The 225,861-nt window shown below is 70.3% G+C and carries 224 protein-coding genes, 3 tRNA genes, 3 pseudogenes and 1 riboswitch (1 of these 231 only partly in view); of the genes and pseudogenes, 86 read left to right on the top strand and 144 right to left on the bottom strand.

Going from position 1 to position 225,861, the window contains the following annotated elements; all coding sequences use genetic code 11:
- From LY13_RS08750 to LY13_RS08720, 7 genes are all read right to left on the bottom strand, one after another.
- Nucleotides 1-343, bottom strand: partial view of a MaoC family dehydratase gene (locus tag LY13_RS08750; protein WP_253827795.1) — the 5' portion only. The gene continues 56 nt to the left of window position 1, outside the view; the window shows 343 of its 399 coding nt (coding positions 1-343); it begins with the start codon at nt 341-343; the stop codon falls past the left edge of the window.
- A complete protein-coding gene (locus LY13_RS08745; protein WP_253827794.1) occupies nt 340-789 on the bottom strand; it encodes an FAS1-like dehydratase domain-containing protein in 450 nt (149 codons plus the stop codon). The genes LY13_RS08750 and LY13_RS08745 overlap by 4 nt, the downstream gene beginning before the upstream one ends.
- Before the next feature lie 151 nt (nt 790-940).
- On the bottom strand, nt 941-2,038 hold the full coding sequence (locus LY13_RS08740) for a S1 family peptidase (RefSeq protein WP_253827793.1): 1,098 nt from the start codon (nt 2,036-2,038) through the stop codon (nt 941-943).
- A 248-nt stretch (nt 2,039-2,286) separates the two neighbouring features.
- On the bottom strand, nt 2,287-2,454 hold the full coding sequence (gene rpmG / locus LY13_RS08735; RefSeq protein WP_075848953.1) for a 50S ribosomal protein L33: 168 nt from the start codon (nt 2,452-2,454) through the stop codon (nt 2,287-2,289).
- A 54-nt stretch (nt 2,455-2,508) separates the two neighbouring features.
- Nucleotides 2,509-2,582 (bottom strand) — tRNA-Met (locus LY13_RS08730).
- A 206-nt stretch (nt 2,583-2,788) separates the two neighbouring features.
- Nucleotides 2,789-2,860, bottom strand: a tRNA-Thr gene (locus LY13_RS08725).
- 108 nt (nt 2,861-2,968) lie between these two features.
- A complete protein-coding gene (locus tag LY13_RS08720; protein WP_253827792.1) occupies nt 2,969-5,746 on the bottom strand; it encodes a putative bifunctional diguanylate cyclase/phosphodiesterase in 2,778 nt (925 codons plus the stop codon).
- 320 nt (nt 5,747-6,066) lie between these two features.
- Between LY13_RS08720 and LY13_RS08715 the strand changes: the two genes are divergently transcribed.
- From LY13_RS08715 to LY13_RS08705, 3 genes are all read left to right on the top strand, one after another.
- Nucleotides 6,067-7,080, top strand: a complete 1,014-nt coding sequence (locus LY13_RS08715) for a GNAT family N-acetyltransferase (RefSeq protein WP_253827791.1) — start codon at nt 6,067-6,069, stop codon at nt 7,078-7,080.
- Nucleotides 7,081-7,366: 286 nt separating this feature from the next.
- The gene (ctaD, locus tag LY13_RS08710; RefSeq protein ID WP_443678904.1) at nt 7,367-9,118 is read left to right on the top strand and encodes an aa3-type cytochrome oxidase subunit I; all 1,752 of its coding nucleotides are present in this window, start codon (nt 7,367-7,369) and stop codon (nt 9,116-9,118) included.
- Nucleotides 9,119-9,232: 114 nt separating this feature from the next.
- On the top strand, nt 9,233-9,718 hold the full coding sequence (locus tag LY13_RS08705) for a DUF309 domain-containing protein (protein WP_253827790.1): 486 nt from the start codon (nt 9,233-9,235) through the stop codon (nt 9,716-9,718).
- A 123-nt stretch (nt 9,719-9,841) separates the two neighbouring features.
- On the opposite strand, the gene LY13_RS08700 is transcribed toward LY13_RS08705, so the two are convergent.
- The 3 genes from LY13_RS08700 to LY13_RS08690 all read right to left on the bottom strand — a co-directional run bounded on the left by LY13_RS08700 (nt 9,842) and on the right by LY13_RS08690 (nt 12,994).
- Nucleotides 9,842-10,564, bottom strand: coding sequence for a tyrosine-protein phosphatase (locus tag LY13_RS08700; protein ID WP_253827789.1), 723 nt, complete (start codon nt 10,562-10,564; stop codon nt 9,842-9,844).
- 168 nt (nt 10,565-10,732) lie between these two features.
- On the bottom strand, nt 10,733-11,950 hold the full coding sequence (fdhA, locus tag LY13_RS08695) for a formaldehyde dehydrogenase, glutathione-independent (RefSeq protein WP_253827788.1): 1,218 nt from the start codon (nt 11,948-11,950) through the stop codon (nt 10,733-10,735).
- 150 nt (nt 11,951-12,100) lie between these two features.
- The gene (locus LY13_RS08690) at nt 12,101-12,994 is read right to left on the bottom strand and encodes an isocitrate lyase/PEP mutase family protein (RefSeq protein WP_253827787.1); all 894 of its coding nucleotides are present in this window, start codon (nt 12,992-12,994) and stop codon (nt 12,101-12,103) included.
- Nucleotides 12,995-13,127: 133 nt separating this feature from the next.
- On the opposite strand from LY13_RS08690, the gene LY13_RS08685 reads away from it, so the two are divergent.
- Nucleotides 13,128-13,820, top strand: a complete 693-nt coding sequence (locus tag LY13_RS08685) for a GntR family transcriptional regulator (RefSeq protein WP_253827786.1) — start codon at nt 13,128-13,130, stop codon at nt 13,818-13,820.
- 15 nt (nt 13,821-13,835) lie between these two features.
- Here the strand turns inward: LY13_RS08685 and LY13_RS08680 are convergent, their stop codons facing one another.
- The 7 genes from LY13_RS08680 to LY13_RS25915 form a co-directional block, all read right to left on the bottom strand.
- Nucleotides 13,836-15,008: an MFS transporter gene (locus tag LY13_RS08680; RefSeq protein WP_253827785.1), complete on the bottom strand. Its 1,173-nt coding sequence runs from the start codon at nt 15,006-15,008 to the stop codon at nt 13,836-13,838.
- Between the two features lie 111 nt (nt 15,009-15,119).
- Nucleotides 15,120-15,740 carry an alpha/beta fold hydrolase gene (locus LY13_RS08675; protein WP_253827784.1) on the bottom strand — a complete coding sequence of 207 codons (621 nt, stop codon included), beginning with the start codon at nt 15,738-15,740 and terminating at the stop codon, nt 15,120-15,122.
- Complete coding sequence (biuH, locus tag LY13_RS08670) at nt 15,737-16,453, bottom strand: biuret amidohydrolase (RefSeq protein ID WP_253827783.1); 717 nt, start codon at nt 16,451-16,453, stop codon at nt 15,737-15,739. The genes LY13_RS08675 and biuH overlap by 4 nt, the downstream gene beginning before the upstream one ends.
- Nucleotides 16,450-17,820, bottom strand: coding sequence for a cytosine permease (locus tag LY13_RS08665; protein ID WP_253827782.1), 1,371 nt, complete (start codon nt 17,818-17,820; stop codon nt 16,450-16,452). Before LY13_RS08665 ends, biuH begins: the two co-directional genes overlap by 4 nt.
- Complete coding sequence (gene atzD / locus LY13_RS08660) at nt 17,817-18,872, bottom strand: cyanuric acid amidohydrolase (RefSeq protein ID WP_253827781.1); 1,056 nt, start codon at nt 18,870-18,872, stop codon at nt 17,817-17,819. The genes LY13_RS08665 and atzD overlap by 4 nt, the downstream gene beginning before the upstream one ends.
- A complete protein-coding gene (locus LY13_RS08655; protein ID WP_253827780.1) occupies nt 18,869-20,203 on the bottom strand; it encodes a nucleobase:cation symporter-2 family protein in 1,335 nt (444 codons plus the stop codon). Before LY13_RS08655 ends, atzD begins: the two co-directional genes overlap by 4 nt.
- Nucleotides 20,204-20,295: 92 nt before the next feature.
- Complete coding sequence (locus LY13_RS25915) at nt 20,296-20,949, bottom strand: GntR family transcriptional regulator (protein WP_253827779.1); 654 nt, start codon at nt 20,947-20,949, stop codon at nt 20,296-20,298.
- Between the two features lie 56 nt (nt 20,950-21,005).
- Between LY13_RS25915 and atzF the strand changes: the two genes are divergently transcribed.
- Nucleotides 21,006-22,703, top strand: a complete 1,698-nt coding sequence (atzF, locus tag LY13_RS08645; protein ID WP_253827778.1) for an allophanate hydrolase — start codon at nt 21,006-21,008, stop codon at nt 22,701-22,703.
- A gap of 153 nt (nt 22,704-22,856) precedes the next feature.
- Here the strand turns inward: atzF and LY13_RS08640 are convergent, their stop codons facing one another.
- From LY13_RS08640 to LY13_RS08625, 4 genes are all read right to left on the bottom strand, one after another.
- Nucleotides 22,857-24,359 (bottom strand): sodium:solute symporter family protein, encoded by a 1,503-nt coding sequence (locus LY13_RS08640; protein WP_253827777.1) that lies wholly within the window; start codon nt 24,357-24,359, stop codon nt 22,857-22,859.
- The gene (locus tag LY13_RS08635) at nt 24,356-24,712 is read right to left on the bottom strand and encodes a hypothetical protein (RefSeq protein WP_253827776.1); all 357 of its coding nucleotides are present in this window, start codon (nt 24,710-24,712) and stop codon (nt 24,356-24,358) included. Before LY13_RS08635 ends, LY13_RS08640 begins: the two co-directional genes overlap by 4 nt.
- 193 nt (nt 24,713-24,905) lie before the next feature.
- On the bottom strand, nt 24,906-26,105 hold the full coding sequence (locus LY13_RS08630) for an MSCRAMM family protein (protein WP_253827876.1): 1,200 nt from the start codon (nt 26,103-26,105) through the stop codon (nt 24,906-24,908).
- A 2-nt stretch (nt 26,106-26,107) separates the two neighbouring features.
- Nucleotides 26,108-26,425, bottom strand: a complete 318-nt coding sequence (locus LY13_RS08625) for a carboxypeptidase-like regulatory domain-containing protein (protein ID WP_253827775.1) — start codon at nt 26,423-26,425, stop codon at nt 26,108-26,110.
- Nucleotides 26,426-27,135: 710 nt separating this feature from the next.
- On the opposite strand from LY13_RS08625, the gene LY13_RS08620 reads away from it, so the two are divergent.
- Entirely contained in the window at nt 27,136-27,795 is a 660-nt protein-coding gene (locus LY13_RS08620; protein WP_253827774.1) for a TetR/AcrR family transcriptional regulator, read from the top strand.
- Nucleotides 27,796-27,908: 113 nt separating this feature from the next.
- On the opposite strand, the gene LY13_RS08615 is transcribed toward LY13_RS08620, so the two are convergent.
- The 3 genes from LY13_RS08615 to LY13_RS08605 all read right to left on the bottom strand — a co-directional run bounded on the left by LY13_RS08615 (nt 27,909) and on the right by LY13_RS08605 (nt 30,200).
- The gene (locus LY13_RS08615; RefSeq protein WP_253827773.1) at nt 27,909-28,295 is read right to left on the bottom strand and encodes an iron chaperone; all 387 of its coding nucleotides are present in this window, start codon (nt 28,293-28,295) and stop codon (nt 27,909-27,911) included.
- Between the two features lie 190 nt (nt 28,296-28,485).
- Nucleotides 28,486-29,112 (bottom strand): MBL fold metallo-hydrolase, encoded by a 627-nt coding sequence (locus tag LY13_RS08610; RefSeq protein ID WP_253827772.1) that lies wholly within the window; start codon nt 29,110-29,112, stop codon nt 28,486-28,488.
- Complete coding sequence (locus tag LY13_RS08605; protein ID WP_253827771.1) at nt 29,112-30,200, bottom strand: S-(hydroxymethyl)mycothiol dehydrogenase; 1,089 nt, start codon at nt 30,198-30,200, stop codon at nt 29,112-29,114. The genes LY13_RS08610 and LY13_RS08605 overlap by 1 nt, the downstream gene beginning before the upstream one ends.
- Before the next feature lie 569 nt (nt 30,201-30,769).
- On the opposite strand from LY13_RS08605, the gene LY13_RS08600 reads away from it, so the two are divergent.
- Nucleotides 30,770-31,429 carry an HNH endonuclease family protein gene (locus LY13_RS08600; protein WP_253827770.1) on the top strand — a complete coding sequence of 220 codons (660 nt, stop codon included), beginning with the start codon at nt 30,770-30,772 and terminating at the stop codon, nt 31,427-31,429.
- A gap of 241 nt (nt 31,430-31,670) precedes the next feature.
- On the opposite strand, the gene LY13_RS08595 is transcribed toward LY13_RS08600, so the two are convergent.
- Nucleotides 31,671-31,752: transfer RNA gene (locus tag LY13_RS08595), tRNA-Tyr, on the bottom strand.
- A 164-nt stretch (nt 31,753-31,916) separates the two neighbouring features.
- On the opposite strand from LY13_RS08595, the gene LY13_RS08590 reads away from it, so the two are divergent.
- From LY13_RS08590 to rfbA, 3 genes are all read left to right on the top strand, one after another.
- Nucleotides 31,917-32,408: a YajQ family cyclic di-GMP-binding protein gene (locus tag LY13_RS08590; RefSeq protein WP_253827769.1), complete on the top strand. Its 492-nt coding sequence runs from the start codon at nt 31,917-31,919 to the stop codon at nt 32,406-32,408.
- Nucleotides 32,409-32,740: 332 nt separating this feature from the next.
- Nucleotides 32,741-33,892: a sialidase family protein gene (locus LY13_RS08585; RefSeq protein ID WP_253827768.1), complete on the top strand. Its 1,152-nt coding sequence runs from the start codon at nt 32,741-32,743 to the stop codon at nt 33,890-33,892.
- Nucleotides 33,893-34,020: 128 nt separating this feature from the next.
- A complete protein-coding gene (gene rfbA / locus LY13_RS08580; RefSeq protein ID WP_253827767.1) occupies nt 34,021-34,902 on the top strand; it encodes a glucose-1-phosphate thymidylyltransferase RfbA in 882 nt (293 codons plus the stop codon).
- A 172-nt stretch (nt 34,903-35,074) separates the two neighbouring features.
- Here the strand turns inward: rfbA and LY13_RS08575 are convergent, their stop codons facing one another.
- Nucleotides 35,075-36,265, bottom strand: coding sequence for an MFS transporter (locus tag LY13_RS08575; protein ID WP_253827766.1), 1,191 nt, complete (start codon nt 36,263-36,265; stop codon nt 35,075-35,077).
- 69 nt (nt 36,266-36,334) lie between these two features.
- Between LY13_RS08575 and LY13_RS08570 the strand changes: the two genes are divergently transcribed.
- Nucleotides 36,335-36,898, top strand: a complete 564-nt coding sequence (locus tag LY13_RS08570) for a TetR/AcrR family transcriptional regulator (protein WP_253827765.1) — start codon at nt 36,335-36,337, stop codon at nt 36,896-36,898.
- Between the two features lie 496 nt (nt 36,899-37,394).
- Here the strand turns inward: LY13_RS08570 and htpX are convergent, their stop codons facing one another.
- Nucleotides 37,395-38,255, bottom strand: coding sequence for a zinc metalloprotease HtpX (gene htpX / locus LY13_RS08565; RefSeq protein ID WP_253827874.1), 861 nt, complete (start codon nt 38,253-38,255; stop codon nt 37,395-37,397).
- A 222-nt stretch (nt 38,256-38,477) separates the two neighbouring features.
- Between htpX and LY13_RS08560 the strand changes: the two genes are divergently transcribed.
- From LY13_RS08560 to LY13_RS08535, 6 genes are all read left to right on the top strand, one after another.
- Nucleotides 38,478-39,494 carry a metal ABC transporter solute-binding protein, Zn/Mn family gene (locus tag LY13_RS08560; RefSeq protein ID WP_253827764.1) on the top strand — a complete coding sequence of 339 codons (1,017 nt, stop codon included), beginning with the start codon at nt 38,478-38,480 and terminating at the stop codon, nt 39,492-39,494.
- Nucleotides 39,495-39,616: 122 nt separating this feature from the next.
- Nucleotides 39,617-40,345 (top strand): metal ABC transporter ATP-binding protein, encoded by a 729-nt coding sequence (locus LY13_RS08555; RefSeq protein WP_253827763.1) that lies wholly within the window; start codon nt 39,617-39,619, stop codon nt 40,343-40,345.
- Between the two features lie 86 nt (nt 40,346-40,431).
- Nucleotides 40,432-41,343, top strand: coding sequence for a metal ABC transporter permease (locus LY13_RS08550; RefSeq protein WP_253827873.1), 912 nt, complete (start codon nt 40,432-40,434; stop codon nt 41,341-41,343).
- Nucleotides 41,340-42,206, top strand: a complete 867-nt coding sequence (locus LY13_RS08545; protein ID WP_253827762.1) for a metal ABC transporter permease — start codon at nt 41,340-41,342, stop codon at nt 42,204-42,206. Before LY13_RS08550 ends, LY13_RS08545 begins: the two co-directional genes overlap by 4 nt.
- Before the next feature lie 234 nt (nt 42,207-42,440).
- Nucleotides 42,441-42,815: a VOC family protein gene (locus LY13_RS08540; protein WP_253827761.1), complete on the top strand. Its 375-nt coding sequence runs from the start codon at nt 42,441-42,443 to the stop codon at nt 42,813-42,815.
- 64 nt (nt 42,816-42,879) lie between these two features.
- Nucleotides 42,880-43,647 (top strand): MBL fold metallo-hydrolase, encoded by a 768-nt coding sequence (locus LY13_RS08535; protein ID WP_253827760.1) that lies wholly within the window; start codon nt 42,880-42,882, stop codon nt 43,645-43,647.
- 121 nt (nt 43,648-43,768) lie between these two features.
- On the opposite strand, the gene LY13_RS08530 is transcribed toward LY13_RS08535, so the two are convergent.
- Nucleotides 43,769-44,770: a dimethylarginine dimethylaminohydrolase family protein gene (locus tag LY13_RS08530; protein WP_253827759.1), complete on the bottom strand. Its 1,002-nt coding sequence runs from the start codon at nt 44,768-44,770 to the stop codon at nt 43,769-43,771.
- Between the two features lie 73 nt (nt 44,771-44,843).
- Between LY13_RS08530 and LY13_RS08525 the strand changes: the two genes are divergently transcribed.
- From LY13_RS08525 to LY13_RS08510, 4 genes are all read left to right on the top strand, one after another.
- On the top strand, nt 44,844-45,290 hold the full coding sequence (locus tag LY13_RS08525; protein WP_253827758.1) for an Lrp/AsnC family transcriptional regulator: 447 nt from the start codon (nt 44,844-44,846) through the stop codon (nt 45,288-45,290).
- Nucleotides 45,291-45,470: 180 nt separating this feature from the next.
- Nucleotides 45,471-47,390 (top strand): 2-oxoacid:acceptor oxidoreductase subunit alpha, encoded by a 1,920-nt coding sequence (locus LY13_RS08520; protein WP_253827757.1) that lies wholly within the window; start codon nt 45,471-45,473, stop codon nt 47,388-47,390.
- A complete protein-coding gene (locus LY13_RS08515) occupies nt 47,387-47,551 on the top strand; it encodes a hypothetical protein (protein WP_253827756.1) in 165 nt (54 codons plus the stop codon). Before LY13_RS08520 ends, LY13_RS08515 begins: the two co-directional genes overlap by 4 nt.
- Nucleotides 47,548-48,612: a 2-oxoacid:ferredoxin oxidoreductase subunit beta gene (locus tag LY13_RS08510; protein WP_253827755.1), complete on the top strand. Its 1,065-nt coding sequence runs from the start codon at nt 47,548-47,550 to the stop codon at nt 48,610-48,612. The genes LY13_RS08515 and LY13_RS08510 overlap by 4 nt, the downstream gene beginning before the upstream one ends.
- Before the next feature lie 169 nt (nt 48,613-48,781).
- Here LY13_RS08510 and LY13_RS08505 read toward each other — a convergent pair whose 3' ends face one another.
- Together LY13_RS08505 and LY13_RS08500 are read right to left on the bottom strand one after the other, a co-directional pair.
- Nucleotides 48,782-49,081, bottom strand: a complete 300-nt coding sequence (locus LY13_RS08505; protein ID WP_253827754.1) for a HigA family addiction module antitoxin — start codon at nt 49,079-49,081, stop codon at nt 48,782-48,784.
- 10 nt (nt 49,082-49,091) lie between these two features.
- Entirely contained in the window at nt 49,092-49,370 is a 279-nt protein-coding gene (locus tag LY13_RS08500; RefSeq protein ID WP_253827753.1) for a type II toxin-antitoxin system RelE/ParE family toxin, read from the bottom strand.
- 191 nt (nt 49,371-49,561) lie between these two features.
- On the opposite strand from LY13_RS08500, the gene LY13_RS08495 reads away from it, so the two are divergent.
- Nucleotides 49,562-50,968: an NAD(P)/FAD-dependent oxidoreductase gene (locus LY13_RS08495; protein ID WP_253827752.1), complete on the top strand. Its 1,407-nt coding sequence runs from the start codon at nt 49,562-49,564 to the stop codon at nt 50,966-50,968.
- Here the strand turns inward: LY13_RS08495 and LY13_RS08490 are convergent.
- The 28 genes and pseudogenes from LY13_RS08490 to LY13_RS08355 all read right to left on the bottom strand — a co-directional run bounded on the left by LY13_RS08490 (nt 50,965) and on the right by LY13_RS08355 (nt 82,834).
- The gene (locus LY13_RS08490) at nt 50,965-51,828 is read right to left on the bottom strand and encodes an SDR family oxidoreductase (RefSeq protein WP_253827751.1); all 864 of its coding nucleotides are present in this window, start codon (nt 51,826-51,828) and stop codon (nt 50,965-50,967) included. The genes LY13_RS08495 and LY13_RS08490 overlap by 4 nt on opposite strands.
- Complete coding sequence (locus tag LY13_RS08485) at nt 51,825-53,768, bottom strand: BCCT family transporter (protein ID WP_253827750.1); 1,944 nt, start codon at nt 53,766-53,768, stop codon at nt 51,825-51,827. Before LY13_RS08485 ends, LY13_RS08490 begins: the two co-directional genes overlap by 4 nt.
- A gap of 252 nt (nt 53,769-54,020) precedes the next feature.
- Nucleotides 54,021-54,233: pseudogene (locus LY13_RS26150) on the bottom strand (sunset domain-containing protein); the annotation flags it as partial.
- Between the two features lie 1,844 nt (nt 54,234-56,077).
- Entirely contained in the window at nt 56,078-57,106 is a 1,029-nt protein-coding gene (locus LY13_RS08475; RefSeq protein ID WP_253827749.1) for a polyprenyl synthetase family protein, read from the bottom strand.
- 178 nt (nt 57,107-57,284) lie between these two features.
- Nucleotides 57,285-58,859, bottom strand: coding sequence for an NADH-quinone oxidoreductase subunit NuoN (gene nuoN, locus LY13_RS08470; RefSeq protein ID WP_253827871.1), 1,575 nt, complete (start codon nt 58,857-58,859; stop codon nt 57,285-57,287).
- A 6-nt stretch (nt 58,860-58,865) separates the two neighbouring features.
- Nucleotides 58,866-60,413, bottom strand: coding sequence for an NADH-quinone oxidoreductase subunit M (locus LY13_RS08465; protein ID WP_253827748.1), 1,548 nt, complete (start codon nt 60,411-60,413; stop codon nt 58,866-58,868).
- Nucleotides 60,410-62,326, bottom strand: a complete 1,917-nt coding sequence (gene nuoL, locus LY13_RS08460; protein WP_253827747.1) for an NADH-quinone oxidoreductase subunit L — start codon at nt 62,324-62,326, stop codon at nt 60,410-60,412. Before nuoL ends, LY13_RS08465 begins: the two co-directional genes overlap by 4 nt.
- Nucleotides 62,327-62,345: 19 nt before the next feature.
- Complete coding sequence (gene nuoK / locus LY13_RS08455) at nt 62,346-62,645, bottom strand: NADH-quinone oxidoreductase subunit NuoK (RefSeq protein WP_253827746.1); 300 nt, start codon at nt 62,643-62,645, stop codon at nt 62,346-62,348.
- Nucleotides 62,642-63,544, bottom strand: coding sequence for an NADH-quinone oxidoreductase subunit J (locus LY13_RS08450; RefSeq protein WP_253827745.1), 903 nt, complete (start codon nt 63,542-63,544; stop codon nt 62,642-62,644). The genes nuoK and LY13_RS08450 overlap by 4 nt, the downstream gene beginning before the upstream one ends.
- On the bottom strand, nt 63,541-64,107 hold the full coding sequence (gene nuoI, locus LY13_RS08445) for an NADH-quinone oxidoreductase subunit NuoI (protein ID WP_253827744.1): 567 nt from the start codon (nt 64,105-64,107) through the stop codon (nt 63,541-63,543). The genes LY13_RS08450 and nuoI overlap by 4 nt, the downstream gene beginning before the upstream one ends.
- Nucleotides 64,094-65,467 (bottom strand): NADH-quinone oxidoreductase subunit NuoH, encoded by a 1,374-nt coding sequence (nuoH, locus tag LY13_RS08440; protein ID WP_253827743.1) that lies wholly within the window; start codon nt 65,465-65,467, stop codon nt 64,094-64,096. Before nuoH ends, nuoI begins: the two co-directional genes overlap by 14 nt.
- Complete coding sequence (locus LY13_RS08435; protein WP_253827742.1) at nt 65,467-68,013, bottom strand: NADH-quinone oxidoreductase subunit G; 2,547 nt, start codon at nt 68,011-68,013, stop codon at nt 65,467-65,469. The genes nuoH and LY13_RS08435 overlap by 1 nt, the downstream gene beginning before the upstream one ends.
- Complete coding sequence (nuoF, locus tag LY13_RS08430) at nt 68,010-69,365, bottom strand: NADH-quinone oxidoreductase subunit NuoF (protein ID WP_253827870.1); 1,356 nt, start codon at nt 69,363-69,365, stop codon at nt 68,010-68,012. The genes LY13_RS08435 and nuoF overlap by 4 nt, the downstream gene beginning before the upstream one ends.
- Before the next feature lie 109 nt (nt 69,366-69,474).
- Nucleotides 69,475-70,248 (bottom strand): NADH-quinone oxidoreductase subunit NuoE, encoded by a 774-nt coding sequence (gene nuoE, locus LY13_RS08425; protein ID WP_253827741.1) that lies wholly within the window; start codon nt 70,246-70,248, stop codon nt 69,475-69,477.
- Entirely contained in the window at nt 70,245-71,618 is a 1,374-nt protein-coding gene (locus LY13_RS08420) for an NADH-quinone oxidoreductase subunit D (RefSeq protein ID WP_253827740.1), read from the bottom strand. Before LY13_RS08420 ends, nuoE begins: the two co-directional genes overlap by 4 nt.
- A complete protein-coding gene (locus LY13_RS08415) occupies nt 71,615-71,773 on the bottom strand; it encodes a hypothetical protein (protein WP_253827739.1) in 159 nt (52 codons plus the stop codon). Before LY13_RS08415 ends, LY13_RS08420 begins: the two co-directional genes overlap by 4 nt.
- Nucleotides 71,770-72,528, bottom strand: a complete 759-nt coding sequence (locus LY13_RS08410) for an NADH-quinone oxidoreductase subunit C (protein ID WP_253827738.1) — start codon at nt 72,526-72,528, stop codon at nt 71,770-71,772. Before LY13_RS08410 ends, LY13_RS08415 begins: the two co-directional genes overlap by 4 nt.
- Before the next feature lie 9 nt (nt 72,529-72,537).
- On the bottom strand, nt 72,538-73,086 hold the full coding sequence (locus tag LY13_RS08405) for a NuoB/complex I 20 kDa subunit family protein (RefSeq protein ID WP_253827737.1): 549 nt from the start codon (nt 73,084-73,086) through the stop codon (nt 72,538-72,540).
- A gap of 6 nt (nt 73,087-73,092) precedes the next feature.
- Nucleotides 73,093-73,500, bottom strand: coding sequence for an NADH-quinone oxidoreductase subunit A (locus LY13_RS08400; protein WP_253827868.1), 408 nt, complete (start codon nt 73,498-73,500; stop codon nt 73,093-73,095).
- Between the two features lie 535 nt (nt 73,501-74,035).
- Nucleotides 74,036-75,307: a geranylgeranyl reductase family protein gene (locus LY13_RS08395; protein ID WP_253827736.1), complete on the bottom strand. Its 1,272-nt coding sequence runs from the start codon at nt 75,305-75,307 to the stop codon at nt 74,036-74,038.
- Complete coding sequence (locus tag LY13_RS08390) at nt 75,304-76,047, bottom strand: class I SAM-dependent methyltransferase (protein WP_253827735.1); 744 nt, start codon at nt 76,045-76,047, stop codon at nt 75,304-75,306. Before LY13_RS08390 ends, LY13_RS08395 begins: the two co-directional genes overlap by 4 nt.
- A gap of 197 nt (nt 76,048-76,244) precedes the next feature.
- The gene (locus tag LY13_RS08385) at nt 76,245-76,982 is read right to left on the bottom strand and encodes an ESX secretion-associated protein EspG (protein WP_253827867.1); all 738 of its coding nucleotides are present in this window, start codon (nt 76,980-76,982) and stop codon (nt 76,245-76,247) included.
- 5 nt (nt 76,983-76,987) lie between these two features.
- Nucleotides 76,988-78,427 carry a hypothetical protein gene (locus LY13_RS08380; RefSeq protein ID WP_253827734.1) on the bottom strand — a complete coding sequence of 480 codons (1,440 nt, stop codon included), beginning with the start codon at nt 78,425-78,427 and terminating at the stop codon, nt 76,988-76,990.
- Between the two features lie 46 nt (nt 78,428-78,473).
- The gene (locus tag LY13_RS08375) at nt 78,474-79,118 is read right to left on the bottom strand and encodes a DUF3558 domain-containing protein (RefSeq protein WP_253827733.1); all 645 of its coding nucleotides are present in this window, start codon (nt 79,116-79,118) and stop codon (nt 78,474-78,476) included.
- 37 nt (nt 79,119-79,155) lie between these two features.
- Complete coding sequence (locus LY13_RS08370; RefSeq protein ID WP_253827732.1) at nt 79,156-79,803, bottom strand: DUF3558 domain-containing protein; 648 nt, start codon at nt 79,801-79,803, stop codon at nt 79,156-79,158.
- Nucleotides 79,800-80,105, bottom strand: coding sequence for a hypothetical protein (locus tag LY13_RS08365; RefSeq protein ID WP_253827731.1), 306 nt, complete (start codon nt 80,103-80,105; stop codon nt 79,800-79,802). Before LY13_RS08365 ends, LY13_RS08370 begins: the two co-directional genes overlap by 4 nt.
- Before the next feature lie 432 nt (nt 80,106-80,537).
- The gene (locus tag LY13_RS08360) at nt 80,538-81,647 is read right to left on the bottom strand and encodes a glycosyltransferase family 4 protein (protein WP_253827730.1); all 1,110 of its coding nucleotides are present in this window, start codon (nt 81,645-81,647) and stop codon (nt 80,538-80,540) included.
- 68 nt (nt 81,648-81,715) lie between these two features.
- Nucleotides 81,716-82,834 carry a glycosyltransferase family 4 protein gene (locus tag LY13_RS08355; RefSeq protein WP_253827729.1) on the bottom strand — a complete coding sequence of 373 codons (1,119 nt, stop codon included), beginning with the start codon at nt 82,832-82,834 and terminating at the stop codon, nt 81,716-81,718.
- Between the two features lie 336 nt (nt 82,835-83,170).
- Here LY13_RS08355 and LY13_RS08350 point away from each other — a divergent pair, with 336 nt between their 5' ends.
- Nucleotides 83,171-83,998: an inositol monophosphatase family protein gene (locus tag LY13_RS08350; RefSeq protein ID WP_253827728.1), complete on the top strand. Its 828-nt coding sequence runs from the start codon at nt 83,171-83,173 to the stop codon at nt 83,996-83,998.
- A gap of 171 nt (nt 83,999-84,169) precedes the next feature.
- Here the strand turns inward: LY13_RS08350 and LY13_RS08345 are convergent, their stop codons facing one another.
- Entirely contained in the window at nt 84,170-84,640 is a 471-nt protein-coding gene (locus tag LY13_RS08345; RefSeq protein ID WP_253827727.1) for a DUF3592 domain-containing protein, read from the bottom strand.
- Between the two features lie 140 nt (nt 84,641-84,780).
- Nucleotides 84,781-86,466, bottom strand: a complete 1,686-nt coding sequence (gene menD, locus LY13_RS08340; protein WP_253827726.1) for a 2-succinyl-5-enolpyruvyl-6-hydroxy-3-cyclohexene-1-carboxylic-acid synthase — start codon at nt 86,464-86,466, stop codon at nt 84,781-84,783.
- 48 nt (nt 86,467-86,514) lie between these two features.
- Here menD and LY13_RS08335 point away from each other — a divergent pair, with 48 nt between their 5' ends.
- Nucleotides 86,515-87,438 carry a 1,4-dihydroxy-2-naphthoyl-CoA synthase gene (locus LY13_RS08335; RefSeq protein WP_253827725.1) on the top strand — a complete coding sequence of 308 codons (924 nt, stop codon included), beginning with the start codon at nt 86,515-86,517 and terminating at the stop codon, nt 87,436-87,438.
- 78 nt (nt 87,439-87,516) lie between these two features.
- Here the strand turns inward: LY13_RS08335 and LY13_RS08330 are convergent, their stop codons facing one another.
- The 3 genes from LY13_RS08330 to LY13_RS08320 form a co-directional block, all read right to left on the bottom strand.
- Nucleotides 87,517-87,948 carry an NUDIX hydrolase gene (locus LY13_RS08330; RefSeq protein WP_253827724.1) on the bottom strand — a complete coding sequence of 144 codons (432 nt, stop codon included), beginning with the start codon at nt 87,946-87,948 and terminating at the stop codon, nt 87,517-87,519.
- Between the two features lie 99 nt (nt 87,949-88,047).
- Nucleotides 88,048-88,752, bottom strand: a complete 705-nt coding sequence (locus LY13_RS08325) for a creatininase family protein (RefSeq protein ID WP_253827723.1) — start codon at nt 88,750-88,752, stop codon at nt 88,048-88,050.
- Between the two features lie 10 nt (nt 88,753-88,762).
- On the bottom strand, nt 88,763-90,064 hold the full coding sequence (locus tag LY13_RS08320; RefSeq protein WP_253827722.1) for an NsdA family TPR-like regulatory protein: 1,302 nt from the start codon (nt 90,062-90,064) through the stop codon (nt 88,763-88,765).
- Nucleotides 90,065-90,729: 665 nt separating this feature from the next.
- On the opposite strand from LY13_RS08320, the gene LY13_RS25910 reads away from it, so the two are divergent.
- The 4 genes from LY13_RS25910 (at nt 90,730) to LY13_RS08300 (ending at nt 92,269) form a co-directional block, all read left to right on the top strand.
- Nucleotides 90,730-91,113, top strand: a complete 384-nt coding sequence (locus LY13_RS25910) for a hypothetical protein (RefSeq protein WP_308216287.1) — start codon at nt 90,730-90,732, stop codon at nt 91,111-91,113.
- The gene (locus tag LY13_RS08310) at nt 91,100-91,360 is read left to right on the top strand and encodes a hypothetical protein (RefSeq protein ID WP_253827721.1); all 261 of its coding nucleotides are present in this window, start codon (nt 91,100-91,102) and stop codon (nt 91,358-91,360) included. The genes LY13_RS25910 and LY13_RS08310 overlap by 14 nt, the downstream gene beginning before the upstream one ends.
- Nucleotides 91,361-91,514: 154 nt before the next feature.
- Nucleotides 91,515-91,868: a DddA-like double-stranded DNA deaminase toxin gene (locus tag LY13_RS08305; protein WP_253827720.1), complete on the top strand. Its 354-nt coding sequence runs from the start codon at nt 91,515-91,517 to the stop codon at nt 91,866-91,868.
- Entirely contained in the window at nt 91,865-92,269 is a 405-nt protein-coding gene (locus LY13_RS08300; RefSeq protein ID WP_253827719.1) for an Imm1 family immunity protein, read from the top strand. The genes LY13_RS08305 and LY13_RS08300 overlap by 4 nt, the downstream gene beginning before the upstream one ends.
- A gap of 62 nt (nt 92,270-92,331) precedes the next feature.
- Here the strand turns inward: LY13_RS08300 and LY13_RS08295 are convergent, their stop codons facing one another.
- Together LY13_RS08295 and LY13_RS08290 are read right to left on the bottom strand one after the other, a co-directional pair.
- Nucleotides 92,332-92,640 (bottom strand): HigA family addiction module antitoxin, encoded by a 309-nt coding sequence (locus LY13_RS08295; RefSeq protein ID WP_253827718.1) that lies wholly within the window; start codon nt 92,638-92,640, stop codon nt 92,332-92,334.
- Entirely contained in the window at nt 92,627-92,905 is a 279-nt protein-coding gene (locus LY13_RS08290; protein WP_253827717.1) for a type II toxin-antitoxin system RelE/ParE family toxin, read from the bottom strand. Before LY13_RS08290 ends, LY13_RS08295 begins: the two co-directional genes overlap by 14 nt.
- A gap of 111 nt (nt 92,906-93,016) precedes the next feature.
- On the opposite strand from LY13_RS08290, the gene LY13_RS08285 reads away from it, so the two are divergent.
- From LY13_RS08285 to LY13_RS08275, 3 genes are all read left to right on the top strand, one after another.
- Complete coding sequence (locus LY13_RS08285) at nt 93,017-94,276, top strand: AMP-binding protein (protein WP_253827716.1); 1,260 nt, start codon at nt 93,017-93,019, stop codon at nt 94,274-94,276.
- A 122-nt stretch (nt 94,277-94,398) separates the two neighbouring features.
- Nucleotides 94,399-95,271 (top strand): 1,4-dihydroxy-2-naphthoate polyprenyltransferase, encoded by an 873-nt coding sequence (locus tag LY13_RS08280; RefSeq protein ID WP_253827715.1) that lies wholly within the window; start codon nt 94,399-94,401, stop codon nt 95,269-95,271.
- Nucleotides 95,272-95,411: 140 nt separating this feature from the next.
- Nucleotides 95,412-95,648: a hypothetical protein gene (locus LY13_RS08275; RefSeq protein ID WP_253827714.1), complete on the top strand. Its 237-nt coding sequence runs from the start codon at nt 95,412-95,414 to the stop codon at nt 95,646-95,648.
- 231 nt (nt 95,649-95,879) lie between these two features.
- Here the strand turns inward: LY13_RS08275 and LY13_RS08270 are convergent, their stop codons facing one another.
- From LY13_RS08270 to LY13_RS08255, 4 genes are read right to left on the bottom strand one after another with little or no spacing between them, the layout of a single operon-like run.
- On the bottom strand, nt 95,880-96,101 hold the full coding sequence (locus tag LY13_RS08270; protein ID WP_253827713.1) for a hypothetical protein: 222 nt from the start codon (nt 96,099-96,101) through the stop codon (nt 95,880-95,882).
- A 50-nt stretch (nt 96,102-96,151) separates the two neighbouring features.
- Entirely contained in the window at nt 96,152-97,228 is a 1,077-nt protein-coding gene (cds1, locus tag LY13_RS08265) for an L-cysteine desulfhydrase Cds1 (protein WP_253827712.1), read from the bottom strand.
- Nucleotides 97,225-97,746: a DUF4229 domain-containing protein gene (locus tag LY13_RS08260; RefSeq protein WP_253827711.1), complete on the bottom strand. Its 522-nt coding sequence runs from the start codon at nt 97,744-97,746 to the stop codon at nt 97,225-97,227. Before LY13_RS08260 ends, cds1 begins: the two co-directional genes overlap by 4 nt.
- A 3-nt stretch (nt 97,747-97,749) precedes the next feature.
- Nucleotides 97,750-98,226, bottom strand: coding sequence for an Lrp/AsnC family transcriptional regulator (locus LY13_RS08255; RefSeq protein WP_253827710.1), 477 nt, complete (start codon nt 98,224-98,226; stop codon nt 97,750-97,752).
- A 214-nt stretch (nt 98,227-98,440) separates the two neighbouring features.
- Here LY13_RS08255 and LY13_RS08250 point away from each other — a divergent pair, with 214 nt between their 5' ends.
- Nucleotides 98,441-98,650: a BldC family transcriptional regulator gene (locus LY13_RS08250; protein ID WP_183646459.1), complete on the top strand. Its 210-nt coding sequence runs from the start codon at nt 98,441-98,443 to the stop codon at nt 98,648-98,650.
- Nucleotides 98,651-98,780: 130 nt separating this feature from the next.
- On the top strand, nt 98,781-98,975 hold the full coding sequence (locus LY13_RS08245; protein WP_253827709.1) for a hypothetical protein: 195 nt from the start codon (nt 98,781-98,783) through the stop codon (nt 98,973-98,975).
- A 169-nt stretch (nt 98,976-99,144) separates the two neighbouring features.
- Here LY13_RS08245 and LY13_RS08240 read toward each other — a convergent pair whose 3' ends face one another.
- The 11 genes from LY13_RS08240 to hemB form a co-directional block, all read right to left on the bottom strand.
- Complete coding sequence (locus LY13_RS08240) at nt 99,145-100,524, bottom strand: MinD/ParA family ATP-binding protein (RefSeq protein ID WP_443678903.1); 1,380 nt, start codon at nt 100,522-100,524, stop codon at nt 99,145-99,147.
- 345 nt (nt 100,525-100,869) lie between these two features.
- On the bottom strand, nt 100,870-101,919 hold the full coding sequence (gene ccsB / locus LY13_RS08235) for a c-type cytochrome biogenesis protein CcsB (RefSeq protein WP_253827707.1): 1,050 nt from the start codon (nt 101,917-101,919) through the stop codon (nt 100,870-100,872).
- A 12-nt stretch (nt 101,920-101,931) separates the two neighbouring features.
- On the bottom strand, nt 101,932-103,725 hold the full coding sequence (gene resB / locus LY13_RS08230; RefSeq protein ID WP_372493792.1) for a cytochrome c biogenesis protein ResB: 1,794 nt from the start codon (nt 103,723-103,725) through the stop codon (nt 101,932-101,934).
- On the bottom strand, nt 103,722-104,480 hold the full coding sequence (locus LY13_RS08225) for a cytochrome c biogenesis CcdA family protein (RefSeq protein ID WP_253827865.1): 759 nt from the start codon (nt 104,478-104,480) through the stop codon (nt 103,722-103,724). Before LY13_RS08225 ends, resB begins: the two co-directional genes overlap by 4 nt.
- Before the next feature lie 245 nt (nt 104,481-104,725).
- The gene (locus LY13_RS08220) at nt 104,726-105,337 is read right to left on the bottom strand and encodes a TlpA disulfide reductase family protein (protein WP_253827706.1); all 612 of its coding nucleotides are present in this window, start codon (nt 105,335-105,337) and stop codon (nt 104,726-104,728) included.
- Nucleotides 105,334-105,963 carry a histidine phosphatase family protein gene (locus tag LY13_RS08215; RefSeq protein ID WP_253827705.1) on the bottom strand — a complete coding sequence of 210 codons (630 nt, stop codon included), beginning with the start codon at nt 105,961-105,963 and terminating at the stop codon, nt 105,334-105,336. Before LY13_RS08215 ends, LY13_RS08220 begins: the two co-directional genes overlap by 4 nt.
- Nucleotides 105,960-107,282 (bottom strand): glutamate-1-semialdehyde 2,1-aminomutase, encoded by a 1,323-nt coding sequence (gene hemL, locus LY13_RS08210; protein ID WP_253827704.1) that lies wholly within the window; start codon nt 107,280-107,282, stop codon nt 105,960-105,962. The genes LY13_RS08215 and hemL overlap by 4 nt, the downstream gene beginning before the upstream one ends.
- Before the next feature lie 265 nt (nt 107,283-107,547).
- A complete protein-coding gene (locus LY13_RS08205; RefSeq protein ID WP_253827703.1) occupies nt 107,548-108,033 on the bottom strand; it encodes a hypothetical protein in 486 nt (161 codons plus the stop codon).
- The gene (gene mce1N / locus LY13_RS08200; protein WP_253827702.1) at nt 108,026-108,646 is read right to left on the bottom strand and encodes a transport-regulating membrane protein Mce1N; all 621 of its coding nucleotides are present in this window, start codon (nt 108,644-108,646) and stop codon (nt 108,026-108,028) included. The genes LY13_RS08205 and mce1N overlap by 8 nt, the downstream gene beginning before the upstream one ends.
- Before the next feature lie 10 nt (nt 108,647-108,656).
- A complete protein-coding gene (locus tag LY13_RS08195) occupies nt 108,657-109,175 on the bottom strand; it encodes a hypothetical protein (protein WP_253827701.1) in 519 nt (172 codons plus the stop codon).
- A 211-nt stretch (nt 109,176-109,386) separates the two neighbouring features.
- Nucleotides 109,387-110,367, bottom strand: coding sequence for a porphobilinogen synthase (gene hemB, locus LY13_RS08190; RefSeq protein ID WP_253827700.1), 981 nt, complete (start codon nt 110,365-110,367; stop codon nt 109,387-109,389).
- A gap of 149 nt (nt 110,368-110,516) precedes the next feature.
- On the opposite strand from hemB, the gene LY13_RS08185 reads away from it, so the two are divergent.
- Nucleotides 110,517-111,641, top strand: coding sequence for a M20 family metallopeptidase (locus LY13_RS08185; protein WP_253827699.1), 1,125 nt, complete (start codon nt 110,517-110,519; stop codon nt 111,639-111,641).
- A 107-nt stretch (nt 111,642-111,748) separates the two neighbouring features.
- Here LY13_RS08185 and LY13_RS08180 read toward each other — a convergent pair whose 3' ends face one another.
- Complete coding sequence (locus LY13_RS08180) at nt 111,749-112,591, bottom strand: alpha/beta fold hydrolase (RefSeq protein ID WP_253827698.1); 843 nt, start codon at nt 112,589-112,591, stop codon at nt 111,749-111,751.
- A 65-nt stretch (nt 112,592-112,656) separates the two neighbouring features.
- Here LY13_RS08180 and LY13_RS08175 point away from each other — a divergent pair, with 65 nt between their 5' ends.
- Nucleotides 112,657-113,211: a CGNR zinc finger domain-containing protein gene (locus LY13_RS08175; protein WP_253827697.1), complete on the top strand. Its 555-nt coding sequence runs from the start codon at nt 112,657-112,659 to the stop codon at nt 113,209-113,211.
- Between the two features lie 255 nt (nt 113,212-113,466).
- On the opposite strand, the gene LY13_RS08170 is transcribed toward LY13_RS08175, so the two are convergent.
- The 7 genes and pseudogenes from LY13_RS08170 to LY13_RS08140 form a co-directional block, all read right to left on the bottom strand.
- A complete protein-coding gene (locus LY13_RS08170; protein ID WP_253827696.1) occupies nt 113,467-114,999 on the bottom strand; it encodes a bifunctional uroporphyrinogen-III C-methyltransferase/uroporphyrinogen-III synthase in 1,533 nt (510 codons plus the stop codon).
- 198 nt (nt 115,000-115,197) lie between these two features.
- Nucleotides 115,198-116,139, bottom strand: a complete 942-nt coding sequence (gene hemC / locus LY13_RS08165) for a hydroxymethylbilane synthase (protein ID WP_253827695.1) — start codon at nt 116,137-116,139, stop codon at nt 115,198-115,200.
- Entirely contained in the window at nt 116,136-117,476 is a 1,341-nt protein-coding gene (locus LY13_RS08160) for a glutamyl-tRNA reductase (protein WP_253827694.1), read from the bottom strand. The genes hemC and LY13_RS08160 overlap by 4 nt, the downstream gene beginning before the upstream one ends.
- Nucleotides 117,473-118,177, bottom strand: a pseudogene (locus LY13_RS08155) (redox-sensing transcriptional repressor Rex); the annotation flags it as partial. The gene LY13_RS08160 and the pseudogene LY13_RS08155, both read right to left, overlap by 4 nt.
- 1,130 nt (nt 118,178-119,307) lie before the next feature.
- Complete coding sequence (locus LY13_RS08150; RefSeq protein ID WP_253827693.1) at nt 119,308-121,287, bottom strand: molybdopterin-dependent oxidoreductase; 1,980 nt, start codon at nt 121,285-121,287, stop codon at nt 119,308-119,310.
- Nucleotides 121,288-121,665: 378 nt separating this feature from the next.
- The gene (locus LY13_RS08145) at nt 121,666-122,037 is read right to left on the bottom strand and encodes an arsenate reductase family protein (protein ID WP_253827692.1); all 372 of its coding nucleotides are present in this window, start codon (nt 122,035-122,037) and stop codon (nt 121,666-121,668) included.
- A gap of 52 nt (nt 122,038-122,089) precedes the next feature.
- Nucleotides 122,090-122,788, bottom strand: a complete 699-nt coding sequence (locus tag LY13_RS08140; RefSeq protein WP_253827691.1) for a YqeB family protein — start codon at nt 122,786-122,788, stop codon at nt 122,090-122,092.
- A gap of 94 nt (nt 122,789-122,882) precedes the next feature.
- Here LY13_RS08140 and LY13_RS08135 point away from each other — a divergent pair, with 94 nt between their 5' ends.
- Complete coding sequence (locus LY13_RS08135; protein WP_253827690.1) at nt 122,883-123,116, top strand: glutaredoxin family protein; 234 nt, start codon at nt 122,883-122,885, stop codon at nt 123,114-123,116.
- 239 nt (nt 123,117-123,355) lie between these two features.
- Here LY13_RS08135 and LY13_RS08130 read toward each other — a convergent pair whose 3' ends face one another.
- Nucleotides 123,356-125,131 carry an AMP-binding protein gene (locus tag LY13_RS08130; protein ID WP_253827689.1) on the bottom strand — a complete coding sequence of 592 codons (1,776 nt, stop codon included), beginning with the start codon at nt 125,129-125,131 and terminating at the stop codon, nt 123,356-123,358.
- 202 nt (nt 125,132-125,333) lie between these two features.
- Here LY13_RS08130 and LY13_RS08125 point away from each other — a divergent pair, with 202 nt between their 5' ends.
- From LY13_RS08125 to LY13_RS08115, 3 genes are all read left to right on the top strand, one after another.
- Complete coding sequence (locus tag LY13_RS08125) at nt 125,334-125,993, top strand: sigma-70 family RNA polymerase sigma factor (protein ID WP_253827688.1); 660 nt, start codon at nt 125,334-125,336, stop codon at nt 125,991-125,993.
- Between the two features lie 220 nt (nt 125,994-126,213).
- The gene (locus LY13_RS25615) at nt 126,214-127,755 is read left to right on the top strand and encodes a DUF5667 domain-containing protein (protein WP_308216286.1); all 1,542 of its coding nucleotides are present in this window, start codon (nt 126,214-126,216) and stop codon (nt 127,753-127,755) included.
- A gap of 125 nt (nt 127,756-127,880) precedes the next feature.
- The gene (locus tag LY13_RS08115) at nt 127,881-128,987 is read left to right on the top strand and encodes an HAD family hydrolase (protein WP_372493791.1); all 1,107 of its coding nucleotides are present in this window, start codon (nt 127,881-127,883) and stop codon (nt 128,985-128,987) included.
- Nucleotides 128,988-129,095: 108 nt separating this feature from the next.
- Here the strand turns inward: LY13_RS08115 and LY13_RS08110 are convergent, their stop codons facing one another.
- The 12 genes from LY13_RS08110 to LY13_RS08055 all read right to left on the bottom strand — a co-directional run bounded on the left by LY13_RS08110 (nt 129,096) and on the right by LY13_RS08055 (nt 139,916).
- On the bottom strand, nt 129,096-130,097 hold the full coding sequence (locus tag LY13_RS08110) for a lysophospholipid acyltransferase family protein (RefSeq protein ID WP_253827686.1): 1,002 nt from the start codon (nt 130,095-130,097) through the stop codon (nt 129,096-129,098).
- Nucleotides 130,098-130,109: 12 nt separating this feature from the next.
- The gene (locus tag LY13_RS08105) at nt 130,110-131,132 is read right to left on the bottom strand and encodes an NAD-dependent epimerase/dehydratase family protein (protein ID WP_253827685.1); all 1,023 of its coding nucleotides are present in this window, start codon (nt 131,130-131,132) and stop codon (nt 130,110-130,112) included.
- 235 nt (nt 131,133-131,367) lie between these two features.
- Nucleotides 131,368-131,469, bottom strand: a complete 102-nt coding sequence (locus LY13_RS08100; RefSeq protein WP_005453035.1) for a 30S ribosomal protein bS22 — start codon at nt 131,467-131,469, stop codon at nt 131,368-131,370.
- 205 nt (nt 131,470-131,674) lie between these two features.
- On the bottom strand, nt 131,675-131,890 hold the full coding sequence (locus LY13_RS08095; RefSeq protein WP_183646522.1) for a helix-turn-helix domain-containing protein: 216 nt from the start codon (nt 131,888-131,890) through the stop codon (nt 131,675-131,677).
- Between the two features lie 146 nt (nt 131,891-132,036).
- Nucleotides 132,037-132,843 carry a pyrroline-5-carboxylate reductase gene (proC, locus tag LY13_RS08090; protein WP_253827684.1) on the bottom strand — a complete coding sequence of 269 codons (807 nt, stop codon included), beginning with the start codon at nt 132,841-132,843 and terminating at the stop codon, nt 132,037-132,039.
- A gap of 119 nt (nt 132,844-132,962) precedes the next feature.
- Nucleotides 132,963-133,784, bottom strand: a complete 822-nt coding sequence (locus LY13_RS08085) for a thioesterase family protein (protein ID WP_253827683.1) — start codon at nt 133,782-133,784, stop codon at nt 132,963-132,965.
- Nucleotides 133,781-133,957 (bottom strand): hypothetical protein, encoded by a 177-nt coding sequence (locus LY13_RS08080; RefSeq protein ID WP_253827682.1) that lies wholly within the window; start codon nt 133,955-133,957, stop codon nt 133,781-133,783. Before LY13_RS08080 ends, LY13_RS08085 begins: the two co-directional genes overlap by 4 nt.
- Before the next feature lie 280 nt (nt 133,958-134,237).
- Nucleotides 134,238-135,023, bottom strand: coding sequence for a sugar phosphate isomerase/epimerase family protein (locus LY13_RS08075; protein ID WP_253827681.1), 786 nt, complete (start codon nt 135,021-135,023; stop codon nt 134,238-134,240).
- A gap of 3 nt (nt 135,024-135,026) precedes the next feature.
- Nucleotides 135,027-136,892, bottom strand: coding sequence for an Rv0497 family membrane protein (locus LY13_RS08070; protein ID WP_253827680.1), 1,866 nt, complete (start codon nt 136,890-136,892; stop codon nt 135,027-135,029).
- A gap of 55 nt (nt 136,893-136,947) precedes the next feature.
- Nucleotides 136,948-137,916 (bottom strand): Ppx/GppA family phosphatase, encoded by a 969-nt coding sequence (locus LY13_RS08065; RefSeq protein WP_253827679.1) that lies wholly within the window; start codon nt 137,914-137,916, stop codon nt 136,948-136,950.
- Nucleotides 137,917-137,943: 27 nt separating this feature from the next.
- Nucleotides 137,944-138,636 carry a response regulator gene (locus LY13_RS08060; protein WP_183646541.1) on the bottom strand — a complete coding sequence of 231 codons (693 nt, stop codon included), beginning with the start codon at nt 138,634-138,636 and terminating at the stop codon, nt 137,944-137,946.
- A complete protein-coding gene (locus tag LY13_RS08055; RefSeq protein WP_253827678.1) occupies nt 138,633-139,916 on the bottom strand; it encodes a sensor histidine kinase in 1,284 nt (427 codons plus the stop codon). The genes LY13_RS08060 and LY13_RS08055 overlap by 4 nt, the downstream gene beginning before the upstream one ends.
- A gap of 462 nt (nt 139,917-140,378) precedes the next feature.
- Between LY13_RS08055 and LY13_RS08050 the strand changes: the two genes are divergently transcribed.
- Both LY13_RS08050 and LY13_RS08045 read left to right on the top strand, forming a co-directional pair.
- Complete coding sequence (locus LY13_RS08050; protein ID WP_253827677.1) at nt 140,379-140,516, top strand: hypothetical protein; 138 nt, start codon at nt 140,379-140,381, stop codon at nt 140,514-140,516.
- Nucleotides 140,509-140,820: a plasmid mobilization protein gene (locus LY13_RS08045; protein ID WP_253827676.1), complete on the top strand. Its 312-nt coding sequence runs from the start codon at nt 140,509-140,511 to the stop codon at nt 140,818-140,820. Before LY13_RS08050 ends, LY13_RS08045 begins: the two co-directional genes overlap by 8 nt.
- A gap of 103 nt (nt 140,821-140,923) precedes the next feature.
- On the opposite strand, the gene LY13_RS08040 is transcribed toward LY13_RS08045, so the two are convergent.
- The 4 genes from LY13_RS08040 to LY13_RS08025 all read right to left on the bottom strand — a co-directional run bounded on the left by LY13_RS08040 (nt 140,924) and on the right by LY13_RS08025 (nt 145,044).
- A complete protein-coding gene (locus tag LY13_RS08040; protein WP_253827675.1) occupies nt 140,924-141,673 on the bottom strand; it encodes a phosphoglyceromutase in 750 nt (249 codons plus the stop codon).
- Nucleotides 141,674-142,367: 694 nt separating this feature from the next.
- Nucleotides 142,368-142,901 carry a type III secretion system chaperone family protein gene (locus tag LY13_RS08035; RefSeq protein ID WP_253827674.1) on the bottom strand — a complete coding sequence of 178 codons (534 nt, stop codon included), beginning with the start codon at nt 142,899-142,901 and terminating at the stop codon, nt 142,368-142,370.
- Nucleotides 142,898-144,193 (bottom strand): D-inositol-3-phosphate glycosyltransferase, encoded by a 1,296-nt coding sequence (mshA, locus tag LY13_RS08030; RefSeq protein WP_253827673.1) that lies wholly within the window; start codon nt 144,191-144,193, stop codon nt 142,898-142,900. The genes LY13_RS08035 and mshA overlap by 4 nt, the downstream gene beginning before the upstream one ends.
- Nucleotides 144,190-145,044 carry an alpha/beta fold hydrolase gene (locus LY13_RS08025; RefSeq protein WP_253827672.1) on the bottom strand — a complete coding sequence of 285 codons (855 nt, stop codon included), beginning with the start codon at nt 145,042-145,044 and terminating at the stop codon, nt 144,190-144,192. The genes mshA and LY13_RS08025 overlap by 4 nt, the downstream gene beginning before the upstream one ends.
- Nucleotides 145,045-145,420: 376 nt before the next feature.
- Between LY13_RS08025 and LY13_RS08020 the strand changes: the two genes are divergently transcribed.
- Complete coding sequence (locus tag LY13_RS08020; protein WP_253827863.1) at nt 145,421-146,392, top strand: TerC/Alx family metal homeostasis membrane protein; 972 nt, start codon at nt 145,421-145,423, stop codon at nt 146,390-146,392.
- A gap of 10 nt (nt 146,393-146,402) precedes the next feature.
- Here the strand turns inward: LY13_RS08020 and LY13_RS08015 are convergent, their stop codons facing one another.
- Complete coding sequence (locus tag LY13_RS08015; RefSeq protein WP_253827671.1) at nt 146,403-146,711, bottom strand: hypothetical protein; 309 nt, start codon at nt 146,709-146,711, stop codon at nt 146,403-146,405.
- 81 nt (nt 146,712-146,792) lie between these two features.
- Nucleotides 146,793-147,998, bottom strand: coding sequence for a L,D-transpeptidase (locus LY13_RS08010; RefSeq protein WP_253827670.1), 1,206 nt, complete (start codon nt 147,996-147,998; stop codon nt 146,793-146,795).
- Nucleotides 147,999-148,069: 71 nt separating this feature from the next.
- On the opposite strand from LY13_RS08010, the gene LY13_RS08005 reads away from it, so the two are divergent.
- Nucleotides 148,070-148,801, top strand: a complete 732-nt coding sequence (locus tag LY13_RS08005; RefSeq protein WP_253827669.1) for an SDR family oxidoreductase — start codon at nt 148,070-148,072, stop codon at nt 148,799-148,801.
- Between the two features lie 102 nt (nt 148,802-148,903).
- Here the strand turns inward: LY13_RS08005 and LY13_RS08000 are convergent, their stop codons facing one another.
- Nucleotides 148,904-149,953 carry a UDP-N-acetylmuramate dehydrogenase gene (locus LY13_RS08000; RefSeq protein ID WP_253827668.1) on the bottom strand — a complete coding sequence of 350 codons (1,050 nt, stop codon included), beginning with the start codon at nt 149,951-149,953 and terminating at the stop codon, nt 148,904-148,906.
- A 25-nt stretch (nt 149,954-149,978) separates the two neighbouring features.
- On the opposite strand from LY13_RS08000, the gene LY13_RS07995 reads away from it, so the two are divergent.
- The 8 genes from LY13_RS07995 (at nt 149,979) to purU (ending at nt 156,499) form a co-directional block, all read left to right on the top strand.
- Complete coding sequence (locus LY13_RS07995) at nt 149,979-150,467, top strand: DUF2505 domain-containing protein (RefSeq protein WP_253827667.1); 489 nt, start codon at nt 149,979-149,981, stop codon at nt 150,465-150,467.
- Nucleotides 150,449-151,255 (top strand): class I SAM-dependent methyltransferase, encoded by an 807-nt coding sequence (locus LY13_RS07990; protein WP_253827666.1) that lies wholly within the window; start codon nt 150,449-150,451, stop codon nt 151,253-151,255. The genes LY13_RS07995 and LY13_RS07990 overlap by 19 nt, the downstream gene beginning before the upstream one ends.
- A gap of 157 nt (nt 151,256-151,412) precedes the next feature.
- Nucleotides 151,413-152,048 carry a maleylpyruvate isomerase N-terminal domain-containing protein gene (locus LY13_RS07985; protein ID WP_253827665.1) on the top strand — a complete coding sequence of 212 codons (636 nt, stop codon included), beginning with the start codon at nt 151,413-151,415 and terminating at the stop codon, nt 152,046-152,048.
- Nucleotides 152,049-152,332: 284 nt separating this feature from the next.
- On the top strand, nt 152,333-153,220 hold the full coding sequence (locus LY13_RS07980; RefSeq protein WP_253827664.1) for a GNAT family N-acetyltransferase: 888 nt from the start codon (nt 152,333-152,335) through the stop codon (nt 153,218-153,220).
- An 89-nt stretch (nt 153,221-153,309) separates the two neighbouring features.
- Nucleotides 153,310-154,137 (top strand): lysophospholipid acyltransferase family protein, encoded by an 828-nt coding sequence (locus LY13_RS07975; RefSeq protein WP_253827663.1) that lies wholly within the window; start codon nt 153,310-153,312, stop codon nt 154,135-154,137.
- A complete protein-coding gene (locus tag LY13_RS07970) occupies nt 154,130-154,867 on the top strand; it encodes a DedA family protein (protein ID WP_253827662.1) in 738 nt (245 codons plus the stop codon). Before LY13_RS07975 ends, LY13_RS07970 begins: the two co-directional genes overlap by 8 nt.
- The gene (locus tag LY13_RS07965; protein WP_308216290.1) at nt 154,857-155,594 is read left to right on the top strand and encodes a maleylpyruvate isomerase family mycothiol-dependent enzyme; all 738 of its coding nucleotides are present in this window, start codon (nt 154,857-154,859) and stop codon (nt 155,592-155,594) included. The genes LY13_RS07970 and LY13_RS07965 overlap by 11 nt, the downstream gene beginning before the upstream one ends.
- 29 nt (nt 155,595-155,623) lie before the next feature.
- Nucleotides 155,624-156,499, top strand: a complete 876-nt coding sequence (gene purU, locus LY13_RS07960; protein WP_253827661.1) for a formyltetrahydrofolate deformylase — start codon at nt 155,624-155,626, stop codon at nt 156,497-156,499.
- Here purU and LY13_RS07955 read toward each other — a convergent pair.
- From LY13_RS07955 to LY13_RS07945, 3 genes are read right to left on the bottom strand one after another with little or no spacing between them, the layout of a single operon-like run.
- A complete protein-coding gene (locus tag LY13_RS07955) occupies nt 156,452-157,327 on the bottom strand; it encodes an ABC transporter ATP-binding protein (protein ID WP_253827660.1) in 876 nt (291 codons plus the stop codon). The two genes, purU and LY13_RS07955, sit on opposite strands and share 48 nt — an antisense overlap.
- Nucleotides 157,324-158,448, bottom strand: coding sequence for a FecCD family ABC transporter permease (locus tag LY13_RS07950; RefSeq protein ID WP_372493789.1), 1,125 nt, complete (start codon nt 158,446-158,448; stop codon nt 157,324-157,326). The genes LY13_RS07955 and LY13_RS07950 overlap by 4 nt, the downstream gene beginning before the upstream one ends.
- Complete coding sequence (locus LY13_RS07945; protein WP_253827659.1) at nt 158,445-159,611, bottom strand: FecCD family ABC transporter permease; 1,167 nt, start codon at nt 159,609-159,611, stop codon at nt 158,445-158,447. Before LY13_RS07945 ends, LY13_RS07950 begins: the two co-directional genes overlap by 4 nt.
- A gap of 498 nt (nt 159,612-160,109) precedes the next feature.
- On the opposite strand from LY13_RS07945, the gene LY13_RS07940 reads away from it, so the two are divergent.
- Together LY13_RS07940 and LY13_RS07935 are read left to right on the top strand one after the other, a co-directional pair.
- The gene (locus LY13_RS07940) at nt 160,110-160,763 is read left to right on the top strand and encodes a LysE family transporter (protein WP_253827658.1); all 654 of its coding nucleotides are present in this window, start codon (nt 160,110-160,112) and stop codon (nt 160,761-160,763) included.
- Between the two features lie 8 nt (nt 160,764-160,771).
- Nucleotides 160,772-160,836, top strand: a riboswitch (guanidine-III (ykkC-III) riboswitch).
- A gap of 14 nt (nt 160,837-160,850) precedes the next feature.
- A complete protein-coding gene (locus tag LY13_RS07935) occupies nt 160,851-161,165 on the top strand; it encodes a DMT family transporter (protein ID WP_253827657.1) in 315 nt (104 codons plus the stop codon).
- 11 nt (nt 161,166-161,176) lie between these two features.
- On the opposite strand, the gene LY13_RS07930 is transcribed toward LY13_RS07935, so the two are convergent.
- Both LY13_RS07930 and LY13_RS07925 read right to left on the bottom strand, forming a co-directional pair.
- A complete protein-coding gene (locus LY13_RS07930; RefSeq protein WP_183646605.1) occupies nt 161,177-161,368 on the bottom strand; it encodes an MbtH family protein in 192 nt (63 codons plus the stop codon).
- Between the two features lie 52 nt (nt 161,369-161,420).
- Nucleotides 161,421-162,740 carry a lysine N(6)-hydroxylase/L-ornithine N(5)-oxygenase family protein gene (locus LY13_RS07925; protein WP_253827656.1) on the bottom strand — a complete coding sequence of 440 codons (1,320 nt, stop codon included), beginning with the start codon at nt 162,738-162,740 and terminating at the stop codon, nt 161,421-161,423.
- A 168-nt stretch (nt 162,741-162,908) separates the two neighbouring features.
- Between LY13_RS07925 and LY13_RS07920 the strand changes: the two genes are divergently transcribed.
- A complete protein-coding gene (locus LY13_RS07920; protein WP_253827655.1) occupies nt 162,909-163,856 on the top strand; it encodes a methionyl-tRNA formyltransferase in 948 nt (315 codons plus the stop codon).
- A 103-nt stretch (nt 163,857-163,959) separates the two neighbouring features.
- Here LY13_RS07920 and LY13_RS07915 read toward each other — a convergent pair whose 3' ends face one another.
- From LY13_RS07915 to LY13_RS07890, 6 genes are all read right to left on the bottom strand, one after another.
- The gene (locus LY13_RS07915; RefSeq protein ID WP_253827654.1) at nt 163,960-164,973 is read right to left on the bottom strand and encodes an NADP-dependent oxidoreductase; all 1,014 of its coding nucleotides are present in this window, start codon (nt 164,971-164,973) and stop codon (nt 163,960-163,962) included.
- A complete protein-coding gene (locus LY13_RS07910) occupies nt 164,970-165,410 on the bottom strand; it encodes an SRPBCC family protein (protein ID WP_253827653.1) in 441 nt (146 codons plus the stop codon). The genes LY13_RS07915 and LY13_RS07910 overlap by 4 nt, the downstream gene beginning before the upstream one ends.
- 73 nt (nt 165,411-165,483) lie before the next feature.
- Nucleotides 165,484-166,023, bottom strand: coding sequence for a YbaK/EbsC family protein (locus tag LY13_RS07905; RefSeq protein WP_253827652.1), 540 nt, complete (start codon nt 166,021-166,023; stop codon nt 165,484-165,486).
- Between the two features lie 43 nt (nt 166,024-166,066).
- The gene (locus LY13_RS07900; RefSeq protein WP_253827651.1) at nt 166,067-166,363 is read right to left on the bottom strand and encodes a DUF2516 family protein; all 297 of its coding nucleotides are present in this window, start codon (nt 166,361-166,363) and stop codon (nt 166,067-166,069) included.
- Nucleotides 166,364-166,446: 83 nt separating this feature from the next.
- Nucleotides 166,447-167,211, bottom strand: coding sequence for a hypothetical protein (locus LY13_RS07895; RefSeq protein ID WP_253827650.1), 765 nt, complete (start codon nt 167,209-167,211; stop codon nt 166,447-166,449).
- Nucleotides 167,212-167,217: 6 nt separating this feature from the next.
- Nucleotides 167,218-167,610, bottom strand: coding sequence for a helix-turn-helix domain-containing protein (locus LY13_RS07890; protein ID WP_183650598.1), 393 nt, complete (start codon nt 167,608-167,610; stop codon nt 167,218-167,220).
- A 354-nt stretch (nt 167,611-167,964) separates the two neighbouring features.
- On the opposite strand from LY13_RS07890, the gene LY13_RS07885 reads away from it, so the two are divergent.
- Nucleotides 167,965-168,681: a hypothetical protein gene (locus LY13_RS07885; RefSeq protein ID WP_253827649.1), complete on the top strand. Its 717-nt coding sequence runs from the start codon at nt 167,965-167,967 to the stop codon at nt 168,679-168,681.
- 79 nt (nt 168,682-168,760) lie between these two features.
- Here the strand turns inward: LY13_RS07885 and LY13_RS07880 are convergent, their stop codons facing one another.
- Nucleotides 168,761-169,126, bottom strand: a complete 366-nt coding sequence (locus LY13_RS07880; RefSeq protein WP_253827648.1) for a VOC family protein — start codon at nt 169,124-169,126, stop codon at nt 168,761-168,763.
- A 160-nt stretch (nt 169,127-169,286) separates the two neighbouring features.
- Here LY13_RS07880 and LY13_RS07875 point away from each other — a divergent pair, with 160 nt between their 5' ends.
- Nucleotides 169,287-169,832: a CGNR zinc finger domain-containing protein gene (locus LY13_RS07875; protein ID WP_253827647.1), complete on the top strand. Its 546-nt coding sequence runs from the start codon at nt 169,287-169,289 to the stop codon at nt 169,830-169,832.
- A 296-nt stretch (nt 169,833-170,128) separates the two neighbouring features.
- Here the strand turns inward: LY13_RS07875 and LY13_RS07870 are convergent, their stop codons facing one another.
- Nucleotides 170,129-171,391, bottom strand: coding sequence for a DUF445 domain-containing protein (locus LY13_RS07870; protein WP_253827860.1), 1,263 nt, complete (start codon nt 171,389-171,391; stop codon nt 170,129-170,131).
- Between the two features lie 110 nt (nt 171,392-171,501).
- Here LY13_RS07870 and LY13_RS07865 point away from each other — a divergent pair, with 110 nt between their 5' ends.
- From LY13_RS07865 to yczE, 3 genes are all read left to right on the top strand, one after another.
- Nucleotides 171,502-172,668 (top strand): pyridoxal phosphate-dependent aminotransferase, encoded by a 1,167-nt coding sequence (locus LY13_RS07865; protein ID WP_308216285.1) that lies wholly within the window; start codon nt 171,502-171,504, stop codon nt 172,666-172,668.
- A gap of 131 nt (nt 172,669-172,799) precedes the next feature.
- Complete coding sequence (locus LY13_RS07860; protein ID WP_253827646.1) at nt 172,800-174,134, top strand: hypothetical protein; 1,335 nt, start codon at nt 172,800-172,802, stop codon at nt 174,132-174,134.
- Nucleotides 174,135-174,642: 508 nt separating this feature from the next.
- Nucleotides 174,643-175,275 carry a membrane protein YczE gene (yczE, locus tag LY13_RS07855; RefSeq protein WP_372493788.1) on the top strand — a complete coding sequence of 211 codons (633 nt, stop codon included), beginning with the start codon at nt 174,643-174,645 and terminating at the stop codon, nt 175,273-175,275.
- Between the two features lie 42 nt (nt 175,276-175,317).
- On the opposite strand, the gene LY13_RS07850 is transcribed toward yczE, so the two are convergent.
- The gene (locus tag LY13_RS07850) at nt 175,318-175,869 is read right to left on the bottom strand and encodes a Clp protease N-terminal domain-containing protein (RefSeq protein ID WP_253827644.1); all 552 of its coding nucleotides are present in this window, start codon (nt 175,867-175,869) and stop codon (nt 175,318-175,320) included.
- Complete coding sequence (locus LY13_RS07845) at nt 175,866-176,075, bottom strand: helix-turn-helix domain-containing protein (RefSeq protein ID WP_253827643.1); 210 nt, start codon at nt 176,073-176,075, stop codon at nt 175,866-175,868. Before LY13_RS07845 ends, LY13_RS07850 begins: the two co-directional genes overlap by 4 nt.
- Nucleotides 176,076-176,136: 61 nt before the next feature.
- Between LY13_RS07845 and LY13_RS07840 the strand changes: the two genes are divergently transcribed.
- The 3 genes from LY13_RS07840 (at nt 176,137) to LY13_RS07830 (ending at nt 178,266) form a co-directional block, all read left to right on the top strand.
- Nucleotides 176,137-176,922: a protein phosphatase 2C domain-containing protein gene (locus tag LY13_RS07840; RefSeq protein ID WP_253827642.1), complete on the top strand. Its 786-nt coding sequence runs from the start codon at nt 176,137-176,139 to the stop codon at nt 176,920-176,922.
- Between the two features lie 63 nt (nt 176,923-176,985).
- A complete protein-coding gene (locus LY13_RS07835; RefSeq protein ID WP_253827641.1) occupies nt 176,986-177,882 on the top strand; it encodes a DUF998 domain-containing protein in 897 nt (298 codons plus the stop codon).
- A 174-nt stretch (nt 177,883-178,056) separates the two neighbouring features.
- Nucleotides 178,057-178,266 carry a hypothetical protein gene (locus tag LY13_RS07830; RefSeq protein ID WP_253827640.1) on the top strand — a complete coding sequence of 70 codons (210 nt, stop codon included), beginning with the start codon at nt 178,057-178,059 and terminating at the stop codon, nt 178,264-178,266.
- A gap of 356 nt (nt 178,267-178,622) precedes the next feature.
- Here the strand turns inward: LY13_RS07830 and LY13_RS07825 are convergent, their stop codons facing one another.
- The 3 genes and pseudogenes from LY13_RS07825 to LY13_RS07815 form a co-directional block, all read right to left on the bottom strand.
- Nucleotides 178,623-178,871: a hypothetical protein gene (locus LY13_RS07825; protein WP_253827639.1), complete on the bottom strand. Its 249-nt coding sequence runs from the start codon at nt 178,869-178,871 to the stop codon at nt 178,623-178,625.
- A gap of 523 nt (nt 178,872-179,394) precedes the next feature.
- A pseudogene (gene ku / locus LY13_RS07820) lies at nt 179,395-180,213 on the bottom strand (non-homologous end joining protein Ku); the annotation flags it as partial.
- Nucleotides 180,214-180,253: 40 nt separating this feature from the next.
- The gene (locus tag LY13_RS07815) at nt 180,254-180,847 is read right to left on the bottom strand and encodes an HSP18 transcriptional regulator (RefSeq protein ID WP_253827638.1); all 594 of its coding nucleotides are present in this window, start codon (nt 180,845-180,847) and stop codon (nt 180,254-180,256) included.
- Nucleotides 180,848-181,271: 424 nt separating this feature from the next.
- Between LY13_RS07815 and LY13_RS07810 the strand changes: the two genes are divergently transcribed.
- The 3 genes from LY13_RS07810 to LY13_RS07800 are packed head-to-tail and all read left to right on the top strand — an operon-like array spanning nt 181,272 to nt 185,250.
- The gene (locus LY13_RS07810; RefSeq protein ID WP_253827637.1) at nt 181,272-182,723 is read left to right on the top strand and encodes an FAD-binding oxidoreductase; all 1,452 of its coding nucleotides are present in this window, start codon (nt 181,272-181,274) and stop codon (nt 182,721-182,723) included.
- The gene (locus LY13_RS07805) at nt 182,720-183,961 is read left to right on the top strand and encodes an FAD-binding oxidoreductase (protein WP_253827636.1); all 1,242 of its coding nucleotides are present in this window, start codon (nt 182,720-182,722) and stop codon (nt 183,959-183,961) included. Before LY13_RS07810 ends, LY13_RS07805 begins: the two co-directional genes overlap by 4 nt.
- Nucleotides 183,958-185,250, top strand: a complete 1,293-nt coding sequence (locus LY13_RS07800; RefSeq protein ID WP_253827635.1) for a (Fe-S)-binding protein — start codon at nt 183,958-183,960, stop codon at nt 185,248-185,250. The genes LY13_RS07805 and LY13_RS07800 overlap by 4 nt, the downstream gene beginning before the upstream one ends.
- 98 nt (nt 185,251-185,348) lie before the next feature.
- Here the strand turns inward: LY13_RS07800 and LY13_RS07795 are convergent, their stop codons facing one another.
- From LY13_RS07795 to LY13_RS07785, 3 genes are all read right to left on the bottom strand, one after another.
- Nucleotides 185,349-185,945: a GTP-binding protein gene (locus LY13_RS07795; protein WP_253827634.1), complete on the bottom strand. Its 597-nt coding sequence runs from the start codon at nt 185,943-185,945 to the stop codon at nt 185,349-185,351.
- A gap of 117 nt (nt 185,946-186,062) precedes the next feature.
- The gene (locus tag LY13_RS07790; RefSeq protein ID WP_253827633.1) at nt 186,063-186,452 is read right to left on the bottom strand and encodes a roadblock/LC7 domain-containing protein; all 390 of its coding nucleotides are present in this window, start codon (nt 186,450-186,452) and stop codon (nt 186,063-186,065) included.
- A complete protein-coding gene (locus LY13_RS07785; protein WP_253827632.1) occupies nt 186,449-189,406 on the bottom strand; it encodes a sensor histidine kinase in 2,958 nt (985 codons plus the stop codon). The genes LY13_RS07790 and LY13_RS07785 overlap by 4 nt, the downstream gene beginning before the upstream one ends.
- A gap of 440 nt (nt 189,407-189,846) precedes the next feature.
- Between LY13_RS07785 and LY13_RS07780 the strand changes: the two genes are divergently transcribed.
- The gene (locus LY13_RS07780; RefSeq protein WP_253827631.1) at nt 189,847-190,062 is read left to right on the top strand and encodes a hypothetical protein; all 216 of its coding nucleotides are present in this window, start codon (nt 189,847-189,849) and stop codon (nt 190,060-190,062) included.
- Nucleotides 190,063-190,067: 5 nt separating this feature from the next.
- Here LY13_RS07780 and LY13_RS07775 read toward each other — a convergent pair whose 3' ends face one another.
- The 3 genes from LY13_RS07775 to LY13_RS07765 form a co-directional block, all read right to left on the bottom strand.
- Nucleotides 190,068-190,517 (bottom strand): MaoC family dehydratase, encoded by a 450-nt coding sequence (locus LY13_RS07775; protein WP_253827630.1) that lies wholly within the window; start codon nt 190,515-190,517, stop codon nt 190,068-190,070.
- Between the two features lies 1 nt (nt 190,518).
- Nucleotides 190,519-191,772 (bottom strand): MFS transporter, encoded by a 1,254-nt coding sequence (locus LY13_RS07770; RefSeq protein ID WP_253827629.1) that lies wholly within the window; start codon nt 191,770-191,772, stop codon nt 190,519-190,521.
- 210 nt (nt 191,773-191,982) lie between these two features.
- Nucleotides 191,983-193,578 (bottom strand): peptide chain release factor 3, encoded by a 1,596-nt coding sequence (locus LY13_RS07765; protein WP_253827628.1) that lies wholly within the window; start codon nt 193,576-193,578, stop codon nt 191,983-191,985.
- Nucleotides 193,579-193,724: 146 nt separating this feature from the next.
- Between LY13_RS07765 and LY13_RS07760 the strand changes: the two genes are divergently transcribed.
- The gene (locus LY13_RS07760; RefSeq protein ID WP_253827627.1) at nt 193,725-194,567 is read left to right on the top strand and encodes an LLM class F420-dependent oxidoreductase; all 843 of its coding nucleotides are present in this window, start codon (nt 193,725-193,727) and stop codon (nt 194,565-194,567) included.
- 8 nt (nt 194,568-194,575) lie between these two features.
- On the opposite strand, the gene LY13_RS07755 is transcribed toward LY13_RS07760, so the two are convergent.
- A complete protein-coding gene (locus LY13_RS07755) occupies nt 194,576-195,130 on the bottom strand; it encodes a hypothetical protein (RefSeq protein ID WP_253827626.1) in 555 nt (184 codons plus the stop codon).
- A 64-nt stretch (nt 195,131-195,194) separates the two neighbouring features.
- Entirely contained in the window at nt 195,195-197,045 is a 1,851-nt protein-coding gene (locus LY13_RS07750) for a sigma-54-dependent Fis family transcriptional regulator (RefSeq protein ID WP_301298662.1), read from the bottom strand.
- Between the two features lie 239 nt (nt 197,046-197,284).
- Between LY13_RS07750 and LY13_RS07745 the strand changes: the two genes are divergently transcribed.
- The 9 genes from LY13_RS07745 (at nt 197,285) to groL (ending at nt 207,008) form a co-directional block, all read left to right on the top strand.
- On the top strand, nt 197,285-197,548 hold the full coding sequence (locus LY13_RS07745; protein ID WP_253827624.1) for a hypothetical protein: 264 nt from the start codon (nt 197,285-197,287) through the stop codon (nt 197,546-197,548).
- Between the two features lie 361 nt (nt 197,549-197,909).
- A complete protein-coding gene (locus LY13_RS07740; protein WP_253827623.1) occupies nt 197,910-199,559 on the top strand; it encodes a ferritin family protein in 1,650 nt (549 codons plus the stop codon).
- 105 nt (nt 199,560-199,664) lie between these two features.
- The gene (locus LY13_RS07735; protein WP_253827622.1) at nt 199,665-200,702 is read left to right on the top strand and encodes an NADH:ubiquinone reductase (Na(+)-transporting) subunit F; all 1,038 of its coding nucleotides are present in this window, start codon (nt 199,665-199,667) and stop codon (nt 200,700-200,702) included.
- A 53-nt stretch (nt 200,703-200,755) separates the two neighbouring features.
- Entirely contained in the window at nt 200,756-201,946 is a 1,191-nt protein-coding gene (locus LY13_RS07730) for a ferritin family protein (protein ID WP_253827621.1), read from the top strand.
- Nucleotides 201,943-202,320: a propane 2-monooxygenase effector subunit MimD gene (gene mimD / locus LY13_RS07725; RefSeq protein ID WP_372493786.1), complete on the top strand. Its 378-nt coding sequence runs from the start codon at nt 201,943-201,945 to the stop codon at nt 202,318-202,320. Before LY13_RS07730 ends, mimD begins: the two co-directional genes overlap by 4 nt.
- 102 nt (nt 202,321-202,422) lie before the next feature.
- Complete coding sequence (locus tag LY13_RS07720) at nt 202,423-203,463, top strand: amidohydrolase family protein (RefSeq protein ID WP_253827620.1); 1,041 nt, start codon at nt 202,423-202,425, stop codon at nt 203,461-203,463.
- The gene (locus LY13_RS07715; protein WP_253827619.1) at nt 203,460-204,251 is read left to right on the top strand and encodes an iron-sulfur cluster assembly protein; all 792 of its coding nucleotides are present in this window, start codon (nt 203,460-203,462) and stop codon (nt 204,249-204,251) included. The genes LY13_RS07720 and LY13_RS07715 overlap by 4 nt, the downstream gene beginning before the upstream one ends.
- On the top strand, nt 204,248-205,273 hold the full coding sequence (locus tag LY13_RS07710; RefSeq protein WP_253827618.1) for an NAD(P)-dependent alcohol dehydrogenase: 1,026 nt from the start codon (nt 204,248-204,250) through the stop codon (nt 205,271-205,273). Before LY13_RS07715 ends, LY13_RS07710 begins: the two co-directional genes overlap by 4 nt.
- Nucleotides 205,274-205,316: 43 nt before the next feature.
- A complete protein-coding gene (groL, locus tag LY13_RS07705) occupies nt 205,317-207,008 on the top strand; it encodes a chaperonin GroEL (protein WP_253827617.1) in 1,692 nt (563 codons plus the stop codon).
- A 345-nt stretch (nt 207,009-207,353) separates the two neighbouring features.
- On the opposite strand, the gene LY13_RS07700 is transcribed toward groL, so the two are convergent.
- The 4 genes from LY13_RS07700 to LY13_RS07685 are packed head-to-tail and all read right to left on the bottom strand — an operon-like array spanning nt 207,354 to nt 210,540.
- On the bottom strand, nt 207,354-207,677 hold the full coding sequence (locus LY13_RS07700) for a putative quinol monooxygenase (protein WP_253827616.1): 324 nt from the start codon (nt 207,675-207,677) through the stop codon (nt 207,354-207,356).
- Between the two features lie 45 nt (nt 207,678-207,722).
- On the bottom strand, nt 207,723-208,748 hold the full coding sequence (locus LY13_RS07695) for an NAD(P)-dependent alcohol dehydrogenase (RefSeq protein ID WP_253827615.1): 1,026 nt from the start codon (nt 208,746-208,748) through the stop codon (nt 207,723-207,725).
- A complete protein-coding gene (locus LY13_RS07690) occupies nt 208,745-209,515 on the bottom strand; it encodes an iron-sulfur cluster assembly protein (protein WP_253827614.1) in 771 nt (256 codons plus the stop codon). The genes LY13_RS07695 and LY13_RS07690 overlap by 4 nt, the downstream gene beginning before the upstream one ends.
- Nucleotides 209,515-210,540, bottom strand: coding sequence for an amidohydrolase family protein (locus LY13_RS07685; protein WP_253827613.1), 1,026 nt, complete (start codon nt 210,538-210,540; stop codon nt 209,515-209,517). Before LY13_RS07685 ends, LY13_RS07690 begins: the two co-directional genes overlap by 1 nt.
- Nucleotides 210,541-210,716: 176 nt before the next feature.
- On the opposite strand from LY13_RS07685, the gene LY13_RS07680 reads away from it, so the two are divergent.
- On the top strand, nt 210,717-212,168 hold the full coding sequence (locus LY13_RS07680; RefSeq protein WP_253827612.1) for a sigma-54-dependent Fis family transcriptional regulator: 1,452 nt from the start codon (nt 210,717-210,719) through the stop codon (nt 212,166-212,168).
- A gap of 150 nt (nt 212,169-212,318) precedes the next feature.
- Here LY13_RS07680 and LY13_RS07675 read toward each other — a convergent pair whose 3' ends face one another.
- Both LY13_RS07675 and exaC read right to left on the bottom strand, forming a co-directional pair.
- A complete protein-coding gene (locus tag LY13_RS07675) occupies nt 212,319-212,687 on the bottom strand; it encodes a DUF779 domain-containing protein (RefSeq protein WP_253827611.1) in 369 nt (122 codons plus the stop codon).
- 5 nt (nt 212,688-212,692) lie between these two features.
- Nucleotides 212,693-214,216, bottom strand: coding sequence for an acetaldehyde dehydrogenase ExaC (exaC, locus tag LY13_RS07670; protein ID WP_253827610.1), 1,524 nt, complete (start codon nt 214,214-214,216; stop codon nt 212,693-212,695).
- A 217-nt stretch (nt 214,217-214,433) separates the two neighbouring features.
- Between exaC and LY13_RS07665 the strand changes: the two genes are divergently transcribed.
- The 8 genes from LY13_RS07665 to LY13_RS07630 all read left to right on the top strand — a co-directional run bounded on the left by LY13_RS07665 (nt 214,434) and on the right by LY13_RS07630 (nt 222,444).
- The gene (locus LY13_RS07665; RefSeq protein ID WP_253827609.1) at nt 214,434-215,960 is read left to right on the top strand and encodes a GAF domain-containing protein; all 1,527 of its coding nucleotides are present in this window, start codon (nt 214,434-214,436) and stop codon (nt 215,958-215,960) included.
- 193 nt (nt 215,961-216,153) lie between these two features.
- Nucleotides 216,154-216,582 (top strand): diol dehydratase small subunit, encoded by a 429-nt coding sequence (locus LY13_RS07660; RefSeq protein WP_253827608.1) that lies wholly within the window; start codon nt 216,154-216,156, stop codon nt 216,580-216,582.
- 228 nt (nt 216,583-216,810) lie between these two features.
- Nucleotides 216,811-218,517, top strand: coding sequence for a propanediol/glycerol family dehydratase large subunit (locus tag LY13_RS07655; RefSeq protein ID WP_253827607.1), 1,707 nt, complete (start codon nt 216,811-216,813; stop codon nt 218,515-218,517).
- Nucleotides 218,518-218,532: 15 nt separating this feature from the next.
- Nucleotides 218,533-219,123, top strand: coding sequence for a propanediol/glycerol family dehydratase medium subunit (locus tag LY13_RS07650; RefSeq protein WP_301298641.1), 591 nt, complete (start codon nt 218,533-218,535; stop codon nt 219,121-219,123).
- 4 nt (nt 219,124-219,127) lie between these two features.
- Nucleotides 219,128-220,954: a diol dehydratase reactivase subunit alpha gene (locus LY13_RS07645; protein WP_253827606.1), complete on the top strand. Its 1,827-nt coding sequence runs from the start codon at nt 219,128-219,130 to the stop codon at nt 220,952-220,954.
- The gene (locus tag LY13_RS07640; RefSeq protein ID WP_253827605.1) at nt 220,951-221,421 is read left to right on the top strand and encodes a glycerol dehydratase reactivase beta/small subunit family protein; all 471 of its coding nucleotides are present in this window, start codon (nt 220,951-220,953) and stop codon (nt 221,419-221,421) included. Before LY13_RS07645 ends, LY13_RS07640 begins: the two co-directional genes overlap by 4 nt.
- Complete coding sequence (locus LY13_RS07635) at nt 221,406-221,810, top strand: GlcG/HbpS family heme-binding protein (RefSeq protein ID WP_253827604.1); 405 nt, start codon at nt 221,406-221,408, stop codon at nt 221,808-221,810. Before LY13_RS07640 ends, LY13_RS07635 begins: the two co-directional genes overlap by 16 nt.
- 70 nt (nt 221,811-221,880) lie before the next feature.
- Nucleotides 221,881-222,444 (top strand): GrpB family protein, encoded by a 564-nt coding sequence (locus tag LY13_RS07630; protein WP_253827603.1) that lies wholly within the window; start codon nt 221,881-221,883, stop codon nt 222,442-222,444.
- Nucleotides 222,445-222,520: 76 nt separating this feature from the next.
- Here the strand turns inward: LY13_RS07630 and LY13_RS07625 are convergent, their stop codons facing one another.
- Nucleotides 222,521-223,447: an NAD(P)-dependent oxidoreductase gene (locus LY13_RS07625; protein WP_253827602.1), complete on the bottom strand. Its 927-nt coding sequence runs from the start codon at nt 223,445-223,447 to the stop codon at nt 222,521-222,523.
- Nucleotides 223,448-223,598: 151 nt separating this feature from the next.
- Between LY13_RS07625 and LY13_RS07620 the strand changes: the two genes are divergently transcribed.
- Nucleotides 223,599-224,018 carry a PPOX class F420-dependent oxidoreductase gene (locus LY13_RS07620; protein ID WP_253827601.1) on the top strand — a complete coding sequence of 140 codons (420 nt, stop codon included), beginning with the start codon at nt 223,599-223,601 and terminating at the stop codon, nt 224,016-224,018.
- A 28-nt stretch (nt 224,019-224,046) separates the two neighbouring features.
- Here the strand turns inward: LY13_RS07620 and LY13_RS07615 are convergent, their stop codons facing one another.
- The 3 genes from LY13_RS07615 to LY13_RS07605 form a co-directional block, all read right to left on the bottom strand.
- Nucleotides 224,047-224,496: an SRPBCC family protein gene (locus LY13_RS07615; protein WP_253827600.1), complete on the bottom strand. Its 450-nt coding sequence runs from the start codon at nt 224,494-224,496 to the stop codon at nt 224,047-224,049.
- Nucleotides 224,497-224,555: 59 nt separating this feature from the next.
- Nucleotides 224,556-225,482 (bottom strand): FAD-dependent oxidoreductase, encoded by a 927-nt coding sequence (locus LY13_RS07610; RefSeq protein ID WP_253827599.1) that lies wholly within the window; start codon nt 225,480-225,482, stop codon nt 224,556-224,558.
- 35 nt (nt 225,483-225,517) lie between these two features.
- Nucleotides 225,518-225,861: integrase core domain-containing protein (locus tag LY13_RS07605; protein WP_253827598.1), on the bottom strand; the 344-nt coding region annotated here is incomplete at its 5' end.

Below are 225,861 nucleotides of genomic sequence, written 5' to 3'. Positions count from 1 at the left end.
CCGTGATGTCGACGCGGGCGGTGCCGTCGTCGCGGACCTCGCCGACCTTGGCCGTGAATTCGACCAGCGCACCTTCGTCGTCGTCCGGCACGACGACCGGGCGGGTGAATCGCACGCCGTACTCGACGACGCGGCCGGGGTCGCCGAGCCAGTCGGTGACGACGCGTCCGCCGAGCGCCATGGTCAGCATGCCGTGGGCGATGACGTTCGGCAGCCCGACGTCGGTGGCGAAGCGTTCGCTCCAGTGGATGGCGTTGAAGTCCAGCGAGGCGCCCGCGTAGCGAACCAGCTGCTTGCGGGTGACGCGCACGGACAGGCCCGGCAGTTCGTCTCCGACGTTCACGACCGCTCCCCCCTGACGACGAGCTGGGCGTAGGTGGTGCAGACGGGTTCGCCGCCCTCGGTGGCGATGTCGGCGTGGACGCTGAGGAAGTCGTTGCCCGCACGCACGAAGACGTCGTCGATGTGCACCGTCACCTGCAACCGGTCCCCCGCGCACGCAGGCCGGTGGTGCACGAACCTCTGGTCGCCGTGGACCATGCGGTCGTAGTCGAGGCCAAGTTCGGGATCCTCGACGACCGCGTTGATGGCGCGGATGTTGATGATCGTCAGGAAGGTGGGCGGCGCGATCACGTCCGCGTACCCGGCACCCTTGGCGGCCTCGACGTCGAGGTAGAGCGGGTTGTCGTCGCCGATCGCGTCGGCGAACTCGGCGATCTTGGCGCGGCCGACCTCGTAGGTCGTTTCGGGCGGATAGGTGCGCCCGACGAATAACGGATCCAAAGGCACGGCGCAGACTCTACCGGCCTGAAAATCCTTCACCCACTGGACTGAACCGGCAGGCGACCTCCTGTGCGCAACAGTGCCCCCAAGGGCACTTTGGTGGCGTTGAGTGCAACCAAAGTGCCCTTGGGGGCGTGAAAGATTGGCGAGGTGGGCGTCAGTTCAGGGACATGCCGTACGCCGACAGGGCTTCGGTGACCGGCTGGAAGTAGGAGCTGCCGCCGCCCATGCCGGAGGTGATGCCGACGCCGGTGCTGCCGGAGAACAGGCAGCCGCCGGAGTCGCCGGAATCGACCCGCGCGGACGTCTGAACCAGGCCGCGAACGGCGCCTTCGGCGTAGTTGACGGTGACGTTGGTGGCCTGGACGGTGCCGCAGGTCAGCTGCGTCGTGGAACCGCTCTTGCAGATGTCCTGGCCGACGGTGGCGTTGGCCGCCGAGTTGATGGCCTGCGTGCTGCCGTTCCACAGCGTGACGGCGCCGGGGGCGCTGCCGGTGTCGTTGCGGATCAGGCCGTAGTCGTTGCCCGGGAAGCTGGCGTCGACCGAGGGGCCGACGTTCCACTGCGAGACCGCGCCGGTGCAGTGGCCGGCGTCGAGGATGTAGTCCTGCGAACCGTTGTTGACGTTGAAGCCCGCCGAGCAGCGGCTACCGCCACCCGTGATGGCTTCGCCGTTGTAGATGCTCTTCTTCATGCCGCCTGCGACGTGCTCGACGCGCACGGCGTCGCCCAGCTTCCGGGCGGTCGAGGTGAGCTTGCCCGCCGCGCCGTCGGCGGCCTTCTCGCCGATGGTCAGCACGAGCTGGTTCTCGGCGGGGTCGAGGCCGACGGAGGTGTGCGGGACGGCGGCGGCTTCGAGCTTCGCGCGGGCGGCGTCCAGCTGTTCGGTGGTGCGCTCGGCGAGCTCGGCGGTCACGCCCGCGGCTTCGGCCTTGTCGGCGGCCGCCTGCGTGGCGACGGTGACGACCGGGTTGCCCTGGGCGTCGAGGTGTTCGCCGACCAGATCGCCTGCGATGGCGGAGCGGACCTCGTCGAGCGTGTCGACGCTCCGCTGCTGGACTTGCAGCAGCTTCGCGGCGGCCGTCTCGCTCAGCCCGCGCTCACTCGTCAGGGTGGAGATCGCTTCATCGGCGACGACGTCCGAGTAGCCCTCGATACTCGGGACGGATGCGGAGGCGGCTGCACCCGGGGCGAACAACCCCAAGGCCAGCGCACCCGCGGCGGCGGTGATGACGCTCTTGCGCGACAGGTTCATACCGGCAACTCACTTTTCCGCAGGGTTGGGAGGTGTCACGCGACAGTGTGAGTTGGCGAGAAGTCCCCGGGTAGGTCCTTTCGAGGGGATCTTTCTCACTTGCGCCGGTTTTGCTCGGAAAATGACAAACATCCGGAGCCGGGGTGTCTTCACGTGACAAACCGTCACCGGGTCCGGACACAAAAAAAACCGCCCTCGCCGATGTGGCGAGGGCGGTTCGACGGTCGTGAGCCCGGAGGCCGCTGGGGTCAGCGGGTCTCCTTGTGGGCACGGTGTGTGCCGCACTTGGGGCAGAACTTCTTCATCTCAAGACGGTCCGGGTTGTTACGCCGGTTCTTCTTGGTGATGTAGTTGCGGTCCTTGCACTCCTCGCACGCGAGGGTGATCTTCGGGCGAACGTCGGTGGAAGAAGCCACGGTCTTTCCTCTTTCAACGATGAGTGGGCCACCGCCGTGGCCGTGTAGTCCGAGTAGCGGGGGCGGGACTTGAACCCGCGACACCACGATTATGAGCCGTGTGCTCTAACCACCTGAGCTACCCCGCCCTGCCAACCCCAGCCTAGCCCGAACGAGCCGAAAACCCTGGTCACTGTGGCGAGGCCCGCAATCGAACCTGCACCGTGACCCGTCCACGTCACATCCGGGGGTCCGGAGGCAGAGCCACCGGGTGGGGCGTGAGGGCTTCGCCCCCACAATGATCAGCGAGCGATCCAGGCCGACGCAGTCCGTCGGCAGACCACTCCCGATCGCGAGCCCCTTAACGGGTTCGAACCGTTGACCTTCTCCTTACCATGGAGACGCTCTGCCACTGAGCTAAAGGGGCGTGCTCAACGAGCCTCGAATAGAGTACCCGAGGACCACGACCGCGCGAACACGGGGGTGGGGTTCCCCCGAGCCGGCCGCGAAGCCTCAGGTCAGCAGGGTCAGCGTCTCAGGTCAGCAGGGTCAGCACCGTCTCGTCGCGGGTACCCGCGGAACGCGCCGTGCGGGCCATCAGCCACGCCTCGAGCCGGTCCTCGGCCAGTGGCCGCGAGATGAGATACCCCTGGGCGACGTCGCAGCCCATGGCTTCGAGCTGGTCGCGGGACGAATCGTCCTCCACGCCCTCGGCGACGACCGACAGGCCGAGCGAGTGGCCGAGTTCGACGATGGAGCGCACGACCGCGAGGTCACCGAGGTCGGTGCTCATGCCGAACACGAAGCTCTTGTCGATCTTCACCTGGTCGACGGGCAGTCGGCGCAGGTAGGCCAGGGACGAGTAGCCGGTGCCGAAGTCGTCGACGGCGAGTTCGATGCCGAGGTCGTGCAGTTCACCCAGGATCGGCAGGGCGCGCTGCGGATCGGCCATGACGGCCGACTCCGTGATCTCGAAGGTCAGCAGCCGCGCGGGTACGCCGTGACGGGCGAGGGCGTCGGCGACCTGCTCTGCGAAGTCCTCGTCGGCGAGGCTGCGCACGGACAGGTTGACCGCGACCGAGATCTCGAGACCCTCGTCGAGCCAGCGCCGCACCCGGTCGAGAGCCTGGTCGAGTACGAACGACGTGAGCGCACCGACCAGCCCGGTGGCTTCGACGGCGGGCACGAACTCGTCGGGGTTGACGCGGCCGAACTCCGGGTGCACCCAGCGCACGAGGGCTTCGACGCCGACGACGTTCTTGTCCCCCAGCGACACCTTCGGCTGGTAGTGGACGCTGACCTGCCCGTCCTCCAGCGCCTGCCGGAACTGGGTGACCAGCTGGAACCGGCGGAGGAAGATCTGGCCCATGCTCGGGACGTAGCCGCGGACCTCCTCGCCGCCTCGCGTGGCGCGCACGGCGACGTCGGCACGTTGCAGGAGCGCGTCGACGTCGGGCGGGTCGCCGTCGTCGCCGGGCACGTTGGTGCAGGCGTAGCCGACCATGGCGTTGGCCTCGACGCTGAGCTTCTCCACCGGGTACGGGTCGGACGCCTCGGAACGCACCCGCTCGGCGGCGGCGTGCGCCTCCTCGGCGGTGCGGTCGAGCAGGAGCGCCGCGAACGACGCGCCTTCGAGACGGGCGAGCGGCACCTCCGGGCCGAGCACGTCGCGGATCCGCCTGCCCGCGGCGACGACCATGCGGTCGGCCCAGGCATAGCCGAGCGCGTCGCTGACCGTGGAGTACACGTCGAGGTCGACGCGCAGGACGACGGCTCCGACGCGCGGGTTGGCCTGCGAGAGCGCCGCGGGGTCACCGGTGCGCTCGGCGAGCGGTTCGGTGGCGATCTGGCGGAAGCCCGGCCGATTGAGCAAGCCGGTGAGCGGATCGTGGTACGCGTCGTGGCGCAGCGTGGCCAGCAGGCGCCGGTTGTCGAGCGCGGTGGCGAGGTGGCTGGCCATCGTGCCGAGGAGCTGCACGTCGTACTTGCCGAAGCCTCGCCAGCGCGACAGCCGGTCGTGGGCCTCGACGAGACCGAGGAGCTGGTTGCCGCTGCGCAGCGGCACGACGAGGGCCTCCTGCGCGCCGCGCGCGCCGAGGGCGGTCCTGACGGCGACGTTGCCGTCGGTGAGGCGGAAGTGCCGCACGTTGGCGCCGGGCAGTCGCAACAGCGGGTCGTCGGGCCGGAGCTGCTCGTCGGGCAGTGCTCCGCCGACGACCAGGACGTGCATGGGCTCGTCGGGTTCGAGGCGCAGCCGCAGCACGACGCGCCCCGCGGCGAGCTGGTCCTTGATGCGCTCGGCGATGCTGTGCCATTCGTCCAGGTCCAGGCCCGTTTCCAGCTCGCCGGCCTTGCCCGCGGGCTGCGCGGCGACCTGGTGGTCGGAACGCGCGACCATGAGGCTGACGTCGAACAGCGCCTCCATGTCGCGCTGTTCGCGGAGCAGGTCGGAGTAGGCCCAGTACAGCGCGACGAGGCCGATGCTCACGGCGACGACGATCGGCCAGGCGCCGGGTGTGCCCTCGATGACGAGGTAGCCGGTCAGGCCCGCGGAGGCGTTGACGAAGCCGACGACGAGGATGCGCGCGGCGAGCCGCACGACGGTGCCGATCTGCATGCGCCGCCGCAGCACGCGCACCGCGGCCATCGCGAGGATCGTGCTCGCCAGCGGCGCGGCGAGGGTGCCCGCGAGCGCGGCGGGCCAGGGCATGCCGCCCGGTTGGCCGAGCGCGTTCGCCACGCCGCCCGCCACGGCGAACGCGCTGGTCACCTCGATGAGGAACGCGCCCGCGTTGTACAGCACGCGCCCGGTGACGCGGCGCGCCAGCAGGGTCGTCACCCCCGCGACGACGTGCGCGGCCAGCACCACCTCGAACGGCGCGACGAAGAAGCCGATGACCAGCGGGATCTCGGTGAAGGAGATCGTCCACGAGATGCCGCTGCGCACGTCGACGTTGACCCCGAGCTGCTCGGCCGCGAGGAACGACACGGCCAGCAACGGGCCGATCCACCACAGGTGCACCGAGCCCTCGAACGGCCGCCACTGGGCGACGGAGACGGCACCGAGTACGCCGACGGCGAGCACGAACGCGGTGTAGAGGCGGAACCGGAACTCGTCGCCGCGCGTCGCAGTGGTGTTCGCCGACGTCGACGTCTCGGAACGGGGGTTCTCGCCGGTGTCGGGCGGCTCCGCGGCGCCGGGCCCCTCGACAACGCCGGATCGGTCCGTGGAGCCGGGTTCGCCCGCGGCGGGTCCGGCGGACCCGCCTGCCTGCGCGCTCGACCCCGCGGGCGCGCGGCGTGCCTGGCTCATGCCACCTTCCCCTTCCGTCACCGTCACGCGGGTCACTCGTCGGCCGTAGGCCCCGACGGGGACCTGCAACTGCCCGCGAACGAGGCATAAACCTTACCCCGCACGACGGACAAAGCATCTGATTTGACCACCGTCAGGTCAACTCGCCGTGAGCCCGACATGAACGTAAGGCTTCGTTAACCGCATGCGAGTGATGCAGCATCGGAGTCGATCGCGGCCAGTAGCAGTCGGCAGTCACTCATTGGATGTCATGATGTGCACGCGGTGAGATGCGCCATAGCCGGCGGTCGATCACAGCGATGCCGACAGTGAGGTGGGACATGCAGGCGCAGGGTACCCGCGGCGCCCGAACCGGTCGCGACCCGAAGCACGACACCGACGGCAAGTCCGACCGCGGGAGCGCGGACCGCGACGCCGCGGTCCTCGATGCGTACGCCGAACGGATGGCGGCCGAGGACTCCATGCTCCCCGCGTTCACGAACCCGTCCGCGTCGGCCGTGCTGCGCACCCGCGACGGCGTGGCGTTCGCGGGCCGGTCCGCGGTCGCCCCTGGCTCGATGGGCTCGCTGTGGCGCCCGCTGGTCGAGTACCGCCTCGATCTGCGGGTGGCAGGCAGCGACCCGGCCGCCGCGGTCGACGGGCTGCTGTGCCGCTGGGAGGACCAGCTCGCGGAGGCCGTCTCCTACGACGAGGGCTACGGCTGGGACTGCGCCGCCGTGGTCACGCGGCCGAGCAGGGACACGTCCGGGTCGACGGCGTTGCTGCGCCGCGGTTTCGCCGCCACCCGGGTGCTCGCGGTACGGCCCGCCAACCGGCTGGGCTCGGGCCCGCCCGCCGTCCCCGGCGTGCGTATCCGCGAGGCCGCCGAGGGCGATCTGCCCACCCTGACGAGGATGCGCGCCGAGCTGCACGCCTACGACTCACAGTTCGGCGTCGTCACCCCGCGCTCGGACGCACTGGAGCGGCTCACCGAGGACGCCCGCGCCCAGCTCGCGGCCGACACCCCGGTGCCGGGGCTGTGGGTGGCCGAGCTGTACGGCAGGCCGCTCGGCTTCCTCGAGGTGGAACTGCCGCCGCAGGCGAACTGGATCGCCGGCTACGTGGGTGTCGAGCGGGTCGGCTACCTGGCGTCCCTGCACGTCGCCGAGGAGGCGCGCAGCAGCGGCGTCGGGTCCGCCCTCGTCGCGCACGCGCACCAGCTGTTCGATTCGGAGGACGTCGAGGCCGTGCTGTTGCACCACGCGCTGGAGAGCCCGCGGTCGACGCCGTTCTGGTACGCCCACGGTTACCGTCCGCTCTGGACGTCCTGGTACCGGCGCCCCGCCGTGAGCTGACCCGCACACCACCGTGTGCGCCCCCAGGAGCCCGTGTTGCGGTTTCCGGGGCCCGTGTTGCGGTTCCGGGGGCTCGTGTTGCACCCACTCGACACTCCACCGCGCCGCCCGCGATGCACCACAGCCGTGGCGTTGACGAGGTGACGAGGTGACGACGTGCTGCGATCACGACCGCGCGGGCCTACGGTCGACGGGGGATCGTCCCCGCGCAGGTGAACGTGCTGGTGGAGGTGCCGTCGTGACCACGCACTCGGTAACGCCCCCGACCGATGTGACGCCGACGCGGATCTCCGGCAACGAGCCGCCTCCGCGTAAGCGCGGACTGCGCATGCTCGGCCTCGCGCGTACGACGGATCACAAGGTCATCGGCCAGCTGTACATGGCCACGTCGTTGGCGTTCTTCATGATCGGCGGCCTGATGGCGCTGCTCATGCGTGGCGAACTGGCACGGCCGGGGCAGCAGTTCCTGTCACCGGAACAGTACAACCAACTGTTCACGATGCACGGCACGATCATGCTGCTGCTGTACGCGACTCCGGTGGTGTTCGCGTTCGCCAACCTCGTGCTGCCGCTGCAGATCGGCTCGCCCGACGTGGCGTTCCCCCGGCTGAACGCGTTCTCGTACTGGCTGTTCCTGTTCGGCGGGCTGATGGTGCTGAGTTCGCTGGTCAACCCCGCGGGCGCGGCGGACTTCGGCTGGACGGCCTACGCCCCGTTGTCGCGCGCCGAGTTCTCCGTGGGCGTCGGCGGCGACCTGTGGATCATGGGACTGGTCGTGTCCGGCCTGGGCACGATCCTCGGCGCGGTCAACATGATCACGACGATCGTGTGCCTGCGCGCGCCCGGCATGACGATGTGGCGGATGTCCCTGTTCACCTGGAACATCCTGTTCACCAGTGTCCTGGTGCTGGCGGCGTTCCCGATCCTGACCGCGGCGCTGCTCGGCCTGTTCGCCGACCGGATACTCGGCGCGCACGTGTTCGACCCCGAGAACGGCGGCGCGATCCTGTACCAGCACCTCTTCTGGTTCTTCGGCCACCCCGAGGTGTACATCGTGGCCCTGCCGTTCTTCGGCATCGTCACCGAGATCATCCCCGTGTTCAGCAGGAAACCCCTGTTCGGCTACCGGCTGATGGTGCTGGCGACGATCGGCATCACTGCGTTGTCGTTCGCCGTGTGGGCGCACCACATGTTCGCCACCGGCTCGGTGTTGTTGCCGTTCTTCTCGCTGCTCACGTTCGCGATCGCCGTGCCGACGGGCATCAAGTTCTTCAACTGGATCGGCACGATGTGGAAGGGCCGCATCACGTTCGAATCGCCGATGCTGTGGTCCCTGGGCTTCATGGTGACGTTCCTGCTCGGCGGGCTCACCGGGGTGCTGCTCGCCGCGCCTCCGGCCGACTTCCACGTGCACGACAGCTACTTCGTCGTCGCCCACTTCCACTACGTGCTGTTCGGGACGATCGTGTTCGCCACGTTCGCGGGCATCTACTTCTGGTTCCCGAAGTTCACCGGCCGGATGATGGACGAGAAGCTGGCCAAACTGCACTTCTGGCTGACCTTCGTCGGTTTCCACACGACGTTCCTCGTGCAGCACTGGCTGGGCGCGGAGGGCATGCCGCGTCGCTATGTCGACTATCTGCCCGGCGACGGGTTCACCGCGCTCAACACCGTGTCGACCATCGGCGCGTTCGTCCTCGGGGCGTCGATGTTGCCGTTCGTGTGGAACCTGATGCGCAGCTGGCGGTTCGGCGATCCCATCAAGGCCGACGACCCCTGGGGACACGGCAACTCGCTCGAGTGGGCAACCACGTCCCCGCCGCCGCGGCACAACTTCCTCGAGCTGCCGAGGATCCGGTCCGAGCGGCCCGCGTTCGAGCTGCACTATCCGCACATGACCGAGCGGATGCACGCCGAGGGCCACATCACGTTCACCGGAAAGGCCAAGCCTCACGGCGGGCCGCCGCAGCCGGCGTCGAAACAGGCCACCGACGGGTTGACGCCGGATTCGGAGCGCCGGGAGAAACCACCCGAGTGAGGGAGGCCGCGCCGAGCCCTCGTGGCGGCCCGGTGTCGGTGGCGCACGCGTCCGGAGACCGAGCGGCGCCCTCGGCCGCAGTCGGCCGCCGGCGGCACGTGTCAGACTCGGGGTGTGAGTGAACGGTTGCGACGCGACAGGGACTCGGACGGCAGGGCACGTAACGCGCGCCCGCGGGACGGCCTCGGCAGGCCGTTGCCGTACGGCTCGCCGGGTGTGGAACGCGCCCCCGAGGGCGTGGAACGCACCCCGGACGCCACGGTCGCCGAAGCGCAGCAGCTGCTCGACGACGGCAAGCCGTTCCACGCCCACGAGGTGTTCGAGGACGCGTGGAAGTCGGGGCCGGACGCCGAGCGCGGGCTGTGGCGCGGGTTGGCGCAACTGGCCGTCGGGCTGACACATGCGGCGCGCGGCAACTTCACCGGCGCCGCGTCGTTGCTCACCCGCGGCGCGGAGTCCATCGAACCGTTCACCGACGAGGCTCCCCACGGCATCGACGTGGCCGGGTTGTGCGACTGGGCAGTCACGCTCGCGTCCGGCATGCCGACCCGCACCGAACTGCCCGACGCCTCGACGATCGCCCCACGCCTGCGCCCCTGACCCGAGGCCGCCGTGTTGCGGATTCGGGAGTCCGTGTTGCGGATTCCGGTGCCCGTGTTGCAGGTTCGGGGGCTCGTGTTGCGGATTCCGGATCGGCGGTGCGGCCGGCCCGCCGTGCCTCGGTCACGCCACGAGGCGGTGGCGAACCGCGGTGATCTCCGCGTCGTCGACGCCGCCGTCACGCAGCAGGGCTTCGGCGTCGAGGGAGGCGTACACGTCGAGGAACGCCTTCCGCGGCGTCGTGCCGTGCCGGGAGTGCAGGTCGAGGATCTTCGGCTCGTCGTCCGGCCTGCCGAGCCGTGTCCACAACGGACGGAGGCGTTCGCGGCTGAGTTCGTAGTCGTCGGCGATCGCGGTCCCGGGCACGCCGGCGAGGCTCAGCAGGACCAGCACCAGCAGGCCGGTGCGATCGCGTCCGCTCGCGCAGTGCACGAGCACCCCACCCGGCCGGGCACCCGCGACGGCGCGCACGGCGGTGACGACCAGGTCGGGGCGTCTGTCGAGCAGGTCGCGGTAGTACAGCGGCGTGGCGTGAAGTCCCGTTTCGGCGTAGTGGGTCCAGAAGTCGTCGCCCACCGGATCGAGCGGCGCGTGCACGACGTCGATCCCGTCACCGGCGCGGGTACCGCCCCGTTCGTCGTCGTTGCGGAGGTCGACGATGGTCCGCACACCGTGTTCCCGCAGCGACCGCCAACCGGACTCGGTGAACAACCGCGGTTCCTCCGACCGCACGACGGCGCCCCAGCGGACGGCGCGGCCGTCGGCCGTCGGCAGGCCGCCGAGGTCGCGTGCGTTGTAGCTGCCGTCCCACCCCAGATCTCGTTCCATACGCGATGGACGCGTCACGAGCCGTCCACGTTGCGTACCGGCCGATGAGCGGTCACACCACGCACCCCGAAACGACAACACGGTCCCCTGGATCCACAACGCGAGCCCCGGAATCCGCAACACGGTCCCCTAGACCCGCAACACGAGCCCCGGAATCCGCAACACGGTGTGCGGGGCGGGCGTGGGTCAGGCCGCGGGGGCCATGCCGTGCGGGTCGATGACGAACTTGCGGGCCACGCCGCTGTCGAACTCCTGGTATCCCTGCGGCGCCTCGTCGAGCGAGATCGTCGTGGCGTTGACGGCCTTGGCGATGTCGGCCCTGCCGCTGAGGACCATGTTCATCAACTGGCGGTTGTACTTCTTCACCGGACATTGACCGGTCGTCATCGAATGCGACTTGGCCCAACCCAGCCCGATGCGCACGCCGAGCTGGCCGACCTTGGCGTTCTCGTCGGGCGCGCCGGGATCGCCGGTGACGTACAGCCCCGGGATGCCGAGTGAAGCCCCCGCTCTCGCGATGCCCATGACGTCGTTGAGCACGGTCGCCGGTTGTTCGCCCGCATCCTTGCCGTGGCCGCGGGCCTCGAAGCCGACGGCGTCGACGGCGGCGTCGACCTCGGGCTCACCGGTGATCTGCTCGATCATGTCGGCCAACGACGCGTCGGTCCGCAGGTCGACCGTCTCGCAGCCGAAGCTCCGCGCCTGTTCGAGTCGCTCCGGGATCATGTCGCCGACGATCACCGCCGACGCGCCGAGCAGTTGTGCGGCGTGCGCGGCCGCCAGCCCGACGGGGCCCGCGCCCGCGACGTAGGCGGTCGAGCCGGTGGTGACGCCCGCGGTGTAGGCGCCGTGATATCCGGTCGGGAAAATATCGGACAGCATCGTCAGGTCGAGAATCTTTTCGAGCGCCCGGTCGCGGTCCGGGAATGTGAGCAGGTTGAAATCCGCGAACGGCACCATGACGTACTCCGCCTGGCCGCCGATCCAGCCGCCCATGTCGACGTACCCGTAGGCGGCGCCCGGGCGAGCCGGATTCACGTTGAGGCAGATTCCGGTCTTTCCCTCGTTGCACATCCGGCAGCGGCCGCAGGCGATGTTGAACGGGACGGAGCAGATGTCGCCCTCCCGGACGAACAGCACGTCGTCGCCGGCCTCCACGACTTCGCCGGTGATCTCGTGGCCGAGCGTCTGCCCGACCGGAGCCGTGGTGCGGCCTCGCACCATGTGCTGATCGCTTCCGCAGATGTTGGTGGTGACGATCCGCAGAATCGCCGCGTGCGGCGCCTTCTTCTTGATTCCGAGTCCGTCGACGACGTCGCTCGGCAGTTCCAGTTTCGGGTAGTCGACGGATTCCACCGCGACCTCACCCGGACCCTTGTAGACGACAACGCGATTGTCCGGCATGGCGAAACCCCTTTGTCTGCTCGCCGGGAAGGTGCACGTATGCGCATCACTCAACCTAACCGCGTGCCCTGGTGATCACCACTCGGCGGCCGAACGCAGAAACACGCGGCGCCCGACCGCAGGACACGCGCAGTCGAGCAGACGCACCGGTCACGAGAAGCGTTGCTCCAGGTGGCCGATCTCGGGCAGTCCGATGAGGTCGGTGAACTCGCCGAACGACGGCAGCTCGCCGAGCGAGGACGTCGGCGTGCCCTCGGCCTTCAGCGTGGCGAGGAGTGACCGCATGCCGGCGGTCGCCGCGAGCAGCGTGCCGATCGGGAAGATCACCAGCGAGAAGCCGAGTTCACCGATGCGGTCGAGCGACAGCGGCGGTGTACGCCCGCCCTCGGCCCAGTTGAACACCAGCGGCGCGACGCCGCGGAGCTCGCGCGCCACTGTCTCGATGCCCTCCTCGCTGGTGGGAGCCTCGACGAACAGCACGTCGGCGCCCGCCTCGGCGTAGGCACGGGCACGCGCGACGGCGTCGTCCAGTCCGTGCACCGCGGCGGCGTCGGTACGGGCGATGAGCACGAAGTCGGGGTCGCGCCGTGCCTCGACGGCGGCGCGGATCTTGCCGGTCATCTCGTCGACGGGAATGACGGCCTTGCCGGACATGTGCCCGCACTTCTTCGGCATGACCTGGTCTTCGAGGTGCACTCCCGCGACGCCGGCCTGTTCGTGGGCGCGCACGGTGCGCACGACGTTGAGGGCGTTGCCGTAGCCGGTGTCGGCGTCGGCGATCACCGGGACGTCGACGGCGGAGACCATGCGCGTGGCATTGTCGATCATCTCGGCGCCGGAGAGCAGGCCGACGTCGGGCCTGCCGATCAGTGACGCGGTCGTACCGAAACCCGTCATGTACACAATGTCGAATCCGGCCTGTTCGACGAGCCGGGCGGACAGCGCGTCGTAGGCACCCGGCGCCACGACCGGCCCGCCCGTCGACAACAGGTCGCGCAACCGTTTGCGAGGTGGTGTGTCCACGGTGCCGAGCAGTTCTCCCACGACTAGCCTCCCTACTACGGCCCACCGGCCGGACGTTGTCCACGCCCGCCACTACCGGAACGCCTCCGCCGAGGATTGCACACAATCGGCCGACAGCGGCTACGAATCAGTGATCACCACCCGAGGGGACCGCATGACCGAACCGTCGACGTCGACCACCCGCACGGTCGACGCGCTGCGCGAGCTGATCCTCCGCGGCGAGCTGCAACCCGGTGAGCGACTGGCGGAGGTCGACCTCGCGACGCGCCTCGGTGTCAGCCGCACCCCGGTGCGCAGCGCACTGACGCAGCTCGCCAGCGAGGGGCTCGTCGACATCGCCCCGAACCGCGGCGCCCGCGTGGTGACCTGGACGGTGCAGGAGCTCGAAGACGTCTTCGACCTGCGGACGACGTTGGAGCCGCGGGCGGCGGCGCTGGCGGCGGGCAACGCGACGGCAGGCGACACGGCTGAGCTGGCGGACCTGGCCGAGCGCATGGTCGGGGTCGGCTCCCCCGGCCCCCGGCAGGATCTCGACGTGCTGGCGGAGCTCAACCGCCAGTTCCACGACCGGCTGTCGACGTTGGCGGGCAACTCGGCGCTGGCCGGCGCCCTGTCCGGGGCCGTGCACGCGCCGATCGTGCTCCGCAACTTCCACACCTACGACGTCGCATCGCTGCGCCGCAGTCTCGCCCACCACGTGGAGATCGTCGCCGCGATCCGCGCGGGCGATGCGGTGTGGGCTGAGGCCGTCATGACCGCGCACATGCGGAACGCCAGGGCCGTCATGGTCACCGCCGCGCAGGCCGCCGAGCCGGACGCTCCGGACCGGAGCACGGACCGGGCCTGACGGGTCGCGGGCCGGTCAGACGAGGTTCCTGCGCACCGCGCGCCAGGTGAGTCCACCGGACGTGCCGAGGAGCACCGCGGTCACGAGGAACACCCCGCCCGCACCGGCGACGCCGGCGATGGCGCCCGCGCCGAGCGGGACGAGCACCTGGCCGAGCCGGTTGCCGGTCAGGCGCAGTGACAGGGCCGACGCGCGGCTGCGTTCGGTCACCAGGCTCACGACCCAGCTCATCGTCAGCGGCTGACCCACGCCCCAGAGGAAACCGACGACGACGAGGAACGCGCCGATGACGAGCGGATGGGGAAGGACGGGGATGAGGGCCATGGGCAGGGCCGAGCACAGCGTCGCGGCGAGCAGCATCCACCGCCGGTGCACCTTCCGCAGCAGGGCGGGCAGAAACGAGCGGGAGACGATGGCGGCGCCGGTGCGCATCATCAGCAGCACGGTCACGGTCAGTACGCCGAAGCCGTGCTGGTGGCCGAGCACGGGCAGGAACGCGGCGAGCACGTCCATCGACGTCAACACGACGAGGCTGCTGAACATGGCCGCCCGCATGCCGGGGGTGCGCAACATGGTCGGCACCGACTGGGCTTCGCCGTGCTGCCCGGCACGCGCCGCGGCGGTGCCGACCACCGGCATCAGCAGCGTCGAGGGCACGGCCAGCACGGCCAGTCCCGCGAGCGCCAGCAGTCCCGGGGTGGTGGCGACGCCGCCGCCCGAGCCGCTGCCTGCCGAGGTGACGAGCCCTGCGACGGGCAGTCCCGCGGTCTGCCCGATGGACGTGGCCAGTGCCCAGCCCGCGAACCGGCGGTCGAGCTGGTCGGACGTCGACAGCAGCGGGATGAATCCCTGTCCGGCGACGGTCACGAGGATCTGCGCGAACCCCAGCAGCACGTTGCCGATCGCCAGTACGACGAGGTCGCCGCTGACGGCGATCACACCCAGCGCCCCGACGGTCAGCAGCACCCCCGCCCGCAGCATGCCCGCCGGGTGACCGTTGTCGACCGCGCGTCCGACCGGCACCGCCACGATCAGTGGCAGCAGCGAGAACAACGCCGTGATGACGCCGAGCGCCACGGCGTGCCCGCCCAGCTCGAGGACCCGATAGGAGACGAGCATGCGGGCCGCGTTGTAGGCGGCCTGGGTCAGCAGCGTGCCCGCCCACAGGTGCGGATACCAACGCGTCATGCGGTCAGGCTGTCACCGGTTTCGCCAGGCCGTGCAAGGACACGACGCATACCGTGCGGACGTGATCCGGATCGCGTGCACCGGTCCGTCCCGCCCGGGCCTGCCGGAACGTCACCCGGTCCGCGGCACGAGCGCGGCGAGCGCCGACCCGTTCTCGAGATGTGCCGCATGACCTGCCCCGGGGACCAGCTGCCGCCGGGTGCCGAGGAAGCGACACAACGCACGAACCGAATCATGCCGCGCCTCCGGGGAACGTTCACCCACGGTGAGCAGCACGTCGGCGGCGCGTTCGCCGAGCGGAGCCGGTTCGAAGGCCCCGAACATGGCGAACTCCGCCGCAACGGTCTCGGCGGTCGCCGACGTCCTCGAGACGTCCCACGCGGGCCCGTACAGCGCGGCACCGAACCCGGCGACGCCTCCGGCCTCCAGGCCCGCCGCGACATGGGACAGCAGGCCCGGCATGAGGGACCCGGCCGCAGGCTCGTGCAGCACCGCACCGGTGACCGGCACGCCGCGAGCGACGAGTTCGAGCCCGAGCGTCGCTCCCCCGCTGACCCCTACGACGAACGCCCCTGCGCACAACGGAGCCAGGAACTCGACCTCCGTGTCGAGGTCACCGGACTGCGGCCGTTCGGGACAACTCACCTCGGCCGAGCCGTGCAGCGCGGTCGTCGTCGACTCCCACACGTCCGGGGCGGTGGCCGCGCCGTGGACGAGCACCACGCGTCTCATGTCGACGCGGACGCCGGGACCGGGGCTACGTCGAGGCCGGCGAGTAAGTCCTCGGAGGTGGCCACGGCCCCGAAGATCCCGCCCTGCATCGTCACCATGCTGAGAGCCGCCTCGTGGTGCTTGCGTTCGGTCGCGCCGGTGCAGTCCGAGAGCACGAGACACTCGTAGCCGCGGTCGTTGGCCTCGCGCATCGTCGTGTGTACGCACACGTCGGTGGTGATGCCGGTGAGGACGAGGTGGGTGATCCCGTTCGAGCGCAACAACAGATCCAGGTCGGTGGCGTAGAAGGCACCTTTGCCCGGCTTGTCGATCACCGCTTCTCCGGGCAGCGGGGCGACCTCGGGCACGATCTCCCAGCCCGGTTCACCGCGCACGAGGATGCGGCCACACGGGCCATGGCTACCGATTTCCGCCCCGACCTGGGCCGACCGCCACCGCTTGTTCTCCGGCAGATCGGACAGGTCCGGCCGATGCCCTTCACGGGTGTGGAAGACGGCGAGTCCGCGCTCACGTGCCGCGGCGAGCACCCGCGCGGTGGGATCCAGACCGGCACGGGTCAGCGACAGGTCGTAGCCCATCCGGTCGACATATCCACCCTTCCCGCAGAAATCGGTCTGCCAATCGATCAGCAGCAGGGCGGTCCGGTCGGGGTCGATGGGGCCGTCGAACGGCCACACGTACGGCTTGGCATCCACAGTGGACAGCTGGCTCATACGGAAATCTCCTTGTCGGGTTTCGGTGCGGAGGAATCGTCGACGCCGGCAACGGCACGACGGGGTCGGCGTTCCGCGGCGGACGCGACCGCTGCCACGAGCGAGGCGACGAGGAAACCGACGACGGCGTCGGACAACCACGGAGCGAACGCGTAGGTCGCGAGTCCGGCCGCGGCACCCGCGGCCCACCCGGCGAACGGCGGCCAGCGGACCTGCGTCGCCGCCCCACGAGAGCCGAGGCCGAAGCGAGGCAGCACGAGCTGGTCGAGGATCACGACGGCACCGATCGGCGGCACGATCACCCCGAGCAGGTTGAGCCACTGCTCGAAGTACGCCCAGATACCGGCGACGGCGAGAACCGTACCGATCGTGCCGAGAATCAGTGTCAGCCTGCGCATCCGGCCCCTCGTCAGCTGACTCCAGCCGACGGCGCCGTTGTACAGGCAGTGCGCGCAGACCGAGCCGAGGTTGACGAACACGAACAGCACGGCGAGCGGCACGAGCAGCCCGCCGTGCTCGACGAGCAGGCCGAAGAAGTCGCCGCCGTCCGTGCTCGGGTCGGTGGCGCCGCCGAGTGCCACCACGAGCCCGCCGATCACCAGGGCGATGACCTGGCTGATCGGGAAAGCGGATGCCGCGGCCAGGAACGCTTCCCTGCCGTTGCGCGACCACCGGGTGAAATCCGCCGTCATGGTCCCGGAGTCGATGAACGAGGCGATCACCAGGGTGACGGACGCTCCGAAGCTCAGCGCGCCGCCGGTTCCCTCGTATGCCGTCACGGGTGCCGTGGCCTCGGCAGCTGCGAGCACGACGGCGACGACGCCGAGCACGATGTAGAACGGCGCGGCGACCATGCCGACGACCGACAGCGCGCGGATCCCCAGCAGCGTCACACCGACGAACAGCAGCCCTGCGGCCAAGGTGGTCAGTCGTTCGTGCCAGCCGAGACTTCCGTGCAGGATGGAACCGGCCATACCGGTCTGGAAGGCGAACCAGCCGATGACGATCGTCGCGAGGAACGCCGACGGGATCACCGCCGCCCTGCGCCCGAAGGTCTCGCGGGCTGTCAACGCGAAGTTCTTGCCGGTTCGCCCGGCGAGCACACTGAGCGCCCCGACGTAGCCCATCAGACACAGACTGCCGGTGCCGATGGCGGCCATGCCGACCCAGAACCCGAGCGAGTGGACGATGAGGCCGCCGAAGATGGCGCACGTCAGCACCATCGGGAAGCCGAACCACACTGCGGACACCGACCACAGGCCGCGCCGACGTTCGGGTGGAACAGCCGTGTCCTCGAACTCCTCGATCCCGGTCGACTTCCCGTCCGTCGCCGATCCTGTGGCCGTCCCGGATGCCGTGGCGGTCATACGTCACCTCCCGCGGGCGAAGGCAGTTCGAAGACAACCGTGATGCTGCCGCCACCCGGCCTGCCCTGGTGTTCGGCACCTCCGGAGACATAGACGGCTCCGTCGCCCTTCAGCGCCGACAACAACCCGCCGACCGCGGCGCGCGCGTGCCGTGTGGAGTTGACGTCGGAGTCGGTGAGCATCGTGTGGCGCAGCCCCCGGACGGCACCTGCGGGGTCGGCCTCGGCCTTGGCGAAGATCTGCCGCACCGTCCCGCCCCGTCGGTCCACTTCGTCCAACAGGGCGCGCACCGCGGCGACGTCGATGGCATCGGACATCTCGCCGTGCAGAGCACGCAGTGGGTTCGCCGCAGCCTCGCTCTCGGCGACGACGAGCACGTGACAGTCCTCCAGCTCGGCTCCGGCACTCGCCGAGGCCCGCGCCGACGACACGTCGCCTCGACCCGCCAACGCCTCGAGCGCCGACGCTCGCTCACATTCGCCCAGCGCCACGGCGATACCGAGCGCACTGGCCGCACGCGAGCGCCCCATCGACTCGTAGGTGTCGTCGGCCGCGGGTTGGACATCCGCGGCCCGGAGCGCCGCGATCTTGTCGGAGGTCAGCAAGGGACATTTGACGAGTACGAAGTGGATGTCGTCGCTCGACACGCCTAGCTCCGAGACCAGTGTGGACACTGTGTCGGTGACGGCGTCGACCTGTTCGGCCCTGCCCACCTCACCGGGCTCGAGCGGCCGGGTGCGACCTGCCGCCGCGACGAGACCGCGGTCGAATCCGTCGTGGCGTGTCTCGTCGCGCACGAGCAGGTTCACGTGTGGACTCAGCACGCCCTCGGTGCCGCCGGAGAACACGGTGACGGCCGAGTCCGGCAGCTGGTGCTCCCACGCGGCAGCGGCAAGCGTCCTGCTGAAGTCGTTCACACATCCGTTGCCCTCGGTCTTGCCGATCACCGAGAGCACGTCGCCGGTTCCGTACCCGGTACCGGCGAGCGCGTCCAGCGCGCCGGTGTCGTCCGGCCCGCTCGTGGGCACGGTGATCAGGGTGACGGCGCTCATGCCGCGGTGTCCTTTCGTCGGGCCCCTCGGGGCACCAGGTGGTTGAACAGGAGGTTGAGCGTGAACGCGACGATGACGGTGCTGGTGATGGCGCCGCCAAAGATGATCTTGGCGGCCGACGGCAAGCCGTCGTAGACGTCGGGTGCAACGATCGGGATCATTCCGATACCCATCGCGACCGACACGATCAGCAGGTTGTCGTTGCCCGAGAAGTCGACCTTCGACAGCGTGGAGATACCGACCCCGGCCACGGTCGCGAACATGACGAGGCTGACCGCACCGATCACCGGGCCGGGCAGGCTCGCGACCACCTCTCCCATCTTCGGTACCAGTCCGAGGGCGATGAGGATGCCGCCCGCGACCGCCACCACACGCCTGCTGGTGACGCCGGTCATGCGCACGAGGCTGACGTTCTGAGCGAAGACGGTGTCCGGGAAGGACGTCATGAAGCCGGCGAGAACCGAGGACACCCCGTCCGCGGCCAGGCCGCGCGAGAGCATCTTCGGATCCGCCTTGCCACCGGTGGTCTCGGCCACCGACAGGAGATATGCGGTCGACTCGGTGTAGATCACGAGCATGACCAGGCACATCGAGATGATGCCGGGCAGAGGGAAGCTCGGCGTGCCGAACATGAACACGGAGGGGAGACCGAGCCAGTCGGCCGCGCCGACGGCGCCGAAGTCCGTCATGGACATGATCGCCGCGGCGGCCGTGCCGAGCACGAGCGCGATCAGTACCGCGGACTGCGCCACCATTCCACGTCCGTACCGCATGAGTGCGACGATCGTGAGCACGACCCCGCCGGCCAGCGCGAGCGGCGCCCCTCCCGCCTGGTCACCGTCGAAGATCATGTCGACGGCCTTGCCGATCAGCGACAGCCCGATCATGGTGACTGCCGCTCCGCGCACGATCGGCGGGAAGAACCGAAGCAGCCGGGAGAACGGCACAGCGACGAGCACGCCGAAGACGCCTGCAGCGATCATCGACCCGTAGACCGCGGACAGTCCGTATTCCTGTCCGATGAGGACCATGGGCGTGACGGCCGTGAACGAGGCACCCGCGACGACGGGCATACGGGCCCCGAGGAACCGGCTGAGCCCGACGGCTTGGATGACGGTCACGATCCCCGCCACGAGCAGGTCGGCGTTGACGAGGGTCGCGATCGTCGACTGCTGGAGTCCCAACGATTCGCCGAACACGAGCGGCACCGCGACACAACCGGTGTACATCACCAGGACGTGTTGCAGCCCGAAGAGGACGATGCGCCAGGCCGACAGGCGCGGCGCGGCCGGCCCCGGCGGGGACTCGGCAGGGGGCGTTTCGGTCGACATGCCATTTTTGTATACGACCAGTGTTTCAGCGACGTTATGGTTGGTTCATTCGAGGTTACGAACCGGGGCAACGCCGCATCTTCGTATACAATCTAGCTATGTTCGAGCTCGGCGAGCAGAGCCTCGTCCCTGGCGATGTGCTCCCCCATCAGATATCCGGCCTGCACCGGGGAACCGCTGAGAATCGCCTGTGCGATCACGGCGTGATCGCTCCACGAGGTATCGGTGCGCGCTTCGAGACGTTGGTCGAAGATCCACGACACCCGCCCCAGCACCTGGGTGAGCATCTTCTGCAACTGGTGGTTGCCCGAGGCCTCGGCGACAAGGCTGTGGAAGCGCATCACGAGCGACGGCAGTTCGTCCCGGGCCTCACTGACGTCGGCCGAGCGCCCGATCTCGACCACGCGGGCCAGTTCCTCGGCGACCTCGCCACCATGACGTTCCGCGGCGAGCTGGGCGGCCAGCACCTCGAGTCCCCGTCTCACCTGAAGCAGTTCGAGAGCCGCTTCCCCGGACGTCGCCGACACCGTGGCCCCGCGGTAGCGGACCAGCGTGACGAACCCTTCACTGTCGAGTTGCGACAACGCTTCGCGGATCGGCACTCGCGACACGCCGAACCGCTCGGCCAGATCGGCCTCACGCAACCGGTCACCGGGCGCCAGCCTGCCGGCCAGGATGTCCTCCCGCACCGCGTGCGCAATCTCCGCCCTCGGCGCCCTGCTGTTCGCGTCGTCGGCTGCAGTCACGCCCTCGACCTTAGCTTTCGCAAGCACCACCACTCGTCACCACAGGGAAGGATCCGATGACCCCCACCGAACGCGTCCGCGCCGCCTACCGCACGATCGCCGAGGTCGACCGCCCGGAAGTGTGGATCACGCTCCGAGACGCCGACGACGTCCTGCGCGAGGCCGCTGCGCTGGAGGATCGCCTGGCAGCCGGTGCCGACCTGCCGCTGGCGGGCCTGGTGTTCGCGGTCAAGGACAACATCGACGTCGCGGGCCTCCCCACCACCGCAGGGTGCCCTTCGTACGCCTACTCCCCCGAGGTCAGCGCGACCGTGGTGCGCAGGCTGGTGGATGCGGGTGCGCTGGTGCTGGGCAAGACGAACCTCGACCAGTTCGCGACCGGTCTCGTCGGCACCCGCAGTCCGTACGGCGCGGTACGGCACGCCCAACAGCCGGACAAGATCTCCGGCGGTTCGAGTTCCGGGTCGGCCGTCGCGGTGGCGCTGGGGATCGCGGATTTCGCGCTGGGTACGGACACGGCGGGGTCAGGGAGGGTGCCGGCAGCACTGCACGGGATCGTCGGACTGAAACCGACGTTGGGGCTCGTGCCCAACACTGGTGTCGTGCCTGCCGCTCGGTCCTACGACTGCGTCACCGTCTTCGCGGCGGACCTCGCTCAGGCACAGCGGGCAGTGACCGTGATGACCGGTCCCGACGACGCCGACCCGACGAGTCGGGCGTGGCCGCCGGATGCCCGGTTCGCCGCGACGGGTCCTCGGGTGGCGGTGCCGGACGAGGAGGGCCTGGAGCCGTTGTCCGCCGAGCGGGTCGCCGCCTTCCACAGTGCCGTCGACCGGCTACGCGGGGCGGGTGTGGTTGTCGAGCGCATCGACGTGCGGCCGTTCCTCGACGCAGCGACGCTGCTGTACGACGGTGCGCTTGTCGCCGAGCGCTACGCGGCCGTCGGCGATTTCCTGGCCACTACGCCTGACGGTGCCGATCCGACGGTCGCGGGCATCGTACTGGCCGCACGGACGCTCCCTGCCCACCGATTCGCCACCGACCTCGAGCGGTTGGACGCCTACCGCACGGAGGCTGACTCGTTGTTGACCAGGTTCGATGCGCTGCTGTTGCCGACGACGACGGGGCATCCGACGATCGCCGAGGTCCAGGCCGATCCGGTCGGCGTGAACTCCCGGATGGGCGTCTACACCAACTTCGTGAACCTGCTGGACATGGCGGCCGCCGCAGTTCCCGCGGGTACGGCGGACGGCAGTCCGTTCGGCGTCAGTGTGATCACGCGGGCGTTCGACGACCAGGTCGCGCTTGATGTGGGGGCGATGTTGACCGACGTGGAACCTCCGCAGGCCCGGCCGGACGCGGGCACGGACCTGGTCGTGTTCGGCGCGCACCTGCGTGGGTGTCCACTGAATCACGAGTTGACCGAGCTGGGTGCCCGGTACCTCGGTGAGGTGCACACGGCTCCGGAGTACCGGATGGTGGCGCTTCCCACCGTCCCGCCCAAGCCCGGCGTCGTCCGGGACCGGACGCGGGGTGAGAGTCTCCTCGGGGAACGCTGGCGGTTGTCGACGACCGCACTGGGTGTGTTCCTTTCGCGACTTCCGGAACCGATGGCCCTGGGTGTGGTGATCGTCGACGATGGCGAGCAGGTTCTGGGCTTTCACTGTGATGCGGACACGGCGGCGGGTGGTGTCGACATCACCGAGCACGGCGGGTGGCGGGCGTATCTCGAGGCGGCCGGGTCGGTCCGCTGAGTCCAGGACTGGCTCACGAGCCGCGGACGTGGTGTGCTGGGCCCAGGCGAACCCCTTCGGCGTAGCACAGTGACGGTCCAGCGCATCCTGTCGCCCGCACAGGCGGGTTAACACACGGTCCGCGTGGGTCACAGCCACCGCGAACCCCGGTGCTCAACCGGGCTGCGGCTCCGCCGTCGCCTCCTCCCGTTCGGGGTCGGCCTGCGGGCGGGTGAGCAGCGACCCGACGACGCAGATCACGGCGTTCAGGGCGAGGCCCAGCAGGCCGAACGGGATGCCCACCGGCTGCTCGAGGTCGAGTACCGTGCAGACGCCCGCGAACACCGCACCGGCGAGCATGCCCCAGAACACCGGGCCCGCGGCGAGCCTGCGCCAGTACAGTCCGAGCACGAACGCGGGCGCGATCTGCACCAGCAGTTCGAACTTCAGCACGAAGATCGCGTACAGCGTGCCGGGCGGGTTCCACGCGATCAGCAACAGCACGGCGACGATCACGACCCCGGCCACCTTGCCGATCAGCAGTTGCCGCTTCTCCGATGCCGACCGCCGGAGGTACCTGCCGTACAGGTCCCGCGAGAAGATCGACGAGAACGCCAGGAGTGCCGAGTCCGCAGTGGACACGATGGCGGCGACGATGCCGCCGAACATCAGCACCATGACGGCGTAGAAGAACGGGCCGATGGCCGCGACGCTGTTCGCGACGAGCCCGACGAGCTGTTCCGATTCCGATTCGGACAGTCCTGGGTACAGCTCCGTGCCGACGATGCCGACGCAGAACACGACACCCGTGGTCACCAGCGGCATCCACGCCATGATCGCCAACGAGCGCTTGAGCGTCCGCTCGCTGCGGGCGGCGTAGACGCGTTGGATCGCGTGCGGGTACACCGAGGCGCCGAACCCGATGAGCAGCATCATCGCGATCCAGTTCACCGACACCTCGGTCGGCGGCACGGCGACCTTCTCCGGCTCCTCGCGCAGCATGTCCCCGACCACGTCGCCGAGGTCGCCGCCGACGAGGTACAGCGATCCGCCCAGCAGCACGCTCACGCCGATCAGCAGCGCGATGCCCTGCATGACGTCGGTGAGCGCGACGGCGCGCATCCCGCCGAGCCACGAGTAGATGAGCATGACCAGCACGAACGCGATCACACCGAGCTGGTACGGCACCGTGTTGCCCGTCAGCCCGGAGATCGCGTGCCCCATCGCGACGAGCTGTTCGAGCAGGTAATTCGCCAGCCCCCAGAGCATGAGGATCACGACGAGCACCGACACGGGCGTCGACGCGAACCGGTGTCGCACCCAGTCCGTCGGTGTGATGAACCCTTCGCGCTTGGCGACGGTGTACAGCCGGGGCGCGAACAACAGGTAGCCCACGATGACGGCCGTCATGAATCCGACGGACTGCCACCACGGGAAACCGGTGCGGTACGCGGTGGGCGCGTAGCCGACGACCGAGTTGCCGCTGTACTGCGTGGCGTAGAGCGTGAAGAACAGCGCGACGAAGCCGAGTCCACCGCCTGCGATGTAGTACCCCTTCGCGGTGTGCCGGGTTCCGGGGTTCCGCCGTCCGGCGACGTAGCCGATGACCAGCATCGTCAGCGCGTAGAAGCCGAGCACGAGCATGCCGCTGGTGCCGCCGAAGATCAGGTCGTTCACGAGCGACCCTCCTCGCCGTGCGGACCGGCGGAGTCGGCACCGTCGGGTTCACTGTCGCCGTCGGGTGCGTCGCCGTCGTGCCGGGCTGCGGCCTCGGCGGCCCTGCGCTCCTCCTCGGGTTCGTCGAGGTTCCAGCGCCGCAGGCACGCCCACGCGGCGACCCCGGAGAACAGCAGGGTCGCGGCGACGGACACGGGGAACCAGTACGGGACACCGAACACCAGCGGTGCGGCATCACCCGCCGGTAGGTACCACGGCGCCATGGCCAGGATGAGCGCCACGAACGCCACCCAGAGCCACGGGTTGCGGATGGGTTCGGAGGTCGGGCGTGACGAGGATCGGCGTTGACCCATGCGGCAGCTCCTCGGTGAGCCGGTGATCGCACCTTCCACCCGGCTGCGGAGTGGTCACCACCCCGCGGCTCAGGTTGTATGCAAAGTAGCCGCGCGTCGACGCCCGCACAACAGTACGGCCGAAAATCGACGGGATCCCGAACCGGGATCTGTATACAACGAGCCGCGCCGGCTGGACGGTTCCGAGGCCGACTCAGCCTCCACGAGGCGGTTGCGGCGACACCGCGGGGAACACCTCGGTGACAGGCCCCGCACCGCGGTCCGCACCGGTGTCGGCGGGTTCGGAGCCGACGCGCAGGTCGGCGAGTGTCGCGTTCGGGCCGACCGTCTGCACGCACGGCGCCGCCGGGGCTGTCGTCACGGTGTAGTTGCCGGGAGCGACCGCGCCGAACCGGTAGCGCCCACCGTCGTCGGTGACGGTCGAACTGACCACCGCACCGTCGGCGCCCCGCAGCAGCAACCGCACGCCGGACAACGGCCAGCCACCGGACGTGACGACACCCGTGAGCGCCCCACGTAGTTCGAGTTCCAGGTCGACGTCGGTGACCGGACCCTCGTCGAGCGCCACGACGGTCGCGACCGGATCGGCCAACGGCGCCGCGGCGACGAGCGTGATCTGCGGGGCGTCGACGCCCGCGAGGTGGTAGGCACCGTCCTCTCCGGACACGGTGCTGGTGATGACCTCGCCCGCCGCGCCGATGGCCGTGACGGTGGCGCCGGGGATGGGCTTGCCCGCGATGCGGTCCCGCACCGTTCCGCCGACCCCGGCCGTCGGCTCGAGCGAGATGTCGAGACGCGACGGCATCGGCCCCGGGGGCACGACCGTCGCTTGTGGACGATAACCGGCGCGGGCGAACACCAGCACGTAACTGCCGGGTTCGAGGCCCGAGACGTGGAACACCCCGCTCGCGTCCGTGGTCGCCCGCGCGCACTGCGATCCGGTGCGGTCGGTGACGGTCACGGTGACGTCCGCCAGCGGGCGGTTCCCTCCCTGCACGACACCGGACAACACCGTCGTCGGCTGCTGGCCGCCCAACGCTCGCGCGCGCATTCCGCGCAGCCCGCTGATGCTGCCGAAGTCGCGGACCGCGCCGTCCGCCCCGGCCACCGGACCGCTCTCGGGGGCACCCGGCTGGTCGAGGTCGTCGAGATCGTCAAGGTCTCCCGAGTCCGCATCCCGCCCGTCGTGCTCGCCGGGTCGCCGGGTCGCCGGGTCGGGAGCTCCGCGTGCCGACGCGTCACCGCCCGCGTCCCGCTCACCGCCGGCATCCGCGACGCTCACCCCGTTGACCCCGGCCCCGTTGACACCCGAGCCGTTGACACCGACGGCACCGGTGCCGAATCCGTTCGGGGTGGGCTCTTCCTGCGGCCACTGTGGGGATTCGCCGGGCATGGTCACCGGAGATCCTTCCTCGGGAACGCGGGCAACGCGATGTCGCGGCGCTGGTCGCCTGGGCGGACGACGACCTCCTCGTGCACCGCGGGATGTTCGACCGCGACGAGCGTGAGCGGTTCGGCGGGCAGTCCGTCGAGCACGTAGCCACCGTCCTCGCTCACGGTGCTGGCCACGACGGCACCGTTGCGCCGGTGGGCGGTGACGGTGGTGACCGCGGGCAGTGGCTGACCTGCGGACGGTCCTCCGGCGGCATCGCCGCGCAGTACACGTCCCCGCACCGTACGGGCGGGCAGCCTGCCGTCATCGGGTGCGGACACTCCCGACGACATTCCCGGGGGCGACTGCGTTCCGTCCGGGGGCGTTCCGGGCGTCGGCGCAGCGTGCGCGGCCTCGCCTCCCGGCTGGCCACCGCGGGCCTCCGTGGGAGGGAACGCCGAGGGAGCGGCGTTCGACCGGTCCTCGGACCGGCGCGACTCGGCCGCGGCGGAGCGCCGCTTCCACAACCTCACAGGTTCCTCCACAGGTGGTCCCGAATGACGGGGCAACACACCGGACCGGACGTGCCGTGGCGCGCAGCGCGGACAAGCCCGGACACCCGTGCACCGGCCTGCAACATGCAGCAATTCCTCCGGATGAGTGACGCGAGTACCGGTGTTTACCACCTTTGCAGCACCAAAAACAACTGCTTGACACCGGGTGCAGACGCTCCGGAGGCACACGCCGACCTCTCGCGGAACGCGGCGTTCACCTGCCGATATCGGGTCGGCCTGGGCGAAGGGGTGCGCCTCACCGAGACGACACCGTTCCGACGCGCAGGCGTTACCCGCACAGACGTCGCGCTACACACAGTCGAAAGAACGGATTCGGACACAAACGTCTCACCCACACAGGGTGACATTCCGGGCTTTCGGGTCACGATTCGTAACGCCGCGCTGACCAGGATTAACGTGGGTCGGGATGGCGTTCGAGCCGGTACACGTCCGGCGAGCGGGCGCCGGACCGCAGTCGGTACGGAGGGGCCACGACGGTGACGACGTCGGACGGAGCGACCGGGCGATCGGTGGAGCCACCCGCCACGGGTTCGACGCGCGAGATCATCCTCGCCACGGCGGAGCGACTGTTCGCCGAACACGGCGTCTACAACGTGTCGAACCGGCAGATCAGCGAAGCCGCCGGGCAGGGCAACAACGCGGCCGTCCACTACCACTTCGGCACGAAGAACGACCTGATCACCGCGCTGGTCGAACGGCATCAGGACGCGCTCGCGCGCAGGCGCGCCGACTACGTCGCCCGGGTCGGCGAGCATCCGGGGCTGCGGGACTGGGTGTCGTGCTTCGTGCTGCCGGTGGCCGACCACCTCGCGGCACTGGGCAAGCCGACGTGGTTCGCGCGGTTCAACGCGCAACTGGTGACCGATCCGACGCTGCATCCGATCCTCGAGCAGCGATTCCGGGCGGATCCGGCGATGGCGACCGTGCTCGAAGGGATCCATCGGTGTGTGGAGCAACTGCCACCGGAGGTGCGGGCCGAACGCGCCGCCATCACCGGGCACCTGATGATGCACATGGTGGCGGATCGCGAGCGCGCGCTGGCGCGGGGCAGGCCGACGACGCGGGAGACCTGGCGCGACACGGCGGACGGCCTCATCGACGCGATCGTCGGGCTCTGGCAGGCACCCGCCAGCTGACCGGCCGGCGCTCCCTTGGTCGTGCCCCCTGGTCGTGCCGAATGCGACTCCGGGGCGTGCCGCGGCTCCGGGGCGTGCCGCTGCTCCGGGCCGCTGTTGTTCCGGGCCGGCCGTCACATCCATTTGACGCCGTCGAGCTCGTGTTCGCGGATGCGGTGGGCGATCATGCGCCGCAGCAGGTCCTCGGGGATCGGCTGCGTGTGGGCGATCTTCACCGAGCCCTTGCCGGGGTTGTAGTCGGCGAGTTCGGCGTCGAACGCCTCGCGGGTGGTGGGCGTGAAGACGACGCCGATGTGCTTCGAGTACCCCGCGAGCACCAACAGGATCGTGCCGGAGGCGTGTACCCACGCGGGGTCGCCCCACTTGATCGCTTCCACCGCGTCGGGGGCGGCCTCTCGGGCGAGGTCACGCACCGCCGCGAGCCGCTCCCGCACGGGCGATGCGAACCGGTCGAGGTACTCGTCGACGTTCTGCGGCCGTGCCTGTTGTGCGCGTGCCATCAGCCAAGCGTACGACGCCCTGACCCGAAGCGGGAGCCGGCCGTGAAGCGGCTACGCCGACCACGACTCCGCAGCTTGGTGCGGCTCATGCCGGGTGCGGCTCCGCGCCGCCCGCTGGGAAGGCCGCGGACGACCGGAGGCGCACCCGCGTCGCAGGGCGTGCGCCTCCGGTCGGGTGGCGGGCAGCGATTCAGTGGCCGCGCGCGATCCACTCCTCGAGGTGCGGCGCCTCGTCACCGATCTTCGTCGAGTCGCCGTGGCCCGTGCGGACCTGCGTCTCGCCCGGCAGGGGCAGCAGTGTCGTGCGAATCGACTCGATGATCGTGTCGAAACTCGAATACGACCGGCCGGTCGCGCCGGGCCCACCGTTGAACATGGTGTCGCCGGTGAACACGACGCCGAGTTCGGGCGCGTACAGGCACGACGAGCCCGGCGAGTGCCCAGGGGTCTGCAGCACGCGCAGATCGACCCCGCCCGCGGACAGCTGCTGACCGTCCTCGAGCTCCCGGTCGGGCGTGCGGTCGGGCCATGTCATGTCCCAGAGCACGCGTTCGGCCGGGTTGAGCATGATGGGCGCGTCGAACCGGTCGGCGAGCGCGGGTGCCTGGTTGACGTGGTCGTCGTGGGCGTGGGTGCACACGATGGCCTTGACGCGACGGTCGCCGACCGCGGCGGCGATGGCGCTGGCGTCGTGGGCGGCGTCGATGACGAAGACTTCGCGCTCGTCGCCGACGATCCACACGTTGTTGTCGACGTCGAAGCTGCCGCCGTCGAGGTTGAAGGTGCCGGACGTGACGACGTGGTCGATCGGTGCCATCAGAGGACCACCACCGAACGCAGCACGTCGCCGGAGTGCATCTTGTCGAATGCGGACTCCACCTCGTCGAGGGCGATGGTCTCGGTGACGAACTTGTCGAGCGGGAACCGGCCCTGCATGTGGAGGTCCACATACATCGGGAAGTCGCGGGAGGGCAGGCAGTCGCCGTACCAGGACGACTTGAGCGCCCCGCCGCGGGCGAAGTAGTCGATCAACGGGATCTCCGGTGCGTTCAGGTCGGGCGTGGGTACGCCGACGAGGACGACGGTGCCCGCGAGGTCACGGGCGTAGAAGGCCTGCTTGTAGGTCTCGGGGCGGCCGACGGCTTCGACGACGACGTCGGCACCGTTGCCGTCGGTGACCGAGCGGATGAACTCGACCGGGTCCTGTTCGCGCGCGTTGCACGTGTGGGTGGCACCGAACTGCTTGGCCCAGTCGAGCTTCCTGGGGTCGGTGTCGACGGCGACGATCGTGGTGGCACCTGCCAGCGCGGAACCGGCGATCGAGGCGTCACCGACGCCGCCGCAGCCGATGACGGCCACGGAGTCACCGCGTCCGACCTGGCCGGTGTTGACCGCGGCGCCGAGGCCCGCCATGACACCGCAGCCGAGTAGGCCTGCGACCTGGGCGGGCACGTTCGGGTCGACCTTGGTGCACTGGCCCGAGTGGACGAGGGTCTTCTCGATGAACGCGCCGATGCCGAGGGCGGGCGACAGTTCGGTGCCGTCGGTGAGGGTCATCGCCTGTGCCGCGTTGTGGGTGTCGAAGCACAGGTGCGGCTTGCCCTTCTTGCAGGCGCGGCAGACACCGCAGACGGCGCGCCAGTTGAGCACGACGTAGTCGCCCGGTTCGAGGTCGACGACGCCGTCGCCGACGGACTCGACGACGCCCGCGGCCTCGTGGCCGAGCAGGAACGGGAACTCGTCGTTGATGCCGCCTTCGCGGTAGTGCAGGTCGGTGTGGCAGACGCCGCAGGCCTGGATCTTCACCACGGCCTCACCGGGACCCGGGTCGGGGACCACAACGGTCTCGACGGTCACGGGCTTGCCCTGCTCTCGGGCGACGACCCCTCTGACGTTCTGTGGCATGAGGGCGGTCCTTTCGTAGGCATCGCGTGCAGCCGATTGTCGACGGCGGGCGCCCAGATTGGCAGATCGGGGGCCTCGTGCGGAGCAACGAAACGTAGGAATTCGTGCATTCGTCGGGCGGGTCGGCACGCCGGGCTTCCGGCGACGCCTCGCGGGCGACGGCGCGACGCGGAAAGCCCGCCACACCGGGAAAGTCGGCGCCGTGGGACGGGCGGCCGGAGCCGGCGGACGAGCGGTGCGTGTGGGTGAACAGGCGGCGTGCGGGTTGCGGTCCGGGGTCGCGGCGCGGGGCGGCGAAGCGAGGGGTGCGGGGCGGGCCCGCGGGCCGGTGGGAGCGCGGCCGGTGGGAGGTTGATGTTCGTCACTCCTGTGCCACCGGAGGGTGACCGACACGGAAGATCATCTCGGTGGGTTCGGGCGGGCGCGTTCGCGAGATCGCGACCTCGGGACCCGCCGGCACTGGTCGAGCAAGCACTGTCCCGTAGCCGGCACTGTTCCGTAACCGGCACCGCCCCGTAACCGACACCTGTTCCGTAGCCGACGCACCGTGACCGCATGAAGGGACCACGATGGGCACGCGCACCCGCACCGCCGCCGCCGCGCTGACACTGCTGGCCGCTCTGGGTGTCGCCGGCTGTGGGTTGGTCGACCTCGACGCTGCGGGTTCGTCGACGTCGGCGCCCGGGTCGGCGCCCGGGTCGGCGCCCGGGTCGGCGTCGCCGGCCGACCTGGCTGAGTTGACGGTGGCGCCGGAGGACACGGGCGCGCCGTACGATCGGGACGACTGGCCGCACTGGACGTATCTCGGCGACGGGTGCGACACCCGTGACCGCACCTTGAAGCAGCAGGGCGAGAACGTCGAGGTCGGCGACGACTGTGACCTGTCCGGGACGTGGCGGAGCAGCTACGACGGCGAGACCGTCACCGATCCGTCCGATCTGGACGTGGACCATTTCGTGCCGCTGGCCGAGGTGGCCCGTTCGGGCAGTCGGGAGTGGAGCGAGGCCGAGCGGGAGTCCTACGCCAACGATCCCGACGTGCTCGTGGCCGTCACCGCGGGGTCGAATCGGTCGAAGGGCGATCAGGACCCGGCGAGCTGGTTGCCCGAGCGCGACCGGTGCGGCTACGTCACCCGCTGGGTGTCGATCAAACAGCGCTACGAGCTGACCGTCGACCGCGCCGAGGCCGAAGCCATCCGCGGCGTCCTCACCCACTGCAACGACCGCTGACGCCGGCCCCGCCCCGGCGGCCGGCCGGGCAGGGCACTGCAACCGCCGCCCGACGGCGTCCTGAGCCTCCCCGGACAGGAACGTGGGCAGGCACCCCACAAAACACGCCGCCCGCCGGCCGATGGGGCTCCGGGGACCGCCCCGGGCGGGGTCTGGGGGCTGCGCCCCCAGAGGACATCGACGATGATCGAAAAAAAGCGAAGGCGCCCCCAGCGACAAGCAGGGGGCGCCTTCGATCGAGTGGCGGGTGAGGGATTCGAACCCCCGAAGGCAGTGCCGGCTGATTTACAGTCAGCTCCCTTTGGCCGCTCGGGCAACCCGCCGGGTGCCGGCTCCGTGTCCGGCAAGATGACAGCGTACCGCCTGCGGCGGACGCGCCCGCAGGCGGGTACCCGGTGACTACGCTTACCCGTTGTGGCCGCGTCGGCGGCCACGTTCCCGAGAACTCTCCGAACCAGCGAGAACCAGACAGCGAGGTGCTTCAGGCGTGGCGGATCCGTCGTTCGACGTGGTGAGCAAGGTCGACCGGCAAGAGGTGGACAACGCGGTGAACCAGGCGGCCAAGGAGCTGTCGACGCGGTTCGACTTCCGTGGCACGGGCGCGTCGGTGGCGTGGTCGGGTGACAACGCCGTCGTGGTGGAGGCCGAGACCGAGGAGCGGGTGAAGGCCGCTGTCGACGTCTTCAAGGAGAAGCTGGTCAAGCGTGGCGTGTCGATGAAGGCGTTCGATGCGGGCGAGCCTGCGGCGTCGGGCAAGACGTACAAGGTGTCGGGTTCGATCGTCGAGGGCATCGACCAGGACAAGGCGAAGCAGATCTCGAAGTACATCCGGGACGAGGGTCCGAAGGGTGTGCAGGCGCAGATCCAGGGTGATCAGCTGCGGGTGTCGGGCAAGAAGAAGGACCACCTGCAGGACGTGATCACGCTGTTGAAGGAGAAGGACTTCGGCATCGCGTTGCAGTTCATGAACTACCGGTGACGTCGTCGCAGGTGTGGCGCATGCACTCGGTCGCGGGACCACGGAGGTGGGACAACCCTCTGCCGCCTCGGTGAAAAGATCGTGAACCGTTGACCATTCGTCACCTGATCGTGTTTGAAACCCCCGGTCGCCGTCGGAGACCGGGGGTTTTCCGTGCACATCCATTGGTCGACCACCAGCCACGCGACCACCAGCAACCCGGCCATTAGCAACCCGGCCACCAGCCACGCGCCGACCCACGGCGCGTGGCCGTCCCGCCGGTCCGCACCACCCGCACCACGGGAACGTTCACCACTGCGCCGGGCGCTGGCGGTCGTCGCCACCGCGGTCCTGTGCCTGACCCTGTCCCCCGCCGTCGCCTGACCCTGTCCCCCGCCGTCGCGCAGGCCGCCGACCGGGAGCAGCTGCACGACGGCTACGGCGCGTACCCGCGGCTCATCCGCACCCAGCACGGCCACGAGAGCCACAACGGCCGCATCCTCGCGACGATGACCAGCACGGACGACCGCGGCTTCTATGCGCCCATCTACGAGAGCACCGACGAGGGCCGCAGCTTCGACAAGGTCGGCGAGGTGCGCGACCCGGAGGGCCGTTACGGCAGCGGCATGTGCTGCGGAACCCTGTACGAACTGCCGCGCAGCATCGGCCGGTACCCGAAGGGCACGCTGCTGTGGGCGGCCAGCTACCGGCAGAAGGCCCCGCGCGACACCCGCGAGATCGGCATCCGCATCTGGGCGAGCACCGACACCGGGCGCTCGTGGCACTTCGCGGGCGAGCCGGTCACGTCGTACGGCCCACCGGGCGTGTGGGAACCGGAGTTCGACGTCGACGACTCCGGCACCCTGCAGATGCACTACGCCGACGAACGCGGTGAGCGCGAGTTCGACCAGTTCCTCGCCCGCAGGTCGACGGACGACCTCGTCGACTGGAGCGCCCCGGCCCGCACCCTGACGATCTCGCCGTGGGAGGTGCGCCCCGGCATGCCCATCACGCGCACCCTTCCCGACGGACGGCACTACTTCAGCTACGAGATCTGCAACTTCGGCGAGCGGTTCTGCGACCCGTACTTCACGATCTCCGGCGACGGCGAGGACTTCGGCGACCCGGCCGAACCCGGCACGCAGGTCGCCACGCCGGAGGGCCGCCACTTCCGGCACTCGCCCACGATCTCGCTCTTCCCCGGCGGCCCGAACGGCACGCGGGTGCTGCTCATCGGCCAGATCTACGCCAACGCCGACGGCACGCCCAACGCGGGCAACGGCCGGACGATCCTCGCCAACGACGACCCCGGTTCCGGCGAATGGTACGAGGTGCCCGCTCCCGTGCAGGTCGCCGACCCGGTGGACGACCCGTGCCCGAACTACAGCCCGTCGCTGCTGCCGGTCGACGGTGGCGACACCGTGTTGCAGGCCACCGCGGACCGCACCGACGACGGCTGTCGGGTCTTTTTCGGCACCGGGCCGTCCCGCCAACCGGTACCCTGATCCCCCGGAAGGCTGAGCCGGAACTCAGTCGCGGAGCTCAGTCGCGGAGACGGCGGGTCGGCGCCGGGCGCGCACGCGGCGAGGCGGTCGACGACCCGGACGGGCGGAAACGGTACGAAGGGCGGGCGATGAAGGGCATCGTGCTGGCGGGCGGCAGCGGAACGCGGCTGCACCCGATCACACAGGCCGTGTCGAAACAGCTCCTGCCCGTCTACGACAAGCCGATGATCTACTACCCGATCTCGGTGCTGATGCTGGCGGGCATCCGCGAGATCCTGATCATCTCCACTCCGTCGGACCTGCCGAACTTCCAGCGCCTTCTCGGCGACGGCAGTCAGTTCGGCATCGAGCTCTCCTACGCCGAGCAGGCCGCGCCGAACGGCCTGGCCGAGGCGTTCGTCATCGGCGCGGACTTCGTCGCGGGCGACGACGTGGCGCTGATCCTCGGCGACAACATCTTCTACGGCCAGGGGTTCTCGCGCACCCTGCAGGCCGAGGCGGCGGGACTGGACGGCTGCGTCCTGTTCGGCTACCCGGTCAAGGATCCGCAGCGTTACGGCGTCGGCGAGATCGCCCCGGACGGCACGTTGCTGTCCATCGAGGAGAAACCCACGGTGCCGCGGTCGAACAAGGCGATCACGGGGCTGTACCTGTACGACAACCAGGTCGTCGACATCGCCCGCGGGCTGGCACCGTCGGCGCGCGGCGAACTCGAGATCACCGACGTCAACCTGACGTACCTGCGCGAAGGCCGCGCCCGGCTGGTCGAGTTCTCCCGCGGGTTCGCCTGGCTCGACACGGGCACGCACGACTCGCTGCTCGAGGCGGGCCAATTCGTGCAGGTGCTGGAACACCGCACCGGCGTGCGGATCGCCTGCCTCGAAGAGGTCGCACTGCGCATGGGCTACATCGACGCCGACGAGTGCCACCGCCTCGGCGCGAAACTCGCCAAGAGCGGTTACGGCGACTACGTCATGGACATCGCGAAGGCGGCAGGCGCCACCGGCTGACCCACCCGCGCGCCGTGTTGCGGATCCCGGGCGCCGTGTTGCGGATTCCGGAGCTCGAGTTGCGTTCTCGGGGGACCGTGTTGCGTTCTCCGGGCGCCGTGTTGCAGGCCACCGCGTGCGGCACCGTGCTCCCGCGTGTACTGCGGTCGTGCACGGTCGGCAGGAGCACACGTCAGTCGCCGCGCGTCGAGACCCACACCAGCCCTGCCGCGACCGCGAGGATCCCACCGGTGGCCAGCAAGGTCGGAGTGAAGCCACCGAGAGCGGCGACGACCTGCGGCCCCACGCTGGCGCCGAGGAACAGCGACGCCGTGTACAGCGCGGTCGCCGCCCCGACCGAGCCGCCCGCACGGCCGTGGATCGAGGCGACCAACCCCGGCGACCCGAGCGCGACCCCGCCGACGAACACGAACAGTAGGGCACCGAGCGCGACGACGTCCCCACTCGCCGACGGCAACAGCAACGCGGCCACCGCGGCCACGGCGAGCGACGCCGTCGCCCGCACCCGGGCCGGAATCGCCGACATGACCCCGGTGAGCAGCGGCGCCACGAGTACGGCGGGGAGCGCGCTCGCCCGCAGTGCCAGCATCGCTCCCGGACTGTCGACCGCGGCGGGGCCCGCGAGCTCGACGACGGTGTACACGATGACGAACGCACCGAGCAGTGCCGCCGTCGCGAGGTACAGGCCGAGCAGCCGCGGCCGGCCCAGCAACTTCGGCACGGCCGCGAGCGCGGAGACGACCGACTCGGCACGCGGCGTCGCCCCCTGCGAATCCGGGCGCAACAACGTCGCCGCGAGGCCCACGAGCCCCGCGAACGCTCCGCCCGACGCGAGGAACACCGCCCGCCAGCCCAGTGGAGCCAGCAGCTGCGCGGCGACCTGCAGCACGACGGCCGACGCGATGCCGGCGCTGGCCAGCGCACTGAACGCCACGGGACGTCTGCCCGGTTCGAGGTGCGCCGTCACGTAGGCGAACCCGGTGGGCACGAGCATCGCGACGGCCGCACCCTGCACGCATCGCAGCGCGACGGCGGCGCCCGGCGTCGACGCGAGTGTCACGGCCACCGTCGTCGCGGCCGCGGCGACGAAACCGATGAGGATGACGCGTCGTGGGCCGAACCGGTCGGCGAGCGGCCCCGCCAGTAGGAAGCTCAGCGCGAACGTGAGGCTGAAGCCCGTCGACATCCAGGTCGCGGCGGACGTCGACATGCCGAACTCGTCGGCGATCGCGGGCAGCAGCGGGATGACGGAATAGGTCTGACCGACGCCGACGACGCCGCTGGTCACCAGGATCGCGAGGGTTCTGGCCGGCGACGCCCAGGAGTGTGCGGCCGGACGCGCGGGTACATCCGTGTCGGGCATACCGCCACTGTGACCAACCAACCAGTTGGTTGTCAACCGAACAGTTGGCGCCTGGTAGACATGGACGTCATGAGCAGCACCCGGCAACGACTCCTCGATGCCGCACGCGACGAGTTCGCCGCGCACGGCATCGCGGGCGCACGCGTCGACACCATCGCCGCCCGCGCAGGCGTCAACAAGGAGCGCATCTACGGCTATTTCGGCAGCAAAGAGAAGCTGTTCGACGCCGTGATCACCGAGGCGAAGGCCGAACACGCCAAGGGCATCGGCCTCCCCGAGGGCGACCTGGCGGAGTACGTCGGCAGGCTCTACGACTACCACCGGCAGCACCCGCTACTGCTGCGTCTGCTGCTCTGGGAGTCACTGCACTACGACGACCGGCCCGTGCCCGACCAGGATCGCCGCGCACAGGGTTACGACGAGAAGATCGCCGCGCTCGCCCACGCGCTGGGCACCGACGTCGACCGCGAGACCGCAGCAACCCTGTTCACCCTGCTCGGGCTGGCCGCCTGGCCGCACACCCTGCCGCAACTGGCCGGATTCCTGATGCCCGGCGACACCGAGGACCGCCACAACGCGCTCCGCGCCCACACGGTCGCCTTCGCCCGTCGAGCCCTGGAGCACCATCCGTAGCCGTGTTGCGCCTTCGCGAGACCGTGTTGCGCATTCCGGGGGCCGTGTTGCGCCTTCGCGGGCGCGTGTTGCGGATTCGGGAGCGCGTGTTGCGGATTCCGGGGCGTGTTGCGGGCCGGCGGGAGTGTTCCGGGTTCGAGAGACACGCAGGGAGACGTCGCTCATCGCCGAGCGGTGACCCGGTCGCCCACGGTGAACGCAGAAGTACGGAGCGCCGGGTGCAGACCTCGACGTACCGGGTGCAGACCGGCGCACCAGCTGAGGAACTCAAAGTACCGGCGCAGATCTCGGCGTTCCGAGTGCAGGACACGCGGCCCGGAATGCACAACACGGGGCCCTGAGAGCGCAACACGAACCCCCGAAAACGCAACACGAGCCCCCGGATCCGCAACACGGGCCCACAGAAGCGCAACACGGGTCCTCGGATCCGCAACACGAGCCCCGGAGAGTGCAACACGGGCGTCGGGCGAGCGACACGGGCACACGCCCGTCGACATCAGAACTGGCGGCGGGCCATGTCCTCCAGGCGACGGATGCGGTCGTCGATGGGCGGATGGCTGGAGAACAGCTTCGACATCCGCTCACCGGGGCGGAACGGGTTCGCGATCATGAGGTGCGACTGCGACACGAGCTTCGGCTCCGGGGCCAGCGGCGCGGCACTCGTGCCCCGTTCCAGCTTCCGCAACGCCGACGCCAGCGCCAACGGATCACCCGTCAGTTCGGCGCCCGACGTGTCCGCCTGGTACTCGCGCGACCGGCTCACGCTCATCTTGATGATCCCGGCGGCGACCGGTCCGAGCAGCGCGAGCAGCAGCATGCCGATCGGGTTGCCGCCCTCACGGTTCCCGCCGAACATGCCCGCGAACATCGCCATGTTGGCCAGGAAGCTGACCACGCTGGCGAGCGCGCCCGCCACCGACGAGATGAGGATGTCGCGGTTGTAGACGTGCGCGAGTTCGTGGCCGAGGACGGCGCGCAGCTCGCGTTCGTCGAGGATCTCGAGGATGCCCGTGGTGCAGCATACGGCGGCGTTGCGCGGATTGCGCCCGGTGGCGAACGCGTTGGGCGCGCGAGTGGGGCTGACGTACAGCCGCGGCATCGGCTGTCGCGCCGACGTCGCCAGCTCCCGCACGATGCGATACATCGCGGGTTGCTGCGCCTGCGACACAGGCTGGGCGCGCATGGCCTTCAACGCGAGCTTGTCGGAGTTGAAGTAGGCGTAGCCGTTCATGGCCAGGGCGATCACCAATCCGATGATCAGTGCCCCCCTGCCGAACATGCCGCTGATGCCGATGATCAGCGCGCTCATGAGACCCAGCAGCAGCGCCGTCTTGAGACCGTTGTGGTGCCTGTGCACCGGCTCACCCTCCTCCCGGTCCGCGGGCGGGAACATCCCGTGCATGCCGCCACCGCGGTGGCCTGCATCCGGTCCAACGTCCGCAGGTCCGGCGAAGTTCCACGTCAGCGGCGTGCGAGTCTACTTCGGACGAGGTAACGGGGCGTATATCACACCGCGTCGGCGTCGGTGTTCGCTGCGTCGTACAGTAGAGTTCGGCACGCCGAAATCCGAGGGTGGAGCATGAACGACACTGGTGACGGCCGTATCACCACCGCGGGCGCCGCCGCGCATCACCGGCACGCGCGGCGGCGCAGGCGGGCGCGGCGCCGTGATCGTCGCGCGCTCGTGGCCCTCGGTGTGGCGTTCGTCCTGGCGATCTCCGGCGCCGTCGGCTACGCCCTCCAACCCACCGGCACGGACAACGCGACGCTGCGCCTCGTGACCACCACGACGTTCCTCGACGACACCGTGCGTCACGTCGGCGGCGACGACGTCGAGACGGTGCGACTGATGGGCCCCGGCGTCGATCCGCACCTGTACCAGGCCAAGGCGGGCGACCTGCGGGAGATGCGCCGCAGCGACGGGGTGATCGCCGTCGGGCTCTACCTCGAGGGTTCGTTGCAGCAGACCCTCGACGAGGTGGGCCGTACGAAGCCGGTGCTGCTGGCGGGCGAGGCGGTGCCGGCCGATGAGCTGCTCAGTCCGCCCGCGGGGTCGGCTCCCGAGGAGGAGTACGACCCGCACATCTGGCACGACCCGGAGCTGTGGACCCGCGTCGTCGACGCCGTGGCCGATCACCTGGCCGAGCTCGACCCGGAACACGCCGCCGACTTCCATCGCCGCGCGGCCGCCTACAACGACGAGGTCCGCGCCACGGCCGAGCAGGTGCGGCGCACCATCGACCGCATCCCCGCGGGCAGGCGCACGCTCGTCACCTCGCACGACGCGTTCCGCTACTTCGGTGACGCGTTCGGCATGGACGTCGTCGCCATCCAGGGCATGTCGACACAACAGGAGGCGACGACGGCCGACGTCGCCCGCGTTGCCGAACTGCTCGCGCGTGAGGACCTGCCCGCTGTGTTTCTCGAGACGAGCGTGTCCCGGCAGACGGTCGATTCGATGATCGCGGCGGCCCGGCACCGCGGCGGGGACGTGCGGGTCGGCGGTGAGCTGCACTCCGACTCCACCGGTGCGGACGGCAGCTACCTGGGCATGCTGCGTGCCAATGCGGCAACCCTCGCGGAGGGCCTGGCATGACCGCCGACGCACGTTCTCCCGCGGAGGCGGAAGAAGGCACCGCCGACGCACGTTCTGCCGCGGAGGCGGCGACTGACCCGGTCGACGCACCCGATACCCGTTTCCCCTCGGAGGCTCCGGAGATGACCGAACCCGCGCTGCGCCTGGAGGGCATGAGTGCCTCGTACGGCGGCAGGCCCGTGTTGACCGGGGTGGACGTGGAGATCCCCGCGGGGGTGTTGAGTGCGGTCGTCGGGCCGAACGGTGCGGGCAAGTCGACGATGGTGAAGGCGGCGCTGGGGCTGGTGCCGTCGGTGCGGGGCACGGTGCGGTGGCTGGGACGGCCGTTGCGGCGGGTGCGTAAGCGGGTGGCGTACGTCCCGCAGTCGGATGCGGTGGCGAAGGACTTCCCGATCACGGCTGTGCAGGTCGTCGAGATGGGCCGGTATCCGCACCGGGGCTGGTTGCGCAGGCTGACGGCGGAGGACGACGAGTGTGTGGCGGCCGCGATGCAGCAGGTCGGGGTCGCGGAGCTGGCGGACCGGCCGATCGACGAGCTGTCGGGTGGGCAGCGGCAGCGGGTGTTCCTGGCGCGGGCGCTCGCGCAGCGCGCGGACCTGATCGTGTTGGACGAGCCGTTCACGGCCGTCGACGCTCGTACCGAGGCGGCGTTGTTGGAGATCCTGACGGGGTTGTGCCGCGACGGTGTGTCGGTGATCGCCGTGCACCACGATCTGCGTGACGTGCGGGATCGGTTCGACCATGCGGTGTTGATGGCGGGCACGGTCGTCGCCGCGGGGGCGCCGGCCGACGTGCTCACGCCGGAGCACCTCGAGCGCGCCTACGGTATGGCGCCGTTGGCCGCGCGGTGAGCGCGATCGTGACGGGCACACTGCAGGCAGGGTCGTTGCAGGCCGGGCCGCTCGGCGGGTGGGTGCAGGCCGGGCCGCTCGGCGGGTTGCTGGACGCCCTGCCACTGTCCTATCCGGACGCGGTGGTCGTCGTCGGCACGGCGGTCGTCGGCTTCGTCGCGGGCCTGCTCGGCCCGTTGGCGGTGCTGCGCCAGCGGAGCATGTTCGGCGACGCGATGAGCCACGGCACCCTGGCGGGCGTCGCCGTCGCGTTCCTGATCACGGGCGCCAAGGTGCCGGAACTGTTGCTCCTGGGCGCGGCGGTCTCGGCCACGCTCGCGGCGTTCGCCATGATCGCGTTGGAACGCGTGGGACGGCTGCACGCGGACGCGGCGATCGGCGTCGTGCTGTCGGTGTCGCTGACGCTCGGCATCGTGCTGCTCACGGGCATCTCGGAGAGCGGCAACGCGCAGCAGTCCGGGTTGGACGAGTACCTGCTCGGCCAGACCGCGGGGATGGTCGAACGCGACGTCGTCGTCGCGCTCGCGCTGGCGGGTGTCGCCGTCGCGGCGATCCTGCTCGGGTTCCGACTGCTGCGGTCGGCGACGTTCGATCCGGGGTTCACCGCCGTCGCGGGTGTGCGCACGTGGGTGGTCGACGCGGCGAGCACGGGACTGCTGGCGCTCGCCGTGGTGCTCGGCGTACGCACCGTCGGGGCGATCCTCATGGTCGCGCTGCTGGTCGCCCCGGTCGTCGCCGCGAGACAGCTGACGACGCGACTGGCGGCGCTGCTTCCGCTGTCGGCCGTCGTCGGCGCGGTGTGCGGCGCGGCGGGCGGGCTCCTGTCGGGACGTGCGGAACTGCCGGCCGGTCCGGTGATCGTGCTGTTGGCGACGGCCGTCGCGGTGCTGTCGGTCGTACTGGCGCCGCGGCGCGGCGTCATCGCGCGGGCGCGCTCCGGCAGGCTGCGACAGGGGCGGATGCGACAGGGCAGGCTGCGACAGGAGCGCGCGCGATGACACCCGACGACGTGATGATCATCGTGATCGCCGGGCTGCTGTCGACGTCGTGTGCGGTGCTCGGCGGGTTCCTCGTGCTGCGCGGCCAGGCGCTGCTGCCCGACGCGGTCAGCCACGCCGTCCTCCCCGGCATCGTGCTGATCTTCCTGCTGACCGGCGAGCGGGCGTCACTGTGGACGGTCGCCGGGGCGACGGCGTTCGGCGTGCTGTGCGTGCTCGGCACGGACTGGCTACGGCGCAGCGGCGTCGTCGAGTCGGACGCCGCACTGGCCCTGGTGTTCCCCGCCCTGTTCTCGCTGGGCATCCTCGGCATCAGCCGTTTCGCGTCGGGCGCGCACATCGACCTGGACTCGGCCATCTACGGAGACCTGACGTTCGCACCGCTGCGCACGATGTCGTTGTTCGGGGCCGACGTGCCGCGGTCGCTGGTGATCACCGCTGGCGCGACGGTCGCCGTGGTGGCGCTGGTCGTGACACTGTGGCGCCCGTTGCAGGCGGCGTCGTTCGACCCGGCGTTCGCCGAGCTGGCGGGACTGCGCGGCCGGTTGATCGGACAGGTGCTGCTCGTCGCCGTGGCGGGACTCGCCGTCGTCGCGTTCGACAGCGTCGGCGCGATCCTGGTGATCACGTTCTTCGTCGTCCCCGCATCGACGGCCCGGCTGCTCACCGCGCGTCTCGGGCCGATGCTCGTCGTCGCGGCGGCCTGCGGATGGGTCGCCTCGATCGCGGGACACGGCGTCGCGGTGTCGCTGGACACCTCCATCCCGGGCACGATCGGCCTCACCAGCGGCGTGCTGTTCGTGCTCGCCCTGGTACTGGCTCCCCGCCGCGGCCTCGTGGCCCGCCGCCGCGCCCGCCCCTGACCCGCGTGTCCCGCGCCCGGACCGTTGTCGCGGATTCGGGGACGGGCGCGTGTTGCGGGTCTGGGGGCGCGTGTTGCGCTCTCAGGGGACCGTGTTGCGGCTCTGGGGGCTCGTGTTGCGGATCCCGGAGGCCGTGTTGCGGATCCGGGGGCTCGTGTTGCGGGTTCGGGGGCGCGTGTTGCGGACTCCGGGGCGCGGGTTGACGTCGGCGTGTCCCGGGTGGACAGTGCCCCCATGCTGCGCATCGGAACCATCGTCATGGGCGCCTCCGACGTCCGCAGGGCCGTCGCCTTCTGGAGCGCCGCGCTCGACTACGTGCCGCGCGACGGCGTGGTCAACGACGACTTCGTGGTACTCACCCCGCGGCACGGCCACGGCCACGGAGTGTCCGTCGACTCGAGCGAGGCCCCGGTTCAGGAGTACCCGCGAGTGCACCTCGACCTCTATGCCGACGACGCCGACGAGCAGGAGGCACAGGTCGAACGACTGGTGTCGCTGGGCGCGTCGCGGGTCGACTGGGAGTTCTACCCCGACGATCCGGATTTCGTCGTGCTCGCCGACACCGAAGGAAACCGCTTCTGCATCATCGACACCGCACACGGCGGTTAGCGCCGAGCGCCCCTCGCCCGGAAAACGCCTCGCACCGCAGCGGGAACGGCCGTAACCTGCGCGGATGCCGCACGATCAGCTCATGGTCACCGTGCTGGGTTCGGCAACGCCGTACGCCACGGTCGACAACCCGTGTTCGGGCTACCTCGTCACCCACGCCGGCGCGCGGATCTGGGTCGACGCGGGCAGCGGAACCCTCGCCGAACTGCAACGGCACGTCCGCGTGGACGAACTCGACGCGATCTGGATCTCGCACCTCCACGCCGACCACAGCGCCGACCTGCTCACGGCCTACTACGCACTGCTCTTCGCCGACATCGACGTCGCCGCGCCGATCCCGCTGTACGGCCCACCGGGCACCGCCGACCGGCTGGCGCACTTCCTCACCAACGGCACCGACCGCAGCCCTGTCGAATCGGCGTTCGCGTTCCACGAACTCCACGACGGTCACCGGGCCACGATCGCCGCGACGACGCTCACCAGCCGCGCCGTCGACCACGGCATGCCGGCGTTCGCCGTGCGCATCGACACCGCCGAGGCGTCGTTGACCTACTCGGGTGACACCGGGCCGTGCGCCGCGCTCACCGAGCTCGCCGCCGACACGGACACCCTGCTGTGCGAGGCGGAAAGTGACGAGGCGCCCGCCGTTGAGCCCCAGGTGCACCACACGCCGGAGGACGCCGCCGACACCGCCCGATCCGCACGGGCACGCCGGCTGGTCGTCACACACGTCGGCCGGTCGATGACGCCGGCCGACGCCGCGGAGCGTGCCGCCGACCGCCTGGGGAGGGACGTCGCCTACGCGGCGCCGAGGCGGGCGTTCACCGTCTGACGACCCCGGTGCCGCGAGCCCGAGCGCAGGAGACGCGGTGAGTGGCAACCCGCCGACGCGCCGGTGAGAGACGGGCAGCGCCGAGTGCAGAACTCGCGAGTCCGAGTGCAGGACACGCGGGCTACTTGCGGATCTCCAGGGTGCAGCACTTCGGACCGCCGCCCGCCTTGCGCAGCTCCGAGATGTCGACGAACCGCACCTCGTAGCCCCGCTCGGTGAGCTGGTCGCCCAGGCCGGTCGCCTCGACGGGCAGGACGACGTGGCGGCCGTCGGAGATTCCGTTGAGCCCGAAGCATTCCGCGTCAGCGGCTGTGGCCTGCACCGCGTCCGGGAACAGCCGCGCCAGCACACGCCGTGAGCCTTCGGAGAACGCCTCCGGGTAGTAGGCGATCTGCGCCCGGGCAGGACCGGCGGCACCGCCTCCGTCTCCCCCGGAACCCGCAACACGATCCCCCGAGCCCGCAACACGCGCCCCGGGATCCGCAACACGCGCCCCCGAATCCGCAACACGGGCCCCCGGATCCGCAACACGGGCGGGTGTCTCGGCGGGGGTCGCACCGTCGGATTCGCCGGACAGCACGAACAGCGCCGTGTCCAGGTGGTAGTAGCGCTCGTCGATCAGGTGCAGCGACACGACCGGCACGCCGAGCGCCTCCTGCGCCTCGGCGTGGGCACCCGGGTCGGTGCGGAAGCCGGTACCGGCGAGCAGCACCCGGCCCGTCCAGACGAAGTCGCCCTCGGCCTCGTTGATCTGCCGGGGCATCGTGACGTCGCGGAACCCGTTCTCGACGAACCAGCGACGGAAGTGCTCGGCCTCGGCGGCCCGTTCCGGTGCGCGGAACCGCGATCCGAGTACGCGGCCGTCGACGACGGTGCCCGAGTTGGCGGCGAACACCATGTCCGGCAGCCCTGGCTGCGGCGGCACCTCGTCGACCGTGTGGCCCAGCTCGCGATAGGTGTCGCGCAGCGTCGTCCACTGGCGCATGGCCAGCTCCGTGTCGACGGGCCGATCGGGGTCCATCCAGGGGTTGATCGAGTACTCCACCGCGAAGTACCGCGGCGGGCACATCAGATAGTGGCGGGGCGTCGGGACACGTACGGGCAGCGCGTGGTCGCCTGTCATGCTTCGAATGTAGAACCGCCCGGTCACGCAAACAATCGACGAAGATTGCGCATCAGTGTGCTAATCATTGCGCATGAACACCTTGGACCAGCGGATCGTTTCCCGGCTCGTGGCCAACGCGCGGTCGAGCTACGCCGAGATCGGCAAGGAGGTCGGGTTGTCGGCGCCCGCGGTGAAACGCCGCGTCGACCGCCTGCTCGACGACGGCGTGCTGCGCGGGTTCACGGCGGTGGTCGACCCGGAGGCTCTCGGGTGGGGCACGGAGGCGTTCGTCGAGGTGCACTGCCAGGGCAACGTCTCCCCCGGGCGCATCCGTTCGCACCTGGAGCCACTGCCCGAGGTCGTCGCGGCCTACACTGTCTCGGGTGCTGCCGACGCGATCGTGCACCTGCGCGCATCCGACATCCACCACCTGGAATCGGCGCTCGAACGTCTCCGCGGCCTGGAGATCATCGACCGCACCGTGTCGACCGTCGTGTTGTCGACTCTTCTGGAGCGTTCCCCGAATCCAGGCGAATGATTACCCTGAAACGGACGCCCGGCGACCCCGCCGTCGTCTCAGGTCGTGGAATCGAGGGACTACTACGGACGCGTCATAGGTAAGGCAAATCACACCGGTCCGCTCGCCCCGAAAACAACAAGTAATCTCGAAGTATTGCGCGCTGGGCGCGCCAATCGTCAGAGAGGGATTTCCTGGCCCATGAGCACGAGTGCGAACGGCAGCGCAGCGGCCGGCACCGAGGCGTTGTCGGCATCGAGGCCGACGGAGGTCAATCGGCTCGAGCGTGTCGTGATCCGGTTCGCCGGCGACTCCGGCGACGGTATGCAGCTGACCGGCGACCGGTTCACGTCGGAAGCGGCGGCGTTCGGCAACGACCTGGCGACCCTGCCGAACTTCCCCGCCGAGATCCGCGCACCTCAGGGCACGATTCCCGGCGTCTCGAGCTTCCAGGTGCACTTCGCCGACTACGACATCCTGACCCCCGGTGACCGCCCCGACGTGCTGGTGGCGATGAACCCGGCGGCGCTCAAGGCCAACGTCGCCGACGTGCCCCAGGGCGGCACGATCATCGTCAACACCGACGAGTTCGGGAAGCGCAACCTCGCCAAGGTCGACTACGAGTCGAACCCTCTCGAGGACGACTCGCTGTCGGCGTTCGAGGTGCACGAGGTCGCCATGTCGACCCTGACGCAGGGCGCGCTGGCCGACACCGGCCTCGGCAAGAAGGACGCCGAGCGGTGCAAGAACATGTTCGCGCTCGGGCTGCTGTCGTGGATGTACCACCGGCCGACCGAGGGCACCGAGGCGTTCCTGCGGGAGAAGTTCGCGAAGAAGCCCGACGTGGCCGAGGCGAACGTGCTGGCCTTCCGCGCCGGCTGGTACTACGGCGAGACGACCGAGGCGTTCGGCACGACGTTCGAGATCGCGCCCGCCAAGCTGCCGTCGGGCACGTACCGGCAGATCACGGGCAACACGGCGCTGGCCTACGGCATCGTGGCGGCCGGGCAGCAGTCGAAGCTGCCGGTGCTGCTCGGTACGTACCCGATCACGCCGGCCTCGGACGTGTTGCACGAGCTGTCCAAGCACAAGAACTTCGGCATCACCACGTTCCAGGCCGAGGACGAGATCGCCGGCATCGGCGCCGCCCTCGGTGCGGCCTACGGCGGTGCGCTGGGCGTCACGTCGACGTCGGGGCCGGGTATCGCGCTGAAGGCCGAGACGATCGGGCTCGGCGTGATGACCGAGTTGCCGCTGGTGGTCATCGACGTGCAGCGCGGCGGGCCGTCGACGGGTCTGCCGACGAAGACCGAGCAGGCCGACCTGTTGCAGGCCTACTTCGGCCGCAACGGTGAGTGCCCGGTGCCGATCGTCGCGCCGTCGACTCCGGCCGACTGCTTCGACATCGCCCTCGAGGCCACGCGGATCGCGCTGACGTACCGCACGCCGGTGTTGCTGCTCTCGGACGGGGCGGTCGCCAACGGCTCCGAGCCGTGGCTGATCCCGGACGCGAGCACGCTGCCGGATCTGTCGGTCGCGTTCGCGACCGAGCCCAACGCGCCGGACGGGTCCGGCGAGCACTGGCCCTACCAGCGCGACCCGGAGACCCTGGCCCGCGAGTGGGCGCTGCCCGGCACGGCCGGTCTGCAGCACCGCATCGGTGGTCTGGAGAAGGCCGAGGGCAAGGGCAACATCTCGTACGACCCCGACAACCACGACAAGATGGTGCGGCTGCGGCAGGCCAAGGTGGACGGTGTCGACGTGCCGGACGTCGAGGTCGACGACCCCAGCGGCGGTGACGCGCGCGTGCTGGTGCTGGGCTGGGGGTCGACCTACGGTCCGATCGGCGCGGCGGCCCGGCGGGTGCGGGCCAAGGGCATGCCGATCGCCCAGGCCCACCTGCGCCACCTCAACCCGCTGCCCGGCAACCTCGGCGAGGTCCTCGGCTCCTACGACCACGTGGTCGTTCCGGAGATGAACCTCGGCCAGCTGGCGATGCTGCTGCGCGCGAAGTACCTGACCGACATCCAGTCCTACACCAAGGTCGCCGGACTGCCCTTCAAGGCCGAAGAACTCGAAGGCGTCTTCACCGACATCATCAGGGAGGTCAACGCAGCATGACCACCACCGACGACGCACTCGGTCCCGCGGAGGCGGGCAGCAACACCGACGACGCACTCGGTCCCGCGGAGGCGGGCAGCAACACCGACGACGCACTCGGTCCCGCGAAGGCGGGCAGCAACACCGACGACGCACTCTTCTCCGCGGAGGCGGCAGCATGACAGCCACCGACCTGGGCCTGCCCAGCATGGGCGGGCTCGATCTGGTCCCGACGACCGACGAGCCGCAGAAGGCCAAGGAGTACAAGTCCGACCAGGAAGTGCGCTGGTGCCCGGGGTGCGGTGACTACATCGTGCTCAACACCATCCAGTCGTTCCTGCCGACGCTGGGGCTCAAGCGCGAGAACATCGTGTTCATCTCCGGGATCGGCTGCTCGAGCCGGTTCCCGTACTACATGAACACCTACGGCATGCACTCGATCCACGGCCGCGCGCCGTCGATCGCCACCGGCCTGGCGACGACCCGGCCGGACCTGTCGGTGTGGGTCGTGACCGGTGACGGCGACGCCCTGTCCATCGGCGGTAACCACCTGATTCACGCGCTGCGCCGCAACGTCAACCTGAAGATCCTGTTGTTCAACAACCGGATCTACGGCCTGACGAAGGGCCAGTACTCGCCGACGTCCGAGCCGGGCAAGGTCACCAAGTCGACGCCGATGGGGTCGGTGGACACGCCGTTCAACCCGGTGTCGCTGGCGCTGGGCGCCGAGGCGACGTTCGTGGGCCGCGCGCTGGACTCGGACAAGAAGGGCCTCACGGAGGTGCTCGGCGCCGCCGCCGAGCACCGCGGCAGTGCGGTCGTGGAGATCTACCAGAACTGCCCGATCTTCAACGACGGCGCGTTCGACATGCTGAAGGACTCCGGCGAAGCCGCCCAGCGGATCATCCCGCTGACGCCGGGTGAGCCGATCCGGTTCGGCCCCGAGGGCGAGTTCGGTGTCACCACGACCGGCTACGGCGGTCTCGACGTGGGCAAGGTCGCCGACATCGGCGAGGACAACCTCGTCACCCACGACCCCTCGATCGAAGACACGGCCTACGGTTTCGCGCTGTCCCGCCTCGGGGACCAGCACCTCAGCCACATCCCGACGGGAATCTTCCGTCAGGTCCAGCGGGAGACCTACGACGACCAGGCCCGCGCACAGGTGCAGCAGGCGCAGGAGGCCAAGCCCGGCGACCTGCAGGCCCTGCTCACCGGCAAGGACACCTGGACGGTCGAGTAGCGACCCGGGCCTGAGGCGAGGGCCCGGGTCGGCTCATGGCGGATTCCGTGGATCCTCGCAGGCACCTGACGGCCTATGTGGTTGTCAGTAGGTCACGCAGAACGCTCGGCCGGGGTCTCCCGGCCGAGCGTTCTGCGTGTGCACTACGGACTGCCGAATCAGCCGGACATCACGCCGAGATCGGTTGGATCTGCTCCAGCTCGTCGCCGAGCGCATCGCGCGCGATCTCGCGGTCGTAAAGTTCCTGCAGTCCGGTCCAGAACCCCTCGGACATGCCGAAGAACCGCGACAGGCGCAGCCCGGTGTCTGCGGTGATGCTGCGACGTCCAGCGATGATCTGCGACAGGCGTCCCTGATCGACGCCGATGGCCTTCGCGAGCCGGTACGCGGTGATGCCCATCGGCTCGAGGAACTCCTCCTTGAGGATCTCGCCGGGGTGCACCGGCGGCATGGTGGGCGCGGTGGTCATGTCTCGCTCCCTAGTGGTAGTCGACGATCTCGACGTGCTCGGGTCCGCTGTCGGTCCAGGTGAAGCAGATGCGCCACTGGTCGTTGATGCGGATGCTGTGTTGTCCTGCGCGGTCGCCGCGTAGTTGTTCGAGTCGGTTGCCGGGCGGAACTCGAAGGTCGTCGAGCTGCCCTGCCTTGTCGAGCATCGCGAGCTCCGTCCACGCCCGTCGTCGAACGTCGGGTGGCAGCCGGGTGTCGCGACGGCGCCAAATCTTCTCGGTGTTCTTGTTCGCGAACGATCGGATCATGGCGCCATGCTTGTGAACTTCACAAGTACTAACGTACGCCAATACTAGCGAGGTGCGCAAGCATCGCTCCGACTCACGTAATCCGGTCACGACGATGACTCGTCGAGCACGCCGCGCCGCGTAGCGCCGGTTTCGCCGCACGGCCGACCGGGAAGGCCTCGGGTCGCAAGCCGACTCGACGAAGGGGCAGCATGACCCGAACCCGAGTAGTGATCGTCGGCGGAGGATTCGCCGGATACCACGCGGCGCGGCAGCTGACGAAGACGGTGGACCACGGCGAGGTCGACATCGTGCTCGTCAATCCGACCGACTACTTCCTGTACGTTCCGCTGTTGCCGGAGGTGGGTTCGGGGGTCGTCGACCCTCGCTCGATCACCATCTCGCTGCCGGGAACGCTGCCGAACGTCCGGTTGGTGCTCGGCGAGGTCACGACGGTCGACCCGGACGGCCAGAAACTGTCCTACGAGGACCCGGAGGGCAACACGGGCTCGTTGTCGTTCGACCGGTTGGTGCTGGCCGCGGGCAGTGTCAACAAGCTCCTGCCGATCCCGGGAGTGGCCAAGCACGGTCACGGGTTCCGCGGCGTGCCCGAGGCGCTGTACTTCCGCGACCACGTGACACGGCAGATCGAGCTGGCTGCCATGACCGACGACCAGCGGGAGCGGGACGCCCGCTGCACGTTCGTCGTGGTCGGTGCCGGTTACACCGGTACCGAGGTCGCCGCGCAGGGACCGCTGCTCACCGAGACGTTGGCCGCGCGGCATCCGGAACTGCGTGACCAGCCGATGCGCTGGAAGTTGCTGGACCTCGCGCCGCGGGTGCTGCCGGAGCTCGACGAGCGGTTGTCGCGCACGGCGGACGCCGTGCTGCGGGAGCGCGGCGTCGAGATCCTGACGGAGACCTCGATCACCGAGAGCACCGAGGACGGCGTCACACTCAGCACCGACGAGTTCGTGCCGACCCGGTCGTTGGTGTGGTGCGTGGGGGTCCGTCCCGATCCGCTCGTGGAGTCGCTCGGCCTGGAGACCGAGCAGGGCAGGCTCGTGGTCGACGAACACCTGTCGGTGCCGCCGTATCCTCGCGTGTTCGCGTGCGGGGACGCCGCCGCGGTGACCGATCCGAGCCATCCCGACCGGCTCACCCCGATGACGGCGCAGCACGCGGTGCGGCAGGGCAAGCTGGCCGCGCGCAACGTCGCCGCTTCGCTGGGCCTCGGCACGTTCGCGTCCTATCGGCACCGCGACCTGGGTTTCGTCGTGGACCTCGGTGCGGGCAAGGCGGCCGCCAACCCGCTGCACATCCCGCTCTCGGGACTGCCAGCCAAGGTCGCCACGCGCGGCTACCACCTGGCGGCCATGCCCGCCAATCGACTGCGGGTCGCCACCGATTGGGCGCTGGAGGCGGCGACGACGCGGCCGCGTGTCCAGCTGGGACTGGTCCGTTCCGGGAGTGTGCCGCTGGACACCGCCTCTCCCGAACTGCCGCAGCCACGCCCGGAACCGGCGAGCGCAGAGTCCGACGCCAGCGCCGGTGCCGGCTCCGACTCCCGCTCCGACTCCGGCACCGACGTGGGCACCGGCGACGAGGCCCGGCGCTAGCCGGGCATCGTCTCGCCGCCGACCGGGGCCAGCACCTCGCCCGTGTAGTACGACGACAGCTGGTTCGCCGCGAAGAACACGAACGACGGCGCGATCTCGTCCGGGTCGGCGGCCCGTCCCATCGGCGCCTGCTCGCCGAAGTCCTCCACTTTCTCCTCCGGCATCGTGGCAGGGATAAGTGGTGTCCACACCGGACCCGGCGCGACGCAGTTGACCCGGATACCGCGGTCCATCAGGGACTGGGCGAGCGAGTACGTCAGCGACTGCACCGCGCCCTTGGTGGCCGAGTAGTCGATGAGGCTCTTGTTGCCGCGCAGCCCGTTGACCGAGCCGGTGTTGATGATCGCCGACCCGGATCCCAGGTGCGGCAGCGCCGCCTTGGCGACCCGGAAGAAGCTGTGGATGTTCACCTCGAAGGTGCGCAGCCACTGCTCGTCGCCGATGTCGTCCGGCCGGTCGTAGGGTTCCTGCGTGGCCACGTTGTTGACCACGACGTCGAGCCGGCCGAGCTCGCCGACGGTGCGCTCGACCACGTCCACGCAGTGGCGGGCGTCGCCGAGGTCGCCGCGCAACGTCAGGCAGCGACGCCCCTGTTCCCGCACGAGTGACGCCGTGTGCTCGGCGTCGCCGTCCTCGGACAGGTAGGCGAGTGCCACGTCGGCACCCTCCTTGGCGAAGGCCGCGCAGACCGCGCGGCCGATGCCGGAGTCGCCGCCGGTGACGAGCGCGACCTTCCCGGCGAGCAGGTCGCGGCCGGTCCAGTCACGCATCTCGTCCCGCGGCTGCGGGGCCAGCCCGCCGCTGCCGCCGGGCGGGTCCTGCTGCTGCGGTGGGGGCGAGTCCTCGGGGCTGGTGCTCATGGTTCCTCCTGGCGATCGGGACGTCCGTGCTGTTCGCGCGGAGCTCGGTCGGGCTCGCGGTGCGGTTCGGCGTGGTCGTCGGGCCCGGTGGCGCCTTCCGCCCGGTCCCTGCGTCGGCGGAGGCGGGACAGCGTGCGGATGGGCGTGCGTTCGGCTCCGCGGTTCCGGATACCGGCGGTGCGACTCAGGGCGTAGTCGATGCGCTTGTCGACCTCCTCACCGAAGTACTCCTCGAAGTTCTGCTCCAGCTCGTCGGCCAACCGCCGGCGGCGCATCCGCCGCTCGGCCGCCATCAACTTCCGGTGTTCCCTGTGCAGTGCCCGGTACGTGGCGACGCACATCAGGATCAGCACGATGCTGAACGGCAACGCCGTGGCGATCGCCCCGGCCTGCAACGCCTCCAGACCACCGGCGAGCAGCAGGCCGATCGCGACGAGCCCTTCCAGCACGGCCCACAGGACCCGGCTCCACACCGGAGGATCCGGATGTCCCCCGGAGGCGAGCATGTCGACCACGAGCGATCCGGAGTCCGAGGAGGTGACGAAGAAGACCGCCAACAGCAGGAGCGCGATCACCGACAGCACCGTGCCGAGCGGCAGTCCTCCCAGGACGGTGAACAGGCTCTCCTCGGCGACCAGTTCCTCACCCGGCGACCACAGGTCACCGGCACCGAGCAGCTGCCGGTGGATACCGGTGCCTCCCAGGACCGCGAACCAGACGATCACGACGACGGTGGGAACGAGCAGCACGCCGGCGACGAACTCCCGGATGGTGCGGCCGCGCGAGATGCGTGCGATGAACACGCCGACGAACGGCGCCCAGGAGATCCACCATCCCCAGTAGAAGATCGTCCACGTGCCCTGCCATTCGCGGCCCGCGTCGCCGGTGTAGGTCGCCGCGTCGAAGCTCATGCCGAGCACGTTGGTCAGATAGACGCCGAACGACTCGACGAGGTCGCGCAGCAGGAACAGCGTCGGCCCGAGTAACAACACGGAGATCAGCAGGACCGCGCCCAGCGTCAGGTTGATGTTCGACAGCCACCGGATGCCCCTGGACAGGCCGCTGACGACCGAGATGAGGGCCAGGAGGGTGACGACGGCGATCAGCACCACGAGTGCGGCATCGCTCGCCTCGCTCAGCACACCCATCGTCGACAGGCCGGTGGCGATCTGCTGCACGCCCAGCCCCAGCGACGTGGCCACGCCGAACACCGTGCCGATGACGGCGAGCACGTCGATCAGGTCACCGATGCGGCCTTTGACCCTGTCCCCGAGCAACGGCTCCAGCGCCCACCGGATCGACACCGGCCTGCCCCGGCGATGGATCGCGTACGCCAGCGCCAAGCCGATCACCGCGTACACCGCCCAGGGGTGGAAACCCCAGTGCAGAAAGGTCTGTGCCATGCCGAGCTGGGCCAGCTCCGTGCCGGATCCCTCGGTGCCGGGCTTGGGGTCCGAGGTGGCGAACGCCAACGGTTCGCCCACGCCGTAGAAGACCAGCCCGATGCCCATTCCGGCCGCGAACAGCATGGCGAACCACGACATCAGGCCGAATTCCGGTGGTTCGTCCTCTTTGCCCAGCGTGATCGTGCCGAACCGGCCGGCACCCATCCAGACCGCGAACACGATGAAACCGGCGATCGCGACGCTGTAGAACCACGCCGCGCCGCTGACGACGCCGCTCTGCACCGACCTCAGCACCTCGCCCGTCGGACCGGGGAAGACGATGGCGATCAGCGACACCCCGGCCACGACGAGCAACGCGGGCCAGAACACCGCGGGTGTGATGCCGCCGCGGCCGATCCGGACGCCGTGCCTGCGCAGCTGCTCGTCGACGCTCTCGTCGGTGTGTTCCCGTTCGGAGTGCTGCTCCTCGTGAGCCGAATCCGGCGGGTCCGCGGTCTCCGCGGCGACTCCGTCACCTTCGTGCGATTCGGTCACGCGGTCTCACCTCCGATCGGCGTTCCCGCCGCATCTCCCGCCGGACGCGGGACCGCAGGCCGAACGGTCACAGCGTGTCCCCCTTTTCCGACGCCGACGGCGCGAGCACGTCGTACCCACAGTCACGCGAGCGGAAACAGCGCGCACGCATGCGTCCCGCGGCGCCACCCCGACACGACGAAGGGGCCACCGGAACGTGTCCGGCGGCCCCTTCGGAAAACCGCTCGATCAGGTGGGAGGTTCCCGGTGGTGTCAGCTCAACGGGCGGAAGCCCACGCGTTCGGCGTCGGCGGGGCTGCGGAACCAGACCTCGGCCACCATGCGCGGATACTGCGGCGAGGCGTCCGTGACGTACCGCAGCGCCGTGACACTCGCCTTCACCGTGAACTCCGGCGACGGGCTGCCACCTCCCGGTAGCGGCATCGCCGATCCGGGTCCGAACGGTCCGGGCTTCGGCGCGTCGGTGTCCGCCTGCTCGGCCGGCTCCTCCGCCGCAGTCTCCGCCGCGACGTCCTCCCGGGCCGTGGCGGGCTCGCTCGCGCCGAGTTCTCCGGACATCGGCTCGTCCCCGGTGGGCACCTGGCCGGCAGGAGTCACGAACTTCGTCAGCTGCTGCGCACCCGACGACGGCTGCCCGGCCTGGTGCCCCGCGTCCGCGGCGGGTTCGGCGGCGGGCTCGGACGCGGACGACTCGCCCGGCGAGGCCGGTTCGAACAACGAACCGCTCTGCGCCGCGGCATCGGGTTCGCGACGGGTGATCGCCCGCATCGACGGCTGGACCGGCTTCGGCGCGTCGAACCCGCCCGGCGGCCGCTGCCGCGGCGTGCGCTTCGGCAACACGTTCGTCTGTTCCGCGGGGTCCTCGTCAGGGCCGGCGTCCGGCCCGCCGAACGCGTACGCAGGCGGATCCGCGGGGAGTTCGCCCGCACCGTTCGACGTGAGGTCCCCCGCGTCGGCGGCCACCGGCTTCCCGGCTCCCGGCTCCGGTGCGCTCGCCGTGTCCGCATCGGGCCGGTCCACGTCCGGGGCATCGGCATCCGCATCGTCGTCGACCGGGGCGTCCGCAACGTCGTCGTCGGCCGGGGCAGGATCGAACAGGCTTCCCGGCCGTTCGGCCCGGTACCTCGCCTGGTCACCCGCGTCGCCCTGATCACCTGCGACCGACTCGGCGGGGTCGGCGTGGTCCGCACCGCCGGACCGGCCCGCCGGATCGTCGAGTCCACTGTCACGGAGCGCGTCGACGGAGAACTCGGTGGTGGCGTCGAACGACGTGACGGGCTGGAACGGCGCCCCGAGATGCAACGCGGAACCGGCCGCAGCGGACGTGCCCGGCCGGTCGCCCGCCGGATCGGCGTCCCGCTCCTCGGGACCCGCGCCCTGTTCGGGCGCGGCCGCGACGGCGGGGTCACCCGCGCCGGGAAGGGAGTCGACGCCGATGAACCGGGTCGACTCCGCGTCGGCCACGTCGGCGTCCGTGTCGGCCGTGCCCGGCACACTGCGCATCTCGTCCGGGTCGAGTACCGATGAGACCGGCGCGTCCTCGTCCGCACCCGCATCGGCGGGCACGTACCGCGTCCGGTCGTCGGGGTGCTCGCCGTACCCGACGTCGTCGTAGTGCCTGTCGTCGTAGCGGCCGGCGTCGTACTCCGTGTCGTCGTAGTCCGCGTCCTCGTAGTGCCCGTCGTCGTAGTCCGGGGCGCCGTATCCGGACTCGGCGTAGCCGGGGCGGGCGTGGTCGTCCCGGTCGTCGCCGCCGGTGGCCTCCGCGCCGGGACGGCCGTCGTCGTACGGCCCGTGAGCGTCGTCGGCCGGGGCGAAGGCCCGGTATCCGTCGGCGTAACCGGCGTCGTAGTCCGCGTCGTGGGCACCGCGGTCGCCGGGAACCTCGAGGTCCTCCGGCCGGTCAGCGAGGTCGAAGTCGTCCTCGTAGCCGCCGCCCGCATAACCGTCGCCCGCGTAGCCGCCGAGGCTGTCGCGCTCGAGCCACGAGGTCTCGGGTTCCGGTCTGTCGCCCGCGTCGACGTCCCCGCTGTTGCCGTGTGCGCCCGTCCCTGCCAGGGCTTCGTCGGCGTCGCTGAACGGATCACTGCGCTCCGTCCGCGTCTGCGCCGTACCGGCCGCACCGAGGGCGGGCTCGGAGATACGGCGGAGATCGGCCTCGCGGGCCACGAGTCTCTCCTCGAGGCTGCGGATCTGCTTACGCGCGGGCCGAACCAGGAAAACCCAGGCCAGGAAGGCGCCCAGCGCGAAAGCGATCGCGCTGAACACCCAGACCTGCCCGAAAATGGACATTGGTGCGGTGTCCTCCCTCAGTGGGTGCGTGCGACGAGGTAATCGGCGACCGATTCGCAGGCATCCCGCGCCGGTGTCGGCGGCAACGCCGCCAGCTCCGTCCTCGCGCGCTGAGCGTAGCCTGAAAGAGTGGTGCGTGCGCGTTCCAGGCCACGCGACGAACGCAACAGTGTCAATGCCTCGGCGACCTCGGCGTCGTCGGTGATCGGGCGGCTGAGCAGCTCGGCGAGCCGCGGGTCGGGCCTGTCCTCGGCCAGTTCGTACAGCATCGGCAGCGTCTTCACGCCCTCGCGCAGGTCCGTGCCCTGCGACTTCCCCGACTCGTCCGACGGCGAGTCGATGTCGATGATGTCGTCCGAGATCTGGAACGCCGTGCCGATGAGGTCGCCGAACCGCCGCAGCGCCTCGATGTGCTCGTCGGCCGCGTCGGAGAGCATGCCGCCGAACCGGCCCGACGTGGCGATCAGCGAGCCCGTCTTCTGCCCGATGACGGTCAGGTAGTGCTCGATCGGGTCCTCGCCCTCACCGGGGCCGACGGTTTCCCGCATCTGGCCGGTGACCAGCTCACCGAAGGTCTCGGCGATGATCCGCGCCGCGTCGGTGCCCAGGTCGGCGACGAGCCGCGAGGCGTGCGCGAACAGGAAGTCGCCGGTGAGGATCGCGACGGTGTTGTCCCAGCGCGCGTTGACGCTCTCCGCACCGCGGCGCATCGTGGCCTCGTCCATGACGTCGTCGTGGTACAGCGTCGCCAGGTGCACGAGTTCGACGGCCGCGGCGGCGGTGATCACCCCGTCGCGTGCGTCCTCGCCCGCGGTGCCGAACTGGCCCGACAGCAGCGTGAACAAGGGGCGAAAACGTTTGCCCCCGGCTTCGACCAGGTGCCGCGCGGCCTCGTTGACCGCGGCGACGTCGCTGCGGACGACCTCACGCAGCAGCTGCTCCACCGAGCCCAGGCCACTCGCGAGATCGGTCAGCAGCGCTTCGTCGTCGATCCGCAGTCCGACGGAGGCCCGCAGTTCTTCGATGGCGCCGTCACGCACTGACACTACTCGCTCCCGCCCTCTCGGCACTGGGTTGCACGGCCGGTTCTCCTCCGGGCGCCGCGTCTGGCGTCCGGCCAAAACCGGTCCCAGCCTACTGGCAAGTCTTTACGGGGCGATCACGCATCAGCCCTGCTCAGACGTGACCGTCGACACCGCCCGCGGCGCCGACGGCCCGCCATTGTCACCCGCCGAGCGCGAAACCACCCGCTCCCGCCCAGTCCAGTGCGAACGTCGGCAGCAGCCCCAGCAGCAGCGTGACGATCACGCCCAGTGCGATCGACGCCGTCGTGAACGCGCCGGGCACGCTGACCGTCGGCCCGTCGGACGCGGGCTCGGAGAAGTACATGAGCACGACGACCCGCAGGTAGAAGAACGCGGCCACGGCGCTGAAGACGAGCGCGATCACCACCAGCGGGGCCATGCCGTCCGAGAGCGCCGCGGAGAACACGACGAACTTGCCCACGAATCCGCTGGTCAACGGAATACCCGCCAGTGCGAGCAGCAGGAACGTGAACACCCCTGCCAGCAGCGGTGACCGCTTGGCCAGGCCCGCCCACGCGGACAGGTGCGTCGCCTCGCCGGAGGAGTCCCGGACCAGCGAGATCACGCCGAACACCGCGAGCGTGGTGAAGCCGTAGGCGAGCAGGTAGAACAGCGTGCCCGACAGCCCCTCGTCGGTGAGCGCCATCGTGCCGATGAGCAGGAACCCGGCGTGCGCGATCGACGAGTAGGCAATCATCCGCTTGAGGTCGGTCTGGGTCAGGCCCAGTACCGCGCCGACGGCCATCGAGATGATCGCCACGGCCCACATCACGCCGCGCCACTCCCAGCTGGTGGCCTCGAACGCCACGGTCAGCACGCGGAGGATCCCGCCGAACGCCGCGACCTTGGTGCACGCCGCCATGAACGCCGTCACCGGCGTCGGCGCGCCCTGGTAGACGTCGGGCGTCCAGGTGTGGAACGGGCCGACCGAGCCCTTGAACAGCAGGCCGACCATCAGCAGGCCCAGACCGGCGAACAGCAGCGTGTCGCTGCGGTCCGTGCCCGCGGCGGCGGTGGCGATGTCGGCGAGCTTCACCGAGCCCGCGTAGCCGTACAGCATCGCCAGGCCGTACAGGAAGAACGCGCTGGCGAACGCCCCGAGCAGGAAGTACTTGACCGCCGCTTCCTGCGACAGCAGCCGCCGCCTGCGGGCGAGGCCGCACATCAGGTACAGCGGAAGGCTCAGCACCTCGAGGGCGATGAACATCGTCAGCAGGTCGTTGGCGGCGGTGAACGCCATCATGCCGCCGAGCGCGAACAGCGCGAGCGGGAACACCTCGGTCTGCATGCCGGTGGACTGCACCTGCGCGCGGTCCTGCACCGTGCCGGGCGCGATGCCCGCCTGCGCGACGAACGACCCGCCCGGCTCGACGGACCGGTCGGCGATCATCAGCACCGCGGCGACGCTCAGTGCGAGCAGCGTGCCCCACAGGAACAGCGCGGGCGTGTCGATCGACAGCGTCCCCGCCATCGTCAGTACGCCGTGGGAGGGCCGTCCGCTCACGTACGCGCCGAGCGCGATGCCCGCTGCGGCGATCGACCCGAGCGTGAGCACGACCTGTCCGGACCAGCGCTGGTGCTTCGGCACGAACGCCTCGATCAGCACGCCGACGCACGCGGCGCCGAACACGATCACCATGGGCAGGATCGCGCCCCAGTCGATCCCGGGGGCGTCGACGGTCTGCACTTGCTGCGCGAGAAACGGATTCACGATGGCCGGTTACCTTTCCTGCACCGCGGTGATGGTCTGTTCGACCGACGGGTTGACGGTGTCCAGCACCGGTTTCGGGTAGAAGCCGAGCCCGATGATCAGCACCACGAGCGGCGCGAGCGCCGCGATCTCCCGTCCGCCCAGGTCGCGGATCGTCTTACGGGCGCCCGCCTCCGGTGCCGCCGCGGTGCCCGGCCCGGGCGCCGCGGCCAGCATCGCGTCACCGCGCACGGGCCCGGTCATGATCCGCTGGTACAGCCACAGCACGTACGCCGCGGCCAGAACCATGCCGACCGTGGCGACGACCGCGTACGCGGGCCGGGTGTCGAACGCCCCCAGCAGCACGAGGAACTCGCTGATGAACGAGTTCGTACCCGGCAGCGACAACGCCGACAGGCCCGCGATGAGCAGCATCGCCGCCAGGACCGGTGTCACCTTGGCCATGCCGCCGAACGCGTCGATCCGGGTGTGGCCGCCGCGCGCCGCGACGATGCCGAGCACGAGGATCAGCATGCCGGTGGCGAGGCTGTGGTTGAGCATGTACGTCGCCGAGCCGGCCACGGCCTGCTGCGTGAAGGCGAAGATACCGAGCGCGATGAATCCGAAGTGGGCGATCGACACGTACGCGACGAACCGCCGCATGTCGGTCTGCCCGGCCGCGAGCATCGAACCGTAGATCACGCCGACGACCGCGAGCACGAGCACGACCGGGGCGAGTTCGGCGCTCGCGTCGGGTGTCATCGGCAGGCTGTAGCGCAGGAAGCCGAACGTGCCGACCTTGTCGAGCACACCGACGAGCAGCACCGTCACGGCCACCGGCGCCTGGCTCGCCGCATCGGGCAGCCAGGTGTGGAAGGGCACGAGCGGCGCCTTGATCGCGAACGCGAGGAAGAAGCCGAGGAACAGCCATATCTGCGTCTCGAGCGGAGCCTCGCTGACGACTTCCACCAACGTGGCCCAGTCGAACGTGCCCTCGCCGAGTTCGTCGGCGGCCAGCGAGTAGGCGCCGATCGCCGACGCCAGCATGATCAACCCGCCGAGGAACGAGTAGAGGAAGAACTTCACCGCCGCGTACTGCCGCCTCGGCCCGCCGTAGCCGCCGATGAGGAAGTACATCGGGATGAGCATGATCTCGAACAGGACGTAGAACAGGAACACGTCCGTCGCGGCGAACACCGCGATCGTGAGGGACTGCTGCACGAGGATCAGCGACAGCAGGCCGCCCACGTCCTTGCCCTCGGGAATCTTGTCCGTCGAGCGCAGCAGCGCGATGACCACCGGGACGAGCAGTGCGATCACGGCGATCATCAGCAGCGCGATGCCGTCGATACCGAACGAGATGTGCACCCCGAACGCGGGGATCCACTCGAGCGACGACACCTGCTGGAGCCGTTCGCCGCCCGGGTCGTAGCTCAGCCACAGGGGCAGGATCAGCACGAGCTCCACAATGGACACCGCGAACGCGGTCATCGTGGCCAGCCGGTCGTCGCGGCGCAGGAACGCCACGGCCACCGCGCCGAGCAGCGGCAGCAGGATCAGTGCGAGCAGCCAGGTCATCCGAACCTCACCAACAACAGTGCGCCGACGATCAGGAACGAGCCGCCGAGCATCGACAGTGCGTACGAGCGGACGAAACCGGTCTGCATCCGGCGCAGCCGTCCGGAACCGCCACCGAACGCGGCGGCGAGCCCGTTGACGGCGCCGTCGACGCCCCGGTTGTCGAGGAACACCGCGGAGCGCGTGAGCCACATGCCCGGCGTCGCGACGAGCGCCTCGTTGAGCGCGTTGCCGTACAGGTCCTTCCGCGCGGCGCGCACGGGCCACGACACCCGCTCGGGCCGCTGCACCGACGTGTACTTCGAGGACTCTGCGTCACGCCGGCCGAACAGTGCCCACGCCCCGAGCACGCCGAGCGCCGACACGAGAACCGTCAACCACGGGATCAGCGCGTGCGGCAGCACTCCGTGGTGGCTCTCCTGCAATGCGCCGACCGACGGGCTGAGGAACTCGGCGAGCGTGTCCCCGCCGATGAGCAGCGCGCCCGCGCCGACCGAGCCGATCGACAGCACGATCATCGGTGCCGTCATCGTCGGCGGCGACTCGTGGGGATGGAACTCGCGGCCGTCGGCCGACGTCGTCTCGCGCCAGCGCTCCTTGCCGAAGAACGTCAGCAGCATCAGGCGCGTCATGTAGAAGCCGGTGATGCCCGCGGCCAGCAGCGCCGACCCGCCGAGCACCCAGCCGCGCCAGCCCTCCTGGCCGAACGCCGCCTCGATGATGGCGTCCTTGGTGAAGTAGCCCGACAGGAACGGGAAGCCGATGATCGCCAGGTAGCCGAGTCCGAACGTCACCGCCGTGATCGGCATCTTCTTCGCCAGGCCGCCGAACTTGCGCATGTCGACCTCGTCGTTCATGGCGTGCATGACCGAGCCGGCGCCGAGGAACAGTCCGGCCTTGAAGAAGCCGTGCGTCAGCAGGTGCGCGATCGCGAGCGCATAGCCGAACGGGCCGAGCCCGACGGCGAGCATCATGTAGCCGATCTGGCTCACCGTGGAGTAGGCCAGCACCTTCTTGATGTCGTCGTAGGCGCAGCCGATGATCGAGCCGAGCAGCAACGTGAAGGCACCGACGAGCGCGACCACCAGCCTGCCGTCCTCGGTCAGGTTGTAGATCGGCGAGCCGCGGGCGATCAGGTAGACGCCCGCGGTGACCATCGTCGCGGCGTGGATCAGGGCCGACACCGGCGTCGGACCCTCCATGGCGTCCGGCAGCCACGCCTGCAGCGGGAACTGACCGGACTTACCGCACGCACCCAGCAACAGCAGCAGCGCGATCGCCGTGACCACACCCGGCGAGACGTCCCCGATGCCGGCGAACACCGCGTCGTAGCTGGTGCTGCCGATGTGCTTGAACATCAGGAAGATCGCGATCGCGAGTCCCACGTCGCCGACGCGGTTCATCAGGAACGCCTTCTTCGCCGCGGTCGCCGCGGCGGGGCGGTCCGTGTACCAGCCGATCAGCAGGTACGACGCGAGGCCGACGCCCTCCCAGCCGAGGTACAGCATCACGAAGCTGTTGCCCAGCACCAGGATCAGCATCGACGCGACGAACAGGTTCAGATAGGCGAAGAAGCGCCTGCGGTCCCGGTCGTCGGACATGTAGCCGATCGAATAGACGTGAATCAGCGCGCCGACGCCCGTGATCAGCAGCACGAACGTCATCGACAGCGGGTCGATCCGCAGCCCGAAGTCGACCTGCAGCGCCTCGACCGGGATCCACGACCAGAGCGTCGTGTCGACCGCCTGACTCAGCGATTCCGACGCGAACAACGCCAGCGCGTACACGAAGGACGCCGCGACGGTCGCACAGCCGAGCAGGTGGCCCCACGAGTTCGTGCGCTTGCCACCGACGAGCAGCACGAGCGCACCGAGCGCCGGGAACGCGACCAGCAGCCACGATGATGCGATCACAACTTGCCCCTAGCCCTGTTCAGTACTTCAGGAGGTTGGTGTCGTCGATGGAGGCGGACCGGCGGGTGCGGAAGATCGCCATGATGATGGCCAGTCCGACCACGACCTCCGCTGCGGCCACGACCATCACGAAGAACGCCATGACCTGTCCGTCGAGGTCGGCGTTGATGCGCGCGAACGTGACGAGCGACAGGTTCACGGCGTTGAGCATCAGCTCGATGCACATGAACACGACGATCGCGTTGCGCCGCACCAGTACGCCGACTGCGCCGATGCTGAACAGCAGCGCCGACAGCAGCAGGTAGTACGTCGGGGTCATGCCTTGTCCTCCGTGGCCGTCGCCGCGGCGCCCGCGGGCGCGTCGCCGTCACCGGTGCCGTCCTCGGGGTCGAGGAGCGCGTGCGTGTCCGGTCCGGCCGCGCGGCTCTCGAGCTGCTTGCGGTGGGCCTGGAGTTGCGCCGTCGGGGTCGATTCGATGAGCGACGACAGCGACTCCGGCGCGATCGACCCGTCGGGCAGCAGCGCGGGCGTGGCGACGGAGTTGGACGTCGCGTACACGCCGGGTCCGGGCTTCGGCGAGGGGCGTTCGTACTCGCCACGGAACCGCGCCTCGACGAGGTCACGCTGGCTGCGTTTGCCCTGCTTCGAGTGCCGGTCGGTGAACGCGAGGACCATCGCGCCGACCGCAGCGGTGATCAGCAACGCCGACGTGAGCTCGAACGGGAAGAGGTAGTCCTGGAAGATCACGCGGGCGAGTCCGCCCGCGCCGCCGCCTTCCGGCGTCCACGGGTTCATCGCGGGCGCGGGCGGCACGTCGGTGAGCGCGCGGGTGAGCGCACCCGCGAGCACGCCGGCGATGCCGATGCCGAGCACCGCGGCCATGAGCCGTTGGCCGCGCAGCACTTCCAGCACCGAGTCCGACGACTCCCTGCCGACCATCATCAGCACGAACAGGAAGAGCATCATGATCGCGCCGGTGTAGACGATGATCTGTGTGAAGCCGAGGAACGGCGCCTGCTGGAGCATGTAGAGCATTCCCAGCGACAGCATCGTCATCACGAGCCACAACGCCGAGTGCACCGCGTTGCGCGCGAAGATCATGCAGAGCGCGCCGGCCACCGCGATCGGGCCGAGCACCCAGAACGCGACGGCCTCGCCGGTCGACACCGTCGCGTCGGCCCCGGCCTGGGCCAGCACCAGCGGCGTCTCCGTCCTCATCGGACCGCCTCCTCGGTGTCGGTCTCGACCGTCTCCTGTTCCGGAACCCCGCGGCCACGGGCCAGTTCCGGGCCGTTGACGTAGTAGTCCTGCTCGTCGTCACCGAGACGCATCGGGTGCGGCGGCTGCTCCATGCCGGGCAGCAGTGGGGCGAGCAGGTCCTCCTTCGTCCAGATGAGGTCCTGCCGGTTGTCGTCGGCGAGCTCGTAGAAGTTGATCATCGTGAGGGACCGCGTGGGGCACGCCTCGACGCACAGTCCACAACCGATGCAGCGCAGATAGTTGATCTGGTAATCCGCGCCGTAGCGTTCACCGGGCGAGTACCGCGCCTCCTCGGTGTTGTCGCCGCCTTCGACGAAGATCGCGTCGGCGGGGCACGCCCACGCGCACAACTCGCAGCCGACACACTTCTCGAGGCCGTCGGGATGGCGGTTCAGCTGGTGCCTGCCGTGGTACCGCGGGGCGGCGGGAGCGCCGATCTCCGGGTACTCCTCGGTGGCGACCTTCTTGAACATCATCCCGAAGGTGACGCCGAATCCCTTGACCGGATCAAAGATCCCCATGGGACTCTCCTTCCTTCGAGCCTTCACCGGGCGCGCCCGCCGCCTGCGGACTCAACTCCGCCTGTTGCTTCTCCTCGGACCTGCGCCTGGCCTCGACGGCCTTCCGGCGCGGCGTGGTCTCCGGGACCTTCAGATCCAGCGGCGGCACCGGGTGGCCGCCGCCACTCGTCGTCACGACGCCCTCGTCCTCCGGGATCTCCTTCTCCGGGATCAGCAGCATCAGCAGGACGACCACGACGATCGCCACGCCACCGATGATGAGGATCTGCCCGGTGGACACGCCCTCGGCGTTGCGCAGCGCGCGGACCGTGGCGATCAGCAGCAGCCACACCAGCGCGGCAGGCACCAGGACCTTCCAGCCCAGCTTCATGAACTGGTCGTAGCGGAACCGGGGCAGCGTGCCGCGCAGCCAGATGAAGCCGAAGAGGATCACGCACATCTTCGCCAGGAACCACAGGGCGGGCCACCAGCCCTGGTTGATCGCGGCGTCGGCGCCGAAGAAGGGGAACATCCCGCCGCCGAGGAACAGTGTCGTCGCGAACGCCGACACGATCACCATGTTCGAGTACTCGGCGAGGAAGAACATCGCGAACTTCATCGAGCTGTACTCGGTGTGGAACCCGCCGACCAGCTCGGACTCCGCCTCGGGGAGGTCGAACGGGGCGCGGTTGGTCTCGCCGACCATCGAGATCAGATAGATGACGAAACTCGGCAACAGCAGGTAGAAGTACCAACCGCCTTCGGCCTGCGCAGCGACGATGCCGCTGGTGGCCATCGACTGCGAGTACAGCACCACGCCGATGATCGACAGGCCCATCGCGATCTCGTACGAGATGACCTGCGCCGCCGACCGCAGTCCGCCGAGCAGCGGGTAGGGCGACCCGGAGGCCCAGCCGCCGAGCACGATGCCGTACACGCCGATCGACGCGCCCGCGAGCACGAGCAGCACGCTGACCGGGAGTTCGATCAGCTGCAACACGGTGCGTTCACCGAAGATCGTCACCTCGCCGCCGAACGGGATCGCGGCGAGGCCGATCAGCGCGGGCACGACCGCGATCACCGGCGCGAGGAAGTAGATCTTCCGGTCGGCCGTGTCGGGAATGACCTGTTCCTTGAACGGCAGTTTGATCGCGTCGGCGAGGGACTGCAGCATGCCGAACGGGCCGACGCGGTTCGGACCGGGCCGGTTCTGCATCCGGCCGACGGTCTTCCGCTCGCCGACGATGAGCACGACCGTGAAGATCGGGCCGATCAGCATGACCACGACGGCCTTGAGCAGGATCAGCCACAACGGGTCGTCGGCGAGCAGTTCCGCCCGGTTGATGGGCTCCGTGGCCGCCTGCGCGAGAAACGGCGTCATCACCGGTCACCTCCGGCGATGTCGACGACCGCGCCGTGTCCGGCGCCGAGGGTGGCGCGGAGTTTCGAGCCCGGCGAGTTCCCGGGGAGCCAGACGACGCCGTCGGGCAGGTCGGTCACCTCGACGGGCAGCGTCACCGACCCGCGGTCGGTCGACACCGTCACGTGGTCGCCGAGGCCGTCGGCGGTCGCGCGGGACATGCGGGCGACGACGCGCCGGGCGGTACCCGCGAGCGCGGGTTCGTCGATCTGCAGCGAGCCGTCGTCGATGAGTTGCCGCCACGTCGCCAGCAGCGCCTGCCCGTCCCCGGGTGCAGGCGGTTCGGCCGACGCCCCCGGGGGCACCTTGGTTGCACTGAGTGCAACCGAAGTGCCCTTGGGGGCAGTTCCCTCGTGAGCGCCGAGTCGGTCGAGGTCGCCGCGTGCGGCGTCGGCGGTCTGGGTGAACAGGTCGGCGTCCATCTCGACGCCGAGCGTGTCGAGGACCCGGCTGTCGGCGAGTGCGCCCGTGCCGTCGAGCGTCACGGTGAACGGCCTGCGGCGGCCCTCCCAGTTGACGAACGTGCCGCTCTTCTCGTCGACCGGCGCGATCGGCAGCACCACGTCGGCGTACGGCGTGACCGTGCTCGGCAGCAGTTCCAGCGAGACGACGAACCCGGCCGCATCGAACGCCTTGCGGGCCAGCGCCGGGTCGGGCAGGTCGTCGAGGTCGACGCCACCGACGAGCAGGCCGTCCAGGTCGCGCGTGACGATCGCGTTCAACATCCCCGTCACGTCGCGGCCCGGTTCCGCGGGCAACGTCCCGGGTTCGATCCCCCAGTGGCGTTCCACCTCCGAGCGGGCGTCGGCGTCGGTGACGGGCCGCCCACCGGGCAGCAGCGTCGGCAGCGTGCCCGCCTCGACGGCGCCGCGTTCGCCCGCCCGGCGCGGGATCCACGCGAGACGTGCGCCCGTGCGTTCGGCCAGCCGGTGCAGCGCCGTCGGCAGGCCCGGCACCTCGGCGGCGCGTTCGCCGACGAGCACGACCGCACCCTCGGAACGCAGCGCCTCGTCGACGTCCGGGGCGTGCTGGGCGATGCCGTCGACGGCACCCGCCTCACCGCCGGGGGCACAGGCGAGCAGTTCCCCGAAGGTCTTCTCCACCGCGGGCGACGCCCATTGTCCGATGTGGACCACCTTGACGTCGTTCGCGCGCGCACCCTTGCGCAGCCGCAGGAAGACGGCGGGCGCCTCCTCCTCCGGTTCGAGGGCGACACACAGCGCGATCGGCGCCTTCTCCAGGTCGGCGAACGTCACGCCGCCTCCGGCCGGGCCGCCGTCGGCCGCCACCCGGGAGGCGAGGAAGTCCAGTTCCTCGGCCGAGTGCGCCCGTGCGCGATGGTCGACGTCGTGCGTGCGCAGCGCCACGCGCGCGAACTTGCTGTAGGCGTAGGCGTCCTCGAGCGTCACCCGGCCACCGGGTAGCACCCCGACGCCCTTGCCGTCACGTGCCTTCGCCAGCCCGTCGGCCGCCGCGCGGAGCGCCTCGGTCCACGACGCCTCCTCCAGTTCCCCGGTCTCGGCGTTGCGCACCTGCGGCCTGCGGATGCGCTGCTCCGCGGTGGCGTAACGGAAGGCGAACCTGCCCTTGTCGCAGATCCACTCCTCGTTGACCTCGGGGTCGTCGCCCGCGAGCTTGCGCATGACCTTGCCGCGGCGGAAGTCCGTCCGCTCCGCACAGCCGGACGAGCAGTGCTCGCACACGCTCGGCGTCGACACCAGGTCGAACGGCCGCGAACGGAAACGGTACTGGGCGCTGGTGAGCGCACCGACCGGGCAGATCTGGATCGTGTTGCCGGAGAAGTACGACTGGAACGGCTGGCCGCCCGCCGAAGCACTCTTTCCCGCTGAGGCGGAATCGGACTCCGACGTGTGTGAGGCGGCGTCGAGCACGTCCGCCGTCTCCGCGGTGCCGATCTGCTGGTGGGCGCCCCGCTCGAGCAGGTCGATGAACGGGTCGCCCGCGATCTGGTCGGAGAACCGGGTGCAGCGCTGGCACAACACGCAGCGCTCCCGGTCGAGCAGTACCTGCGACGAGATCGGCAGCGGCTTCGGGAACGTGCGCTTCTTGTCGACGAACCGTGAATCGGTGCGGCCGTGGGCCATCGCCTGGTTCTGCAGCGGGCATTCCCCGCCCTTGTCGCAGATCGGGCAGTCCAGCGGGTGGTTGATGAGCAGCAGCTCCATCACACCCTGCTGGGCCTTGTCGGCGACCTCCGACGTCACCTGCGTCTTGACGACCATGCCGTCGGCGACCGTCATCGTGCACGAGGCCTGCGGCTTCGGCATCGGACGGCCGTTCATCTCCACCTCGACGAGGCACTGCCGGCACGCGCCCGCCGGGTCGAGCAGCGGGTGGTCGCAGAACCGCGGGATCACCGTGCCGAGCCGCTCGGCGGTGCGGATCAGCAGCTCACCCTTCGGTGCGACGACCTCCTCGCCGTCGATGGTGAGCTTGACGTACCCCTCCGGTACGTCCACATCGGACTTCTCCGGTGCCACGGTCATGCCTGTGCTCCAACCGGTTGCGCGGCCTGGGACTCACTGCCGGGCGCGGGTTCCGGGGACGCGACCGCCCCGGCCGCCCGCGCGGGCCTGTTCGACTCGCACAGCGCGAGGAACTCGTCACGGAAGTACTTGATGCCACTCTGGATCGGGCTGACCGCGGCGTCGCCGAGCGCGCAGAACGACCGTCCGCCGATGTTGTCGCAGACGTCCAGCAGCGTGTCGATGTCTTCCTCGCTGCCCCGGCCGTCGACCATGCGCTCGAGAACCTGCGCCAGCCAGAACGTGCCCTCACGGCACGGCGTGCACTTGCCGCAGGACTCGTGCTCGTAGAACTGCGTCCACTTCATCACGGCCCACGGCACCGACACCGTCTCGTTGAACACCTGCACCGCCGTCGTGCCCAGCATCGAACCGGCCTCGGCAGCGCCCTCGAAGTCCAGCGGCACGTCCAGGTGGTCGGCGGTGAACAGCGGCGTCGACGAACCGCCCGGCGTCCAGAACTTCAGCGGGATGCCGCCGGACATCCCGCCGCACATCTCGAGCAACTCCCGCAGCGTCGTACCGAGCGGCGCCTCGTACTGGCCGGGACGCTCGACGTGGCCGGACACCGAGTAGATCTTCGGCCCGGGCGACTTCTCGCTGCCCATCGCACGGAACCAGTCGGAACCGCCGTTGATGATCGACGGGACCGTCGCGATCGTCTCCACGTTGTTGACCGTCGTCGGCGCCGCGTACAGCCCCGACGCCGCGGGGAACGGCGGCTTCAGCCGCGGCTGGCCACGACGGCCCTCGAGCGAGTCGAGCAGCGCCGTCTCCTCGCCGCAGATGTAGGCACCCGCACCCGCGTGCACCGTCATCTCCAGGTCGAACCCCGAACCGAGGATGTCGTGACCCAGGTAGCCGGCCTGCTTCGCCTCGCGGACGGCCGCGTGCAGCCTCCGTATCGGATGCAGCGCCTCACCGCGGACGTAGATGAAACAGTGGTGCGAGCGCATCGCGTACGCCGCGATGATGCAACCCTCGATCAGCGCGTGCGGGTCCGCCATCATCAGCGGAATGTCCTTGCACGTACCGGGTTCACCCTCGTCGGCGTTGATCACCAGGTAGTGCGGCTTCTCCTCGTCCTTCGGCATGAAGCCCCACTTCACACCCGACGGGAACCCCGCACCACCACGACCGCGCAGGCCCGCATCCTTCACGAGCTGGATGACCTGGTCCGGCGATCCGCTCAGCGCCTTCCGCATCGCGGTGTAGCCCTCGAGCTTCTCGTACGTCTCCAACCGCCACGACTGCGGCGACAACCAGCGCTTCGTGAGCACCGGCGTCAACGGAGCCTTCTCCGGGCCGTTCATCGCGCCTCCAGCGGGAAAGCGTGCTTCGGCGTTCATTTCGCCTCCACCTGTGTCCTGCGGAGCTCCGCACCCGGTCGGCTCCATGAACAAACGAGCACACGATGGTCGTTCATTTCGCCTCCACCTCCGGCAGCGGCACGTCCTCCGGCGCAGCAGGCGCCGTCCAGTTGCGGTCCGCGGCCAGCTGGGCGCCGCGGACCGTTTCGACAGCCTGCGACGGTCCGTCCACATCGGTCCAGAACTCGTCGTCGTCCTCGGGAAGCAGCCCCGCCAGGCGCCGCTCCACGGTCTTGAAGTCCGACAGCGGCGCGCCGCGCGTCGGGTGCGGTTTGTCCCCGCGCCGCAACGCGTCGACCAGTTCGACCGCGCTGTCCTCGGTCTGGTTGTCGAAGTACTCGTAGTTGACCTGCAGCACCGGCGCCAGGTCACACGCCGCGAGACACTCGGCGTGTTCGAGCATCACCGAGCCGCTCTCCCCCGGCGTGCCCGCCACGTCCTCGTGGCCGAGCGGCGCACCCTCCGAGCCGAGGTGCTGCTGCAGCCGCTTGTAGATCGCGTCGCCGCCCATCGCCGCGCACAGCGTGTTCGTGCACACGCTCACCAGGTGCTCGCCGCACGGCCTGCGCTTGTACATCGTGTAGAACGTCGCGACCGCCGCGACCTCGGCCTCCGACAGCCCGAGCTGCTGCGCACAGAACGTCATGCCCTCCTGGCTGACGTACCCCTCGACCGACTGCACCAGATGCAGCAACGGCAACAACGCGGACCGCGACTGCGGATAGCGCGAGATCAACTCGCGTGCCTCCGCGACCGTGTCCTCGCCGAACGTGGTCGACGTCGTCGAGGCTCCGCCGTCGGCGGGGCCGCCCTTCGGACTACTCATCGGTCCACTCCCCCCATCACCGGGTCGATCGATGCGACGGCCGCGATGACGTCGGCGACCAGGCCGCCCTCCGACATCGCCGGCATCGCCTGGAGGTTCACGAAGCTCGGTTCGCGCACGTGGACCCGCGCGGGCCGCGTGCCGCCGTCGGAGACGAGGTGGAACCCGAGCTCACCGCGCGGCGACTCGACCGTCGAGTACACCTGACCCGGCGGCACCCGGAAGCCCTCGGTGACCAGCTTGAAGTGGTGGATCAGCGATTCCATCGACTGGCCCATGATCTTGCGGACGTGGTCGAGCGAGTTGCCCATGCCGTCGCTCGAGACCGACAACTGCGCGGGCCACGCGATCTTGCGGTCCTCGACCATCACCGGACCGGGCTCCAACTTCTCCAGCACCTGCCGGATGATCCGCACCGACTGGCGCATCTCCTCGACGCGGAGCAGGTAGCGGGCCCAGCAGTCGGCGTCGGTCGACGTCGGCACCTCGAAGTCGAACTCGTCGTAGCAGGAGTACGGATCCGTCTTGCGCAGATCCCACGCCACACCCGCCGAACGCAGCACCGGACCCGTGACGCCGAGCGCCAGGCACGCGTCCAACGGCAGGTAGCCCACGCCCTTGAGCCGGTTACGCCAGATCGGCTGGCCCGTGAAGAGCTTGTCGTACAGCGGCAGCCGCTCGTCCATCACCTTGCAGAACTCGGTGACTTTCTCGACGAAGTCCTCCGGCATGTCCTGCGCCAGCCCGCCGGGCCGGATGAACGCGTGGTTCATCCGCAGTCCCGTCAGGTGCTCGAGCAGGTGCAGCACCTCTTCGCGCTCGCGGAAACCGAGCGTCATCGCCGTCGTGGCACCGAGCTCCATACCGCCGGTGGCGATGTAGACGAAGTGCGAACCGATGCGGTTGATCTCCATGAGCAGCACCCGCAACAGCTGCGCCCGGCGAGGAACCTCGAGTTCGAGCAGCTTCTCCACCGCGAGGCAGTAGCCCATCTCGTTGAACAGTGGAGACAGGTAGTCCATGCGCGTCACGAACGTGACGCCCTGCGTCCACGTGCGGTACTCGCAGTTCTTCTCGATACCCGTGTGCAGGTAGCCGATCACCGACCGGAGCTGGGTGACGGTCTCGCCCTCCATCTCCAGCACCAGCCGCAGCACGCCGTGCGTCGACGGGTGCTGCGGGCCCATGTTGATGACCATGCGCTCGTCGTGCGAGGCGTCCGACAGCACGTCGTCCCAGTCACCGCCGCTGACCGTGTAGACCGGGCCCTCGGTGGTCTCCCGCGGCTCGGCGTACGGAGCGCTGTCCGACCCCTCCGGGCTCGTGTCCGTGCCGGTGGACACGTCGGCGATGTTGTCGCTAGTGGTCATGGCGCCTCCAGCGGGAAGAAAGCGGACTGTGCTTCCCGCGCCTCCAGCGGGAACACGTACTTCGGCGGCATCTCCCGCGCCTCCAGCGGGAACACGTACTTCGGCGGCATCTCCCGCGCCTCCAGCGGGAACACGTACTTCGGCGGAAAGCTCACGAGTACGACCTCCGCGTGTCCGGCGGCGGGATCTCCGCGCCCTTGTACTCCACGGGGATGCCGCCGAGCGGGTAGTCCTTGCGCTGCGGATGCCCTTCCCAGTCGTCGGGCATGAGGATGCGGGTCAGCGCGGGGTGGCCGTCGTAGACGATGCCGAACATGTCGTAGGCCTCGCGCTCGTGCCAGTCCGCCGTCGGGTGGACCTCCACAATGGACGGCACGTGCGGGTCCTCGACGTCCATCGTCACCTCGAGACGGATGCGACGGCGGTACGTCATCGACAGCAGGTGGTACACCGAGTGCAGCCGCTGCGGCACGTCCTCGCCGTAGTCCACACCGGACACCGAGCTGCACACCTCGAAGCGCAGCCCCTCGTCGTCGCGCAGCACGCGGCACATCGCGACGAGATGCTCGCGGTCGACGTAGAAGGTGATCTCGCCGCGGTCCACGGTCACCTGCAGGATCGCCTCGGCGGGAATGCCGTTGTCGGCGAGCGCGGCGTAGAACTCGTCGGCGAAGTCGTCGAACCAGCCGCCGTACGGGCGTTCCGCGGGCGGCGGCGAGTAGGCGGGCAGGCGCAGTCCGCCGTAGCCCGACGTGTCGCCGCTGCCGGAGACACCGAACATGCCCCTGCGTTCGTGACCGGCGACCACCCGTGCCGGTTCGGCACCGCGCGGCTCGAGGCCTCCCTCGGGCCGTTCGGCGCTCGAGTTCTCGCCACCGGTGCGCGGGTTCTGCGTGTCCTCGTCAGCCATGGCCTCGCCCTACTTCTTCGCGTACTTGACGGACGACGGGATGATCTCGGTCTTCGCGCCGCTCTCCTCGCGCAACTGCGCGCGGCGGGCGTTGATCGGCTCGTCCTGGACCTTCGCGTGCAGCTTGAGAATCGCGTCGAGCAGCATCTCCGGCCGCGGCGGGCAGCCAGGCAGGTACATGTCGACCGGCACGATGTGGTCGACGCCCTGCACGACCGCGTAGTTGTTGAACATGCCGCCGGACGAGGCGCACACGCCCATCGCGAGCACCCAGCGCGGCTCGGCCATCTGGTCGTAGATCTGGCGCAGGACCGGCGCCATCTTCTGCGTCACCCGGCCCGCGACGATCATCAGGTCGGCCTGCCGGGGCGTCGCGCTGAAGCGCTCCATGCCGAACCGCGCGAGGTCGTACCGCGATCCGCCACTGGTCATCATCTCGATGGCGCAGCACGCGAGACCGAACGTCGCGGGCCACATCGAGTTCTTGCGCGCCCAGTTGACGACACCCTCGAGCGACGTCAGCAGGATTCCGTTGGGGAGTTTCTCCTCGAGACCCATGGCGCATCAGTTCCAATCCAGGCCGCCGCGGCGCCACACGTAGAAGTCGGCGATGAAGAAGGTCGCGATGAACAGTGCCACCGCGCCCAGACCCCACAACCCGAGCGCGTCCGCGGCGATGGCGTACGGGAAGAGGAAGACCATCTCGATGTCGAAGAGGATGAACAGCATCGCCGTGACGTAGTAGGCGACAGGCATCCGGCCCGCGCCCGCGATCGGCTGCGGCGACGGTTCGATCCCGCATTCGTAGGCGGCCGTCTTGGCCTTGTTGTAGCGGCTGGGGCCGACGAGCGGGCCCAGCAGCACGGAGAAGACGCCGAAGCCTGCCGCGAGAACGATCAGCAGCACCAGGGGCAGGTAGATCCCGATGCCCGCGGCCGCCTCCTGGGCCAGTACCTGCCCGCCGGCCAGCACCTGGTCGGCCGGAGTCTCCGTGAGACCAGGGCCTGTCGGCGCGTGCTCGGCCGGAGCCCGGCTCGCCGAAGCGAATCCGGCCGGCGCGAACGTGACGTTCACTGCGGGCACCATCCTTTCCGCGGCGTTGCGTTCGGACGTATCGGGTGTGCTGCCGGGGTGCCGACCTCGTGACCCGGGCTACGCCCCGGCCACGACGTCGGCGGTGCAGATCACAGTGATCTGCGTGCTCGTGCGTGCGCCCTACGTGGCACGCGCCGCACTGACGTCGTGAAAACGTTCACAAGCACTCCGTCGTGGTTGTGAACCGCTTCACAAAGCATGGGGTCAGTGTAGGACGCGAGTCACACGCTGTCGCTAGCCCCCGGTACATCCCCGGCATATAAGGCAGACCTAAGTCGGCCGCATGTCAGAGGCCCGCTGCGACGGCCACACCTGGCATCACCAGCGCAAAAAGGATCGGGAAGGCAGCGGCCATGTCGATCATGAAAACCGACGTGATCTATCCCACGTGACCCCGCTCCGTGTGGCGGGTTCAGGCACTCGGCGTGACGCGCGACATCGCGGCGATGATGCGGTCCACCGCGTCGCCGCCCTTCGCGTCGTAACACCCCGACAGGCCCTTGTAGACGAGCGGAATGATCGGGTTGACGCGCAGTCCGTACTTCGTGGCCGCGCGCATGACCTTCGGCTTGCCGATGAGCTTGGCGAACGTGTTACCCAGCCGGTAGTAGCCGCCCATCAGCTCCGCCACGGCACGCGGGTAGCCCTCGAGAGCACGTTCCCGCGACGGCCCCTCCGGCCGCGCCAGGGCCTGCAGCACGTGCTCGGCGGCCAGCTGTGCCGACTCCATCGCGGCCGAGATGCCCTCGCCGTTGAACGGGCTGACCATGCCGCCCGCGTCGCCGAGCAGCAGCAGCCCGTCGCGGTAGTGGGGCGTGCGGTTGAAGCCCATCGGCAGGCCCGCGCCGCCGACCTTCCCGACGGCGTTCTCCTCGCGGTAGCCCCATTCCTCGGGCGTGCCGTCGAGCCAGGAACGCAGCAGCTGCCGGTAGTCGATGTTGCGGAACGACTTCGACGTCGACAGCATCCCCAGGCCGACGTTGACCGTGCCGTCGCCGAGGGGGAAGGCCCAGCCGTAGCCGGGCAGCAGCTTCGGGTTCGCGGGGTCCGCGCGATCCCACAGCTCGAGGTGTCCCTCGATGTACTCCTCGTCGTGGCGCGGGCTCGTGTAGTACCGGCGAACGGCGACCCCCATGGGCCGCTTGTCGTCCTTCTCGATGCCGACCGACAGCGCCAGCCGCGCCGACACTCCGTCGCACGCGAGCACCAACGGGGCCCGGTAGCTCACGGGCTGCTTGTCGGGTCCGAACTTGCCTTCGACACCGACGACACGGCCCGTGCGCTCGTCGGTGACCGCGCCGGTGACGGTGGTGCGCTCCTGCAGCCGCGCGCCCGCCTCGACGGCGGTCTGCGCGAGGAGCTCGTCGAAGTCGTGCCGGGTGCGGGCCACGCCGTACGGCGGGTAGCTCGCCAGGTCCGGCCAGTCGAGCTGCAGGTGCAGGTCACCGGTGATGATCCGCAGGCCCTTGCTGAACGTCCAGCCTGCTTCGGGCCTCATGTCCAGGCCGAGGTCGATCAGCTGCTTGACGCCCCGTGGGGTCAGTCCGTCGCCGCAGACCTTGTCGCGCGGGAACGTGGTCTTCTCCAGCAGCAGCACGTCGACGCCCGCCCGGGCGAGGTACGTGGCGACGGTCGATCCCGCCGGCCCTGCTCCGACGACGATGACCTCGGCATCCTGAGTCATGGGTCGATTTTCGCAGGGCTGCCGTGCGGCTCGGGCGCCGGTGGCTGTTCGGGCTCGGGTTTGCGGGCCCGGTGGAGGGCGACGGCGCCGAACGTGAGGTTGAGCCATTCGACCTTCGTCCAGCCCGCCGAGGCGATGACCTCGCCCAGCGACCGCTGGTCGTACCAGGTCAGCATGGACTCGGCGAGATAGCCGTACGCCTCGGGGTTGGAGGCTGCGCGGCGGCCGAGCCAGGTCAGCAGTCGCAGAACGATCTTGCGGTACACGAACCGGATCGGCGCGAACGTCGGCGTCGACACCTCACAGATCACGAGCCTGCCGCCGGGCCTGACGACCCGCATGATCTCGACGAGCGCGGCCTTGGTGTCGACGAAGTTGCGCAGCCCGAAGGACACGGTCACGGCGTCGAACGACTCGTCGGCGAACGGCAGGTGCAGCGCGTCCGCGGCGATCATCGGCAGGCCCCGGTCGCGGCCGTTGCGGAGCATCTCGAGGGAGAAGTCGGCGGCGACGCACCACGCGCCGTCGCGTGCGTACTCCTCGGTGGACACGCCGGTGCCCGCGGCGAGATCCAGCACTCGTTCGCCTTCGCGCGCGTCGAGTGCTCCGGCCGTGGTGGTCCGCCAGCGCCGGTCGAAGCCGAACGTCATCACCGAGTTGGCACGGTCGTAGCCTGCGGCGACGCCGTCGAACATGGCGGCGACCTCGCGAGGATCCTTGTCCAGCGACGCACGAGACATGGTTCGAGACTAGGGGGCCACGCGGAGCGTGTCGCTTTGGGTGGCGGTGGGAGACGGGCGGGCGTAGGGGGCCGCGCGGCAGCGCGTCCTGTTGGGCGGTGGTGGGAGACGGTGGGCCTAGGGGGCCACGCGGAGCGTGTCGCTTTGGGTGGCGGTGGGAGACGGGCGGGCGTAGACGGCCGCGCGGTGCGGCTCGGTCAGGGCAGGGACTGCCAGGTGGCGAGGAACGTCTTCGTCAGGGTGGCGGTGTCGCCGGGCAGGCAGTGGATTCCGCCGTCGGGGTCGGCGAAGGTGACGACGCGGCCACGGTCGCGGATGTCGATGACGGTGAACGGTTTGCTGTTGCGGTACCCGCCGTCGGAGGTGCGGCCTCCCGCGTACACCTGGTGCACGCCCAGGCGTGGGGCTTGCATCGCGTTCTCGAGTTGCTTCGCCGGACTCTGTTTCGCGGCGAACATGTCGTGGTTCTCGTCGCGCTGTTCGAATTCCCGCTTCGTCGTGTGGAGCGGAGGAATGGACGCGGGCGGGTATTCGGGCAGTTCCGAGATGAATCCGTCCACAAGGTCGTCCTCGCCGGTGGTCGCGAGTGTCACGAGGTCACCGTCGACCTGCACGCCGACGGTCACGCCGCCGCCGGAGGCCGCGGCGAACTGCAGTTTCCCGCGGACGGTTTCGCTGTAGCAGTACAGGTCGCGGTCCGGGGAATTCAGCACCCGAAGCGCGACGCGGAATTCACGCGTGGGCGTTTCGCCCGCGGCGAGTCCCAGTTCGGCCAGGACGCGAAAGCATTCCCGGTTCGTCTCGCCCGTGAGGTCCATCGGAACGTATTTCGTGCGCGCGCCGAGGACCGGGTGGGTGTCGCCGAGACCTTCGAGTTCCCACACGTGCAGCAGGGTTTCCCTGCGCAGGACGACGGGACGGTGCAGTACGGCCATGGCGGTCACTCGCCGATGGTCGGCGGGGTGACGACGTGGCCGGTGACCGGGTCGCGAAGCACTTCGCCGTCCTCGGTGAGGGAGAACGCCTCGTCGCTGTCGGCGAGGTACTTGCGCTGGTGCTCCTCGTCCTCGCCGCCCTGGCCGCCGCGGCCCGCGCCGCCCATTCCGCCCATCATTCCGCCGCGGCCACCTGCGGCACCTGCGGCCGAACCGCCACCCGCGGCGGCCGCACCGCCGGAGCCGGCCGGGCCGAAACCGCCGGGAGAGGCTCCGGTCATCCTGCCCGCACCCGGCGCACTGCCACCGGACCCGGGGGCACCACCACCTGCCGAGTAGCCGCCTGCGCCGCCACCCGCACCGGCCGAGTAGCCGCCCGCACGTCCCATGCCGGGCGGGGAGAACCGGCCACCTCCGGTGCCGCCGCCGGACGAACCGCCGGGGCCTGCGCCGGGTGTGCCGGTCGGCCCGAAGCCCGTGTTGCCGAAGCCCGTGGTGCCGGGGGTGTTGCCGTGCGGGCCGAACCCGGTTCCGCCCGGCATTCCGCCACCCGGACCGTTCGGTCCCGGGTAGTTCGCGGCGGGCGGGGTTACCGTGCTCGGCGGGGTGTACCCGGACGTGCCGGTGTTGTCGTTCGACGGCGACGGCGCCGTCGGGACGTGCGACGGGTTCGACGGGTTCGACGACTGGTACCCACCACCGGGCGGCACCGACGTGATGCCGCTCCGGTCCGAACCGCCGACCGAGCCGTCGTACGTGCCGGGGCGGCCGGAGTCCCCGCCGCCGTCCGAGCCGGGGATGTCGATGACGCCCGAGCCCGAGTCCTCGACGGATCCCGAGCGGTCGCGCTCCATGGAGCCGAACTCGCCGCCGAGGTCCTTGATCTGCCCGAAGTCGGCCTGCATGTCGTAGGCGGACCGGTGGACGTTGCCCTCGTAGCCGGAGTACATCGAGCGGGCGGCGTCGACGTCGGCCTTGTACTGGTTGGCCTTGTCCTCGGCGTCGGTGTCCCAGGGCGTGATGGTGTCGACGATGCCCGTCTCGGGCGGCTTGGCGGGCACGTCGGGGAGCCGATTCTTGATGTCCTCGAACTGCCCGGAGTTCGTCGTGAAGTGGTCGGAGTTGCGCTGGTAGACGTCGGACGCGTCCTGCGTCACCTTGATGCTGGACCGGATGGCCTGCGATGCCGCGTCGGCACCTTCACCGGACCAGGAACTCTCCAGCGCCTGCAGCATCTCCTGACCGGCGTTGGCGGCCTGCTCGTTGCCGGAGGCGACGACAGCCATCTCATGGGACGTGGTCTGCCACTTCGCCGAGTCCCCCTCGCGAACGCGGCGCACCAGCTCGTGCAGGTCCATCGCCCCCGAGAACGGGTTGACCTGCTCGATCAGGATCTTGGACTTCTGCTCGGCCAGTTCGTCCTGGGGCCCGAACAACTTCCCCATCGCGTACTCCCCCTTCACCTGCCGCTGTGCAGGCCGGCTCCGACCGTCAGGCCTTCGCCTTCAAATTGCCGACGACACGTTCCATGACCAGGCGACCAGCCTCGCACGGATCGTCGCCCTCTTCAGCACCCTTCGTACCGACGGCCAGTGACATGACCACCGCATACTCGTCCGCAAGCCCGACCACCGTGGTGCACGCCCGGTCCACGTCACTCTCGTGGTACTGAACCGCAGGAAAACCTCCGATGGGCGCGATCTCCGTGAATTGCCTACGTGACTGCGCGTTGGCGTAGGCCCCGCTCAAGCCCTGGCCCGTCCGCACGTCGTAGTTCAGGCCGAACGACGCCAAGGTCTCCTGATTCGACCAGTGACATCCAGGCCCCAAGGGCCGCAGATCGTCATCTTCACTGGTGACAGCATCGCCCAGAATCTCCTTGGCCTGGTCCTCCGTGAGCGCGTCAGTACACGGATCTCCGTCAAGCACGGACTTCGGAAGCGGGTCTGTGACGGCGGGTGCCCCGCTGTGCGGCAGCTCCTGGCCACTGCCTGCCGCGCTACTCGGTGCCGCAGACGGCATCGAGCCCGCCGTACTGGACGGCTCGGGCTGCGCCTGTCCGTCGGACTCGCTCGAACACGCGGTCGCCACCACGGCCACGGCAGCCAGCGCCGCGGTCCTGACCAGGTACCTCAATCGACCAGCCCTCCGCCGGACTGCTTCACTCCGGCCGTCAGGCCTTCGCCTTCAAATTGCCGACGACACGTTCCATGACCGTCCGTGAAGCCTCGCACGGATCTTCACCTTCTTCAGCACTATTGGTGCCGAGCGTCAGGCTTATGCCCACCGCGTACTCATCGGCCACGCCAACGACGGTGTTGCAGTTGCGCTCCTGACCGTCATCCCAGTACTGCACCGCGGGAAAGCCCCCGATCGGATCGATCTCGGCGAAGTTGTCCTCCTGGGTCTTCGCGTTGGCGTACGTCGCGCTCAACCCCTGACCCACAGCCGTGTCGTAGTTCAATGTGAACGAGGCCAACACGCTCCGGTTCGACCAACGACATCCCGGGCCAAGTCTCGGCTCATCAGCGTCCACGCTCGTGACGGCATCTCCGAGGAATTTCTTGGCTTGCGCCTGCGTCAACGCATCAGTACACGGGTCGCCATCGAGAACGGACTTTGGGAGCGGATTCGTGACGGCGGGAGCTCCACTGTGCGGCAGCTCCTGACCACCGTCCTCGGCGCTACTTGGTGCGGCGGACGCGCTCGAGGGCCCCACACCGGACGGCTCGGGCTGGGCCTGACCGTCGGACTCGCTTCCGCACGCCGCCGCCACCAGCGATACGGCGGCCAACGCCACGACCCTGACCAGGTACTTCAACCGAACATCCCTCCGCCGGCCTTCTTCGCGTCCTTGCCCGCCTGCTCGTCGACCTCGTTGTACACGTCGAGCGCCTTCTGCAGCTTCTCTGCGATGTCGACATAGCGCTGCCACTGGGCCTTCATGCTTCCGGAGCCCAGATCGAACAGCCCGTGCGCGACCTTCTGGAACGCTTGACTACCAGGGTCCGTGGCAGGCGGCTCGCTTCGAGTCAAGCTTTTGGCCCGTTCGTAGTTCCCCTGCATCTGGTCGGCGATCCACTTGGCTTTGCGGACCATGCCTTCGGCGGTCTCGGGGTCCATCTTGAATCCCCACCGGCAGGACCGCCGCCGGTCACCGTGCCCATCGCCCAGCCGTCCGCGGTCGCGGTGCCCTTCTCGCCCTGGACGGCGAAAACGGCCTTGTCCCAGAAGCTGTCGCCGGAACCGCCCCCGGAGCCGCCGCTCGTACTGACCTCACCACTGGCCTCGACGCCTGCGAATGCCTCCGCGCCGACCCCACCGGCGCTGCCCTCGTCAGCCATGACGGACCTTCCCCCGTTGCTCACCTCAGGTCTCGCAGCGGCCCAGCGTATCGGACCGGCGACCGTCCGGGGTCGGAATGCCGGATATCGCGACCGGAACCACACGCAGCCACCCGCCGACCGCTGCCGCAGCTTCGACGGCCACTGCGCTCCCCCGCGTTCCGGGGCGGAGCGGCCGCCACACGATCGGCCCACAGCCCTCTCAGCGCGGTCAGGCGGAGGTGAGGACCCGCAGCATCCCGTCGACGGAGCGTGGCCAGGTGAACTCCTCGGCCCGCGCCCGCGCGAGACTGCGGCGCACCGGCTCGGGGCTGCCGAGCAGGCCGGTCACGGCCCCGGCGAACGCACCCGCACGGTCGGCCACGGCTGCGCCGCAGCCCGGTTCGACGATCTCGCGCAACGCCGAGGACTCGGACACCACCACGGGCGTGCCGGACGCCAACGCCTCGAGTGCCGCCAGTCCGAACGTCTCGTGCGGTCCCGGGGCGAGCGACACGTCGGCGCTCGCCAGCAGCCGGGCGACGTCGCCGCGCTGCGGGAGGTGGCCGAGGAACCGCACCGGCAGGCCCCGTGCGCGGCGTTCGAGGGCTCGCCGCCGCGGCCCGTCGCCCGCGATCACCAGCCGCACGTTCGCGCCGGACTCGGTCAGCTCGGCGACCGTATCGACACTGCGTTCCACGTGTTTCTCCGGCGACAGGCGTCCGCAGTGGACGATCAGCGCGTCGGCACCACCCGTGAGTTCACGCCGCCAGTCGCCGTCGCGGCGGTCCGGGGTGAACGTGGTCAGGTCGACGCCCAACGGGACTCGACGCACGTTCGGCGCGCCGATGCGGTCGAACTCGCCCCGCGCGAACGCCGTCGTGCACACCACCGTGTCGTAGCTGCGCGCCATCCGGCGGTTCGCCGCGTCGGCGGCCCGTTCGGCGAGCGGCCGCGGCAGCAGGAACTGCTGGAGAAGCCGGTCCAGGCGTTCGTGCGAGATCACCACGCTGGGCACGCCGTGCTCGCGTGCCCACGCGCCCATCCCGCGCAGTGTCAGCCGGTCCGACACCTCGAGCAGATCGGGTTCGAGGTCGCGCAGCAACGTGCGCACCCGCAGCGGATCGACGGCCCGGTACCCGCCGGTGCCGGGAATCCGCGGTGCGGGCAGTGTCAGCCTGCGCACCCCGGTCGACAGTGTCGTGTCGTCGTGGCACGCCCCGGGCACGACGAGGGTCACGCGGTGTCCACACTCGACATACCCGGCGCCGAGGTGATGCAGCGCGGTGCGCAGCCCGCCGGAACGCGGCCCGTAGAAGTTGGCGAGCTGCACGATGTGCATCCGGGGTCGACGTGCGGGCTCTCGAACTCTGCCACCGGCCATCGCCACGCGCGCCCTTCCCGTGACCGTCACGCGGCTCGCAGGATCTGCCCGCGGACGGCGTCGTAGTGGCCGGTCAGCTTGCGGCAGACGGCGGGCCAGGTGCGGCCGAGCACCGCGGTGCGCCCCGCCTCGCCGAGACCGTCGCGCAGGTCCGGATCCCGCAGCGTGTCGATCACGCCGGGCAGCACGCGGGTGAACTCGCCGTGGTCGGGTGGGAGCAGGTAACCCGTTCGGCCGTGGTCGACGAGGTCGCGCGGCCCGCCCGCCGCCGGTGCGATCACGGGCAGCCCCGAGGCCATCGCCTCCTGCACCGTCTGGCAGAACGTCTCGTGCGGTCCGGTGTGCACGAACACGTCGAGGCTGGCGTAGATGCGGGCGAGTTCCTCGCCGTACCGCACGCCGAGGAACACCGCATCGGGCAACGCCTCGCGCAGCGACTCGTGCTCGGGCCCGTCGCCGACGATCACCACGCGCACCCCGGGCACGTCCGCGAGCGCGGCGAGCCTGCCGACCTCCTTCTCCGGGGCGAGTCTGCCGACGAAGCCGACGAGCAGTTCGCCACCCGGGGCCAGTTCGGCGCGCAGCTCCGGGTCGGTGTGGGCCGGGTCGAACCGGTCGACGTCCACGCCCCGGCCCCAGCGGTGCACCCGCGGGACGCCGTGCAGCCGCAACTGGTGTGCCGAGTCCGACGACGGCGCGAGCGTGCGGTCGGCACGCGAGTGCAACCTGCGCACCCACCGCCACGCGGCCCTGGCGCCGAGGCCGAGCCCGTACGCCTCGGCGAACCCGGGGATGTCGGTCTGGTACACCGCCACGGTCGGCACGCCGAGTCTGCGGGCCGCGGCCAGTCCCCGCGCGCCGACCACGAACGGCGACGCCAGATGCACCACGTCCGGGGCGAACGTCGCCAGCGCCGTCAGCACCGTGCGGGTGGGAACGCCCACCGGAAGCGTGTTCACCACCGGCAGGTCCACCGCGGGCACCCGCACCACGGGTGCGCCGCAGTACTCCTCGGGCCCGGCGCCCGGCGCGACCACCAGCACGTCGTCACCGCGGGCCGTCAGGTACTCCACGACCCGCAGCACGGAGTTGGTCACGCCGTTCACCTGCGGCAGGAAGCTCTCGGTGACGATGGCAACGCGCACGGGCCCAGCATCGACCGCCCCGACGGCCGTCCCACTACTCCCGCGTAACGGGCTGTGGAACGGTCACCGAACACTGTCGCCGAAGCCGCACCGCCGAGGGACGTCGCGAGGGGACGATTCGTGGCTCGCGGCCGCCCGTCGGCCCGACCCCCTCCCGGGCGCGCTGACGCGTGACTGCGTTCGATGCCCCAAGGGCACCTTGGTGGCGTTCAGTGCGACCAGGGTGCCCCTGGGGGCGCGGCCACCCTTCCCCCGGTCGAGTCGTCGTCGGATCGCGAGCGAGGTGTCATCTCCACTTCGCATGCAGGACACTCGCGGCCGCCACATTGGAGCGGCATGACCCTCTCGTCCCGAACGCTGCGCCCGGTCGACCCCGGCCTGCTCTCCCAGGCACTGGAGGTGGCAGGCAGGCTCGCCACCGACGCCACCGACGTGATCACCGCGACGGCGGGCCGCGGAGCACGGCCGACCACGAAGGAATCGCCGTTCGACTGGGTCACCGACACCGATCGCACCCTGGAACGGCACACCCGCCGCGTGCTGGCCACCGAGTTCCCCGACATCCCGGTCGTCGGTGAGGAGTACGGCGACGACGCGGGCGCGCACGGGGCCGAGTACCGCTGGGTGGTCGACCCGGTGGACGGCACCGCCAACTACGTCGCGGGCATCCCGTGGTGTTCGTACAGCCTCGCCCTGGTCGACGGGGACGGGCCGGTCGTCGGCGTGGTGGCGGACCCGTATCGGGGGCAGATCTACACGGCGGGCCGCGGCCGCGGCGCGCGCGCCAACGGGACGCTCGTGCGGGTGCCCGCGCGCACGAGGACGGCAGGGGCGATCGTGTGCACCGAGCTCAGCGGGGGCAACGCGTGGCCGGGGTTGTCGCGGTTCCTGGAGAGCGCCGCGGCGGCGCACACGGGCACGCGCGTGCTCGGCTCGTCGGCGCTGGCGGTCACGCAGGTCGCGCTCGGCCACGCCGTCGCCGCGGTGCTGCACGGATATCGCGAGTGGGACGTCGCCGGCGCGCTGGGAGTCGCGGGGGAAGCGGGGGCCGTGGTGCTCGACCGGCGCGGCGGTGAGGCGACGCTGCCGCTCGACGGGCTGCTCGTGGCCGCACCCGACGTGGCCGACGAGGTCCTCACCTGGTGGTCGGGCTGCCGCGAGTGACGGCGCTGCACCGGTCGGAGCGTGACCTGCGGGCGCCTGCGGCCGCCCCCCGGACAACGGCCCTGCCGGCACCGGCGGCAACGGGGCCGGGGAAGGCGCAGACGGGGCCAGGCGCCCGGGCACCCGTGGCTCTCCAGACTCAAGCGCCACACGCGGCCGGACCCGATGAGGTCAGGCTGCCGCGGATCTGCGCCAGCGGTGCGGTGCGATGCGGCCGCCCGCCTGCCGGCGCAGGAACCACAGCAGCGGACCGGCGACCAGCCAGGTGAACAGTGCGGTCGTGCCCGTCGGCAGGAGCGTCAGCACCCACGTGCGGCCAGCGACCTTCACCAGGTCCGGTTCGGTGGTGTCGTACTCGACGCGCACGAGCTGCCCCTCGCTCAACCCCTGCGGGTACAGCACGCCGAGGTCGGGGTTGTGCGACTCGCCGTCGGGGGTGTCGAAGCGGATGAGGGTGCGGTCCCACGTGACCTGTTCGACCTGCGCGACCGCGGCGCCGCGGTTCTCGGCGATGTCGCGGTCGTTGACCCACGCGCCCGCGGAGAGCACGGCGCACTCGAGGGTGATCAGCAGCGCGAGCCCGAGCACGACCCACGCGCCGATGCGCCACGCGCGCTGCCTGCGCGGATCGGAAGCGGTCACGGCTCGTGATCCTAGTGCTCCCTCCCGCCCGGTTCCCCCGACCACCCACGCCGACGAGGCAGCCTGGCTGCCGTGGACGCACCAGGTGGCCAGAAGTCCGGTCGACGTTCCACAGCTCGTTGCAGCCGCGCTGGGCGGGCTCAGCCGGTGACGGCCGCCGTCACCGCGTTCCGCAACGCGGCGTGCAGGTCGCGGTGCCTGCTCCGGTCGGCGCGCACCTCGATGACCCGCAGCCCCGGTTCGGGCGCCAGCGCGGCGCGGAACTCGTCCAGGTCGCCGGCCCGCCGGTACGGCACGCCGTAGCCCGCGCACAGGGCGGCGAGGTCGGCTCCGTGCGGGGTGCCGAAGATCCGCTCGAACCCGTCGCTGTGTTCCGGTGCGCCCTGTTCGAGCAGCGAGAAGATGCCGCCGCCGTCGTCGTTGACGACGATGATCGCCAGGTCGGGGCGGTCCTCGGCGGGCCCGATCAGCAGGCCGTTGATGTCGTGCAGGAACGTCAGGTCGCCGAGCAGCGCGTACGACGGGCCGCGGTGGACGCACGCCGCGCCGACGGCGGTCGACACGGTGCCGTCGATGCCCGCGACGCCGCGGTTGCGGTGCACCAGCACGTCCGGCCGCCTGCCGCCGACGAGTGCGACGTCGCGTGCCGGATTCGACGAGCCGACGACGAGCAGCGAGTCCTTCGGCAGGCCGTGGACCAGTTCCTCGGCGACGCGCAGGCCGCTGGGCCACGGCTCGCGGCCGAGCGTGTCGTGGACGGCGTCGACGGCCGCGGCGTCGGCGCGCTGCCACCGTGCGAGCCATTCCGGGTCGGCGGGTTTCGTCGGCTCGTCGAACCACTGCCCGACCTGGCGGACGTTGTGGGCGGGCGCGGGCCAGTCCGCGTCGGGCCGCACCAGCAGCACCTCGACGGCCGGGTCCGACAGCAGCCGCTGCACCTGGCGGAACACCGTGGGCCTGCCGATGCACAGCACCTGTTCCGGTTTGTGCTCGGCAAGGAACTCCTCGACGCCCAGCAGCCACGGGCCGCCGGGGATGGCGGTGTCGCCGCCCAGGCCGAGGCCGCCCGTCTCCGACAGCACGGGCCAACCGTGCTCGGCTGCCCATTCACTCGCCGCGTGCACCCCAGCGTCGCAGGCGATGACCAGGCCCTGCCGCGCGGACGGCACGACGGACGACGGCAGCGCGCCGTACTCGGGCAGTTCGGTCCACCGCGCGCCGCGGGGCCTGCCGTCGAGCGGTTCGTACCAGTCGGCGGCGCCCGCGACGCCGTCGCCGGCGTCGGGCACGAGCGGTTCGCGGAACGGCACGTTGAGGTGCACCGGGCCGCAGCGCCACTCGCCGTAGGCCGCGTTCCAGGCGCGGCAGATCTGACTGCGCCAGTAGGCGTTCTGCCCCGCGCGGCGTTCGGCGACGGCGAGCTCGTCGAAGTAGCGCACCGCGCCGCCGTAGAGGTGCTGCTGGTCGATGACCTGGTTGGCGCCCGCCGCGCGCAGTTCGGGCGGCCGGTCAGCGGTGAGCACGATGAGCGGCACCCCGGCGCGGTCGGCCTCGAGCACCGCGGGGTGGAAGTTGGCCGCCGCGGTGCCGGACGTGCACACCAGCGCCACGGGACGTCCGGTGCGGGCGGCGATGCCCAGCGCGAGGAATCCGGCGCCGCGTTCGTCGATGCGCACGTGCAGGGTCAGCTTGCCCGCGGCTTCGGCGTCGGACAGCGCCAGCGACAGCGGCGCGTTGCGCGACCCGGGGCACAGCACGACGTGCGACACGGTGTTGCGCACCAGCTCGTCGACGATGACCCTCGCCTGTGCGGTGGAAGGGTTCACGTGCGAGCCCCCTCGGCTGTTCGGGTGGAACCGCCTATTGTCCCAGGCGTGCATGACACCCAGGTATCCGAACTGTTCGACCCGGCCTCGTGGACGCCCGTCGAGGGCTTCGACTTCACCGACATCACCTACCACCGTTCCACCGAGAGCCGCTCGGGCAAGCACGTCGTCCGCGTGGCGTTCGACCGGCCGGAGGTGCGGAACGCGTTCCGCCCGCACACCGTCGACGAGCTGTACCGCGCGCTGGAGGACGCCCGGACCAGTTCCGACGTCGGTTGCGTGCTCATCACGGGCAACGGGCCGTCGCCGTCCGACGGCGGCTGGGCGTTCTGCTCCGGTGGTGACCAGCGTATTCGGGGTCGGTCCGGGTATCAGTACGCCGACGGGGAGACGTCCGACACGGTCGATCCGGCGCGCGCGGGCCGGCTGCACATCCTGGAGGTGCAGCGGCTGATCCGGTTCATGCCGAAGGTCGTCATCGCGGTGGTTCCGGGCTGGGCCGCGGGCGGCGGGCACTCGCTGCACGTGGTGTGCGACCTCACACTCGCCTCGGTCGAGCACGGCCGGTTCAAGCAGACCGACGCCGACGTCGGCTCGTTCGACGGCGGGTTCGGCTCGGCCTACCTGGCGCGGCAGGTCGGTCAGAAGAAGGCGCGGGAGATCTTCTTCCTCGGCGAGGCCTACAGCGCCGAGGACGCCGAGGCGATGGGGGCGATCAACAAGGCCGTGCCGCACGCCGAGCTGGAGTCGACGGCCCTGCAGTGGGGCCTGAAGACGCTCGGCAAGTCGCCCACGGCCCAGCGCATGCTCAAGTACTCGTTCAACCTGATCGACGACGGCCTCGTCGGACAACAGCTGTTCGCCGGCGAGACGACCCGGCTGGCGTACATGCAGGACGAGGCCGTCGAGGGCAGGGACGCCTTCCTCGAGAAGCGCGACCCCGACTGGACCGACCACCCGTACTACTACTGAGCGGGCGGCCTCGAAGACCGGCTCCCCCGCGTGTCCTGCATTCAGCCACGCGTGTTCTGCCTTCGGGCTTCGTTGTCGCTACGTCGTCGCCACGAGCTGCACACCGTCGTGCGCTCGCGTGTGCGGCCGGGTGTCGAACGCGTCATGAACGCGGATGGCGAAGGCCGGGCTCATGGATCGGGTGACCTCGTCGCGGTTCATCCAGCGGACTTCGCGCGCTTCGTCGGTCTGCGCGGCGAGGTCGCTGCCGGGGCTGCACCGGAACACCAGCGCAACGATGCCGCGGCTGAGGTTCTTGTAGACGCCGGTCAGCCGTTCCACCTCGACCGTCATGCCGGTCTCCTCGGCGACCTCACGACGCACGCCGTCCTCGAACGACTCCCCCAGCTCGAGCACACCGCCGGGCATCTCCCAGCGCCCGTCGTCGCGGCGACGGATCACGAGGACACGGCCGTCGGAATCGACGACAACGCCGGCGACGCTGACCGAGTGCTTCGGCATCTCACCCATCGCATCTCCCGCCTTGTCACCGGCGCAGCTGTTCATCAGACGGACGGAGGCTCATGATCGACGGTGTCATGCTCGCCCGCCGGATCCCGCTGTGGTCAGCTACTCGGTAAGCACCTTCAGAGTCTCGGCGAAGGACTGCACGAGACTGTCGAGCGCAGCAGCCCCTTTCTCTGCGCTGGCCAAAGATGGGCGGCCGATGGTGCCCCGGTCCGTGTAGCCGCGCATTCCTGTGACCAGCAGGTGCGGGCGGATGGACGCTTCGTGATCACTGTCCCCGTACGCCTGCCCCACGAGCTCAGGGTGTTCGCTCAGCAGGATGGATGTCTCCCACTCGCCGCCGTGCATGTCCTCGCTCGCTCCGGTTTCCATACCAGCGTGGCGGCGCGCATCGTTGACAGCGTGGCCGCCCGGGAACAGGGCCAGTCTCCGCTCCGACACGTTCGCTTCCTGCACGACGTTGGACAGCACGTAGTTGCCGCCGTGACCATTCACGAGCACGAGGTGCCGGACCGCCGACCGTTCAAGCGATGCCTGGACGTCGCTGATGACGCCGGCCAGCGTTCGTGAACTCACGCTCACGGTGCCCGCGAAGCCTTCGTGCTCGTGCGAGCAGGACAGGGTGAGCGGGGGCAACGTGAAGAGGTCGTGCTCGGCCGCGAGCCGGTTGGCGATCACGCACGCAATGACCGTGTCGGTAGCGAGTGGCAGATGGTTCCCGTGCTGTTCGAAACTCCCGACGGGAAGAACGGCGACGGAAGCACCCTGCTCGGCGACGTCATCGGCCGTCGCGGTTGTGAACAGCATCGCTTCCCCTTCACGTCCGCAGGACCTGCACTTGCCTCTCGAATCGCCGAGCCTGCTCGGTTGCGCCCGCTGCGGCGAGCATACTTGGGATTCTCGTGAGTTGATCTTCTGTGCGCGAGGACCTCGTTTCCTGCGTGATGCCCAGCGCACGGTCAGCCACGATCAACGCGTTGTCGACCTGCCCGTCGGTCGCATGGGCCACTGCGAGCCGCGCGAGGCACAGCCCCAGGTCACGACGAAACTCCGGTTGCCAGCGGGCCAGGCTGTCCTGCAGCGTGCTGATCGCCTCGGCGGCCTGGCCGAGCTCGACCCAGCAGTTCGCCGCTTCCATCTCGACATATTCGGGTGTGCAGTACTGCGTGAGGTCGAGCTCAGAGTCGGCCACGCGCCGCTGAGCGAGAAGATGCGCCTCGTTGATCGCCTCCGCAGATTGCTTCGCCTCGCCCAGCTGGGCCAGCGCGTAGGCACGCTGGCGCAAGGCGACCGCCCGGTAACCCGGGGGCAGCCGCGATCCCTGTTCCAGCGCCGAATCGGCAAGCCGCAAGGCCAGATCCGACCGTCTCGCATCGGTGGCGATGTTGCTGCGCCGCATGAGCACGTAGGAAGCCAACGTGTCGTCGGCAGCTTCCTGCGCATAGTCCAACGCGGTGCTGGACATCTGCATCGCGTGATCGAGCTGCCCGGTGTCTTGGTATGCCCACCCGGCGAACTCCGCGTATCGCGCGCCGACGTACAGCAGTTGCCGGCGGTCGTTGCCCCTGGCACTGGTCAGTAGCTCTTCCACATACCGCAGCTGCAACGGCACCAGGCTGAGCACGGACTGCGGCCCCGCCAGGTTGTCGGTGCTCGAGTACTGGTCCAACGTGCGCAAGAGCATGTCGGCCAGAGCGGAGTCGGTATGCATGCTCGTCGCGGCCACGATCGGGCCATCGGGCAGAGCGAACACATCTGCCGAGCGGTGCGCCGGAGCCTGCTGACTCTCAGGCAGGGAGAACCACAGCAGTTCGGGCGGCATCTTCAGCGCTTGCGCATAGTGGACGAGTTTGTCCAGCGCATCGACCTTGTTACGGCCCGACTCGATACGGCTCAGCTGTGACTGCGTCACCGTTCCCAGCCACCGGCTGACGGTTTCCTGCGACAACGCCCGATGGCCATGCGCAGGGTGGTAGCGATACGCGCGCAAGACCGTTCCCATGTCGCGGGTCGCGAACGCGTCTCGCATCTGGTCCGTGTGCCAGAAGTCCTGCCCGAGATCCGGCGCTTGGTCTGATCCGATGCCGCTGACCTGCCGACAGGGCGCGCAGACGCTCACACGGCTCTCGCGTGCAAGGCGACTACCGCAGCGCATGCAGTACCGGCCCATCCGCACCCACCCCCTCCCAGTGGTGGCCTGTGCTGCTCCCGCGCCCGGCAGTGTAACCGCTGGTCAGCAACCGAATGCGTCTCGCGCATAAGAGTCATGCACGAAGAGGGCATCTCCGGCCTTGCAGCGTCCATAACGTTCCCCTCGTTCGGCCGCCCAACCACCGGCAACGGAATGACTCCTATGACAGCTGCGACCACATCACAAAGGCTCTTCACCACATGGTTTCTCTGCTCAGCGGACGGCAACGACCATGCGGTCGAGGACGAGTCCTTCGCCACGGGCAGGGCTCGTGGAGCAGGCGAATACCGGGCCGTCTGCGGCCACACCGTCACGGCATCGCCGGCGATCCTGCCGAACGGTCCGCGCTGTTCGAGGTGCCGTGCAGTGCTCAACGGCCACGAAGACCGCAACCCTCCTCGGCACGACAAGCACTCCAGACGACCCGGCATCGTGCGCCGCCTCCTTGGCCGTGCCGTCCCCACCCCGGCCAGCGCTCTGTCCTGCCCCCGACCGGGGCGTGCCCCGCGGTCGGAACCCGACCCCGGTGGGAGCGAGCTGCCCACCCCCTCCGCGCTCGCTCCCACCGGATACCACGGGACGGAGGCAGGCCAATGACGGCGGCGGACGGCGTGATGCTCGCGCGGCCGATCCCCGGCCTGGTGAACGAGTCCCAGCGGATCAGCCACGTGTTCCCGATCCCCGCCACCCCGGCACCCCCACGCCGGATCACCGCCCTCTGCGGCGCGTCATTCGGCCCAGGCCAACTGCAACGGCTCGACAACCCCTCGGGCATGCCCTGCGAGCGCTGCCTGACCACGTCACCCCAGGGAGCCCGGAACCCCGGCCTGCCGACAGCGCGACTGGAGGCGATCGAACGCACCCTCCATCAGATGCAGGTCCAGATCAACGGAATCAAAACCGCCCTCGCCGCAACCCTCGGCGAACACCACGACCACGACGAAGTCCGGAGGAAGGACAGCGATGGCCTCCCATGAAGAAACCCTCGCAGCGCTGCACATGGCGTCAGGCCGATGCCACGAGATCCAAGGCGGCATCCACGCCCAAACCCAAGAAGTGGACAACATCGTGCAGCAACTCCTGGCCGCACTCGGCAACACCGAGGCAGGCACCCTGCTCCACGGCCAAGCAGCCCAAGCCACAGAAGCACTCAGAACGGCCACGGCAGCGATGGCGCAGCTCAAGGAGGGCATCGACGCCACGCTGCAACGATTTCAAGGCTGAGACCCAGGCGCAGCCGACTCCCACCATCACACCGACGCCGCCGGCCGCGGCGGGGATCCGCAACCCGCACGGCGACCGATATCCGGCCGAAGCCGCTCCCACCCCCGACAAGCTCCCACCGCGGGTCGTCAAAGGGTCGCCGAATTCACGGCTCGTGGCCTACCCCGAACTGGGCGGCCGCAAGCTCGGGCACATCACGCCCAACCGCGACGACCCATGGACCACCGAAGCGCACAAGGAACTGGTCAAACGCGGGTTCCGAGCCGTCATCGCCCGCCGCATGGCCCACCACGTCGAAATGAAAACAGCCGCGATGATGATCCGACTCGGCGAACGCCACGGCACACTGACCCTCAACCACGCGCCATGCGGCTCCGAACCCGGCGAAACCGGCGGCTGCCACGACTACCTCCCCCGTATCCTGCCGCCGGGGTTCTCGCTGACCGTCCACGGCACCGACGCCAACGGCAACCCGTTCACACGCACCTACAAGGGGACCACACCGTGACCAACCTCCTCGATCGCATCGGCTTCCACGTCGACGACATCACCGACGTAACCGCGTTCATCGCCGAAGTCCGCGACTTCGCCGCCCGCGGCGTGGAGGTCCCGCACATGTGGGCCGTCGCCGCAGGACCTGACGACCCCACCCACGACGACCACCTCGAACTCGAATTCGGCATCAGCACCCAACCCGGCACAGGCGCCCTGACCTTCGGCACCGGCGACACCATCTACGTCCCGGCACACGGCACCAACGACGACGACGTCGACTACCAGCTAGGCGGCGCCCACCCCGGCGGCTTCCCACCACGAGCAGAAGTGCCACTAGAGGACGTCTTCGCCGCACTGGAGCAGTTCGTCCGAACCGGGCAACGTCCAACCGTCATCGAATGGACCACCGTATGAGCCTTGCTATAGACGGGCACCACAGCAGGAGAAGCTCGTGACAAACGGGTGGCCTACCGGGGTCAGCCGGCGCTCGCCATCGGCGTGATGGTGTCGAGGTCATCGCCGATCTCGTCCAGCGCGAGGCGGCGGTCGTAGTCGGCCTGCAGAGCGGTCCAGAACCCTTCGGACATGCCGAAGAAGCGAGACAGCCGCAGCGCTGTGCCGGCGCTGATGGTGCGCCGCTCGGCAACGATCTCGGCGATGCGCGACTGCGGCACGTGGATCTCCCGCGCGAGCCGGTTGACACTGATGCCGAGCGGCTCGAGGAATTCCTCACGGAGGATCTCGCCCGGGTGGATCGGCTCGTGCGCCTTGTCAGTGGTAGTCACTGATCTCGACCTCCTCAGGTCCGGCAGCGGTCCAGATGAAGCAGATGCGCCAGTGATCGTTGATACGGATGCTGTAGCGACCCTTCCGGTCACCGCGCAGTTTCTCCAGTCGGTTACCCGGTGGTACACGCAGATCGTTCACCACGCCCGCACCATGGAGTAGTTGCAACTTGCGGTGCGCTGCGCGCTGCAAGGCCGGATGCAGCCTGGTGCGTTCCTGGTTCCACACCTGTTCGGTCTGCTTGTCGGCAAACGACTGGATCACACACTGATTATACGGACAACGTATAACACGTCAAACGTATAGGAACGCGCCGCACCGACACCTCGACGCCGGGTGATCACGAACCGCGACGGCGGGGCCTACGCTGGTGCGGTGCAGGTCGTGTTCACGGACGGTTCGCCCGCGTCGGTCGCCGAACTCGACGAGGCGTTGCAACGCGCGCTCGACGGCGGCGAACCACTGCTGCCGCTGGATCCCCGCAGTCCGCGCGCCGAGAGTCTGCGCGAGGCGATGGCCCCCGACGAACCCGGCGAACCGGACACCGCCGTGATCATCCCGACGTCCGGGTCGACCGGCGAGGCGAAGGGCGTGCTGCTGTCGGCGTCGGCGCTGCTGGCGTCGGCCCGCGCCACGCACGCCCGGCTCGGCGGCCCCGGCCGCTGGCTGCTCGCGACGCCCGCCAACTACGTCGGCGGGCTGCAAGTGCTCACCCGCGCGTGGCTGGCAGGGGTCGAACCGGTGACGCTCGACATCGCCGACGGGTTCGACCCGGACGCGTTCACAGCCGCGACGCGGCAGCTGCGTGACGCGCCCGGGCCGCATGCCGACGGGCCGTACTACACCGCGCTCGTGCCCACCCAGCTCGCCCGACTCCTCGCCGCGGGACCGGAAGCGGTGGAGGCGGCCGCGGCCTACGACGCGATCGTGCTCGGCGGCGCCCGGCTCGACGACGAACTCGCCCGCCGCGCCGAGGACGCGGGCGTACGCGCCGTGTCGTCGTACGGCATGAGCGAGACCGCCGGCGGCTGCGTATACGACGGCTACCCCCTCGAAGGCGTGTCGGTCCGGCTCGGCGAGGGCGACCGCATCGAGCTCGCGGGCCCCATGTTGAGCCACGGCTACCGCCTGCGCCCCGACCTCACCTCCGGCGCGTTCACCGCCGACGGGTGGCTGCGCACCAGCGACGTCGGCTCGCTGTACGACGACGGCACCCTCGCCGTGCTCGGCAGGCTCGACGACATGCTCAACACCGGCGGGGTGAAGGTGCCCGCCGCGGGTGTCGAGGCCGCGCTGACGGCCCACCCGCAGGTCCGGGCGGCCTGTGTGGTCGCCCTGCCGGACCCCGAATGGGGCGAACGGATCGCCGCGGTGATCGTCCCCGAGCCTGCAGAGTCCGGCACCGACGACACGGACACGCCCGGCGCGTCCGGCGAGCCCGACACCGGCGGCACCGGTGGGCCCGAGACCGCAGAGCAACTGTCCGAGGCCCTGGAAGAGGAACTGCGCGCACTCGTCCGGGACCGGCTCGGCCGCGCCGCCGTGCCGAAGCTGCTGCGCCACCTGCCGGAACTCCCGCTGATCGGCCCGGGCAAGGTCGACCGCGCCGCGGTCCGCGCCGTCCTCGACGACTGAGCGTCCCCCAAGGGCACCTTGGTTGCGTTGAGTGCAACCAAGGTGCCCCCGGGGCTCGCCTTGGGGCCGACTCTCGCCCTCCTGCCTACGGCGCAACACAGGGTTCGCGAAAGAATGCGGGCATGGCGACAGTCGCACAGTGGATCGAAGGCGCACGTCCGCGCACGCTGCCCAACGCCGTCGCACCCGTCCTCGCGGGTGCGGGCGTGGCCGCTCAGCTGGGGGCGTTCTCGTGGTGGCGGACGCTGCTGGCGTTGCTGGTGGCGCTGGCGCTGATCGTCGGCGTGAACTACGCCAACGACTACTCCGACGGCGTCCGCGGCACCGACGCCGACCGCGTGGGCCCGCTACGGCTGGTCGGATCCGGGGCGGCGTTGCCGATCCAGGTGCTGACGGCGGCCGTGAGCTGCCTCGCCGCGGCCGCGGTGTTCGGCCTGGCCCTCGTCGTCGCGACGGGGCACTGGCGGCTCCTGCTACTCGGCGGCATGTGCCTGGCCGCGGCGTGGTTCTACACCGGCGGGCGCAGCCCGTACGGCTACAAGGGCTTCGGCGAGGTCACCGTGTTCGTGTTCTTCGGACTCGCCGCGGTGCTGGGCACGGTGTACGTCCAGGCGGGCAGGCTGAACTGGACGGCGTTGGGCTGCGCGGTCGCGGTCGGCGCGCTGTCGTCGGCGGTGCTGGTGGCCAACAACCTGCGCGACATTCCTACCGACACCGAGTCCGGCAAGCGCACCCTGGCTGTGCTGCTCGGGGACACCCGTACCCGCTGGCTGTACGTCGCGCTGGCCGCGGTGTCGGTACTGGTGACGGTAGCCGTCGGACTGGCACACCCGCTTGCGTTCGTCGCCCTGGCGGCCACGCTGCTGCTGGTCAAACCGGTACGCGTGGTCGTCGGCGGTCACACCGGCCTGGACCTCGTGCCGGTGCTGCGCGACACGGGCCTGGCGATGCTCGCGTGGGCCGTCCTCGCAGGCGTCGCGCTCGCCTTCTCCTGAGAGCCGGGCCACCCGGGCAGGGCGGCAGGCACGCCAACCGAACAGAGCCCCGGAAAGAACAGAGCCCCGGCGACATAACCGCTCAGGGTCATCGGTCCACCGGGGCTTTCCGCTGTACAGCTTATCAGCCGCAAGGACTCATGAGTACACATGACACCCCCGAACCCGGCCGCTGGGTCCAGAAGTGGCTCTCACCGCCCCGGCACGCGGTCTACTTGGCCGCAGCCGGCGGCGACCATGCAAGAGCTCTGGCGCTCTACGAATGGAACAGCCAGGTGGCTGCCGCATTGCACCGGGATCTGGCACACATTGAGGTCGGCCTCCGCAACGCCTACAACGACGCACTGACCGAATACTGGTCGGGCCCCTCACACTGAACCTCCCACCCTCACGGGTTCTTCCCGCCCTTATGGCGTACACGGAACCGGCGCAAGGTTGACATCAACCGCAAACCCCGCGAAACGCTCGAACGTGCCCGGCGCGACGCCGGTGGTCGCGACGCCCCAGCCGGCAAGGTCATCGCCGAGCTTTCCTTCGGGTTCTGGCGCTACCTCAGTTCAGCGGCGCACGAGAAGACACTGTGGGTTCCCTGTCTTCACCGGGCCTTCTCACGCCCGCTCGACCGCCGCGACATCGATGCGCCCGTTGCGGAACTCCACATGCTGCGCAATCGCGTGGCGCACCATGAACCGCTTCTTCGCATTCGACTCGACAGCCGTGTCGACGAACTCCTCCGGCTCGCCGAATTCCTCGATCCCGAACTCGGCCGGTACCTCGAAACCACCACAACCGTCCCCCGACTGCTCGCCGACCGCCCACCGGTGAGCCATCAATGACAGCCGTCAGCCCTGCATAAGCCCTCGAGGCAGCAGTGAATCACCTACGGGAAGCGGCCGGTGTCCAGGAAACGGTGCAGGGCGTCCAGGTGCGGTTCGAGGTCGAAACCCTGCTCGGCGATCCAGGCGTCGTCGTAGTAGGTGTTGGCGTAGCGTTCGCCGCCGTCGCAGAGCAGCGTCACCACGCTGCCCCGCTCCCCCGCGGCCAGCATGCGCGCGACGACCGTGAACGCGCCGTACAGGTTCGTACCGGTGGAGCCACCCGCCCAGTGCCCCGTGCGCTCCCGCAGGAACCGGATGGCCGCCATGGACGCCGCGTCCGGCACCTGGATCATGTCGTCGATGATCTCCGGCACGAACGACGGTTCCACCCGCGGCCGCCCGATGCCCTCGATGCGGGAGGGCATGCCGGTGGAGTAGTCGCGGGTGCCGGTCTCCCAGGCGCCGTGGAACGCCGAGTTCTCCGGGTCGACGACGGCGATGCGGGTGTCGTACCGCCGGTAGCGCGCGTAGCGGCCGAACGTGGCGCTCGTGCCGCCGGTGCCCGCGCCGACCACGATCCACGAGGGCACCGGGTGCCGTTCCAGTGCCAGCTGCGCGAACACCGATTCGGCGATGTTGTTGTTTCCCCGCCAGTCCGTCGCCCGCTCGGCGTAGGTGAACTGGTCCAGGTAGTGCCCGCCGCACTCGGAGGCAAGCCGCTCGGCCTCGGTGTACATCGCGATCGGCACGTCCACGAAGTGACAGCGCCCGCCGTAGAACTCGATGAGGTCGATCTTCTCCTGGCTCGTCTTGCGCGGGACGACCGTCACGAAGTCGAGGCCCAGCATCCGCGCGAAGTACGCCTCGGACACGGCCGTCGAACCGCTCGAGGCCTCGATCAACGTCGTGTCCGGGCCGATCTGCCCGTTGACGAGGCCGTACAGCACGAGCGACCGGGCGAGTCGGTGTTTGAGCGACCCGGTCGGGTGGACCGATTCGTCCTTGAGGTACAGGTCGATGCCCCACTCGGGCGGCAACGGGAAGACGTGGAGGTGCGTGTCCGCGGAGCGGTTCGCGTCGGCCTCGATGATGCGGATCGCCTCCCGCACCCACTCGCGAGGTGCCGGCGCCGCCGTCACTCGCGGGCCTTCCCGGAGCCCGCGTCGTCGTCGGCGTCGGCGGCCCCATCCGGCCCGCCGGCTCCGCTGTCCCCGGAAGCGCTGTCCCCGGAGGAGCTGTCCCCGGAGCCGTCGTCCCCTGATGCGCTGTCCCCGGATGCGGCGTCCCTGGACTGAGGGGCCCCGGATGCGCCGCCCTCGGACACGCTGTCCTCCGATGCACCATCCTCGGACACGCTGTCCGGGTCGCGACGGTCGCCGCGCAGTTCCGCACGCAGCCGCGCACGCTCACGGGCGCGGTGCTTGTTCCGCTCGGCGAGTCCGGCGGTCACCCGGGCGTTCAGACCACGCAGCAGCAGCATGCCGAGCGGCAGACCGACGACCAGGCCGACGAGCACGGCCACCAACAGCGGCACGCCGACCAGCGTGAGCACCGCGGCGATCACGGCGACGAGCGCGAACCGCGCGAGCAGGTACAGCGTCAGGTCCCGCCCCAGGTGTGCCGGGGCCTTGGAGGCCGAAGATGCTGGTGCGTTCACGTTTTACGAGGTTACGCCGTCGTCGTCGGCGTCGAGTAAACGGTTGTTGGGTCTGCCCTCGAACCGGGTCGACAGCACCACGGTCGTGCGGGTGCGCGCAACGCCGTCGATCCGGCGGAGCCTGCCGAGGGCGTGCTCCAGCTCGTCGACGGTCTCCACGCGCACCTTGACGACGAACGCCTCGTCCCCGGCCACGGCATAGCAGCTCTCGACCTCGGCGAGCTCGACGATCTCGTCGGCGATCTCGTCGTTGGACCCCGTGTCGGTGGGCTGGATGCCGACGAGCGCGGTCACGCCGAGTCCGACGGAACGCGGGTCGACCGTCGCGTGGTAGCCGGTGATGACACCGGCGGCCTCGAGCTTGCCGACCCGCTCGTGCACCGACGACGGCGACAGTCCCACGGTCCTGCCGATGTCGGCGTACGTCGCCCTGCCGTTCTCCCTGAGGGCGGCGATGATCTGGCGGTCGAGACGATCCACGCCGACAAGTTAACGGCCGCCCCACACGACGCGCCCGCCCGGGTTGGCCGCCGGAACACCACGACCTGGGCAAATGTCCGAACCGGCCCGTTTGTCCATTACCTCCTCTTTACTCGGCAAACACCGTTCGAGTACCCGACGGGCGGAGTGCAACGATTACAGAACAGTCCTGCATCTGGACAGACATCGACGGTGGTTCAAAGGAGGCGGATTCGTGACCGCAACCACAGGAGGACGGCTGCTCACCCCCGGTGAGGTCGCCGCGTTGTTCCGAGTGGATCCGAAGACGGTGACGCGCTGGGCCACGGCGGGTCGGATCGGTTCCATCCGCACCCCGGGTGGACACCGCCGGTTCCGGGAAGCCGAGGTCAACGAGCTGCTCGCGGAGTTGACCACCGACCCCGGCGGACCACAGCACTCCTGACGTCCGCCTCGCGGGAGCGCGGGACGGACCCGTCGGGCGCGCGACGGGGTGTCCGGATCGCCCGTTGCGGTCCGGCGGCTCGCACCGACGCGCTAGGCTGGTACCAGTCAGCCCATGGGAAGGAGCGGGCATGCTGTATTTGCTCGCGGTGGTCGGCGCCATCACGATCTCTGTCGTGGTGTGGCGATTGCTGAGCCAGGAGCGCGTCGGCGCAGGCACCAAGCCGAATCGCGCCAACCCGGTCGCGCCGGACGACGACCCGGAATTCCTGCGCAAGCTCGGTGAGCAGAAGCCGAAACGCCCCGACGAGGACGACACCAAGTAGCTGAAACGACGTCGGCCGCGGCCCGTCCGGTTGGATGGGCCGCGGCCGACGTCGTGTTTCGTGTGGCCCACCACGTGGTCCCACCGCGTGCTCGCGCGTGCGCCCGGCCGCCGGTGGACAGCCTCCACTGGGCCGACCTCCAGCGGGCAGGCCTCCAGCGGGCAGGCCTCTAGTGGGCCATGCGATCCATGGCGAAACCGTCCGCGACGGTGGCCGCCAGTTCCAGCAGCGCGGTGCGGGTGTCCTTGTCCAGCCGATCCAGATCGATCTCCGCGCCCTCTTCGAGGTGCGGGTCGAACGGCACCTTCACGACACCGCGCGTGCGGGCGGAGAAGTGCGCCGTGAGCTTGTCGAGATCGACCGATCCGGACTTCGGACGCACCGAGTTGATCACCGTGATCGACCGTTGCACCAGCTCGCCGTAGCCGTGCGCGTCGAGCCAGTCGAGCGTCGCCGAGGCGCTGCGCGCGCCGTCCACGGACCCGGACGAGACGATCACCAGCGAGTCGGCGAGGTCGAGCACGCCCTTCATCGCCGAGTGCATCAGTCCGGTGCCGCAGTCGGTGAGCACGATGTTGTAGAAGTGCTCGAGCAGGTCGACGGCCCTGCGGTAGTCGTTCTCCGAGAACGCCTCCGACACGGCCGGATCCTGCTCGCTGGCGAGGATCTCCAGCCTGCTGCCGCCCTGGGACGTGTACGCCCGCACGTCGCTGTAACGCGTGATGCGATCGGCGTCGCGCAACAGGTGACGCACCGTCGCCGTCGTCTCGATCGGGATCTTCTGCGCCAACGTGCCGCGGTCCGGGTTGGCGTCCACGGCGATGACGCGATCACCGCGCAGCGACGCGAACGTCGACCCGAGCGTCGTCGTGGTCGTCGTCTTCCCGACGCCGCCCTTGAGGCTGAGGATGCCGATCTTGTAGCACCCGCGCAGCGGCTGCTGAACCCGCGCGGTCAAGTCCCGTTCCGCACGGTCGGCGGGGCCTTCGCCGGGGTTGACGAGCTTGCCCGTGCCGACGTAGAGCGCCTTGCGCCAGCCCGACCGCGGCGGCCGTTTGGTCTGCTTCACGAGGCTGTTGCCCGCCAGGTCGGACGATCCCTGCGCGGTGCGCTGCGGCTGCGGCAACGGCGGCAGGCCCTGCTCGCCCGGCTGCTGCCCCTGGGGCATCGCCTGCTGCGGGTGCTGTGCCTGCGGATTCGGTGGCTGTTGGGGATGCGGCGGCTGGCCCTGCGGTTGCCCCTGCGGCGGCATGCCCTGTGGCTGCTGCGGCGCACCGAACTGGCCGGGCTGCCCCTCGAAGTACCGCTGGGCGTACGACTCGCGCGGTCCCTCGGGCGGCTGCGCGTACTGCGGAGGCTCGTACTGTGGCCGTTCAGGGTGCGGCTGTTCGGGGTGCGGCCGACCGGGCTGCGGCTGCCCCTGGGCCGGCTGCTGAGGCGACTGCCCGTGGGCCGCGTCGTGCTGGGCGAACTGGGAGTACTGCGCGTACTGCTGGTACGCCGCCGCCTGTGCCTGCTGACCGTCCCCTGTCGCCTGGTCCGGGGTCAGCGGCGGGAGGTTCGGGTCGTACGGCTGCTGAGCCGGATAGTGCACCGCGGGCTGGGTCTCCTCGCCGGACGGCACGGAGCCGGGTTGCTGCGGCTGTGGCGGGCTGACGCGCTGCGTCACCTCGGGGCTGTCGGGCGCACTCAACGGGTCCGCGTGCCCCGGATCCACCGGAGCGGGCGTGGAATCCGTGACGTCACGCGCCGCGTCCGCGGCGTCATGCAGGTGGTGCGCCCCATGAGGCTTCTGCGGTTCCTGCCCGTTGGGGTCGTTCGCTGCGGTCACCGCTTCAATCCTTCGCATGGTCGTCGTACCAGGTGCGACGCTACCCGGCGGTCGACGGTTCCGTCAGCCAACTCCCGCGTACGAGTGGAGGCCGGTGGTGACGAGGTTGACGAAGAACAGGTTGAACACCGTGACTGCGAAACCGATCACATTGATGACCGCGGCACGGTTCCCGCGCCAGCCCGCCGTGGCACGGGAATGCAGGTAGGCGGCGTAGACGATCCACGCGATGAACGCGACCGTCTCCTTCGGATCCCAGCCCCAGAACCGGCCCCATGCGGCTTCGGCCCAGACCGCCCCGCACAGCACTCCGAAGGTGAAGACCGGGAACGCGAAGACCGTCGTCCGGTACGCGACGCGGTCGAGCACGTCCTTCGCCGGGAGCTTCGCCGCGAACTTCGCGAACTTCTCCGGGTGACTCTCGTTACGTGCCTTGATCAGGTAGAAGATGCTCGCGACACCGGGGACGAGGAACACGCCGGACGACGCCGCGGCGGCCGCGACGTGGATGATCAGCCAGTACGACTGGAGCGCGGGCTGCAGCGGCGCGGCGACGGCGTAGAGCCAGGTGCCGCCGATGAACATCAGGATCACGTTCGGCAGCAGCACGAACATCGACAGGTGTCGCACCGGGTGCTTACGCAGCAGCACCAACCAGGCCGTGACGGCGACGAAGCACGTGATCATCACGTACTCGTACATGTTTCCCCAGGGCACACGGCTGGTCGCGAGCCCGCGCAGCACGAGTGCCGAGCCGTGCAGCAGCAGGCCCAGCACCGTGAGCGCGATGCCCATGCGACCGAACCGCTCCGCCCGCGTCGGCGCCCCGCCCGTGTTGCGGATCCCGGGGCCCGTGTTGTGGATTCCGGGGGTCGTGTTGTGGATTCCGGGGGTCGTGTTGTCGATTCCGGGCGCCGTGTTGCCGATTCGGGAGGTCGTGTTGTCGATTCCGGCGCCGACGAGTTCCCGGTTGCGGGTGCGCTCGGCGACCTCCCGGCCTCGCCTGCCGAAGGACTGCTCGACGAGGAAGAACACCATCGCCAGGATGTAGATGACGACGGATGTGGTGTACGACCAGTCGCTGTACTGCGACAACGTCTCGTTGACCGGCATCTCCAGGCCCTTCTACTTCCGGCCGAGGAGTTCGGCGGCGATGCGCGTGAACTCCTCGCCGTACCCGGCTTGATCGGTGCGGGCGAGCCCGCCCACTTCTACTACGGTACGTCGTGGGTCGGGTTTCGCGTCACCCGCGGTGCCGTCACCTGCGGTCACGCCGCCGGCAGCGCTCTCGTCGCCGGCGGCATTGCCCTCATCGCGGGCACCGTCGCCGCCGGCAGCACCGCCACCGGCGTCGTCACCGGCAGCGCCCGCGGCAGCACCTTCGCCGTCGGCAGCACCTTCACCCGTGGCACCCGCCGTCACCTCGACCGGCGTGGCGCGCACCCACAGTCTGCGCCGCTTGATGAACAGCGACGCCCCGAGCCCGGCGAACATCACGATCGCCGACACGAGCACCCAGTTCTGCAGCGGATCGTGCGAGACCTGCAGCGCGACGAACCGCTCCACGCCGTCGAACGTCACCCGCGTGCCGTCGTCCAGGGTGAGGGACTGGCCGACCTCGAGGTTCTCGCGCGCGACCCGTTCGAGCCTGCCCGCGTCGACCATCGACTGGTCGATCTCGAAGATCGACTGTCCACGCCCCGAGCTGAACCCCAGGTCGCCGCGCATGATGTCGACCGCGACCTGCGGATCGTTCAGCTGCGGCCCCGCCGACGACAGGATGTTGCCGTGCATCGACGGCGTCGGCGCGAACAGGCCCGTCACCGCGAGTTGCCGTTCCCGCCGCTTCACCGGGTCCGTGATGCCCGGTTCCTCGAACTTCGTCGCACCCTCGGACAGGTAGGTCTGCTGGTCGACCGGCCGCCACTGGACGGTCTGGGTGCGGCTCTGCCCGTCGGGGAAGGTCACCGTGAACGTCGGCGCGTACCCGTGGTTGAGCAGGTACAACCGGTCCCCCGCGGTGCGCAGCGGCTCGTTGACCTCGAGGTGGTGCTGCCGCCACGTGCCGGTCTGCAGGTCGTCGCCGGACTGGTAGTCGATGTCGGCCTCGTAGGCCACGGGCTGGCCGCCTCGGTACTCCGCGTCGAAGTCGTTCACACGCACGCAGAACGGGTTCAGCTGGGTGCCGTCGACCTGCAGACCCGGTTCGAACGCGTCGTAGTTGTAGATACCGGAGTTGCAGAACTCCGAGCCGTCGGCCAGCACCACGACCTGACCCTCGTACGAGTACAGCGCACCGGCCGCGAACGAGATGATCACGCCGAGCATGCCGAAGTGGAACAGCAGGTTGCCGGTCTCGCGCAGGTAGCCGCGTTCGGCGCTGATGCTGCGTGCGCCGCCCGCCTCCTCACGCTCGGCGAGCCGCCATCCCCGCAGGCGTCGACGCGCGCCGGCCATGACGGCGTCGACGTCGTCGGTGGTCTCGACGCGCTCGTGGTGCGGCAACCGGCGCAGATTCCGCGGCGTCAGCACCGGCCTGGACCGCATGCTGCGGATGTAGTCCGACGTCCGCGGCACGAGACAGCCGATGATCGACACCATCAGCAGCAGGTAGATCGCCGAGAACCAGACGCTGGAGTAGACGTCGAACATCTGGAGGCTGTCGAGCAGGCTGCCCCACCAGCCGTGTTCGTCCAGGTAGCCGTTGACGTTCCGTTCGTTGACCGACCGCTGCGGCAGCAGCGCACCCGGCAGCGCGGCGACGGCGAGCAGGAACAGCAGGATCAGCGCGGTGCGCATCGACGTCAGGCCACGCCAGGTGTTGCGGACCAGCGCCCACGCCCTGCGCAGCGGTGTCGCGCGGTAGGCGGGCACGGCGTTGTCGGCGTTGTCGGTCTGCTCGGACGGCGCTGGGGTCACAGGGGCAACCTCGTGTCGGTGATGAAGGCGTCCCGCAGCCACGACGTGAGCTCCGTCCACAGGCCCGTGACCAGCATGATGCCGACGACGAGCAGCAGGCCGCCGCCGAACAGCTGCACCCGCCTGCCGTTGCGGCGCAGCCACGCGATCGCCGACACGGCCCACTTCGTGCCCGCCGAGATGAGCAGGAACGGCAGTCCCAGTCCGACGCAGTAGACGAGGACGAGCACGAATCCGCGCGCGCCGGTGCTACCGCTGGCGGCGGAGATGGCGAGGACACCGGACAGTGTCGGTCCGATGCACGGCGTCCAGCCCAGGCCGAACACGGCTCCCAGGACGGGCGCGCCCCACAGCCCCGCCCGCGGGACGTGGTGCGAACGCACCTCCCGCTGCAGCCCGGGCACGAGGCCGAGGAACACGAGCGCCATGAAGATGGTGAGCACGCCGCCGATGCGCTGCAGCGTCTCGGCGTTCACCAGTAGCGCGTCGGCGAGCCAGACGAGACTGCCGACACCGGCCGTGAACACCACGGTGAAGCCGAGTACGAACAGCGCTGTCGCGCCGACGACGGAACGTTTGCCACGCTTCGGCTTCTCGTCGGCCTCAGCGGCGTCGACCGCCGGGGCGTCGGAGCCGACCAGCGCGGCGAGGTAGGCGAGGTAGCCCGGGACGAGCGGCACCACGCACGGCGAGGCGAACGAGATCGTGCCGGCCAGCAGGGCCACGGCTGCGGCCAGCAACAGCGGTCCTGACATCGCCAGCTCGGTCGCATTCACGACACCCAGACTAGGGAATGGGGTCGGTGTTAAATCGCCGCCCCCTGTCTCCACCTGCGGGAATGCGGCGCCCGTCACTCTTTCCGACTCGAGGCCACGCCGACTCCGTGTTGCGCCCACCCGCCGGGACAAGCAACGGGTGGGCGCAACACGGCGCCCGGAGAACGCAACACAGCCTCTGGAAGGCGCAACACGGGCCCCGAAGGGCGCAACACGGCGTCGGGTTACGAGCCGCCGCTCTCGTCCGCCAGATCGCGGACGACCGGAAGGATGTCCTCGGCGAGCAGGTCACGCAGGTAGACGGCGGCGACGCGGCCCTGCTTGTCGACGATGATCGTCGACGGAACGACGTTGCGCGGATACCCCGTCAGGCCGATGAGCGACCGCCCGGAGGGATCGTAGATCGACGGGTACGTCAGGCCACGGTTGCGCATGAAGTCCTGCGGTGCGGACCGGTCGAAGTCGCGCACGTCGATGCCGAGCACCCGGACACCGTCGTCCTTCGTCCGCTCGTACACGTCCTGCAGTTCCGGCGCTTCGGTGCGGCACGGCCCGCACCACTGGCCCCAGATGTTGATGACGAGCACCTTGCCGCGGAAATCCTTGCTGGAGATCCGCTTGTCCGGGTCGAACAGGTCCTCGCCGCTGACCTCCGGCATCTGCTGCCGGTCGGCGCCCGTGTAGGTGATGTCGGTCTTACCGCCGGGTGCGACGAAGTTGAACGACGTGGCCGCGGAGCTGTCACCCGTGCTGCACCCGGTGAGGGCCAGTCCGCCCGCGAGCACGGCGGCCGCCAGCCGGAGGCCCGGCGACCGGCTCCTGCCGCGCCTGCTCATGCCCCGGTCACCATCGGGTCCGTCGCGCCTGCGGGTTCGCTGTAGACGATGTCCACGAGCTCCTCCTCACGGAACACGAGGCTGGTCAGCGACGCCAACGAGCACTGCCGGGACCGCGGGTCGTGCCACAGCCGTTTGCCTTCGAGGAACCGCCGCACCGTCCAGATCGGCAGCTGGTGCGACACGCACAGCACCTCACCGCCTTCCGCGGCGGCGCGTGCCCGGTACACGGCGCCCAGCATGCGGCGCGCGATGTCGACGTACGGCTCGCCCCACGACGGACGTACCGGATTGCGCAGCTTCGGCCAGTGCTCCGGCTGCCGCAACGCACCGTCACCCACGCTGACCCGCAGGCCTTCGAACGCGTTGTCCGCCTCGATGAGGCGTTCGTCGGTGACGACGTCGAGCCGGTGCCCGCCCGCGATCGGCGCGGCCGTCTCCTGCGCGCGCTGCAACGGTGAGGCCACGACGCGGACGAGGTTGTGCGGCTTCAGCGCCTGCGCCACGGTGACCGCCTGCTGCCTGCCCCGCTCGGACAGTCCGTAGCCGGGCAGCCTGCCGTAGAGGATGCCCTCGGGGTTGTGAACCTCCCCGTGCCGCAGCAGGTGGACGACCGTGGTGGTCATGCGGACTCCGGCGGGGTCGCCGACGCGGCGGCGCGGGCGGCTGCGGGAGCGGCGGCCTCGATGACCTCGAACGCCGCGTCGTCCATCGCGGAGTTGACGAACCACGCCTCGAACGCGCTCGGCGGGCCGTACACGCCCGCCTCGAGGAAGGCGTGGAACATCGGGCCGTAGCGCCACGTCTCGGTGGCGGCGACCTCGTCGAAGTTCGTCGGCCGGCGCTCGCCGAAGAAGACGGTCACGAGGTTGCCCGCCTGCGACACGGTGTGCGTGACGCCCTCGGCCGACAGCGCGTCGCCGAGGACGGAGGCGAGCCGCCCGGCGTTGGTGTCGAGCTTCTCGTAGACCGACGCGTCGGCGTGCCGCAACGTCGTCAGGCCCGCGGCCACCGCCACTGGGTTACCGGCGAGAGTGCCCGCCTGGTAGACGGGTCCGACCGGCGCGAGCTTCGCCATCACGTCGGCGCGGCCGCCGAACGCCGCGGCGGGCAGCCCACCGGACATGACCTTGCCGAACGTGTAGAGGTCGCCCGCGACGCCGTCGAGGCCGTACCAGCCTGCCGACGACACGCGGAAGCCCGTGAGCACCTCGTCGACGATGAGCAGGGCGCCGAACTCGTGGGCGACGTCGCGCAGCGCGGCGTTGAAGCCGTCGGCCGGCGGCACGGCGCCCATGTTGCAGGGAGCACCCTCGGTGATGACCGCGGCGATGTCGCCCGGGTTCTCGGCGAACACCTTCCGCACGGCGTCGAGGTCGTTGTACGGCACGACGATCGTGTCGGCGGCCTGCGCGCCGGTCACACCCGGCGACGTCGGCAGGCCCAGCGTGGCGACACCCGAGCCCGCCTGGGCGAGCAGCGCGTCGACGTGACCGTGGTAGCAGCCCGCGAACTTGACGATCTTCGCCCGTCCCGTGAACGCGCGGGCGAGACGGATCGCCGTCATGGTCGCCTCGGTGCCCGAGTTGACCAGGCGCACCTGCTCGACCGGCTCGACGCGGCGGATGATCTCCTCGGCGAGTTCGACCTCACCGGTGGTCGGCGTGCCGAACGACAGCCCGTGCGACGCGGCCTCGCGCACCGCGTCCACCACCGCGGGGTGGGCGTGCCCGAGGATCATCGGCCCCCACGAGGAGACGAGATCGACGTAGCGGTTGTCGTCCGCGTCCCACAGGTACGGACCGTCGGCCTTCACCACGAATCGCGGGTCACCGCCGACGGATGCGAACGCGCGCACCGGGGAGTTGACGCCACCGGGGGTCGCCGCGGCGGCCCGCCGGAACCAGGACTGGGACTTCTCGACCGTGCTCTTGCCACCTGTCACGCCCGCCAGTCTCGCAAAACGGCCGCGGCCTGCGACGACTGCCTCCGGTCGGGAGTGACCGCGGGCATGCCCGCGCGCCGGCGACCGGGGCTCACGCGGCGGTGCGGCGGCTCGCGCGGCGGTACGGCGCCCCGCGCGGCGGTGCGGCTGGTGGGCAGGTCGGCGCGGCCCGTGGGCAGATCGGTGCAGCGTGGGCAGGTCGGCGCGGGTCGTGGGCGGGTCGACGCGGCTCGTGGGCGGATCGGTGCGGCGTGCGCGTATCGGCTCAGCGCCCTGCGCGCGCGTCGGCGTCCTCCGGCTCGGCGTGGTCGGTGTCGCCCGGCTCGGCGTCGTCCGGTTCGTCGGGGTCGGGCCGCTTGCGCTTCTTCGGCTTCTTGCCCTTGGCCGCGACGCCGAGCATCACCTGACGGACGGCGTCGATGAGCAGTACCGCCGCCAGCGCGCCCAGCGCGACGGCGAGTCCGATCAGGTCGCCCTCGTAGACACGGGAGGTCAGCGTGCTGCCGTCGTCGAGGCGGACGGTGACGTCGCGAACCGCCGACCCCCACAGCAGGAAGGCACCCCACACGGCCACAGCGGCCACGGCGAGTTCGACGACGGCGGCAGCGATCCGGCGCGGCTGGTGCAGCCTGCCGCGGCCCGCGCCGGCCCGGCGGTCGTCACCGGACGTGGACGTGCGCGTCGCCGCGGACCCGGCCGGAACTGCCGGCGCGGCGGAGTCGGTGGCGGTGCGATCCGCGGATTCAGTCACGGCGTGAGTTTCGCATGGCCGTCCGCAACGCCGCCGTGAACGTCTCCGAGTCCTGCGACCACGCCAGCACGTGCTTGCGGTTGCGCAGCTTGAGCTCGACCCCTTCGAACCGGCGTGGCACGGTCTGGCCGCCGCCGAGCACGCGCGTGCCGGGCCGGGGTTCCCGGGTGAGGATCGACCCGATGTCGGCGATCGGCAGTGTCTCGGTGCCCTGCACCAGCTCCGTGTCGGTGACGCGGACCCGCAGGAACTTGCGCCGCGCGAACACCCACGCCCCGTTCAACCACAGCAGGCCGACGCCCGTGATGATCCACATCAGCCAGTGCGGCGGCTGGCCGAGGATCAGCTCCGTGACGAACCCGAGCGCCGCCAGCGCCGGGCCGAGCCCCAGTCGCCACAGCGTCGCCCCCGGCTCGGCGTAGTGGACGACGTCGCCCGCCCCGTCGGGGTCGCCCGCGCCCGTGTCCGCCGCGCCCACACCACTGCCGGTGGCCGCCGTGTCCTCGGTACCGGCCGTGTCCTCGGTGGCCACGTCGTCGTCCGCCGCATGTCCGCGTGCCTGGTCACCGCCGGCCTTCTCGTCGCGCTTGCCGGTGCTGTCGCTGCCGCTCACGTCGTCACCCTCACCGGTTCCTGTTCACCCGCGGGAAGTACGGATCGACGCTGGGCAGGTACATGAGCGCCGTGCCGCAGAGCGCGAGCAGCACCGCGCCGATCACCGTGTAACCGCCGCCGAGCAGCGAGAACAGTGCGATGACCACGACGAGCACGGTCACGACGGTGCGCGCGGACCGGGTGCCCTGCCGGGCCTTCCAGGCGAACAGCACCATCAGGGTGCCGACCGCGACGGCGCCGACGACGAGCGCCCACAGCATCGATTCGACGCCCGCGGCGATCTGGGCGCCCGTGATGTTCTCGTCGGTGTTCTGGGCGATCAGCTGCTCGGCGAACTCGTCCTTGCGGAGCAGTTCCAGCACGAAAGCCAGGACCAGCATCACCGAGGCGGCGACGATCAGCCCGAAGCCGGTGTTGACCTGTTTCGGCGGCTCGGGACGGTCCGGGTCGGGGTCGCCGGGCAGGTGCGGCGCGGGCGGCAGACCGCGTGCCCGCCGCTGGTCGTCACTTTCGTCGGCTTCGCTCATGCCCCCAGAGACTAGGCGCCGTGCCCGGGGAGGGTGAGGAGTGGTGACCGGACGTGCCGCGCAGACGCATCCCGGCCGACCACGTTGCAGGCCCGCAACACCTGAGGCGCCCCAAGGGCACATTGGTGGCACTCAACGCAACCAAAGTGCCCTTGGGGGCATCCAACGGGACCGTGGGTGTTGCAGGTTCGCACCGCGCCGGGTGCAGGGTTCAGTCGAGCCAGGTGGCGGCTTCGGCTGCCCAGTACGTGAGGATCATGTCCGAGCCCGCGCGGCGGATCGACGTGAGCACCTCGAGGATCGTGCACTCCCGGTCGACCCAGCCGTTCGCGGCGGCACCCTCGATCATCGCGTACTCACCCGAGATGTTGTACGCCGCGACCGGCACCGACGACACCTCCGCCGCCGCCCTGATGACGTCCAAATAGGACAACGCGGGCTTGACCATGATCGCGTCGGCGCCCTCGGCGAGGTCGAGTTCGATCTCGCGGATCGCCTCGCGGACGTTGCCGGAATCCTGCTGGTAGGTGTTGCGGTCGCCCTGCAACTGCGAGTCGACGGCCTCGCGGAACGGCCCGTAGAACGCGCTCGCATACTTCGCCGAGTAGGCCAGGATGCTCACGGCGTCGAAACCGGCGTCGTCGAGCGCACGCCGGATCACGCCGACCTGACCGTCCATCATGCCGCTCGGCCCGAGCCAGTGCGCGCCCGCGCGCGCCTGGGCGAGCGCCATCTCGGCGTAGCGTTCGAGCGTGGCGTCGTTGTCGACCGCGCCCGCGTCGTCGAGCACGCCGCAGTGGCCGTGATCGGTGAACTCGTCGAGGCACGTGTCCGCCATGAGCACCGTGTCGTCACCGAGGTCGGACCGCAGGTCCCGCAACGCGACGTTGAGGATGCCGTCGTCGGCGGTGCCGCCCGAGCCGACCGAGTCGCGTGTGGACGGAACGCCGAACAGCATCAGCCCGCCGACGCCCGCCTCGACGGCCTTCGCCGCAGCCTCACGCAACGAGTCCCGCGTGTGCTGCACGACACCGGGCATGCTCGAGATCGGTTTCGACGCGCCCGCGGCGTCGGCCTCTTCCGACACGAACATGGGCAGGATCAGCTGACGGGGGCGGAGCGTGGTCTCGCTGACGAGCCGGCGCACGGCCGGCGTGGTCCGCAACCTGCGTGGGCGATGCTCGGGAAACACATCGACACCGTACTCCCGCACGGGCGCCTACCCTGACGGCGGCAAGATCCCCGTTCCCTCTCGCATCCCGGTGCGCGGACCCGGCGCCGACACACCGAAGTTCCGCGCCGGAACATCGCCCCATAATCGCCCAGCGGAAGGACACCGGCATGAGCCCGGACGTGCTGAACCTCACCCGAGAACTCGTCGCCGTCGACACGATCGACCACGACGAGAACCACGCCCTCTCCGTGGTGGCGCCACACCTGGAGGCGGCGGGTTTCGACGTCACGACCGTCGAGCACGAACCGGGCCGCGGCACGCTGATCGCCGAGTGGCACGCCGACACTCCGACTCCCCCGCTGTGCCTGTCCGGGCACGTCGACACGGTGCCGTTGGGCGGTGCCGGCTGGTCCCGCGATCCGTTTCGCGCCGAGCCCGACGGCGATCGGCTGTACGGCCGCGGCACGACGGACATGAAGGGAGGGGTGGCCGCGATCGTGTGTGCCGCGGTCGCCGTCGCGACGTCGACCCACGCCCCGCGGTCCGGGCTGCGCCTCGTGCTCACTGCCGCCGAGGAGACGGGTTCGCACGGCGCGCGGGGCGCGCTCGACGCGCTGAACGGGAGACCGTCGGGCCCGCTGCTGATCGCCGAGCCCACGAGCAATGCCGTCTTCCACGGGCACAAGGGCGCGTTGTGGCTGTCCGCACGCGCCGAGGGCGTGACGGCCCACGGGTCGATGCCGCACCTGGGCGACAACGCCGTGTACAAGCTCGCCCGCGCGGTGGCAGCGTTCGAGGGGTTCGCCTTCACCGAGCAGGCGCATCCGGCGATGGGCGCGCCGACGCTCAACGTCGGCACCTTCCACGGCGGGCTGAACACGAACTCGGTGCCGGACTCGGCGGGCGCGACGGTCGACATCCGCACCGTGCCCGGCCAGGACCACGCGGCGATCACCGACGAGCTGCGGGCCGGGGTCGGCGACGACGCGGCGCTCGAGGCGCTCGTCGACCTGCCCGCCGTGTGGACCGACCCCGGCGACGACTGGGCCGCGACCGTCTCCGCGATCGCGGCCGACGTCACGGGCGCCTCGCACGGCGACGCCCCGCGGGCGGCGACGTACTTCACCGACGCCTCTGTGCTCACCCCCGCCCTGGGCGGAGTGCCGACCGTCGTCTGCGGCCCGGGCGAGCCCGAGCTGGCGCACGTCACGGACGAGTGGGTGTCGATCGGCAGGCTCCGCGAGTCGGAGGAGATCATCCGCAGGGTCGCGGCCCACTGGTGCGGCGCCTGACCCCACCCGGCCGCGTGTCCTGCACCCGGCACTGCGAGTTCTGCGCTCGGGCACGCGTGCCCTGCACCCGGTATTGCGTGCCCTGCATCCCGCTCAGCGGGGCCGGATCAGACGAAGAAGCGTGTGAGCGACCGCGCGACGGCGTGCGGGGCGTCCTCGGGTGCGAAGTGTCCCGCTCCGGGCACGTCCTCCCGCCGGGCTCCGGGAACGGCGGCCGCGAGCCGGTCCCCGACCTCGGGCGCGAGCCACCCGTCCTGTTCACCCCAGAGCACGAGGGTGTCGGCAGTGATGTCGCCGAGGTGCTCGACGGCTTCTCGCGTGTCGTCGAAGTGGACGTGTTCGGCCTGCGCGACCCAGCGGCGTTGCCCCTCGGTGCCACGCCACGGTGCGAGGTACAGGTCGAGAACGTCGTCGCTCATGCCGTGATGGGTCGCCGTGCGCAGTCGTGGTGCGACGAGGTCGGCGAACGCGTGCTCGGGCATCGTGCGGTAGGCGTCGGCGTACCGCTGCATGTGCTCGGTGAACGCCGTGTTCCACGGGCCGATGACCGCCGCATCCAGGAAGGCGAGCCTGCGCGCCGGGACGCCTTCGACGAGGTGCGCCCTGGCCACGACACCGCCGCCGATGTCGTGCCCGACCAGGTCGGGACTCGTCAGTTCCCAGTGCCCGACGAGTTCCGCCAGCGTCGCCGCCTGTGTCGCAATGGAGGGCGCGGCCGACCCGTCGAGCGTCGACTCACCGAAGCCGAGCAGGTCCCAGACGTAGACGGTGTGCCGGTGCGCCAGTTCGGGGACGACGTGTCGCCACAGCTGCGCCGACGCCGGGGTGCCGTGGGTGAGCACGACCGGCGAACCGGAGCCGTACACGCCGGTCGCAACCTCGCCGGCCTCCACGCGAATCCGCTGGTCCAGCCGCAGCGCACCCGTATCGGCGCGGACGGTCTCGCCCATGTCTCCACCTCTCCCGATAACCGGTAAAGTCAGCTTTCTCCGGTTACGGTAGCAAGGAGTAACGCTTGAAGATAGATTTCAACGGTTACAACGATGGGGCGAACGCCGCCACGGAGTTGGTCAACACCTCGCCGCGGGTCCGGAGTCGCGGCGAGGCCCTCCCCGACGTCGCCGCGCTCACGGAGTTCTTCGCAGCTCTCGGCATCGACCGGACCGTGGGCGCCGACGACCTGCAACCGGTGCACGCACTGCGCGACGAAGTCCGCGCCGCGCTCGAATCCGACGAGGACGACCTCGCCCGCCGCGCCACCGCGTTCGTCGCGCGCGCAGGCCGCGGCCCCGGACTGCACCGCGACGTCGACGGGCACTGGCGCTGGCACGTGGAGACGTCACCGGATGCGACCGCCGACGACGCGCTCGCCGTCCTGATCGGCACCGGCCTGCTCGGCGCCCTGTACACACTGGGACACGACCGGTTCCGGCATTGCACGGCGCCGGACTGTGCAGGCATGTTCGTCGATACCAGCCGCGCGGGACGGCGCCGCTACTGCATGCCCGAGGTGTGCGGAAACCGCCTCAAGGTCGCCAAGCACCGGGCCCGGCAGCGCGACCGGACCTGACCGCGCGGCCGGGCCGGACCGCCCGCCTGCGACCGGTCCCCGCGGACGCAGCACGGTCCGCAGCGCAGGAAACGCCGTCGCGCGGCGGTCCGCCGCCGACCCGGTGACCCCGAAATCGCCGCAACACAGGCCCCGGGACCTGCAACACGGTCCCCCGAAGCCGCAACACGGGCTCCGGGATCTGCAACACGGGTGTGCAACGCGAAAACGCCCCGTCGCACGGCTGGTGCGACGGGGCGTCTCGAACGACAGCGCTCAGGAGCGGCGCGTGCGCTTGGCCTTCTTCGGCGGCGGCAGAGCGCCCTCGGCGCGCAGCTTCGCCGCGTGGGCGGCGAGCGCGTCGACGAGCTCCACGGCGTTCGGGGTCTCCGGCTGCACGTCGACACGCAGGCCGAACTCCGTCGCCGTCTCGGCCGTCTTCGGGCCGATGCACGCCACGAGCGTGCGGGCGTGCGGCTTACCCGCGATGCCGACCAGGTTCCGCACGGTGGACGACGACGTGAAGCACACGGCGTCGAACCCGCCCGTCTTGATCATCTCGCGGGTTTCGGCGGGTGGCGGCGCGGCACGCACCGTGCGGTACGCGGTCACGTCGTCGACCTCCCAGCCCGCATCGGTCAGACCGGCGGACAGGGTCTCCGTGGCGATGTCGGCGCGCGGCAGCAGCACGCGGTTCACCGGGTCGAGCACGTCGTCGTACGGCGGGAACTCCTTGAGCAGGCCCTCGCTCGACTGCTCGCCCTCGGGCACGAGCTCCGGCTGGATCCCGAAGGAGCGCACCTTCTCGGCCGTCGCCTCGCCGACGCAGGCGATCTTCACGCCGGCGAACGCGCGGGCGTCGAGGCCGAACTCGGTGAACTTCTCCAGCACGGCCTTCACCGCGTTGGCCGAGGTGAACACGATCCACTGGAACCGGCCGTCGACCAGGCCCTTGACCGCACGTTCCATCTGCGCGGGGCTACGGGGCGGCTCGACGGAGATCGTCGGCACCTCGTGCGAGGTGGCGCCGTGGCTGCGGAGCCGCTCGGCCATGTCGCCCGCCTGGTCCTTCGTACGCGGCACGAGGACCTTCCAGCCGTACAGCGCGCGGGACTCCCACCACGACAGCTGCTTACGGTCGGACACGATCGACCCGACCGTGACGATCAGCGAACCGGCGAGCTCACCGGCGTCGGCACCGAGCGAGGCGAGGGTCGTCTCCACGGTGCGCTGCGTGTTGATGGTGCCGTTCGACGTGACCGCCACGGGCGTCTCGGCGGGGATGCCGTTGTCGATCAGCTGCGAGGCGGCCTCGGCGAGGTGGCTGGACGTGCCGTGCAGCACGATCGGGCCCTGCGCCTGCGCCACGCCCTTCCAGTCGACGTCGCGAGTCAGGTCGACCTCGGTGTGGGTGCCGCCGAGCGGCAGGCCCGCGTACGCGGGAACGGCGGTGCTGGGCGCGACGCCCGGCACGATGTCGAACACGACCTCGGTCTTCGACACGGCCTGCACCTCGGCCACGACCGCGGGCTGCGTCAACGGGTCTCCCGCGACGAGACGCAGCACCACGCGGCCCGACTCGGCCTCCGTGGCCAGGTCCTTCGCGACGTCCCCCGGCTCACCGACCGCGGGACGCGCCTCGGCCTCCTCGCGGGCGTAGGCGAGCGCGCCCGCCGGGACGTCCGGGTCGGTGACGACGACGTCGGCCTTGGCCAGCAGCTCCTGGGCGCGGACCGTGAGCAGTCCCGCGTCACCGGGGCCCGAGCCCACGAAGGCGACGCGCCCCGTGGTCTTGCTTGGGGGGGTCATGTGCTTCGTCTCTCCTCATGCAGCGGCCGCACCGGGGCCGGCGGCCGAACTCGTACTTGTCTTCTGCGGTTCTCTGATGTTCCCGACGCGAATGTCACGTCCGTTACGCGTTGCCTGCGTGCTCCTGCGACCGCAGGCGTCGGCCACGCACCCGACGCCCACCCGGGTTCCCGCCGGGGCGGAAGTGAACGCGCCGACTCAGGACGACAGCGCGCCTGCGCCGAGGTCGAGCAGCTCGGCGGCGACCCCACGGCCCAGTTCGTCGGCGTCCTTCGGCTCGGCGATCGCCGAGGCCTTCAGGATGTCCACGGAGTCCCCGTCGACCCCGGTGGCGGCGATCCCGCGCAGCGAAAGCCGGTCGACGACCCTTCCCTCGCTGTCGAGGTCCTCCACGACATCGGCGAGCGCTCCGACGGGTGCGCTGCAACCGGCTTCGAGCGTGGCCAGCACGGCCCGCTCCGCCTTCGCGGCGACCCTGGTCGCTTCGTGGTCCACGACGGACCGAAGCAGACGTTCGCTCTCGACGTCCTCGACCCGCGTCTCCACCGCCAGCGCGCCCTGTGCGGGCGCGGGCAGCATCTGGAGCGGATCGAGTGTCTCGGTGATCTCGTCGACCCGGCCGACCCGGGCGAGCCCCGCCCTGGCCAGCACCACGGCGTCCAGTTCCCCGGACGTGACCTTGCCGATGCGGGTGTCGATGTTGCCGCGAATCGGCACCACGGTCAAACCGAGGCCCAGCGCCTTCAACTGGGCGATCCGCCGGGGCGAACCCGTGCCGACGACCGAACCCGGCGGCAGTTCGCCGAGCGTCAGGCCGTCCCTGGCGATCAGCGCGTCACGCGGGTCCTCGCGCGGCGGCACGGCGGCCAGCACGAGGCCGGGCTCGGGCGCCGTCGGCAGGTCCTTGTACGAGTGGATCGCGACGTCGATCTCCTTGGCCAGCAGCGCCTCGCGCAACGCCGACGTGAACACGCCGACGCCGATCTCGGCGATGGGTGCGCTGGAGCGGTCACCGGGCGTCGTGACCGTGACGATCTCGACCTCGTGACCGGCGTCGGTCAGCATGTCGGCGATCGTCTGCGTCTGCGCCACGGCGAGTTTGCTGCCGCGGGTGCCGATGCGGATCGGGCTGTCTGTCACGGATTGTCACCGTCGATCTGGTCTGTCGTGGTCATGGGGGCCGACGGGCTGGACACCGTCTTCGGCGCCTGCGGGTCGAGCTCGAACAGCTCGCGCAGCGCCGTGGCGTAGTCGGTGTCGCTGGTCTCCGCGGCCAACTGCTTCACACGCACGGTCGGGGCGTGCAGGAGCTTGTCCACGACCCGCTTGACCGTGCGGCCGACCTCCTCACGGGTGTCGGCGTCGATCTCGGGCAGCCGCCTGTCGAGCCGGAGCAGTTCGGCGTCGACGACCTCGGCCGCCCGCTTGCGCAGCGCCGTCACCGTGGGCGTCACGGCGGCGCTGCGCTGGCCCGCCAGGTAGGCGCGGACCTCGTCCAGAACGATGCCCGACGCCTTGGCGGTCTGCTTCTCGGTGGTGCCGCTGCCGGAGTCGTGCATCCGGCGGCGCACCGTGTCGAGGTCGACCAGGCGCACGTCGTCGACGTCGCCGACCCCCGGGTCGACGTCCCGCGGCAGACCCAGGTCGCACACGACGAGCGGCGTGGTCCGCGGACCGACGTGGCGGGTCTCCACCACGGTGCCCTTCGCCCCGGTGCACACGACGGCCACGTCGGCACCGCTGACGGCGTCGGCCAGCTCGGCGAGCGGCACCGCGGTCGCGGGTACGCCCTGCTCGGTCACCGATGCGGCGAGCCGTTCCGCGTTGGCCTGCGTGCGGTTGGCGACGACGACGCTGCCGATACCGGCCTTGCGCAGGTGCGACGCGGCGAGTGCGCCCATCGACCCCGCGCCCACGACCAGGGCCCGCTTGCCCGCGAGGTCACCGCCAGCGTCCTCGGCCTCCGCCAGCGCCGCCGACACCACGGACGCTCCGAGCTGGTCGAGGCCCGTCTCGCTGTGCACGCGCTTGCCGACGCGCAACGTCGTCTGCACCAGCTCGTGCAACGTGCGGCCGACGGTGCCCGCCTCGCGCGCGGTCGCGTAGGCCGCCCGCACCTGGCCGAGGATCTGCGTCTCCCCCACGACCATCGAGTCCAGGCCCGCCGTCACGTTGAACAGGTGCTCGACGGCCGCGCCCGCGTAGTGGACGTAGAAGCTGTCGTACAGCTCGTCGGGGACCATGCCGGCCTGGCGGGCCAGCACCGACGCGATGTCGTCCAGGCCGCCGTGGAACGTCTCGACCACGGCGTAGACCTCGATGCGGTTGCACGTCGAGACGGCCATGACCTCGGAGACGTGCTCGGCCTGCTGCAGCTCGTGCAGGATCTTCGGCACCTCGGGCGCCGGGATGGACACGCGCTCGAGCGTGGTCAGGTCCGCCGTCCGGTGCGACAGTCCGAGAGCGAGGATGCTCATGACGGCACCACCGCGCTCGCCGCGTCCGTCGCTTCCGCCCCAGCCGCTTGGCCGTTCACCTGTCCGTCCGCCCTTCGCGCCACGTGGAAGGAAAGGATCTGCAGCTCCACGGCCAGATCCACCTTCCGAACCTCGATGTGATCCGGAACCTGCAGCACGACCGGCGCGAAGTTCAGAATGCACTGCACTCCGCCTGCGACGAGCCTGTCGCACACCGTTTGTGCCGCGGTCGGCGGCGTCGCGATGACCCCGATGGAGATCTCCCGCTCCGCACACACCTCGGGGATGTCGTCGAGGTGCGAGACGGGCAGTCCGCCCACCGGAATCCCGATCAGGTCCGGATCGATGTCGAACAACGCCTCGACCGGGAACCCGCGACCGGGAAAGCCGCCGTAGTTCGCCAACGCATGTCCGAGGTTACCGATTCCCGCGACCGCAACCCGCTGCTGCTTGTTGAGTCCGAGGGTGCGTTCGATCTGGCCGATCAGCACCTCGACCTCGTATCCGACACCCCGAGTGCCGTACGAACCGATGTAGGAGAGGTCCTTGCGGAGTTTGGCGGAGTTCACACCCGCGGCGGCCGACAGTTCCTCGCTGGAGACCGTCGCGGTGCCCTGTTCCTGCATGCTCGACAGCACACGCAGGTACACCGCCATGCGGCCGACCGCGGCCTCGGGAATGGCCTTCGCGGGCGCCTCGCCGTCGGTGACGGCGGGCAGCTCCGTGGTCGGGGTGTTGTCGTCGGCTGTGGCCTTACCGTCGGTCGTGGCGGTGCCCGCGGGGGCCTTGCCGTTCGTGGCCTTGCCTGCGGTCGCCTTGCCTGTGGTGGCGGCCTTGCCGTTCGTCGTGGCCTTGCCTGCGGTGGCGGTCTTGCCTGCGGTCGCGGCTTTCCCGTCGGCTGCGGCTCCGGTGCGGCCGGCCCGGCCGTTCCCGTTGCCGGTTCCCGCCTTGCCGTCGGCGGATCCGCCGTTCGACGCGGTCTTCGCGGTTGCGGCTCTGCCGTTCGTGATGGCCGTGTTCGTGGTGGCGGCGTTCGTCGTGGCCGTGTTCGTGGCGGCGGAGTCGTCGGCATCGGCCTTCCTGCCGGCCGGCTTCTTCGCGAGTACCTTCTTCGCCGGACTCTTGGCCGCGGAAGTCCGCTTCGCCTGCTTCTTCGCACCGCCGCCGGAAGCGCCGTCGGCAGTCTCGGCGGAGTCACCGCCGTTCTCGTTCGCGGAGGACGCGGCCTCCTCGGGGGGCGCAGCGGCGGGCGCGGCGGAGTCCTCCTCGGGCGCGGCTTCGTCGGGCGACGTGCCGTCGGAGGCCTGGGTGTCGGGGGCCTGGGTGTCGGGGTCGGATTTGGCGCCGGGTTTACCCGCACGCCGAGAGCGAGCCAGGCCGCGGACGGAGGAGGCGATGTTCCGCCGGCTCCGCTGTGCCATCACGCTCCGACTCCGTCCTCGCGATTTCGAGACAAAAATCCTTGACCAGCAGGCGGCGACCGTGTTCGATGCACGGCGCGTCACCGGCGTGGAGAACACGGTAGTTCATTTGTGAACGCGTGCACAAAGCAGCAGGTAAGGGCGTTGACCTGCGCCACAGCCCCGGTTTTCCTGACGCGGTGTCACCTCGAGCCTCCCTCGCCACCGCCGACACCCGGACACCCCGGCCACCCGTGACGCCGTGTTGCAGCCCCGGGAGACCGTGTTGCGGTTTCCGGGGCGCGTGTTGCGCGTTCAGGGGACCGTGTTGCGGATCCCGGGGACCGTGTTGCGCCCGCCCGTCTCCACCCGGCACCTCTGGAAACGACACGCCGGTGAGCCAACCGCCCTCGGAGCCGTGATCGCGCCCGCTACTCCGTGGTGAACGTGATCGCGTGGTGGCCGGTCGCACCGTCCGGCAGGACTCCCATGCGCTCGGAGGTCTGCGTGTACCCGGACTTGTCGGTCGCGCGGCAGGCGATCCGGTGGCCACCGGGACGGCGGACGTCGAGCGCGATGTGCCACATGCGCCACGTGTCGTCGGAGACGGCGGCCGACAGGGTCGCCTCCCGCCAGCGTCCGCCGTCGAGACGCACCTCTACCTTGGCGATACCCGTGTGCTGGGCCCACGCGATCCCGGCGGCGATCACCCGCCCGGCCGACATCGTGGCGTTCGCCGCGGGCCGATCGATGCGCGACTGGGTCTTCACCGGTGCCTCGCGTGCCCAGCCGCGATCGAGCCAGTACGCCCGACGTGCGTTCCACGTCGTCACCTCGAGGTCGGTGACCCACTTCGTCGCCGACACGTAGCCGTACAACCCGGGGACGACGAGTCGCGCGGGGAAGCCGTGTTCGAGCGGCAGCGGCTCGCCGTTCATGCCGAGCGCCAGCATCGCTCCACGGTCACGTTCGAGCAGCACGTCGAGGGGCGTCCCGCACGTCCAGCCGTCGGAACTCGTGGAGAGGAGCTGTTGCGCGCCGTCGCGCACGCCGGCGTCGCGGAGGAGGTCTCCCAGGTCGACGCCGGTGAACGTCGCGGTGGAGATCAGCTCCCCGCCGACCGGGTTGGACACGCAGCACAGCGTGATGCGGCGTTCGGTCAGGCCCCGGCGGCGCACGTCGTCGTAGGTGAGTTCGAGCTCTCGGTCGACCATGCCGTGGATGCGCAGTCGCCAGTCCTCGACGGGCAGCTGCGGCACGGACAGCGCGGTGTCGATGCGGTAGAAGGCGTCGTTCGGGGTGAGGAACGTCGGCGTACCGAGCTTGGCGAAGTCCGCGTCGTGCGGCGGTGCGGGAAGCTCGCGGGCGACGTCGAGGGGTGGCGCCGACGCCCGGGACGACGCCGCGTCGCGGGCCCCGCCGACGAACCGGCCTGCCAACCCCGCCACTCCCGCGACGACCGCGGCGCCACCGGCCGTGACGAGGAATCGCCGCCTGCCGGGCGGGGTCGTCGAGGACCGCCGGCTTGCAGTGACGGCCGGTGCCGGATCAGGGGTTCGCGAGTCCGGGGTTTCGGGATCCGGGGATGCCGGGGCCGGGGTTTTACGGTCCGAGGTTTCGGGGTCGGGGGATACCCGGTCCGGGGTTTCCGAGTGCGTGCTTCCGGCGTCGGCGGACCCCGGGTCAGGGATTCGCGAGTCCGAGCTTTCGGGATCCGAGGTTTCGGGATCCGGGGTTCGAGCGTCCGCGGCTGCGGGGCCCGGGGACGCCGTATCGGAGGGTCGCGGGTCCAGGGTTTCGCGGTCCTCGGATCCGGATTCCTCAGATCCGGAGTCCTCGGAGCCAGGGTCCTCGGCGCCAGGGTTTTCGGATCCGGGGTCGGTGGGGCCGGGAACCATGGCTGCGGGCCCGGCCGCGTCGTCGCCCGGAGGTGCGGCCCGCCGGTGCAGCAGCAGCCACGTCGCCACACCCGAGGCAAGGCTCGCGAGGGGTGCGAGTGCGGCGAGCCTGCCGACGTCCGGGCGGGTCACCACGGCCACGAGCCCCACGACGCCGACGACGGCGATGAGTACCGTGCCCGGCGCAGGGCCGCGTCGCGACGCCAGTGCCGCCGCGACCGCCAGTCCCACCAGCACCACGCCCATGCCCACGAGGAGCGCGAGCTTGTCGGCCGTGCCGAACGTGGCGATCGCGAAGTCCTTCAGCCACGACGGCGTCAGGTCGATCGCCGCGTTGCCGACCGCCAGCGGGGGCGAGGCCTGCGGTCCCACGAACGCGGCCACCAGGTGTCCGGCCGCGAGCGCCGCGGCGAGCGCCACGACGGCTGCGACCACCAGTCGCGCTCTCGGCACGCGCCGGGACGTGGTCGGCGGCTGCGCGGGTCGCTGTGACGGGCCGTCGGTGGGTGCCATGCCTCCATCGTGACGCCGGAAGGGGCGCGTGTGACCAGGTCAGCGCCTTACGTCTCCCTTACGCCCGCCGACACCCTTCCCGCGTCCTGCGCTCGGGACAGCCGTGCCCCGGTCCCCCAGCCGCCGTGTTGCACATCCACGGGCGCGTGTTGCGGATCCAGGGGCGCGTGTTGCGGATCCAGGGGCGCGTGTTGCGGATCCAGGGGCGCGTGTTGCGGTTTCCGGCGCGCGTGTTGCGGATCCAGGACGCGCGTGGCCCGCCATCGACGTCCGACGGCCCCACTCGTCGACGCACCGTCCCGCGAGGGTGCACCCGTCCCACGTTGCAGCTTCCGGACGCGCCACAGGTTACGGCGTGCCGAGACACCCGACCTGGCCTCAGCCGCGGGAGAGGGCGTCCCGGACGGCGTCGTCGGTACGTGCGACCACGGCGGTGCCGTCGTCCGCGGTGATGATCGGCCGCTGGATCAGCTTCGGATGTTCGACCAGCGCGGCGATCCACTTCTCCCGCCCGGAGTCGTCGCGCGGCCACTCGGTGCGGTCCTTGAGGACGAGGTCCTTCGCGATCTGCTCCTGCGTGCGCGTGATGTCCCACGGTTCCAGCCCGAGCCGGTCGAGAACGTCGCGGATCTCGTCGGCCGTGGGCACGTCCTCGAGGTACTTGCGCACCGTGTACTCGGCTCCCTCGGCGTCGAGCAGTCCGAGCGCGGTCCTGCACTTGGAGCACGCGGGGTTGATCCAGATCTCCATCGCTGCCTCTCGTGGTCGCAGGCCGGTCCTGCCGTGAGGTTAGGTGACCGGGTCAGGACACACGTCGTACGTGGAGCTGTTTCTTGTCGGAACGGGCGACGAGTCCGGCCGCGAACAGGGCGTCGTCGGCCTCGATCCGCGCCGCGTCGTCCTTGCCCGCCTCGAAGCGGCGGCGCAACAGGGTGTGCTCGTCGGCGGTGAATCCCGGGCGGCCGTCGACCCAGCGTTCGTACTCATCCGCGTACGGATCGCCGTCGCGCCACGGCCAGTCGTGACGCTCGAACGCGGAGCGCAGGTCACCTTCGCGCAGGTCCTGCGCACCCGACAGGCGCACCGGTGCGGCGTCGCGCCGGAGGAACACGAGCGCAGGACGGCCGTGGAAGACCGCCGTCGTCGTCGCCCGTTCGACCCAGCCCTCGCGGCCCTCGACCTCGGACTCCACGTGATCGTCGAACACGCGCAGCGACAACGCCTCACGGTAGGTGTACAGCGCCAGCACGACGCCGACGACCACGCCGAGACCCGTCATCACCGCCACCGACCAGCCGGGCGACAGGCCGCCGAGCAGGTGCAGCCACCCGGGCGCTCCGACCGGCGTCCCGTCCAGCACGGTCGTCAGGCCGCGGATCAGCGGACCGCCCGCGAACCCGAGGAGCGCACCGACCGCCACCGGCACCGTGATCACGAGCGCCGGGATCACCGCCGGGATGTGGACGTCGGTGCCGGATTCGTCCGCGGATGCACTGGTCACGCGCAGGAGGATGCCAGACACATCGCGTACGACCGCGGGTGAGCCGTCACGGGCTGGACGGCGGGGCACTGCACACGGGAGCGATGATGAGGGCATGCACCACGTCACCGTCATGACGCGCGCGGGCTGCCATGCGTGCGAGACCGCCGAGACCGACGTCGCCCGGATCTGCGAGGAGCTGGGCGCGACCTGGTCGACCGTCGACGTCGATGCCGACCCCGAGGACCAGGCCGAGTACGGCGACCGCGTCCCGGTGCTGCTGGTCGACGGCGACGAACACGGGTACTGGCACGTCGAGGAGGACCGGCTCCGCGCAGCGCTGAGCTGACGTGCGATCGCGACGTCGACGAGGCCGTGGCCGGTCGTCGACCGGTGACGGTCGGTCCGGCTCGGTCCGCAACGCGACCGGCCGGTGTGGCGGGGACGGGCGGGTGTGAGCGGCCCCGAAACCTGCAACACGGGCCCTGGGTCTGCAACACGGCGCCCTGGAACCGCAACACGGGCTCCGCAAGCCGCAACACGGCCTCCGGAATCTGCAACACGGCGTCGCGGGTGCAGGGTGCGCGGTTACGTGCGGAGCTGCACCCTGCGCAGTTTGCCGACGGCGGTGTGCGGCAGCTCGTCGGCGAACTCCACGGTCGACGGCACCTTGTAACGGGCCAACCTGGCTTCGCAGACGTCGATGACCTGCTGCTCCGACAGCTGTGCACCGGACTCGGGCCGCACGACGGCACGCACCGATTCGCCGGTGCGGTCGTCGAGCACCCCGACGACCGCGACCTCGGCGACCCCCGGCAGCGTCAGAATCGCGTCCTCGACCTCACGCGGGTAGACGTTGAACCCGTTGACGATGATCAGGTCGTTGGCGCGGTCGACAAGGTGCAGGTCGCCGTCGGTGTCGAGGTAGCCGACGTCGCCGGTGCGGTACCAGCCGTCGGCGTCGGGGCCGTGGGCGCCGTCGGGCCAGTAGCCGCTGAACAGGTTGGCACCGCGGATCGAGACGAGCCCGGTGAGGCCGATGTCGTCGCCGAACGCGTCGTCGGGGTCGGCGGGATCGAGCGGTGCGTGTGCCGGGGAGCCGTCGCTGTCGACGAGGCGCAGCTCGACACCCGGCAGTGCCCTGCCGACGGAACCGGCCTTCGCCTGGCCCGTGACGAGCGTGGACGTCACGACCGGTGCCGCTTCCGTCAGGCCGTATCCCTCGTAGACGGCCTGCCCGGTGGCGTCGGTGATGGCGTTCAGCACGCGCGGGTGCAGCGGCGCGGCACCGGACATGAAGATCGCGACGGTGGCCAGCGCGTCGGCGAGTTCCTCGGCGGACCTGGCCGCGAGGTCGGTGTACATCGCGGGCACGCCGACGACCGTGGTGATCGCGTGGGTGCGGCAGGCGTGCAGTGTGTCGCGGGCGTCGAACCGCTGCGCGAGCACGATGGTGGCGGCGGTCGCGGTGGGCAGGAGCAGCCCGGGACCGAGGCCGTAGATGTGGTGCAGCGGAACGGCGAGCAGCGTGCGAGCGGGGTGCTCGCCTGCGGGCATGACGCCCGCGAACTGGCGCACGTTCGCCAGCAGCGCCCGGTGCGACAGCATCACGCCACGTGCGGGACCGCTCGTGCCCGAGGTGTAGAAGATCGCGGCGATGTCCTCGCCGCCCGTCCCCACCTCGTCGACCGGGGAACCGTCATCCGGTGAGTCACGCGGCGGGCTGTCATCCGGGGACGTGCCGTCCGCGGACCCGCCGTCCCGAGACCCGTCATCCTCGGACACCCAGTCCCCAGATCCGACGTCCCCGGACACGCCGTCCTCGGACACCCAGTCCCCGGACCCGACATCCCCGGAGCCGCCATCCCCCGATCCGACGTCCGAGGACACGTGTTCCTGGGAACTGCCGTCCGCGGAGCCGTCGACCTGCGACGCATGATCCGACGGCATGCCCGGGTGGTCGAGGGACGGGACGAGAGCGGGAACGTCACCGAGGTCGTCGTGGGCCACGAGCAGGCGGGCGCCGCAATCGGTGATGAGGTCGCAGACCTCGGCGTCCGGGGCGGTGGGCGAGAGCGGAACGGCGATCGCACCGGACCGGAACACGGCGAACAGACCGATAACGAGTTGTGCGCAGGTCGGCAGCCGCAGCGCGACACGGTCGCCGGGCCGCACGCCGGCGTCGCGGATTCGGCGGGCGAACGCCGTCGCCGCGTTGTCGACGTCGATCCACGTCAGCGTGACCCCCGAGGCGGTGTCGACGATCCCTTCGGCCAGCGGCCTCCTCCGTGCCGCGGCCGTGACGAGATCGGCGACGTTCTCACCCGGCGATCCCGGCCTCGCTGCCTCCGTGTTCGCTGCCATCCACGGACCTCCTCATCCCCCGCCCAGTGTGCCCGCGAAGCTCGGGCGTCATAGCGACCGGACGGCAGCGTCTCCCGATTGCAACGAGGACACCACTACCTACTAGGCGGTAGCTACGCGTATGCTCCCGTGACGACGTAGTGGCGGTGATCACTCCGATCACGCGAATGTCCGGGAACGGCCCCGGAGGAGGTGCAACACGATGAGCCTGCCAATCGCTGTTGCTGCTGGTCCAGCACGCGCCCCGCTGTACGCCGTACCCGATCCCGCGCCGGCCGCACCCGATCCGACGGCCGAGGGCTGGGATCTCGTGCACGCCGCACAGGGAGGCGACCGCGCGGCGTTCGGACGGCTCTACGACCGCTACGTCGACGGCGTGTACCGCTACGTCCTCCTCCGAGTGGGGGACCGCCACCTCGCCGAGGACGTCACGAGCGAGACGTTCCTGCGCGCCCTGCGGCGGATCACGTCGATCAGCTACCAGGGCCGCGACGTCGGCGCCTGGTTCACCACGATCGCCCGCAATCTGGTGCTCGACCACGTGAAGTCGAGCCGGTTCCGGCTCGAGGTCGTCACCGACGAGATCGCCGACCCCACGACGCCCACCGCCGCGGTGGCGGGTGCCGCGGGGTCACTGGGACCGGAGCAGCAGGTGATCAGCCGCGACACTGGCGACGAACTCGTCCGTTGCATCAGCGACCTCGGCGACGACCAACGTGAATGCGTGATTCTGCGGTTCATCCAGGGCTATTCGGTGGCCGAGACCGCCCGGATCATGGACCGAGGAGAGGGCGCGGTGAAGGCGCTGCAACACCGTGCGATCCGGAGACTGGCGAAGCTGCTGCCGGACACGCTCCGCTGAGCCCCGCGCCCACCGGCATTCGCGTTCCGGCACCGGCCAAGCCACCCCGGCGGCCACTGGCTGTAACGCGCGCCACCCACGGAGTGGACACCCCGTAACCGCTGCGGCTCCGACGTCGTTGTCACCGCAGACCTATCGAGACGTCCACGACCGGCCACGCGCCGGCGAGCCGGGAGGCGTTGCCACCGTGGAGCCTCCACGAATCCCGCGGTCACTTCACGTGCGGCGATCCCGCACCTCCCGTGACGCGGACGAACGCTTCGCACGCGCCGTCGAGGCGGGCGAGGCCGATCGCAGGGGCGAGTTCGCCGACGAGCTGGCGATCGTCGCCGCCCTGCGGGACCTCGGCAACCGGGGCGCAGGCACGGCCGCGCCGGACGTCGACGAGCACGGCGCGGGAGAACATCGCGGAGTCGCATCCGGCGACGAGCGGGACGGCTCGCTGACCCCGGCAGCACGGATACGCATCACCGACCGCGTGCTCGCCCCGGACCCCGAATCCTCGGATCCGCGGTCCTCGACGCACCGGTCCTCGACGCACCGGTCCTCGACGCACCGGTCCTCGACGCCCCAGTCCCCGGATCCCCGGTTCCCGGCACCCGGATCCCCGGTGCCCCAATCCCTGGACCGCCAGTCCACGGCTCCCGGGACCCCGGCGCGCCGATCCCCGGACCGCCAGTCCCCCGATACCGAGCCGAACACCACGCCGAGCCCCGCCGCGCTGCGCACCGTCGAAGCGAACCCGACCACCGGACAGAGCGCCGCCACTGGACAGAGCCCCGCCACCGAGGGGAACCCGGCCACCGAGCGGAAGGTCGGTCCGCCGTCGAAACCACGGCCGGCGTCACGACCGGGCAGGGACAGGACCGGGCCCCGTCGTCGGCGGACGCCCGCCGTCGCGGCCGGGGCGGCGGCGCTGGTCGCCACGGCGGGTGTGGCGCTCGGCGCGTCCGACGACGCCAGGCCCGGCGAGTCGCTCTACGCCCTGAAACAGCTGCGCGAGGACGCCTCGCTGGCCATGACGTTCGACGCCGAGGAGCGCGCGTTCCAGCAGCTCGGGTACGCCTCCGACCGGATCACCGAGTTGCGTTCGCTGGCCGACGACGGCGCCCTCGACCGCACGACGCTGCACGCCGGGCTCACCGACTTCACCGACGACACGCGCGCGGCGGTCGCGGAGCTGACGGCGCTCGCCACGACGTCGGGTGGCGAGCAGCTCGACCGGATCCGCACGTGGGCAGGCGACGAGGCGGCGCGGATCGCCCCGGTCCCGGGTGCCGCAGCGGGGACGGAGCTGCTGTCGCGCGTCGAGCAGCGCGCCCTGGCCCTCGACGAGCGCATGTCGTGCCTGCGGATCACGTCGGGCGGCGCCGACGACCTCGGCGTGTTGCCCACGACGGGCACCTGCCGTACCGCTCCGCAGGCGGGACCCGCCGACGAGCCCTCCCCGGTCCCACCTCCGCACGATGACCAGGATTCCGACGACGGGCAGCCACGCGACGTCCCCACCGGTGACGACGCGGCCACGTTCGTCGGGTCCGGCCCGGAGCATGCGGGGGAATCCGCGGACGTCGCCACACCGGTGCGCGCGACCCCGCCGTGGACCCCGGCCTCGCGAGTTCCGCCGGCACAGGTCGTGCGTGCCGTGCCCGAGCCGCCGACCGGGCCGCGCCTGCCGGACGAACGGCCACGGCACCCCGGCGAGTTCTCCCTGTCGACGATCCTCGCCGGCATCACCGGCCTGGACTCGCCGCGCGACTGACGACCGAGCGGAGCAGCCACGTAGCCCGGGGTGAGCGCCGAAGAGCACTACGCGACCAACCGTTATCCTGGCTACTTCAGTGCACAGCCAGGTGAAGGCCGAACTCGACCGTGGAGGCGGTGTGCGTGGCGCTGTGGCGGGCCCGCAGTAAGAAACAGGAACGCGAACGGCTCGCTGCCCTGGCAGGTGAGGCGTCGGCGGACGCTGCCGTGGCGATGGAGGCCGAAGCCGCACAGGCCGAGGCGGACGCGGCCCGGGCCGAAGCGGACACGACGCAGACCGACGACGCGGGGCGAACCGGCACGGCGCAGACCGATGGTGCGCAGCAGCCCGGAAGCACCGGTACGGCCGTCGCCGAACCGCTGGAGGCCGGCGGCACCGAACACGCGGACGAGTCGGACATCACCGGCAGGCTCGACACGACGGGCGCCGCCGACCTCGACGAAGCGCCCCCGCCGCCACCCGCGCCGCCGGACCTGACCGCCGCCGCCTTCTTCGACGTCGACAACACCATGATGGTCGGCGCCTCGATCTTCCACTTCGCCCGCGGGTTGGCCTCGCGGAAATACTTCACGGCCTCCGACCTCGCCGGGTTCGCGATGCAGCAGCTGCGGTTCCGCGTCGGCGGCAAGGAGGGCAACGTCGACGGCATCCGGGAGCAGGGGCTCTCGTTCGTCGCCGGGGCCACGGTCGAGCAGCTGACCGAGGTCGGCGAGGAGATCTACGACGAGCTCATGGCCGACAAGATCTGGGCGGGCACGCGCGCACTCGCCCAGATGCACCTGGACGCGGGCCAGCGCGTGTGGCTCGTGACGGCGACGCCGGTCGAGTTGGCGGCGATCATCGCCCGGCGCCTCGGGCTGACGGGTGCGCTGGGCACGGTCGCCGAGAGCGTCGACGGGGTGTACACGGGACGGCTGGTCGGCGACCTGCTGCACGGCAGGGCGAAGGCCCACGCGGTGCGCGCCCTCGCGGCGCGGGAAGGGCTGAACCTGCGGCGGTGCACGGCCTACTCGGACTCGCAGAACGACGTGCCGATGCTGTCCGTGGTCGGCACCGCGGTGGCGGTCAACCCGGACGCCGAACTGCGTGACACGGCGCGTGCCCGGGGCTGGGAGATCCGCGACTTCCGTACGGGCCGCAAGGCCGCGAAGATCGGCGTCCCGTCGGTGCTCGGTGCAGGTGCGGTCGCGGGTGCCGTCGCGGGCGCCGTCGCCCACCGTCGCCGCTGACCCCGGACCGCCGCCCCATCACACTCGGTAACCACGACCGCGGCGCGACTCGCATCGCCGATGCCCCCAAGGGCACTCACGACACCGCGTGACAGCTACGGAGAGTCGTCAGCCGCTGAAGATGTTGCGGCGGCGGGCGAGACGGCGGTAGAGCATCTGCTGGATCGCCTCCCGCACCTGGTCGTTGAGGTTGAACACCCGCATCGGGTCGTCGGCCGCCTCGGGCTCGTAGGCGTCGGTCAGGATCGGCTCGCCGAACTCGATCGTCCACTTCGTCGGCAGCGGCACCGCCCCGAGCGGCCCGAGCAGCGGGAAGAACGGCGTCACCGGGAAGTACGGCAGTCCGAGCAACCTGGCGAGGGGCTTGATGTCGCCGATCTTCGGATAGATCTCCTCGGCCCCGACCACGGCGACCGGAATGATCGGCACCCCGGCGCGGATCGCCGCCGACGCGAACCCGCCGCGTCCGAATCGCTGCAGCTTGTACCGCGCCGAGAACGGTTTGCCGACCCCCTTGAATCCCTCCGGCCACACCCCGACGAGCTCACCCGCGCGCAGCAACCGTTCCGCATCGGGGTTGCACGCCAGCGTCTGCCCCGACTTGCGCGCGAGCGTGCCCAGCACCGGCGTCTTGAACACCAGGTCGGCACCGAGCATGCGCAGGTGACGCCGCTGCGGATGCTGCTCGTGGACGGCCAGCGCGGTCATGATCGAGTCGATGGGCAGCACGCCGGAGTGGTTGGCGACCAGCAGCGCACCGCCGTCGGCGGGCAGGTTCCCGGCACCGACGGCGCCGACGCGGAACCACTTGTCGTACAGCAGCTTCAGCGGCGGCAGCACGAGCGTGTCGGTCAGCGCGGGGTCGAAGCCGAACTCGTCGACCTCGTAGTCCCCGGTGAGCCGGTTCCGCAGGAACGTCAACAGCCGGTCCAACGGCTCGTCCCCGCCGGTCGCGTCGGAGTCCGCTGCCGAATCCGGGGTGGGGAGTTCGACGACGGAGGCGTCGCGGTCGGCGCCGTCCGGGTCGCCCGCCGCCACGCGCCCGGAATCGCCACCGGGTGATCCGTCCCGGTGCAGCCGGATGACCTGTGCCGACGACCCGCTCGTCATACCCGTTCCCTCCTACCGCCTGCCCACCGCTGCGAGAGCGCCCGCGATCCGCTCGCCGTCGACGACCGGCCGGACGCCGCGTCCGGTGAGGTAGTCGTCGAACGCGTCGCGGGTGCTCCAGCGGGGCGTGTAACCGAAGTCGTTCTTGAGCCGGGTGGTGTCGACGACGCGGCCGAAGTTCAGCAGGCTGACCTGGTCGGCGGAGAAGTCGACGATGCGAGCGCTGCGGAGGACCTTCCCGACCGAGGGCAGAGCGGTGCGCGGCAGCGGCAGTTCGATCCTGCCTGCGCGGCGGATGGCCTGGCCCAGCGTGAGCACCCCGTCGGCTGCGATGTTGTACACCCCGGGCCGGTCCTCGAGCGTCGCGATCTCGAGGGCGGCGAGCGCGTCCGACGAGTGCAGCACCTGAAGGCGCGAGTCGAACCCGAGCACGGTCGGCACGACGGGCAGCGAGAAGTAGCGCGTGAGCACGGTGTCGACGTCGGGGCCCACGATGTTGGCGAACCGGCCCATCGTCACGGTGATGTCCGGCCTGCGGCGCATCAGCCCGCGGACGTAGCCCTCCATCTCGACGGCGTCCTTGGCGTAACCGGACGGCGAGGTGGGCCCGAGTTCGGTGTCCTCGCTGAACACCGCGGGCGAGCGGGCGCCTGCGCCGTAGACCGCGGCCGAGGACTTGACCACGAGTTTGCGGACCAGCGGCGACTTCTGGCACGCGGCGAGCAGCCGCATCGTGCCGATGACGTTGACCTCTTTCACCGCCACGCGCCGGGTCGGCCCGGCGGGATGCGCGTGCGTGGAGGCGTGCACGACGGTGTCGATCTTCGCCGACGAGATGATCTTCGCGATCAGCGGATTGCGGATGTCGGCGCGCACGAACTCGGCGTGACCGGCCCTGCGGAGGATCTCGGGGCGGGGCGGTGACGTGTCGACGCCGACGACCCGGTTCAGGTCCGGATTGTTGCCCAGGCGCGCGAGCAGCCTGCTGCCCAGCTCTCCGGCGACACCGGTCACGAGGACGTTGCTGGGCGGCATAGGCGGCATCGAACCCCCTGGGTACGGCTGGCGCTGACACCGAGAGTCCGGCGTCGACACTGATCGTACGCGCCGGGTGCGCCGCCGCGGAGGCCGCTTACAGGCAATTTACGAGCCCGACCGAACCGGCCGGGCTCGCATTCGTTTCACGGGGTGCCTTGTCGGGCGCACCCCCGGCCGACCCGCGCGTCCGTCCGGGTGAACCGGCAGACGCGCGGGGGCGGAGTCCCCGGGCTTACTTGCCCTGCTTGCGACGCTGGACGCGCGTGCGGCGCAGAAGCTTGCGGTGCTTCTTCTTGGACATACGCTTGCGGCGCTTCTTGATGACCGAGCCCACAGGAACTCCTTCAACCGATAGATCGTGACGATGCGCGGGCGCCTCACGGATGCGGCCACCACGACGACGTCGCGGCAGCCCGCCGAGTCACGTCCCGTACGCGGCGGGCGCCGCGGAACGTGGCTCGTGCGTGGGGCGACCACGCGCACGGCCTACCAGGTTACCCGGGGCTTGCCTCGGGATTTCGAGCCGGTCCTCTCCGGCCTCAGCCGACGTCGAAGTACGCGTTGTCCAGATAGTCGTGGACAGCCTGTTCCGGCACGCGGAAGGACTTGCCGACGCGAACCGCCGGAAGCTCCCCCGAATGCACTAAGCGGTAGACGGTCATCTTGGAGACGCGCATCAGCGACGCCACCTCCGCGACCGTCAAGAACTGGACCTGCCGTGGTCCTGGCAGGTCGTCGTTACCTTTCGCCGGCATAGGTCTCACCGTGTCCCTTTTCGGGCACGTGTCACGCCACGCGGCTTCCCCTCCGTGTGGCCTCGACACGTACGTGCTAATGCGAGGGTAGCGGGACTGGTGTGGCGGATGCGACGGCCGTCGAGGCGATGGCACGGGTGTGTGGATTACTCCTCGTGGGCCTTGCCTAACTCCACGGAGCGATCACGGGCCGATTCGATGGCGTCGAGCAGGGCTGCGCGCACTCCGTGCTTCTCGAGTTCGCGAATGCCATTGATGGTCGTCCCACCCGGTGAGGTGACGTTCTCGCGCAGCATGACCGGGTGCTCGCCACCCTCGTCGAGCATCTTGCCCGCGCCGACGGCCGCCTGGACGATCAGCTGCTGCGCCACGGCGCGCGGCAGGCCGAGCAGGATACCCGCGTCGATCATCGCCTCGACCAGGTAGAAGAAGTAGGCGGGCCCGGAGCCGGACAGTGCCGTGACGGCGTCCTGCTGCGACTCGGGCAGCACGACGACCTTGCCGACCGACGACAGCAGCCGCTCGACCGTCTGCAGCTGCTCGTCGGTGGCGTGCTTGCCGGGCGAGACGGCGCTCATGGCCGCGCCGACCAGCATCGGCGTGTTCGGCATGACGCGGATCACGGGCGTACCGGCGGGCAGCCTGCGTTCGAACAGCGACGTCGGCAGGCCTGCGCACATCGACACGACCAGCGACCGCGGGCCGATCAGCTCGGCCAACTCGTCGAGCAGCGGTTCGATGTCCTGCGGCTTCACGGCGACGACCAGCACGTCGGCGCGTTTGGCCGCGTCGGCCACCTCGACGCCCGCCACGCCGTAGCGGTCGGTCAGCTCCGCGGCCCGCTCCGGATGACGCTCGGTGAACAGCAGGTCGCCGGCGTCGTGCCCGGCGTCCAGCAGTCCGGACAACAACGCCTCGCCGATCTTCCCGGCGCCCAGCACGGCAACAGTCATGGTCCCGAGCCTAAGCAGCCGCGCGGAGCGCGTCCTTGAGGGGTGGCGGCCGGGCGACGGGCGGGCGCAGTGGCTCGAGGCACGTCCGTGAGGGCTGGCGGCCGGGCCGCAACGGGGGCTCAGCCGAGTGGCGCGAGGGCCAGCTGGCGGGCCTGGCAGACGATGCGGTTCTGCGAGTCGACGACGAGGGCGTCGGAGTCGAACCAGCCTTCGTGGACCGACCGGCTCTCGACGTGGACCCGCAGCCAGCCGGGCGCGGGGCGGGTGCGGACCAGCGACGTCAGCTGGGCCGTCGGTGCCCAGCCGGCCCGCCCGAGGTTGAGCACCACGGGCGGGTTGATGTCGCCCGCGAGCAGCGTGAAGTACGGGTCCGCCACGCCGCCGCGCGGCCGCACCCACAGCCGCAGCCGTGGCGGGTCGCCGGTACGGCCCGCCAGGTAGCCGGCCGTGGTCGGATCGATCCGCACGTCGCAGCCCTGCGCGAGGTGGAACACGCCTTCGGGGTCGTTGCCGTCGAGGGTGACGCACCCCGCCGGGGGTTCGACCGGTGCGGACGGGGCGTCGTGCCAGTCCGGTGTGCGCGTCGGGAGCCGACCCGCGGTGACGCGCGCTTCGACACAGCTGCGCCCGCGTTGTTCGAGGGTCACCGCGACGACGGTGGCTCGCCTGCCGACCTTGCGGACGTCGGTGCGCAGCAGCACGGGCCCGATCGCGGGCGGGCGCAGGAACTCCGCGCTGACGACCAGGGGGTCGATGGCCGGATCGCCGGTTTCGCGCACCGCTGCGAGTGCCGCCTTCGCGAGAAGCGCGATGAGGAACCCGCCGTGCGGGTGCGTGCCGATGGACCACTCCTGCCGCAGATCGGCCGTGAACGTGCCGTCGCCGAGGGAACGCGGCTCGCACGCCGCACCGAACTCCGCGGCCGTCTCGGGCGTACTCACCGGCGGCCGGCCGCGGACGCGACGCCGGACACCACCACGTCACCGAACGCTCCGACACCGGACACCACCTCACGGGAGACCCCGCCACCGGCGGTCGCATCGTCGGCTCCCGGGGCGCCGGTCGCCCTGCCACCTGACGTCCAGAGACCGGTCCGGACCTGCGCGGATCGCATGTCGACGCGCACCTTCTCCCCTTCCCCCTCCGGCGCTCGCCGGGTCGGCGTGCGGCAACAGGCGGCCGAGACCTGCGTGGTACGGCCGTACCGGCCGCCGTGTCCGCGCAGGATAGGCAGAGTCCGGCGGTGGTGCCCACCGATTGCGTTGCGGGCACCCGATTCGAGCAATGTGTTCACACCACGTGCACGCAGCATCACACGGAAAACGATACGGATGACCACGGCGCGCGGGCACCACCACCCGGTCAAAAGTTGATCTTGAAACGAGTCCGGATCGTCACCCCAGGTGCAGGCGCGTGAACAACAGCGCCTCACTGAGCATCTTCGCGCGCTGCTCCTCGGTCCGGGCGCTGCGCGTGTTCACCTCGAGGACGACCTGGCCACCGCGGTCGCCGAAGCCGTGCTCGCCGAGGCCTTCGAGCAACTCCGCGCACGGCTGCGTGCCACGACCCGGCAGCAGGTGTTCGTCCTTCGCCACCCCGGTGCCGTCTCCCATGTGGACGTGGGTGAGCCGCTCCCCCATCCGCTTCGCCAGCGCCAGCGCGTCCATGCCCGCGGTCGCCGTGTGGGAGAGGTCCAGGGTGTAGTGGGCGTGCCCGACGTCGGTCGGGTCGACGGACGGCCGGAACGCCGACACCTCCCTGCCGCGCGGCGTCCGCACCGGGAACATGTTCTCCACGGCGATCCGCACCCCGCTGGAGGCTTCGAGCTCCGCGACCAGACCGGCGAACGCCTCGCCGTACCGGCGCTGCCACCGGAACGGCGGGTGCACCACCACGGTCGGCGCCTCCAGCTCGACGGCCGCCTCGACGGACCGCCGCAGCCGCACCACCGGGTCCGGCGACCACACCCGCTGGGTGATCAGCAGGCACGGCGAATGCACCGCCAGCACGGGCATCCCCGTCGAGGCGCTGTGACGTCGCAGTGCGGCCACGTCCTGGCTCTCCGGATCGGCCCAGACCATCACCTCGACGCCGTCGAAACCCAGCGCGGCGGCCAGTTCGAACCCGGAGCGCGCACGGAGCGGCCACACCGACGCCGTGGAAAGTCCGACCGGGATCACGCGCTACTTCGTCACCAGCAACAACGCGGCGGGCGACACCGTCACGACGAGCCCCACGAGCACGGCCAGCACCGTGGTCTGCAGGTCGTCGGCGCGGCGGACCTTGCGCACGATCAGTACCAGGCCGACCGTGACGACCAGCGCGGCGATCAGCGCGGCGGCCGGCAGCTGGCCCCACAGCCAGTTGAACCCGAGCCACACGGCCGCACCGCCGGCGACACCGCCCGCGAGCTGGCCGCCGAGCGCGAGCCACTGCTTCGCGGGTGACGCCTCGGACTCCGGCTCGTCGTCGGCATCGTCGCGGGAACGGCCAGGCGCGAGGTCGTCATCGTCTCCGTACCCGTCGTCGTAGGCGTACGGATCGTCGTAGGCGTACTCGTCCGCCCGCGGATCGTCGGCGTAGGGGCCGTCGTAGTCGTCGGCGTATCCGTCGGCATACGCCGGGTCGCCGTATGCCGGGTCGCCGTATGCCGAGTCATCGTAGGCCTGATCGCCGTACCCCGCGTCGTCGTAGGCGTAGCCCTCGTAGGCGCGGTCGTCGTAGGCCTGCTCGTCGTAACCGGCGTACTCGTCGTCGTAACCGGGATAGCCGCCGTACTCGCCCGCGTACCCGTGGTCGTAGCCGTCGTCGTAGTCCGTGTCGGCCCGTGCCGCACCGCCCGGCGCGACGCCCACCGCCGAGGCGGCCCGGCCCTCCGGCTGCGCGTCGTCGTCATCGTCGTCGAAGTCGGGGACGAAATACCCCGTCGAGGGACCCTCTTCCGGGTCGTCGTCGCCCACCGGGGCGGCGGTCGTCGTCTCGGCACCGCTCTGCGGGGAGTCCGGCGCCCCCGCAGACTCCGGAGGCACGACCGGCGTGACGCCGACCTCGGTGTCCTGCTCGGCGCGCTGCTGGTCCTGCGCCTGCCGGCGCTTACGACGCCAGTTCGCCAGTCCGGCAGGCGGTTCGTCGCCCCGGACGGGACCCGGCGTGGCCCGCTGCGCACCGCCTCCGCCGCCCACGGCGGGGAACTGTTCGGTGTTCGACTCGGGTTCGGCCGCCCTGCCGCCACCGCGCCACGGCCTGCGCCGCCGCAACGGCGGCGGCGCAGGAGCCGGAGGCGGAGCGGCCTGCGCGGCCTCGGCGTCGGCACCGCCCTCGGGCGGGCGGCCGCCCTGCGGCGCGGGATCCGGCGGCTCGTTCTGCGGCGAGAAGAAGAATCCACCCGACGACTGCTGCGGCGCGGGGGCGTCACCGCCCGGCTGGACGGGAGTCACGCCGGCCCGCGTCGGCGCCTCGGGCGGCACCTGCGACGACGTCGGCGCCTGCGGCGGCCTGCCCTGCTGAGCGGGCGGCGGCGCCTGACCGGCACCGGGCTGCGGCGTCTCGAACCCACCGGACGACTGCTGCGGCCCGCGCGCACCCGGCTGCGGCGGCCGTCCCGCCGCCGGAGCACCGTTCGCGGGCGGCATCCCCGCGGCGGGCGGTGCGGCGTTCGGGTTCGCACCGCCGGGAGCACCGCCCGACGGTGCACCGTTCGGAGCCGCGCCATTCGGAGCAGGGCCGTTCACGGGGGTGCCGTTCGGCGGGGCACCCGACGGCGCGGCACCGTTCGGAGGTGCACCGTTCGGAGGTGCACCGTTGTTGGGCGCCGCGGTGTTCTGGGGCGCCGCGTTCGGTGGTGTGGACGACTCGGCCGACTCGCCCTCCGAACGCACACGCTCGATGATCGCCTGCGGGGCCGTGTCGGTGATGCTCGGCTGCTCCCCCGTTTCGTCCGCAGCACGACGCCGCCGACGGCGCGGTGCGCTGCCGGCTTGTCCGCCGTGTTGGGCGAGCAGTTCGGCAACCGTCTTCTGCTGCCGATCGCCGTCGCTGTCTCGAGTCATCCCTTCCACCGTGCCCGTCGCCAGTCGTGTACGTCCAGTGTGGCCCGAACGCTCCTCATTCCCGTCCCCGGCCGGTCACAAGCGCAGTCTGGTCCTCGCCGTTGGAAAGGTCCAGCCTGCGCAGGATCACTCCTTCGCGTAGTGCCCACGGGCAGATCTCCAACCGCTCGAGCGACAGCGCCCGCATCGTGGCCTCCGCCACGAGTGCGCCGCCGACCAGCTGATGTGCCCTGCTGCCGCTCACTCCCTCCAGTTCCGCCAGGTCGTCGGACGACATGCGGGTGATGAACGACAGCAGCTGCCGGAGTCCCGTGTCGGTCAGCGCGCGGGTCACCCGCGGCCCCGCCGACGACGGTGCCGCACCGGTGAGCCGGGCCAGCGAACGGAACGTCTTCGACGTCGCAACCACCCGATCCGGTTCCCCCACGCCGCGGATGCGCTCGGCCAGGCCGGACAGTGCGTCGTCGAGCCACGCCGTCGTCGCGACGACCTCGGAGCGATTCGGAGGGTCGTTCGAGAACCGCGTCCGGGTGATCCTGCCCGCACCGAACGGCAGCGACTCGGCGAGTTCGGGGCGCTCGTCGATGCCCATCGCGACCTCGAGCGAACCGCCGCCGATGTCGAGCACCAGCAGCTGTCCCGCCGACCAGCCGAACCACCGGCGTGCGGCCAGGAACGTCAGCTTCGCCTCGTCCTCGCCCGTGAGCACACGCAGGTCGACACCCGTCGAGTCGGCCACGGTCGCCAGGACGTCGTCGGTGTTGCCCGCCTCGCGCACCGCGGAGGTCGCGAACGCCATGACGTCCTCGCACCCCCACCGCTCGGCGGAGAGCTTCGCCTGCTCGACCGCGTCGACCAGGCCGGCGACACCGCGCTTCGTGAGCTCACCGCGGGTGTTCAGCTGCTCGGCCAGCCGCAGCACCGTCTTCTCCGAATGCATCGGTGTGGGGTGCCCACCACGGTGCGCGTCGACGACGAGCAGATGGACGGTGTTGGAACCGACGTCAAGAACCCCTAGGCGCACGAGTATCCACGGTACCGGGCCCGCGGTTCACGCCTCGAACTTGTAACCGAGACCACGCACGGTAACCAGGTACTGCGGCTGACCGGGGTCCGGTTCGAGCTTCGACCGGAGGCGCTTGACGTGGACGTCCAGGGTCTTCGTGTCCCCGACGTAGTCGGCGCCCCACACGCGGTCGATGAGCTGGCTGCGCGTGAGCACCCGGCCGACGTTGCGGAGCAGGTACTCCAGCAGGTCGAACTCCTTCAGCGGCAGCGAGATCTCCTCGGTGCCGACCGTCACGACGTGCCGTTCGACGTCCATCCGCACCGGGCCGGCCGACAGCACGAGCGGCGCCGCCTCCGGCTCGGCCGCCGCCGTGTCGCCGCCCCGCCGCAGCACGGCGCGGATCCGCGCGATCAGCTCACGCGCCGCGTACGGCTTGGTGATGTAGTCGTCCGCCCCGAGTTCGAGGCCCACGACCTTGTCGATCTCGCTGTCCCGCGCGGTCACCATGATCACCGGGACCGACGACCGCGCCCGCAACTGCTTGCAGACGTCGGTGCCGCTCATGCCGGGGAGCATGAGGTCGAGCAGCACGAGGTCGGCACCGTTGCGGTCGAACTCCTCGAGCGCCTGCTGGCCCGTCGTCGCGAGGGCGGCGGTGAAGCCCTCCTTGCGGAGCATGAAGGCCATCGGGTCGGCGAACGACTCCTCGTCCTCGACGATCAGAACCCTGGTCACTGCGTTGTTCCTCCCGGTTCGGTGCGTTGCCGCACGCTGGTGACCAGCTGCTGCCCTGTCGGGTCGTCGCTGCGCTGGTCGGGTGTCTCGGATGCGGGGGCCGTCGTCGCGGTGGCGCCGTCGCCGGCGTCGGAACCGGCCGTGGCGGTCGTGTCGGCACCGTCGGTGCCGGCAGGCCGGGTTCGCGCGGGGATCCGCAGCGTGAAGGTCGATCCGACGCCCGGCCTGCTCCACAGCCGCACCTCGCCGCCGTGGTTGGCGGCCACGTGCTTGACGATCGCCAGGCCGAGGCCGGTGCCGCCGGTGGCACGGGAACGGGCCTTGTCCGCGCGGTAGAACCGTTCGAACACCCGCTGCTGCTCGTCGAGGGCGATGCCGAGGCCGCGGTCGGTGACGGCCAGTTCGACGTGGCCGTCGGTGAGCCTGCGGCTGATCGACACCGGGCTCGACTCCTGCGAGTAGGCGATCGCGTTGTCCAGCAGGTTCGACAGCGCCGTGACGAGCAGCGTCCGGTCCCCCTCGACCTCGAGGCCGCTCGGGCCGTCGGTAGTGACCGTGATGTCGGAGGTCTCGGCGGCGAGCTTGGTGCGCGAGAGCGTCTCGGCGACGACCCCGTCGACGTCGACGACCGTCATCTCCGGCAGCTTCTCCGCCCCCTGCAGCCGCGACAGCGCGATCAGCTCCGTGACGAGTTTCCCGAGCCGGTTCGACTCGCGGAGGATCTTCTCGCTGAACCGGCGCGCCTCCTCGGCACTGTCGGCGTCCAGCACGGCCTCCGCCAGCAGTGCGATCGCGCCGACCGGGGTCTTCAGCTCGTGGCTGACGTTGGCCACGAAGTCACGCCGCGTCGCCTCCAGCCTGGCCGCGTCCGTGTGGTCGACGGCCTCCACGATCGTGAAGCCGTCGCCCAGCGGCCGCAGGTTCGCCACGACCGCCTCCGGCTGCCTGCCGCGGACCTCCTCGGGCGAGATGTCGACCTCGGACGACGTGTCGGTGTCGACCACGCGCTGCGCCGCGTCCCGCACCCGGCCGTCCACCTGGTTGCCGCGCAGCAGGCCGAGGTCCTCGGCGCGCGCGTTGTACAGCACCAGGTCGCCGAAGCGATTGAGCATCACGACGCCGGTCTCCGACGACCGCACCGAACGCAGCAGCAACTCGGCTGCCGTGGGACCTGCCGGCTCGGGAACGTCCCGGCCACGAGTGCGGAAGAAGAAGAAACCGACAGCGATGCCGGCCACCAGAGCGGCAGTGGCCAGCAGGACCGATCCGGACGCCGTCACGCTTCGCATCGTAAGCACTCGACCGGGTCGTTGTCCTAGTCCCGGAGGCCGAGCGGTGACCGGCCTGACACTTGCGGGCCATGCGTTCGCCACCAGGCAAGATCCAGTTCACCTGCCGTACGCCGAACCCCCGCCGTGTTGCGGATTCCGGGGCCCGTGTTGCGGGTTCGCGAGCCCGTGTTGCGGATCCCGGGGCCCGTGTTGCGGATTCGCGAGGCCGTGTTGCGGATTCGGGGGTGTTTCAACGAACGGCCTGACGACCTCTCGGCTGCCGTGGGGCACACGCTGCCGTGGACACACGGAGGGGCCGCCGTCCCGGACCCGTCCGCCACCCATCAACGACGCTGACGTACGGCCACGTCCGCAGGCTCGCGACGGTGACTCCCAGGACTGCCGTCGATCTGCGGGAGCCACCACGCCTGACTACTCGGCGTATGTCATACAACCGACTACAATGCAGGTGTGGACAACGGGGTCGACTGGAGCAAGAGGACGGAGTACGTCGACGACGAACACCCGAACGGTGAATGGTGGGGCGCCAACGCATGGCTTTCCAATCAGAGCGATCGGCGGACATACGCGGAGGTCGACGATGAGTGAGATCGACGAACTACTGGCCGACGAGGGCGCGGCAGCAGAGCGGTACGACACCTCCGGCGACCCGCCCGCCCACGTCGACGTGAGCCGCCCCAACCTCGGCCGTCCGGCAGTCGTCTCGGTGCGTTTCTCCACGGAGGAACACAACCGGCTCCAGCAGGCCGCCGACGACGCGAAACTTCCGGTATCGACCCTCATTCGCATCTGGGCACTCGATCGCCTGCAAGCCGAACAGGAGGGCACCGGCCGCACCGTCATGGAACGCCTGTCTCGCCTCGAACGCGAGGTGTTTCAACGAACGGCCTGACGACCTCTCGGCTGCCGTGGGCACACGCTGCCGTGGACACACGGAGGGGCCGCCGTCCCGGACAGGGAAGGCGGCCCCTACGACGTCGTGCGGCGGTGCGGCCTCAGCGGCCCTGGTTGGCGACCGCGGCGGCGGCCTTCTCGGCCGTCTCCGGGTCGAGGTACGTGCCGCCCGGGTTGGTGGGCCTCAGGTCGGCGTCGAGGTCGTAGCGCAGCGGGATGCCGGTCGGGATGTTCAGCCCGGCGATGTCGTCCTCGGAGATGCCGTCGAGGTGCTTGACCAGTGCGCGCAGCGAGTTGCCGTGCGCCGCGACCAGCACGTTCTTCCCCGCCCGCAGATCGGGCACGATCGAGCTGTCCCAGTACGGCAGCAGCCGCGCCACGACGTCCTTGAGGCACTCGGTCAGCGGCAGCTCACCGTCGATGTCCTGGTAGCGCGCATCGGCGTCCTGGCTGAACTCGCTGCCACGCTCGATCTCGGGCGGCGGCGTGTCGTAGGAGCGGCGCCACAGCATGAACTGCTCGTCACCGAACTCGTCGGCGATCTCCTTCTTGTTCTTGCCCTGCAACGCACCGTAGTGGCGCTCGTTCAGCCGCCAGTTCCGGCGGACGTCGATCCAGTGCCGGTCGGCGGCGTCGAGCGCGATGTTGGCCGTCGAGATCGCCCTGCGCAGCAGCGACGTGTGCACGACGTCCGGCAGCAGGCCGGCCTCGGCGAGCAGCTGCCCGCCGCGCTTCGCCTCGTCCTCGCCCTGGTCGGACAGCGGCACGTCGACCCAGCCGGTGAACAGGTTTTCCGCGTTCCATGTGCTCTGCCCGTGGCGCAGCAGCACGAGAGTCCCAAGTTCGGCCATGTTTTCAGCGTGCCATGCTCCGCCGAATCGAGTAGCGCGACCTCGGCCACTGCGTTAGACCGCTCGTCCGCCGTACCACGAGTTCTACAGAGAGTGTCGTCAACGCGCGGGAAATTCGGTCCGAACTCTCGATCGGGGCGCCCGCGTACGTGTCAATAGCGTTAACAAGCCCGCAGTGTGTTCAACCTGTCGGTGAAATTCACTCGAATAGAGTAGCGAGTAGTCTTGTGATTACAGTGCCGAGTCTGACAAGTTGACACTTGAACCCGCACGGCCCGGAACCACGCACTCCCCGGGTCGAGCAATGCGGGAGCAGATCGCAGCTCGTCTCCCCCTGCCGAGCTGCGGCCCGCCGGCCCCGTTGGCATCCCCCTCGTCACCGGGTCCGAAAGGCGGGAAGGTCCACGGGGCGGCTCGAGTTCGCGACTCCCCCCTCCCTCGAGCCGCCCCGTCGACCACTTGGGAGCAGTGCGCTCGCGGGACGCGCTCGCCGCCCAGGGGTCTCCCCCGGAGGCCGTGTTGCGTTTCAGGGGGACCGTGTTGCGTTTCCAGGGGCGCGTGTTCTGCGCCCACCCGTCACCCGACCACCGTCCCTCGACGCCGCGCGACTGCGCTCATGCGCGAGTCCTGCGCTCGGTTCCGCGCGTTCTGCGCCTACGCCCGCGTGTTCTGCGTCCCGGCCCGGCCACCGGCGTCAGTCGTCGGTCAGCGTGCCCGGACGATGCTCGGTGCTCGGTTCGACGAGGTGCTTGAACGCCTGCAGGTTGGCCAACGACTCGCCGCGGCTGACGCGCCAGTCCCACTCCCTGCGGATCGAACTCGCGAACCCCAGCTCCAACAGGCTGTTGAAGTCGCCGTCCGCCGTTTCCAGCACCTGGCCCAGCACGGTGTCGACCTCGTCGGCCGACACGGCGTCGAGCCCCAGCCTGCCGACCAGGTAGATGTCGCCCGCCGAGTCCAGCGTGTAGGCCACGCCGTACAGCTTCGCGTTCCGCCTCAACAGGAACCGGTAGACGTCCTCGTGCGCCTCGTCCGGACGCCGGCACACGAACGCCTCCACAGCCAACGAGTGCTCCCGCACGACCAGCCAGGCATTGGTCTGCAGCTTCTTCACTCCGGGCAGCGTCACGAAGTAGACGCCTTCGCCGCGCCGGTCGTACGGCACCTCGGAGGCATCGAGCGCCGACCGCACGATCGCGTCGACGTCGCTCACGTCGCGGTCGCTCACACCGCCACCTCCAGTGCCGCCCGGCGGAACGCTCCCCGCGCGTCGGCGTAGCTGCCCAGCAGCGCGTCCGTCGTCCGCTGCCACGAGAACCGCTGCGCGTGCCGCACCGCGCCCGCGGCGAGGGTGCTGTGCCTGCGCAACGCCGCATCGGCCAGCGCGTCGGCCCACTCCGGCGCGCGGTGCGAATCGACGAGCAGGCCCGACGTGCCGTGGTCGACCGCCACGGGCAGTCCGCCCACCGACGCGGCGACCACCGGCGTTCCGCAGGCCTGCGCCTCGAGCGCCACCAGGCCGAACGACTCGTTGTGACTGGGCACCGCCACGACGTCCGCCGCCCGGTACACGTCGACGAGCCCGTCGCCAGCCTGCGGCGGCAGGAACCGCGTCAGATCGGCGATGCCCAGGTCGGCGGCCAGCGCCTTCAGTGACTCCGGCTGTTCCAGACCGGTGCCCGACGGCCCGCCCGCGATCAGCACCACGAGCCGCTCGCGCAGCTCGGGTCGACGCTCGACCAGTTCCGCCGCGGCCCGCAGCAGCACGTCCGGCGCCTTCAACGGCTGGATCCGGCCCGCGAACGCCAACACCACCGCGTCGTCACGCAACCCGAGGACCTGTCGTGCGCGCGCCTGCGATCCCGGCCGGAACCGCTCGAGGTCGACACCCGGTGAGACGGTCCGGACCGCGCGCGGGTCGGCGCCGTAGAGGTCGACGAGCTGCTCGGCCTCGACGCCGGTGTTGACGATCAGCTGGTCCGCCTCGTCGACGACCTGCTGTTCGCCGATCACGCGGGTTCTCGGTTCCGGCGAGTCGCCCTCGGCCAGTGCGGCGTTCTTCACCTTCGCGAGCGTGTGGGCGGTGTGGACCAACGGCACGCCCCAGCGGTCTCGCGCGAGCCAGCCGACCTGGCCGGACAACCAGTAGTGCGAATGGATGAGGTCGTAGTAACCCGGCTCGTGGAACGCCTCGGTGCGCAGCACGCCGTTGGTGAAGGCACACAGCTGCGCGGGCAGCTCGCCGCGGGACAGTGGTTCGAACGGCCCCGCGGGAATGTGCCGGACGAGTACGCCGGGGGCGAGTTCTGCGACGGGCGGCTGGTCCGACGACGTGGCGCGCGTGAACACCTCGACCTGCACACCGCGTCTGGCCATCTCCTGGGCCGTCTGGGCGATGTAGACGTTCATTCCACCCGCGTCGCCGGTGCCCGGCTGCTCCAGCGGGGAGGTGTGCACGGTCAGCACCGCCACCCGGCGCGGCTGCTGCGTTGCGGCCTGCCGGTACCAGGAGATCGTCACCGGTTCACCTTTCTGTACGCGTCACGGGCGAAGGCCGCCAACTCCTCGCCGAACGTCCGCGCGTCCTCCGCGAACGGAAGATGGCCCACCCCAGGCACCCAACGTCGGCGGGCCCCCGGAATCTTCCCGGCCGTGTATTCGGCCGCGGTGATGTCGACAACGGCGTCGCGCTCGCCGTGCAGCACCAGCGCGGGCACGTCGAGCGCTTCGAGCACCTCGGCCGAGCCGATGTCCCTGCGGAACAGGCCCGCGCGCACGTGCGCGGGCACGGCGAGGATGCCGTCGACGAACTCCTCACCTCCGGTCCCGGCCGTCATGCCGCCGCACAGCCTGCGGATCGCGGGCCGGGCGACCTCGTCGTCGGCGGACAGCGCGTCGGGCAGGGCGTGGCGCATCGCCGGGCCGACCGCTCCACCCGGGTGGTCACGGCCCAGCTCGGTGATCGCTCCCGCGTAGACGACGCCCGCCAGCCCGGCCGTGCCGTGGACACGCAGGTAGTCGGTGACGACGAGGCCGCCGTACGACCAGCCGACGACCACCGCGGGCCTGCCCGCCAGGTCCAGCACCGCGGCCAGGTCGTCGGCCCACACGTGCGGATCGTCGTAGCCGTCGTCGGGGACATCGGAACGGCCGTGGCCGCGCAGATCCATCGCGACCATGCGGAACTCGTCCGCCAGCCGCGGGTCGGACAGCTGCAACCGCCACGCGTCGGACGACTGGGCCCAGCCGTGCACGAAGACGATCACGGGCGGCGTGCCGGCTCCCCCGCCGTCGGCACCTGCCGCGCCCGTCGCGTCCTCGACGATCGCGCCGATCCGGACCCCGTCTGCACCTGTGACCTCGGTTCGCACCCGGGCAGTCTCTCACCCGGTCGAGCGTTCCCCGCCGGAGGCGGCCACCACCACGGCGTCGCCGAACGCGTCGGCGCCCGGTGAGACCGGACGTCTCGAGGTCGGCGACCACCACGTCCGGTTCGGCCGCACGTCCGACATCACACCCGGTCATAGCCACCCCGGGTTGGCAACGAGATCCCCGTACCGGACACTTGGGTGCAGAGGGGAGTACTTCCGCCTTGGGCCTCGCCGGTCAATACGAACGCACGGATTGTGTTCTCGGCAGGTCGCCCGCGACCCGCGGGTGAAGGAGACCTCGAACGATTCAACGTTCGCGGAGGTCCGTGTGCTCGTCCAAGCCGCCGGTTCCGGCTCGTCCGGGGCCGCCGAGACCATGGGTTCGCCCATGCTGTGGGCGGTCAGCATCGTCGCCCTGCTCGCCCTGCTCGTCGCCGACTTCCTCATCACACGCAAGCCGCACGAGGTCTCCATGAAGGAGGCCGTCGGCTGGTCGGTGTTCTACCTGGCCCTGCCGTTCGTGTTCGCGCTGTTCGTGTGGCTGGCCTACAGCGGCGGCCAGGCGACCGAGTTCGTGACGGGCTTCGTGGTCGAGAAGTCGCTGTCGGTCGACAACCTCTTCGTGTTCATGCTGATCCTCACCGGGTTCGCCGTCCCGGCGGCGGTGCAGCAGCGTGTGCTGCTGTACGGCATCGTCGGCGCGCTCGTGCTGCGCGGCATCTTCATCGCCCTCGGCGCGGCCATGCTGCAGGCGGGCACGTGGGCGTTCCTGGTGTTCGGCCTCATCCTGTTCGTCTCCGCGGTGAAGATCCTCGTCGAGGCGCTCAAGGGCCACCAGGACGAGAAGGACCCGTCCGAGATGCGCTCGGTGAAGCTGATGCGGCGGATCACGCACGTCACCGACGACTACCGCGGCACGAAGATGGTCGTGCGCGAGGCGGGCAAACGTGCGCTGACGCCGCTGGCGATCGTCGTGGTCGCCGTGTTCGCCACCGACATCGTGTTCGCCGTCGACTCGGTGCCCGCGGTGTACGGCATCACCGAGGATCCGTACCTCGTGTTCGCCACCAACGCGTTCGCCCTGCTCGGCCTGCGTGCCCTGTACTTCGTGCTGCAGGCGGTGCTCGCCAAGCTGATCTACCTCAACCACGGCCTCGCGCTGATCCTGGCGTTCATCGGCGTGAAACTGGTCCTGCACTGGGCGCACACCGTGTGGCCCGGCGTGCCGACCGTCCCGACGCCGATCTCGTTGCTGGCGATCGTCGGCATCCTGGCCGTCGTGACCGTGCTCAGCCTGCGGGTCTCCAAGCGCAACGAGAACCGGGAAGCAGCCGACGCGAAGGCGTAGACTGGGCAGGTCAGGCCTTCACCGGCGCCTCGACGACGAGGAGTCGACCATGGTTCTCGAGATTCTGATCATCGCGATCGTCGTCCTGGCGGCCATCATCACCGCCGGGTCGCTCATCGAGGTCCACAAGGAATGACGAGCGCACCCGGCAGGCCGCCGGGACGACGGGCGCCCACGCTCGCCACGGTGCCGGCGTGGGCCACAGTGCCGACGCCGGATCGCCGGCGTGGGCCGCAGCGCCGGCGTGGGCCACGGTGCCGACGCGGATCGCCGGCGTCGGCCCGAAGTCACGGTGTTGGCCGGTCCTCAGCGCCACCACGGGCCGGCGGCCGTCGGCCCGTGGTCACAAGCACCGACGTCACAGCGCCGACGTCACAGGGTCGTCGTCACGGCGTCGTCGTCACAGGGCCGACCTGGACTTCCACGTCTCCCAGTCGAGCAGCCAGTCCATGACGTCCGACGTCGTCGGGAAGTCGGCCTTCGAACCGGTGACCTCGACGGGGTCGCCGAGCATGGCCGAGTCGAAGTAGGCCTTGGCGTCGTCGGCGAGCAGGTTGACGCACCCGTGCGAGGTGTTCTTCTTGCCGATGTTGGCGGCGTTCTCCTGGTTCTCGTGGATGTACTCGCCGTGGTTGGAGATGCGGCAACACCAGGTCTTCTTCAGGTCGGTGTAGCCGTACTCCTCGTTGTCGAAGATCGACGTCGGCTCCTTGGTCATGACGATGACCGTGCCGTTGGGCGTGTTGAGGTCGAGGTTGTCGTCCTTGCCGTTGCTGCACGGGTAGTTGGCGACCTCGGCGCCGTCGCGGTACACGCGCATACGGTGCTCGGGGGTGTGCACCTTGACGACCTGGTTGCGCCCGATGGAGAACTTCGTGGTGACGTCCGCCTTGCCGTAGGCGCCGCCGCCGTAGCTCACGCCGTAGAGGTTCGCGGCGACCTCGACCTTCGTGTTCGCGGGCCAGTACTCGCGGGGCCGCCAGTCGACCTGCTGGTCGTTCAGCCACGCCCACGCGCCTTCGACCTGCGGCTCGGTCTTCACCGACAGTGCCCGTTGCGCGGCGGCACGGTCGCTGACCGGGGCGTCGAACTTGACGGTGATGGGTTGACCGACCCCTACGACGGCGTCGTCACCCGGGTACAGGGTGGCGCGCACGACCGACGACGGCTGGACCGTGCTGAACGAGCCGTCGAGCTTCGCGGTGCGGCCGTCGCTGCCGGACGCCTCGGCGGCGTAGGTGTAGGTGCGGCCGTAGCCGAGGGGTTCGCCGACCGTCCACTCGGTCTTGTCGTCGTTGAGACTGCCGTCGACGGCCTTGCCGTCCTCGTTGGTGAGCCGGACCTCGGTGAAGGTGCCGTCGGTGACGCTGAGCTTGACCGGAGCGGTGACCTCGACGTCGGTGGCGTCGGCCTTCGGCTGCGCGGTGATCGTGGCCTGCGGCTCGGCCGGGGCCGTGCCGTTGCCGCCACCGCCGGTGCCCGCCCCGCTGGCGTCGTCGCCCGTACACGCGACGAGCACGCCCGCAGGCGCCGCGATCGCGGCCGCCTTCAGCACTCCCCGCCGTCCGACGGTGTGTTCGTGTCCCCCGTTTTGTCCGAACCTCACGTGTGCCTACCTCCCTGGCCCTCGCCAGCACCCCCGCCAGCAACACAACATTACCTGGCAGCATGCGGACCATGACCACTCGAACCGCAGTCATCACAGGCGCCAGTGCGGGAATCGGCGCCGCCACCGCCAGGTCTCTCGCCCGAGCCGGGTTCCACGTCGTCCTCGGCGCACGCCGGGTCGACAAGCTCGAAGCGCTCGCCGAGGAAACGTCGGGCACCGCCCTGACGCTGGACGTCACGGACGCCGATTCGGTTGCCTCGTTCGTCGAGCGGGTTCCCGAGTGCCACGTGCTGGTCAACAACGCAGGCGGTGCGAAGGGACTGGAACGGGTCGACGAGGCGGACGAGGATCACTGGCGCTGGATGTGGGAGACGAACGTCCTCGGCACGCTGCGCATGACGAAGTCGCTGATGCCGAAGCTCGTCGCGTCCGGTGACGGGCACGTCATCACCGTGACGTCGATCGCGGGCCACGGCGTGTACCCCGGCGGGTCGGGCTACACGTCGTCGAAGCACGCCCAGACGGCGCTGCACCAGACGCTGCGCGCCGAGCACCTCGGCGACCCGGTGCGCGTGACGGAGATCGTTCCCGGCGCGGTGCAGACCGAGTTCTCCGTCAACCGGTTCGACGGCGACGCCGACCGCGCGGCGAAGGTCTACGAGGGCTACCAGCCGTTGACGGCCGAGGACGTGGCCGACGTCATCTCGTTCGCCGCCACCAGGCCCTCGCACGTCAACCTGGACCAGATCGTCATGAAGCCCCGCGCCCAGCTCGACGGCAGGACGTTCCACCGCGAGTGACGGTTCGGGGACGGCGGGCGCCCCCAGGTCTTTCTCGCCCCCAAGGGCAGGCACGCGTCAGCGTGTCCGTGAGGAGCGGTGGTCGGGCCGGCGGGCGGGCGCTCACAGTTCGCAGTTGATGAGCAGCGGTTCCGGACGGAGCGTGACGCCGAACGCGGCCACCACACCGTCGCGCACCTCGCGGGCCAGTGCGAGCAGGTCGTCGGTGCGGGCCTCGCCGCGGTTGGTCAGGGCGAGCGTGTGTTTCGTCGACAGCGACACCCGTCCGCCAGGGCCCTCGTGCCCCTTGGTGAACCCGGCGCGTTCGATGAGCCACGCCGCGGACAGCTTCACACCACCGTCGGCGGGGTACTGCGGCACGGACACGTCGTCGCCCACGACGCCGGCGATCCTGCCCAGTACCTCGCCGACCTGCTCCTCGGGCACGATCGGGTTGGTGAAGAACGAGCCCGCGCTCCAGGTGTCGTGGTCGTCGGGGTCGAGCACCATGCCCTTGCCGCGGCGCAGCCCGAGCACGGCCTCGCGCACCTGCGCGGCGGGCACGCGGTCGCCGACGTCGACGCCGAGGGTGCGGGCCAGTTCGGCGTAGCGGATCGGCGCGGACAGGCCGTCCTCGCGGAGGTCGAACCGCACCGACAACACGACCCCGTCGTCGGTGCCCTTGAGCACGCTCGTGCGGTAGGCGAAGCCGAGTTCGTCGGCGGCGAGGGTGCGGACCTCACCCGTGGCCCGGTCGTAGAGCTCCACGGAGTGCAGCACGTCGCTGGTCTCACAGCCGTACGCGCCGACGTTCTGGATGGGCGTGGCGCCGGCCGACCCGGGGATCCCGGACAGGCACTCCAGCCCGCCGTACCCCTCGGCGACGGTCGCGGCGACGTAGGCGTCCCAGTCCTGCCCGGCCTGCACGGTCGCGCCGTCCCACCCGGTGGCGGCGATCCGCACGACGGTGCCGTCGAACCCGGCGTCGGACACGACGAGGTTCGAGCCACCGCCGACCAGCAGGACCGGCTCACCCGCCGCGTCGAGGTCGCCGACGGCGGCCGTCAGTTCGGCGGACGTGTTCGCCGTCACGAACCGGCGCGCGGGCCCGCCGAGGCGCAGTGTCGTGTAGTTGCGCAGGTCGCGGCAGGTGGGCGTTTCGACAGTGCTCACATCCCGTAACGGTACTGTCCCGGCCATGGCTTCCCGTATCGAGCATCGGGCGACGTTCCCCGCCTCCGTCGCCGACGTCGTCGCCGCCCAGTCCGACGAGGCCGCGTTGCACGCGCGGCTGGCCGAGATCGGCGGCACCGGCGCCGCGCTCGAGGAGCACACGGTCGACGGCGACGAGGTGCGGTACACGCTGGTGCAGGGCGTGCCCGCGGACAAGCTGCCGTCGGTGGCGCAGAAGTTCGTGTCGGGCGACCTCATGGTGCGCAGGGAGCACGTCTGGCGCGGCGGCGAGGGCACGATCCGCGCGCAGGTCGACGGCATTCCGGGCGAGATCACCGGGACCGTGTCGGTGGAGCCGGACGGCGAGGCGGCCGCGCGGCAGGTCACGCGCGGCGAGGTGACGGTGAAGATCCCGCTGGTGGGCGGCAAGCTCGAAGGGCTGATCGCGGAGCAGGTCACCACGCTGCTCGAGCGGGAGGCCGACTTCACGACGTCGTGGCTCGCGCGCAGCTGAAGCGCGCCGAGCCGCTCGGCTCGCCGACCAGAGGAACCACCAACCCGAACCGCTTGCGGCGCATCGACCGCTGGCTGACCGCCGACCTCGGCGTCCGGCGTGCCCTGCGTTCGGAGTCCTCACCGCTGGTCGTCGACCTCGGCTACGGCGCATCGCCCGTCACGACAGTCGAGCTGGCCACGCGGTTGCGCGCGGCGGTGCCGGACGTGCGGGTGCTCGGACTGGAACTCGACCCGGAGCGAGTGGCCGCGGGCCAGGCGGCGGCGACACCGCCGGTACTGGACTTCCGGCGCGGCGGGTTCGAACTCGCCGGCGCCCGGCCCGCGGTGGTGCGGGCGTTCAACGTGCTGCGGCAGTACGACGAGTCGGACGTCGAACCGTCCTGGCGGGCGATGCTCGAGCGGATCATCCCCGGCGGCCTGCTCGTCGAGGGCACGTGCGACGAGATCGGCAGGGTGTGCACGTGGGCCACGGTGTCGCGTCGCGGGCCGGTGTCGCTGACGCTGTCGTGCCGAGTCGCCTCGTTGGAGCGTCCGTCCACTGTGGCGGAACGGTTGCCGAAGGCGTTGATACACCGCAATGTTCCGGGCGAGCGAGTCCACGAGTTCCTGTCGCGTGTGGACCGATGCTGGGCGACGGCGGCACCGTTCTCGGCGTACGGCCCGCGGGCGCGCTGGACCGAGACGGTACGCCTGCTGGCCGCGTCCGGCTGGCCGGTCCTGAACCGCCCGGCGCGCTGGCGCCTCGGCGAACTCACCGTCCCGTGGACGTCCGTCGCCCCACGCTGACCCCGCGTGTCCTGCACCGTTTCCGTACGCGTGTTGCGGTCTCCGGGGACCGTGTTGCGTTTCCAGGGGGTCGTGTTGCGGTCTCCGGGGACCGTGTTGCGCTTCCAGGGGATCGTGTTGCAGGTTCCGGGGCCCGGGAGGCCCCTACGATCGCCGCATGGACACCCGGGACCGCGCCTTCCTCGCCGCCGCACAGATCACGCTCGACCTCGTGGCGGACCCGGCCGTCGAACGAAACTGGGATGCCGACAGTTCTCTCGAGCGCATGACCGTCGGCATGCTCGCCTGCCACCTCGGCCGGCAACTCGTCCGTGCCGCCGAGGTTCTGCCCGTTCCCGCGACGGGCCCGCCGGTCGACGGGGCTGCGGACCACTACCGACGCGCGCCCTGGGTGCTGGCCGAGTCGCTCGACGACCCGGCGAACGACCGTACCCGCGACGAATCAGAGGCGGCTGCCGGATTCGACGCCATGGTGCGCAGGTGCCGAGAGGCGTTCGCCCGGGCCGACGTTCTGCTGCGCAGCGACCGAGCTCGAGCGGTCGTCACGATCCCGTGGCAGGGGTGGAGCCTTCGTCGCGACGATTTCCTGCTCACGCGCCTCGTGGAGATCGTCGTTCATGCCGACGATCTCGCATGCAGCGTTGACGTCGACACGCCGACCTTTCCCACGGAGGCGTTCGCACCGGTGCTCCATCTCCTGGCAGATCTGGCCACGGAACGCCATGGGCAGGCACGATTGATCAGTGCGTTGGCCCGCGCCGAACGCACACCGACGACCGTCAGTGCCTTCTGAGCGACCTCCGTACGCGTGTTGCGCTTTCCGGGGACCGTGTTGCGTTTTCCGGAGGCCGTGTTGCGGCCTCGGGGTGACGCGCCGTATGCCCGGACACGGGTGTCCGAACGCAGGACGCGCGCGGTGGAAAGGAGGCGGGCAGTGTGGTGGGGACAGCCCCACCACAGACGTCGGGGAACGCCCCTACATGTCCCTGATATCGAACGAACCACCTGGTCAACGACGTTTCGTCGGTGCTTTTCTCGTCCTGTACACACCCGAACGCCACAGGAACGGAGAGCGCCATGCCCGTGTTGTCGACCGCATCGACGCGGACCTACACGGCCCGCATCGCCGACAGCCGCGAGGAGATCCGCGCCGCGCAACGACTCCGCGCCACCGTGTTCGCCGGCGAACTCGGCGCCGACCTGACCACCACCCACGGCGTCAACCCGTCGCACCACCGTGACGCGAACCCGCAACACCGCCCCACGAACGCGCAACACCAGCCCCCGAACCCGCAACACGAGCCCCCAGATCCGCAACACGGCGACGCGAACGCAGAACACACGGTGCCGAGTGCAGGACACGCGGGGGTCGACGCGGACGCGTTCGACGAGCTGTGCGATCACCTCGTCGTCACCCACGAGCCGACCGGCGAACTCGTCGGCACGTACCGGATCCTGCCGCCGCACCGCTCTCCCGTCCCTTATTCGGCGACCGAGTTCGACCTCGCCGACCTGGCACCGCTCGCGGGCGACATCGTCGAGGCAGGCCGTTCGTGCGTGGCGCCTGCGCACCGCAACGGGTCCGTCATCACGCTGATGTGGTCGGCCCTCGCGCGGTACACGCTCCTCGCGGGCCACGGCCACCTGGGCGGCTGCGCGTCGGTGCCGCTCGGCGACGGCGGACACGCGGCGACGAGCGCCTGGCACCTCGCCTCCACCCGGCACGCCTCCCCCGCCGAGTACCGCGTACGCCCGCACCGGCCGTGGCTGCCGCCGCGCGCCTCCGACCGCCCGCGGTACGCCGACCTGCCCCCTCTGCTGCGCGGATACCTGCGCCTCGGCGCCTGGGTGTGCGGACCGCCCGCCCACGATCCGGATTTCGACGTCGCCGACTTCTACGTCCTGCTGCCACTCGCCGACGTCGACGACCGTTACCTGCGTTACCTCCTCGGAGACGACCGGTGAACGCAGGGGCCAACCCGTGGCGGGCAAGTTCACCGTGCACTCCCCGGTGCGTCACGCACCGGTTGCCGCCGGTGCGCACCATGGAGAGCGTGCGGCGAACCGTGGCCCTCGCGAAAGTCCTGACCAGCACGCTCCTCGACGACACCGACCACCACCGCGACATCGACCACCGGGGTGTCACCGACGTCCGGCACCGGGCCGCGGCCGCCCTCGACGCCCTGGGCGTCGCGCTCACCGCCACCGGCCCGCTCACCGTGAACCCGCAACACGAACCCCCGAATCCGCAACACGCGCCCCGGAGACCGCAACACGGCGCCCGGGAAGCGCAACACGGCGTGGGGACGCTCGTCGTGGCGAATCACGTGTCGTGGCTGGACATTCCGGCGCTGCTGACGCTCGAGCCGGTGCGGTTCCTGGCGAAACGTGAGGTCGCGGGCTGGCCGTTCGTCGGCGGGCAGGCGCGGCGGATGGGCACGCTGCTGCTCGACCGGTGGTCGCTGCGCGGGTTGCCCGCCTCGGTCGGCGCCGTCGCCGAACGACTCCGGGCGGGCGAGACGGTCGTCGTGTTCCCCGAGGCCACGACGTGGTGCAGCGCCCCGGGCGGACCGTTCCGCCGTGCGGTGTTCCAGGCGGCTCTCGACGCCGGCGCCCCGGTACGGCCGGTCACGCTGACGTACCGCCAGCGCGGCGAACCGTCGACGATCGCGGCGTTCGTCGGCGACGACGGACTGGCGGCGTCACTGGTCCGCGTCGTCAGGGCCCGCGAGCTCGAGGTCGACGTCGACGTCCACGACGCCCTCGGCCCGACCGGCGACCGCCGCACCCTCGCCCACCGCGCGCAGCACGCCGTCCAGGGAGACGCCGCGTCCCGCCCCGCGGCCACCACGCACGCCGACCACGGGGCCGCGCATGTTTGACCTCCTGCACGACATCACCACGCTGCTGCAGAGCCACCTCGACGAGCCGTGGCTGTGGCTGGTGGTGTTCGCGGTCGCGGGGCTGGATGCGCTGCTGCCGTTCATGCCGAGCGAGTCGACCGTGATCACGATGGCCGTTCTGCTGGGCACGTCCGACGTGCCGGCGTTGGCGGGACTGACCGTGGTCGCGGCGCTCGGCGCGTGGGCGGGCGACTGCGCGGGCCACGGGATCGGCCGCGGTCTCGGTCCGTTCGGCACGTCCCGCCTCCTGCGCAGCGAACGGGGCAGGCGGAACTACGCGTGGGCCCAGGGCCGGCTCCGGAGGCACGCCGTGCTGTTGATCGTCGCGGGCCGCTACTTCCCTGGGGGACGGGTCGCGTCGTCGTTGGCGACGGGCGGGCTGAGGTATCCGTTCGGCCGGTTCGCGGTCCTCGACCTGGCGGGCACGACGATCTGGGCGGCGTACTCGGTGCTGATCGGGGCGGCCGGCGCGGCGAGTTTCGCGGACGATCCGGTGGCGGGGCTGCTCGTGGCGTTCGCGCTGGGCCTGCTGATCTTGGGTTTCGTCGAGGGCGGCAGGCGGCTACTGTCGCGCCGTGAGCACCGAGCCGACGAATCCGGACCACAATCCGGACCGCAGCCCCAACCCGCAGAGCAGCCCCAGTCCACAGAGCAATTCCAGCCCGCAGAGCAGTCCCCGTGCGCGGACGAGTACCGACCTGCACGGTAACGACAGCCTGCTGAGCTACGAGGCGCTGCTGACGGCGTTCGACGAGCAGGGCGAGGCGTTGCGGGAGGCGGCGCTGACGGCGGGACCGGAGGCGACCGTGCCGACGTGTCCGGAATGGACTGTCGCACGTCTCGTCAGGCACGTCGCCGCGGTGCAGGCGTGGGTGCTGGCATGCGTCGCCGACCCGGACGGCAGTGAGGCACGCGGCGAACGCCCGCCGAAGGAGTGGGACGAGATCGTTCCCTGGTGGGACGGCAAGCGTGCGGAGCTGCGGCGCGCCTTCGACGCCGGTCCGGACACGCCCGCACAGATGCTGTTCCCGTTCTACGAGGCGAATCTCGACGCGTGGGCCCGACGGCAGGCGCACGAGGTCGCCATCCACCGCGTCGACGTGGAACTCGCCGGCGGCCAGGAGGTGACGACGTTCGACACGGCGTTCGCGGCCGACGGTGTGGACGAGGCGTTGTCGATGATCATCCACCGCAGGGGCGCGGACTGGTCGGCGGTCGAGGCGAGCGGCACGGTGCTCGTGCACGCCGAGGACGCCCGCAGGCTGTGGTCGTTGACGCTCGCGCCCGGGCAGCGGCCCGCGCTCGCGGCGCCTGCCGAACCCGACGTCACGCTCAGCGGTGACTCGGACGCCGTCTACAAGCGGCTGTGGCGCAGGCCCGCCGACGTGTCGATCACCGGCGAGGCCGAGCTGCTGGACCCACTCGAGACCCCCTGACCAGCGCGAACACCGGCGGCGGATAATGGGTGGCCGTGCCCGATACGCGTAAGTACGTCATCAAGTTCGGCTGCCCCGACCGCACGGGGATCATCGCCCGCATCTCGTCGTTCCTCGCCGAACTGGGCGGCTGGATCACCGATTCGGCCTATCACACCGACCCGGACACGGGATGGTTCTTCACCCGGCAGGTGGTGACGGCCGAGTCGATCCCGTTCGAGATCGACGAGCTGCGCGCGCGGTTCGCGGGTATCGCGCGGTCGCTGGGCGCGGAGGCCGACTGGAAGGTCCTCGACAGCGCCGAACGCAGGCGCGTGGTGATCCTCGTGTCGAAGGAGGGCCACTGCCTGTACGACCTGCTGGGGCGGGTCGCCTCCGGGGAGCTGGACGTCGACGTCGCCGCGGTGATCGGCAACCACGAGCACCTCGCCGACATCACGCGTGCGCACGGGATCCCGTTCCACCACGTGCCGTTCGGCACGGACGCGGAGTCGAAGTCCGAGGCGTTCGCGCAGGTGGCGCAGCTGGTCGACTCCCACGATCCGCACGCGGTGGTGTTGGCGCGGTTCATGCAGATCCTGCCGCCGGAGCTGTGCGAGGCGTGGGCGGGCCGGGCGATCAACATCCACCACAGCTTCCTGCCGTCGTTCGTCGGCGCGCGCCCGTACCACCAGGCGCACCAGCGCGGGGTGAAGCTCGTCGGCGCGACGTGCCACTACGTGACGGCCGACCTCGACGCGGGGCCGATCATCGAGCAGGACGTGATGCGGGTCGACCACACCGATTCGGTCGACGACCTGATCCGCAAGGGCCGCGACGTCGAGAAGGTCACGCTCTCGCGCGGCCTGCGGTGGCACCTAGAGGGTCGCGTCCTCGTGCACGGCAACCGGACCATGGTGCTGTGACGCCCGTGGCTCCAGCCCTTCCCGTGCCGCCGACTCGGACCGGGTGGTGCGGGCCGCGGGGACGATCATCGGCGTGCCGGTCTCGGGGTCGTCGATGACGCGGCACGACAGGCCGAACACGTCCTCGACGAGGTCGGCGGTGACGATCTCCGACGGCTCGCCCTGCGCGGCGACGACCCCGCCGGGACGCATGACGACGAGGTGCGTGGCGTAGCGGCACGCCTGGTTGAGGTCGTGCAGCACGGCGACGAGGGTGTGCTCGCCGTCGTCGTGGAGGTCGGCGCACAGGTCGAGGACCTCGAGCTGGTGGGCGATGTCGAGGAACGTCGTCGGCTCGTCGAGCAGCAGGATCGGCGTCTGCTGGGCCAGCACCATCGCCAGCCACACGCGTTGCCGTTGGCCGCCGGACAGTTCGTCGACGACCCGCTCGGCCAGTCCCGCGACACCGGTGAGCCGCATCGACTCGGCGACGACCGCCTCGTCCTCGGCCGACCACTGCCGGAGCACGCTCTGGTGCGGGTACCGGCCGCGGGCGACCAGGTCGCCGACGGTGATGCCGCCCGGCGCGGTCGACGACTGCGGCAGCAGGCCGAGCCGCTTGGCGACGTCCTTCGACCGCTGCGACGTGATCGCCTTGCCGTCGAGGTGCACCGCGCCCGCCTGGGGTTTCAGCATCCGTGCGAGTGCCTTGAGCAGCGTCGACTTGCCGCACGCGTTGGGGCCGATGATCACGGTGAACGACCCGTCGGGGATGTCGACGGACAGTCCCTTCGCGACGGTCGCCTGGTCGTAGGCGAGCGTGAGGTCCTCGGCGCGCAGCCTCGTCATGCGTACCTGCCCTTTCCGCGCCATTCCGACGCCAGCAGCCAGATCAAGTAGAGCCCGCCGACACAGCCCGTGGCCGTTCCGACGGGCAGTTGCGCCGCGGGGAACAGCTGCTGCACCAGCAGGTCTCCCGTGGCCAGCAGCAGTGCCCCGACGAGCGCGGTCGTCACCAGGCCGGGCGCCGACGCGCGCGTGAGCCTGCGGGTGAGCTGCGGTGCGGCGAGGGCGACGAACGTGATCGGACCCGCCGCGGCCACGGCGAACGCCGCGAGCAGCACGCTCACGCCGATCAGCACCGTCCGGTCGCGCCCCGTGCGCACGCCGAGCGCGCTCGCGGTGTCGTCGCCCAGTTCCATCATCGACAGCGACCGCGTCCGCGACAGCGCCACCGGCAGCAGCACGGCCAGGGTGACGGCGGCCGCGACGACGTGTTCCCAGCCGCGTGAGTTGACGCTGCCGACGAGCCACGCCTGCGCGGTGAGGGCGTCGTGCAGGCTCGCGCGCGTGATGAGGAACGAGTTCGCGGCGACGGCGAGCGCGTTGATGCCGATTCCCATCAGCACGAACCGCAGCCCGCTCACGCCGCGGTGGTAGGCGAGCACGTAGATCAGCAGCGCCGCGACGATGCCGCCGACCAGCGCGCCGAGCGAGACCTGCAGCATCGTGCCGCCCAGCACCGTGATGACGACGAGCGCACCGGTGGCCGCCGCGCTGGTGAACCCGATGACGTCGGGGCTGCCCAGCGAGTTGCGGGTGACGGTCTGCAGGATCCCGCCGCTCACGGCGAGCATCGCGCCCACGAGCACGGCCACCAGCAGTCGCGGCAGCATCAGCGTGTAGACGACGAAGTCACCCGTCTCGTCGCCGCGGCCCGCGAGGGAGGCGAGCACCTGGCCGAGGGTCAGTGAGTACTCGCCCGCGGTGAGCGTCACGATCATGACGGCGGCCAGCAGCACCGCGACGACGACGGCGACGGTGAGGGTGCGCGGCGCGAGGCGCAGCGACAGGCCGCCCGCACGGACGACGCGGCCGGTGACGGGCCCGGATCCTGCCCGCCGCGGACCGGAAGTCGTCGGTTCCGTGGCGTCGGGGGCTTCGGGGTCGGTGGTCGTCGGCGGGGTCACAGGGACGTCAGCTTTCGCTTGCGGCACAGGACGAGGAACACCGGCACACCGACGACCGCCGTGACGATGCCGACCTGGATCTCCGCGGGCGGTGCGACGACGCGGCCCACCAGGTCGGCTCCGACGAGCAGCACGGGCGCGAGCACTAGCGAGTACGGCAGCACCCAGCGCTGATCGGGTCCGGCGAGGAACCGGGCGACGTGCGGCACCGCGAGGCCGACGAACCCGATCGGCCCGACGGCGGCCGTGGCGGCACCGCACAGCAGGGTGATCGCGACGGCCCCGGCGATGCGGATGCGGTCCGGGTGAGCGCCCAGCGCGCGGCCGAGGTCGTCACCCATGGCGAGGGCGTTGAGCGGGCGCATCAGCAGCAGCGCCGCCACGACGCCGACGGCCATGAACGGCAGCACGGGCATCAGGACGTCGTAGTAGCGGCCGGACAGCGACCCGACCTGCCAGCGCCGGAACTCCTCGAACGCGTCCGGCGCCGTGAGCATGAGCCCGCTGTTGACGGCGAACAGCACCGCGGTGACGGCGGCACCGGCGACCACGAGCCGTTCGGGCGTGGCATTCCGCGCGCCCGCGCTGCCGAGCGCGTAGACGACGACGCTCGCGACGGCGGCTCCCGCGAACGCGAGCCACACGTAGCCGAGCACGGTCGTGATGCCCAGGTACGTCAGTGCCAGTGCGACACCGGTCGAGGCGCCCATCGTGATGCCGAGCAGGCCGGGGTCGGCGAGCGGGTTGCGGGTGAGCGCCTGCATGAGCGCGCCCGCGAGGCCGAGGCTCGCACCGACGAGCACGGCGAGGATCGTGCGCGGGATGCGGTACTCGTGGATCACCACGGACGCGTCCGATCCGTCGGCGTGCCACAGCAGGTCCCACGTCTGCAGGAAGGGAATGCCCTTCGACCCGAACCACACGCTCGCCAGCGCGAGAAGCACCAGCACCCCGGCCGCCACCAGCAACCCGACACCGCGTGCGACGGTCCCCCGTGCGGTCGGGCCACGGGTGGCCGCCCCGTCCGTGGGAGCCCCTCCTCCCGTGGTGGGACCCGCTCCGCCCGTGGTGGGGGCCGCTCCGCCCGTGGTGGGAGCGCTGCCGGCGGCGCGTGTGCCCGACGAGGTGCGGGCTCCGGGCTCGGCTCCGGCGGTCGACGACATAAGGTGAGGCTAACCAATCGGGTGACGCGCCACGACGTGTGTCTCCCCACGCAACGCCGTGTTGCGGATCCCGGGGCGCGTGTTGCGGATTCGGGAGCCCGTGTTGCGGATCCGGGGGTGCGTGTTGCGGATTCGGGGGTGCGTGTTGTGCATCCGGGGGCTCGAGCGCGCGTGCCTGCGCTCGGGCCGTTCCCGATGCCGGTTCCGGGGTCGGGGCCAGGACCGGGGTGGCCGGGGCCGGAGCCGGAACCGGGGTGGCCGGGGCCGGGACCGGGGACGGGGACGGGGCCGCGAAAATCCGTTGCACCGGACGGCAGCGGGCGTACAGGGTGCGCGCATGACCTGGCCACGTACCGCGTTCCGCCCGGCATTTCCCGACGGTGTCCCCGTCGGCGGCCTCCCGCGCCACGGTGTGCCCGCCGACGACGTGCCGTGCGCGCGAGGCGTCGTGGCGCAGCGACAGCGGCAGCACGACGGGAGGTCGACCGCCACGCGACGATGACCGGCGGTTCCGCTGTGGGCGGGGCACTGCTGGCCGGCCTCGCCGCGGGATACGGCATCGCGATCCCCGTCGGCGCGGTCGGCGCGTACCTGGTCACCCTCGCGGCCCACAGCCGACGGCGCGTCGCGGTGGCGGCGGCTCTCGGGGTCGCGACCGCGGACGGCGGATACGCGTTGCTGGCCGTGGTGGGCGGGCGCGCCGTGGCGGACGTCCTACAGCCCGTGGCGACACCGCTGCGGTGGACGTCCGCGGTGGTGCTGGTGGTGATCGCCGGGGTGATCGGGGGCTCGGCGATCGCCGCACACCGGCGGCACGCGGACGGGCGCCCGGCCGAACCGCTGCGCGGCACACCGGCGACGCCCGGGCACGCCTACCTGGCGCTCCTGGCACTCACCGGCCTCAACCCGACGACGGTCACCTACTTCACGGCACTGATCCTCGGCGACGGCGCCGACCTCGACGGGCCTGCCCGGTCGGCGGTGTTCGTCGTCGCGGCGTTCGCGGCGTCGGCGAGCTGGCAGCTGACGCTGGCGTCCGCCGGTTCGGCGCTGGGGCGGAGGGTCTCCGGTCCACGCGGGCGTCTGGGCACCGCTGTGGTGTCGAGCACCATGGTGATCGGGATCGCTGCCATGACGGCCGCGAATCTGTAGAACCGGATGCAGAACCCGAATCAGGGTTCCCGGACGAGGGAGCCGTACCCGGAAGCGCGACAAGACGGCCGTCGAAAGGGGCCTGTCATGTCGTGGCTGATCCTGGTCGTGTCGGGACTGTTCGAAGCCGTCTGGGCGACCGCGCTGGGCAAGACCGCCGGGTTCACGAGACTGTGGCCGTCGGTGGTGTTCTTCGCCGGGTTGGCGGTGAGCATGGGCGGACTCGCGTACGCGATGCGGGACCTGCCGACCGGCACGTCGTACGCGGTGTGGGTGGCGGTCGGTGCCGTCGGCACGGTGGTCTACGCCATGGCGACCGGCGACGAGACGATCTCCCCGCTGAAGGTGCTGTTCCTCGTCGGCATCATCGGCTGCGTCGTGGGCCTGAAGGCCGTGAGCTGACGGGCACCGAACTAGCGAATGCTCGCGGGGCGCAGGTCGGTCCACTCGGCGTCGACGTAACGCAGGCAGGCCTCGCGGGTGTCCTCGCCGAACACCACGCGCCAGCCTGCGGGAACGTCCACGAACGACGGCCACAGCGAATGCTGCTCCTCGTCGTTGACCAGCACGTAGAACCGGCCTTCGTCGTCCTCGAACGGGTTCATCGGTGACTCCTCATCGTCGGTGGGCGGTTCTCGGTCGCCGCTGCGTCGATCCTCATGCCTCGCACCCGCTGACGGCGAACTCGGCCGCCACCTGCGAGTGACGGCGCTGCACCACGGAGTCGAGGATCTCACCGGAGCGGATCGCGTTGTTCGACAGCAGCGACGACGTGATGCCGTGGGTGTGCTCGGTGGCGCCGCCCTGCAGGTAGACGCCCGCCGACAGGGCGGCGCCGTGCACGCGGTAGTCGCGCTCGACGCGCGGCCTGCCGTGGGCGTCCCGCGTGACGTGGGGTGCGAGTCCGTCGAGCTGGGTGTCGACGTCGGCGGGCCGGTAGCCGGTGGCGTACACGACGACGTCGGCGTCGAGCACCGATTTCTCCCCGGTGCTGAGCGATTCCACGGTCGTCCGCACGCCGTCGGCGGTCTCGACCACGTCGGTCGCGCGGGAAGCGTGGAAGAACCGCAGCCGCTCCCTGCCGAGCACCCGCTCCCGGTACAACCGCCGGTACAGGTCCTCGATGAGCTCCAGGTCGACGACCGAGTAGTTCGTGTTGGCGTGGTAGTCCATCAACCGGTCCTTGACGTCCTGCGGTGCGTCGTAGAACTCGTCGACGGACGCCGGGTCGAAGATCCGGTTGGCGAGCGGGCTGTCGTCGGACGGGCTGTAGCCGAACCGCGAGAACACCGCGCACACCTCGGCGTCGGGGAACGTCGAGTGCAGGTGGGCGGTCACCTCGGCCGCGCTCTGACCCGCGCCGACGACGACGAATCGCCGCGCGTCGGCGGGCACGGACGGTGTCCGGTGCAGCAGTTCGCTGTTGTGCCAGACGCGGTCCGACAGTTCGGCGCCGTCGGGCACCCGCGGGCGCAGTCCCGTCGCCAGCACGACGTTGCGCGCCCGCTGCACCGTTCCGCACGCGGAGCGCACGTCGACGTAGGCGATCTCGTCGCCGTCGAACACGGGCTCGACGGCGACGACCTCGCGGCCGTAGGAGACCATGTCGGCGACCCGCGCCGCGCACCATTCGAAGTAGTCGTGGAACTCCGCCCGCAGCGGGAACAGCGTCTTGTGGTTGACGAACTCGACGAGCCGTCCGCGTTCGTGCACATAGGACAGGAAGCTGAACCGGCTCGTGGGATTGCGCAGCGTGACGAGGTCTTTGAGGAACGACACCTGCATGGTGGCGTCGTCGATGAGCATGCCGCGGTGCCAGCCGAACGAGGCCTGCTTCTCGACGAAGTGTGCCGCGACCGGCTCGGCGGCGGTCTCGTTGTACTCGGCCACGGCGAGGGCCAGAGCCAGGTTCGACGGCCCGAAGCCCACCCCGATCAGGTCGTACACCGGTACATCGCCTGCGAGCCCCTGTGTCATACCAGTCCTATCGCCGAGACAGTCGGACAGAGGCTACCCTAACCTAACTAAGGTCCACCTCAGTTAGACCTTTCGAGGGTGATCCTCGACTCCGCGACAAGGCCTTGCCACATTAGGTAAGCCTTGCTTCACTGGGCGCGTTTCGCCCACGACGTTTACGGAGGACCGATGCGGGTCGTCATGTTCGGCTACCAGACGTGGGGGCATCGCACCCTGCGTGCGCTGCTCGATTCGGAGCACGTGGAGGTGGCGATGGTCGTCACGCATCCGAAGTCCGAACACGCCTACGAGCGCATCCTGGCCGACTCGGTCGAGGACCTCGCCGTCGACAACGGCGTCGAGGCGGTCCTGGCGCACCGGCCCGACGCGGAGCTCGTCGAGAAACTCCGGGCGGTCGAGCCCGACCTGATCGTCGCCAACAACTGGCGCACCTGGCTGCCGCCGGAGATCTACAACCTCCCGACCCACGGCACGCTCAACGTCCACGACTCGCTGCTGCCCGCCTACGCCGGGTTCTCCCCGATCATCTGGGCGCTCATCAACGGCGAACCCGAGGTCGGCGTGACCGCCCACATGATGAACGAGGAGCTCGACGCCGGTCCGATCGTCGGCCAGAAGTCCGTGGCGGTCGGCCCGCGCGACACCGCGATCGACCTGGTCCACGCCACTGTCGACCTGATTGAACCCCTCGTGTCCGAGGCACTGGAGTTCATCGCCGCGGGCCGCACCGACTGGACCCCGCAGGACCGGTCGAAGGCCAGCTTCTTCCACAAGCGCTCGCTCGAGGACAGCCGCATCGACTGGACGTGGCCCGCCGAGGACCTCGACCGGCTCGTGCGCGCGCTGGCCGACCCCTATCCGAACGCGTACACGTTCCACAAGGGAGAGCGGATCCGCATCATCGAGGCGTCCGTGTCGGACGGCACGTACGGCGGCACCCCGGGACGCATCTTCTACCCCGAGGGCAAGGGCGTCGTGATCGTCGCCGGCGCCGACGCGCGCTTCGGCCGGAACCGCGGGCTGCGCATCGAACGCGTGCGCACCGAGGACGGCACCGAGTACGCGGGCACGGAGTACTTCACGACGATGGGCGGCTACCTGACCTCGCACCCGTGAGGTGACGGTCGGTGACGCTCCGCCGAGACGCGCCGCCGGTTCGCGGCTCCGGAAGGCTCGCGAACCGGCGGCGACCACTGTCATCGAACCGGCGTCGGAACACCTACACGCGGACGAGCATCTTGCCCGTGTTGGAACCGGCGAGTAGATCGAGGAACGCCTGCGGCGCGCTGCGGACGCCGTCGACGACGGTCTCGCTGTAGCGGATCGAGCCGTCGCCCACCAGCGGTGCGACCTCCTCGACGAAACGCGGCCGCGCGTCGAGATGGTCGCCGACGAGCATGCCGCGCATCGTGATCCGCTTGGCGATGAACTGCACCAGGTTGCGCGGTCCCGGCTGCGGTTCGGTCGCGTTGTACTGCGAGATCATCCCGCAGATCGCGATCCGGCCGCCGAGGTTCATCGATCCGATGGCGGCCTCGAGGTGCTCCCCGCCGACGTTGTCGAAGTAGACGTCGACACCGTCCGGCGCGGCGGCCTCCAACTGGTCGGCGACGGGCCCGTCCTTGTAGTTGAACGCGGCGTCGAACCCGAGTTCCTCGGTCAGCCACCGCACCTTCTCGGCGGATCCGGCGCTGCCGATCACGCGCGACGCACCGCGCAGTTTCGCCAGTTGGCCGACCATCGACCCGACCGCGCCCGCGGCGCCCGACACGAACACCGTGTCATCCTCGGCGAACCGCGCCACGTCGAACAGTCCCGCGTACGCGGTCAGTCCGGGCATGCCGAGCACACCGAGGTACGCCGGTGCGGGCGCGGCCGTGACGTCGATCTTCGCGGCATTGTCGGTGTCGACGACCGCATGGCTGCGCCAGCCAAGCTGGTGCAGCACCGTGTCGCCGGCCGCGAGGCCGTCGACGTTCGACTCCACGACCTCACCGACGGCGCCGCCGGTCATCGCCTCGCCCACCTCGTAGGGCGCGGCGTACGACTTCGCCGAGCTCATCCGGCCGCGCATGTACGGGTCGACCGACAGCCACGTGTTGCGCACCAGCGCCTGGCCGGGGCCGGGCTGCGGGACGTCGACGTCGGCGATCTCGAAGTTCGCCATCGTCGGCTCGCCGTGCGGCCGCTCGGCGAGGCGGATCTCCACCGCCTTGTCTCCGGTCCCCGTCATGCCGTGGCCACCTTCTCCAGGTTGTCGAGCACGCCGTCGTAGATGCGCTTGAGCCCGCCGGGCGCGAACGTCTTCTCGAAGAAGCCGCCGATGCCGCCCGCACCCTGCCACGTCGTCTCGATGCGCACGGTCGACTTGTCGCCCGCCTCGGTGACGGTCCAGGTGGTGACCATGCTCGAGTTGGCGTCGGTCTCCACGATCGTGCCGGGTTTCGGTTCGGTGACCGTGGCGGCGACGTCCCGCACCCGCTTGGACGTGGCCTGCAACTTCCAGGTCGCGACCGTGCCGGCGCCGGTGCCGCCTTCGGTGACGGCGTAGTCGCGGTAGGCGTCGGTGAGGATCTTCGGCCTGGTCTCGGCGTAGTCGGCGACGAGCGTGCGCACCGTGTCGGCGGGCGCGTCGATCGTCCGCTCGGCGGTGGCGGTGACCTGTCCCATGTGCTCTCCCTGTCGATCGTGTGGCGGGTCGGCGGCGGCCGAGCACGGGCCCGGCAACCGCGCGAGCCCGGTACTACTTGGCGAGACCCTCGACGACCTCGGCGCCCGGCAGCTCAGCGAGTGCCGTCCCGGTGACGAGCAGCTTGCTGCCCCGGATGCCGCTGCCCACGACGAGTTCCGGCGCGCGGGCGACCGCCGCGTCGACGAGGACAGGCCAGTCCGACGGCAGGCCGATCGGCGTGATGCCGCCGTAGGCCATGTTCGTCAGCTCGACGGCCTCGTCCATCGGTGCGAACGACACCTTGCGCACGTCCAGCTGCTTGCGGATGACGTTGTTGACGTCGGCACGGGTCGTCGCGAGCACGAGCGCGGCGGCGTAGCGCACCGCGCCCCCGCGCTTGCCCGCGACGACGACGCAGTTGGCGGAAGCGTCGAGCGGTGACGAGTACGCCTCGCAGAACGCAGCGGTGTCGGCCAGGTCCGGGTCGATCTCGGCGATGCCGACCGGCGCCTTGACGGAGTCGAGCGCGGCTGCGACCGGTTCGGCCATGAGGTCGGGACGCTCGGCTGCCGCCTGCACGGCCAGCGTCCCCGCGATGTTCCAGTCGTTCACGTCGCCACCGTAGGTCACCGCGTCGGCGGCGGCGTCCGGCACGTCACCAGGAGGAGCCGCCGCGCTGAACCTCGATCAGCTTCGGGCGTACGTCCACGAGGTAGACCAGCGCCGCGACGATGCCCGCCAGCCAGAAGATGAGCCCGGCGCCGTAGAAGTTGAACAGCAGCATCGCAAGGGTCGCACCACCCGTGATGCCCAGCCATATCGGCTTCGTGTGCCGGTCGGCTGCGGTGTAGGCGTCGGAACGCTGGGTCAGCGCGTGCACGAAGGCGACCAGGCCGGCGAGCGTGCCTGCCCAGTCGATGACGAACACGATCCAGTACGCGAGATACGGCACGCCACACAGCGTACGTCAGACGCCGAACGGAGTTCGGGCTCCGGTTGCGGAAATAACCGGAGCCCGAACCACAGGAGGTCAGCTCACTTGTCGGTCTTCGAGCCGGTGTTGCTGCTCGTCGAGCCGGTGGACTTCTTCGCGGCGCTGGTGGTGCGGCGCGTGGTGGTCGACTTCGTGGTCGACGTGGTGGTCGAGGACTTGGCGGAGGTCTTCGGCTTGGCCGGCGTCATGGCCTCCTCGACGGTCTCCTCGGCCTTCTCGGCGGCACCGGAGATCTTCTCCGCGGTCGCCTCGACGACCTCGCCCGCCTCGTCGCCCGCGCCGCGCACCGTGGACGTCACCTTCGAGACGACCCCGTCGATGCCCTTGCGCACGTCGGCGGTGGCACCGTCGACCCGCACCTGCACGGTCTGGAAGGTCTCGCCGAGCTGGTCGGTGGCCTTCTTGAACTGCGGCTGCGCGAGCAGCTTGTCCCAGGCCTCCTCACCGGACTCGGCGAGCCGGTGGTACAGCTTCAGCGCGGCTTCGGTGTACTCGTCGAGCAGCTTGCGCAGCTCGGCCGGGTCCAGCTTCTCGCGGAGACCCTCGAGCTCCGACGGCAGCTCCTCGATGTTCTTCTTCGCGTCCTCGAAGCCCTTCTTGGCGTCCTCGACGCTCTTGCGCACGGCGTCACCGCCGTCGGAGTAGCGCTCCTTGGCCTTGGCCAGCGCGTCGTTGACGGCCTGGCTCGCGAGGTTGCCCGCGCCCAGCGCGGCGAGCAGCGGGGTCTTGATCTGGTCGACGGGAGTCCTGGCGTCGTCGGCCTTGGTGGTCTGGGAAGTCTCGGTCTTGGCGGTCTCGGTAGCCATGGCGGCTCACTCCTCGGCGTGCGGCTGTTCGGGTTCGGTTCCGGGCGTGCTCTCTTCGCGGTTCTGCCTGCGGAACGACTCGTAGACGTCGAGCAGAACCGTCTTCTGGCGCTCGGACAGCTCGGTGTCGGCGCGGATCGCGTCGAGGACCGGCCCCCCGTCCGGCAGGTCGAGAATTCCGGCCTGCACGTAGAGCGCCTCCGCCGAGATTCGCAACCCCTTGGCGATCTGCTGCAGGATCTCCGCGCTGGGCTTACGGACCCCGCGTTCGATCTGACTCAGATAGGGGTTGGAAACACCGGCCAGTTTGGACAGCTGCCGCAGGGAGATCTTGGCGCTGCTCCGCTGCTGGCGGATGTACGACCCGATGTCCCGGCCGAGGTCGGCCATTCTGTCCATCGGTCCGGCCGCGTCGTCATCGCCCGCACCGGCGCCGGGCCGGTCGTCGCGGTCGCCGTCGAGGCCGTCGTCACGACCCCCGACACCGTCCGACTCGCCCGTCACGCCCGCACCTCCTTGCGACGTCTCCCACGGTAACCACGGGTGCTAGCTATTGCAAGCACTCTGCTTGCACCCTTCGCGTGTGATGCGGGACACCCGGAGCCGCCCCCGATGTTCCCGTCGACCGGCACCGTCCGGGGCATGTGGGGCGACCTCCGAGATCAGCGACCACACGCCATGCGAACCGGCAGCTGTCCCGTAGGGGCAGGATGGAGCGGCAAGCACCGAACGCCCGGCCGAACGGACACCGCAGTGACCACTCCCCGCGCTCGCTTCCACGCCGTGGTGGCGCACAGCCTGCAGGCGAAGCCGTTCACGTGGATCGACGCGCGCCAGGCCGACATCCCTCCCGTCGAGATCACCGCGCTGGCCCACGGCCTCGGAGCCGAGGTCGTGCGCGCCTTCGGCAGTTCCCCCGAGAAGTCCGCAGTGCTCCTCAGCAGGATGCCGGTCCGATCGGTCCGCGACACCGTTCCGCCCGCCATGCGCGCGCCGGGCTTCCGCTCGTTCCGCCGGTGGACGATCGGACTGGGGCTCGTTCTCTGTGCCTTCCTGGTGCCGACCGCGGTGGTCGCATCCGTCGCGATCATGTCTCCCCGCGAGCGATTCTTCGGAGGATCCGGAACATCCGACGGTGACAGCAGCACGCTCGGCGTCCTGATAGGAGCACCGGTGGTGCTCACCTTCTTCGGAGGACTCATCGCCGCGTGCTTCCTCTACTACAAGCCTGCGGGACGGACGCTCGACCAGCGCATGTCCGTCTACATGGGCCAGTTCGACGGTTCCGAGAAGGTCCGGATCTTCGCGCCGCACTTCCGTCTTCCGGACCTGATGGCCTATACCGGCGTCGCCCACGAACTCGGCTACGACCTGCACCGCCGGTACACCCTGCCTACCTTCGTCCCCGACGACTACTACCGGTTGTACCTGCTCTCCTTCCGGCGATGCTCCTGCGGCCACAGGACGTAGCGGGTCCCGATACGCGTGCCCGACACGCGCCTGACCCCGGCACGCAGGCCTCACCGGGCAGGCGCCCACACCTGAGACCTCAGCAGGCACAGAGGCAGAACGGGTGGCCGTCCGGGTCGGCGTAGACGCGGAACGTGTCCGGCTTGTCGTCGAGCAGCCGTGCTCCGAGCCGCATCGTCCGTTCGTGCTCGGCGTCGAGGTCCTCGACCGTGAAGTCGAGATGCAGCATCTGCGGGCGTTCGTTCGACGGCCACGTCGACGGCCGGTAGTCCGGATCGCGCTGGAAGCTGAGGCCGGCCCCGCCGTCCGGGTTCACGAGCGTCACCCATTCGTCGTCCGAATCCGGATCGAGCTTCCAGCCGAGCAGCTTCCCGTAGAAGTCCGCGAGCCGATACGGCTCGGGACAGTCCAGGGCCACACAGCCCAGCGTCACCGACGTACTCATCAGCGCCTCCCTGCGCTCGAACCGTCACGACAGTCACCCGGCGAGGACCACCACGCCGGATGATCCGGCACCCCGACCGGCCAACATTCGCATAACCGATGACGACACTATGCCGGTTACGCCCGCCGGATGCAACCACTGTCCCGGATACACTGGTGACGTGAACGCGGACGTGAGTCTGGTGCTGGACTTCCTCAACACACTCGACGCCGAGGACGACACCGACGTGCTGCGCTCCGTCGCCGACTGGCACGCCTGGGCGCACGCGCGTGCGCTGACGCCGGGGGCGATCGACGAGGCGGTCCGTGCCCGGACAGTGCTCCGCGACGCCGCGGGGGCACCGGCCGACGACACCGCCGCCACTCCCGGAGCACCGAAGGGCGGCGGCGACGACGGGCCACGCATCCCCGTCGACGTGGCGTTCCGCCTCTCCCCCTCGGCCGACCCTCAACTGGTCGCCGACGACGCCGTCTCGGCCGTGTTCACGGCGGCGATGCGACTGGCCGTGCTCGACGACTGGCGCCGCATCAAGATCTGCCCGGCCGACGACTGCCTGTGGGCCTTCTACGACGAGTCCCGCAACCGGTCGCGGACCTGGTGCTCGATGCAGGTGTGCGGCAACCGCGTCAAGGCGCGCACGTTCCGCAAGCGCGCGGGTTCGTCCGGGCCCGAGGACTCCACAGCCGGTCGACCACAGCCGGATTGACCACAGCCGGATTGACCACAGCCGGGTTGACCACAGGCCGCCGAACCTGTGGACAACTACGTGGATAACCCCACCCACTGTGGATAACCTCACCCTCCCGGGTGGGCTGGACCATGCTTCGAGTGGACCGGACCGGCTCGTTCCGTCGGTTCGCGATCACGCAGGGCAACCGGCGAGCCGGCACCACACGTCCCACAGCCACCCGCCCGTGAGCGGCCGCCGGCCCACCGGACGGCGCCCCACCGGACGCCCGACGAACGGTGCCCACCGGACGGTGCCCACCGGACGGTGCCGCGTCAGAAGAGCAGCTCGCCGATCGTGTAAATGACCAGGCCGGCCAGCGCACCGACCACCGTGCCGTTGATGCGAATGAACTGCAGGTCGCGGCCCACCTGGAGCTCGACCTTGCGTGCGGTCTCCTCGGCGTCCCAGCGCTCCACGGTGTCGGTGATGATCGTCGTGATCTCCCGCGAGTAGCGCCGCACGACGTGTGCGGCCACGTCCTCCACCCAGCCGTCGACCTTCCTGGCCAGCTCCGCGTCCGCCTGCAATCGGCCGCCCAGCGTCTGCAGCCCGTCCCGCACCCGCGTCCGCAGTTCGCTCGACGGGTCCTCGGCGGCCGTGAGCAGCATGTCCTTCGCCGTCGCCCACGCCGAGCCGATCAGCTTCTTCACCTCGGGATGTTCGACGAGCTGGCGCTTCACGGCGTCCGCGCGCGCGATCGTCTCCGGATCCTTCTGCAGGTCCTGGGCGAACTCGCTCGCGAACCGGTCGAGCGCCAGCCGCATCGGATGGTTGACGTCGGTCTTCACCGCCCACGCGAACGTCAGGACCTCGCCGTACACCTTGTCGGCCAGCATCTCGTCCACGAACCGCGGCGACCACGACGGCGCCCGCTCCGACACCACCCGCAACACGGTGGCGTGGTTGGTGCGCACCCAGTCGTACGCGCGGTCGCACATGAGGTCGACGAACCGGTAGTGAGCACCGTCGGTCAGCACCTGTTCGAGAAGCTTGCCGAGCGGCGGCCCCCATTCGCGGTCGACGACGCGGCGGACGACGGCCTGTTCCATCACGGCCTGCACGTCCTCGTCGCGCAGCACCGTGACGGCGCCGCGCACGACGGTCGACAGTTCCGACGTCACCCGCTCGGCGTTGTCGGAGACGGCCAGCCACTCGCCCGTGCGCCGTGACACCTCGAGGCGCTGCAGCTTGTCCCGCACGACCGGTTCGGACAGGAAGTTCGCGCCGACGAAATCGCCCAGGCTCTCGCCCAGCACGTTCTTCTTGTTCGGGATGATCGCCGTGTGCGGGATCTTGATCCCCAGTGGATGCCGGAACAACGCGGTGACCGCGAACCAGTCGGCGAGCCCGCCGATCATCCCGGCCTCGGCGGCCGCGCGCACGTACCCGACCCACGCAGGCCAGCCTTCGCTCTCGGCCCACCTGGCCAGCAGGAACACGACCGCAGCGCCGAACAGGAACGCGAGCGCCACCTGCTTCATCCGGCGCAGGCTCTGCCGTTTCGCCTCCTCACCGGCAAGGCCGTCGGAGGGCACCCGTCCCGGTGCCGGCCCGCCGGCGGCCCGCCCACCGGACGTCCCGGCGCCGGATGTCACGTCGTCACTCGGTTGCTCCACACCCGCATTGTCCGTGAGGATCGATCCTCGTGCGCCCACCTCTCGCTGCTCGCCTCCAACCGTTCACGTCGACCGTCTTCGCCGAGATGACGGCACTGGCCACGCGGACCGGCGCGGTCAACCTCGGCCAGGGGTTCCCGGACACCGACGGTCCCGCGGGGATGCTCGACGCCGCCCGGGACGCCCTGTACGGCGGTGCGAACCAGTACCCGCCGGGGCCGGGGCGACCCGAACTGCGCCGGGCCGTCGCCGAGCACCGCACGCGCTACGGCCTGCACTACGACCCCGACACGGAGGTGCTGGTCACGGCGGGGGCGACGGAAGCGATCGCCGCGTCCCTGCTCGCGCTGGCCGATCGCGGCGACGAGGTGATCGCCATCGAGCCGTACTACGACTCGTACGCCGCCGCGATCGCCATGGCAGGCGCCGAACGCCGCACCGTGCCACTGACCTCCGACGGAACCCGGTTCGCCCTCGACATCGACGCCCTGCGCGCGGCCGTCACCCCACGCACCCGCGCCGTCCTCGTCAACTCGCCGCACAACCCGACCGGCACCGTGTTCACCCACGACGAGCTGACGGCCATCGCCGAGGTGTGCGTCGAAAGCGACCTGATCGCCGTGCAGGACGAGGTGTACGAGCACCTGACGTTCGACGACGTCGCACACACCCCGCTCGCGACTCTGCCGGGTATGCGCGAACGCACCGTGTCGATCTCGAGCGCGGGCAAGACGTTCAACTGCACCGGGTGGAAGATCGGCTGGGTGTGCGCACCCGCGGAGCTGGTCGCCGCGGTGAAGACCACGAAGCAGTTCCTCACGTTCGTCTCCGGCGGACCGCTGCAGCCCGCGGTGGCGTACGCGCTGGAGCACGAGCTCGACTGGGTCGAACAGCTGCGCACGTCGCTGGCGGCCAAACGCGACCGGCTGTCCAAGGGCCTCACCGACGCCGGCTTCTCGGTGTGGCCAAGTGCGGGCACGTACTTCGTGTGCGCCGACGTCCGCCCGCTCGGCTTCACCGACGCCGCGGACCTGGCATGGCGCCTGCCCGAACTCGCCGGTGTCGCGGCCGTCCCCGTCAAGGTGTTCACCGACCACCCGGACGGGTGGAATCACGTGCTGCGGTTCGCGTTCAGCAAACGCGACGAGGTTCTCGACGAGGCTGTGGAGCGCCTGCACCAGCTACGTCGAGGCTGAGACGTTCGGCCGATCACGCACCCGCGATCGGTGGAACCCCCGGCCTCGGTGCTAGAAAGATCGCGGCCGGACCTGCGACGATCCCGGCCACCGGCCGACCGCCGGCAACGGCCAGACCGCGGGAGAGTGCGATGGGAACGACGGTGCGGGTGCGCGGCGCCGTCGTGGTGCGCGCCTGCGTAGTCGCCGCGTTCGCACTGATCGCCTGGATGCTGATCGCCGGGTCGGCGTCGGCCTCGGGTCCCGCCGCCGACGGCATCGACGACACCGACACGTCCGTGACCGCTTCCGCCGACACGTCCGCCACCGCCCCGGCTGCCGAGACCAGCGGTCCCGCCACGGAGTCCGCTTCCGGGGCCACGGCCGTCCCCGAGGACGCCGCCACCGCCGCTTCCGACGCTGCGACCGCGGAGGACGACGGTTCTGCCGCGGTGTCGGAGGGTTCAGCGGTGTCGGAGGGTTCAGCGGGGCCCGGCGCCGGTTCCGGTACTACGCCGTCGGCGACGGCCGTGACTCCGACGACCGCCACCGCACCGACGACCGAGAGTGCATCCGCGGGCGCCGCAGCCGAGCACGCTGCGCCGGAGGTCAGCGCACCCGAGGACGCCGCGCCCGAAGACCCCGCACCCGGGGACCCCGCATCCGACGTACCGGCCGTCGGCGACACCGCGGCCACCGCCCTGGCCGTCATCGAGTCCGCGACCGTCGAGTCCGCGACCGGTGGGACCGAGGATGCGACCACCGGCACCGACGCGACCCCCGCTGATCCCGCTGCCCCCGGACCGGCGGACACGGGTGCCGCCGAGCCGGCGCCGTCCCGGGACGGGGCGTCCGACGGTGGATTGGTCACGGGACTGACGGGCACGGTCGTCCACGGGTTGGCCGGTGACCGCGACGACGGCCTGCTGCAACGCGTGACCGGCACGGTGAAGCAGGTCGACCGCATCGTCCGCGACAGCGTCACGCACGTCGAGCGGACCGTCACCGACACCGTGGACCGCGTCGCGCCGCCGCTCGCCCCGGCACCGGCAACGCAGTCCCCCACCGAGCCGACGGGCGGTGGACCGGGGACCGCCCGGCCCGCCGAGACCCCGGCCGGCGACGTCGAGGCCGCAGGGCCCGTCCCGGCCCGCTCGACCGCCGTGCCCCGTGCGGTGCCCGCGGCACCGATGCCCTCGACCGCCACGGCCCCCACGGCCCCCGATCAGCCCTCCTCGTCGCCGCAGGACCGCGACGAGGAGGCGTCGAATGCCGCTCCGACCGTCCCCGCGCCGGTCGTTCCGACACAGGCCCCCGCCACGTCGGTCGCCGCCGCGAGCTGCGACAACGGGGGTGCCCGCACCCAGCAGGGCATTCTTCCGTCGACGCCCGCCACCGAACGGCCGTGCGCCGTCGGCACCGTGAGCGCGTGCGACGTCGACGTCGACGCGGTCCACCTCGGGCTGCCTCCCACCGCGCCGGACTGACCCCGACCGGCGACTTCGTCGGGCACCTGTGCCCAGAGGGCCAGTTCCGCCCCTTGCCGTAGCGATCCATCGCGCGTGACGCGACGCGTACACGTGTCTGTTTCGGGGTAATCCGCATGTATCGACGACTTCCCGTCCGGCCTACCGCGCCTGGCCGGGACGGGTCCTGGCTCCGGCGCCGCGCTGCCCCCGCGGCGCCGGAGCCGTGTTCGGGTGCGCGCCGCATCGTCACGCTCACCGCGCCAGGCGGGACGATGCCGACGCTGCGCACCTAGCCGCCGGGCGGACCGGCATTGCGAGGGGCGATGCCGGTTCCGCAGGCGGCACTCCGTGTCACGCGACACGGATGGAGCCGGTGCGCCGGGTCTTCCGCGCCGTTTCTGGAGTGACGGCACCCCCGGGACCCGGCGCACCGGCTCCGCTCTTGTGTACCTCCCGGCCCTCGCCGCGCGTCCCACGGCGTGAACTCGGTGGACCGCGGCACCGATGTCATCCGATAGTGGTCCGTGTGGCGACCACGGCGCAGTTCGAACTCCATCCGGTGACGGTGCGCCGTGATCCGGCGCGAAGACTGACCCAGCTCGTCGTGGGACTCGTGCTGTTCGGCACGAGCATGGCGATGATGTCGCGGTCGCTGCTCGGCCTGAACCCGTGGGACGTGCTCCACGAGGGCCTGATGCACCGCACCGGGCTGACGTTCGGCACGGTGACCGTCGTGACGGCGGTGACCGTGCTGTTGCTGTGGATCCCGCTGCGTCAACGTCCCGGCATCGGCACGATCGCGAACGTCGTGCTCATCGCCGTGTCGGTCGACCTGGTGCGCTGGGTGCTGCCGCCGCAGGAGCACCTCGCGGTGCAGATCCCGCTGCTGCTCGGCGGGATCGTGCTCAACGGACTGGCGACGGCGATGTACGTCGGCGCCCGCCTGGGCCCGGGCCCGCGGGACGGTCTGTTCACGGGACTGACGGCACGCACCGGCCTGTCGGTACGGCTGGTGAGAACGGCCCTCGAGGTATGCGTGCTCGCGGCGGGCTGGCTGCTCGGTGGCACGGCGGGTGTCGGCACCGTGCTGTTCGCCCTGTCGATCGGGCCGCTGACTCAGCTGTTCCTGCCGCGGGTCGTGTGGCGCCCACGCCCGTGAACGTCACGCGGCCTGCCTGCGGTGCCGCAACTGCCGGTGGAGTCATTCCGGGGAGGCGCCGGCGTCCGCGAGGACGTCGGCGGCAGGTCCCGCCACCGTGGCCAGCGCCGGCAGGACGTGCTCGCTGCCGACACGGTCGTCGCGGATGTCTCGTGCCTGCTCGAGGCTCGCTTCGAGGACGCGTTTCGCGTCGGAGCCGAACGGGGTGTGCCACCGCGTGCGGCGCCGGCGAGTGCCGCCCTCCGGTGACACGGTCGTCCCTTCCGCCAGCACCCCCTCACCGTGCTGGTTCTCGACGTGGGCGACGACCGTGTCGACGTCGATTCCCAGGTCACGCAGGACCCGCCGGTCGACGTCGCTCAGGCCGCCGTGTCGGCGCAGTTCGGCCACCCGGCCGACGATGTCGGCGGGTGCCACGTCGACCGCGGCGAGCAGGTCGAGAGCGGGCGTGGCGGTGTCGGCAGGGCCCGGGTCGACGATCGCGGTGAGCAGGTGCAGTGCGTCCACGCGGTCGGCGTCGCCGGATTCGGCGTGCTCGGTGGCCGTCGCGACCAGCGCACGGGCATCTTTCGTGAAGCGTTCGAACATGGTCATCGCCTCCCGTGTTTCTTGTGAACCGCCTGCCTGCTGACTCCGAGTTCGTCGGCGATCTCCTGCCACGACCAGCCGTGCACCCGCGCGCCGCGGACCTGCACGGCTTCGAGTCGTTCGAGGAGCCTGCGCAGGGCCGCGACGGCGCGCAGGCCCGTGCGAGGGTCGCTGTCCCCCGCCTGGGTCGCCAATTCGGTCGCGTTCGTCATGACGTCAACTTAGGTTGACATATGCCAGTTGTCAATTCTGGTTGACACTACGGTGGTTGACGTGCCGCGGATCGAGGTCGCCGAACAGGCGGGGACGAGCCTCGCGGGCGAGCCGCGCCCGACCGAGGACCGGATCGTCGTGGTCGACTCCGTGGCGGGACACGACTGGGACGCAGGAGCGGTCGCCGTGCTCGACGGGGCGACGGAGCAGCGCCCGGACCTGCCGAGTGGCGGCTGGTACGCGGAGCGACTCGGTGGACATCTGCGCGAGGCGTTGCTGCGTTCGGTCGACCCGGGGGCCGCACTGGCGGACGCGATCGCGACCACTGCGCGGGTGCACGACCTGCAGCCGGGGGCGAGTCCGTCCAGCACAGTGGCACTCGCCTGCTGGACCGCCGACACGGTCGAGGTGCTGGTACTGGCCGACAGTCCGGTGGTCAAGTTCGGGGCTGCCGGGGTGGAGGTCGTCGCGGACGACCGGCTGCAGCAACTGCGCGCCGCAGGCAGGCTGCGCACCCGTAGCGCGGTGGAGGCGCTGCGCAACCGCGACGGCGGGTTCTGGGTGGCCGAGGCGGTGCCGGCGGCGGCGACGCAGGCCGTCCGAGTGCGCTGGCCACGCGCCGACGTGCATGCGCTCGTCCTCGCGACCGACGGCGTCGCGGCAGGTGTCGACGACTACGGGGTGTTCGACTGGCGCGGCCTGTACGGACTCGCGTGTGCCTCCGGTCCGCAGGCCGTGCTCGACGCCGTGCGGAGCGCGGAGCGGTCCGACCCCGAGCGCACCCGGTGGCCCCGGCCGAAGGTCCACGACGACCAGGCGCTCGTGGTGGTCGACTTCACCCACTGATCCGGGTGATCTCAGGGTTTTACCCGGAACACACCGCTATGCCCGATGCGTTTTGATGTACGTATGCCCAGCCCGCCGTCGCACGCCAAGGTCCACACCGTGGACGTCGCGCGTACCCGAGCGTGGACGATCGCCGCGACAGCGGGCCTCGGCTGGGCACTGTTCACGCTGATCGTCCTGCACTCGGTGAGCTCGTTCGACCCGTTGACGGATCCACTGAGCCGCTACGCCTTCACCGACCGAGGCGGCGGCATGCTCGAGGCGAGCCTGTTGTCCGCCGCGGTCGGCGTGATCGCGGTACGAGGTTCCGTGCTGTCGGCGGGCCTGACCGTGAGTAGGACGACGTCGACGCTCGTCTACGCGACGTCGACGGGCCTGGCCACCGCGGCGCTGTTCCCGGCGACGTTCAGCTCGGACATCGACCCCGTCAGCGGGCGCATCCACCAGTACGCGAGCGTCGTGGCGTTCGCGAGCCTGCCCGCGATCGCGCTGTCACTGCTCGACGTCCTGCGTGCCACACCCGTGCTCGCCCGGGTCGCCTCGGCATTGACGTGGCTGCTGCGGATCGCGCTCGTCAGCCTGGCCCTGTTCGGTGTCAGCTACGTCGCCGACGCCCTGGCGGGCGTGCCCGGGTTCGCCGTGGTCGCCGAGACCGTGCCGGTCGGGTTCACGCAGCGGATCGTCTTCCTGGTGGACTTGTGCCTGCTCGCGGTACTCCTCGTCGGGGCGATGCGGCACGCCCGCGCCTCCGCCGACCCGGCCTCGGCCACCGCGCCCGCAACCGCCGTGCACCCCTCGGCGGCCGGAACCTCACCCGTGCGGCCGTTCGCCGGAAGGCCCGCCGACACCGGCCGCCCCGTCGCCCACGAGGCCGTCGACGGCTCCGCGAGCGGATTCGGCTACCACGACGTCCGTAACGCCGACCTGCAGCGCAGCGACAGAACCGACGCAGTCACCTGATCAACAGCCACCTTCCGGTACCACCCGCGTACCGACACCGCACCCTACTGTCCACATCGGACCTCAGTTGCCCACGGCACATTTTCCGGCCGATCGGGAAACACAACGTGTGGCTCGTACGTTTAACGGGTAGCTGCAGCACGCAGCCGGCACACGATTTTCGGGGAGTAAACCGTGAACGCACACAGCCCGACCGCTCCGACTCAGAACCCGCAACCGTCGCTGCCTCGCGTCGACGAACCGAACGACGACCAGCGCCGCCGGGCCGTGCGCGCCATCGCCTCCGCGGCACGCGATGCCGAGGACTGCGCCATGCTCCTCGACGCTCTGGGCCTGGACCCCGAAGAGGGACGGACCAGCCTGCCGTCGCAGCGCGATCAGTGACGCACCCGGTGGCCCCGACGAGGTGAACCGCCCACGCTGCGGATCCGTCCCGTCTGGCCCTCGCGGACCGTGGCCGACCCACGTCGGCCCACCACGTCGGGGCAACGCCCCACCTGGTTGACCCCACTGCCCAGCTCACCTCGCCCGGCCACCCGTCGAGAACACTCGGATCGGACGACACTCGGGGCGGACGACACTCGGGCCGGTCCACATCCCGGGAGAGTGCCGAGGAGAGGCGTCCAGTGCGGCGGTTCACTCCGACCGCGCCGGACCGCGCCACCGATCGGCCTACGCCGGTCGCCGGCGTGAACGCGCAAGGTACCCGGCACCGACCGCCGATCCCATGCGGTGGGTCACTACGCGCGCAGCAGCTGTTCCTGCGGGACGTCCGCACCCATCGCCGACGGGTCGACCTTCGAGAGCACCCGCACGTGGTCGGTACAGCCACACCCGCCTTCCACCGTTTCGCAATCGATGACGAGCGAGTGCCGCTCGATTCCGAAACTGAGGCAGGCCATGTCCGTGCACTCGACGAACCCGGACTCGTGTTCCACGAGCGTTCCGTGGCAGTGGTCGATGCCGACCGCACAGCTCGAACAGGTCATGGGTCTTTGGTACCACCGCCCCTCCGCACCTCCGGACGTGACACGCCCTGATGTGACGCCGGCTCGGCAGGATCACCCGCAGCGCGTCCCCACGATGCTGACCGGACCGGCGCACTGGAGAAGGGCGCCCCGCCGACCGTCAGGCGGATTTGCGGGTCGAGCGACTCGAACCACCGTTCCGGGTCTTTCGCTTCCCGGATTCCGCGCCGGCCGAGCCCGTGCCCTTTTCTCCGCCCGAGCCGGCACCGTCCGACTCCTTCGTGCTCGAGCCCTTCCGACCCGAGCTCTTCCCACTCGAGCTCTTGCCTCCCGAGCTCTTGCCTCCCGACGCGCTGCCGCCTGATCCCTTGCCCGCCGATGCCTTGGCGCTGGAGGATGCGCCGTCCGAGGACGTTGCCTTCGATTTCCGGCCGCCCGACGTCGTACCTGTCGACTTGCGGCTCGTCGACGTGGCGCCCGTGGAACCGTTCGACGCCGTGGATTCGTTCGTCGAGGAGCCGGACGAGCGGGAACGTCGACCCCCGGCGCCGGACTTCCCGCCACCGTCGGCCGCGTCCGATTCCCGCGCCTCTTTCGCAGCCGTCACGCTGGCTTGCAGGGCGGACATGAGATCGGTGGCCTCGGGTTCGGCCTCCGCCTCGGGCGGATGGGCGGTTTCCTTGCCCTCGATCTTCGACTGGATCAGGTCCAGAAGCGCCTCGCGGTAGCTGTCCCGATACTTGTCGGGTTCGAAGACGCTGTCCGAGAGCGAGTCGATGAGCGAGCTCGCCATCGACATTTCCTGCGATCGAACCTCCGGCGGGTCCTCCCTGAGGAACGGGAAGTCGACCTCGCGCACCTCGTCGGGCCACAGCATCGTCGTCAACACCATGACGTCCGAGACCACCCGCAGCACGGCCAGCGATTCGCGCTGCCGGATGGCCACCTTCGTGATGGCGACCTGACCGGACTTGTGGAGCGCGTCCCGTAGCAACACGTACGGCTTGGTCGCGGCCTTTTGCGGTTCGAGGTAGTAGGTCTTGTCGAAATAGATGGGATCGATCGCTTCGAGCGGAACGAACTCCTGCACGTCGATGGACCGCGAGGTGGAGATCGGCAACTCGGACAGTTCCTTGTCCGTCAGCACGACCATGCCGCCGTCGGAGAGTTCGTAGCCCTTGGCGATGTCGGCGTACGGCACTTCCTCGCCGTCCACCGTGCACACACGTTTGTACTGAATGCGTCCGCCGTCGGCCTCGTGCACCTGACGCAGCGACACGTTCTTGCTTTCCGTCGCTGCGTACAGGTGGATCGGAATAGTCACGAGCCCGAAGGACACCGCACCCTTCCACATGACGCGCATACCGGGAACGGTACGCGTTTTCGCAGTTCATCGACACCGCTCACCGCCCGACCCTGCGGTCGACGGCAGCACGCCGGACCTCTTCGACCTCGGAGTTCACGCCGTCCACCCGGGCCGCCAAATCCGGATGACTGTCACGCAGATGGTCCACGGCCGACACCATCGGACCGATCAACAACACGGGGTCGTCGTTGCCGAGCGTGCGGGACACCACGTCGACATAAGGCCTCACGTCGTCGTCCACGTCGTCCAGCGAGCCGACCAGCGCCGCTAGCTTGCGGACGACCTCGGAGTTGTCCTGCGCCCAGGCCCGAACCGCCCGTTGCCCTGCACGACGGTCACGCTCGGCCTGCACCCGCGCGTCAGCCGTCAGGCCGGCTTCGTGCTCGGGCTTGCGCATCCGCAAATACCGCCGTTCCGCGGCCTGCCTGCTCGCGACGCCGAGGACAGGCGCGAGATCCCCCCAGCTCACCCCCATCCGCCGAGCCGCCCCGATGAGCCGCGGCTCCCAGTCGGCGAGCTCGTCCCGCAACTCGCGCAACGTCGCCAGCGCGGACACCACGTCGTCCGCACCGACCATGTCCTCGTCCGCAGCCCGTTCGACCGTCTCGCGCAGCTTCTCGTATCGATCCACGACGTCAACGTAACGACGACGGTGGACCCTTGTCAACGGACAGACGACGGTGGTACGACTGGGGAAAGCAACCGAGAGACCGCTGGAACAGCGGGACGAGATCCGAACACCACCGGCTCGAGCACTCCGACGGTCGGCACGACGTGAGCGGCGATTACGCCCGTATCGGGGTTGACGCGCAGGGCCACGCCGGCACTAAAGTTTCTTGTAGCGATAAGAAGTTTTCACAATCCGAAACAGCATCGACGGTGTCGGTGAGGAGTGGACGCTCGGGTGCCGAACCACCAGCGTGGTACCCGACCACCGGAGCACGTGAACGAGCACCGGGACGCGTCGGCTCCACCCGGGCCGGGTCGGAGAGCAACGCCGACGTCCGAATCCCCACGGTTCGGACCCGCCGCACGATCGCGGAAGGAGAGCAACGATGCTCGACCGCGCAGCACACGACGCGCTGGTCGCGGCCGTCGGATCGGAGAACGTGATCTCCGATCCCGTACAGCTGCGCAGTTACGAATGCGACGGGCTGACCGGCTTTCGGCAAACACCGTCACTCGTGGTGCTGCCCCGCAGCACCGAGGACGTGGCACAAGCCGTGCGCGCCTGTCACCGGCACTGGCTCCCGTTCGTCGCGCGCGGTGCGGGCACCGGCCTGTCCGGAGGCGCGATGCCCGTGGCCGACGGTGTCGTGATCTCACTACAGCGCATGCGCGAGATCGTGCACATCGACCCGGTCGACCGGCGAGCAGTACTACAGCCGGGAGTCACCAACCTCGACATCACGAAGGCTGCGGCAGCGCACGGCCTGTACTACGCGCCGGATCCGTCGAGTCAGCAGGTGTGCACGATCGGCGGCAACGTCGCGGAGAACTCCGGCGGTGCTCACTGCCTGAAGTACGGCTTCACCACGAACCACGTCCTCTCCATGACCGTCGTGTTGCCCGACGGCGAGGTCGTGACTCTCGGCGAAGACACCGATGAGCAACTCGGCCCCGACCTGCGCGGCGTCGTCATCGGCTCGGAAGGAACGCTCGGAATCGTCTGCGACATCACGGTGCGGCTCCTCCGAGTGCCGGAAACCGTGAGGACGCTCCTCGCGGAGTTCCCCTCCGTGACGGCTGCGGGTGACGTGGTCAGCGACCTCGTCGCGGCCGGCATCATCCCCGCCGCCGTCGAAATGATGGACAACCTGGCGATCCAGGCGGCCGAGAAGGCCGTCGGCGCGGGTTACACGTTGACGACACCGGCCGCGCTGGTCGTAGAACTCGACGGGCCCGCATCCGAATGCGAGGCGCAGTTCGACCAGGTCCGCACGATCTGCGAACGGCACGGGTGTACTCGCCTCCACATCGCCGAGACCGCGGCGGAGCGAGCCAAGATCTGGAAGGGCAGGAAGGCGGCCTTCGCTGCGGTGGGGAGGATCAGTCCCGACTACATCGTGCAGGACGGTGTCGTACCGCGGACACGACTTGCCGAGGTGCTGAGCCGGATCGAAGACATGGGCCGCGATGCGGGCCTCCGCGTGGCGAACGTCTTCCACGCCGGTGACGGCAACCTCCACCCGCTGGTGCTGTTCGACGACGACGCGGGCGAACTGGAGCGCGCCGAGCAACTGTCCACCGACATCGCCGAGCTGTGCGTCGAGCTCGGGGGCTCACTGTCCGGCGAGCACGGTATCGGCACCGACAAGGCCTGTTCCATGCCGCGGATGTTCGGGGAGGCCGACCTGTCGACGATGGACAGTGTGCGGGCCGCGTTCGACCTTCGACGTCTGTGCAACCCGGGCAAACTGCTGCCCACGCCGAGATTGTGCGGGGAGAAGCCGGGTCGGTACCGACCGCATCCGCTGGAAGAGGCCGGGGTGATCGAGCGCCTATGACCGCCACGATGGTGACGCCGACGGACCTCCGGTCGGCGTGCGAAGCCTTCACCGAGTACCGGGGCACGATCCGGATCCAAGGGGCGGGCACGGCCTCCACCTGGGCAGGAGCCGCAGCTGCCACCGACACCGTCGTCGACGCGACGGCGCTCACCGGGATCCGCTCCTACAACCCCGCCGACATGACGGTCTCCGTCGGCGCGGGCACGCCGCTCGCACAACTGCAGGACGAAGCTGCCCGGCACGGCCAGCGCATCGCGTTCGACGCTGCGCGCGTACGGCGCGGTGCCACCGTCGGCGGGCTGATCGCCACGGCCGATTCCGGTCCGCTGGCGCTCGGTTTCGGCTCCATGCGGGATCTGGTCATCGGAGCGACCGTCGTGCTGGCGGACGGCACCCCCGCCCGAACGGGAGGGCACGTCATCAAGAACGTGGCGGGGTACGACCTGGCGAAACTGATGCATGGCTCGTACGGCGCCTTCGGACTGCTGACGGAGGTCGTGCTGCGGTTGCACCCCACTCCCGAGGCGCACCGCACGGTGGCGTTGGACTGCACGCTGGCCGATGCCGCCGGTCATACCCGGTCACTGCTCGCCGAGGCGCAGGAGCCGGTGTCGCTCGAGTGGGCCGACGGCACACTGCTCGTCCGTATCGAAGGCACGACCGACGGCACGGAAGCGAGAGCCCGCTCGCTCGCCACCCTGACCGGCGGCCGGGTACTGGCCGAGGACGAGGCAGCGGAGGCATGGGAACGGCATGCTCGGCTGGTCGACAGCGCGACGGTACGTATCGGCAGCCGGCCGAGTCGGCTTCCCGGAGTCCTCGAGCGGTTCGAAGCCCCTGCCGCAGCGGGCCTGGCCACCGGGGTCGCGACACTCTCGATGCCGACGGATCGCATCGACCAGGTGCACGACGCGGTGACGGAGGTCGGCGGTACGTCGGTCACTCGAGGTGCCGCGGATCCACAGGCACGACCGTGGGGCCGGCAGCCCTCCGCGCTGCGCGTGTTGCAGGTCGTCAAGCGGGAACTGGATCCGGCCCACCGACTGGATTCCGGGCGTTTCGGAGCCTGGTTCGACTCGCAACCCGGAGTCTCGGAGGCAGCGGGCGGCATGGCCCCGGTTTCCTCTGCCACGACACAAGCCGCCGAACCACTCGCACAAGAACCTGCACTGACGCGGACACCGACCGATTCCGGTGGGACAGCACCTGCCGGCACGGAACAGGAGGACTCGTGACGGATTCGAGTTTCGACGCGACCAATCCGCCGTCGCGCGAACTGCTCAACGACTGCGTCCACTGCGGGTTCTGCCTGCCGACGTGCCCGACGTACCAGCTGTGGGGCGAAGAGATGGACTCGCCGCGCGGCCGGATCTACCTGATGGATCTGGCGGAACGCGGCGAGATCGAGCTCGAAGGAGCGTTCACCGAGCACATCGACGCCTGCCTCGGATGCATGGCGTGCGTGACGTCGTGTCCCTCCGGCGTCCAGTACGACCGGCTGCTCGAAGCGACGCGGCCACAGGTCGAGCGGAACGTGCCACGGGCCCGGTCCGACCGGTGGTTCCGCAACGGGATCTTCGCGCTGTTCCCTTATCGCAGGCGCCTGCGGGCAGCGGCCATCGGCGGCGCCCTTTACCAGAAGCTGCGGTTGCCCGCGCTCGCCGAACGCGTCCTGCCCCCGCGGCTGCGGGCCGCGCAGGCGCTGATGCCGCAGGTCCGGCTGCGCTCCGCGTTCGCGAGCCTGCCGCGCCGGGTGCGCGCCGAAGGCGAACCACGCAGGCGCGTCGCGTTGCTCTCCGGGTGCGTGCAGGACGTGTTCTTCCACGAGGTGAACACCGCCACCCAGCGTGTGCTCGCCGCGGAAGGCTGCGAGGTGCTGACGCCCCGCGACCAGGGATGTTGTGGGGCACTGGGGCTGCACGCCGGACGCGAACCGCACGCCCGCGAACGAGCGAAGCAGACGATCGCGACATTCGAGAAGCTGCCGGTGGACAACATCGTCGTGAACGTGGCGGGATGCGGGTCGTCGATGAAGGAGTACGGCCACCTGCTCGCGGACGATCCGGAGTGGACGGACCGTGCCGAGGCGTTCAGCGCCAAGGTTCGTGACATCACCGAGTTGCTCGCCGAACTCGAGCCACGCGCCGAGCGGCACCGGATCGACGCGAAGGTCGCGTACCACGACGCGTGCCACCTGGGGCATGCGCAAGGCATCCGGGAACAGCCCCGGTCGGTGTTGAGGACCGTCCCGGGAGTCGACCTGGTCGACCTGCCGGACGCCGAGATCTGCTGCGGTTCCGCCGGGATCTACAACATGGTCAATCCCGAACCAGCGGAGGAACTCGGCGAACGGAAGGCGCGGAACGTGCAGGCGGTCTCGCCCGACCTGCTGGTCACCGCCAACCCGGGTTGCCTGCTCCAACTCCGGCGCTACCTCGACAACGTTCCGATGCTGCATCCGGTGCAGTTGCTGGACGCATCCATCCAGGGCCGCCGACCGACGGAGGCACCCATGACCGAGTGATTACCGCGGTTTCGGCACCTTCCCGATTCCCCGGTGTGCCGATTCCCCGGTGTGCCGATTCCCCGGTGTGCCGGTGTGCCGGTTCGGGGTGTCGAGGTTCAGGGTGTCGCGGAGTGGGCCAGGTCGTACTGGTGCATGACGTGCTCGACGAGCCTGATCAGCACGTCCCGTGCCGACGCACGGTCGCGGGCGTCGCACAACATGAGCGGCACGGTGGGCGCGATGTCGAGGGCGTCCCGCACCTCTTCGGCCGTGTAGCGGTGGGCGTCGTCGAAGCAGTTGACGCCCACGATGAACGGCACGCTGCGCCGTTCGAGGAAGTCGACGGCCGGAAAGCATGTCTCGAGACGCCGGGGATCAGCCAGTACGACCGCACCGATGGCGCCCTCGGCGAGCTCGTTCCACATGAACCAGAACCGGTCCTGCCCCGGAGTGCCGAACAGGTAGAGGATCAGCTCGGGGCTGATCGTGATCCGGCCGAAGTCCAACGCCACGGTCGTGCTGACCTTCGACTCGACACCCGTCAGGTCGTCGGTGCCCGCGGAAGCCTCGGTGATCGCCTCTTCGGTCCGCAGCGGCGGTACCTCGCTGACGGAACCGACCAGGGTCGTCTTACCGACGCCGAAACCACCGGCGATCAGCAGTTTCGCGGCCGTGGTCTCTCCACTGCCGGGTTCTGGATTTCCGGGTGTCATCGAAAACCGCCTGCGTACGTTTCGTGTTCGGATCCGCTGGAACGACCTCGCGGTAGTGGCACATGTTCGCAGGCGATCCAACCACGCCGGCAGCGGCGTGCCGATCGCGAGGGTCCGTCACGCGCGCGGCGCTGCGCTCAACACCGCCCCGACCCGCTTCACCATCATGTTCATGGAGTAGGCCACCATGCCCATGTCCGCGTCGGCCGACGTCAACAGCGCGAGACACGCCCCGCTGCCCGCCGCCGTGACGAACAGGAATGCGTGGTCCATCTCCACGAGCGTCTGGCGCACCCCTCCGCCACCGAACTGCCGACCGGTCCCCTTCGCAAGGCTCTGGAACGCCGACGCGACAGCCGACAGGTGCTCGGCCTCCTCGGCGGCCATGTTGCTGGAGTTGCCCATCAACAGGCCGTCGGCCGACAACACCACGGCCCTGTCGGCACCGACGACCTGCTGCACCAGGTCGTCGAGCAGCCAGCCGAGTTCACTACCCCTACTTGTCATCGTGGTCCTTCCCCGCTCGCGAAAAAGCCTGTGCCTTCCCGCTTCCCCTGGTCCTGCCGCGCACTTTCCGTGCCACGTTGGAATCCCGCGAACCTGTTCCTCACCGCGTCGGCGTTCGCGCCGCCCCCCTCCGGTGCCGCCGCCGCAGGCGACTCGGGCGCGTCCTGCGGCGCCTCCCGTAGCTGCGGGGCGAGATTCTCCTGCTTACGCCTCCGCGGCAACGGTGGTTTCGACTGCGCCCCGGCCCCACCGGCGGCGGACGGCGGCACCGCTGCCTGCTGACCCGAATGGTGCAGCGGGTTCCGCGGCCGCGGCGGCGCCCCTGGCGATGCCCCGCCCGGCGGCTGCTGCGCCCCCGCCTGGCCGGGCTGCTGCGTCGGCGGCTCCGCGGGCTGTTGCTCCGGGCTCCGCTGCCGTCGGCGCGGCTGTTCCGACCCGGACTGCCGAGGCTGTTCCGTCCCGGCGTCACCGCCCGCCGGCCGCCCCGCCCCGGAACCTTCGTCACGCAGGAAACGGTCCTGCACCGACGGCGCTCGTCCCTGCGGCTCCGCAGGATGCTCGCTCGCCGGGGACGGCGACGACTCGGAAGGCTGGTCCGTCCAGGGGCGCTGCCGCGACGCCCGCCGGGGTGCCGGTCCCGGCCGAGCGGACCGCGGGCCCTGCTGCCGGTCGGAGGACTGGTCGGGTCGCGGACGGGCTTCCGCGGTCCGTTGCGCGCCGTCGGCGTCCGGCCATTCCCGCACCGGGTCGTCCTGTGCCTGCGACCGGGACGACGGCTCCACGGCGCGCCCCGGGTCGTGCCGGTCCTCCGCCTGCTGCTCGGCACCGGCCGCCGAACCGAACCACCCGCTCCCGGGGGCTTCGACCTTCGGCTGGGATCCGGACAGGATCGCGCTCACCGAGTCCGCCGAAGCGAAGCCGACGCCCGGGGCCTCGTCACCGCCGCCGCCCGCACCGGAACTCGGCTGCCGCGCATCCCCGGCAACGCTGCCCTCCGTGCGCTCCCCCGCGCCGGCTGGCTGTGCCCCGACGGGCCGTGCCGGGCCGGTCCCGCCGGCCGGCCAGCCGACGGCCGGCCCGGACCCCGTGTCGGGATCACCTCCGGGGCGCTCGTGTTCGGGCAGCGTGCCGAGCAACTCCGCGTCCAGCCGCACGACCGCGCGCGTGCCGCCGTGGATCGCTTCCCGCAACCGCACCTGGATGCCGTGTCGCGCGGCGAGCCGTGCGACCACGAACAGGCCGAGGCGCGGCTCGTCGGACAGCGCCATGAAGCTGAAGTCGGGCGGCTCGGCCAACAGGGTGTTCAGCCGTTCGGCGTCCTCCTCCTCGATGCCGAGGCCCTGGTCCTCGACCTCGAGGACGACGCCCTTCGTGACGGCCGCGTCGCCGCGCACCACCACGCGCGAGTCCGGCGGCGAGAACGCGGTCGCGTTGTCGAGCAGCTCGGCCAGCAGGTGCACGATGTCGCCGACGGCGGGCCCGATCACCGCGACGTCCGGCAACGCCGCCACGTCGACGCGCCGGTACTGCTCGATCTCGGCGGTGGCACCACGCACGAGGTCGGCGATCGACACGGGGTTGCGCCACCGCCTGCCCGGCTGCTGTCCGCCGAGGATGATCAGGTTCTCCGCGTTACGGCGGGCCCGCGTGGCGAAGTGGTCGACGCGGAACAGCATCTCGAGCTGCTGCGGATCGTCGAGGTGCTGTTCGGCGTCGTCGAGCGCCTTCAGCTGGCGGTGCACGAGAACCTGGCTGCGGTGGGCGATGTTGAGGAACACCGTCTTCGTACCCTCGCGTACGCGCGATTCCTCGATCGCCGCGGCGACCGCGGTACGCTGCGCCTTCTGGAACGCGTCGGCGACCTGGCCGATCTCGTCCTCACCGTGGTCGGCGGATTCGAGTTCGACGACGTCCACGTTCTCGCCGTCCCGCACCCGGGCGACGAGGTCGGGCAAGCGGTTCTCGGCGAGGTCGAGGGTCTCCTCCCTGAGTCGGACGAGCCTCCGGACCAGCCACTGCGCGAGCCGCCACGCGAAGAAGATCAGCAGCGACCCGACGACGAGTGAGGCTCCACCGGCGACGAGCGCACCGACGAGGGTGCGGTCGGCGCGTTCGACACCCTCGTTCGTGGCGTTGGTGCTCTGTTGGATGTACAGCGACATCAACGTCCCGCCGACCTCGCTCGCCGCCTCGTGCCAGCGTTCCGGCGAGACGGGGACCCGCTGGGTGCCTCCGCCTTCGAGGAACGCGTTCTCGACCCGCGTCACGACGCGCCACGCGTCGCTGTCGACGAGACGTTCGTAGTCGGCCCGCACGGCGGGGGTCATCGACGAACGCGCGAGTTGCGCCCGGTAGGCACCGACCTGGCCGGCGTAGGTGCGGAACTCCTCGGCGCTCAGTCCGCCCGCGGCGTGGCCCGCCGCGGCGAGGGCGTCGGCCCGCGCCATGCCGTCGGCGGCGGTGAACAGGGGCATCGACTGCACGCGCAGATACGCCGTCTCGGCATCGGGCGTCAGTCTGGCGACGCCGGTGAGGCCGGCGGCGACGGTGTCGATGATCCGGTTGTAGAGGTCATAGGCGTCCTGCAGTGTCGGCCCGTTCGGCGCGCCCGCGTCGTCGACCTGGCTCCGGAACTGCTGGAGTTGGCCGAGCTGCCCGCGGAGTCGCTCGATGACGCCGCGGATCTCGTCGGACGCGCCGTCGACCATGCCGTCGACGTCGTCCATCAGGTTCCTGGTCGCCGCGTCGGTCTTCGTGCGCTGCTCGGCGAGTTCCCGCTGGGACGACGACCCGGCCAGTGCCTGGAGCGTGAGCCTCCGCTCGGCCCTGATCGCGCCGAAGAAGTCGACACCGGGTTCGGCCGCCTCGTGCACCCGGACGACGAAGTCGCGGCCCTTGACAGCGTCGTAGATCAGGTATCCGGACACGACGACGCCGACCACCAGCAATGCCACGCTGGGTATGAGCGCCGCGGCGAGCACACGTCCGCGGAGTGAACGCCTGGAAGGCTTGGTGACCACGCCTCAAGGCCCTTTCATCGACGCCGGATGACTGCCCAGGGCCCCCGCCCCCCGTCGAGCTACTGCACGTCGGGCCGGGTCGCCGGCTGAGTTGCCGACCCGACCACGCTGCGCGGAGGTTATGCAGCACATTCCGGACAGTCAACGCTGGTGACTCGACCACTGTGCAGACTCTCGGCATACAGCAGGCGAACGAGCTGCGTTTTCGTCCCTCCGACAATCGGCAGTTCAGTAACACGACGTGACCAAGGTCATGCCCCATCCGGAGGACAACGAAGGTCGCAGCGAACCGATCAGTAACCCTCTCGGACGGCCCAGCGATACGCATACCGGACACCGTCCGCGCCCGTACACGTCACCGGGAGGTGAGTCACATGCTCAGGCGTCCTTCGAGCGACATCCGATCCCACCAGCCGCCCGTCGAGCGGGTGCTGTTCGTGTTGCTCTCCGTAGCGTTCGCGGTGACCGCGGCGCTGCAGTTCTTCCTCGCCGACGCGATGTCGGTGTGGTGGCCGCTCGTGCTGGCGGCGGCACTCACCGTCGCGTCACTGATCTGTCTCTACGCCGCGCTCCGCGACCCCGGTGACTGACGTCGTCAGCCGGTACCGCCGCCGTGCCGACCGGGCATGTCCGCCGTCCAGCACACGGCGGTACCTTCGAGTGCCGTCGTGCCGTCGTCGCGGGTGACCCGCGTGGCCAGCTTCGTGATCGGCTTGTCGTCTCTGACCTCGGTGACCTCCACACGTCCCGTGATCGTGTCGCCCGGCCGCACCGGGGCGGTGAAGTCCCAGGACACGTTGAGGAAGACGGTTCCTGGCCCGGGCAACTTCTCCGCGACCACGGCGTTGAGGATCGCGCTGGTGACCCCGCCCTGGACGACGATCTCCCCGAACCACGAGGACTCGGCGGCGGCCTCGTCGTAGTGCAGCGGGTTGCGGTCCCCGCTCAGCTCGGTGAACAGGGGAATGTCGCCGGACCCCACCTGCCGGGACAACTCCGCGACGGCACCCACTTCCGGTTTTCCGTTCGGCCAGACAGCGGACATGTCACTCCTTTGTGGATGGATTTGTGGACGGAACCGCGTCGCGGGCACGAGACCCGAAGGCGCGCATCGCCAGCGCACCGATCATCGGCCCCGGGACGAGCGCGAGGAACGCGAACTGCCAGCCGACGACGGCGGCCACCAGCGGCACGACCTGGATACTGACCGCGGTCAGCGCGAAGCCGATGGCCGTCTGGGCGGTCAGTGCCGTGCCCACGTACCGGGAGTCGGCCGTTTCGCTCAACGACACCGAGAACACGCCCGAGTCTGCGATCACGGCGGCGCCCCACACCGCACAGAACGCGACCAGCACGACCGACGGCGCATCGAGCACGACGGGCGAGAGCAGGCAGCACGCGCCGCTCACGGCGAGTGCGGACACCGCGGCGGGGGAACGGCCGTACCGGTCGGATATCCAGCCGCCGAGGAAGCACCCCGCCGCGCCGGCGACACCCATGGTCGCGAACACGAGGAGCTCGACCACGTGCGGCGCGTCCGCCGCCTCGCGCGCCAGCAGGAACGTCGGGAGCCACGTCCACAGCGCGTAGAGCTCCCACATGTGGCCGAAGTAGCCGAGATTGGCCAGCCGCGGCCCGCGCTGGGTGAACATGGTGAGGGCGTAACGCGGGTTCGGCAGTGGGCTGCCCGCGGCGAGCTGCGGCCCCGGCCGGACGATCGTGACCGCCACGAGTGCACCGAGCCCGCCGAGCACGGACGCGGCCACCAGCACCGATCGCCACGGCAGCGTCCCGAACCCCGCGATGAGGTGCGGCACCGACGACCCGAGTGTCAGCGCCGCGATCAGCATCCCCATCGACATGCCCCTGCCGGAGCGTCCCGACCAGGACACCATCAACTTCATGCCCACCGGGTAGACGCCCGCAAGGAAGACGCCGGTGAGAAATCGCAGTGGCAGGGCCGCCGCCATACCGCCGGCCAGCATCGCCAACACGAGGGTGCAGAGCGCGGCCAGTGCCGCGCTGGTCGCGAGGAGCAGTTGGGGGCGAACCCGGTCGGCGAGGTTCAGGGCGGCCGAGCCGACGGCGCCCACGACGAAACCGATCTGCACCGACGCCGTCAGCCACACGGCGGCCGCGGCCGAGATGCCCCACTCGTCGCGGAGCGTGGGCACCACCGCGGACATGGAGAACCAGACCGCCAGCCCGAGCACCTGAACGGCCGCGATCGCGATCCGGCGTTGCATCGGGCTCAATTGCCGTGCGCCCTGTTGCCGTGCCCCCTGTTGCGGTGGGGTCATGGGTGCGCCGTCACCGACAACGTCATCCGAACCGTCCTGGCCTCACCCGCGAACCTCCCTGGGTCGATCGCTTCGGCGACCGTATCCAGCCGGGAGTCGCACGGACACCGCCGAGGCGGCGAACGTGCGCGTCCGGAACCGGCGTCAGCCGTGCCGCCCGACGTGCCGCGGGCTGTTCCCGCAGGTCACCGCGGCACCGACGCGCGGGGGTCAGCCTTCGGCGAGCAGCGGTTCGAGTTGCAGTTCCGGGTGGGCGCGCAGCAGGATGCGCAGGGACATCTCGTCCTCGAACACGGCGAGCTCGGTGCCGTCGGCGCGGTCGAGGACCTCGCTGCGCCTGCCCGCGTCGACGATGCTGCGCTGCGACGAGTCGCCGAGTTTCCGCACGGCACTGTAGGGCAGGCGGTCGAGCTTCACCGGCGCGTTGAACTCGTGCTCCATCCGGTGCGTCGCCACCTCGAACTGCATCGGCCCGACCGCGGCGAGCACCGGGGCGCCGTCGCCGCGCAGGTCGGACGTCAGCAGCTGCACCACGCCCTCGGCACCGAGCTGGTCGATGCCCTTGCGGAACTGCTTGGCCTTGCTCAGGTCGGACGGCGTCGCGACGGCGAAGTGCGCGGGCGCGAACTGCGGCAGCCCCGGGAACCGCACCGCGGGTTTGCCCGAGTACAACGTGTCGCCGACCCGCAGCGCCGTGGCGTTGACGAGCCCGATCACATCGCCCGGATACGCCGTGTCCATTGTGGATCGTTTTTGCCCGAAGACCTGTTGGACGTACTTCGTCGCGAACGGGCGTTTCGTCGTGGCGTTGGTGACGACCATGCCGCGCTCGAACTCGCCCGAGCACACGCGCGCGAACGCCACCTGGTCGCGGTGGGCCGGGTCCATGCCGGTCTGCACCTTGAACACGAACGCGGAGAACTCGGCGTCCAGGGGCCGCGGCGCGCCGTCGGCGTCCTCACGCGGCTCGGGACGGGGCGCTAGGTCGACCACCAGGTCGAGCAGGTGGCGCACCCCGAAGTTGAGCACGGCGGCGCCGAACAGCACCGGCGTGGCGGTCGCGTCGCGGAACCGTTCCTCATCGAACTCGCCGCCGGAGTCGAGCAGCAGGTCGTACTCCTCGCGCGCGGTCGTCCAGTCCTCGCCGACCTCGGCCTCGGCCTGTTCGGGCGAGAGGTGCTCCTCGGGCGCGGCCTTCGCGCCGCCTGCGGTCCGTGCGTAGCGGACGAACTGCCCGGTCGGCACGTCGAGCACACCCTGGAAGTGTCCCGGCGAACCGACGGGCCAGGTCAGTGGCATCGGCTGGAGGTCGATGCGCTCGACCAGCTCGTCGCACAGCTCGAGCGCGTCACGACCCGGCCGGTCCCACTTGTTGATGAACGTCAGCACCGGAATGCCCCGGTGCCGGCAGACGTCGAACAGCTTCAACGTCTGCGGCTCGAGCCCCTTGGCGGCGTCCAGCAGCATCACCGCCGAGTCGACGGCCGACAGCACGCGGTAGGTGTCTTCGGAGAAGTCCGCGTGCCCCGGCGTGTCCAGCAGGTTGATGACGCAGTCGCGGTACTCGAACTGCAGCGCCGCCGACGTGATCGAGATGCCGCGCGCCTGCTCCATCGACATCCAGTCCGACACGACGCCCTGCCTGCCGCCCTTGCCGTGCACCGAACCCGCCTCGGAGATCACGCGTGCGTGCAGGGCGAGCGCCTCGGTCAGCGTCGACTTACCGGCGTCGGGATGGCTGATGACGGCGAACGACCGCCTGCGCCGCGCTTCCTCGAGGGGAGCGGCGTCGTGAGGAGTGGACACAATCCTCCAGGCTACTCGCGCGAGCGTGCCGCTTCCGATGCGCGGGTGGCGGTGCGCGCGGTGTCCGGGTGGGCGGATCGGCTCGCCGGTCGCAGGTCGGCGTCCGACCCTCCCGCAGCGACCGAGAACATGTTCTACTTTGCGGCATGCGACACGGGATCGTCATGTTCACCAGCGACCGCAGCATCGCACCCGCCTCGGCGGCACGTCTGGCGGAGGAGGCCGGTTTCGCCTCCTTCTGCGTCCCCGAGCACACGCACATTCCGGTCCGCCGCGACGCCGCACACCCGCGGACCGGCGACTCCTCCCTGCCCGACGACCGCTACGTGCGCACGCTCGACCCGTGGGTCGCGCTGTCGACGGCCGCCGCCGTCACGAACCGCATCCGGCTGGGAACGGCCGTCGCGCTGCCCGCCGAGCACGATCCGCTCGCCCTGGCGAAGACGATCGCCTCGCTCGACCACCTCGCGGGCGGGCGCGTGACGCTCGGTGTCGGCTTCGGCTGGAACACCGACGAGCTCGCCGACCACGGCGTTCCTCCCGGTAGACGCCGGACGGTGCTGCGCGAGTACGTCGAAGCCATGCGCGCGCTGTGGACCGCCGACGAGGCGTCCTACGACGGCGAGTTCGTCTCGTTCGGGCCGAGCTGGGCCTGGCCGAAACCCGCCGGTGACGTTCCGGTCGTCGTCGGCGCGGCGGGCACGGCGACGACGTTCGACTGGATCACCCGCACCGGCCACGGCTGGATGACCACCCCCGGCGAGGACGACCTCACCGACAAGATCGCGACCCTGCACCGGACGTGGCGGGAGGCGGGCCGCGTCGGCCTGCCCGAGGTCGTCGCGCTGGCGGGCACACCGGACCTCGAACAGCTCGACATGTGGGCGGCGGCAGGCGTCACCGAGACACTGTTCGGATTGCCCGACCGCACCGAACCCGAGGTCGCCGAGTACCTGCACCGCCTCGCCGTCACCCTCGCCCGCAGGTAGGCGCGACGTCAGCCGGCGAGGTCGATCGTCGGGAGCCGGGACAGCTCCGCGGCGGGCATGTCACCGACGGCCGCGCGCAGGAGTTCCTGCTGCTCATTCATCCGCGCGTCGACGAGCTTGCCGAGTTCGTAGGCGAGCGCGCCGGTCTGGCGGACCGTGACGTCGTCGGGCGCGGGCCGCGGCGCCGACGTCACCGCGACGCCGCCCGCCCTGCCGGTCTCGTCCTGCGCGGCGCCGACGCCGCACTGCTCCCGCCGCGCCGACACGTAGTGGTCGCGCAGTCGCAGCAGCAGTTCGTGCCACTCGGTGACCTCGCCCTGCAGCGACGTCTCCGCCACGTCGGAGGCCGCCAGTCGCGGCTCCCCCTCGAAGCACCGCGCGTACGCCAGTACGGCGGTCGTCCACAGCGCTTCGGCCGTCAACTCGTCGGGCGGCGTGGAACCGGCTGACAGGCGTTCGCAGCACTCCAGCACGGTCTGCACGTCGCCGAGCAGCTCGGCCAGCCCCGCGAGTTCGCGTGAGGCCGGAGTGTCGAGCGCTCGGACGGTGTCGGGAACGGTCATCGTCGCCAAGCCCTTCGTCGGATCCTGTGTCGGGGTCGACGCGGCCACCCATAGGGGGCGGGCGTCATCGGTTCCTGCCGCCGCGTCCGGAACCCGCGGTGACGATGCCGTAGTCGTGGATCTTGCGGTAGATCGTGGCCCGCGACATGCCCAGCGACTTTGCGGCTCTGCTCTTGTTGCCGTCGGCGTCGCGGAGACCGCGGACGATGGCGTCCCGCTCGAGCGACTCGAGGTGCGTGAGCGCCCGGCGCGTCACCGCGTGGTACGCCGCGGGCAGGTCACCGGGCCGGATCTCCCCGGTGCGACGCCGGTGCGCCACGACGTCCCGCAACACCCCGTAGAGTTCGGTGACGTTGCCGGGCCAGGTCGCGCGCATGAGCAGTTTCATGGTGGCGGGCGAACAGGTGAGCCCACCGCGGCTGAGCTTGCCGAGCAGGAACGGCACCAACTGGTCGAGGTCCTCGATGCGGTACCGCAGCGGCGGGACTTGCACCGTGCGCGGCAACAGTTCCAGCAGGTCGGCGAGCCTGCCGGTGTCGGCGCCTGCGTCGAGCGTCACGGCCACCCACGGCACACACGGCCCCGCGGTGTCGCGCAGCTCGGCCAGGGTCGCGGCGAGCGCGGTCGCCGACGCCGCGTCGAGCCGGTCGGCGTGCCGGACGACCAACGCGGACGCCGGGTGCGCGAACACCGACCGCACGACGTCGAGCCATCCCGGCCTGCCCGCGTCGCCCGCAGGGTCCACGTCGAGCGTGCGCAGCTGCTCGCCGGGCCGTCTGCGCTGCTGGACGCATTCGGCCAGCGTCGCCTTTCCCGTCCCGGGTTCGCCGACCAAGGCGAGCCACTCCCCCGCGTCGAACCCGGCGTCCACCTCGTGGCAGCAGCGCAGCCACACCGGGGCCGATCCGACGGTGCCGGGCAGGAACATCGGCAGGGCGGCGGTCCCGGGGCCGGTGTCCTCGTCCGGCTCGACCAGTTCGACGTGCAGCACCGCCGCCCCCGCGGCCGACAACGGACGGCAGTGCACCCGAACCCGGCTGCCGCTCGGCAGGAGCAGACTCGTGCTGCTTCGCTGGCCGGAGTCGACCAGCTCACGCATCTGACCGACGAGCATCGCCTGGTCGGCGGCGTCGAGCAGGGTGCGGGCGTAGTCGTTCATCATCACGTTGTCGGCGTCGACGGCGAGCACGATGCCACCGGTGCGCCTGCATGCCTGCAGGTACGCCTGGAACAGTTCGAGTTCGCGCGGGCTGGTCGTCGCCAGCAACGCCTGGCGCACCTGGTCGGCCGCGCTGCGGGCGAGCGCGATGAGCAGACCGCTGGCGTCGCGGCTCCAGCACGTCAGGTCGACGGCGCCGATCGTCTTGCCCGACAACGGATGCTGGATCGGCACGCCCGCGCATGCGAGACCTTCGAGGTGTTCTGCATAGTGTTCGTGGCCGAACACGCGTCGCGGCGTGCCGTCTTCGAGGGCGGTGCCGATGCCGTTGGTGCCGACGAACTCCTCCCCGTAGCTGAACCCCGGCACGAGGTGCACGCCTTCGAGGTGCCTGTGCAGGTCCCCGTCGCCGGTGTGCTGGCTGAGGACGATGCCGGTCGGATCGGTGAGGATCAGGCTGACCGGCTGGCCGTCGAGCTGGCCGGCGAGCTGGTTCAGGAGCGGACGCGCGCCCTCGACCCACGCCGCGTCGAGGTTGTCCTCGCCGACGTAGGGCACCTCGATGTGGTCGGCTGCCACCTCGGCGCGGAGCGATCGCCGCCACGAGTTGAGAATCGGGGTCCGCACCTCGCCGAAGGCGACGGGTTCCGACGTCAGGAATCGGGTACGCGCCTCGGCGAGCGCCGCGTCGCTCCCGCCCGTGGTGCCGTGGCCAGCCAGCGTCGGCAGCGGCACGGACTCGCGCGTCGACGTCATCGGTTCGACCAGGGGCAACGCCGCGCCGACGAGCTCGCCGTCGACCACGGCCTGCGACACCCTCGACGCCTGCTCCTCGACCATCGGTGCCTCCACGACCGCTCCATTGCGACCTTCCGGGGCGACGTGTTCCGACGCTCCGGACCACGTACCCGACTCCTCACGGTAAGCCCGACACGGCACCTGCGGTGTCTCAAATTGAGACCACCCGGAGCTTCACGCGGGCGTGTCATGGGCGCATGAGCGAGGAGACTTACAGCCCGTGGACCGTTGTCAACGTGGTCTTCTCCCACCTCGCCGAGCAAGGCCTGCATCCCGAACTCGGCGAGGCGGGCGACCCCGGTGTGCCCGCCGCCGAACTGTTGCGGGCACTGGGAATCACCCCATCGGCTGACGGCGATTCAAGGATCGGGCGCGAAACGCAACGCGAGCTCGCCGAGCTTCGCGCGGCGCTGCTCGACGAGCCCGGCGACCTGCACGGTGACGAGCCGAACGGCGAATGAGGCCCGCTCGCCGGGTGGTCACCGCGGCTCGGTGACAACGCACGGGCCCGCGATTCGCGACGGTACCGGTAATAGATGGGACGCCAGTACCGGAAATGGGTGCCGTATCACCCACAAGCGACACCGCAGTCGATTCCGACAATGCCTTTCGTGTTCGACCCCGGGCCGTTTCGATAACCGGTGGTCGAACTTCGTCTCAAATTGAGACCGCACGCCGCACCCGCCGGCCATGTAATGGGAGTCACAGCCAGTCGTCCCTGCCGCGTCGGCCCCGCCCACCTCGGTGGACAGGGCCGGGGGCCACCGGCTGCCAGCGAACCATTCCCCGTACCGCCGCCGCAGGCGGCGGGAAGGAGTGACCATGACTCGCCAGAGTGTGGCGAAAGCACACGAGAAGATTCAGGAGCTGTCGTGGGAACCGGCCTACCACGAACCGGTCTCGCAGTACGGCACCGATTACACGTTCTCCAAGGCGAAGAAGAAGGACCCGCTCAAGCAGGTCCTGCGCTCGTACTTCCCCATGGAGGAGGAGAAGGACCATCGCGTCTACGGCGCACAGGACGGCGCGATTCGCGGCAACATGTTCCGCCAGGTCCAACCGCGGTGGATGGAATGGCAGAAGCTGTTCCTGTCGATCATTCCGCTGCCCGAGATCTCGGCGGCACGGGCGATGCCGTTGCTGTTCCGCACGGTGCCGAATCCCGAGCTGCACAACGGCCAGGCGATCCAGATGATCGACGAGGTCAGGCACTCGACGATCCAGCAGAACCTCAAGCGCCTGTACATGAACAACTACATCGACCCCGCCGGATTCAACTCGAGCCTGCGCAACTTCCAGAACGACTACGCAGGCACGATCGGCAGGCAGTTCGCGGAAGGCTTCATCACCGGTGACGCGATTACCGCGGCCAGCGTCTATCTGACGATCGTCGCCGAGACGGCGTTCACCAACACCCTGTTCGTGGCCATGCCCGGCGAGGCGGCCGCCAACGGTGACTACCTGCTACCGACGGTGTTCCACTCGGTGCAGTCGGACGAGTCGCGCCACATCAGCAACGGCTACGCCACGCTGCTCATGGCGCTGTCCGACGAGAGCAACCATCAGCTACTCGAACGGGATCTGCGGTACGCGTGGTGGAACAACCACTGCGTCGTCGACGCCGCGATCGGCACGTTCATCGAGTACGGCACGAAGGATCGCCGCAAGGACCGCGAGAGCTACGCCGAGATGTGGCGGCGCTGGATCTACGACGACTACTACCGCAGCTACCTCGTCCCGCTCGAGAAGTACGGACTGACGATCCCCCACGACCTCGTCGAGGAGTCGTGGAATCGCATCTGGAACAAGGGGTACGTGCACGAGGTCGCCCAATTCTTCGCCACCGGCTGGATCGCCAACTACTGGCGCATCGACCCGATGACCGACGAGGACTTCGAGTGGTTCGAGCACAAGTACCCGGGCTGGTACGACAAGTACGGCGCCTGGTGGGAGAACTACAACCGGCTCTCGGTGCCGAACGGGCACAAGCCCATCGCCTTCGAGGACGTCGACTACGTCTACCCGCACCGCTGCTGGACGTGCATGGTGCCGTGCCTGATCCGGCAGGACATGGTCATGGACGAAGTGGACGGACAGTGGCGCACGTACTGCTCCGAGGGTTGTCACTGGACCGACGCGGTCGCGTTCCGGGACACCTACGAGGGCAGGCAGACACCGAACATGGGCAAGCTCACCGGTGCTCGCGAATGGGAAACGCTGTACCACAACTGGAACTTCGCCGACATCGTCAAGGACATGGGTTATGTCCGCGACGACGGCGAGACCCTGGTGGCGCAGCCGCATCTCGACCTCGATCCGAAGAAGATGTGGACGCTCGACCACCTTCGCCGGTGCCCGCCGTTCCCGAGCCCGAACGTCAGCCTCAATGAGATGACCGATTCCGAGCGGCAGGCCTTCCACTCCGACTACGTCCGGCAGGGCCCGGCCGGTAGGCCTGCGCCCGCCGAGTGAAGCGCTCGCGCGCCGGAGCGAGGGGGCCGCGCGGGGCGGGCTACGGACCCGCCCCGCGCCGGCGCCGTCCGGTTCACGCGAGTCAGCGACGAAGGTGAGGTGAGCATGACCGAGAAGCACCGGGTGCGGTTCGAGCCGGTCGGGATCGAGGTCGAGGTCGAGGAGGATCAGACGATCCTGCGCGCGGCCGCCGAGCAGGGCGTGATGCTGATGCACGGTTGCAAGGAGGGCCAGTGCGGGTCGTGCAAGTCGTTCGTCCTGGACGGTGACGACCTCGAGCACGACAGGTACTCCACGTTCGCGCTTCCGGATTTCGAGGCCGAGGAGGGCTACACGCTCCTGTGCCGCGCGCACCCATACGAGGACCTGACCATCGAGCTGCTCAACTACGACGAGGAGATGATCCGATCGGGGCTGCCGATCCGGTCCGCGACGGTCGGGGTGGTGTCGAACGACAACGTCACCCACGACATGCGCCGGCTCGTGGTGCGGCTGATCGAACCGGAGGAGCTTCGGTTCTTCCCCGGCCAGTACGTCGACTTCGCCGTACCCGGTACCGACGAGACCCGTTCGTTCTCGATGGCGAACACGTCGACGGCCGACGGCACGCTCGAGTTCGTCATCAAGGTGTACCCGGGCGGGCTGTTCTCCGAGTACCTCGACACCAAGGTGCAGCCGGGCGACCGGCTGGAGATCACCGGCCCGTTCGGGGTCTTCACCCTGCGAGACGGGCGGGACGCGCCGCTGCTGTTCGTCGGCGGCGGTGCAGGGATGGCACCGATCCTGTCGCTGCTGCGGTCGATGGCCGAGCGCGGCGTCGATCGGCCCGCGACGTTCTACTACGGCGCGCGGACCGATCGTGATCTGTGTTTCGACGACGAACTCCGCGAGCTCGAGATGCGGCTGCCGCGGTTCCGGTACGTGCCCGCACTGTCGGACGCTGCGAACGGCGCGTGGGCGGGTGCCACCGGGTTGATCACCGACGTGGTGCGCACTTCGGAAACCGACCTGTCCGGTGTGGACGCCTACGTGTGCGGGCCGCCACCGATGGTGGAGGCGGCGGTCGAGCTGCTTCCCGCTCTCGGCGTCGACGAGAAACGGGTCTTCTACGACAAGTTCACGACCACCGGCGACGACGGGTGAGACCGGGCTTGCAACCCGGTCTCACCGGCGCCGAACGAGACGAAGGAACCGTGATGACGGCTACCCAGGAACCAGTCCCGACGCAGACCGAGCGCAGCGTGCCGAAACCGGTGTTCACCGACGCCGAGGCGGGCGCACGCGAGTTCCCTGATTCGAACCTGCGACGGTTCAACTACTTCATCCCGCGTAAGCGCAAGCAGAGCCACTACGAGGACGTCACCGTCGAGGTGCAGCCCGATCCGCGGCACTACCTGTCGCAGGGCTGGCTGTACGGCTTCGCCGACGGCAAGGGCGGCTATCCGCTCGAGTGGACCGTGCTCAAGGCGTGGGGCAGCGACCGTCCGGAACCGAAACGCTACCCGGGTTCCGGCGGCCAGGGCTACGAGTGGCCCGCCCACGGCTGGCACGAGTTCCGCGATCCCAACGAGGAGTGGGAACAGAGCATCTACCGCAACAACTCCAACGTGGTGCGCCAACTCAACCAGAACGTCGACGCCGCGAGGCAGAGCAAGGCGTTCGACCAGTGGAATCCGAACTGGGTGCAGTTCGTGGCGCAGCACGTCGGTGCGTGGATGCACGTCGACCACGGACTCGGGTTGTACCTGTTCGCCAACGCCAACCGCAGGGGCCCGACCAACATGCACAACACGGCGATCTCGGTGAACAGTATGCACCGGATCCGCTCCGCACAGGACCTGGCGCTGTACAACCTGACGCTGTCGGAGGAGATCGCCGAGTTCGACGGCGAGGCCCACCTGCGGACGTGGCAGGAGGACCCGGCGTGGCAGGGCGTGCGCGGCGTCGCGGAGCAGCTGACGTCCACCTGGGACTGGGCGGAGGCGCTCTTCGCCGCCAACGTGGTGTTCGAGCCACTGGTCGGTGAGCTGTTCCGCAGCAACCTCGTCCAGCAGGCCGCCCCCGGCAACGGCGACTTCGTCACGCCGACGCTCATCGGCGCCGCCGAGTACGACTACGCCGAGCGCGACCTGCGCTACACCAAGGCACTGTTCCAGCCGCTGGTGGCCGACAAGGAGTTCGCCGAGCACAACACGCGGACGATGCAGTCGTGGCTCGAGGCGTGGGTTCCGCGGTGCCTGGCCGCCGCGCGCACACTGCAGCCGCTGTGGTCGCAGCCGGACGCGAAACCGCCGCGATTCGAGGACGCACTCGACCGAGCCAAGAGCCGGTTCGGCGGAATCCTGGCCGAGCTCGGCCTGCGCAACCCGAAGGAGTTGAACCAGTGACCACCACGAGCGCCAGCACGCCGACGCCGAGTTTCGAGTCGAACAACACCGCCTCCGGCATGTGCGGCTACACGCTGATGAACAACCAGGTGGGCGAGGTCATCGCGGAGGTGATGCGTGGCAAGGACAACGTCACCGTCACTCCGTTGCCCTCGATGATCCGCATCGACGCCGAGGGCCGCGTCGACGTCGTCTACTCCGAGATCGACGAAGCCGCGGGCGAGGAGGACGGCTGGTTCGACCAGGCCGAGTTCGAGGAGAGCATGTCGACCCACTACGGGCGCATGATCCACCTCGACGACCGGACGATCCTGTTCGCCAATCCCGAGGACGCCGCCGAGTACCTGGACTTCGACCTCCGACCGGTGCGGTAACGCCGGCGGGAGAACCGGAGGCGCCGGGTTCGACAGGCACGGGCGGCTCGGCTGGCCGGGCCCGGCGCCTCCACCACCGCGACACGCAAGGGAGCAGTGCCCATGTACACCAAGGACGGCGAGAGCTACTTCATCGTCGACAGCCACGTGCATCTCTGGGACGGCAGCCCGGAGAACCAGGCGAACCGTTACGGCAAGGGTTTCATCGAGTGCTTCTACGACTATCACCGCAACCTTTCCCCCGAGGAGTGGGTGTGGCCGTTGGAGAAGTTCGAGAAGTACGGCGAAGCCACCCTGATGAAGGATCTGTTCGAGGACGGCTACGTCGACAAGGCGATCTTCCAGCCGACCTACCTGACGGACTTCTTCACCAACGGGTTCAACACGACCGAACAGGACGGTCTCCTGGCCGAACGGTACCCGGACAAGTTCATCGTCAACGGCGCGTGGGATCCGAGGGACGGCGAGGCCGGCCTCGAGGCGCTGGAGCGGCTCACGCAGCGGTGGAAGCTGCGCGGCGTGAAGCTGTACACGGCCGAGTGGAAGGGCGATTCGAAGGGCTGGAAGCTCACCGACGACTGGTCATACCGGTACCTGGAGAAATGCCGGGAACTGGGCATCCGCAACATCCACGTCCACAAGGGACCGACGATCTACCCGCTCAACCGCGACGCGTTCGACGTCGCCGATGTGGACGACGTCGCCACCGCTTTCCCCGAGTTGAACTTCATCATCGAGCACGTCGGCCTGCCGCGGCTCGAGGACTTCTGCTGGATCGCCACCCAGGAGCCGAACGTCTACGGCGGACTCGCCGTCGCGATGCCGTTCATCCACTCGCGGCCGCGGTACTTCGCCCAGATCATCATGGAACTGCTGTACTGGCTGGACGAGAACCGCATCACGTTCGCGAGCGACTACGCCATCTGGCACCCGAAGTGGCTGATCGAGAAGTTCGTCGACTTCCAGGTGCCCGAGGACATGCAGGGCGAGTACGGCACGCTCACTCCGGACGTCAAGCGCAAGATCCTCGGCGTGAACGCGGCGAACCTGTACGACATCGAGGTGCCGCGCGAGGCCGCGGTTCCCGACGAGGTCGCCGACAGCACCGAGGCGGTCGGCTCGGCTCCGGCGGTGCCGGCATGACGGCGGCGACGACGAGCCTGGCCGAACGCGCGTGGGAGGCACTCGCGACGGTCGACGACCCCGAGCTCGGCAGGCCGATCACCGAGCTCGGGTTCGTGCTGGCGGCGACGGTGCTGTCCACGCCCGCGGGCACGGGCGTGGACGTGCGGCTGCGCCTGCCGACGTACTTCTGCGCGCCGAATTTCGCCTACCTTATGGTCGCCGACGCCTACGACGCGCTCGTGGCTGTACGCGGGCTCGACTGGGCCGAGGTGAGACTCACCGACCACTTCGCGGCCGAGGAGATCAACGCGGGCGTGGCAGCGCGCGACGGGTTCGCTGACGCGTTCGAGGGTCAGGCCGTCGGCGAACTCGACGAGCTGCGGCGCACGTTCCGCCGCAAAGCGCACCTGGCGTGCCTGGAACGCACGTGCCGCAAGCTGCTCGACGACGGCTGGCGGATCGACGCACTCGCCCACGCCACGCTCGGCGAGATCCCCGCGTCGGCCGAACGCGACAGCCTCACGCGGAGACGCCGGGAACTGGGTCTTCCCGCGTCGGCAGACACCCCACTGTTCGTCGACGAATCGGGCGCTCCGATTCCCGAGGAGCAGGTCGAGCAGCGATTGCGGTTCGCGAAGACCGTGCGGGTGAGCATCGACGGCAACACGGGCTGGTGCCGCGGACTGCTGCGGACGCGGTACGGCGACGACACGGCGGCCCCGGAGGGCACGGCACAGCCGGCGGCGGCAGCGAACCCCGGCGGTGCGGAAACCCCGCGCAGCGCAGAGAAACGGGAGGTGTCATGAAAGCCGTACGACTGCACGAGTACCACCGGCAACCGACGATCGAACAGGTGCCGGATCCGGAGATCGCGGGCCCGTTCGACGTGATCGTGAAGATCGGCGGGGCGGGCGTGTGCCGCACCGATCTGCACATCATCGAGGAGCAGTGGCGGGACAAGTCCGGGGTCACGCTGCCTTACACGATCGGCCACGAGAACGCGGGGTGGGTTCATGCCGTGGGCAGTGCGGTGTCCAATGTGGCGCCGGGCGACACGGTGATCCTGCACCCCACGCCGACATGCGGGCTGTGCCGGTCCTGCCGCGCGGGCGATGACATGCACTGCGCCGACAACGCCTTCCCCGGAATCGACAGTGACGGTGGGATGGCGGAGTACCTGAAGACGTCGGCGCGAGCGTGCATCAAGCTCGACCCGTCGACGCGGCCGGAGGACGTCGCGGCGCTCGCGGACGCGGGTATCACGGCGTATCACGCGGTGCGCAAGGCGGCAGCGTCGCTGCCTCCAGGCACGACGTGTGTCGTCAACGGCGCAGGCGGCCTCGGGCACATCGGCATCCAGTCGCTGGCCGCACTCACGGCGACGCGGATCGTCGTGGTCGACCGCAAGTCCGAGGCGTTGAAACTGGCCGAACAACTCGGCGCGCACGAGACGGTGCAGGCCGACGGGTCGCACGTCGATGCGGTCCTGGACCTGACCGGCGGGCAGGGCGCGGAGGTCGTGCTCGACTTCGTCGCCGAACAGGGCGCCCAGCAGGACGCGTTCGCGATGACCCGGCGCGGCGGTTCGCACTTCGTCATCGGCTACGGCAGCAACATCGATATCCCGACGATCGACATCATCTCCACCGAGCGCAACGTCATCGGCAACCTGGTCGGCACCTACAACGACCTCGTCGAGCTCATGGTGCTCGCCGAAGCGGGCCAGGTCACCCTCCACACCAAGCAGTACCCGCTCGATGCCGCACTCGACGCCCTGGCCGACCTGGACGCGGGTGTGGTCAGCGGCCGAGCGATTCTCGTTCCCTGACTCGAGCGCGCGCAACGAGGCGCGCGGAACAGGAGTTGACCCCATGGCCAAGGACCTTCGCTTTGGCTCGGACGCCCGCGACCAGCTCCGGATCGGCGTCGACAAGCTCGCCGAAGCCGTGAAATCGACATTGGGCCCGAAGGGCCGCAACGTGATCATCGAGAAGTTGACCGGTTCGCCCGACGTCACCAACGACGGCGTGACGATCGCGCGGGACATCCACCTGCACGACCCGTTCGAGAACATGGGTGCCCAGCTGGTCAAGGAAGCCGCAATCAAGACGAACGACATCGTCGGTGACGGAACCACGACAGCGACGGTGCTGGCGCAGGCGATCATCCACGAGGGCATGGACGCCATCGCCAAGGGCGGCAATCCGGTCCTGGTCAAACGCGGTATCGACGTCGCCGTCGGCAGGCTGGTGGAGCACCTGCAGGCCGTCGCGCATCCGTTGGCCACGGAGGACGACTTCGCGCGGGTGGCGACGATCTCGGCGAACAACGACGAGGCCGTCGGTTCCGTGATCGCCAAGGCGCTGCACACGGTCGGCGACGGCGGCATCGTGACGGTCGAGGAGTCGCCGCAGATCGGCATGTCCGTCGACTTCGTCGAGGGCTTCGAGTTCGACAACGGCTACCTCTCGCCCTACCTGGTCACCGACCCGGGCAGACTCGAGGCCGTCGTCGAGGACCCGTACATCCTGCTCTGCGCCGAGAAGATCACCAAGGTGCAGGAGCTGATGCCGCTGCTCGACAAGATCATGCGCGCGCCGCGGCCGCTCGTCGTGATCGCCGAGAACGTCGAGGGCACAGCGCTGTCGATGCTGGTGCACAACCACAGCAACGGCACGTTCCAGTCCGTGGCCGTGCGTGCGCCGGGATTCGGCGACCGGCGGCTGCACAAGCTCGAGGACATCGCCGCCGTGACGGGCGGGGCGGTGCTGTCGCGCCAGTCCGGGTTCACGCTGGAGAACCTGACGCTCGACCAGCTGGGCCGGGCGCGCACGGTCCGCGTCGACGAGCACAGCACGACGATCGTCGACGGCGGCGGGTCGGAGGACGACGTCGCGTTCCGCGTGGGTCAGCTGCGCGCTGAACTGGAACGGGCACAGTACGGCTTCGACGAGGACGTGCTGCAGGAACGGATCGGCGCGCTCACCGGCAAGGTGGCCGTCATCCGGGTCGGCGCCGCGACCCCGGCCGAGCTCAAGGAACTGCAGCACCGGGTCGAGGACGCGCTGTCCGCCACCCGCGCGGCGATGGCCGAGGGCATCGTCGCCGGCGGCGGCGCGGCGTTCCTGCACGCCGAACAGGTTCTCGACGAGCACGGACTCGACGGTGACTACGGTATCGGCGCCGACATCGTGCGGCGTGCGCTGAGCGAACCCGCCCGCCTCATCGCGGGCAACGCGGGATACCCGGGCGACGACATCGTCTCCTACAGTCGCGGTCTCGGCAGGGACGAAGGGTTCGACGCGCTCGGCAACCGCTACGGCAACATGATCGAGTTGGGCATCCTCGACCCGCTGCGCGTCGCGCGGTCGGCGTTGCAGAACGGCGCCTCGGTCGCCGGGCTGTTGCTGACGACGAACTCGCTCATCGCCGAGGAGCAGACACCGTGGGGCGGCTCTCCAGCGTTGATGAGCGAGATCGGCGAGCTCGACGAAGGGCTGCGACAACCGTCGCCCGATCCGAGTACCCCGCAGTCGCTGGGCATGGGCCCGTCCGTGGGCTGAAGCGCGCACACCCACCGGGGAAGAGCCGGCCGGGCCGGTTTCGGCCGGCACCGGTCGACCTGGCCGTGGACCGGCGAGTCGCGGCGTCTCGGTCCACGGCCAGGGCCTCGCAGGACGGTGCGGCCGGCCGGCCTCCGCCCTGGTTTTCGCAGGCGGCCGGCCGGGTATTCCTCGATACTCGCCCGCTCGGGTGTGGCGAGAACACGCCGGCTCCGACGAGCCGGCGGGGAACCCGTCGCCGTCGGGGGCGACGGGTTCCTCCCTGCTGGCCGCCACCTCGATGAGCCGGACCCGGGCCGGCGACCGGCGCGGGCTGTGCCCGAGAGCCGGGCCTGGGCCCGGTTGTTACTTCACCGCCATCTCACCCAGTTCCGACCAGTCGTCCTGATCGACGGTCGTGTTGACGACCCGCGGAGTTTCGGCGAGGTAGGGCGGCAGGGTCTGCTGCGCGGCCTTGAAGTGCTCGGAGTTGACGTGAGCCGCGCCGGCGTCACCGTCCCGGAACGCCTCGACGAGCACGTACTCGTTCGGGTTCTCGAGGCTGCGCGACCACTCGAACCACAGACAGCCGGGTTCGCTGCGGGTGGCGTGGGTGAAGGCCTTCGAGATCTCGGGCCAACGGTCGGCGTGCTCGGGCTTGACCCGGAACTTCGCGGTAATGAAGATCATCGATTGGTCTCCTCGTCGTCGTGTGTGCCTCGAGTGCCCAGGGCATCAGGGGGTGAGGATGGCGCGACCGCGGATGCGGCCCGCTTCCAGATCGTCGATGGCGTCCTGGAAGCGTTCCAACGGGTACTTGCTGGTGTGCAGCCGCACCTTGCCCTGTGCTGCCAACACCATCAACTCGCACAGGTCGTTGTAGGACCCCACCAGGTTGCCGATGAAATTGATCTCGGTCGAGATGATGTCGATCGTCGGGATGTCGATGTTCTCGCCATATCCCACCACGTGATAGTCACCCGCGCGACGCAGCATGCGCACACCCTCGGCGGTCGCACCGCCCTCGCCGACGAAGTCGACGACGACCTCCGCTCCGTTGCCGCCGGTCAGGTCCAGCACCTGCGCCACGTGCGTGCCGTCGGCGACCACACCGTGGTCAGCACCGATGGACACGGCGAGCTTCACGGCGTCGGCGTTGCGGTCGACGACGATCAGTTCCGCCGCGGTCAGTGCCTTGAGCACCTGGATTCCGATGTGGCCCAGTCCCCCGGCGCCGATGACGACGCACCGGTCACCGGGCCGCAACGTCCGGGACGCCTTGGCCGCCGCGTGGTAGGCCGTCAACCCTGCGTCGGCGAGTGCGGCCACGTCGGCGGGCTCCAGCGAGTCGTCGATCTTGACGACGCTGCGCGCCGACGTCTTCAGGTACTCCGCGTAGCCGCCGTGGGTGTCGATTCCGGGGAACAGGCTCTGCTCGCAGTGGACGTCGTCACCCGATCGGCAGGCTCGGCACAGGCCGCACGTCACCAACGGGTGCACGATGACCTTGTCGCCCTCCGCCACGTTGGTGACCGCGCTGCCCACGGCGTGCACCCACCCCGCGTTCTCGTGCCCGATCGTGTAAGGCAGCGTGACCCCGGACTTCTCCGCCCACTGACCTTCGAGGATGTGGATGTCCGTGCGGCACACACCGGCGCCGCCGATCTTCACGACGACGTCGTAGGGCCCGGCGGGCTCCGGCATCGGCACCTCGGCGGGCTGCAGTTTCTCGTGATAGCCGACTACCTGAATCGCTTTCATGACACCTTCTCCTGGAATGCTCGGGGCGACTGGTCGGCCGCCGAATCGGGGTAACGGGTACGCAGCAGGCCACGGCAGAAGTGCGCGTTGCCGTCCATCGACACACGCAGCGAGCGCGCGACCCGCAGCCGCCACGGCACCTCCTCCCGTGGGCAGGGCTCGCCCTCCGAGTCGACCAGCGCGGGCCGGTCGTCGCCGGTGGGGAGCCCGAGCGTGCGGCGGTGCCGCAGCAGCGCACGGGTGGCTCCGTCGTCGGGAAGGTCGCCCAGCGTGACGTCGTGCAGGCCTTCCTCGGGCAGGTCGGGATGCGCACGCAGATACCGCGTGAGGGCCCGCTCCATCGCCGCCGTGTGCGCCTTGCGCCGGAAGGTCAGCCGCAGCTCGTCGAGGTCCTCGTCGGCCTCCTCGCCGAACGTGCCGCGGTAACCGGCGTCGGCAGCCAGACCACGGTTGATGATCTCCGAATCGTGGTGGTCGTCGAGCCGCACCGTGACCGGCATGCCGAGGGTCCACAGCGCGTCCTTCGCGTCCGACGCCATGAGGTAGGCGAAGTTGGGCGCACAGAACGACGTCGGCAGTCGCAGGTGCACCACCAGCTCGCCGTCGATGACATCCGCGGACCGGACGAACCCGAGATCGGTGATCGGCTCGTCGAGCTCGGGATCGACGACGGTGCCGAGCGCCTCGTGCGCTCGCTCCAGGACGTCCCCGTCCGGAGCATCGGCCGTGCTGCCCGTGCCTGCCTGCTCGTTCGCCGCGGCACACATCAGGCCACCGCCACGGCTTCGGACGTGCGCGCCGAGTCGTCCGCAGACAGCCGGCACTCGGCGGGCACGTCGATGTCGTACATCGCCGCCGCGTTGAGGCCGAGGATCTTCTTCTTCTGCGCGGTGGTCAGCGGCCCGTACTCGGTCATGTCCTCCGGGATCCGGAAGTCGACGAACTTCTCGACGAGCCACTTCGGCGTCCAGATCGCATAGTCGCTGGAGAACTGGATCCGGTCCTCGTCCAGCCAGTACAGCAGCTCACCGATGATCTGGGCGAAGTACCGCGGCCGCGAGTGGATGAACGGCATCGCCACGGCCAGACCCGCGTGCACGTTCGGCTCCTGTGTGGCGATCCAGCAGAAGTCCTCGAGCCGTGGCAGGCCGCAGTGCTCGACGACGAAGTTCAGGTCGGTGAAGTCGGTGGCGACCTTGTCGATGTCGGCCACGTCGAAGGCATCGCGGTCCAGCGGGCGGATCGTCGGCCCCTTGTGGATGTGAATGTTGCGGATACCGAGTTCCTGACACGCCTCCAGGTAGCGGTAGGACCACGGGGCGTCGAGCTTGTAGCCACGCGAGTCCCCCTGCCACTCGGCGGTGTAGAGCTTGACGCCCTTCAACCCGAACCGTTCGGCGTCCCGCCTGAGCTGGTCGAGTCCCGCCTGCTCGAACCGCGGGTCCCAGCAGTGGTTGTAGGTCAGCTTGTCCGGATACCGCTGCGCCAGTGCGAACGCCTCCTCCGTCTGACCGAACCCGTTGTTGTAGAACGCGCTCAGCAGTGCGGGCTGGAAGATCGCGTGATCCACGTAGCCGTCGGTGAACAGGTCACGCATCAACCTCTCGCCGCCCTGGTACAGGTACTCCTCGTACGGCCAGACCTCGGATTCCGGGCTCAGGTTGCGGTGATAGTCGTAGAAGCAGTCGATGAACTGCTTGCCGTGGATGTTCCGCTGATTCTCGGGACGGGCGTCCCAGAGTGCGACGTGCGCATCGAGAATGAAGTACTTCTCGCCGTCCTTGGTGTACATGGGGTCTCCTCCCGTACGTGGCGCCGATGACACGTGGTGCGGGAACGCTACGAGTGCCCGGCGCCACCGGGGACCCCACGCGTGTCTCACTTTGAGACACCTGGACGGCTGAGTTTCGGGGCACGCTGTGGTTGTCTGACCCAGGAAGGCGCAATGACGCGCTCGGGAGGCTCGACATGCACCGCGACGACTTCTCTCTCCCCGCGCAGCCGCCGGGCGGCGCGCCACGATTGCGCGCGTCGTGGCGCCGCAGCGAGCGCTACGGCCTCGCCGCCGACGAGATCCGGCCCGTGTTCACCGGCTCGGTCGACACGGAATCACTGCTGTACGAGTGCGGCCGCGAGGTGCTGCGCGGCCTGCAGAAAACGCTGGCGAACGAGCCGGTCAGCATGATGATCACCGATCCGGACGGGCTCGTGCTGAGCCGACTCTCCGAGGACGCCACGATCAACCGCTCGCTGGACCGCGTGCACCTGGCCCCGGGGTTCTACTTCGCCGAACGCAACGTCGGCACCAACGGCCTGGGCCTCGCGCTCGCCGACCGCGCACCGTCGCTGGTGCGTGCCGACGAGCACTACTGCACCGGGCTGCGCGGCTACACCTGCGCGGCGGCACCCGTGGTCGATCCGTCGGGCGACGTCGCGGGCAGCGTCAACCTCACGACGTGGTCCGACTCGGCCCCGGAACTGTTGATGGCGCTGGCCCAGTCGGCGGCGGCCAACACGTCGGCGTTGATGCTGGCCAGAGGTGCCGGAAAGGCCGCTCCGCCCACTCCGCACGGCGAGGTGTTCCGCGTCTACGCCGACCGCTCACGCGCACCCGAGGAGGGGCTGCCGACCACTGGGTGGCGCGACGCGTTCGCCGAGGCGCGCACGGCGTTCCGGCGCGGACTGGCCGTCGCCGTGGTCGGCGAACCGGGCACGGGCAGGACCGCCCTCGCCTCGCTGGCCCGCCGGCAGCTGCGCCGGGAGCGCGTGCTGAGCGCGCGGCCACCAGCCCCCGAGGACGTCGAGTCGTGGTTCGAGCTGTGGGTTCCCGAACTCGGCAAGGACAGCACCTGCGTGATCGTCTCCGGAGTGGACAGCATGCCCGCGTGGGCGACGACGGAACTCGCACAGCTGTTCGCTCGGGAGCGAACCACCGGCGACATGCAACCCTACGTGGTCACGGCCACGTCGGCCGACACGCTGCCGGAGGAGCTCCGCGAGCTGATCGACGTCGTCGTCGACGTGCCTGCACTTCGGTTCCGGCCGGACGACATCATGCCACTGGCCAGGCATTTCGCCCACCAGGCGCGGGGTCGCGAAATCGACTTCACGCCGGCGGCCGCCCGCGCGCTGACGACGTTCGACTGGCCCGGCAACGTCCGCAGCCTCCGCCGGGTCGTCCGCGAGGCGGCCGCCAGGACCGACCGGGTCGACCTGCACCACCTCGCACCCGAGGTCTTCACCGGCCCCGGCCACCCGCTGACCAGGTTGCAGTCGGTGGAACGGGACGAGATCGTCCGCTGCCTGACCGAACCGGGCACCACCGTCAGCGAAGCGGCCGAGCGCTTGGGCCTCGGCAGGGCGACGATCTACCGCAAGATCCGTCAGTACCGCATCACGGTACCCGACCGCACCCCCTGAATCCCGCGGTCCGGTCGGTGATGCCGTGCCGCGGCGAACGTGGCACGAGGCCCGTTCGCCGGTATGTCCAGAGTGGACTCGTCGGCGAACGGGCCTCGCGGGTCGGGGTGGGCCGGTTCGGAACGGCAGAGCCGGTTCCGGGTTCTCCGGTCAGCCGAGCTCGGCCAGCTCCTCGTCGGTGAGCAGCCGCGAGCGGATCAGGAAGCGCACTCCGTCCGGAGCCTCGAGCGAGAACCCGCTACCGCGCCCCTCGACCACGTCGATGGTCAGGTGCGTGTGCTGCCAGTACTCGAACTGCGCCCGCGACATCCACACCGGAACGGGTTCGCCCGCCCCGGCGACGGCGAGGTCGCCGAGGTGCACGTCCGCTGCGCCGGTACGGAACTCACCGGCCGGATAGCACATGGGAGCGCTGCCGTCGCAGCAGCCGCCGGACTGGTGGAACATCAACGGCCCGTGCTCCGCGGCCAGTCGTCGCAGCAGATCCGCCGCGGCGTCGGTGAGGTCCACTCTGCTCATGGTCGTCAGAAGAATCCCTGCGCGTCGGGCGAGTACGACACCAGCAGGTTCTTCGTCTGCTGGTAGTGGTCGAGCATCATCCGGTGGTTCTCCCGGCCGATACCCGACTGCTTGTACCCGCCGAAGGCCGCGTGGGCCGGGTAGGCGTGGTAGCAGTTCGTCCACACGCGACCGGCTTCGATGTCGCGGCCCGCGCGGAACGCCGTGTTGCCGTCCCGCGACCACACGCCCGCCCCGAGACCGTAGAGCGTGTCGTTGGCCGTCTTGATGGCGTCGTCGTAGTCGTCGAACTTCGCCACCGACACGACCGGCCCGAAGATCTCCTCCTGGAACACGCGCATCTTGTTGTCACCGGCGAACACGGTCGGCTTGACGTAGTAGCCGCCGGACAGCTCGCCGCCCAGGTCGGCCTTCTCACCACCGGTGAGGACCTTCGCGCCCTCCTGCTTACCGATGTCGACGTAGGACAGGATCTTCTCGAACTGATCGTTGGAGGCCTGCGCACCGATCATGGTGTCGGTGTCGAGCGGGTTGCCCTGCTGGATCTTCTCGACGCGCGCGACACCGTCGCTGACGAACCTGTCGTAGATCGACGCCTGCACCAGGGCGCGCGACGGGCACGTGCACACCTCGCCCTGGTTGAGGGCGAACATCGCGAAGCCCTCCTGCGCCTTGTTGTAGAAGGCGTCGTCGGCGGCGGCGACGTCGGAGAAGAAGATGTTCGGGCTCTTGCCGCCCAGCTCGAGTGTCACCGGAATGATGTTCTCGCTGGCGTACTGCATGATCAGCCTGCCGGTGGTGGTCTCACCGGTGAAGGCGATCTTGCGGATGCCAGGGTGCTGGGCCAGCGGCTTGCCCGCCTCGGCACCGAAACCGTTGACGATGTTCAGCACGCCCGCCGGCAGCAGGTCGGCGATCAGCGACAGCAGCACGTGGATCGACGCGGGCGTCTGCTCGGCGGGCTTGAGCACCACGCAGTTGCCCGCGGCCAGCGCGGGAGCGAGCTTCCACGTCGCCATGAGGATCGGGAAGTTCCACGGGATGATCTGGCCGACCACGCCGAGCGGTTCGTGGAAGTGGTACGCCACGGTGTCGGCGTCGATCTGCGAGATCGAGCCCTCCTGCGCGCGGATCGAACCGGCGAAGTAGCGGAAGTGGTCGATGGCCAGCGGGATGTCGGCATTCAGCGTCTCGCGGACGGGCTTGCCGTTCTCCCAGCTCTCGGCCACGGCGATGGCCTCGAGGTTGGCCTCCATACGGTCGGCGATCTGGTTGAGCAGGACGGCGCGCTCGGCGGGCGACGTGCGGCCCCACGCGTCGGCGGCACCGGTCGCCGCGGTCACGGCACGGTCGATGTCCCCGGACGTGCCACGCGCGATCTCGGTGAACACCTTGCCGGTGACCGGCGTCGGGTTCTCGAAGTACTGGCCCTTGGCCGGAGGCACGTACTCACCGCCGATGAAGTGGTCGTAACGCGCTTCGAACGCGACGACGCTGCCTGGCTGCCCCGGTGCGGCGTAAGTGGTCATCCGAAAAGAGCCTCTCTGCTCGATTTCACTGCCTGGTCGCCGAACGTAGGAACCGCGACGTTGCAGGCGCGTTGCAACACCGCGTCGCGACGTTGCAGCGCGCCGTGACCGGTGGCACGAGGGGTCACCTCGTGCCACTTCCTTGCTCTCGGGAGCGAGACCGGGGCATGCTCGAACGAACAGCACCGCCCGTCACCGTCGCCGCCGCGGAGTGTCCATGAGATCCCAACCCGCCCCGAATGCCCTGCACAGCGTGTCGGACCCGTTCGCCCAGCAGCGTGTGCTGAAGCAGATCCGTGACGCCGCGCTCAGTGACGAGGAGCTCGGCGGGGAGAGCGGTGGGGCGGCGCCGCGGACCGTCATCTCCGAGTCCTGGCGCCGTTCGCTGGCAACCGGCGTCGACCCGGACGACTACCTCCCGCCGGTGGTGTACGACGACGACGAACTCGACGACGTCCGCACCTCCCACCCGCTGCACGCCGTGCTGCCGCCGCTCCGGGAACTGCTGGTGAGCATCGCCGACGAGGCCCAACACATCACGATCCTCACCGACGCCGACGGCACGATCCTGTGGCGGGAGGGCCCGTCCGGGCTGTGCCGGCTGGCCGACCCGGTCGGCCTGCACGAGGGAACGCGGTGGGCCGAATCGGCGATCGGCACCAACGCGATGGGCACCGCGCTCGCGACGGACGCGCCGGTGCAGATCTACTCGGCCGAGCACCTCGTGCGCACCTACCACTCATGGACGTGTGCCGCCGCCCCGATCCACGACCCCGACACCGGCCGGGTGCTCGGCGCCATCGACATCAGCGGCAGGCTGGACACGCTGCACCCGGCGATGGTGTCGCTGGTCAACGCCACCGCGCAGGTCGCGGAGAACCACCTCCGGCTGCGGATGGAGGACTCCGACGAGCGCCTGCGGCGGCGGAACCTGCCCCGCCTGGAACGACTCGGCAGTGAACCGGGAGCACTGCTCACGACATCCGGCAGGGTGATCGCCGCGAACCCGCTCGGCACGTTCCCGCACCGGGTCGACGTCGAACCCGGCACGGACCGGATCGACCTCGACGGTCGCGAAGCACTGCTCGAACCGCTGTCCGGTGGGTATCTGCTCCGCCTGCCGCGCATGGGGGGAAAGACGATTCCCGCACGGCCGGCGAGGCCGACGTTGCGGCTGTCGTTCCTCGGCACTGCTCCCGAGGCACAGCTGGACGGCCGAAGCGTGCCGTTGACCCTGCGCAGGGCGGAGATCCTCGCCCTGTTAGCGCTGCATCCGGACGGGCTGACCGCCGACCAGTTGGCGCTCCACCTCTACGGCGACGCAGGCAACCCCACGACGGTGCGCGCCGAGGTGCACCGGCTGCGCAGCGAACTCGGCGATGCGCTCCTCGCCAAGCCGTACCGCCTGGCCGCCGACGTCGACGCCGACTTCCTGCGCGTACGCGACGCCCTCGCGGCGGGCGACCTCGTGACCGCGGCATCCATCGCCGCCGCACCGCTGCTGGCCCGGTCGGAGTCGCCGACCATCCGGGCGGAGCGCGAACAGCGGACCGTCGCCCTGCGCACCGCCGTGCTCGACAGCGGCGCCCCCGAGGCACTGTGGGCGCTGTCCGAGGGTGAACCGGGTCGCGACGACGTCGAGGTGTTCGAACACCTCACCCGCCTCCTTCCTGCGGGTGACCCACGTCGCCCGGTCGCGGACGCACGACTGGCCTGGCTACTCGACAGCGACGACGATGGCTGACGAGACCGGCGGCACCCCGTGAGACCGCCGCGGGCCCGCGGCCACGGTCGGTGGCCGGGTCACCGGCACCCCACCGCCGTGCCACAACCGAATACCGCACCCGAGCCCCGGGCGCCTGCAACGTTGGTGCAACGCCCCTGCGCATAGGTTCGACACCCGATACCGGCTTCAACGTAGAAGGCAGGTGATGGCGGTGACGCTTCCCGACCAGGTGGAACTCGATCCGGGCAGCGACTACCCGCTCGCGACACAGCGACCGGAGCTGCTCCGGACTCCGACGGGCAAGCCGATCGACGAGCTGACCATGCAGGCCGTGCTCTCCGGCGACGTCGCCGCCGAGGACCTCCGCATCTCCCCCGACACACTTCGGCTGCAGGCGCAGATCGCCGAACGGGTCGGCCGCACGCAGCTGGCACGCAACTTCCGCCGAGCCGCCGAACTGACCGCGCTGCCGGACGATCTCGTGCTGTCGATCTACAACTCGCTGCGGCCGAACGCCTCCACGAAACAGCAGCTCACCGACATCGCCGACCGGCTCGAAGGCGAATACTCCGCGACGTTGTGCGCCGAACTGGTGCGCGAGGCCGCCGACGTCTACGAGCGCCGGGACGTCCTGGCCTGACACCACCGCTCACCGGCGCCGCCGCGGTGCGGACCGCCTCCACGCACGACACCTCCGCCCCGCGAACCTCCGGCGCAGCACCCGCGACACCCGAGCCTTTCCGACACACCGGCACTGCCCGCACACCGCCACTGCACGGCACACCGGCACGTCCCGACATGCGGGCCTGTCGGCGAACACGACATCCCGACCAACTCCACCCTCCGCACGCGACAGGGAGATCCGACGATGACTGCGGAACCACTTCCGGTATCGACTCCGGCATCCAAACGCACCGAGGCGCTCGAGGAACGGCCGGTCAACCTCGACGGGTTCGTCGAGGAGTGGCCCGAGGTCGGCATGGTGGCGATGGACAGCCCGTACGACCCGACACCGAGCGTGCGGGTGTCCGACGGCGTCATCGTGGAGATGGACGGCAAGCCGCGCGGCGAGTTCGACTTCCTCGACCAGTTCATCGCCGACCACGCGATCGACGTGTCGGTGACCGAACGCGCCATGGCACTCGAACCGGTCGAGGTGGCGCGCATGCTCGTCGACCCGACGGTGACGCGGTCGGAGGTCGTCGAGGTCGCGGCCGGCCTGACCCCTGCCGCGCTGCTCGAGGTCGTCAAGACGATGAACGTCGTCGAGATGATGCAGGCGCTCCAGAAGATGCGCGCCCGGCGCACCCCTGCCAATCAGGCGCACTCCACGAGCGCACGCGACAACCCGGTGCAGGTGGCCGCGGAGGCGGCCGAGGCGTCGCTGCGCGGATTCCGGGAGCTGGAGACGACCCTGGGCGTGGTGCGCTACGCGCCGCTCGTGGCGATCGCACTGCAGGTCGGCGCGCTGGCGGGTACTCCGGGCGCGCTCACCCAGTGCGCGCTCGAGGAGGCCACCGAGCTGGAACTCGGCATGCGCGGCATCACCGCCTACGCGGAGACGATCTCCGTCTACGGCACGGAGCCGGTGTTCTGCGACGGCGACGACACCCCGTGGTCGAAGGCGTTCCTGGCCTCGGCCTACGCCTCACGCGGCATCAAGATGCGCTTCACCTCCGGCACCGGCTCCGAGGTGCAGATGGGCAACGCCGAGGGCCGCTCGATGCTGTACCTGGAGATCCGCTGCATCCTCGTCGCGAAGGGTGCGGGCGTGCAGGGGCTGCAGAACGGGTCGATCAGCTGCATCGGCGTGCCGGGTGCCGTTCCCGCGGGCATCCGTGCGGTACTCGCGGAGAACCTGCTCGCCAGCACCGCCGACCTCGAATGCGCCTCCGGCAACGACCAGTCGTTCTCGCACTCGGACATGCGCCGCACCGCGCGCCTGCTGCCGCAGCTGCTGTCGGGAACCGACTTCGTGTGCTCCGGGTACTCGGCCGTGCCCAACTACGACAACATGTTCGCAGGGTCCAACTTGGACTCGACGGACTACGACGACTGGAACACCATTCAGCGGGACCTGCAGGTGGACGGTGCGCTGCGGCACGTTCCCGAGGAGGAGCTGCTGGCGGCACGCAGCAGGGCGGCCCGCGCGTTGCAGGCGGTGTTCGCCCGGCTCGGGCTGCCGACGATCACCGACAAGGAGGTCGAGGCGGCCACGTACGCGCACGGCAGCCAGGATCTGCCGATGCGGGACGTGCTGGAGGACCTCAAGGCCGCCCAATCGGTCATGGACCGGGGGATCACCGGACTCGACGTGATCAAGGCGCTCGAGGCGTCCGGGTACAGCGACATGGCGCACACGCTGCTGTCGGTGCTGCGGCACCGGGTGTCGGGCGACCTGCTGCACACGTCGGCGATCCTCACGCCCGAGCTGGAGACCCTGTCCGCGGTCAACGACGCCAACGACTACGCGGGTCCCGGCAGCGGCTACCGCCCCGCGGGCGAACGCTGGCGCGAGATGAAACGCCTTCGCCACGTCGTCAGCGCCAGTAATCCCGAAGAGGAAATCGGCTGAAAGGACACCCCTGCCATGACGAGCATGGAAGCGCGACCCGAGCGGGTGCTCGACGCGGTCGAACGGGGCGAGGCCGCGGTGGGAACCCGTCCGGACGAGGTGGTCATCGGTATCTCGCCCGCGTTCGGGGATTTCTTCACGAAGACGATCGTGGAGATCCCGCACGCCGAGGTGCTGCGGGAACTGCTCGCCGGCGTCGAGGAGCAGGGCGTGCACGCGCGGGTGATCCGCTACCGCGGCGGTTCCGACCTCGCGGTGATCGCCCACGCGGCGGCACGGCTGTCCGGCTCGGGCATCGGGGTCGGCGTGCTGTCCCGTGGCACGACGATGATCCACCAGAAGGATCTCGTGCGACTGTCCAATCTGGAGCTGTTTCCGCAGGCGCCGCTGCTCGATCCGGAGACGTTCCGCAAGGTCGGCCGCAACGCCGCGCGCTACGCCAAGGGCGAGTCGCCGGAGCCGGTCCCCGCGCGCAACGACTACATGGCCAGGCCGCGTTGGCAGGCCAAGGCGGCGTTGCTGCACATCAAGGAGACGGAGTTCGTGACGGCGGGCGCAGCACCGGTCGAGCTCGACGTCCGCATCCGGCTGGCCGACGCCGGTTGACGCCGTGACTCTGCTGGTCGGCGTAGACATCGGCAACTCCACCACCGAGGCGTGCCTGGCCGAGCTCGGCCCGGACGGTCCGCGCTACCTGGGCGGGGCGCTCGCGCCGACGTCCGGAGTGAAGGGCACGGCGGAGAACGTGCCGGGCGTGGTCAAGGTGGTGCAGGAGGCGCTGTCCGCGGCGGGCCGCGCTCCGCACGAGCTGGCGACGGTGCTGGTCAACGAGGCCACGCCGGTCATCAGCGGGTTGGCGATGGAAACGATCACCGAAACCGTCATCACCGAGTCGACGATGATCGGGCACAACCCGGACACACCTGCCGGAGCGGGGCTCGGCACCGGCACCACGGTGGCGTTCGGCGAGCTCGACACGTGCGAGTCCGGCGAGCGGGTGATCTGTGTGGTCGGTGCGGGCGTGGACTTCGAGGACGCGGCCGCGGGCATCGCGGCCGCACGTGACCGCGGCGTCGAGGTGACCGGCGCGGTGGTCCACGCCGACGACGCGAACCTCGTCGTCAACCGGCTGCCGGAGCCGATCCCGGTCGTCGACGAGGTGACGCTGGTCGCGAAGGTGCCGCTCGGCATGCCCGCGGCCGTCGAGGTGGCGGAACCGGGCAGGACCGTGCGCACGCTGTCCAACTCGTACGGCATCGCGACGCTGTTCGACCTCGACCCCGACCGGACCCGGCTCGTTGCGCCGGTGGCGAGGGCACTGGTGGGCAACCGGTCGGCCGTCGTCGTACGCACGCCGTCCGGGGACATCGCCGACCGCCGTATCCCGGCGGGAACGTTGACGCTCATCGGCGAACACTCGCGGCTGTCGGTGGGCATCGACGCGGGCGCCGAGGAGATCATGGCGGCCCTCCGCCGGGTGGCCCCACTGGCCGACGCGACCGGCGAGGCGGGCACCCACGTGGGCGGGATGCTGGCCACGGTGCGCGACGCCATGGCGGAAACGCTGTCGGACGCGGCCGCCGAGCAGGACGTGCGCATCCAGGACGTGCTGGCCGTCGACACGTTCGTCCCGCAGCACGTCACCGGCGCGCTCGCAGGCGAGTTCGCGCTGGAGAACGCGGTGGCGCTGGCCGCGATGGTGCGCACGAGCAGGGCTCCGATGGAGGCGCTCGCCGAGCAGCTGCGGTCGGCGCTCGGTGTGGCCGTCGTCGTCGGCGGGGTCGAGGCGGACATGGCCGTGCTGGGTGCGCTGACCACCCCGGGCACGGAGCGGCCGCTGGCGGTGCTCGACCTCGGCGGCGGCTCGACCGACGCCGCACTGGCCACCGGCGACGGCGAGGTCCGTTCGGTCCACCTTGCGGGCGCGGGCGACCTGGTGACGAAACTGATCGACTCCGAGCTCGGCCTCGACAACCGCGAGGTCGCCGAGGACGTCAAGAAGAACCCGCTCGCCAAGGCGGAGAGCTTCTTCCACGTGCGCATGGAGGACGGTACGGCACGGTTCTTCGACGAACCGCTGCCCGCGGAGGCGTTCGCGCGCGTGGTCGTACTGGGCGAGGAGGGCATGCGGCCCGTGCCGACGCGGCACTCGCTGGAGAAGGTCCGCCAGGTGCGCAGGTCCGCCAAACACAAGGTGTTCGTCGTCAACGCTCTGCGCGCGTTGGAGCGGGTCGCGCCGGGCGGCAACCTGCGCGAGGTCGGCTTCGTCGTGGTGCTCGGCGGGTCGGCGCTGGACTTCGAGGTCCCGGACATGATCGCCGAGGCCGTGGCGGGCGCCGGGATCGTCTGCGGCACGGGCAACGTGCGCGGCTGCGAGGGTCCGCGCAACGCCGTCGCGACCGGCCTGGTCGACAACCGCGCGGAGCGTGCCCGGTGAGCGGGATCGTCGACCGCCGTGGCGAGCGGAACCGCCGCTCCCCGCCGACCGTCGTCGTCCACTGCATCGGTGAGCACGGCGGCGGTGAGCACGGTTTCGGTGAGCGCAGTTTCGGTGAGCACGACGGCGTCCGTGAGCTGCTGGCGGGGCTCGAGGAGGAAGGCGTGCCCGTACGACTCGCCGACCCGGGCGAGTGGGGCGACGGTCCGGGAGGCGACGGGCCGAGTGTCACGGCCGTCGACCTGGCGCACGCCGCGGCCCGCGCGTCCCCGCTGGACGTCGGCGTCGGCATCGACTCCGACAGCCGCGTCTGTGTGCACCACGCGAAACGCCCCGCCGACCGGCCCGTGATCACCACGGACGCCACCCGCGCCCGATGGTGCGGGCACAACGCCGCCCGGCTCGTCGTCGGACTGCCGTTGAAGGAACCACCCGAACAGCTGGAGGAAACGTGGCCGCACCACTGACACTCGCGGACGCCAAGGCCGTGCTCGACGCCGCGCTGGCGAAGGCCGAGGAGATCGGCCAGCCGATGAACGTCGCCGTCGTGGACGCCGGTGCACACCTGGTGACATTCGCCAGGCAGGACGGCGCGATCCTGGCGAGCATCGACATCGCGACCCGCAAGGCCCGCACGTCGGCGCTGCTGCGGATGACGACCGCACAGCTCGGCGAGGCGGCACAGCCCGGCGCTCCGCTGTACGGCGTCGAGACGACCAACGGTGGCCTCGTCGTCTTCGGCGGCGGTATCCCGCTGGAACGGGACGGCGAGGTGGTCGGCGCGGTCGGCGTGAGCGCGGGCAGTGTCGAGCAGGACACCGAGGTCGCCGAGGCGGGTGTCGCGGCCCTGCCCTGACGGTTCGGAGCAACGCCCCGGCACGGAAACCCGTGGGCGCATCCCCGGAATGCGGCTAACGTGCCGTCCCATGGCACGCGAACCTCTCGACGACGAGAAACTGGCCGCGATACTCGTCCACGGGCCGACGCCGGCGCGCGTGGAGATCGTCGACTACGACCCGGAATGGCCGCTGCGATTCGCGCGCAGGGCCGCCGAGCTACGCGACATCCTGGGCGAGCGGGCGCGGCTCGTCGAGCACATCGGGTCGACATCCGTCCCGGGCCTCGCGGCCAAGCCGGTGGTGGACATCGTGGTCGGCATCGACGACCCGGACGACGAATCCGCCTACCTGCCCGACCTGCAGGCCGCAGGATACGAGCTACGAGTCACCCAACCGGGGCACCGTGCACTGCGCGCCGGCGATCCGGACGAGCCGGTGAACCTGCACTGCTACGCACCGGACGACGTCGAGACGCGGCGCTACCTGGTGCTGCGCGACCACCTGCGCAGTCACCCCGGCGACCGCGACCGGTACGCCGCCGTCAAGCGCGACCTGGCCACCCGCGAGTGGGACGACATGAACTACTACGCCGAGGCGAAAGGCCCGGTCATCCGGGAGATCCTCGCCCGCGCGGGCTGGGTCGAGCCGTGACCGCCGCCGAGGCGTCGCGGGGCCGTGCCGCGGAGGCTCCACCCGGATCCGCTCCGAGGCCCGCCGGCAGCAGCCGTCAGCCGTCTTCCGCGCCGGTGCCGCCCGTCGGGCTGCTGGTCAGATAGGTGGCGGCCATGTCCTTGTCGCCGTGGTCGGCGACACCCTCGCCGAAGCGGTGCCGGATGGTCCGGAGCATCGGCAGGTCGAGGCCCGCGTCGTCGGCGGCGTCGTCGATGAGGCGGGTGTCCTTGGCCGCCAGCGCGAGCGTCATCGACGGCTCGAAGTCGCCGGAGAGCATCATCGCGCCCTTCGCCTGCAGGTAGGGCAGGTCGAGCGGGCCGCCGGCAACGGCGTCGAGGAACAGTTGCGGGTCGACGTCGAGACCTTCGGCGAGGGCGACCGTCTCGGCGGTCGCCTCCACGATCGACATCACCCACGCGTTCGCGACCAGCTTCAGCCTGCTGCCCGCACCGGCCTCGCCGACCCACACCGTCCTCTTCCCGACCGCGTCGAACACCGCCTCGGCGCGCTCGCGGACGTCGTCGGGGCCCGAGGCGAGCACGACGAGGTCGCCGCTTTCCGCGGGCGCCCTGGTCCCGAGCACGGGAGCATCGACGAACGTCACGCCGTGCCCGTCGGCCAGCTCGGCGAGCCGCTGCGTGCCCTCGATTCCGACCGTGCTGGTCTGCAGCCACACGGCCCCGTCGGCCAGGGCGTCCAGCTCGCCTCCCAGGGATTCGATGATCGCACCGGTGTCGGCGAGCATCGTCACGACGACGTCGGCACCGGTCACGGCGCCGGCCACGTCGTCGACCACCACCGCACCGTCGGCGGACAGCGGCTCCGCCTTCTCCCGGGAACGGTTCCACGCGCGTACCGCGAAGCCCGCCTGCGCGAGGTTGCGCGCCATCGGCAGGCCCATCAGTCCACCTGCGCCGAGGAAGGCCACGGTCGCGGCGCCGCCCTCGGCGTCGGTGGCGCCGGTCTTCTTCGTGTCGGCCACGGGCTCGTCCTTCCACCTGCGACGACGCCGCGGACGGGCGTCGCCACTGTTCGTACTGCTGTCCTCCATGGTCGGCGATCGGCGCCCTGCGCGCCTGCTGGAACGGCCGATCGGTTGACCTCGACTTTGGTCCAGGTTCTACGGTCGGCGCATGGCACTCACCTTCGGATCGACCGAAATGGACTATCTGAGCACCCAGCGCCTCGGCAGGCTCGCGACCGTCGACGCCCACGGGTCCCCGCAGAACAACCCGGTGGGCTACTGGATCAACCGGAACACCCACACGATCGACATCGGCGGTTACGACCTGGGACGGTCCCGCAAGTTCCGGAACGTCCGCGGCAATCCGCAGGTCTGCCTGGTGGTGGACGACATCGCATCGGTGGACCCGTGGCGGGTGCGCGGCGTCGAGATACGCGGGACGGCGGAAGCCCTCGACGACACCGAACCTCCGGTCGGAGTGATGAGCCCGGAGGTCATCCGCATCACTCCACTGTGGATCGGAAGCTGGGGGCTCGTCGACGACAGCTTCGCGATGCACGTGCGCCGCGCCACCGACCCGGCCGCCTGACCCCGGCTGCGACCGCCCACATGCCCGGTCAGGACTCGGCGAGCGCGGCCAGCCGGTCCACGGACGCCTGCAGCTCGGCGCTCGTCGTGGCCTGCGCCCGGGCGAGCCGGTTCTCGTCGGTCAGCCGTGACCAGTCGTAGGTGTGGGTGACGAGGGTGGACGTCGCGTCGACCGGCTCGACCTCCCACCGCCACAGGTGCCCGGGAGGCGCGTCGCCGGGGTCCGACGGCAACCACGCGATCAGCCGTCCCTCGGCGAATTCGACGACCCGGTTCTCGCGGATGCCTCCGTTGGTGAGCGTCATGACGAACACCTCGCCCACCTCGCGCACCCGTTGACCGGCGGGCGCTTCGGCGAGGTTGTCGTTGCCGTCCCACCGGGGCTGGAGCGACGGGTCGGCGATGAGGTCGAAGATCCGTTCGGCGTCGGCCGCGATCGTCCGCCGGGCGGTGACGACGTAGGTACTGGGCGTGGTCATGCCCACGATTGTGCCGCCCGCAGGTCGCCGGGGCGAGAGCCCGACCGCCGCGACGGGTGTCAGCAGGCCAGCGCGGCGACCTCGTCGGCACATCCCCAGGACACGGTGACGCCGACACCTCCGTGGCCGTAGCAGTGGATCAGCCGCGGCGCGGTGTGCCCGTCGGCTCGTTCGACTCGCACCTCGGGTCTCGCGGGCCGCAGCCCGACCCGGACTCCCAGCACCGCGGCACCGGCCAACGCCGGCACGAGTTCGCGGCACCTCCGGAGGATGTCGTCGGTCGTGGCGGCGTCCGGTTCGAGCCCCGCCCGGCCCTGCTCCTCCGTTCCACCGCAGACGACGTGGTCACCGTGGGGCAGGACGTAACTGAAGTCGTCCTCGTCGACCACCCACTCGGTCAACCCCGGGTCGGCGACGTGCACGACCTGTCCGCGCGCCGGCACCACCGACGGGTCGCCCGCGAGCTCCCCTGCGCCCAGTCCGGCGGCGTTCACCACGAGGTCGGCGTGGTCGAGGTCGCCGAGGTCGCGCACCCTCCGGCGCTCCGCACGCACCCCGGCGCGTGCCGCGGCGGCCGCCAACCACTGCAGGTACCTCCCCGTGTCGACGAGCGGTGTCGTGAACTCCAGGGCGTCGGTCCACGGAGCGCCGAGGTCGGTGCGCCGGGTCGTGCCGCCCACGGCCTCGGCCCACTCAGGCACCGGGCGTTCGGCGCGGCGCAGCAGCCTGCCGGGCAGGAACCGCACGCCGGTTCCCGGCACTCCGGCCAGTCGGCGGAACTCGTCCACGGTCGCGGCCGTCCACCGGGCGCAGCGGTCCACGGGCTCGGCATGGCGGGGGTAGATCAGCCCGCCCGCGACGACCGACGTCGTGTCGGCGGGGTCCCGGTCGGTCACCACGGTCACGTCCCTGCCGCGTTCGGCCAGCCGCACGGCGCAGCTCAAGCCGATGACGCCGGACCCGACGACCACCACCCGTTCGCCCATGCACTCCTCCGGTTCGACGGTTCGGCCGCATCAGGCTAGCTGTGTGATTCGGAGAGGTTGGTGACGCGGTCGGCTGGTGGGGCTCCGTGGATTGCGGTGTGGGGTCGGTGGAAGTTGTACCAGTCGAGCCAGTCACCGAACGCGCGCTGGCGTTCGTTTTCGGAGTGGTAGGGCTGTTGGTAGGCCCATTCGTCGAGCAGGGTGCGGTGGTAGCGCTCGACTTTTCCGTTCGTTTGTGGGCGCCAGGGGCGGGTGAACCGTCGGGCGATGCCCAGGTCGGCGCAGGCTTGTTGCCAGGTGTTTTTGCGGTAGGACCAGGCGTTGTCGGTGAGCACTCGCTCGATGGTCACGCCGTGACCGGCGAACCAGGCATGTGCCC

Origin of the sequence: Prauserella aidingensis (genome assembly GCF_024171865.1) — a bacterium.
GTDB classification, from domain to species: Bacteria; Actinomycetota; Actinomycetes; order Mycobacteriales; family Pseudonocardiaceae; genus Prauserella; species Prauserella aidingensis.
The sequence above is the reverse complement of the archived record's forward strand: the minus strand, read 5'-3'. Positions and strand labels throughout refer to the sequence as shown.

Excerpts from the sequence above, each read along its gene's own strand:
- LY13_RS07945 (WP_253827659.1), bottom strand. The coding sequence starts at position 159,611 with ATGTCGTCGACCGCCGGAGCCGAGCCCGGAGCCCGCACCTCGTCGGGC.
- LY13_RS07850 (WP_253827644.1), bottom strand. The coding sequence starts at position 175,869 with ATGACCATGTTCGAACGCTTCACGAAAGATGCCCGTGCGCTGGTCGCG.
- LY13_RS08515 (WP_253827756.1), top strand. The coding sequence starts at position 47,387 with ATGACCACCACCGACGACGCACTCGGTCCCGCGGAGGCGGGCAGCAAC.
- LY13_RS08555 (WP_253827763.1), top strand. The coding sequence starts at position 39,617 with ATGACCGAACCCGCGCTGCGCCTGGAGGGCATGAGTGCCTCGTACGGC.
- LY13_RS07775 (WP_253827630.1), bottom strand. The coding sequence starts at position 190,517 with ATGTCCGCTGTCTGGCCGAACGGAAAACCGGAAGTGGGTGCCGTCGCG.
- LY13_RS07735 (WP_253827622.1), top strand. The coding sequence starts at position 199,665 with ATGACCGAGAAGCACCGGGTGCGGTTCGAGCCGGTCGGGATCGAGGTC.
- LY13_RS07995 (WP_253827667.1), top strand. The coding sequence starts at position 149,979 with ATGGCTTCCCGTATCGAGCATCGGGCGACGTTCCCCGCCTCCGTCGCC.
- ccsB (WP_253827707.1), bottom strand. The coding sequence starts at position 101,919 with ATGCCGGTCAACGAGACGTTGTCGCAGTACAGCGACTGGTCGTACACC.
- LY13_RS07925 (WP_253827656.1), bottom strand. The coding sequence starts at position 162,740 with ATGACACAGGGGCTCGCAGGCGATGTACCGGTGTACGACCTGATCGGG.
- LY13_RS08530 (WP_253827759.1), bottom strand. The coding sequence starts at position 44,770 with ATGACAGGCGACCACGCGCTGCCCGTACGTGTCCCGACGCCCCGCCAC.
- LY13_RS07780 (WP_253827631.1), top strand. The coding sequence starts at position 189,847 with ATGCTCAGGCGTCCTTCGAGCGACATCCGATCCCACCAGCCGCCCGTC.
- LY13_RS08510 (WP_253827755.1), top strand. The coding sequence starts at position 47,548 with ATGACAGCCACCGACCTGGGCCTGCCCAGCATGGGCGGGCTCGATCTG.
- LY13_RS08410 (WP_253827738.1), bottom strand. The coding sequence starts at position 72,528 with ATGGCTGACGAGGACACGCAGAACCCGCGCACCGGTGGCGAGAACTCG.
- LY13_RS07755 (WP_253827626.1), bottom strand. The coding sequence starts at position 195,130 with ATGACCGTTCCCGACACCGTCCGAGCGCTCGACACTCCGGCCTCACGC.
- fdhA (WP_253827788.1), bottom strand. The coding sequence starts at position 11,950 with ATGCCGGACAATCGCGTTGTCGTCTACAAGGGTCCGGGTGAGGTCGCG.
- nuoF (WP_253827870.1), bottom strand. The coding sequence starts at position 69,365 with ATGAACGGCCCGGAGAAGGCTCCGTTGACGCCGGTGCTCACGAAGCGC.
- LY13_RS08170 (WP_253827696.1), bottom strand. The coding sequence starts at position 114,999 with ATGACCCCCCCAAGCAAGACCACGGGGCGCGTCGCCTTCGTGGGCTCG.
- LY13_RS08540 (WP_253827761.1), top strand. The coding sequence starts at position 42,441 with ATGCTGCGCATCGGAACCATCGTCATGGGCGCCTCCGACGTCCGCAGG.
- LY13_RS08110 (WP_253827686.1), bottom strand. The coding sequence starts at position 130,097 with ATGACGAGCGGGTCGTCGGCACAGGTCATCCGGCTGCACCGGGACGGA.
- LY13_RS08020 (WP_253827863.1), top strand. The coding sequence starts at position 145,421 with ATGGGTTCGCCCATGCTGTGGGCGGTCAGCATCGTCGCCCTGCTCGCC.
- LY13_RS08080 (WP_253827682.1), bottom strand. The coding sequence starts at position 133,957 with ATGCGATCCGCGCAGGTCCGGACCGGTCTCTGGACGTCAGGTGGCAGG.
- LY13_RS07760 (WP_253827627.1), top strand. The coding sequence starts at position 193,725 with ATGCGACACGGGATCGTCATGTTCACCAGCGACCGCAGCATCGCACCC.
- LY13_RS08535 (WP_253827760.1), top strand. The coding sequence starts at position 42,880 with ATGCCGCACGATCAGCTCATGGTCACCGTGCTGGGTTCGGCAACGCCG.
- LY13_RS08365 (WP_253827731.1), bottom strand. The coding sequence starts at position 80,105 with ATGGACCCCGAGACCGCCGAAGGCATGGTCCGCAAAGCCAAGTGGATC.
- LY13_RS08610 (WP_253827772.1), bottom strand. The coding sequence starts at position 29,112 with ATGGCACCGATCGACCACGTCGTCACGTCCGGCACCTTCAACCTCGAC.
- LY13_RS07690 (WP_253827614.1), bottom strand. The coding sequence starts at position 209,515 with ATGTGTGCCGCGGCGAACGAGCAGGCAGGCACGGGCAGCACGGCCGAT.
- proC (WP_253827684.1), bottom strand. The coding sequence starts at position 132,843 with ATGACTGTTGCCGTGCTGGGCGCCGGGAAGATCGGCGAGGCGTTGTTG.
- LY13_RS07615 (WP_253827600.1), bottom strand. The coding sequence starts at position 224,496 with ATGACCACGCCCAGTACCTACGTCGTCACCGCCCGGCGGACGATCGCG.
- LY13_RS08740 (WP_253827793.1), bottom strand. The coding sequence starts at position 2,038 with ATGAACCTGTCGCGCAAGAGCGTCATCACCGCCGCCGCGGGTGCGCTG.
- LY13_RS07805 (WP_253827636.1), top strand. The coding sequence starts at position 182,720 with ATGACCGCCACGATGGTGACGCCGACGGACCTCCGGTCGGCGTGCGAA.
- LY13_RS07655 (WP_253827607.1), top strand. The coding sequence starts at position 216,811 with ATGACTGCGGAACCACTTCCGGTATCGACTCCGGCATCCAAACGCACC.
- LY13_RS07630 (WP_253827603.1), top strand. The coding sequence starts at position 221,881 with ATGGCACGCGAACCTCTCGACGACGAGAAACTGGCCGCGATACTCGTC.
- LY13_RS07895 (WP_253827650.1), bottom strand. The coding sequence starts at position 167,211 with ATGGCTACCGAGACCGCCAAGACCGAGACTTCCCAGACCACCAAGGCC.
- LY13_RS07910 (WP_253827653.1), bottom strand. The coding sequence starts at position 165,410 with ATGGGACAGGTCACCGCCACCGCCGAGCGGACGATCGACGCGCCCGCC.
- LY13_RS07980 (WP_253827664.1), top strand. The coding sequence starts at position 152,333 with ATGCCCGTGTTGTCGACCGCATCGACGCGGACCTACACGGCCCGCATC.
- LY13_RS08380 (WP_253827734.1), bottom strand. The coding sequence starts at position 78,427 with ATGGGGAAGTTGTTCGGGCCCCAGGACGAACTGGCCGAGCAGAAGTCC.
- LY13_RS07770 (WP_253827629.1), bottom strand. The coding sequence starts at position 191,772 with ATGACCCCACCGCAACAGGGGGCACGGCAACAGGGCGCACGGCAATTG.
- atzF (WP_253827778.1), top strand. The coding sequence starts at position 21,006 with ATGACCCCCACCGAACGCGTCCGCGCCGCCTACCGCACGATCGCCGAG.
- LY13_RS07935 (WP_253827657.1), top strand. The coding sequence starts at position 160,851 with ATGTCGTGGCTGATCCTGGTCGTGTCGGGACTGTTCGAAGCCGTCTGG.
- LY13_RS08105 (WP_253827685.1), bottom strand. The coding sequence starts at position 131,132 with ATGCCGCCCAGCAACGTCCTCGTGACCGGTGTCGCCGGAGAGCTGGGC.
- LY13_RS08220 (WP_253827706.1), bottom strand. The coding sequence starts at position 105,337 with ATGAGCAGGCGCGGCAGGAGCCGGTCGCCGGGCCTCCGGCTGGCGGCC.
- LY13_RS08070 (WP_253827680.1), bottom strand. The coding sequence starts at position 136,892 with ATGACTCGAGACAGCGACGGCGATCGGCAGCAGAAGACGGTTGCCGAA.
- LY13_RS08600 (WP_253827770.1), top strand. The coding sequence starts at position 30,770 with ATGGGCACGCGCACCCGCACCGCCGCCGCCGCGCTGACACTGCTGGCC.
- LY13_RS07620 (WP_253827601.1), top strand. The coding sequence starts at position 223,599 with ATGGCACTCACCTTCGGATCGACCGAAATGGACTATCTGAGCACCCAG.
- LY13_RS08570 (WP_253827765.1), top strand. The coding sequence starts at position 36,335 with ATGAGCAGCACCCGGCAACGACTCCTCGATGCCGCACGCGACGAGTTC.
- LY13_RS07745 (WP_253827624.1), top strand. The coding sequence starts at position 197,285 with ATGAGCGAGGAGACTTACAGCCCGTGGACCGTTGTCAACGTGGTCTTC.
- LY13_RS08180 (WP_253827698.1), bottom strand. The coding sequence starts at position 112,591 with ATGGGCGAGACCGTCCGCGCCGATACGGGTGCGCTGCGGCTGGACCAG.
- LY13_RS07810 (WP_253827637.1), top strand. The coding sequence starts at position 181,272 with ATGCTCGACCGCGCAGCACACGACGCGCTGGTCGCGGCCGTCGGATCG.
- atzD (WP_253827781.1), bottom strand. The coding sequence starts at position 18,872 with ATGAGCGCCGTCACCCTGATCACCGTGCCCACGAGCGGGCCGGACGAC.
- LY13_RS08330 (WP_253827724.1), bottom strand. The coding sequence starts at position 87,948 with ATGGGTGAGATGCCGAAGCACTCGGTCAGCGTCGCCGGCGTTGTCGTC.
- LY13_RS07710 (WP_253827618.1), top strand. The coding sequence starts at position 204,248 with ATGAAAGCCGTACGACTGCACGAGTACCACCGGCAACCGACGATCGAA.
- LY13_RS08245 (WP_253827709.1), top strand. The coding sequence starts at position 98,781 with ATGCTGTATTTGCTCGCGGTGGTCGGCGCCATCACGATCTCTGTCGTG.
- LY13_RS07825 (WP_253827639.1), bottom strand. The coding sequence starts at position 178,871 with ATGACCTGTTCGAGCTGTGCGGTCGGCATCGACCACTGCCACGGAACG.
- LY13_RS08195 (WP_253827701.1), bottom strand. The coding sequence starts at position 109,175 with ATGAGCGAAGCCGACGAAAGTGACGACCAGCGGCGGGCACGCGGTCTG.
- LY13_RS07970 (WP_253827662.1), top strand. The coding sequence starts at position 154,130 with ATGTTTGACCTCCTGCACGACATCACCACGCTGCTGCAGAGCCACCTC.
- LY13_RS07675 (WP_253827611.1), bottom strand. The coding sequence starts at position 212,687 with ATGAGCAGAGTGGACCTCACCGACGCCGCGGCGGATCTGCTGCGACGA.
- LY13_RS08280 (WP_253827715.1), top strand. The coding sequence starts at position 94,399 with ATGGCGACAGTCGCACAGTGGATCGAAGGCGCACGTCCGCGCACGCTG.
- LY13_RS08350 (WP_253827728.1), top strand. The coding sequence starts at position 83,171 with ATGACCCTCTCGTCCCGAACGCTGCGCCCGGTCGACCCCGGCCTGCTC.
- LY13_RS08185 (WP_253827699.1), top strand. The coding sequence starts at position 110,517 with ATGAGCCCGGACGTGCTGAACCTCACCCGAGAACTCGTCGCCGTCGAC.
- LY13_RS08225 (WP_253827865.1), bottom strand. The coding sequence starts at position 104,480 with ATGTCAGGACCGCTGTTGCTGGCCGCAGCCGTGGCCCTGCTGGCCGGC.
- LY13_RS08130 (WP_253827689.1), bottom strand. The coding sequence starts at position 125,131 with ATGGCAGCGAACACGGAGGCAGCGAGGCCGGGATCGCCGGGTGAGAAC.
- LY13_RS07985 (WP_253827665.1), top strand. The coding sequence starts at position 151,413 with ATGGACACCCGGGACCGCGCCTTCCTCGCCGCCGCACAGATCACGCTC.
- LY13_RS07860 (WP_253827646.1), top strand. The coding sequence starts at position 172,800 with ATGGGAACGACGGTGCGGGTGCGCGGCGCCGTCGTGGTGCGCGCCTGC.
- LY13_RS07740 (WP_253827623.1), top strand. The coding sequence starts at position 197,910 with ATGACTCGCCAGAGTGTGGCGAAAGCACACGAGAAGATTCAGGAGCTG.
- LY13_RS07610 (WP_253827599.1), bottom strand. The coding sequence starts at position 225,482 with ATGGGCGAACGGGTGGTGGTCGTCGGGTCCGGCGTCATCGGCTTGAGC.
- LY13_RS08325 (WP_253827723.1), bottom strand. The coding sequence starts at position 88,752 with ATGCTGTTCACAACCGCGACGGCCGATGACGTCGCCGAGCAGGGTGCT.
- LY13_RS08045 (WP_253827676.1), top strand. The coding sequence starts at position 140,509 with ATGAGTGAGATCGACGAACTACTGGCCGACGAGGGCGCGGCAGCAGAG.
- LY13_RS07695 (WP_253827615.1), bottom strand. The coding sequence starts at position 208,748 with ATGAAAGCGATTCAGGTAGTCGGCTATCACGAGAAACTGCAGCCCGCC.
- LY13_RS07720 (WP_253827620.1), top strand. The coding sequence starts at position 202,423 with ATGTACACCAAGGACGGCGAGAGCTACTTCATCGTCGACAGCCACGTG.
- LY13_RS07940 (WP_253827658.1), top strand. The coding sequence starts at position 160,110 with ATGACCGGCGGTTCCGCTGTGGGCGGGGCACTGCTGGCCGGCCTCGCC.
- LY13_RS07700 (WP_253827616.1), bottom strand. The coding sequence starts at position 207,677 with ATGATCTTCATTACCGCGAAGTTCCGGGTCAAGCCCGAGCACGCCGAC.
- LY13_RS08310 (WP_253827721.1), top strand. The coding sequence starts at position 91,100 with ATGGCCTCCCATGAAGAAACCCTCGCAGCGCTGCACATGGCGTCAGGC.
- LY13_RS08435 (WP_253827742.1), bottom strand. The coding sequence starts at position 68,013 with ATGACCGTGGCACCGGAGAAGTCCGATGTGGACGTACCGGAGGGGTAC.
- LY13_RS08665 (WP_253827782.1), bottom strand. The coding sequence starts at position 17,820 with ATGACCGCCACGGCATCCGGGACGGCCACAGGATCGGCGACGGACGGG.
- LY13_RS08630 (WP_253827876.1), bottom strand. The coding sequence starts at position 26,105 with ATGCCCGGCGAATCCCCACAGTGGCCGCAGGAAGAGCCCACCCCGAAC.
- LY13_RS07920 (WP_253827655.1), top strand. The coding sequence starts at position 162,909 with ATGCGGGTCGTCATGTTCGGCTACCAGACGTGGGGGCATCGCACCCTG.
- LY13_RS07930 (WP_183646605.1), bottom strand. The coding sequence starts at position 161,368 with ATGAACCCGTTCGAGGACGACGAAGGCCGGTTCTACGTGCTGGTCAAC.
- LY13_RS08615 (WP_253827773.1), bottom strand. The coding sequence starts at position 28,295 with ATGGCACGCGCACAACAGGCACGGCCGCAGAACGTCGACGAGTACCTC.
- LY13_RS08150 (WP_253827693.1), bottom strand. The coding sequence starts at position 121,287 with ATGGCACCCACCGACGGCCCGTCACAGCGACCCGCGCAGCCGCCGACC.
- LY13_RS08215 (WP_253827705.1), bottom strand. The coding sequence starts at position 105,963 with ATGACCACCACGGTCGTCCACCTGCTGCGGCACGGGGAGGTTCACAAC.
- LY13_RS07750 (WP_301298662.1), bottom strand. The coding sequence starts at position 197,045 with ATGACGTCGACGCGCGAGTCCGTGCCGCTGCCGACGCTGGCTGGCCAC.
- LY13_RS08360 (WP_253827730.1), bottom strand. The coding sequence starts at position 81,647 with ATGCACATCGTGCAGCTCGCCAACTTCTACGGGCCGCGTTCCGGCGGG.
- LY13_RS08125 (WP_253827688.1), top strand. The coding sequence starts at position 125,334 with ATGAGCCTGCCAATCGCTGTTGCTGCTGGTCCAGCACGCGCCCCGCTG.
- LY13_RS08490 (WP_253827751.1), bottom strand. The coding sequence starts at position 51,828 with ATGAGCACCAGCCCCGAGGACTCGCCCCCACCGCAGCAGCAGGACCCG.
- groL (WP_253827617.1), top strand. The coding sequence starts at position 205,317 with ATGGCCAAGGACCTTCGCTTTGGCTCGGACGCCCGCGACCAGCTCCGG.
- LY13_RS07680 (WP_253827612.1), top strand. The coding sequence starts at position 210,717 with ATGCACCGCGACGACTTCTCTCTCCCCGCGCAGCCGCCGGGCGGCGCG.
- LY13_RS07685 (WP_253827613.1), bottom strand. The coding sequence starts at position 210,540 with ATGTACACCAAGGACGGCGAGAAGTACTTCATTCTCGATGCGCACGTC.
- LY13_RS08655 (WP_253827780.1), bottom strand. The coding sequence starts at position 20,203 with ATGTCGACCGAAACGCCCCCTGCCGAGTCCCCGCCGGGGCCGGCCGCG.
- LY13_RS08720 (WP_253827792.1), bottom strand. The coding sequence starts at position 5,746 with ATGAGCCAGGCACGCCGCGCGCCCGCGGGGTCGAGCGCGCAGGCAGGC.
- LY13_RS08005 (WP_253827669.1), top strand. The coding sequence starts at position 148,070 with ATGACCACTCGAACCGCAGTCATCACAGGCGCCAGTGCGGGAATCGGC.
- LY13_RS08500 (WP_253827753.1), bottom strand. The coding sequence starts at position 49,370 with ATGATCCGATCGTTCGCGAACAAGAACACCGAGAAGATTTGGCGCCGT.
- LY13_RS07955 (WP_253827660.1), bottom strand. The coding sequence starts at position 157,327 with ATGACGAGGCTGCGCGCCGAGGACCTCACGCTCGCCTACGACCAGGCG.
- biuH (WP_253827783.1), bottom strand. The coding sequence starts at position 16,453 with ATGAGCCAGCTGTCCACTGTGGATGCCAAGCCGTACGTGTGGCCGTTC.
- rfbA (WP_253827767.1), top strand. The coding sequence starts at position 34,021 with ATGAAGGGCATCGTGCTGGCGGGCGGCAGCGGAACGCGGCTGCACCCG.
- LY13_RS08405 (WP_253827737.1), bottom strand. The coding sequence starts at position 73,086 with ATGGGTCTCGAGGAGAAACTCCCCAACGGAATCCTGCTGACGTCGCTC.
- LY13_RS07845 (WP_253827643.1), bottom strand. The coding sequence starts at position 176,075 with ATGACGAACGCGACCGAATTGGCGACCCAGGCGGGGGACAGCGACCCT.
- LY13_RS07880 (WP_253827648.1), bottom strand. The coding sequence starts at position 169,126 with ATGAGTACGTCGGTGACGCTGGGCTGTGTGGCCCTGGACTGTCCCGAG.
- LY13_RS08545 (WP_253827762.1), top strand. The coding sequence starts at position 41,340 with ATGACACCCGACGACGTGATGATCATCGTGATCGCCGGGCTGCTGTCG.
- LY13_RS07665 (WP_253827609.1), top strand. The coding sequence starts at position 214,434 with ATGAGATCCCAACCCGCCCCGAATGCCCTGCACAGCGTGTCGGACCCG.
- nuoE (WP_253827741.1), bottom strand. The coding sequence starts at position 70,248 with ATGAGTAGTCCGAAGGGCGGCCCCGCCGACGGCGGAGCCTCGACGACG.
- LY13_RS08685 (WP_253827786.1), top strand. The coding sequence starts at position 13,128 with ATGACCGAACCGTCGACGTCGACCACCCGCACGGTCGACGCGCTGCGC.
- LY13_RS07795 (WP_253827634.1), bottom strand. The coding sequence starts at position 185,945 with ATGACACCCGGAAATCCAGAACCCGGCAGTGGAGAGACCACGGCCGCG.
- LY13_RS08575 (WP_253827766.1), bottom strand. The coding sequence starts at position 36,265 with ATGCCCGACACGGATGTACCCGCGCGTCCGGCCGCACACTCCTGGGCG.
- nuoH (WP_253827743.1), bottom strand. The coding sequence starts at position 65,467 with ATGACGCCGTTTCTCGCGCAGGCGGCCACGGAGCCCATCAACCGGGCG.
- LY13_RS08385 (WP_253827867.1), bottom strand. The coding sequence starts at position 76,982 with ATGGCCGTACTGCACCGTCCCGTCGTCCTGCGCAGGGAAACCCTGCTG.
- LY13_RS08395 (WP_253827736.1), bottom strand. The coding sequence starts at position 75,307 with ATGACTCAGGATGCCGAGGTCATCGTCGTCGGAGCAGGGCCGGCGGGA.
- LY13_RS08040 (WP_253827675.1), bottom strand. The coding sequence starts at position 141,673 with ATGGCCGAACTTGGGACTCTCGTGCTGCTGCGCCACGGGCAGAGCACA.
- LY13_RS08135 (WP_253827690.1), top strand. The coding sequence starts at position 122,883 with ATGCACCACGTCACCGTCATGACGCGCGCGGGCTGCCATGCGTGCGAG.
- LY13_RS07915 (WP_253827654.1), bottom strand. The coding sequence starts at position 164,973 with ATGACGGGGACCGGAGACAAGGCGGTGGAGATCCGCCTCGCCGAGCGG.
- LY13_RS08560 (WP_253827764.1), top strand. The coding sequence starts at position 38,478 with ATGAACGACACTGGTGACGGCCGTATCACCACCGCGGGCGCCGCCGCG.
- LY13_RS08465 (WP_253827748.1), bottom strand. The coding sequence starts at position 60,413 with ATGACCTGGCTGCTCGCACTGATCCTGCTGCCGCTGCTCGGCGCGGTG.
- LY13_RS08635 (WP_253827776.1), bottom strand. The coding sequence starts at position 24,712 with ATGGGTCAACGCCGATCCTCGTCACGCCCGACCTCCGAACCCATCCGC.
- LY13_RS08275 (WP_253827714.1), top strand. The coding sequence starts at position 95,412 with ATGAGTACACATGACACCCCCGAACCCGGCCGCTGGGTCCAGAAGTGG.
- LY13_RS08680 (WP_253827785.1), bottom strand. The coding sequence starts at position 15,008 with ATGACGCGTTGGTATCCGCACCTGTGGGCGGGCACGCTGCTGACCCAG.
- LY13_RS07890 (WP_183650598.1), bottom strand. The coding sequence starts at position 167,610 with ATGGACAGAATGGCCGACCTCGGCCGGGACATCGGGTCGTACATCCGC.
- LY13_RS08495 (WP_253827752.1), top strand. The coding sequence starts at position 49,562 with ATGACCCGAACCCGAGTAGTGATCGTCGGCGGAGGATTCGCCGGATAC.
- LY13_RS08160 (WP_253827694.1), bottom strand. The coding sequence starts at position 117,476 with ATGAGCATCCTCGCTCTCGGACTGTCGCACCGGACGGCGGACCTGACC.
- LY13_RS08520 (WP_253827757.1), top strand. The coding sequence starts at position 45,471 with ATGAGCACGAGTGCGAACGGCAGCGCAGCGGCCGGCACCGAGGCGTTG.
- LY13_RS08145 (WP_253827692.1), bottom strand. The coding sequence starts at position 122,037 with ATGGAGATCTGGATCAACCCCGCGTGCTCCAAGTGCAGGACCGCGCTC.
- LY13_RS07715 (WP_253827619.1), top strand. The coding sequence starts at position 203,460 with ATGACGGCGGCGACGACGAGCCTGGCCGAACGCGCGTGGGAGGCACTC.
- LY13_RS07650 (WP_301298641.1), top strand. The coding sequence starts at position 218,533 with ATGACGAGCATGGAAGCGCGACCCGAGCGGGTGCTCGACGCGGTCGAA.
- nuoI (WP_253827744.1), bottom strand. The coding sequence starts at position 64,107 with ATGGGGATCTTTGATCCGGTCAAGGGATTCGGCGTCACCTTCGGGATG.
- LY13_RS08450 (WP_253827745.1), bottom strand. The coding sequence starts at position 63,544 with ATGAGGACGGAGACGCCGCTGGTGCTGGCCCAGGCCGGGGCCGACGCG.
- exaC (WP_253827610.1), bottom strand. The coding sequence starts at position 214,216 with ATGACCACTTACGCCGCACCGGGGCAGCCAGGCAGCGTCGTCGCGTTC.
- LY13_RS25910 (WP_308216287.1), top strand. The coding sequence starts at position 90,730 with ATGACGGCGGCGGACGGCGTGATGCTCGCGCGGCCGATCCCCGGCCTG.
- LY13_RS08270 (WP_253827713.1), bottom strand. The coding sequence starts at position 96,101 with ATGGCTCACCGGTGGGCGGTCGGCGAGCAGTCGGGGGACGGTTGTGGT.
- LY13_RS08605 (WP_253827771.1), bottom strand. The coding sequence starts at position 30,200 with ATGCCACAGAACGTCAGAGGGGTCGTCGCCCGAGAGCAGGGCAAGCCC.
- LY13_RS08675 (WP_253827784.1), bottom strand. The coding sequence starts at position 15,740 with ATGAGACGCGTGGTGCTCGTCCACGGCGCGGCCACCGCCCCGGACGTG.
- nuoK (WP_253827746.1), bottom strand. The coding sequence starts at position 62,645 with ATGACCCCGACGTACTACCTGCTGCTGTCGGCGCTGCTGTTCAGCATC.
- LY13_RS07835 (WP_253827641.1), top strand. The coding sequence starts at position 176,986 with ATGCCCAGCCCGCCGTCGCACGCCAAGGTCCACACCGTGGACGTCGCG.
- LY13_RS08525 (WP_253827758.1), top strand. The coding sequence starts at position 44,844 with ATGAACACCTTGGACCAGCGGATCGTTTCCCGGCTCGTGGCCAACGCG.
- LY13_RS08715 (WP_253827791.1), top strand. The coding sequence starts at position 6,067 with ATGCAGGCGCAGGGTACCCGCGGCGCCCGAACCGGTCGCGACCCGAAG.
- LY13_RS08390 (WP_253827735.1), bottom strand. The coding sequence starts at position 76,047 with ATGTCTCGTGCGTCGCTGGACAAGGATCCTCGCGAGGTCGCCGCCATG.
- LY13_RS08420 (WP_253827740.1), bottom strand. The coding sequence starts at position 71,618 with ATGACCACTAGCGACAACATCGCCGACGTGTCCACCGGCACGGACACG.
- LY13_RS07730 (WP_253827621.1), top strand. The coding sequence starts at position 200,756 with ATGACGGCTACCCAGGAACCAGTCCCGACGCAGACCGAGCGCAGCGTG.
- LY13_RS08095 (WP_183646522.1), bottom strand. The coding sequence starts at position 131,890 with ATGCCGGCGAAAGGTAACGACGACCTGCCAGGACCACGGCAGGTCCAG.
- LY13_RS07790 (WP_253827633.1), bottom strand. The coding sequence starts at position 186,452 with ATGACAAGTAGGGGTAGTGAACTCGGCTGGCTGCTCGACGACCTGGTG.
- LY13_RS08505 (WP_253827754.1), bottom strand. The coding sequence starts at position 49,081 with ATGACCACCGCGCCCACCATGCCGCCGGTGCACCCCGGCGAGATCCTC.